The 161,897-nt window shown below is 56.0% G+C and carries 154 protein-coding genes and 1 riboswitch; of the genes, 119 read left to right on the top strand and 35 right to left on the bottom strand.

Translation table 11 applies throughout. The features are described from left to right. Positions 1-231 precede the first annotated feature (231 nt). The 28 genes from rpsJ (at position 232) to rplQ (ending at position 13,859) form a co-directional block, all read left to right on the top strand. A complete protein-coding gene (gene rpsJ, locus D777_RS17395; RefSeq protein WP_004580743.1) occupies positions 232-543 on the top strand; it encodes a 30S ribosomal protein S10 in 312 nt (103 codons plus the stop codon). 76 nt (positions 544-619) lie between these two features. Then, positions 620-1,258 (top strand): 50S ribosomal protein L3, encoded by a 639-nt coding sequence (gene rplC / locus D777_RS17390; RefSeq protein ID WP_036134949.1) that lies wholly within the window; start codon positions 620-622, stop codon positions 1,256-1,258. Between the two features lie 11 nt (positions 1,259-1,269). Further along, positions 1,270-1,875: a 50S ribosomal protein L4 gene (gene rplD / locus D777_RS17385; protein WP_036134947.1), complete on the top strand. Its 606-nt coding sequence runs from the start codon at positions 1,270-1,272 to the stop codon at positions 1,873-1,875. Beyond that, a complete protein-coding gene (gene rplW / locus D777_RS17380; RefSeq protein WP_036134945.1) occupies positions 1,872-2,165 on the top strand; it encodes a 50S ribosomal protein L23 in 294 nt (97 codons plus the stop codon). Before rplD ends, rplW begins: the two co-directional genes overlap by 4 nt. A gap of 17 nt (positions 2,166-2,182) precedes the next feature. After that, the gene (gene rplB / locus D777_RS17375) at positions 2,183-3,010 is read left to right on the top strand and encodes a 50S ribosomal protein L2 (protein ID WP_036134943.1); all 828 of its coding nucleotides are present in this window, start codon (positions 2,183-2,185) and stop codon (positions 3,008-3,010) included. Between the two features lie 24 nt (positions 3,011-3,034). Further along, positions 3,035-3,310, top strand: coding sequence for a 30S ribosomal protein S19 (gene rpsS, locus D777_RS17370; RefSeq protein WP_007154011.1), 276 nt, complete (start codon positions 3,035-3,037; stop codon positions 3,308-3,310). 16 nt (positions 3,311-3,326) lie between these two features. Then, the gene (gene rplV / locus D777_RS17365; RefSeq protein WP_036134941.1) at positions 3,327-3,659 is read left to right on the top strand and encodes a 50S ribosomal protein L22; all 333 of its coding nucleotides are present in this window, start codon (positions 3,327-3,329) and stop codon (positions 3,657-3,659) included. Between the two features lie 11 nt (positions 3,660-3,670). Then, positions 3,671-4,354 (top strand): 30S ribosomal protein S3, encoded by a 684-nt coding sequence (gene rpsC, locus D777_RS17360; protein WP_036134935.1) that lies wholly within the window; start codon positions 3,671-3,673, stop codon positions 4,352-4,354. 12 nt (positions 4,355-4,366) lie between these two features. After that, positions 4,367-4,780 (top strand): 50S ribosomal protein L16, encoded by a 414-nt coding sequence (gene rplP / locus D777_RS17355; RefSeq protein WP_036134934.1) that lies wholly within the window; start codon positions 4,367-4,369, stop codon positions 4,778-4,780. Continuing rightward, positions 4,780-4,971 carry a 50S ribosomal protein L29 gene (rpmC, locus tag D777_RS17350; RefSeq protein ID WP_036134932.1) on the top strand — a complete coding sequence of 64 codons (192 nt, stop codon included), beginning with the start codon at positions 4,780-4,782 and terminating at the stop codon, positions 4,969-4,971. The genes rplP and rpmC overlap by 1 nt, the downstream gene beginning before the upstream one ends. Before the next feature lies 1 nt (position 4,972). After that, positions 4,973-5,239, top strand: a complete 267-nt coding sequence (gene rpsQ / locus D777_RS17345; RefSeq protein WP_036134930.1) for a 30S ribosomal protein S17 — start codon at positions 4,973-4,975, stop codon at positions 5,237-5,239. A gap of 18 nt (positions 5,240-5,257) precedes the next feature. Continuing rightward, a complete protein-coding gene (gene rplN / locus D777_RS17340; RefSeq protein ID WP_036134928.1) occupies positions 5,258-5,626 on the top strand; it encodes a 50S ribosomal protein L14 in 369 nt (122 codons plus the stop codon). A gap of 17 nt (positions 5,627-5,643) precedes the next feature. After that, positions 5,644-5,964: a 50S ribosomal protein L24 gene (gene rplX / locus D777_RS17335; RefSeq protein ID WP_036134927.1), complete on the top strand. Its 321-nt coding sequence runs from the start codon at positions 5,644-5,646 to the stop codon at positions 5,962-5,964. Positions 5,965-5,979: 15 nt separating this feature from the next. Next, positions 5,980-6,519, top strand: coding sequence for a 50S ribosomal protein L5 (rplE, locus tag D777_RS17330; RefSeq protein ID WP_036134926.1), 540 nt, complete (start codon positions 5,980-5,982; stop codon positions 6,517-6,519). A 13-nt stretch (positions 6,520-6,532) separates the two neighbouring features. Beyond that, on the top strand, positions 6,533-6,838 hold the full coding sequence (gene rpsN, locus D777_RS17325) for a 30S ribosomal protein S14 (RefSeq protein WP_036134925.1): 306 nt from the start codon (positions 6,533-6,535) through the stop codon (positions 6,836-6,838). 88 nt (positions 6,839-6,926) lie between these two features. After that, a complete protein-coding gene (rpsH, locus tag D777_RS17320; RefSeq protein ID WP_036134924.1) occupies positions 6,927-7,319 on the top strand; it encodes a 30S ribosomal protein S8 in 393 nt (130 codons plus the stop codon). 12 nt (positions 7,320-7,331) lie between these two features. After that, a complete protein-coding gene (gene rplF / locus D777_RS17315; protein ID WP_036134923.1) occupies positions 7,332-7,865 on the top strand; it encodes a 50S ribosomal protein L6 in 534 nt (177 codons plus the stop codon). Positions 7,866-7,874: 9 nt separating this feature from the next. Beyond that, positions 7,875-8,222, top strand: a complete 348-nt coding sequence (rplR, locus tag D777_RS17310; protein WP_036134922.1) for a 50S ribosomal protein L18 — start codon at positions 7,875-7,877, stop codon at positions 8,220-8,222. Positions 8,223-8,234: 12 nt separating this feature from the next. Then, positions 8,235-8,735: a 30S ribosomal protein S5 gene (gene rpsE, locus D777_RS17305; RefSeq protein WP_036134921.1), complete on the top strand. Its 501-nt coding sequence runs from the start codon at positions 8,235-8,237 to the stop codon at positions 8,733-8,735. A 4-nt stretch (positions 8,736-8,739) separates the two neighbouring features. Then, positions 8,740-8,928: a 50S ribosomal protein L30 gene (gene rpmD, locus D777_RS17300; RefSeq protein ID WP_036134920.1), complete on the top strand. Its 189-nt coding sequence runs from the start codon at positions 8,740-8,742 to the stop codon at positions 8,926-8,928. 1 nt (position 8,929) lies between these two features. After that, the gene (rplO, locus tag D777_RS17295; RefSeq protein ID WP_036134917.1) at positions 8,930-9,364 is read left to right on the top strand and encodes a 50S ribosomal protein L15; all 435 of its coding nucleotides are present in this window, start codon (positions 8,930-8,932) and stop codon (positions 9,362-9,364) included. Between the two features lie 17 nt (positions 9,365-9,381). Then, entirely contained in the window at positions 9,382-10,704 is a 1,323-nt protein-coding gene (secY, locus tag D777_RS17290; RefSeq protein WP_036134914.1) for a preprotein translocase subunit SecY, read from the top strand. Positions 10,705-10,734: 30 nt separating this feature from the next. Then, on the top strand, positions 10,735-10,848 hold the full coding sequence (gene rpmJ, locus D777_RS17900; protein WP_008174902.1) for a 50S ribosomal protein L36: 114 nt from the start codon (positions 10,735-10,737) through the stop codon (positions 10,846-10,848). Between the two features lie 140 nt (positions 10,849-10,988). After that, the gene (gene rpsM / locus D777_RS17285; protein ID WP_036134911.1) at positions 10,989-11,345 is read left to right on the top strand and encodes a 30S ribosomal protein S13; all 357 of its coding nucleotides are present in this window, start codon (positions 10,989-10,991) and stop codon (positions 11,343-11,345) included. A 13-nt stretch (positions 11,346-11,358) separates the two neighbouring features. Then, positions 11,359-11,748, top strand: coding sequence for a 30S ribosomal protein S11 (rpsK, locus tag D777_RS17280; RefSeq protein ID WP_007153992.1), 390 nt, complete (start codon positions 11,359-11,361; stop codon positions 11,746-11,748). An 18-nt stretch (positions 11,749-11,766) separates the two neighbouring features. Then, positions 11,767-12,387 (top strand): 30S ribosomal protein S4, encoded by a 621-nt coding sequence (rpsD, locus tag D777_RS17275; RefSeq protein ID WP_036134908.1) that lies wholly within the window; start codon positions 11,767-11,769, stop codon positions 12,385-12,387. A 35-nt stretch (positions 12,388-12,422) separates the two neighbouring features. Further along, positions 12,423-13,427 carry a DNA-directed RNA polymerase subunit alpha gene (locus D777_RS17270; protein ID WP_036134905.1) on the top strand — a complete coding sequence of 335 codons (1,005 nt, stop codon included), beginning with the start codon at positions 12,423-12,425 and terminating at the stop codon, positions 13,425-13,427. Positions 13,428-13,460: 33 nt separating this feature from the next. Further along, positions 13,461-13,859 carry a 50S ribosomal protein L17 gene (gene rplQ / locus D777_RS17265; protein WP_036134902.1) on the top strand — a complete coding sequence of 133 codons (399 nt, stop codon included), beginning with the start codon at positions 13,461-13,463 and terminating at the stop codon, positions 13,857-13,859. Positions 13,860-14,080: 221 nt separating this feature from the next. On the opposite strand, the gene uvrA is transcribed toward rplQ, so the two are convergent. After that, entirely contained in the window at positions 14,081-16,903 is a 2,823-nt protein-coding gene (gene uvrA / locus D777_RS17260) for an excinuclease ABC subunit UvrA (RefSeq protein WP_036134899.1), read from the bottom strand. A 180-nt stretch (positions 16,904-17,083) separates the two neighbouring features. Between uvrA and D777_RS17255 the strand changes: the two genes are divergently transcribed. The 19 genes from D777_RS17255 (at position 17,084) to D777_RS17165 (ending at position 36,055) form a co-directional block, all read left to right on the top strand. Continuing rightward, complete coding sequence (locus D777_RS17255) at positions 17,084-18,451, top strand: MFS transporter (RefSeq protein WP_036134987.1); 1,368 nt, start codon at positions 17,084-17,086, stop codon at positions 18,449-18,451. Positions 18,452-18,511: 60 nt separating this feature from the next. Continuing rightward, on the top strand, positions 18,512-19,042 hold the full coding sequence (ssb, locus tag D777_RS17250) for a single-stranded DNA-binding protein (RefSeq protein ID WP_036134895.1): 531 nt from the start codon (positions 18,512-18,514) through the stop codon (positions 19,040-19,042). A 246-nt stretch (positions 19,043-19,288) separates the two neighbouring features. Beyond that, complete coding sequence (locus D777_RS17245) at positions 19,289-20,191, top strand: type IV pilus biogenesis protein PilM (protein WP_227501829.1); 903 nt, start codon at positions 19,289-19,291, stop codon at positions 20,189-20,191. Continuing rightward, positions 20,191-20,796: a PilN domain-containing protein gene (locus D777_RS17240; RefSeq protein WP_036134890.1), complete on the top strand. Its 606-nt coding sequence runs from the start codon at positions 20,191-20,193 to the stop codon at positions 20,794-20,796. Before D777_RS17245 ends, D777_RS17240 begins: the two co-directional genes overlap by 1 nt. Then, positions 20,796-21,494: a hypothetical protein gene (locus tag D777_RS17235; RefSeq protein ID WP_036134887.1), complete on the top strand. Its 699-nt coding sequence runs from the start codon at positions 20,796-20,798 to the stop codon at positions 21,492-21,494. The genes D777_RS17240 and D777_RS17235 overlap by 1 nt, the downstream gene beginning before the upstream one ends. A gap of 1 nt (position 21,495) precedes the next feature. Beyond that, a complete protein-coding gene (locus tag D777_RS17230) occupies positions 21,496-21,840 on the top strand; it encodes a hypothetical protein (RefSeq protein ID WP_051669174.1) in 345 nt (114 codons plus the stop codon). A gap of 17 nt (positions 21,841-21,857) precedes the next feature. Continuing rightward, the gene (gene mshL, locus D777_RS17225) at positions 21,858-23,567 is read left to right on the top strand and encodes a pilus (MSHA type) biogenesis protein MshL (RefSeq protein ID WP_150112672.1); all 1,710 of its coding nucleotides are present in this window, start codon (positions 21,858-21,860) and stop codon (positions 23,565-23,567) included. A 1-nt stretch (position 23,568) separates the two neighbouring features. Beyond that, positions 23,569-24,408 carry an ExeA family protein gene (locus D777_RS17220; protein ID WP_036134884.1) on the top strand — a complete coding sequence of 280 codons (840 nt, stop codon included), beginning with the start codon at positions 23,569-23,571 and terminating at the stop codon, positions 24,406-24,408. Continuing rightward, positions 24,405-25,514 (top strand): tetratricopeptide repeat protein, encoded by a 1,110-nt coding sequence (locus tag D777_RS17215; protein ID WP_036134880.1) that lies wholly within the window; start codon positions 24,405-24,407, stop codon positions 25,512-25,514. The genes D777_RS17220 and D777_RS17215 overlap by 4 nt, the downstream gene beginning before the upstream one ends. Beyond that, positions 25,514-27,283 carry a GspE/PulE family protein gene (locus D777_RS17210; protein ID WP_036134878.1) on the top strand — a complete coding sequence of 590 codons (1,770 nt, stop codon included), beginning with the start codon at positions 25,514-25,516 and terminating at the stop codon, positions 27,281-27,283. Before D777_RS17215 ends, D777_RS17210 begins: the two co-directional genes overlap by 1 nt. Next, complete coding sequence (locus D777_RS17205) at positions 27,283-28,512, top strand: type II secretion system F family protein (protein ID WP_036134876.1); 1,230 nt, start codon at positions 27,283-27,285, stop codon at positions 28,510-28,512. The genes D777_RS17210 and D777_RS17205 overlap by 1 nt, the downstream gene beginning before the upstream one ends. Continuing rightward, positions 28,513-29,067 carry a hypothetical protein gene (locus tag D777_RS17200; RefSeq protein ID WP_051669173.1) on the top strand — a complete coding sequence of 185 codons (555 nt, stop codon included), beginning with the start codon at positions 28,513-28,515 and terminating at the stop codon, positions 29,065-29,067. Positions 29,068-29,114: 47 nt separating this feature from the next. Continuing rightward, positions 29,115-29,621, top strand: a complete 507-nt coding sequence (locus D777_RS17195) for a prepilin-type N-terminal cleavage/methylation domain-containing protein (protein ID WP_036134874.1) — start codon at positions 29,115-29,117, stop codon at positions 29,619-29,621. 36 nt (positions 29,622-29,657) lie between these two features. After that, a complete protein-coding gene (locus D777_RS18285; RefSeq protein WP_036134871.1) occupies positions 29,658-30,146 on the top strand; it encodes a type II secretion system protein in 489 nt (162 codons plus the stop codon). Positions 30,147-30,225: 79 nt separating this feature from the next. Continuing rightward, entirely contained in the window at positions 30,226-30,687 is a 462-nt protein-coding gene (locus D777_RS17185; RefSeq protein WP_036134868.1) for a prepilin-type N-terminal cleavage/methylation domain-containing protein, read from the top strand. Beyond that, positions 30,675-31,175: a type IV pilus modification PilV family protein gene (locus tag D777_RS17180; protein ID WP_406564793.1), complete on the top strand. Its 501-nt coding sequence runs from the start codon at positions 30,675-30,677 to the stop codon at positions 31,173-31,175. The genes D777_RS17185 and D777_RS17180 overlap by 13 nt, the downstream gene beginning before the upstream one ends. Then, positions 31,175-31,960 carry a PulJ/GspJ family protein gene (locus D777_RS17175; RefSeq protein WP_036134862.1) on the top strand — a complete coding sequence of 262 codons (786 nt, stop codon included), beginning with the start codon at positions 31,175-31,177 and terminating at the stop codon, positions 31,958-31,960. The genes D777_RS17180 and D777_RS17175 overlap by 1 nt, the downstream gene beginning before the upstream one ends. 46 nt (positions 31,961-32,006) lie before the next feature. Further along, positions 32,007-32,363, top strand: a complete 357-nt coding sequence (locus D777_RS17170) for a hypothetical protein (protein WP_227501828.1) — start codon at positions 32,007-32,009, stop codon at positions 32,361-32,363. After that, positions 32,360-36,055 carry a DUF6701 domain-containing protein gene (locus D777_RS17165; RefSeq protein WP_036134856.1) on the top strand — a complete coding sequence of 1,232 codons (3,696 nt, stop codon included), beginning with the start codon at positions 32,360-32,362 and terminating at the stop codon, positions 36,053-36,055. The genes D777_RS17170 and D777_RS17165 overlap by 4 nt, the downstream gene beginning before the upstream one ends. A gap of 70 nt (positions 36,056-36,125) precedes the next feature. On the opposite strand, the gene ntrC is transcribed toward D777_RS17165, so the two are convergent. The 4 genes from ntrC to glnA all read right to left on the bottom strand — a co-directional run bounded on the left by ntrC (position 36,126) and on the right by glnA (position 41,005). After that, complete coding sequence (ntrC, locus tag D777_RS17160; protein ID WP_036134853.1) at positions 36,126-37,553, bottom strand: nitrogen regulation protein NR(I); 1,428 nt, start codon at positions 37,551-37,553, stop codon at positions 36,126-36,128. Further along, positions 37,550-38,644 carry a nitrogen regulation protein NR(II) gene (gene glnL / locus D777_RS17155; protein WP_036134851.1) on the bottom strand — a complete coding sequence of 365 codons (1,095 nt, stop codon included), beginning with the start codon at positions 38,642-38,644 and terminating at the stop codon, positions 37,550-37,552. Before glnL ends, ntrC begins: the two co-directional genes overlap by 4 nt. Before the next feature lie 243 nt (positions 38,645-38,887). Further along, positions 38,888-39,427 (bottom strand): DUF4124 domain-containing protein, encoded by a 540-nt coding sequence (locus tag D777_RS17150; RefSeq protein ID WP_036134849.1) that lies wholly within the window; start codon positions 39,425-39,427, stop codon positions 38,888-38,890. A gap of 174 nt (positions 39,428-39,601) precedes the next feature. Then, a complete protein-coding gene (gene glnA / locus D777_RS17145; RefSeq protein ID WP_036134846.1) occupies positions 39,602-41,005 on the bottom strand; it encodes a glutamate--ammonia ligase in 1,404 nt (467 codons plus the stop codon). 546 nt (positions 41,006-41,551) lie between these two features. Between glnA and typA the strand changes: the two genes are divergently transcribed. The 5 genes from typA to D777_RS17120 all read left to right on the top strand — a co-directional run bounded on the left by typA (position 41,552) and on the right by D777_RS17120 (position 47,428). Further along, positions 41,552-43,363: a translational GTPase TypA gene (gene typA / locus D777_RS17140; RefSeq protein ID WP_036134844.1), complete on the top strand. Its 1,812-nt coding sequence runs from the start codon at positions 41,552-41,554 to the stop codon at positions 43,361-43,363. Positions 43,364-43,462: 99 nt separating this feature from the next. Further along, a complete protein-coding gene (gene pip, locus D777_RS17135; RefSeq protein WP_036134842.1) occupies positions 43,463-44,425 on the top strand; it encodes a prolyl aminopeptidase in 963 nt (320 codons plus the stop codon). A gap of 105 nt (positions 44,426-44,530) precedes the next feature. Further along, the gene (gene dtd, locus D777_RS17130; RefSeq protein WP_036134839.1) at positions 44,531-44,992 is read left to right on the top strand and encodes a D-aminoacyl-tRNA deacylase; all 462 of its coding nucleotides are present in this window, start codon (positions 44,531-44,533) and stop codon (positions 44,990-44,992) included. A 510-nt stretch (positions 44,993-45,502) separates the two neighbouring features. Continuing rightward, a complete protein-coding gene (locus D777_RS17125; protein ID WP_036134835.1) occupies positions 45,503-46,456 on the top strand; it encodes a porin in 954 nt (317 codons plus the stop codon). Between the two features lie 60 nt (positions 46,457-46,516). Next, entirely contained in the window at positions 46,517-47,428 is a 912-nt protein-coding gene (locus tag D777_RS17120) for a CYTH domain-containing protein (RefSeq protein ID WP_227501827.1), read from the top strand. A 7-nt stretch (positions 47,429-47,435) separates the two neighbouring features. Here D777_RS17120 and D777_RS17115 read toward each other — a convergent pair whose 3' ends face one another. Beyond that, complete coding sequence (locus tag D777_RS17115; protein WP_036134832.1) at positions 47,436-48,593, bottom strand: potassium channel family protein; 1,158 nt, start codon at positions 48,591-48,593, stop codon at positions 47,436-47,438. An 80-nt stretch (positions 48,594-48,673) separates the two neighbouring features. Between D777_RS17115 and glnE the strand changes: the two genes are divergently transcribed. From glnE to D777_RS17100, 3 genes are all read left to right on the top strand, one after another. Then, a complete protein-coding gene (glnE, locus tag D777_RS17110; protein WP_036134829.1) occupies positions 48,674-51,580 on the top strand; it encodes a bifunctional [glutamate--ammonia ligase]-adenylyl-L-tyrosine phosphorylase/[glutamate--ammonia-ligase] adenylyltransferase in 2,907 nt (968 codons plus the stop codon). A gap of 76 nt (positions 51,581-51,656) precedes the next feature. Continuing rightward, positions 51,657-52,583 (top strand): branched-chain amino acid transaminase, encoded by a 927-nt coding sequence (locus D777_RS17105; protein ID WP_036134826.1) that lies wholly within the window; start codon positions 51,657-51,659, stop codon positions 52,581-52,583. A gap of 89 nt (positions 52,584-52,672) precedes the next feature. Further along, entirely contained in the window at positions 52,673-53,077 is a 405-nt protein-coding gene (locus D777_RS17100; RefSeq protein WP_036134823.1) for a DUF6165 family protein, read from the top strand. Positions 53,078-53,118: 41 nt separating this feature from the next. On the opposite strand, the gene D777_RS17095 is transcribed toward D777_RS17100, so the two are convergent. After that, positions 53,119-54,156: a glycosyltransferase family 9 protein gene (locus D777_RS17095; protein WP_036134977.1), complete on the bottom strand. Its 1,038-nt coding sequence runs from the start codon at positions 54,154-54,156 to the stop codon at positions 53,119-53,121. Between the two features lie 150 nt (positions 54,157-54,306). Between D777_RS17095 and D777_RS17090 the strand changes: the two genes are divergently transcribed. Genes D777_RS17090 through D777_RS17075 form a run of 4 tightly spaced genes read left to right on the top strand, consistent with a single transcriptional unit; the run spans position 54,307 to position 58,257 of the window. Then, entirely contained in the window at positions 54,307-55,023 is a 717-nt protein-coding gene (locus D777_RS17090; RefSeq protein ID WP_036134817.1) for a 3-deoxy-D-manno-octulosonic acid kinase, read from the top strand. Continuing rightward, a complete protein-coding gene (locus D777_RS17085) occupies positions 55,020-56,138 on the top strand; it encodes a glycosyltransferase family 4 protein (RefSeq protein ID WP_036134815.1) in 1,119 nt (372 codons plus the stop codon). Before D777_RS17090 ends, D777_RS17085 begins: the two co-directional genes overlap by 4 nt. Further along, positions 56,139-57,212 (top strand): CDP-glycerol--glycerophosphate glycerophosphotransferase, encoded by a 1,074-nt coding sequence (locus D777_RS17080; RefSeq protein ID WP_036134813.1) that lies wholly within the window; start codon positions 56,139-56,141, stop codon positions 57,210-57,212. It abuts the gene before it with no gap. 25 nt (positions 57,213-57,237) lie between these two features. Next, a complete protein-coding gene (locus D777_RS17075; protein WP_036134811.1) occupies positions 57,238-58,257 on the top strand; it encodes a hypothetical protein in 1,020 nt (339 codons plus the stop codon). Here D777_RS17075 and D777_RS17070 read toward each other — a convergent pair. Genes D777_RS17070 through D777_RS17060 form a run of 3 tightly spaced genes read right to left on the bottom strand, consistent with a single transcriptional unit; the run spans position 58,246 to position 62,595 of the window. Continuing rightward, positions 58,246-60,267, bottom strand: coding sequence for a glycosyltransferase (locus tag D777_RS17070; RefSeq protein WP_036134809.1), 2,022 nt, complete (start codon positions 60,265-60,267; stop codon positions 58,246-58,248). The two genes, D777_RS17075 and D777_RS17070, sit on opposite strands and share 12 nt — an antisense overlap. A gap of 10 nt (positions 60,268-60,277) precedes the next feature. After that, positions 60,278-61,183, bottom strand: a complete 906-nt coding sequence (locus tag D777_RS17065) for a lysophospholipid acyltransferase family protein (protein ID WP_036134798.1) — start codon at positions 61,181-61,183, stop codon at positions 60,278-60,280. Next, complete coding sequence (locus tag D777_RS17060) at positions 61,180-62,595, bottom strand: mannose-1-phosphate guanylyltransferase/mannose-6-phosphate isomerase (RefSeq protein WP_036134795.1); 1,416 nt, start codon at positions 62,593-62,595, stop codon at positions 61,180-61,182. The genes D777_RS17065 and D777_RS17060 overlap by 4 nt, the downstream gene beginning before the upstream one ends. Positions 62,596-62,723: 128 nt before the next feature. Between D777_RS17060 and D777_RS17055 the strand changes: the two genes are divergently transcribed. After that, complete coding sequence (locus D777_RS17055) at positions 62,724-63,518, top strand: glycosyltransferase family 2 protein (protein WP_036134792.1); 795 nt, start codon at positions 62,724-62,726, stop codon at positions 63,516-63,518. Here D777_RS17055 and D777_RS17050 read toward each other — a convergent pair. From D777_RS17050 to lpxL, 4 genes are read right to left on the bottom strand one after another with little or no spacing between them, the layout of a single operon-like run. Beyond that, entirely contained in the window at positions 63,515-64,585 is a 1,071-nt protein-coding gene (locus D777_RS17050) for a glycosyltransferase (RefSeq protein WP_036134787.1), read from the bottom strand. The genes D777_RS17055 and D777_RS17050 overlap by 4 nt on opposite strands. A 7-nt stretch (positions 64,586-64,592) precedes the next feature. Further along, positions 64,593-65,696 carry a glycosyltransferase family 4 protein gene (locus D777_RS17045; protein WP_036134785.1) on the bottom strand — a complete coding sequence of 368 codons (1,104 nt, stop codon included), beginning with the start codon at positions 65,694-65,696 and terminating at the stop codon, positions 64,593-64,595. Further along, a complete protein-coding gene (locus tag D777_RS17040) occupies positions 65,693-66,679 on the bottom strand; it encodes a mitochondrial fission ELM1 family protein (RefSeq protein ID WP_036134782.1) in 987 nt (328 codons plus the stop codon). The genes D777_RS17045 and D777_RS17040 overlap by 4 nt, the downstream gene beginning before the upstream one ends. Positions 66,680-66,739: 60 nt before the next feature. After that, on the bottom strand, positions 66,740-67,687 hold the full coding sequence (gene lpxL / locus D777_RS17035; RefSeq protein WP_081849598.1) for an LpxL/LpxP family Kdo(2)-lipid IV(A) lauroyl/palmitoleoyl acyltransferase: 948 nt from the start codon (positions 67,685-67,687) through the stop codon (positions 66,740-66,742). 120 nt (positions 67,688-67,807) lie between these two features. Between lpxL and waaA the strand changes: the two genes are divergently transcribed. Continuing rightward, on the top strand, positions 67,808-69,061 hold the full coding sequence (gene waaA / locus D777_RS17030; protein ID WP_036134777.1) for a lipid IV(A) 3-deoxy-D-manno-octulosonic acid transferase: 1,254 nt from the start codon (positions 67,808-67,810) through the stop codon (positions 69,059-69,061). Positions 69,062-69,102: 41 nt separating this feature from the next. Here the strand turns inward: waaA and D777_RS17025 are convergent, their stop codons facing one another. Continuing rightward, positions 69,103-70,461 carry a TolC family outer membrane protein gene (locus tag D777_RS17025; RefSeq protein ID WP_036134774.1) on the bottom strand — a complete coding sequence of 453 codons (1,359 nt, stop codon included), beginning with the start codon at positions 70,459-70,461 and terminating at the stop codon, positions 69,103-69,105. A gap of 170 nt (positions 70,462-70,631) precedes the next feature. Continuing rightward, positions 70,632-70,745, top strand: a riboswitch (TPP riboswitch). A 94-nt stretch (positions 70,746-70,839) separates the two neighbouring features. Here D777_RS17025 and thiC point away from each other — a divergent pair. The 6 genes from thiC (at position 70,840) to D777_RS16995 (ending at position 76,872) form a co-directional block, all read left to right on the top strand. Further along, a complete protein-coding gene (gene thiC, locus D777_RS17020) occupies positions 70,840-72,717 on the top strand; it encodes a phosphomethylpyrimidine synthase ThiC (RefSeq protein ID WP_036134771.1) in 1,878 nt (625 codons plus the stop codon). Between the two features lie 390 nt (positions 72,718-73,107). Further along, the gene (locus tag D777_RS17015) at positions 73,108-73,728 is read left to right on the top strand and encodes an NUDIX domain-containing protein (protein WP_036134769.1); all 621 of its coding nucleotides are present in this window, start codon (positions 73,108-73,110) and stop codon (positions 73,726-73,728) included. Further along, complete coding sequence (locus D777_RS17010; RefSeq protein ID WP_036134767.1) at positions 73,725-74,210, top strand: DUF1249 domain-containing protein; 486 nt, start codon at positions 73,725-73,727, stop codon at positions 74,208-74,210. The genes D777_RS17015 and D777_RS17010 overlap by 4 nt, the downstream gene beginning before the upstream one ends. 150 nt (positions 74,211-74,360) lie before the next feature. Further along, positions 74,361-75,167 carry a 3',5'-cyclic-AMP phosphodiesterase gene (cpdA, locus tag D777_RS17005; protein WP_036134765.1) on the top strand — a complete coding sequence of 269 codons (807 nt, stop codon included), beginning with the start codon at positions 74,361-74,363 and terminating at the stop codon, positions 75,165-75,167. Positions 75,168-75,262: 95 nt separating this feature from the next. Then, positions 75,263-75,655: a glycine cleavage system protein GcvH gene (gcvH, locus tag D777_RS17000; RefSeq protein WP_036134751.1), complete on the top strand. Its 393-nt coding sequence runs from the start codon at positions 75,263-75,265 to the stop codon at positions 75,653-75,655. Between the two features lie 20 nt (positions 75,656-75,675). Beyond that, positions 75,676-76,872 carry a class I SAM-dependent rRNA methyltransferase gene (locus tag D777_RS16995; protein ID WP_036134748.1) on the top strand — a complete coding sequence of 399 codons (1,197 nt, stop codon included), beginning with the start codon at positions 75,676-75,678 and terminating at the stop codon, positions 76,870-76,872. 28 nt (positions 76,873-76,900) lie between these two features. Here the strand turns inward: D777_RS16995 and D777_RS16990 are convergent, their stop codons facing one another. Next, positions 76,901-77,557 carry a histidinol-phosphatase gene (locus D777_RS16990; RefSeq protein WP_036134747.1) on the bottom strand — a complete coding sequence of 219 codons (657 nt, stop codon included), beginning with the start codon at positions 77,555-77,557 and terminating at the stop codon, positions 76,901-76,903. A gap of 173 nt (positions 77,558-77,730) precedes the next feature. On the opposite strand from D777_RS16990, the gene D777_RS17895 reads away from it, so the two are divergent. From D777_RS17895 to D777_RS16975, 3 genes are all read left to right on the top strand, one after another. Beyond that, complete coding sequence (locus D777_RS17895) at positions 77,731-78,261, top strand: RNA pyrophosphohydrolase (RefSeq protein WP_081849597.1); 531 nt, start codon at positions 77,731-77,733, stop codon at positions 78,259-78,261. Between the two features lie 21 nt (positions 78,262-78,282). After that, complete coding sequence (ptsP, locus tag D777_RS16980; RefSeq protein WP_036134974.1) at positions 78,283-80,589, top strand: phosphoenolpyruvate--protein phosphotransferase; 2,307 nt, start codon at positions 78,283-78,285, stop codon at positions 80,587-80,589. A gap of 116 nt (positions 80,590-80,705) precedes the next feature. Further along, the gene (locus D777_RS16975) at positions 80,706-81,947 is read left to right on the top strand and encodes a patatin-like phospholipase family protein (RefSeq protein ID WP_036134741.1); all 1,242 of its coding nucleotides are present in this window, start codon (positions 80,706-80,708) and stop codon (positions 81,945-81,947) included. 60 nt (positions 81,948-82,007) lie between these two features. Here D777_RS16975 and hslU read toward each other — a convergent pair whose 3' ends face one another. From hslU to D777_RS16940, 6 genes are all read right to left on the bottom strand, one after another. Next, positions 82,008-83,336, bottom strand: coding sequence for an HslU--HslV peptidase ATPase subunit (gene hslU, locus D777_RS16970; RefSeq protein WP_036134738.1), 1,329 nt, complete (start codon positions 83,334-83,336; stop codon positions 82,008-82,010). 12 nt (positions 83,337-83,348) lie between these two features. Then, entirely contained in the window at positions 83,349-83,879 is a 531-nt protein-coding gene (gene hslV, locus D777_RS16965; RefSeq protein WP_036134735.1) for an ATP-dependent protease subunit HslV, read from the bottom strand. 202 nt (positions 83,880-84,081) lie between these two features. Continuing rightward, positions 84,082-84,723: an SPOR domain-containing protein gene (locus tag D777_RS16960; RefSeq protein ID WP_036134732.1), complete on the bottom strand. Its 642-nt coding sequence runs from the start codon at positions 84,721-84,723 to the stop codon at positions 84,082-84,084. 9 nt (positions 84,724-84,732) lie between these two features. Continuing rightward, entirely contained in the window at positions 84,733-86,418 is a 1,686-nt protein-coding gene (argS, locus tag D777_RS16955; protein ID WP_036134729.1) for an arginine--tRNA ligase, read from the bottom strand. A 140-nt stretch (positions 86,419-86,558) separates the two neighbouring features. Next, positions 86,559-88,283 (bottom strand): Ig-like domain-containing protein, encoded by a 1,725-nt coding sequence (locus tag D777_RS17960; RefSeq protein ID WP_150112671.1) that lies wholly within the window; start codon positions 88,281-88,283, stop codon positions 86,559-86,561. A gap of 196 nt (positions 88,284-88,479) precedes the next feature. After that, entirely contained in the window at positions 88,480-90,654 is a 2,175-nt protein-coding gene (locus D777_RS16940; RefSeq protein ID WP_036134971.1) for a primosomal protein N', read from the bottom strand. 264 nt (positions 90,655-90,918) lie between these two features. Here D777_RS16940 and rpmE point away from each other — a divergent pair, with 264 nt between their 5' ends. Further along, positions 90,919-91,140, top strand: coding sequence for a 50S ribosomal protein L31 (gene rpmE, locus D777_RS16935; protein ID WP_036134724.1), 222 nt, complete (start codon positions 90,919-90,921; stop codon positions 91,138-91,140). Between the two features lie 221 nt (positions 91,141-91,361). After that, positions 91,362-92,627, top strand: a complete 1,266-nt coding sequence (locus D777_RS16930; protein ID WP_036134722.1) for a malic enzyme-like NAD(P)-binding protein — start codon at positions 91,362-91,364, stop codon at positions 92,625-92,627. Between the two features lie 63 nt (positions 92,628-92,690). On the opposite strand, the gene D777_RS16925 is transcribed toward D777_RS16930, so the two are convergent. Continuing rightward, a complete protein-coding gene (locus tag D777_RS16925; RefSeq protein WP_036134720.1) occupies positions 92,691-95,195 on the bottom strand; it encodes a penicillin-binding protein 1A in 2,505 nt (834 codons plus the stop codon). A 196-nt stretch (positions 95,196-95,391) separates the two neighbouring features. Here D777_RS16925 and D777_RS16920 point away from each other — a divergent pair, with 196 nt between their 5' ends. The 12 genes from D777_RS16920 to D777_RS16865 all read left to right on the top strand — a co-directional run bounded on the left by D777_RS16920 (position 95,392) and on the right by D777_RS16865 (position 111,364). Further along, positions 95,392-96,456 (top strand): pilus assembly protein PilM, encoded by a 1,065-nt coding sequence (locus D777_RS16920; RefSeq protein ID WP_036134718.1) that lies wholly within the window; start codon positions 95,392-95,394, stop codon positions 96,454-96,456. Next, a complete protein-coding gene (locus tag D777_RS16915) occupies positions 96,456-97,019 on the top strand; it encodes a PilN domain-containing protein (RefSeq protein WP_036134715.1) in 564 nt (187 codons plus the stop codon). Before D777_RS16920 ends, D777_RS16915 begins: the two co-directional genes overlap by 1 nt. Continuing rightward, entirely contained in the window at positions 97,019-97,630 is a 612-nt protein-coding gene (pilO, locus tag D777_RS16910) for a type IV pilus inner membrane component PilO (protein WP_036134712.1), read from the top strand. The genes D777_RS16915 and pilO overlap by 1 nt, the downstream gene beginning before the upstream one ends. A gap of 2 nt (positions 97,631-97,632) precedes the next feature. Next, the gene (locus D777_RS16905) at positions 97,633-98,181 is read left to right on the top strand and encodes a pilus assembly protein PilP (protein ID WP_036134710.1); all 549 of its coding nucleotides are present in this window, start codon (positions 97,633-97,635) and stop codon (positions 98,179-98,181) included. A gap of 63 nt (positions 98,182-98,244) precedes the next feature. Next, positions 98,245-100,311 carry a type IV pilus secretin PilQ gene (gene pilQ / locus D777_RS16900; RefSeq protein WP_227501823.1) on the top strand — a complete coding sequence of 689 codons (2,067 nt, stop codon included), beginning with the start codon at positions 98,245-98,247 and terminating at the stop codon, positions 100,309-100,311. Between the two features lie 89 nt (positions 100,312-100,400). Next, positions 100,401-100,967, top strand: coding sequence for a shikimate kinase AroK (aroK, locus tag D777_RS16895; protein WP_036134705.1), 567 nt, complete (start codon positions 100,401-100,403; stop codon positions 100,965-100,967). Further along, positions 100,960-102,054, top strand: a complete 1,095-nt coding sequence (aroB, locus tag D777_RS16890) for a 3-dehydroquinate synthase (protein ID WP_036134703.1) — start codon at positions 100,960-100,962, stop codon at positions 102,052-102,054. The genes aroK and aroB overlap by 8 nt, the downstream gene beginning before the upstream one ends. A 42-nt stretch (positions 102,055-102,096) precedes the next feature. Continuing rightward, a complete protein-coding gene (locus tag D777_RS16885) occupies positions 102,097-103,569 on the top strand; it encodes an ATP-binding protein (protein WP_036134701.1) in 1,473 nt (490 codons plus the stop codon). Positions 103,570-103,781: 212 nt separating this feature from the next. Next, complete coding sequence (gene gltB, locus D777_RS16880; protein ID WP_036134699.1) at positions 103,782-108,230, top strand: glutamate synthase large subunit; 4,449 nt, start codon at positions 103,782-103,784, stop codon at positions 108,228-108,230. Between the two features lie 80 nt (positions 108,231-108,310). Further along, positions 108,311-109,729 carry an FAD-dependent oxidoreductase gene (locus tag D777_RS16875; RefSeq protein ID WP_036134969.1) on the top strand — a complete coding sequence of 473 codons (1,419 nt, stop codon included), beginning with the start codon at positions 108,311-108,313 and terminating at the stop codon, positions 109,727-109,729. Positions 109,730-109,859: 130 nt separating this feature from the next. Next, positions 109,860-110,924 carry a uroporphyrinogen decarboxylase gene (hemE, locus tag D777_RS16870; protein ID WP_036134696.1) on the top strand — a complete coding sequence of 355 codons (1,065 nt, stop codon included), beginning with the start codon at positions 109,860-109,862 and terminating at the stop codon, positions 110,922-110,924. A 71-nt stretch (positions 110,925-110,995) separates the two neighbouring features. After that, positions 110,996-111,364, top strand: a complete 369-nt coding sequence (locus tag D777_RS16865) for a PilZ domain-containing protein (protein WP_036134693.1) — start codon at positions 110,996-110,998, stop codon at positions 111,362-111,364. A gap of 163 nt (positions 111,365-111,527) precedes the next feature. On the opposite strand, the gene radA is transcribed toward D777_RS16865, so the two are convergent. Both radA and ettA read right to left on the bottom strand, forming a co-directional pair. Then, positions 111,528-112,904 (bottom strand): DNA repair protein RadA, encoded by a 1,377-nt coding sequence (radA, locus tag D777_RS16860; protein ID WP_036134691.1) that lies wholly within the window; start codon positions 112,902-112,904, stop codon positions 111,528-111,530. A gap of 69 nt (positions 112,905-112,973) precedes the next feature. Further along, a complete protein-coding gene (gene ettA, locus D777_RS16855) occupies positions 112,974-114,635 on the bottom strand; it encodes an energy-dependent translational throttle protein EttA (protein ID WP_036134689.1) in 1,662 nt (553 codons plus the stop codon). A 263-nt stretch (positions 114,636-114,898) separates the two neighbouring features. On the opposite strand from ettA, the gene glyA reads away from it, so the two are divergent. The 8 genes from glyA to D777_RS16815 all read left to right on the top strand — a co-directional run bounded on the left by glyA (position 114,899) and on the right by D777_RS16815 (position 121,516). Continuing rightward, positions 114,899-116,152, top strand: coding sequence for a serine hydroxymethyltransferase (gene glyA / locus D777_RS16850; RefSeq protein WP_036134687.1), 1,254 nt, complete (start codon positions 114,899-114,901; stop codon positions 116,150-116,152). Positions 116,153-116,224: 72 nt separating this feature from the next. After that, entirely contained in the window at positions 116,225-116,743 is a 519-nt protein-coding gene (gene nrdR / locus D777_RS16845; protein ID WP_036134685.1) for a transcriptional regulator NrdR, read from the top strand. Then, a complete protein-coding gene (gene ribD, locus D777_RS16840; protein ID WP_036134683.1) occupies positions 116,740-117,855 on the top strand; it encodes a bifunctional diaminohydroxyphosphoribosylaminopyrimidine deaminase/5-amino-6-(5-phosphoribosylamino)uracil reductase RibD in 1,116 nt (371 codons plus the stop codon). The genes nrdR and ribD overlap by 4 nt, the downstream gene beginning before the upstream one ends. 62 nt (positions 117,856-117,917) lie before the next feature. After that, entirely contained in the window at positions 117,918-119,033 is a 1,116-nt protein-coding gene (gene ribBA / locus D777_RS16835) for a bifunctional 3,4-dihydroxy-2-butanone-4-phosphate synthase/GTP cyclohydrolase II (protein ID WP_036134680.1), read from the top strand. Between the two features lie 47 nt (positions 119,034-119,080). Beyond that, on the top strand, positions 119,081-119,557 hold the full coding sequence (ribH, locus tag D777_RS16830; protein ID WP_036134678.1) for a 6,7-dimethyl-8-ribityllumazine synthase: 477 nt from the start codon (positions 119,081-119,083) through the stop codon (positions 119,555-119,557). Continuing rightward, complete coding sequence (gene nusB / locus D777_RS16825) at positions 119,557-120,036, top strand: transcription antitermination factor NusB (RefSeq protein WP_036134675.1); 480 nt, start codon at positions 119,557-119,559, stop codon at positions 120,034-120,036. The genes ribH and nusB overlap by 1 nt, the downstream gene beginning before the upstream one ends. Beyond that, complete coding sequence (gene thiL, locus D777_RS16820) at positions 120,036-120,992, top strand: thiamine-phosphate kinase (protein ID WP_036134672.1); 957 nt, start codon at positions 120,036-120,038, stop codon at positions 120,990-120,992. Before nusB ends, thiL begins: the two co-directional genes overlap by 1 nt. After that, complete coding sequence (locus D777_RS16815; RefSeq protein WP_036134669.1) at positions 120,989-121,516, top strand: phosphatidylglycerophosphatase A family protein; 528 nt, start codon at positions 120,989-120,991, stop codon at positions 121,514-121,516. The genes thiL and D777_RS16815 overlap by 4 nt, the downstream gene beginning before the upstream one ends. 42 nt (positions 121,517-121,558) lie before the next feature. Here the strand turns inward: D777_RS16815 and D777_RS17890 are convergent, their stop codons facing one another. Further along, on the bottom strand, positions 121,559-121,762 hold the full coding sequence (locus D777_RS17890) for a DUF6316 family protein (protein ID WP_081849596.1): 204 nt from the start codon (positions 121,760-121,762) through the stop codon (positions 121,559-121,561). Positions 121,763-122,009: 247 nt separating this feature from the next. Between D777_RS17890 and D777_RS16810 the strand changes: the two genes are divergently transcribed. Beyond that, entirely contained in the window at positions 122,010-122,645 is a 636-nt protein-coding gene (locus tag D777_RS16810) for a DUF2057 family protein (RefSeq protein ID WP_036134668.1), read from the top strand. A 45-nt stretch (positions 122,646-122,690) separates the two neighbouring features. Here the strand turns inward: D777_RS16810 and D777_RS16805 are convergent, their stop codons facing one another. Together D777_RS16805 and D777_RS16800 are read right to left on the bottom strand one after the other, a co-directional pair. After that, positions 122,691-124,220 (bottom strand): WS/DGAT/MGAT family O-acyltransferase, encoded by a 1,530-nt coding sequence (locus tag D777_RS16805; protein WP_036134665.1) that lies wholly within the window; start codon positions 124,218-124,220, stop codon positions 122,691-122,693. A gap of 115 nt (positions 124,221-124,335) precedes the next feature. Next, positions 124,336-125,247: a LysR substrate-binding domain-containing protein gene (locus tag D777_RS16800; RefSeq protein WP_036134662.1), complete on the bottom strand. Its 912-nt coding sequence runs from the start codon at positions 125,245-125,247 to the stop codon at positions 124,336-124,338. A gap of 114 nt (positions 125,248-125,361) precedes the next feature. On the opposite strand from D777_RS16800, the gene D777_RS16795 reads away from it, so the two are divergent. Then, complete coding sequence (locus D777_RS16795; protein ID WP_036134660.1) at positions 125,362-126,348, top strand: glutathione S-transferase family protein; 987 nt, start codon at positions 125,362-125,364, stop codon at positions 126,346-126,348. Here D777_RS16795 and ispB read toward each other — a convergent pair. Further along, positions 126,341-127,309, bottom strand: coding sequence for an octaprenyl diphosphate synthase (ispB, locus tag D777_RS16790; protein ID WP_036134658.1), 969 nt, complete (start codon positions 127,307-127,309; stop codon positions 126,341-126,343). The genes D777_RS16795 and ispB overlap by 8 nt on opposite strands. 256 nt (positions 127,310-127,565) lie before the next feature. Here ispB and rplU point away from each other — a divergent pair, with 256 nt between their 5' ends. The 4 genes from rplU (at position 127,566) to proB (ending at position 130,649) form a co-directional block, all read left to right on the top strand. Continuing rightward, complete coding sequence (gene rplU, locus D777_RS16785) at positions 127,566-127,877, top strand: 50S ribosomal protein L21 (protein WP_036134656.1); 312 nt, start codon at positions 127,566-127,568, stop codon at positions 127,875-127,877. Positions 127,878-127,913: 36 nt separating this feature from the next. Next, positions 127,914-128,174: a 50S ribosomal protein L27 gene (rpmA, locus tag D777_RS16780; RefSeq protein ID WP_036134654.1), complete on the top strand. Its 261-nt coding sequence runs from the start codon at positions 127,914-127,916 to the stop codon at positions 128,172-128,174. Between the two features lie 142 nt (positions 128,175-128,316). After that, entirely contained in the window at positions 128,317-129,504 is a 1,188-nt protein-coding gene (gene cgtA / locus D777_RS16775) for an Obg family GTPase CgtA (protein WP_036134652.1), read from the top strand. Between the two features lie 20 nt (positions 129,505-129,524). Beyond that, positions 129,525-130,649 (top strand): glutamate 5-kinase, encoded by a 1,125-nt coding sequence (gene proB / locus D777_RS16770; protein ID WP_036134649.1) that lies wholly within the window; start codon positions 129,525-129,527, stop codon positions 130,647-130,649. 76 nt (positions 130,650-130,725) lie between these two features. On the opposite strand, the gene rpsT is transcribed toward proB, so the two are convergent. Beyond that, positions 130,726-130,995 (bottom strand): 30S ribosomal protein S20, encoded by a 270-nt coding sequence (gene rpsT, locus D777_RS16765; RefSeq protein ID WP_036134646.1) that lies wholly within the window; start codon positions 130,993-130,995, stop codon positions 130,726-130,728. A 254-nt stretch (positions 130,996-131,249) separates the two neighbouring features. Here rpsT and murJ point away from each other — a divergent pair, with 254 nt between their 5' ends. The 13 genes from murJ to D777_RS16700 all read left to right on the top strand — a co-directional run bounded on the left by murJ (position 131,250) and on the right by D777_RS16700 (position 145,493). Continuing rightward, complete coding sequence (gene murJ, locus D777_RS16760) at positions 131,250-132,830, top strand: murein biosynthesis integral membrane protein MurJ (protein WP_081849595.1); 1,581 nt, start codon at positions 131,250-131,252, stop codon at positions 132,828-132,830. Positions 132,831-132,939: 109 nt separating this feature from the next. Beyond that, entirely contained in the window at positions 132,940-133,911 is a 972-nt protein-coding gene (gene ribF / locus D777_RS16755; protein ID WP_036134644.1) for a bifunctional riboflavin kinase/FAD synthetase, read from the top strand. A 63-nt stretch (positions 133,912-133,974) separates the two neighbouring features. After that, positions 133,975-136,794 (top strand): isoleucine--tRNA ligase, encoded by a 2,820-nt coding sequence (ileS, locus tag D777_RS16750; protein ID WP_036134641.1) that lies wholly within the window; start codon positions 133,975-133,977, stop codon positions 136,792-136,794. After that, positions 136,794-137,309 (top strand): signal peptidase II, encoded by a 516-nt coding sequence (lspA, locus tag D777_RS16745; protein WP_036134639.1) that lies wholly within the window; start codon positions 136,794-136,796, stop codon positions 137,307-137,309. Before ileS ends, lspA begins: the two co-directional genes overlap by 1 nt. Positions 137,310-137,314: 5 nt before the next feature. Beyond that, a complete protein-coding gene (gene fkpB, locus D777_RS16740) occupies positions 137,315-137,767 on the top strand; it encodes an FKBP-type peptidyl-prolyl cis-trans isomerase (RefSeq protein WP_036134636.1) in 453 nt (150 codons plus the stop codon). A 36-nt stretch (positions 137,768-137,803) separates the two neighbouring features. After that, positions 137,804-138,757 carry a 4-hydroxy-3-methylbut-2-enyl diphosphate reductase gene (gene ispH, locus D777_RS16735; RefSeq protein WP_036134635.1) on the top strand — a complete coding sequence of 318 codons (954 nt, stop codon included), beginning with the start codon at positions 137,804-137,806 and terminating at the stop codon, positions 138,755-138,757. A 152-nt stretch (positions 138,758-138,909) separates the two neighbouring features. Continuing rightward, positions 138,910-139,515 (top strand): GspH/FimT family pseudopilin, encoded by a 606-nt coding sequence (locus tag D777_RS16730; protein WP_036134632.1) that lies wholly within the window; start codon positions 138,910-138,912, stop codon positions 139,513-139,515. A 14-nt stretch (positions 139,516-139,529) separates the two neighbouring features. Further along, positions 139,530-140,081: a type IV pilus modification protein PilV gene (gene pilV / locus D777_RS16725; protein WP_051669171.1), complete on the top strand. Its 552-nt coding sequence runs from the start codon at positions 139,530-139,532 to the stop codon at positions 140,079-140,081. Between the two features lie 8 nt (positions 140,082-140,089). Continuing rightward, entirely contained in the window at positions 140,090-141,190 is a 1,101-nt protein-coding gene (locus D777_RS16720) for a PilW family protein (RefSeq protein WP_051669170.1), read from the top strand. Between the two features lie 25 nt (positions 141,191-141,215). Continuing rightward, positions 141,216-141,704: a pilus assembly PilX family protein gene (locus D777_RS16715; protein ID WP_036134629.1), complete on the top strand. Its 489-nt coding sequence runs from the start codon at positions 141,216-141,218 to the stop codon at positions 141,702-141,704. A 27-nt stretch (positions 141,705-141,731) separates the two neighbouring features. Further along, entirely contained in the window at positions 141,732-142,106 is a 375-nt protein-coding gene (locus D777_RS16710; protein WP_036134626.1) for a hypothetical protein, read from the top strand. Then, a complete protein-coding gene (locus tag D777_RS16705) occupies positions 142,103-145,036 on the top strand; it encodes a pilus assembly protein (protein ID WP_036134624.1) in 2,934 nt (977 codons plus the stop codon). The genes D777_RS16710 and D777_RS16705 overlap by 4 nt, the downstream gene beginning before the upstream one ends. A gap of 7 nt (positions 145,037-145,043) precedes the next feature. Continuing rightward, on the top strand, positions 145,044-145,493 hold the full coding sequence (locus D777_RS16700) for a type IV pilin protein (protein WP_081849594.1): 450 nt from the start codon (positions 145,044-145,046) through the stop codon (positions 145,491-145,493). A 54-nt stretch (positions 145,494-145,547) separates the two neighbouring features. Here the strand turns inward: D777_RS16700 and D777_RS16695 are convergent, their stop codons facing one another. The 3 genes from D777_RS16695 to D777_RS16685 form a co-directional block, all read right to left on the bottom strand. Beyond that, on the bottom strand, positions 145,548-146,108 hold the full coding sequence (locus D777_RS16695; protein ID WP_036134619.1) for a GspH/FimT family protein: 561 nt from the start codon (positions 146,106-146,108) through the stop codon (positions 145,548-145,550). A 68-nt stretch (positions 146,109-146,176) separates the two neighbouring features. Further along, the gene (locus D777_RS16690; protein WP_036134616.1) at positions 146,177-147,562 is read right to left on the bottom strand and encodes a sigma-54-dependent transcriptional regulator; all 1,386 of its coding nucleotides are present in this window, start codon (positions 147,560-147,562) and stop codon (positions 146,177-146,179) included. Between the two features lie 57 nt (positions 147,563-147,619). Continuing rightward, positions 147,620-149,269 (bottom strand): sensor histidine kinase, encoded by a 1,650-nt coding sequence (locus tag D777_RS16685; RefSeq protein WP_036134614.1) that lies wholly within the window; start codon positions 149,267-149,269, stop codon positions 147,620-147,622. Positions 149,270-149,360: 91 nt separating this feature from the next. Between D777_RS16685 and D777_RS16680 the strand changes: the two genes are divergently transcribed. Then, positions 149,361-151,025 (top strand): NAD+ synthase, encoded by a 1,665-nt coding sequence (locus D777_RS16680; RefSeq protein WP_036134611.1) that lies wholly within the window; start codon positions 149,361-149,363, stop codon positions 151,023-151,025. Between the two features lie 54 nt (positions 151,026-151,079). On the opposite strand, the gene D777_RS16675 is transcribed toward D777_RS16680, so the two are convergent. Next, the gene (locus tag D777_RS16675) at positions 151,080-151,913 is read right to left on the bottom strand and encodes an outer membrane protein assembly factor BamD (RefSeq protein WP_036134609.1); all 834 of its coding nucleotides are present in this window, start codon (positions 151,911-151,913) and stop codon (positions 151,080-151,082) included. 135 nt (positions 151,914-152,048) lie between these two features. Here D777_RS16675 and rluD point away from each other — a divergent pair, with 135 nt between their 5' ends. The 3 genes from rluD to clpB all read left to right on the top strand — a co-directional run bounded on the left by rluD (position 152,049) and on the right by clpB (position 156,524). Then, the gene (gene rluD, locus D777_RS16670; protein WP_036134605.1) at positions 152,049-153,026 is read left to right on the top strand and encodes a 23S rRNA pseudouridine(1911/1915/1917) synthase RluD; all 978 of its coding nucleotides are present in this window, start codon (positions 152,049-152,051) and stop codon (positions 153,024-153,026) included. After that, a complete protein-coding gene (gene pgeF / locus D777_RS16665) occupies positions 153,016-153,777 on the top strand; it encodes a peptidoglycan editing factor PgeF (protein ID WP_036134602.1) in 762 nt (253 codons plus the stop codon). The genes rluD and pgeF overlap by 11 nt, the downstream gene beginning before the upstream one ends. A gap of 170 nt (positions 153,778-153,947) precedes the next feature. Then, positions 153,948-156,524, top strand: coding sequence for an ATP-dependent chaperone ClpB (gene clpB, locus D777_RS16660; protein WP_036134600.1), 2,577 nt, complete (start codon positions 153,948-153,950; stop codon positions 156,522-156,524). A gap of 62 nt (positions 156,525-156,586) precedes the next feature. Here clpB and D777_RS16655 read toward each other — a convergent pair whose 3' ends face one another. After that, a complete protein-coding gene (locus D777_RS16655) occupies positions 156,587-157,057 on the bottom strand; it encodes a DUF4124 domain-containing protein (RefSeq protein WP_036134598.1) in 471 nt (156 codons plus the stop codon). Between the two features lie 518 nt (positions 157,058-157,575). Between D777_RS16655 and D777_RS16650 the strand changes: the two genes are divergently transcribed. The 4 genes from D777_RS16650 (at position 157,576) to pssA (ending at position 161,800) form a co-directional block, all read left to right on the top strand. Then, positions 157,576-159,294, top strand: a complete 1,719-nt coding sequence (locus D777_RS16650; protein ID WP_036134596.1) for an acetolactate synthase 3 large subunit — start codon at positions 157,576-157,578, stop codon at positions 159,292-159,294. Between the two features lie 2 nt (positions 159,295-159,296). Further along, on the top strand, positions 159,297-159,788 hold the full coding sequence (ilvN, locus tag D777_RS16645; RefSeq protein ID WP_036134592.1) for an acetolactate synthase small subunit: 492 nt from the start codon (positions 159,297-159,299) through the stop codon (positions 159,786-159,788). A gap of 63 nt (positions 159,789-159,851) precedes the next feature. Then, positions 159,852-160,868, top strand: coding sequence for a ketol-acid reductoisomerase (gene ilvC, locus D777_RS16640; RefSeq protein WP_036134589.1), 1,017 nt, complete (start codon positions 159,852-159,854; stop codon positions 160,866-160,868). Between the two features lie 92 nt (positions 160,869-160,960). After that, entirely contained in the window at positions 160,961-161,800 is an 840-nt protein-coding gene (pssA, locus tag D777_RS16635; RefSeq protein ID WP_036134586.1) for a CDP-diacylglycerol--serine O-phosphatidyltransferase, read from the top strand. Positions 161,801-161,897 lie beyond the last annotated feature (97 nt).

The following is a 161,897-nucleotide window of genomic DNA, read 5'->3' as shown; positions in this document are numbered from 1 at the left end:
CGGCCGTACCGTTGGTGCCGGCGTGGTATCCAAGATCATCGAGTGATCAAGCTCGTTTGATCGGAAAAAGGGGCTGATGTTTCAGCCCCTTTTTCTGTTTCAGTCGCAAAGTACCTGCAACCCTGTCAGTGGCGTAGCTGTTGACAGGGTTGTGTAATATGCATACAATGCGGCTCCTTTTTTTGAAGGTCGGCTAATAAAGTAGCTGCTACGAGTGGAGTTTGGTGCATCATGCAAAGCCAAAAAATTCGAATCCGGTTGAAGGCGTTTGATTATCGTCTGATCGACCAGTCCACGCAGGAGATTGTCGATACCGCTAAGCGGACCGGCGCTCAGGTGCGTGGTCCAATCCCTCTGCCGACGCGGAAGGAAAAGTACACGGTATTGATCTCTCCACACGTCAACAAAGACGCGCGGGATCAGTACGAAATTCGTACGCATAAGCGTTTGCTCGACATCGTTGAGCCGACGGAAAAGACAGTAGATGCTCTGATGAAGTTGGACCTGGCTGCAGGTGTAGACGTTCAGATTAGCCTCGGCTAATACCGCCCGGTATTAGTCTGTGTAACTGTCATAAGGCCATAGAGGGTGAGAGCCCCGTACACTTAAGAGGTGAAACATGGCAATTGGTGTTGTCGGTCGTAAGGCCGGTATGACCCGTATTTTTACGGAAGATGGGCAGGCGCTGCCCGTTACGGTAATTGAGGTTGAGCCCAACCGCATTACCCAGCTTAAAACTCTCGAAAGCGATGGCTACCGTGCCGTTCAGGTCACTGTCGGTGCTCGTCGCTCCTCTCGCGTAACCAAAGCCGAAGCTGGTCATTTTGCGAAGGCCGGCGTTGAGGCGGGTCGTGGTGTCTGGGAATTCCGTCTTGCCGATGGCGAAGGCGAAGATCTGGCCGCTGGTGGTGAGATCACTGCAACCATCTTTGAGGATGGTCAGGTGGTTGATGCTGTAGGTCAGTCCAAGGGTAAGGGTTTCCAGGGTGGTGTTAAGCGCTGGAACTTCTCCATGCAAGACGCGACTCACGGTAACTCCCTGTCTCACCGTGCTCCGGGTTCTATTGGTCAGAACCAGACTCCGGGCAAGGTATTCAAGGGCAAAAAGATGGCGGGCCAAATGGGTAATGCGCAGGTGACTGTGCAGAACCTGAAGATCGTCCGTGTCGACGCCGAGCGCAACCTGCTGCTGGTAAGCGGTGCGGTACCTGGCGCAACTGGCGGCGATGTTGTCATCAAGCCTGCAGTTAAAGCCTGAGGAGCGGTGCGATGGAATTGACAATTACTGGTAGCGGCAAGGGAGTTTCTGTTTCCGACGCTACGTTCGCAAAAGATTTCAACGAGTCTCTGGTTCATCAGGTGGTCACTGCCTACATGGCGGCTGGTCGTCAGGGTACCAAAGCTCAGAAGACACGTTCCGAAGTTCGTGGTGGTGGTAAGAAGCCTTGGCGTCAAAAGGGCACCGGTCGTGCTCGCGCGGGTACTATTCGTAGCCCGATCTGGCGTTCAGGTGGTACCACGTTTGCTGCCAAGCCCCGCGACTTTGAGCAGAAAGTCAACCGCAAGATGTACCGCGCGGCGCTGCGCTCTATTTTTTCAGAGCTGGTCCGTCAGGAGCGTTTGGTCGTGGTTGATGACATGAGCTTCGACACTCCGAAGACCAAGGCATTCAATGCCAAGTTGAAGGATCTCGGTGTCTCCAATGCGCTGATCCTGGCTGAAAGCGTTGAGCAGAACCTGCATCTGGCGTCTCGCAACGTTCCCCACGTGGATGTTCGTGATGTTGCGGGTCTCGATCCGGTCAGCCTGGTTGCCTTTGAGAATGTCGTGGTGACTGTTCCCGCTCTGAAGAAGATCGAGGAGATGCTGGGATGAATCAGGAACGTATTTATAAGGTCCTTCTTGGGCCTCACGTATCAGAGAAAGCATCTCTGGCGGCGGAAAATAATCAGGTGGTCTTTCGTGTAGCGCCTGATGCAACCAAGCCGGAGATCAAGAAAGCCGTTGAGCAGCTGTTCAACGTCACCGTCGAAGGTGTTCAGGTTCTGAATCGCAAGGGTAAGCTTAAGCGCACTATCCGCGGGTTCGGCAAGCGTAATGACATTCGTAAGGCTTACGTCAAGCTGGCAGAAGGTCAGGACATCGATTTTCTGGATGTGGAATAAGGTAAAGGGGTCGTAAAATGCCGATCATCAAAACCAAGCCAACATCTGCCGGACGCCGCCACGTTGTAAAGCTTTACAACCCGGATCTCCATAAGGGGCGCCCTTACGAGCCGTTGGTAGAAACCCTGAGTAAGTCGGGTGGTCGTAACCATTTTGGTCGTATCACTACCCGTCACGTTGGTGGTGGCCACAAAAAGCACTACCGCGTAATTGATTTCAAGCGGACCAAAGATGGTATTCCGGCGGTTGTAGAGCGCCTGGAATATGATCCCAACCGCTCAGCGCACATTGCACTGTTGAAGTATGCCGATGGTGAGCGTCGTTACATTATCGCTCCCAAGGGTGTAAAGGCAGGTGACGAAGTGCGTTCTGGTATCGACGCGCCGATCAAGGTTGGTTCTACATTGCCGATCCGGAACATTCCGGTTGGTTCTGTGATCCATTGCGTTGAACTCAAGCCTGGCAAAGGTGCTCAGCTGGCTCGCTCTGCGGGCGCATCCGTACAGCTGGTTGCTCGGGAAGGGGCTTATGCCACCCTCCGCCTGCGTTCAGGTGAAATGCGTAAGGTGCTTGTAGACTGCCGTGCAACGCTGGGTGAAGTATGTAACAGCGAGCACAGCCTCAAGCAGCTTGGTAAAGCGGGTGCATCACGTTGGCGCGGCAAACGGCCAACAGTACGTGGTGTTGCTATGAACCCAGTTGACCACCCACATGGTGGTGGTGAAGGGCGTACCTCTGGCGGACGTCACCCGGTTACTCCGTGGGGTGTTCCGACCAAAGGGCATAAGACTCGTAAGAACAAGCGTACTGACAAGATGATAGTACGTCGTCGTTCGGCCAAGTAAACGACTACATAGAGGTAATTTGCTGTGCCACGTTCTTTGAAGAAAGGTCCTTTTATAGACCTGCATCTGTTGAAGAAGGTCGAGGCAGCTCTGGAAGCTAACGACAAGCGGCCCATTAAAACCTGGTCCCGCCGGTCCACAGTCTTCCCAGAGATGGTAGGCCTGACCATTGCAGTCCACAACGGCAAGCAACACGTGCCGGTTTATGTCACCGAAGATATGGTTGGACATAAGCTGGGTGAGTTCGCGGCAACGCGCACTTATCGTGGTCATGCGGCCGACAAGAAAGCTAAACGCTGATTGTGAGGTAATAGAAATGGAAGTAGCAGCCAAGTACAAGGGCGCTAACCTCTCAGCTCAGAAAGCACGTCTTGTCGCTGACCAGGTACGCGGCAAAGCTGTTGAGGATGCCCTGAACATTCTGACTTTCAGCCCGAAGAAGGCAGCGGTTGTGATCAAGAAAGCTCTTGAGTCCGCCATTGCCAATGCTGAGCACAACGAAGGTCTGGACGTAGATGATCTGAAGGTTTCCACCATCATGGTGGACGAGGGCCCGACGCTCAAGCGGATCAAGGCTCGAGCCAAGGGGCGCGCTGATCGTATTTTCAAGCGCACCTGTCATATCACCGTCAAGGTCGCCGACAAGTAGGAGATGCTCAGATGGGTCATAAAGTAAATCCAACCGGCATTCGCCTGGGTGTGATCAAAGAGCACAACTCAGTCTGGTATGCCGACAAGAAGGAATACTCCAAGAACCTTCTCAATGATATTGAGGTTCGTGAGTTCCTGGACAAGCGTCTGGTTAAGGCGTCTGTCAGCAAGATTGTGATCGAGCGCCCTGCTCAGAACGCCCGGATCACGATCCATACTGCCCGCCCCGGTATTGTTATCGGTAAGAAGGGTGAAGATGTTGATCGTCTGCGTCGCGAAGTTAGCGGCATGATGGGTGTGCCTGTGCACATCAACATCGAGGAAGTCCGCAAGCCGGACCTGGATGCCCGCCTGGTAGCGCAAAACGTTGCCGGTCAGCTCGAGCGTCGTGTGATGTTCCGTCGTGCCATGAAGCGCGCGGTTCAGAACGCCATGCGTCAGGGCGCCAAGGGTATCAAGATCCAGGTAGGCGGTCGTCTTGGGGGTGCTGAAATCGCACGTTCCGAGTGGTATCGCGAAGGTCGTGTACCTCTGCACACACTGCGTGCAGACATTGATTACGCAACCTACGAAGCGCATACCACTTACGGCGTAATCGGCGTCAAGGTATGGATCTTCAAAGGTGAGATTCTTGGTGGTATGGAGCAGGTCCGTGCTGACAAGAAAGCCTCTGGGAAGAAAGGTTCTAAGTAAAGGGGCACTCTAATGCTGCAACCAAAACGCACCAAATTTCGCAAGGTAATGAAGGGCCGTAACACCGGTCTTGCTCACCGTGCCAACAAGGTGAGCTTCGGTGAATACGGATTGAAAGCGACCAGTCGTGGACGTATAAATGCGCGCCAGATCGAGGCGGCGCGTCGTACCATGAACCGTCGTATTAAGCGGGGCGGTAAGATCTGGATTCGGGTGTTCCCGGATAAGCCGATCACTGGCAAGCCCCTGGAAGTTCGGATGGGTAAAGGTAAGGGTTCTGTCGAGTATTGGGTGGCTGAAATCCAGCCAGGCCGTATGCTCTACGAGATGGAAGGTGTTTCCGAGGAAGTTGCTCGTGAGGCCTTCACTCTGGCGGCGGCCAAACTGCCGGTACAGACCACCTTTGTAACGAGGACGGTGATGTGATGAAAGCAACAGAGCTGCGTGAAAAGTCAGTCGAGGAGCTGAACAAAGAGCTGATCGACCTCCTGAAGGAGCAGTTCAACCTGCGTATGCGTAAGGCAACAGGTCAGCTGAATCAGTCTCACCTCCTTCGTAAGGTGAAGCGCGACATTGCACGCGTGAAAACAGTTTTGAACCAAAAGGCAGGACAGTGACATGACTGAAGCTACCCAAACTGCCAGAACTCTGAGTGGGAAGGTCGTGAGCAACAAGATGGACAAGTCCATCGTGGTTCTGGTCGAGCGTCAGGAAAAACATCCGCTGTACGGTAAGTACATGAAGCGCTCAACCAAGATTCACGCTCATGATGAGAGTAACCAGTGCAACATCGGTGACACTGTGACCATCCAGGAAACCCGTCCGGTCTCCAAGACCAAGAGCTGGGCCCTGGTTGAAGTCACCGAACGTGCATCCAAGGTGTAATTCGCCCGGAGAACAACCATGATTCAGACTCAAACAATGCTTGATGTCGCGGACAACAGTGGTGCACGCCAGGTTCAGTGCATCAAGGTCCTGGGCGGTTCACACCGGCGTTACGCCGGCGTTGGGGATATCATCAAGGTGACCGTTAAGGAAGCCATCCCCCGCGGTAAAGTGAAGAAAGGCCAGGTCCTGAAGGCTGTCGTTGTGCGCACCCGTAAGGGCGTCCGTCGTCCAGACGGTTCGCTGATCCGTTTTGACGGAAATGCGGCAGTGCTTCTGAACGCTCAGGACGCACCGATTGGTACCCGTATCTTCGGACCGGTTACCCGTGAACTGCGTAACGAGAAGTTCATGAAGATTATCTCACTGGCACCCGAAGTACTTTAAAGGACCAGAGGCCGGTTATGAAAAAGATCAAACGAGATGACGAAGTAATCGTCACCACGGGGAAAGATAAAGGCAAACGTGGTAAAGTCCTGAAAGTCCAGGACGACGGCCGTGTTGTGGTTTCAGGGATCAATATGATCAAGAAGCACACCAAGCCTAACCCAATGCTGGGTACCCCGGGTGGTATCGTCGAAAAAGAAGCACCTATCCAGGCTTCCAACGTGGCTATTTTTAATCCGCAGACCGGCAAAGCCGATCGCGTAGGCTTCCAAGTGAAGGAAGACGGCGCGAAAGTGCGGATCTTCAAGTCCACGAATGAAGCTGTCGATAACCAGTAAGCGGTGGTGGTTACGATGCTTAATATGAAAGAGCAGTACAGTAAGGAAGTGGTACCCGCCCTGCAGAAGGAGTTCGGCTACAAGAACATCATGCAGGTGCCGCGTATCGAGAAAATCACCCTGAACATGGGTGTTGGTGAAGCGGTTGGTGACAAAAAGCTGATCGAGAATGCCGTGGCTGATCTTGAGGCTCTGGCAGGTCAGAAGGTTGTTGTCACCAAGGCTCGTAAATCCGTCGCGGGTTTCAAAATCCGTGAGGGTTGGCCGATCGGCTGTAAAGTTACTCTGCGCGGCGAGCGTATGTGGGATTTCTTTGATCGCCTGGTTCACATCGCGGTTCCCCGCGTTCGTGACTTCCGCGGTCTGAACCCCAAGTCGTTCGATGGTCGTGGTAACTACAGCATGGGTGTGCGTGAGCAGATCATTTTCCCTGAGATTGAGTACGACAAAGTCGACAAGATCCGTGGTCTGGATATCACCATTACCACTACTGCCGGTACCGACGATGAAGGTCGTGAACTGCTGAAAGCCTTCGGCTTTCCGTTCAAGAAATAAAGGAACGAGTGTAATGGCTAAGGTTTCCATGAAAAACCGTGAGCTCAAGCGCGAAAAGACCGTTGCGAAGTATGCAGCGAAGCGTGCAGAGCTCAAGGCGATTATCAAAAACCCAAATACCAGCGACGATGACCGTTGGGATGCGCAGATGAAGCTTCAGCAGCTTCCTCGTAATGCCAGCCCTGCACGTCTTCGTAATCGTTGCCAGGTGACTGGTCGTCCTCACGGCGTCCTGCGTAAGTTCGAGCTTTCACGGATTAAACTCCGTGAATACGGCATGCGTGGCGATGTTCCGGGCCTGACCAAGTCCAGCTGGTAAAATAGGTGTCCTGACTTCGGTCAGGCGCCTGTTGGTAAGCGGTGCGGCACGCCGCTGCACAACTAAAAAGATCAGGAGCCTCATACCAATGAGTATGCAAGATACGCTTGCGGATATGTTTACCCGTATCCGTAATGCTCAGATGGCATCAAAAGCAGACGTTACGATGCCATCTTCAAAGATGAAGATCTCCGTAGCTCAGGTCCTGAAGGACGAGGGCTATGTTGAAGATTTTTCCGTTTCAGCTGAAGCCAAGCCTGAGCTGACTATCACTCTGAAATATTTCGGTGGCAAGCCGGTTATTGAGGAGATTCAGCGGGCCAGCCGTCCGAGTCTGCGCCAGTATCGCGGCGCTGGGGAACTGCCGAAAGTATCCGGCGGTCTTGGTGTAGCCATCGTCTCTACGTCCAAGGGCGTTATGAGCGACCGTGCAGCGCGAGCTGCCGGCGTGGGTGGCGAAATCATCTGCACCGTATTCTAAAGGAGGTTTTTCATGTCCAGGGTTGCCAATAATCCTGTCGTGCTGCCTTCCGGTGTTGAAGTGAAGCTGAACGGACAGGAAATCAATGTGAAGGGCTCCAAGGGAGCGCTTCAGTTTACTGTACATCAGGCTGTAGAGGTGTCTCAGGAAGAAAACGTCCTGCGCTTCGCGGCTCGTGATGGCGCCAAGCAGTCCCGCGCACTCGCAGGTACTACCCGTGCACTGATTAACAATATGGTTACCGGTGTTACTGCAGGTTTCGAGCGCAAACTCCAGTTGGTGGGCGTTGGTTATCGTGCCCAGGCGCAGGGCAAAAAGCTCAACCTGACATTGGGTTTTTCACACCCGGTCGAATACGAGCTGCCCGAGGGGATCACCGCAGAAACTCCGTCTCAAACGGAAGTTGTTATTCGCGGGATCGATAAGCAACAGGTTGGCCAGGTCGCTGCGGAAATCCGCGCTTACCGTCCGCCCGAGCCGTATAAAGGTAAGGGTGTTCGTTATGCGGATGAGCAGGTCAGACGCAAAGAAGCCAAGAAGAAATAAGGCGGGACTATGAGCGCGAATAACGAAAGATTGCGTCGCGCACGCAAAGTGCGCATGAAGATCCGTGAGCTGGGTACCAATCGCCTGTGCGTGCATCGCACACCGCGTCACATGTACGCCCAGGTCACTACCGCAGATGGCAGCCAGGTGCTGGCTTCTGCCTCCACGTTGGATAAGGAACTGCGCCAGGGTGCAACCGGTAACGTGGACGCCGCCAAGAAGGTCGGTCAGCTGATCGCTGAGCGCGCCAAGGCGGCAGGTGTTGAGCAGGTTGCTTTTGACCGCTCCGGTTACCGTTATCACGGTCGTATCCAGGCCTTGGCCGACGCGGCTCGTGAAGCTGGCTTGCAATTCTAAGAGGTGGAGAAGATGAGCGTTAACGAACAGAAAGCGCCTGAGCTCCAGGAAAGGCTGGTTCAGGTAAATCGTGTCGCCAAAGTGGTTAAAGGTGGCCGTATTTTCGCTTTCACCGCACTGACTGTGGTGGGTGATGGTAAAGGTCGCGTTGGTTTTGGTCGTGGCAAGGCGCGTGAAGTGCCTGTCGCTATCCAGAAAGCCATGGAAGCTGCGCGTAAGAACATGGTTGATGTCGCACTTGACGGAAATACGCTTCAGTATCCGGTCAAGGCGCAGCATGGCGGATCCAAGGTCTACATGCAGCCGGCTTCCGAGGGTACTGGTGTCATTGCCGGTGGTGCAATGCGCGCCGTTCTGGAAGTGGCTGGTGTTCAGAACGTACTGTCCAAGTGTTACGGGTCTACCAACCCTGTAAACGTGGTACGTTCCACCATCAAGGGCCTTCAGGCGATGCAAGCGCCGGAAGATATCGCAGCCAAGCGCGGTAAGACCGTGGAAGATATTCTGGGTTGAAGTCATGGCGAACGCAAAAACGATCAAAGTAACTCTGACCCGTAGTCCGATCGGCTGTCAGCCGAAGCACAAGCTGTGCGTTAAGGGCCTGGGTCTTCGTAAAATCGGTCACACTGTTGAGGTGGAGGACACTCCTTCCGTTCGCGGTATGATCAACCGGGTAAATTACCTGGTTCGGGTTGAGGAGAACTAAGATGCGTCTGAACGAACTTGCTCCAGAACCCGGTTCACGTCCTTCGGCAAAGCGCGTTGGTCGTGGTATCGGTAGCGGCCTCGGTAAAACCGGTGGTCGTGGTCACAAGGGTCTGAAGTCCCGTTCCGGTGGTTCCGTAGCACCGGGCTTCGAGGGTGGTCAGCAGCCATTGGCTCGTCGTCTGCCGAAGTTCGGCTTCACTTCCCGTCAGCAGCGTTATGTGGCGGAGATCCGCCTGAATGAACTGGCGAAAGTGGATGGCGACGTGGTCGACCTGGACGCTCTGAAGAAAGCTGATATCGTTCGTGAAGAAATTCGCGAAGCGAAGGTTATTCTGTCCGGTGAGTTGAGCCGTGCGGTAACCGTAAAAGGACTTCGGGTAACCAAAGGCGCACGCGAGGCAATCACTGCCGCGGGTGGTAAAGTCGAAGACTAAGGCGAGTCGAGGACTAAATGGCCAAGACAGCATCATTGCCTGCGGGCGCGGGTAAAGGACTGGCGGAGCTGAGATCTCGGCTCTGGTTTGTCTTCCTGGCATTGTTGGTGTACCGGATCGGTGCTCACATCCCAGTGCCCGGAATTAACCCCGACCGACTGGCGGCACTGTTTGAGCAGAATCAGGGAACCATCCTGAGCATGTTCAACATGTTTTCTGGTGGTGCGCTTGAGCGCATGAGTATCTTCGCACTCGGTATCATGCCGTACATTTCGGCTTCGATTATCATGCAGCTCATGACTGCGGTTAGTCCGCAGCTTGAGCAGCTGAAGAAAGAAGGCGAGTCTGGCCGTCGTAAGATTAGCCAGTACACGCGGTACGGTACGGTTATCCTTGCCCTTGTACAGGGTGCAGGAATTTCAGTAGGCCTGGCGTCTCAGGGCGTGACCTTCAACGACAGCTTCAGCTTCCATTTCGTTGCGGTTGTTTCGTTTGTCAGTGGTGCTGTATTCATGATGTGGCTCGGTGAGCAAATCACCGAGCGTGGCGTTGGAAACGGCATTTCCCTACTGATATTTGCAGGCATCGTCGCTGGTTTGCCCGGTGCGATCGGGCAGACGCTTGAACAGGCGCGCAACGGCGAAATGAGCCTGTTGTTTGTGCTTGGTATTGGTATCGTAGCCGTGGCGGTGATCGGCTTCGTGGTATTCATGGAGCGTGGACAGCGTCGCCTCACGATAAACTACGCCAAGCGTCAGCAAGGACGTCGCGTCTTTGCGCAGCAGTCGAGTCATTTGCCTCTGAAGGTCAATATGGCGGGTGTTATTCCGCCGATCTTTGCGTCCTCAATCCTGCTGTTCCCGGCCTCAATGGGGCAATGGTTCGGACAGGGCGAAGGCATGGAATGGCTGAGCGATGTTTCGCAGGCTCTGGCGCCTAGCCAGCCGTTGTATATCATTCTGTTTGCAGTAGCAGTGGTGTTCTTCTGCTATTTCTATACGGCGCTGATGTACAACCCGAAAGAAGTTGCGGATAACCTCAAGCGCTCTGGAGCGTTTATCCCGGGCATTCGTCCAGGGGATCAGACAGCCAAGTATATTGATGGCGTTCTGACTCGTCTGACACTGTTTGGGGCAATGTACATTGCAGCAGTATCCCTGTTCCCTCAGTTTTTGATGGTGGCTGGGAATGTGCCGTTTTATTTGGGCGGTACCTCACTGCTGATTGTGGTAGTCGTGGTGATGGATTTCATGGCTCAGGTCCAGTCGCACCTGATGTCCCATCAGTATGAATCGCTGATGAAGAAGTCCAATCTCAAAGGCTATGGTCGGAACGGTTAATCCCGTTCCCCTTGGAAACTGGAGTCGACAATGAAAGTACGCGCTTCGGTAAAGAAAATTTGCCGTAACTGCAAAGTAATTCGTCGCAATGGCTCAGTACGGGTCATTTGCTCGGAGCCTCGTCACAAGCAGCGCCAGGGCTAATTCCTAACGGAATATGTTCTGACATTGCAGGGGTTCGGAATAGTGGCGCTTGACTCTGTATAGGGTCAAGCGCTATTATTTCGCGCCCTTTTTGTGGCGGAAAATTCACACAGCAAAGCTTTGAACGCGGAGTAATTTGGATGGCACGTATAGCCGGTGTCAATATACCCGATAACAAACATGCTGTTATCTCGCTGACTTACATCTTTGGTGTTGGCAAGACAACAGCCCAGAAGCTTTGCGATGCAACCGGCGTTAAGCCGGACGTCAAGGTCAAAGACCTTACCGACGATCAGCTTGAAGCACTTCGTACTGAAGTGGGCAAGGTGACTGTTGAAGGCGATCTGCGTCGTGAAGTACAGATGAACATCAAGCGTTTGAAGGATCTCGGTTGCTTCCGTGGTCTGCGTCACCGTCATGGACTTCCGGTCCGCGGTCAGCGCACAAAGACCAACGCCCGCACCCGTAAAGGTCCTCGCAAACCTATTCGCAAGTAACAGGTAGGCAAACATGGCAAAGCCAGGTACACGTACCCGTAAAAAGGTGAAAAAGACGGTTGTTGATGGCGTCGCGCACATTCACGCGTCCTTCAACAACACTATCGTGACCATTTCGGACCGTCAGGGCAACGTCCTGTCCTGGGCCACCTCTGGTGGTTCCGGCTTCCGCGGCTCGCGTAAGAGTACACCTTTTGCTGCGCAGGTAGCAGCTGAAAGAGCCGGTAATGCGGCTGCTGAATACGGCCTTAAAAACCTGGACGTAGAGGTTAAGGGTCCTGGGCCCGGACGTGAATCTGCAGTTCGCGCGCTGAACGCGTGTGGCTACAAGATCACTAACATCACTGATGTGACGCCGATTCCCCATAACGGTTGTCGTCCGCCCAAGAAGCGCCGCGTCTAACACAGGAGACAGTGAAAAATGGCTCGTTATATAGGCCCGAAGTGCAAGCTGTCTCGTCGTGAAGGGACAGATCTTTTTCTGAAGAGCGGCGTTCGCGCGCTCGATTCGAAGTGCAACATCGAGACTCCGCCGGGTATGCACGGCGCGCGTCGCGGTCGTCTGTCCGAGTACGGCGTACAGCTTCGTGAAAAACAGAAAGTTCGTCGTATCTACGGCGTACTTGAGAAGCAGTTCCGCAACTACTACAAAGAGGCGGCACGCCTGAAGGGTGCAACGGGTGAGAACCTGCTGCAGCTGCTGGAAGGCCGTCTGGACAACGTTGTATATCGCATGGGTTTTGGTTCTACTCGTGCGGAAGCTCGTCAGCTCGTTTCTCACAAAGCCATCCTGGTCAATGATAAGCCGGTGAACATCCCGTCCTATCAGGTAAAACCGGGTGATGTTGTGAGCGTGCGCGAAAAGGCTAAGAACCAGTTGCGCGTTAAAGGTGCACTGGAGCTGTCTGCAAGTCGTGCAGAAGTGAGCTGGGTAGAGGTCGACGCCAGCAAGATGTCCGGCGTTTACAAGTCAGTGCCTGAGCGTACTGAATTGCCGGCCGACATCAACGAGAACCTCATCGTCGAGCTTTACTCCAAGTAAAGCCCAGTTAGCAACGATAGCAGATAGGGGCGTCTATGCAGCGTTCAGTACATGAGTTATTGACACCTCGTACCATTGACGTGAAGGAATCCAGCGCCACGCGCGCCAAGGTGACTCTTGAGCCTCTCGAAAGGGGCTTTGGTCACACCTTGGGTAGCGCGCTGCGCCGTATCCTCTTGTCTTCGATGCCGGGCTGCGCTGTAACTGAAGCGCAGATTGACGGTGTCCTGCACGAGTACAGCGCCATTGAGGGTGTCCAGGAGGACGTCATTGAGATTCTTCTGAACCTCAAAGGCGTTGCCGTGAAGATGAACGGTCGGGATGATGCGGAGCTTACGCTCAGCAAAAAAGGTCCGGGAGCCGTTACAGCCGGTGATATCAAGCTCGATCATGATGTCGAGATCGCCAATCCGGACCATGTTATCTGTCACCTGAGTGAGAACGGTGAAGTTAACATGCGTCTGCGGGTTGCACGCGGTCGCGGCTATGAGCCTGCTGATCAGCGCGGTCTCGATGAAGACGAAACCCGCGCCATCGGACGCCTGCAGCTGGATGCGACTTTCAGCCCGGTTCGCCGTGTGGCCTACGCCGTAGAAAGCGCACGGGTTGAGCAGCGTACCGATCTGGACAAGCTGGTTATTGATCTGGAAACCAATGGCACGATCGATCCTGAGGAAGCAATTCGTCGGGCGGCAACCATTCTCCAGCAGCAACTGGCTGTGTTCGTCGACTTCGATCATGAAAAAGAGCCTGAGCGAGTAGAAGAGGAAGAGGAAATTGATCCGATCCTGCTTCGCCCGGTTGATGATCTTGAGTTGACTGTCCGTTCAGCTAACTGCTTGAAGGCTGAGAATATTTACTACATCGGCGATCTGATCCAGCGCACAGAAGTTGAGCTGCTGAAGACGCCTAACCTTGGTAAAAAGTCGCTGACCGAGATCAAGGACGTTTTGGCGTCCCGTGGTTTGTCTCTTGGCATGCGGCTCGATAACTGGCCACCGGCTAGCCTTCGTGGCGACGACCGGGTTCTGGGCGGTTAATCGCCGATTAGTTTAAGGTAAGGAATCAGAGCAATGCGTCATCGTAAGAGTGGTCGTAAGTTCAGTAGGACCAGTGCGCATCGCAAGGCCATGTTCCGTAACATGACTGCGTCACTGGTTGAACACGAGCTGATCAAAACAACGCTGCCGAAAGCCAAAGAGCTTCGTCGGGTAGCAGAGCCTTTGATCACGCTTTCCAAGAATGATTCGGTCGCGAATCGTCGTCTGGCGTTTTCTCGCCTGCGTAACGATGCGGCGGTTGCCAAGCTGTTTGATGAGCTTGGTCCCCGTTACAGCGAGCGTCCGGGTGGTTATCTTCGTATCCTGAAGTGCGGTTTCCGTGCTGGCGACAATGCGCCTATGGCGTTTGTTGAGCTGGTTGGTCGCCCGCTGGATATTGAAGCGGAAGAGGTGGACGAAGACGAGGAGTAAGATCCTCGGCTTCGGCCAATCAGAAAAACCGGGTTCCGTGAGGTTCCCGGTTTTTTTGTGTCTGGGTGTTTGGAAAATCTGCAGTCTGACAGTTTAGGGGGCTGGCCCGGAGGTGAGGGTGTATTTTCTTTGGGAAAACAACTCGCTTCGCTCAGACATCTTTTCCCGGCAGAAAATACACCCTCACCCCCGCGCCGACATAGCACTTCGTTGCCCGCTGATCACTTCGTCAACATTGGTTTCAAATAGCGACCGGTGTGGGAGGCCGGGTTCTTGGCAACGTCCTCCGGGGTTCCCTCAGCAATGATCTGGCCGCCGCCAGAGCCGCCTTCGGGGCCGAGGTCGATAATCCAGTCTGCGGTTTTGATGACGTCCAGATTGTGTTCAATCACCACGATGGTGTTGCCGTGGTCGCGGAGCCTCTCCAGGACATTCAGCAGTTGTTGGATGTCGTAGAAGTGCAGGCCGGTGGTGGGTTCGTCCAGGATATAGAGTGTTTTTCCAGTGTCCCGTTTTGACAGTTCTTTAGCCAGCTTTACCCGCTGAGCTTCGCCGCCGGAGAGGGTCACAGCGCTTTGTCCGAGGCGGATGTACGAGAGGCCGACATCGATCAGGGTCTGGAGCTTCCGCGCGAGGAAGGGCACGGCATCAAAGAACTCCCGGCCTTCCTCCACGGTCATTTCCAGGACCTCGTTGATGTTTTTGCCCTTGTAGCGGACTTCCAGGGTTTCACGATTGTAGCGCTTGCCTTTGCAGACATCGCAGGGGACGTAGACGTCCGGGAGAAAGTGCATTTCAACCTTGATGACGCCGTCACCCTGGCAGGCTTCACATCGCCCGCCTTTGACGTTGAATGAAAAACGTCCGGGTTTGTAGCCTCTTGAGCGCGCCTCTTGCGTTCCGGCGAAGAGTTCTCTGATCGGCGTAAACAGTCCGGTATAGGTTGCCGGGTTCGAGCGAGGTGTTCGGCCAATCGGGCTCTGATCGATATCGATCACTTTATCGAGGTGGTCGAGCCCTTTCAGTGTTCGATACGGCGCGTGGCTCAGGCTGGTCGCCTTGTTCAGCTTGGTCGCGGCGACCGGATACAGCGTGCTGTTGATGAGGGTGGACTTGCCGGAACCGGATACGCCGGTAATACAGGTCATGATCCCAAGCGGTATTGTCAGCGTGACATCCTGTAGGTTATTGCCAGTGGCGCCCGTAAGCGAGAGGTTTTTTCCCGCGCCGGTATTTCGTGTTTCCGGAATGGCGATCTCTCTGCTGCCGCTGAGATACTGACCGGTCAGGGATTCCGGAGTGTTTATAATATCCGAGGGTGTCCCATGGGCGATGATTTCACCGCCGTGTACGCCTGCGCCCGGGCCGATGTCGATGACGTGATCGGCGGCCCTGATTGCGTCCTCATCGTGTTCGACCACAATGACGGTATTCCCCAGATCCCGAAGGTGGTTCAGAGTGGCGAGCAGGCGATCATTGTCCCGTTGGTGAAGTCCGATGGATGGCTCGTCCAGGATGTACATCACGCCGACAAGCCCCGCGCCAATCTGGCTAGCGAGGCGTATTCGCTGGGCCTCGCCCCCGGATAGTGTGTCTGCGCTACGTTCCAGGGTCAGATACTCGAGGCCAACGTTGACCAGGAACTGCAGGCGTTGGCGGACTTCTTTCAGGATCTTTTCTGCTATTTCGCCCTTGCGACCCGGCAGGGTAAGAGTGTCGAAGTAATCGTGAGCTTCGCCTACTGGCAGATGAGTGATATCCGGGAGCGTTCGTTCTTCTATGAACACATGACGTGCGCCCCGGCGCAGCCGCGAGCCATGGCAGTCTTTGCAGGGCTGGGTGCTCAGGTTTCGGGCCAGTTCCTCGCGCATGCTTTGCGAGTCAGTTTCGCGGTAGCGGCGTTCCAGATTGGGCAGGATGCCCTCAAACGGGTGCGCCTTTTCCATGATGTGGCCACGGGAGTTGACATAGCGAAAGCTGATTTCCTCTTTGCCTGACCCGTTCAGAAGCGTGTTCTGGAAGTCACTGGGAAGCTGTTCCCATGGGGTTTCCAGATCAACGCCGTAATGCTCCGCGACGCTGCCGAGCATCTGGAAGTAATAGACTGCACGGCGGTCCCAGCCTTTGATGGCACCGGCGGCAAGCGTCGCTTCCGGATGCTGGATGATCTTCTCCGGATCGAAGAATTGCCGGACGCCGAGCCCGTCGCAGGTAGGGCAGGCGCCGGCCGGGTTGTTAAAGGAAAACAGGCGTGGTTCCAGTTCGCTGAGCGCGTAACCGCATTGGGTGCAAGCAAAGCGCGCGGAAAACGTGTGTTCTTCGCCGTCGCCGTCCATCGGGGCGATCAGGGCAATGCCATCAGCCAGCTCCAGGGCGGTTTCGAAGCTTTCCGCCAGTCGTTGTTCGAGGCCTGTTTTGACCTTGAAGCGGTCCACGACCACATCAATGTGATGCTTGCGCTTCTTGTCGAGGGGGGGAACCTCGTCGATATCATAAACAGTGCCGTCAATCCTCAGGCGGATGAAGCCCTGGCTCTTCATGGTCTCGATGACCTGAAGGTGCTCGCCCTTTCTGTCCCTGATAACCGGCGCAAGGATCATCAGCTTGCTGCCTTCGGTCATGGCAAGGACCTGGTCGACCATCTGACTGATGGTTTGGGCCTCAAGCGGTTGACCGTGATCCGGACAGCGGGGTTCGCCGGCTCGAGCAAACAGGAGCCGCAGGTAATCGTATATCTCGGTAATCGTGCCGACGGTTGAACGCGGGTTATGAGAGGTGGACTTCTGTTCGATGGAAATCGCCGGGGATAGGCCCTCGATGTGGTCGACATCCGGCTTTTCCATCATTGAGAGGAACTGCCGGGCGTATGTCGACAGGGATTCAACGTAGCGGCGCTGACCTTCGGCATACAGCGTGTCGAAGGCGAGCGACGATTTGCCAGAGCCGGAAAGGCCGGTAATGACAATGAGCTTGTCCCGCGGCATGTCCAGGTCGATGTTCTTCAGGTTGTGCGTGCGTGCGCCCTTGATCTGGATGCGGTCCATAAAACCTCGCTCAAAGAAAAACGGAAAGTATACCGTGTTATCCGGCCGCTGGTGAAAAGCGGATTATGCGGATGATCTGGATTATGTGTCCTCAACACGCGTTCTGTTACAATGCGCCGCCTGCGGGAATAGTCGCCCGGTGTCGCTTTGCTTTTAACCCTGGCTGAGGTACTTGCCAACATGAACGCCCTGGAAAAACGTTCCGTACTGGCCCTTGCATCGGTTTACGCGATGCGAATGCTTGGGCTCTTTATGGTCATGCCCGTGTTCATGCTGCTGGGGTCCGATCTTGATGATGCAACGCCCGCACTGCTGGGGTTCGCAATCGGCGCTTACGGCCTGAGCCAGGCTCTGCTGCAAATTCCATTTGGCTTGCTTTCGGATCGCGTTGGCCGCAAGCGAATGATCTATATCGGTCTGGTCTTGTTTGCGTCTGGCAGTCTTGTGGCGGCCTCCACAGACTCAATATACGTTGTCATCGCTGGGCGGATTTTGCAGGGGGCGGGCGCGATCGCGAGTGTTTTGATGGCGCTGCTGAGTGACCTGACCCGGGAGCAGGAGCGAACCAAGGCCATGGCAACCGTGGGAATCTCTATTGGGCTTTCATTCTCGGTGTCGCTGGTGCTTGGGCCACTACTCGGATCTCTTTGGGGACTCTCCGGTCTTTTCTATGTGACGGCCGTGCTGGCATGCTTTGCGCTGTTTGTGGTGCATCGTGTCGTACCGACACCCCACCAGAACAAAGTGAGCGCGGATACGCATCCTGCCAAGGCGATGTTGGGGAAGGTCTTGTCGGACGGTCGGTTGCTGCGGCTCGATTTCGGCATTTTCTCGTTGCACCTGGTGCTGACGGCACTGTTTCTTGTTTTTCCTGTCATGCTGCGCGATCAACTTGGGCTCCCCGGGAGTTCTCACTGGTGGTTTTATCTCAGCGTGATGGTTACATCCTTTTTTGCAATGGTTCCGTTCATTATCATCGGTGAGAAGAAGCGAAAGATGAAGCCGGTGCTCTGCGGCGCCATTGGGCTAATGACGATCTCAGCGGCAGGGCTGGCCGAAGTTTCAGTCAGCCTATGGGCGGCCTGGGGCGTCCTTTTCTGCTTCTTCATGGCGTTCAATCTGCTCGAAGCGAGCCTGCCGTCACTGGTGAGTAAAGAGGCGCCGGCTGCCGCCAAAGGGACCGCGATGGGGGCGTACTCGACCTCCCAGTTTTTGGGGGCCTTTCTCGGTGGTGCACTTGGCGGCGCGCTGATGGGCGGTCTTGGGATTGCCGGAGTGCTCTGGTTTATGGTGGTGGTGTTGGCGCTCTGGTTGATTGTGGCCATCACCATGCCGGCCCCGGGTTATACCACCAGTTTCGTGGTACAGTTGCAGGAAGTTGTTGCGAACCAATATGACGAGATTGATAACAGTCTGCGCCGCTTGCCCGGCGTTGAAGATGTGGTCATCGTCGAAGATGCTGCCACAGCCTACCTCAAGGTGGATCGGCAGTATTTTGATGAGGGGTTACTTGCGGGCTTTTCGTTTGTCCGGCAAGGTAGCCATTGATGAAATCAGGAGGCTTGCAGGGATGGCGGGCTTTCACGAAATGACAGTCGGGAGCAGAAAATGGCACGAGGTGTAAACAAGGTAATTCTTATCGGGAATCTGGGGCAGGATCCGGATACCCGTTATACCCCCAACGGCAGCGCCGTAGTAAATCTGACCCTGGCGACGGACGAGAGCTACAAGGATCGTCAGACCGGGCAGATGGTGCCCAAAACCGAGTGGCATCGCATCGTCATGTTCGGCAAGATCGCCGAAGTGGCCGGTCAGTACCTCCGCAAGGGCTCCAAGGTATATATTGAGGGCAAACTGCAGACGCGCAAATGGCAGGGGCAGGATGGCCAGGATCGATATACCACCGAGGTTGTCGTGGACATCAACGGCCAGATGCAGATGCTCGACAGCCGGGGTGGTGACGCCGGTATGGGGCAGGGCGCACCAGCGGGCCGCCCACAGCAGTCCAGCTATAATGCGCCAGCCGGCGGGCAGCAGGGCAATAATCCCCCGCCCCAGCAATCCGGTGGATACAGTCAGCCCGCTCAGGGAAGCATGCCTGAGCCTGTGGATGACTTCGATGATGACATTCCCTTCTAGGTCTTGGTGAGTGATCCAGGATTGATGATAAAAAAGCCCTGCCGTGATGCAGGGCTTTTTTGTATCAGTATTGAAAAAGCGGCGTAAAACCTTCTATACAACGTAGAGTTGGCCACGTTTTCTCATATAAGATGTAACCATGTGTAAAGACAATATGCCTTCGGGCCAATAATAATGATTGGACCGCGCGAGCGGTGAGCGACCGGCACCAAGTACTCCATGACAATACGTTCTCTAGTTCAATCTTTGACAGGCTTGTTCACGTGGTCCAAAGCCGGTCGGCATGTCTACCTTGAGGTGCGTCCGGATGGCATCGCGTGGGCAGCGTCGACCGCCGCTGGAAACCTGGCAACTGGGTTTTCCGAGTGTTTCCCGGCAAAACGGCAGGCGACGCTACAGGCACTCGTGAATCAGCATGGATGGAGTGGGGCAAGAGCCTCATTGGTGTTGCCCCTGGATCAGTATCAGGTGTTCCAGATGGAGCGTCCCGATGGGCTTGAAGATTCTGAACTGGCCGATGCCCTCAAATGGAAACTCAAGGACTTTCTGGACTTCAGCCCGTCTGAGGCCGTTTCTGATGTGTTCCCGTTTCCAGAAGATGCCGCCCGTGGTCGCGGTGACCTGGTCAATGTCGTCGCGGCCAGAAAGCCACTCGTGATCGAGTTGGTTAACCTCGTGCAGGGGGCCGGCCTTGAGCTGGAGGCGATTGATATCGCGGAGCTCGCGTTGAGGAATGTGGTATCACTGATTGATGCTGACGAAAGGGGTGTGGCGCTGGTTGTGCTCCGGGAGCGCTACGGGCAAATGGTGGTTTGTCGGGGCGGCACATTGTATCTGTCCAGGCGACTGGATGTGACCCTTGACGACCTGCAGGATGCCGCCAGTCAGGATGCGGCCATTCAGTCACTGGCGCTGGAAATGCAGCGGTCCCTCGATTATTACGAAAGCCAACTCGGTCAGGTACCACCGGCAACGATCCGATTGGTCTCAGGAAACAACGTGCTGCCGCTGTCTTCCATGCTGTCTTCCTACGTTGCCGCTACGTTGGAGCCACTTGACTGGCATGAGCTGGGGCGCAAGGCGGATCTGGACAGCCGTTGCCTGGTCGCCTGGAGTGCCGGCGTTGCTGATCCGGGTGGGAGGCGCTGATGACTCAGACGGTCAATCTGTATGTTCAGGAACTTCGGCCGCACAAGGAGAGACTTCAGGCCGGTGGTGCCCTGGCTCTGTTAGGGCTCGCCGTGGCGATGGTTTTGGTGATAGGCGGTTTGCTTCGTTTCCAGAATGGCGAGGCAAGAGACCGCCTGAGTGCGCTGCAGCAGCAGAATGAGAAACTAGAGCAAACCGTTGCCGAGCTTTCAGCGACGGTTGAATCGCGTCAGCCAGATCCCGCCGTTATGGATGCGCTGGAGCGAATCAACCACACAATCAGTCGCCGTCAGCGTCTTCTTGCCCGGGTTGAGAGTCTGGTGCTTCAGGGGGGGGAAGGTTTTTCGTCATCCATGGCGGCCCTTGCCCGGCGTATTCCCGAGGGAGTTTGGTTGACGGGAATTCGGCTGGAGGCCAGCGAGGGGACCGTTGGGTTCGAGGGGCAAGCCAGAACTGCGGATCTGGTCCCGGTTTATCTTGAAAGGTTGGGGCAGGAGCCAGTGTTCGCGGGCAGAACCTTCGGTGAGTTCAGACTGAATCGCCAGCAAGACTCCCGGGGAATCGCCTTCACGGTGGCAACAGAGCATTCAGGGGAGAGCCAGTGATGTCTGGTAATCGATGGCGTGAAACCCTCGGGCGCGTTGGCGGCAGCTTCAATGAGCGGCCGATTCGCGAGCGCGTTCTGATAACGGTCACCGCGTTGGTGTTCATTGTGTTCGTCGGGTGGGAGCTGGCGGTGAGCCCGCGCCTTGTCATGGAGGAGCGCCTGCAAGCCCGTGAGGCGGCGCTGGAGAACAGTCGGGATGGTTTGCTCGCCCAACAGGATGCGCTCGATGCTCTGCTGGACTCCGACCCTTCAAAGGAATTGAGGAATCGGTTGGAGCAACGGCAGGCACGGCTAGACCGGCTGGACGATCAGATCGCCGAATTGACCGGACGGCTGATTCCGCCCAAGGCCATGGTATCTCTGCTGAAAGTCATGTTGGAGGAGCAGCAATCACTCCGGCTGATTTCGCTGGAACTGAAACAGCCGACGCCCATTTATGTTCCCGAGCCCGGTCCGAAAGCCGGCGGTGAGGAGGCTGTGCCTTCGGATCCGCCACCTCTTCTTTATGCCCATGATGCCGAACTGATCGTTCAAGGTGGATACCTCGAGGTATTCCGCTACCTCCAGCACCTGGAGTCGGTAGATAAACGCCTGGGCTGGGAGGTTTTCGATTACAGGACCGGAGAGTGGCCGCAGGGCGAAGCAGTGATCCGGGTACGCACGTACAGCCTGGAACCGATGTGGCTGGGAGTGTGATATGAATCGATCAATTTGGGGCGCATCCGTGTTTGTGACCGTGCTGTCGATGGCGCTGTTTGCCGGGGTGTCTCCCGTGTTTGCCTTGCAGGATCCGACGCGTCCGCCCGATAACCGTGTCGTATCTCCTGATGCGCGCCCGGTCACTCCGTTGGAACTGCAATCCATTCTGGTTGGTGAGGCGAGGCGGGTAGCCGTCATTAACGGTCGAGCCCGATCCGAGGGGCAGGGTTTTGACGGAATCCGTGTGCTGCGTATTCACGACAATCGAGTAGACATTGTGGACCATGGCCGGGCCAGAGTGCTTTACCTGGACCAGCTACCGCAGGTGCGGGGGACCCAATGACAGACAAACGAGCGACTATGACAGGAACTAAGCGACTAGGGTTGGTGGCACTGGCTGCAGTGATGACCGCGTGTAGCAACAATCCGCTGATGCGGAGCTCATCCGCTACCTCCACCGATGTGGCGGATGCCATTGAACAGAGCCTCGCAGATGCGGAGCAAACGGTAGCGACGGGTGATGCCGGCGGCAAGCCTTCCGGAAGCTCCGAGCTGCCAGCTGAGGTGAGTGCGGCCTTATTGCCGCCACTGGTTGCCCCGGCAGAGGCCGAGGAGCGGTTTGATGTGAATGCCAGGGGCATCCCGGCAGGTGCTTTTTTTGAATCCCTGGTTGAAGGTACTCGCTATAACGTTGTGGTTCACCCCGCAGTTTCCAGCACGGTCGACCTGAGGTTGAGAGATGTAACGGTGCCAGAAGTCATGGATATTGCGGCGGATCTCTATGGCCTGGATATTCAGAAACGGGGGCGCTTGTACCAGGTTGATGCCGACCGGATTCAAACCCGGATGTTCCCGATTGATTACCTCCACTTCAAACGTAAGGGCGGTTCTGAAACCCGCGTCAGTTCGGGGCAGGTCACGAGTTCGGGTAGTGCCGGGGCCGCCTCGGGGCCTGCATCAGGTGACGCTGGCACTGACACTCGTAACCTGGTGGGCACCACGATCTCTACGGAAACCGAGTCGGATTTTTGGACCGATATCACGTCCGCGCTCCGCATGATTACAGGGGGGGGCGACAGCCAGGTGATCGTCAACCCGGGAGCGGGGCTGGTCATGGTGCGCGGCAGCAGTGACGAGCTCCAGCTGGTTGAGGATTATCTCCGTCGCACTGAGCTGATCATGCAGAGGCAGGTCATCCTGGAAGCAAAAATTCTTGAGATCACCCTGAATGAGGGATACCAGCAGGGAATCAACTGGTCGGATGTGCAGAGTGCTTCGAGTATTACGGCCTCAGATGGTCTGCCGGAAGATTTTACAGCTCAAGCCCTGGCAGGGCAGGCCATCCAGACTTCAGACATCGGGGGCCTGTTCTCCGCCAGTGTCAGAGCGGGTGATTTTACCGGGCTGATTCAGCTGCTTGGCAAACAGGGAAATGTCCAGATTCTTTCCAGCCCTCGGATCTCGACCGTGAACAACCAGAAGGCGGTGATCAAGGTTGGAACGGACGAGTTCTTCGTGACCGACATAGATTTCGATGACGACAACTCAACCGTGACAGGTTCTGACAGTACCTCCACGTCGGTTGAGCTGACGCCCTTCTTTTCCGGAATTTCTCTGGATGTGACGCCCCAGATTTCCGAAAGCGGCAGTATCACACTGCATGTGCACCCGTCGGTGAGCGAGGTAAACGATCAGGAAAAGGTCATCACCATTGGCGAGCGGGATGTGACGCTCCCGCTGGCGGCGAGCACAGTTCGTGAAACCGACAGTGTGATTCGTGCCGAGAGCGGTCAGATTGTGGTGATTGGTGGCCTTATACAGAACTCCAGCGAAGACAGTAACGCAGCCGTTCCTTTCTTTAGCGACATTCCGTTAGTTGGCGAGCTCTTCAAACAGCGTGACTTCCAGTCTCGGAAAAGTGAGCTTGTTATCCTGTTGCGTCCGGTGGTCGCCAAAGCGAGGGGAATGAGCTCGGATATTTCCGCGAGCCGGGAGCGGATGCAGGTTCTCAGAGAGCTTTTGCAGTCATCCCAATCAGTGACACCGGCCCCGGAGAAAGCATCGCGCTAGCATGTACGAAGCCCATTTCGGACTGCAGGAAGCACCGTTCGCATTGACGCCCAACACCCGATATTTCCTTCGGGCTCCCAGCCATGGCGATGCGCTGGAGCTATTGCTGGTGGCATTGAGAGAACGGGAGGGGTTCATCAAAATTACCGGCGAAGTGGGTACCGGCAAGACGCTGTTGTGCCGGTTATTGCTGAATGAGCTGGAGGATGATGCCTACACCGCGTATATCCCAAACCCCCACCTGGGGCCCGAGGCTTTGTATGAAGCCGTGGCGGAAGAATTGGAGATAGAGGTGTCGCACTGCTCCAATACGCATCAGCGGCTAAAGGCAATTAATGAACGCCTGATCTCCCTCGCGGCGGATCAGAAGCAGGTTGTTCTGGTCATTGATGAAGCCCAGGTCATGGAGGAAAAAGCCATAGAGGCCCTTCGCCTGCTCACGAATTTGGAGACGGAAACGACTCGATTGCTGCAGATCGTGTTGTTCGGCCAGCCGGAGCTGGATGCACTGTTGAGCCGTGACAGCCTGAGACAGTTGCGGCAGAGGATTACCTTCCATTACCAACTGGCGCCACTCGAAAAGACGTCGGTTGCCGACTACCTCAGGCATCGCCTGGGACAGGCCGGTTATAACAGCGGGGATCTGTTCACGCCCGCAGCGGTCAGGTTGTTAACCCGCTCTTCGGGGGGGATTCCGCGGTTGGTTAATATCCTGGCTCACAAGGCGATGTTGGCGGCCTGGGGCGAAGGAAACACGACAGTGGCCAGGCATCATGTCTTGAGGGCCGTACGGGATACCGAGAGTATCCGTGCTCCCGGCTTGCTCGGGAGGTGGTTATGAGTCTGTTGAACGATGCGCTCAGGGCTGCCGAGAAACGGCAGAGTAAACCCGGCGTGGCTTCCGCGTACGCCGGAGTGGCTCCGTCGACCCCGGGCAGGCGTGGTTGGCTGGTGCCCGCGCTGCTACTGATAATCGCAGTATTGCTGATGGCTTTGGTATACGGGATGAAACTCCGGAATGAGGGCTCCGTGTCGGCAACTGCCGTGCAGCTTAAGTCGGCATCATCTCCGGAAGTCGACCCTGGTCTGACCAAGTTGGCCCCAAACGCCGGGAAGCCGGATAGCGCCGATGATGAGAGCTCGGTCCCCGGGGCCGGCGCAACTGTTGTCACTGAAAAGGCCGCGGAGCCGGAGCCCGAACAAACCACCGCGCGGAAAACTCAGCCGCCAGTGGCTGTGGAAGAGCCGTTTGAGATAAGCGAATCGAAACCAGAACCGATGGCCGTCAGTAAGCTGGCGAACGCGGAGTCGGCACCATCGGACCAAGCAGCCCCCGATGAACCCACGCCCGTACCCGCCGTAAAGCAGATACGAGAAACACCAGAAGCCATTGATCGAGAAGTCAGTCGAGAGATTGCGGTGTTGCTGTCAGAAGGAGAGACCCGGCGGGCTGAGGCATTGCTGCGCGAGGTCACACAGAATCAGCTCGCGCCATCGTCCCGGTCGGTGTTTGCCCGCGCGATGATTGTGGAGGGTGACCTGGATCGCGCGATGCCGTGGCTGTCCGGCGTGACCGTAGAGCAGAATCCGGATCTGCGGCTTCTGAAATCAAGGGCTCTGCTCTCACAAGGGGAGCTATCCGGAGCCTTGGAGGTATTGCTGCGGGATACGCCGCCGGTACGGCAAGCGACTCAATACCGGGTAACCCTGGCCACCCTTTTGCAACAGGATGGCAGGAGCGAGGAGGCAGCGAGACACTGGTCGGAGTTGTTGGCGATGGACGATAGTCGTCCGGCCTGGTGGGTCGGTTTGGCTATTGCGTTGGAGGACAGCGGAGAGATTGCCGGAGCCGTAAAGGCCTATCAGCAGGCTGTGGCGCTGCCCGGCCTGTCAACGGCGCTGGCGGAATATGTGCGTAAACGTTTAATGAACTTGCGGGCGGGATAATGACTGGCGAGCCGAAGAAAAAAGTCCGATTGGGGGATCTGCTGGTTCAGAATGATGTCATTACTGAACAGCAGTTGATGACAGCGCTCCGCGAACAGAAGAGCAGCGGCCGCAAGCTGGGGCGGACCCTGATTGATCTGGGCTACGTAGACGAGGACAGCCTGCTCAATATCCTGTCCCGTCAGCTCGAGGTGCCTTTCGTTCAGCTTCGCCACTATCAGTTCAACAATGAGTTGGTAAAGCGCCTGCCTGAGGCCATGGCCCGGCGTTTTCGCAGTATCGTACTAGCTGAGCAGGCTGGGGAACTGCTCGTAGGGATGGCCGATCCGTTGGATATTTTCGCCTACGACGAGTTGGTTCGTATTCTCAAGCAGCCCATAAAACAGGCCGTGGTGCGGGAGAGCGAACTTCTCAACACTCTGGATCTGGTCTATCGACGTACTGACGAAATTGCGTCTTTGGCAGAGGAACTGGAGGACGAGCTTGGCGATGATGCCTTCGATCTGGCCGACCTGTCTGCTGATTCTGAGAGTGCCGAGGCGCCCGTCGTCAAACTGCTTCAGACGCTGTTTGAGGATGCTGTCCAGGCGCGTAGCTCCGATATACACATCGAGCCCGATGAGACGGTGGTTCGTATCCGTCAGAGAGTGGACGGTGTTCTTCAGGAACAGGTAATGAAAGAAAAACGGGTCAGTTCAGCTCTGGTCTTGCGGCTGAAGCTGATGGCGGGCCTGAACATTTCGGAGAAGCGGTTGCCCCAGGATGGTCGATTCAACGTCCGGGTCAAAGGGCGGAGCATTGATGTGCGGGTTTCGACCATGCCGGTACAGTACGGTGAGTCCGTTGTGATGCGGCTACTGGACCAGAGTCAGGGCATGCTGAACCTCGGTGGTACCGGTATGCCTGAGCATCTGTTGGAACGATTCCGGCGAATGATACGAAAACCCCACGGGATGATCCTGGTCACAGGCCCTACCGGCAGTGGTAAAACCACCACACTCTACGGAGCCCTGACCGAGCTTAACCGTCCGGAAGTCAAAGTGATCACAGCCGAAGACCCGGTGGAGTATCGTCTTTCCAGAATCACCCAGGTGCAGGTGAACCCAAAGATTGGTCTCGAGTTCGCTAACGTACTCCGAGCTGCCTTACGACAGGATCCCGATGTCATTCTGATCGGCGAGATGCGGGACCGGGAAACCGTGGAGATCGGCCTGCGTGCGGCGATGACGGGCCATCTGGTGCTCTCGACTTTGCACACCAATGACTCAATCAGCAGCGCCATGCGCCTGATCGACATGGGGGCAGAGCCTTTTCTGGTGGCCAGCTCACTTTTGGGGGTCATCGCCCAGCGCCTGGTTCGACGGGTTTGCGAGAACTGTTCAGAGTCGTATCAGCCAACTGAGCAGGAGCAGGCCTGGCTGGCGGGCTATGATCTGGATCCGATCGATCTCGAGGCAGGCTTTGTGCAGGGGCGCGGTTGTTATCAGTGCAGCAATACCGGCTATAAAGGGCGGATCGGTGTCTATGAATTGCTGGAAATGAACGAGGCAATGCTGGATGCCCTTCGGCGCCAGGATATTGCCGCATTCACCCAGGCCGCTCGTATCAGCGATACGTATCGACCGCTTGGCCTGGGCGCGATGGATTATGCCCTCGGTGGCGTTACAACGCTGGAAGAAGTCGCCCGGGTTGCGGCCACCTCGGAGGGCAGTTTCTCTCCAGAGGATGAAATACCTCTGCCTGATGAGGCTGTCGGTGGAGGTGATTGATGCAGTTCAGCTATCGCGGTAAGGATCAGAGGGGAAATGTGCAAAATGGGACGCTGGCCGCGCCCTCGGCTGAGGCTGCAGCATCCGAGCTGATGCGCAGGGGAATTACGCCGCTGACAATACGCGAACAGCAAGTTCGGGCCAGCTTGGCTGATCGTCTGAATGCCTTGCCGTTGTTCCAGAAGAAGGTGTCCCTCGATGAGTTGATTGTGTTCTGTCGTCAGATGCACGCCCTGACCAAGGCAGGCATTCCGTTGATTCGCACGATGCGCGGACTGGCGGAAACCTCGCGCTCTCCTGTCCTTGCTGGGGTACTTGAGGACGTAACCTCGAGGCTGGAGGGTGGAACCACCATGGCGACCGCCATGCAGGCTCACCCCAGGGTATTCTCGGAGTTGTTTGTGGCCATGATCCACGTGGGTGAAAACACCGGGATGCTGGACGATGCGTTCAAACGGCTATCGGAGATTCTGGAGCTGGAGCGGGACACCAAACGTCGTTTGAAACAAGCAATGCGTTATCCGACGTTCGTTGTTGTCGCCTTGCTATCGGCGCTCATGGTGGTGAATTTTCTTGTGATTCCCAAGTTTGCTGCAGTGTTCAACAAACTCGGTGCCGACCTACCATTCCTGACTCAGGTGCTGGTGGGAACGTCTGACTTTCTGATTGGATACTGGTATCTGGCGTTGTTTGCCGTCGCGTCAGCCGGTCTTGCGCTACGACAATGGAAGCAGACAGAAGCGGGGCGTATGACCTGGGATCGCTACAAAATGCGGACGCCAATCATTGGCCCTCTGCTGGAATTGATCACACTGAGTCGTTTTGCTCGGAACCTGGCAACCATGTTGACGGCCGGTATGCCCGTTACCCACGCACTGAGTGTGGTCTCTGACGCCACGGACAATGCCTGGATCGCCAGCCATATCCGGGATATGCGGACGGGTATCGAGCGCGGAGAGACCCTGTTGCGAACCGCCAGAAACAGCGAAATGTTCACTCCGCTGATCCTGCAGATGATTGCGGTTGGTGAGGAGACCGGTTCGGTCGACGAGATGCTGAATAACGTTGCAGATTTCTATGATGAGGATGTGGACTTCGGTTTGAAACGGTTGGCAGAATCCATTGAGCCGATTCTGATCGTAGCGATGGGGGTACTGGTTCTGATTCTGGCTCTCGGCGTCTTCCTCCCGATCTGGGATCTTGGGGCTGCCGCGCTGGGGCAGGGCTGAGTGAAGCGGCGGCTATACAGCAGTGCTGACGATATGACCAATGCCCGCCGGGTGAGGTTGTTCTTTGCTGTGACCGTGCTCGCTGTGTTTTCCTGGTTCCTGTTGGATACCCTGGACCGGGAAGCCCGGAAAATGGAGGAGCAGGCTGCAAATCTGGTAATGGCTCAGCTGCGATCAGCGCTGGTCATCAAGGGAGCGGAGATCTTGCTGGCGAGAGATGTGAGTCTGAGTAGCTACGAGGGGCGCAACCCTTTTGTGTTGCTGGAGCACCACTGGCCGAATTATCAGGGTGGGTGTGAAGGCTCGCTGCCGGAGCCAGGTTTCTGGTGTTTCCGTGAGACTGAACCGGATGTGGTGGGGCAGAGTCCAGTTGGACAGGTGGTTTATCGGTCCCGGAGTCAGATTAAGGTTGCCGGGCGCTTGGCGGAGCCTGGTGAGCTGCTGGCCTGGACTGTTGAAGTGGCGTTTTCTGATCGTAATCACAACGGACTCAGGGATCCGGGGGAGCGGTCGACAGGGTTAATACTGGTTGCCAAGTCGGCAATCGGAGCTTGACAGGTATAAACGAGTTGATGAAGCAGACACGCATGAGTGGGGAGACTATGAGGCAAGTTGGAGTAAAGCACGGGCACCAGGGATTCACCTTAATAGAACTGGTGGTTGTGATTGCCATCCTGGCGATTCTCGCCGCGTTTGCGCTGCCCCGGTTTGCGCAATTGTCGGAACAGGCCCACCAGTCGAGTATTCGGGCAACGTCGGGCGCTCTGGCGGCGGGTGTCGCTCTGGCGAAAACGCAATGGGTCTCCAACGGTTTTACCGCTGCAACAACGAATGTTCAGGGGTTTGGAAACGATGACATTGATGTCAGCGATGAGGGCTGGCCTACAGGAACGGCAGGTAGTACCAGCTCAACGATGACTGCAGCGACCTGCCAGGAAGTCTGGGAGGGGGTGCTTCAGTCCAATGCACCAACCGTGGCCGGTACGGACCCGGACTACGCAATCACAGTAACCGGCGGAAACTGTGTGTTCACATACCAGGCTGACGGTCAGGGCAGCACCATCGAATACGACGCCGACAATGGCGAAATCAGCACAACGATCAATTGAGCATTTACATAACCGACATAGAAACGGAGAAGTACCATGAACGCAATATCAGCGAAAAAAGAGCAGGGTTTCACACTCATCGAACTGGTGATGGTGATTGTTATTCTGGGTATTCTGGCCGCGTTTGCCTTGCCCAGGTTTGCAAATCTGGGCAGCGATGCTCGAGTCGCCACGCTTGACGGAGCAATTGGCGCCGTGAAATCAGGAGCAGCGATCGCTCATGCTCGCTGGCTAGCCGATGGCAATAGTGCTGCCACGGTTTCGCTTGATGGTGTTTCTGTGGCAATCGATAACTCTGCCACTGGGAATGGGTTTCCGACAGCGGCGACCGGAGGAATCGGTGCGGCAGCTCAGCTCGATACAAACGACTTTACCGTTGGTACCGCAAGCGGTGGTGTCGTGACGATTACAGTCGCTGACAGCGTGTCAGCCGATCGGGATGGCGACAGTACCGCAGGGGAGTGTTCCTTCGCGTACGATCAGGCAGACGGAACTGTTGATAGTCGTAATGTGGATGACTGCTGATACCTCGCTTTCCTTTTGGGTGGGCTAGAAGGTGAGACTATCGGGCGAAAAAGTCAGCGGCTGTTATAGAGTGCCATACATGTTCAGAGTGGCCACTACAATAAACAGAGGCTTTACCCTAGTAGAGCTTGTGGTTGTGATCATTCTTGTCGGGACCCTGTCAGCTCTTGGTGTCAGTCTTTTCGCATCAAAAAGGGCTTTTTCGCCTTTACTCGCCAGTCAGCAACTTGCCTCCGCCACGCTGCTTGCTCAGCAAGCAGCGCTGGCGGGCAACGCCGGCAGCGATTTGCTGATATCGCAGACGAGCGATGCCTTCCGGTTCACGGTCGGCCCCTCTTCGGCATCGCCCCGGGTGTTCACCATCGCTCGGGAGGGAGCGTCCCTGTCCGTCGCCGGTGGGTTGCCACGTACCCTCTCTTTTGGAACCGATGGTGTTCCGGCTTCCGGAACTAACCTGACGCTGACATTTTCCGGAGATTCGACCTTCCAGTCCTGTATCAGCTCCCGTGGAGCGGTCTATTCCGGGGGGTGCCAGCCTTGAGACGCACTCAGCAGGGAGCAACGCTTGTGGAACTGGTGATCACCATTGTGATCATCAGCGTTGCCATTGCCGGTGTCGTTGGCGCCTTTTCCCTGATTGCAGGCCGCAGCGCCGATCCACTCAATGAGACCCGGGCCATCAAGCTGGCTCAGCTCTACATGGATGAAATTCTGGCTCGCAAGTACGATGAACAGACGCCGCAGGGCGGTGTGCCAAAGTACTCCGGCGCCTGCACCATTGGACCCGAAGGTGCTGAGAGCCGTTCAACGTTTGATGATGTGGATGACTACGACGGGCTGACCGGGGCGCCCTCTTCTGCAACGGGAGCGTCGCTTAACGGGTACCAAGGATTCTCCATCAGTATCAGGGTGAGCTGTGCTGGTGTTGAGGTCGGACTGGCTTCATCGGACGCCAAACGGATTGACCTGCAAATTGCTGCGCCCGGTGGTCACTCTTTTGCCTTCTCTGCTTACAGGGCCAATTTCTGATGCGTCGCCTATCGGGATTCACCTTGATCGAACTGGTAATCGTGATTGTCCTGCTGGCAATTGTGGCTACCATTTCCGTACAGTTCGTGAGCCTGTCGACGCGGGGAGCACTTGATGTAAGTGCTCGCCAACAGCGTTCATTGACGGGTGTTGTGGTTAGCGAGCAACTGACCCGGAGCGTTCGGGAAGCCTTGCCAACGTCCCTTCGGACCAATGCCAGCGGTACGTGCCTCGAATGGATGCCCGTTCTTGCTGCATCCAACTACCTTAACTTGCCGGCGGGCCCAACCCCGGATTCGTTTGAGGCGGTTCCTCTACCGGGTGGGGCTTCGGCATCCGGACGAGTTGTTGTGTATGGCTACGGTGCAGATGTATACAGCTCGGGGAGTCCCGGTCCTGTGTCGCCGCCTGCCACGGTGCCATCTGGCCCCTCACCGGTGACGGTCACGTTCGATTCCGGAGCAACGCACCGTTTCACGACCCAGTCGCCACAACGGCGTTTCTATGTGATTGGGGACCCGGTGTCGGTCTGTCAGTCCGGGGGCTTTCTTTTTCGCTATCGCAACTATGGCATCAACTCGATACCCGCGAGTGGGCTGCCGGCCAACTTTCCTGGGCGCGAGGTCATTGCCGCAAACCTGAGCAGTGGATCGCTGAGGTTTCAGGTCACGCCGCCCAGCCTGCAGCGTGGTGCCGTCGTGTCCTTCCGTTTCGTGCTCGAAGACCCGGATACCGGTGAGTCGACCGCTATCAGTCAGGAGGTTCAGGTCCGAAATGTGCCATAGTTTTTCTGGACCGCTCCGTCAGGGGGGAGCGGGACTACCCATCGCCTTGTTTGTCATTACAGTGCTGGCGCTGGTGGTGGTCGGTATGGCTCAGATGCAGCAGGCAACGGGGGAGTCAGTGAGCCTGCAGATCCAGTCCCAGAGAGCATTTTACTCGGCCGAGAGTGGTGCCCAGGTGGCGGTTGCGAGAGTGCTGGATGGCGCCAGTTGCTCTGCGCTTTCGACGCCTCTCGTATTCAATACCGGTGCTCTTTCTGGATGTCGGTCCGATCTGACATGCGAGTCAGTCACCGCAAATATCAGTGGTCCGGGAGGAAATACGGTTTATACGATCACCAGCGTTGGTCAATGTGGTGCCGGCCCGGACCAGTCGGTGCGTCGTGTTGAGGTGCGAGTGCGATGAACAGTTTGATGGTCCGAAAGTGTTTTGTGCTGATCCTGTGTTTGGTGTTCAGCAATGTGGTCCTCGGCGCGGCCTGTCAGGATGTGTTTTCAGCAGCTGATGGCCTGAACGAGAACCTTGGAACGGATCAGCAACTGGATATCGACCCCACCGGTTGGCCTGTCGCGCAGGCCTGGCCATCATCGGGTACGGCGCTGAGCAGCGGCGACTATTATTATCAGGGTGGTGTGCTTCCGAACAACTATGCGCTCAGTGTTCAGGCAGGTGCAACGGTTAGGATTTTTGTCGATAGTGACCTGAGCTTTGGCAACGACTCGGAAATCAATCGTGCAGGCACGGCCGGGCAACTGCTTCTGGTGGTCGACGGCGCTCTGAGTATTCGGAACAACAGTTTCTTTAACGGGGTTATCTACGCCCGTAATGATGTTGACCTACGGAACAATTCAAACGTTGAAGGGGTGATTGCCAGCGAGGCGGGGATTGTCCTGCGGCAAAATACCGTATTCACTCATGATCAGGGTGCAGTTACGCCCGAGCTGCTGGGTGACCTGTGCAGTCCCCTCGTGGATTTGTTGGTTGAAGGCCAGTCGCTGGGGCCGGTCAATGTGAACGTGGGTGACCCGGTGTCATTGTCGGTTGAAACGATTGGATGCACCGACCCAGGCGCATTGTACTCCCGGCAATGGCGAGAGGTCTGGACGGTCGACGGTGCTCTTCTGTCGCAGACAAATTACACAACAGCCAGCAGTTGCGATCGCTCGCCGGTGACGCTCACTACGTCGTTTCCGGCTGCCGGAACGTTCGAGGTGGCGGTTGAGGTCGAGTATCGGGATTGCTTTCTGGGCTTTTTCTGCGGGGCTGCCCAACCCTACGGGCAGGACCGAATGGATGTGGTTGCTGGACGCGCGACGACCTGTTTTTCGGCAGATTACTCGGTCGGCAGTCTGGATCCAGCGGACTGGATTACGTCGGTTTCAAGCGGCAGTTTTACACCGACTGCCGTTAATGGACGTCTTCGCATGACCGAAGCTCGGGCCAATCAGTCAACCGCAGCCACGCTGCAACGATTGCTGCCCGGTGCCAATAATCTGGTTATTCTCGAGTTTGATTATTACGCCTATGGCGGTAGCGGGGCAGATGGTATTGCCGTGGTGTTATCGGATGCGGCCGTTACGCCTCAGCCGGGGAGCTTTGGTGGGTCGCTCGGGTATGCCCAACGTGACAATGGCGATAGCGGTTTTGCCGGCGGCTGGCTCGGAGTTGGTATTGATGAGTATGGCAATTTTTCTGCCCCTACGGAAGGGCGCCAGGGTGGTCCGCGCCGCATTCAGGATTCTGTGTCTATTCGCGGGTCAGGATCTGGAACAAGTGGTTACCGTTACTTGGCCGGTACCGGTTCTCTGAACCCTGGTATTGATGCCACGGGAGCAAACTCGCCACATCGATATCGGATCGTTGTGGATTCACGGGCCACGGGGCAGGCGCTGGTGTCTGTGGAGCGGGACATTGGTAGTGGCTATCAGGAATTGATTGCACCGTTCAATGCTCTGGCCGAAACCGGACAGGCGGCAGTTCCCGAGAATTTCCTGCTGTCGTTGACTGGTTCGACCGGGGGTAGCACCAACATACACGAACTTGATGATTTTCAGCTCTGCGCGCTGCAGCTCAACCCGATGGGAGCCCGGGTCGATCATTTTGAAATCGTGCACGATGGCGTGGCGCTGACGTGTCAGCCGGAAAGTGTCATGGTTCGCGCCTGCAGCGACGCCAGTTGTAATACCCTGTTTACCGATCCCGTGGATGTGACTTTGAGTCCGAACGGTTGGGTTGGGGGTGACAGCTTTACGTTTTCCGGCGGCCAGGCGACTCGCGAGCTCCAGAAGACCTCGCCGGGAACCGTTTTACTGGGTGTTGCTGCATCCAGGCCACCGGCTCGAGCATTCTCCCAGACACTGTGTGACAACGGCAGCGGTTTGGATAGTGGAAACTGTGGACTGGAATTTTTTGATGCCGGTCTGGCGTTTGATATTCCTGACCTGACGTCACACAGGCCTGAATCTCCTGTCCAGGTCCGGGCGGTCCGCAGGGATGATCAGAGCGATGCCTGTGTGCCGGCCTTCGAGAATGAGCAGAAATCGGTTAAGTTCTGGTCGACCTATGTTGATCCAGGCCCGAACGGTCGACCGGTGTCACGGCAAATGTCCATTGACGGTATTGCCATTGGTTCTGGACAGGGCAGTGCCACAAGTGTGGATTTGCAGTTCGGTGCTGGCGGTGTAGCGGAAATTGAGGTGCAGTACCCTGATGCAGGTTTGCTTAACCTTGACGCTCGTTACGTGGGGTCGACAGCGACCGGAGACGATGGTCTGATCCTCCCGGGAGCTGATAGCTTTGTCAGTGTGCCGGCCGGATTCTGCGTGGCGTCTGCGGGCGACTGCGCCGCCGGTGATGCCAGTTGCGCGGCCTTCCGTAAAGCCGGGCAGGTCTTTGATCTTAAGATTACAGCGGTCGGTTGGGAATCGGATGCAGATTCGGCTTTGTGTACGGGAAACCCAGCGACGCCAAACTTCCGCCTGTTGACGATCCCCCTTTCGGCGAGCCTGGAAGCCCCGGTTGGTGGCGCTCCAGGTGTGGTGAGCCCGGCAAGTTATTCTCATACCCGTTCGGTGTCCGCCACCGAGACCGTGGCTACCGAGGTCTCAGAGGTTGGTGTCTTCCGATTTGATGCACAGCCAGCGGCTGGGAGCTATCTGGGCCGGGATGTTCCTGGAGGGACGAGCTTGCCTGTTGGGCGCTTCTATCCGGATCGGTTCAATGTAGCGATTGATGCAGGAGAACTAGGTGCGGCCTGCAACTCGGGCGTAGCGTTTGTGTACACAGGGCAGAGTTTTACCTGGATGCTGCCCCCGCAATTGAGGATTCAGCCGTTGTCTGTGCAGGGTGGTGTCACGCGGAATTACACGTTCCCGGGCTTTCAGAAACTGGTTGCTTCAGACATCGATCGCCTGTACCCGGTAACAGATCAGATGGCCACCGACCAGTCAGGGGCTTTGACGACTATAACGACGGTTCCGGCAATCGGAACCCTCACGACGCCCACTTCCACGTTGGGCAACGGAGAATTACGGTATGACTTCTCTCTTGCGGATAGGCTTGTGTTCGACAAAACAGCGTTGGCTCAGGTCGCACCGTTCAGGCCGCAACTCAGCTGGAGCGTCACTGATGTTTCTGACTCGGATGGGGTCAGTGCCGATGGTGCGCCCTATGTATTCTCACCCCTGGCTAACTTTGAGATCCGGTATGGTCGCTGGGCGATGGAGAATGTATACGGACCCGAAAACATTGCTGAGCTGACCATGCCCTATCGTCTCGAATATTGGAACGGAGCGCGGTTTGCACGGCACGCGGCTGATAGCTGCTCGGGATGGGATACGTCGTTTCTCAGCAACACAGAAAACCACCATGCGCTGGATTCGACGGCGCCCTCCAGTGGCATATTCTCGCTGGGTCAGGCTTCGCCCTTACGCCTGATTCCTAATGGGACCACGGGGACTGACACATTGGTCTGGGATGTGGATAGCTGGCTGGAGTATGACTGGGATGGGGATGGCGCCAACGAGGATCCCACTGGGCTGGCTACGTTTGGCGTGTACCGCGGGCATGATCGGGTAATCTACTGGCGGGAGCGGTAATGCCGATGGAGCGGAGATTGAAGAGAGGGCGAGTCAGGTGGACTCGCCCCAAAAGGAATAGAGCGGTCTCTCAGTCTTCGTCGCTTTCAGGGTGATCAAGCCCTAGTTCGTTGATTTTTCGGGTCAGTGTATTCCGCCCCCAGCCCAGTAGCACCGATGCGTCGCGTCTGCGTCCACCGGTATGTTTCAGGGCCGTTTCGATCATAATCCTCTCAAATTCCGGAACCGCAGTGTCGAGAATGCCTTTCTTGCCACGCTTCAGTTCCTGCTCGGCCCAGCTGCGCAATCCTTCCTGCCACGTCGCGCCGGTGGCTGGCGTTTCAGCCTGATGTAAAAGTTCGGGTGGAAGGTCGTCGATATGGATTTCACGGCCGCTCGCCATGACGGTCAGCCAGCGGCATGTGTTTTCCAGCTGTCGAACGTTGCCGGGCCACGGCAGGGTTGTAAGGTATTCCTCGGCATCCGGGCGGAGAATCTTGGGTTCCACCGCCAGTTCCTTCGCCGCTCGCTTGAGGAAATGCTCCATGAGCCTGGGAATGTCCTCTCTTCGCTCAGCCAGCTTTGGCAGATGGACGCGGATCACGTTCAGCCGGTGGAAAAGGTCTTCCCGGAAAGAACCGTCCTGTACGAGCTTTTCCAGGTCCTGATGCGTTGCGGCAATGATTCGAACATCCACTTTTATTGGCGTGGTGCCACCGACCCGATAGAACTCACCATCAGCAAGTACACGGAGCAGGCGAGTCTGTGTATCGGCGGGCATGTCGCCGATCTCATCAAGGAACAGGGTGCCGCCGTTGGATTGCTCGAACCTGCCCTGGCGCGCCGCCCCGGCGCCGGTAAAGGCGCCTTTCTCGTGGCCGAAGAGTTCCGATTCAATCAGATCCTTGGGGATTGCGGCCATGTTGAGTGCGATAAACGGATGCTTCGCCCGAGGGCTGTGATTGTGAAGCGCCTGGGCAACCAGTTCCTTACCAGTGCCGCTTTCGCCGTTGATCAGGACGGTGATGTTGGAGTGTGACAAGCGGCCGATAGCGCGGAAAACTTCCTGCATGGCCGGTGCTTCGCCGATAATCTCGGCGCTACGGGCGACATTCTCGGGTTGTGGTTCCGCATTTGCTCGTTTTTCGTGGCTATGGGCGACGGCCCGTTTCACCAGGGCAACAGCATCGTCGACGTCAAAGGGCTTTGGCAAGTACTCAAACGCACCCGTCTGGTAACTGGTTACGGCGCTCTCGAGATCGGAGTGGGCGGTCATGATGATCACCGGGACGTCCGGGTGAGCATCGACAATTTGAGAGAGCAGGGTGATGCCATCGACGCCCGGCATCCGGACGTCGCTGATGATGGCATCAGGCTGCTCGTGTTCAAGGCGCATCATGATGCTTTCGCCGCTGTCAAAAACGCGGGGCTCCATACCGGCCTGGGTAAGGGCGCGCTCCAGCACCCAGCGAATACTCTTGTCGTCGTCGATAATCCAGACGTTTGCCGGTTGGCTCATGGGGTGTCCTCCAGGGGCAGGAAGATGATGAAATCGGTTTGGCCTGGCTCGCTCTCGCATTCAACCAGGCCGTGATGTTGTCCGATGATGCTCTGGGTAATGGATAGTCCCAGGCCGGTACCGCTGGCACGGCCACTGATCATCGGATAGAAGATATTCTGTAGAAGATCCGGCGGAATACCGGGACCGTTATCGATAACGTCAACTCGGCATACCAGTCGGTGACGGCGATGACCGATCGTAAACTGTCGAAGTGTTCGGGTACGAAACGTGATGGTCGGTGGTTCGTCGCTGCTGGGCCCGGACTGGTTTTCGAACGCCGCTTCCATGGCGTTGCGGGCAATGTTGAGGAAAGCCTGAATCAGTTGTTCCTTGTCGCCAAGAAATTCCGGGATGCTCGGGTCGTAATCTCGGCGGAATACGAGACGCCCTTTGCTTTCCGCTTCCAGTAAAGTGCCGACCCGCTCCAGGACTTCATGAATGTTGGTTTCGGCAAGCTTCAGTGCTTTGTTCGGGCCGAGCATTCTGTCAACGAGGCTTCTCAGACGGTCAGCTTCGTCGATGATCACCCGTGTGTATTCGCGCTGATCCTCGTCGTTCAATTCGCGGTCCAGCAGTTGGGCGGCGCCCCGGATGCCGCCAAGCGGGTTCTTGATCTCATGGGCCATACCGCGTACCAGAATCCGGGTGGTTTCTTGTTGCGAAATCATGTCTTCTTCGCGGCTGATTCTCAGTAGGCGATCCCTGGGCTGAATCTCGATCAGGAGCTCGGTGGGCTCCAGACTGATGGGAGTTACTGAATAGTCGACTGTCAGACGGCAGCCACTGGTGAGCAGAAATTCGGCCTCTCTTCGGGTGTAGGACTGGCCGTTTTGCGAAGCTGCTCGCAGCGTTTTCAGTGCATCTTCAGAGTCGACCAGGATGTCAGAGAAGGGCAGTCCCTGGCTGCGAGTCAGACTTGTTTCAAAGAGGCTTTCTGCTGACGGGTTCAGATATCGGATGTTGAGATTATCTTCCAGAACCAGCACTGCCGTCGTCAGGCTATCGAGAATGCTTTTATATCCGTTGCTGTAGGCCTTGGGCAGTGGCATGAATGCGTTCCGTACGTCCGACATGGTGAACTTGATGACCTAAGTGATTTTGCAAAAAGCGAACCACTTTCCATTTTGTTGGACAAATTAATGAGCGAAGTGCGGGCATGGGTGCCTGCGCCAGCGATAGCGTGCCGTAAGCTGGTGCAATTCCGGAGGAGGGGAAGGACCAGCCCGGGAAAGTCGCCCTGTTGCTGGTCACAGTATGGCTTTTTTATGGTGCGGGCGCACCAAAATGGAGCGTTATTGTTTCGGTTGGCGCTTGTTTACGACCGGACGGTGTACGGTGAACGTGATTGATGGCCCGGTTTTAACCTGGATGCCATTTTCATCGATGATATGAACTCTGGCTGTATGGGTGCCGCGAAAGACATTGTTCACGGTGATTGAGCCTGCAGCGGTTTGTCCGACGGGCTGGCCATCCAGAGTCACTTCGTATTTGTGGCCTTTCTGCAGGTCGGGCGTACTCCGGATTTCAAACTGAACGTCACCACTGCCACTCTGAAAGGCCTGATTGTTTTCCGGATACACAAAGGAGACGCTGTCGTACACGGAGCCCTCTCGCTCAACCTCTTTCCGAAGTTCGTCCGTCTTTTGCACATTCTGAGGCTTTGGCAGGGTGATGGTGGTGACGGGTTTGACGTCAACGGTCTCTGCACCCTTTGAGGGCTCATCGGAATAGGTGACATTCCCGTACTGGTCAACGTTGCGGTAGACCTCGGCTGAGACGGGGCCGCTCAGTGCGATCAATGTGGCCGCAAGTAGGCCGTGACTCGAGTTCATACGCACACCTTTTTAAGATTTTTCTCGATTATCGGTGGCCCCCGTTGTCATTTCAACGCCTGCGCGGAAGGTTGTAGGTTACATATCGTTAAGGGCTGCGGATGGGTGAGACCCAGGTCACAAAAAAAGCCCCGCACAAGGCGGGGCTTTCATAACCCGGTGTCCCGGGAGGTATTAGCAGGAGTAGTAGAGATCGAACTCGACCGGGTGAGTGGTCATGTTCAGTTTCTCAACTTCGCCACGCTTCAGGTCGATGTAGCCGGCAATCATGTCTTCAGTGAACACGCCGCCACGGGTCAGGAACTCGTGGTCTTCCTGCAGCGCGTCCAGAGCTTCCTGGAAAGTCTCTGCGACGGTCGGGATGCTCAGGGCTTCCTCTTTCGGCAGGTCGTACAGATCCTTGTCCATGGCATCGCCAGGGTGGATCTTGTTCTGGATGCCGTCGAGGCCAGCCATCATCAGGGCTGCGAAAGCCAGGTACGGGTTGGCGGAAGCATCCGGGAAACGCACTTCGATACGACGCGCTTTCGGGCTGTTCACGTACGGGATACGGATGGAGGCAGAGCGGTTACGGGCAGAGTATGCCAGCATAACAGGTGCTTCGAAGCCAGGAACCAGACGCTTGTATGAGTTGGTGGAGCTGTTGGTAAAGGCATTGATAGCCTTGGCGTGCTTGATGACACCGCCGATGTAGTACAGTGCTGCTTCGCTCAGGCCAGCGTAGCTGTCACCTGCGAACAGGTTCTTGCCGTCCTTGCTCAGGGACATGTGCACGTGCATGCCGGAACCGTTATCGCCAACAACTGGCTTGGGCATGAAGGTGGCGGTCTTACCGTAAGCGTGAGCAACGTTGTGTACGCAGTATTTCAGGATCTGAACTTCGTCAGCCTTGCGAGTCAGGGTGTTGGCGCCAACGCCGATTTCACACTGGCCAGCAGTACCTACTTCGTGGTGATGTACTTCGATTTCCAGACCCATGGATTCCATGGCGGCACACATGGCGCCACGCAGGTCGTGCAGGCTGTCCACTGGCGGAACCGGGAAGTAGCCGCCTTTTACGCCAGGGCGGTGACCGATGTTGTTGCGGTCGAAGTCTTCGCCGGAAACCCACGCTGCTTCCTCGGAGTGGATGGAGTAGCTCGCGCCCTTCATGTCCACTTCCCATTTTACGGAATCAAAAACAAAGAATTCGGGCTCCGGGCCAAACAGGGCGCCGTCTGCAATGCCGGTAGACTTCAGATACTCTTCTGCGCGCTTGGCGACGGAGCGCGGGTCACGCTCGTAACCCTGCATAGTAGAAGGCTCTACGATATTGCAGGTAATGTTGATCGTGGTTTCTTCGGTGAACGGATCGAGTACGGAGGTTTCGTCATCCGGCATCAGGATCATGTCGGATTCGTTAATGCCCTTCCAGCCAGCAATTGAGGAGCCGTCGAACATCTTGCCATCGGTGAAGAAATCTTCGTCGACCTCAGTGGCGGGCAGTGTAACGTGCTGTTCCTTACCACGGCTGTCGGTAAAGCGCAGATCTACCCATTTGACTTCGTGTTCTTTGATCAAATCAACTGTCTTGGACATTGTGCATGCTCCATCGGTTATCCCGCTCTGGCGGGCCTGTTTCATGTTCGTTGTGCCGGATCGCTCAGAAAGCCCGAGTCCCGATCTGTTTTCAGGTTTGCGCAGCTTATCAAAAACTTGAGCAAGTGGCCTGCAAATTTCGGCTGCATTGAGCAAAGCAAGGCCCTTGCCAATTTTTGGGGCATAACCTCAAGTTTCGGGAAAACAAGGACTTCGGGGGCGGTTGAGGCATAAGTGGGTGGGGCGGCGCCTGAAAAAAGGGCATGGTGTGCACAGATATGGTGCATTAATTTCGGGTTTGCGACATTGTGGTGCGTGCGGTGATGGAGGTGATCGTAGGATAGGCGCTATTCTTCATATTAACGACATCAACTTTCGGATATACTGCGCGCCTCCTCATTTTTTGCCGGCCTGGTTGCACCAGCCGGAGCTGGTGCCGCCCGGCACCGGACAATGGGTTCATTTTACAGATTTGAGACGGCATGTGTGGGGTTGCCCCCTGAAGACCCTCTCAGGTCAATGAAAGCATGCCGCAGGATTATTGTTGTGATTGAGAATCTTCGTAATATCGCCATCATCGCCCACGTCGACCATGGCAAAACCACTCTGGTAGATCAGCTGTTGCGTCAATCCGGAACACTGGATCGCAAGGAGCTGGAGAACGAGCGGGTCATGGACTCCAATGACCAGGAGAAAGAGCGGGGCATCACCATTCTCGCCAAGAACACCGCTCTCAAGTGGAAGGACTACGATATTAATATCGTGGACACCCCGGGCCACGCTGACTTCGGTGGTGAGGTTGAGCGGGTGATGAGCATGGTTGACTGCGTACTGCTGGTGGTCGATTCCATCGACGGTCCCATGCCTCAGACCCGATTCGTGACTCAGAAAGCCTTTGCGGCAGGGCTTCGCCCGATCGTGGTTGTAAACAAGATTGACCGCCCGGGAGCCCGTCCGGACTGGGTTATTGATCAGGTTTTCGATCTCTTTGATGCCCTGGGTGCGACCGATGAGCAGCTGGATTTCCCGATTGTCTACGCCAGTGCTCTGAACGGAATTGCCGGTGAAGATCATGAGAATCTCGATGACAACATGGATGCGGTTTTCCAGGCCATCGTCGATCATGTGCCCGCACCAAGCGTTGACCTTGATGGGCCGTTCCAGATGCAGATTTCCCAGCTGGACTACAACAGCTTCCTGGGCGTTATCGGGATCGGCCGGATCATGCGCGGCAAGATCAAGACAAATTCACCGGTCACAGCCATTGGCGCTGACGGGAAGAAACGCAACGGTCGTATTCTCAAAATCATGGGCCACTCCGGCCTGCAGCGGGTAGAAGTCGAGCAGGCCCAGGCAGGTGATATTGTTTGCGTCAGCGGGCTGGATGAATTGTATATCTCCGACACGCTTTGCGATCAGGGTACTGTGGAAGCTTTGCCTGCGCTGACGGTCGATGAGCCGACGGTTTCGATGACCTTCCAGGTCAACGATTCCCCGTTCGCTGGTAAGGAAGGCAAATACATCACCAGCCGGAACATCAAGGAGCGTCTCGATAAGGAACTGCTGCATAACGTGGCGTTGCGCGTGGAAGACGGTGAGTCGGCGGACAAATTCAAGGTATCCGGTCGTGGTGAGCTGCATCTGTCCGTTCTGATCGAAAACATGCGCCGTGAGAATTTCGAGCTGGCGGTAGGTCGCCCCGAGGTTGTTATTCGTGAAGTTGACGGTGAAAAGCAGGAGCCCTACGAAAACGTTATCGTTGATATTGAGGAACAGCATCAGGGGCCGTTGATGGAGCAGATGGGGCTGCGCCGCGGGGACCTGACCAACATGACACCGGATGGCAAGGGGCGCATGCGTCTTGAGTACACCATTCCGGCTCGTGGTTTGATCGGTTTCCGGAATACCTTCCTGACCATGACGTCGGGTAGCGGGATTCTGACCTCGACATTCAGTCATTATGGTCCGATCAAGGGCGGTGAAGTGACCAGCCGCCAGAACGGTGTCCTGGTTTCGATGGCGACCGGTACCGCCCTGACTTACTCACTGGAAACCCTCCAGAGCCGCGGTAAGTTGTTCCTGGATCCGGGGCAGGAGATTTATGAAGGCCAGCTTTGCGGTATCCACAGCCGTGATAACGACATCGTGGTCAACCCGACCAAGGGCAAGAAGCTCGATAACATGCGGGCGTCCGGTAAGGATGAGGTAATTGGTCTGGTTCCCCCGATCAAGTTCACTCTGGAGCAGGCGCTTGAGTTTATTGATGATGACGAGCTGGTGGAAGTAACACCGTCCTCCATCCGGCTTCGCAAAAAACTGCTGACGGAGAACGAGCGTAAGCGGGCCAACAAGAAGTAATCCTGATTGGTGCGTTCACAAAAAAGGGGCGGGTCGCGATGATCTGCCCCTTTTTTTATGTTCAGCTAAACTCGATGTATAACTTTTCCGGAGTTTTTCATGCTGACTCTCTATCCTGAAATCGAGCCAAATGTCGTGCACCGGGTCTCGGTCGATAAACCTCACGAGCTCTATGTCGAGGAAAGCGGAAACCCCGATGGTATCCCGGTGCTAGTGGTTCACGGGGGGCCTGGTGGAGGTTGTGAGGATTACCATCGTCGTTTCTTTGATGCTGAGCGTTTTCGCATCATCCTGATGGATCAGCGGGGTGCTGGCCGCTCCACGCCGCTGGCCGAGTTGTCGGGCAACGACACGGCTGCTCTGGTGCGTGATATGGAAACGGTGCGATCATTCCTCGGCATTGATCGCTGGTTGTTGTTTGGGGGCAGCTGGGGTTCAACGCTGAGTCTGGTGTACGCACAGGCTCACCCGGAAAAGGTTCTTGGTTTGGTTCTGAGAGGGATTTTTCTCTGTCGCCCCAAAGATATCCAGTGGTTCTATCAAGATGGGGCAAGTCGAGTGTTTCCGGATTACTGGGCCGATTTCGAGGCGCAGATTCCCGAAGCGGAGCGCGATGATATGGTATCGGCCTATTATCGAAAGCTTACCAGCAGCAACGAGCTGGAGCAGATTCAGGCCGCAAAGGCCTGGTCTGTCTGGGAAGGGCGTTGTGCCACCTTGCATCCTAACCCTAGAGTGGTTGAGCATTTTGGTCACCCGCATGTTGCCATTGCGCTGGCCCGGATTGAGTGTCATTTTTTTATGCACAATGCGTTTCTGGAGCCCAATCAGCTGGTGCGCGATGCGGGCATATTGGCGGATATTCCGGGTATTATTGTGCATGGGCGCTATGACATGGTTTGCCCTCTCGACAATGCTCTGGCTCTCAGTGAAGCCTGGCCGGAAGCTGATGTGAGGATCATTCGTGATGCCGGCCACTCCGCTTCGGAACCGGCGATTATCGATGCCTTGATGCGCGGCGTTGAGGAGGTTGTGGCCAAGGCCCAGGATCGTGCGGGTTAGGGATAGGCGTCCCAAAGGTGCGGGCCCGGAGTTGCGATGCCATGGATGCGGCGATACACTCTCGCCCGGTTTGAGTGCCTTTACCCATCAATGTCAGGGATCTGAATGAAAGGGCTGATCCAGCGAGTTTCGGAAGCCAGCGTCAAGGTAGACGGCGAACAAGTTGCATCAATAGGCCAGGGATTATTGCTTTTGCTCGGGGTTGAGCGAGGCGATGGCGAAGCGGAGGCAAGGGAACTATGCCGAAAAATTCTGACTTATCGTGTTTTCCCCGACAGTCATGGACGAATGAACCTGAGCCTCAGGGATATGAAGGGCTCTCTACTGATTGTTCCCCAGTTTACGCTAGCAGCAGATACGTCTTCTGGAACCCGGCCCGGGTTCTCGCTGGCGGCAGCACCAGACCTTGCCAATGCTCTTTTTGAGTCGTTTGTCGAACAAGCCTGTGCAGCAATTGGCCCGGAATGCGTGGGACGCGGGCGCTTCGGTGCTGATATGAAGGTGATGTTGATCAATGATGGTCCAGTAACCTTCATGTTACAAACAGGATCGAAACGTCAGGGGTGATTTAATGCACCAAAGTGAAGCAGCGAATGAGGCGGTGAATCCTGCTGGTGCACGGAATGTGCGTATTAGTGCTTATATTGATCCCTTGGCGTGATTTTGGGTTGGATCTTCGTTTTTAACGTGTTGAATTATAATGAGTTAATATTAGATGGCCTCATAATTGAAACATTGCTGTCACGAAGCCGCCTGAGCACTGGAAAGCATAATCACTTGCGTTTCTGGTGCGAAAAGAGCTAAAAATGCACCGCCTAATATTTGCAAAAAAAGGCAGGTTGTATTAAAACAGGTTCATCATGCGGGGCATTAAGAAAGCTCTGTAAGTGATTGACCTGCAAAGATCTGCTGGAGTGCAGATTTTCAGGATCAGAAGAAAAGTTATCTTTGATGTCACAAAACTGACACAAGGGTAATGCAGAATCGGGCACATCCAGCCTGACTGGTGATGCCTTACAAAATCGGGATAAGAACCCGTCGCTAAAACCTGAGTTAACTCAAAAAGGAAGACGCAACATGAAAAAAACGCTCATCGCATCTGCTATCGCTGCTGCTACCGCGTTCTCTGGCGCTGCCGCTGCTGCAGAAATGCCGACTGTATACGGTAACATCCAGTACGCCCTGGTTTACGACAACGTAGACGGTGGTGATTCCAGCATCGATCACCGCGACAACGGCAGCACACTGGGTGTTAAGCACTCTCACGAAATCGCTCCGGGCATCGAAGGTTTCTTCAAGGCCGAAATGGAGTTTACTGCTGATCAGAAAGGCGGTGGCAACGGTCTGACCGATCTCGACGAAGCCTACATCGGTGTTAAGAGCGACGACTTCGGTAAGGTTTGGGTTGGTTCCGACGACTCTACTTACGAGCGTGCAATCGACACCATTGCTAACTTCTACGAAGCGGCTGATCTGAGCATCGGTGGTGACTACGAAACTGGCGAAGGTGACCTGGTTCAGTACGAAACTCCGTCTTTCGGTGGCCTGACCCTGGGTGCTGCGGTACAGATCAATGGCGATGCCAACGGTGGCGCCAAGTCTTACCCCTACCAGCTGGCTGCGATCTACTCTGTAGACGCTCTGGAAGTTGCTTTCGCAGTTGACTCCAACGACGTTGCAGCTGACGGCAACAACGAAAACACCTACGGTCTGCGCGGTACCTACACTGCGGGTGACCTGAGCGTGACCGGTGAGTACCAGACTCGCAAAGACGTTGGTGATCTGTACGGCGTGATGGGTGTTTACACCATGGGCGCAAACCAGTTCGCTCTGTCCTACGAAATGGGCGTTGCTGACGACGCTAATGACACTGAAATGAACACTGTTACTCTGCAGGCTCTGCACAACCTGTCTGACAACATGTACGTTTACGTTGAAGGCTACCTGGGTGGTGGTGATGACGGCGTATACGGCGTTGCAGACAAGAGCGAAGAGTCTGTCGGTGTTGTCGGTGCCGTTTACTACTTCTGATCAGCTAACCAGCTAATCACGTAGTCGAAAACCGGTGACCTTCGGGTCGCCGGTTTTTTTATGTATGCTGATTTTTTCCTGGACCCGGAGTTTCGTGTGGCAGAAGAACTGGAAATAAAACTGACGCTGACAGATCAGGCGCTTGAACAGGCTATTCGGTGGCTGCTTGCCCAGCCGGAAGCAAGCGAGGGACCGGAGAAGCTGTTGGTGAACCGGTATTTCGATACCCCGGACTGCGAACTTAACCGGGAACGTGCCGCGCTCAGGGTGCGTCAGGCCGGGGATCAGTATATCCAGACACTGAAGACCCGGGGAGAATTTGTTGATGGAGCGCATAAGCGTCAGGAGTGGGAATGGCCGTTGCCGACTGCAGACCTGGATCTCTCCCTGCTGGCTGGAACTGCGGTCGCCGATACGGTGGATTTAAAACGCCTGCGCCCCGTGTTCGAAACCAATTTCAGGCGCCGTGTAGTCATGCTGAGCCATACCGATGAAAACGGTGCGGACACGGCCATCGAGGTCGCCGTTGATCAGGGACAGGTCATCAGTGGTGACGCGGTTCGTCCGCTTGCCGAGGTGGAATTTGAATTGAAGCAGGGCCACCCGTCGGTGCTTATCGAATGGGCGATGAAGCTTGCCGTTAAAGTGCCGGTGTTCCTGAATCTGGTGAGCAAGGCAGAACAGGGTTATTTTCTGGCTGGCCTTTATCAGCCGACGATCGCAACGGGCGATGCTAAAGCGCCGCTGGATATCAACGGTTTTCTGTTTGGCCTAAGTGTGCTCTGGCTGACAGGCGAGCCGTTGTCTTTTGGCGCTATGGACGTCTCTATTGTTGAGCAGCATGCTCGCAGGGCCGGGGTGGGGCAGCTTTGGTCTGAATGTATTCAGGCTGTGTCTGAAGGATCGACGTTGTCAGAGCTGATTGATTCAGGCGAGCTAGGGCAGTTGCAGCTGGCGTTGGCGACCGCCTGAGCCGGCCTCAGGACGTTTCCTTTTCGGTGTCCTTGTTGTTGGTCTGACTGTGCCAGCTGGCGATGAAGGCACGGTAGCGATCCAGCGCCTCCTTCACCATGTCCACATCCGGTGTATTGGTCGATTTCACCAGAACAATGAGCCCCTTTCCTTCGATTTCCTCCGTTGTCGGCGGGTGGCAAATCACTTCGTCATCCTTGTCAATGTAAGCCAGGGCTGTGCCGATTCCGTGGCGAACGAGAGCGCTGACGATATCGGCCCAGTTCAGGTCGTCCAGTATCAGATCGTAGCGGTGTGGGTGGTCATGCTCGTAGTTGAACAGATCCTCCAGCACTTTCTCAGAGCCTGGTGCGACGACAGAGCGCACCATGATTTCCGGGTAGGTGCGCACGGGACGGATGACGGTGCGGATACCCAGGGCCTTGAAGCGGCTCCGGTTCTCATCGCTGACGCATTCCACGGTCGCGTGATTGGCAAGATTCAGTTCGCTCAGGCGGTGGGATATGTCAAAGGTCAGGCTATCGGAGTAAGCGTCGGACTCATCAGCGGCCAGGACAATGATGTGTCTGGCACTACCTGCGTGAACGGCCCTCAGGGCCTGTGGATCGAAGCCTGCTCCGTGATAGTGGACCAGGCCAACGTCAGACAATTCGCTGGGTAGCCCCTGGGGGAACTGGCGTGTGAGCAGCATAATCGGAATGGTTTCGTAGCCGGGAACAGAGCGAATCTGGGAGGCAAAGCGCATAAAATATTGTTCGCCACCATTCCGGGGCGTGTTGATGATGACGATATGGTCGTTCATTTTATAGATCCACCTTCCGGTCAGAATGCGTTCCCGGCGATAGAACCGGTATTCGATAAAGTCACTGACAATCAGTGTCAGCAGGGTGATGGCACCGACGAACATGATCAGGATGGTGCTGAGCCTGCCAACGGTTGTTTTAGGAGAGAAGTCACCGTAGCCAACCGTGGACACTGTGGTCATGGTGATCCAGATGGACTCGAACAGATCCAGGTCTTCAACGCTCCAGATCACCAGTATCTGTACTAACAGCAGGCCGGCGAGAATCAGGAAAAGGCGTTTCATGCGATGCCTGATCAGTCCTCCCATGGACAGATGAGGCTGTTGGTGCTCTGGATTAAGCGGTCGGCGATTTCTCTGCATCCCTGGGGTTGGCCTGTTCAGTCGCGGGTAAGTTCGTTATACAGTACCGGAAATATAACAGAGAGACAGGGGTTTGCATTATGTCTGAGCCATGGAATTCCCTCCCGCCGCCATTGGCCGATGAAATTTCAGCCTGTTGGGCGTCGGTGTTTCCGGATGGATTCCCGGAATGGTTTTCCAATGAGGAAGGGATGACGGAAGAGACCGTGGCGAGTGCATTTGCCCGCAGCCTGTTTCTGAGGCAAACCGTGGAACGCCATCCTGAGCAAGTTGAGTCAATGATGGCATCGCATAGTCTCGCTGAGCCCACAACGCCGGAGTATCTGGCGCAACGTTGGCAGCACTACCTCGGGACGGTGAATGGTGAATCCGAGCTGCATGCCGCATTGCGGCAGTTCCGGCGGGAAACCCAGTTCCGGATTATCTGGCGGGATCTGATGCGTTGGGCGGACCTGGCGGAGACCGTGGCGGCAACGAGTGCCTTTGCCGATACATGCATCCAGGGAGCGCTCGACTGGCTGTATGACGATGCGTGTGAGCAATCGGGAACGCCCTGGGGCGCTGATCCGGTCACCGGTGAGGACGCCATACAGAAGATGGTCGTATTGGGAATGGGGAAGTTGGGTGGGCGTGAGCTCAATGTTTCTTCCGATATTGATCTTATTTTTGCGTTTCCCAGTCAAGGAGAGACCCGTGACGGCCGCCGGTCGATCGATAACCAGACCTTTTTTATCCGCCTTGGTCAGCGCCTGATACAGGCTCTGGATCAGATCACCGGAGACGGCTTTGTCTTCAGAGTGGACATGCGCTTGAGGCCTTACGGTCAGAGTGGTGCCCTGGCTCTCAGTTTTGCAGCCCTTGAAGCCTACTATCAGGATCAGGGGCGGGATTGGGAGCGCTACGCCATGGTGAAGGCCCGGGTCGTCGCCGGAGACCAGGCGGCCGGCCAGGTCCTGATGGACAGTCTGAAGCCATTTGTTTATCGCAAGTACATCGATTTCAGCGCATTTGAATCTCTGCGAAGCATGAAGTCCATGATTAGCCGGGAAGTTCGCAGAAAGGGCCTGGAGAACAACATCAAGCTGGGCAGCGGTGGAATTCGGGAAATCGAGTTTGTGGTCCAGGCGTTCCAGCTCATCCGGGGTGGGCGAGATCGTGAACTTCAGCGCCGCGAATTGCTGGTCATCCTCAGCGAGCTGGAGGCCCTGGAGCTTCTGCCTTCGCAGGTCGTGAAGGAACTCAGAGAAGCGTATGTGTTCCTCAGGAACCTTGAGCATGCCCTGCAGGGTATGGAAGACAAGCAAACCCAGATCCTGCCGGATGACGAACTGAGCCAGGCGCGCGTGGCCCTGATTATGGGATTTGACTGCTGGCAGGACTGCTCGGATGAGCTTGGGGCGCATCGAGAGCGGGTCGCGACACACTTCGCAAACATCATCGCGACGGAAGACGAAGATCAGACCGCTTCGGCCACCCTGGACGAGGGCTGGCAGGAGTTATGGCTGGAAGAAATCGATGAGACGCATGCGCTCCAATGGATGGAGGAGCATGGGTATGAGGCGGCCTCTGAAAGCTACCGCGAGCTCTGTAACTTGCGAGACAACCGCACGGTTCGAATCATGCAGACCCAGGGACGCAAGCGGCTGAACCAGTTTATGCCCATGTTGCTGGCGGCGTTGGCCGAAGTGGAAAACCCGTCCGAAACCCTGTCCCGAGTGCTTCAATTGGTGGAAGCCATTTTGCGGCGAACCGCCTACATGGTGCTTCTGCTGGAAAACCCGGGTGCCTGTACCCAACTGGTCAGGTTGTGCAGCGACAGTCCCTGGATTGCCCGACAGTTGGCGGAGACACCGCTGCTGCTGGATGAGCTGCTGAATGCCGAGAGTCTCTATCATCCCCCGGCCAAGGAAGAACTGCAGGATGATCTTCGCCAACAGATGCTCAGGATCCCCTACGAGGACCTGGAAGAGCAGATGGAGTCCCTGCGTCACTTCAAGAAAGCGCATATCCTGCGAGTCGCTGCCTCCGAGCTCAAGGGCACCCTGCCACTGATGAAAGTCAGCGATTACCTGACGTGGATTGCCGAAGTGGTTCTGGATCACGTGGTGGATGTGGCGTTCGCCAACCTGGTCAGTCGCCATGGCTATCCTCTTCGGCCAGATGGCTCCGCCTGCGAGATGGATTTTGCCATTATCGGATATGGCAAGCTCGGCGGGATTGAGCTTGGCTACACATCCGATCTCGATCTGGTATTTGTGCACAAAGGCGATCCCGACCTCTCCACGGACGGTGACAAGCCGATCGATAATGCCGTGTTCTACACCCGACTCGGGCAGCGCATCGTCCATATTCTTAATACCCAGACACCTTCCGGGCAGCTCTATGAGGTCGATATGAGGCTCAGGCCATCCGGCAATTCCGGCTTGCTGGTCAGCACGTTGCAGGCATTCGGTAAGTATCAGAAACACGATGCCTGGACCTGGGAACACCAGGCGTTGGCAAGGGCTCGAGGCGTGGCAGGCTGTCCGGAAACCCTGGAGGCATTCGAGGCGATTCGTCATGAAACCCTCTGTGAGCCCCGGGATCGTACGAGCCTTCGGCAGGAAGTCGTGAATATGCGGGAAAAAATGCGTGCCAGCCTGGGGACCCCGGAAGGGCGCCGGGACCGTATTTTCCACATTAAACACGACGCCGGGGGCATTGTGGATATCGAGTTCATGGTGCAGTACCTGATGCTTGCCTGGTGTTCCGAACATCCGGAACTGACCCAGTGGTCCGATAATATTCGCCAGATGGAAGCGCTGGGGCATGCCGGAATTATTCCGGTAGAAGACGCAGAAAAATTGCGGGCAGCGTACATCGCTCTGCGCTCGACGATCCACCGCCGGGCGTTGCAGAACCTGAACAGTCAGGTTGATGGCGAGGCCTTCCCAGAGGAGCGTGCCTATATCCATAGTATGTGGAAAAAAGTGATGCTGGACCGTTGAGGCAAATTCAATTCCGGCGAATTTTCCTGCTAGAATGCCGGTTCCCCGAACAACGCTTTTTTAGGAGCAACGTAGAATGTCGATGGCTGATCGCGATGGCCTTATATGGCTGGATGGTGAAATGGTTCCCTGGCGGGAAGCAAAAACCCATGTACTTACACACACTTTGCATTACGGCCTTGGCTGTTTTGAGGGTGTGCGTGCGTACAACACCGCGAATGGTCCGGCGATTTTCCGCCTGAAAGAGCACACGGATCGTCTGTTCCGCTCCGCCCACATTCTTAATATGACGATGCCGTTCAGCAAGGATGAACTCAACGCGGCCCAATGCGCGGCTGTGCGTGAGAACAATCTGGACGAAGCTTATCTGCGCCCCATGGTGTTCCTGGGATCTGAGGGGATGGGCCTGCGTGCTGACAACTTGAAGGTCCATGTCATGGTTGCCGCCTGGAGCTGGCCGTCTTACATGTCGCCGGAAGCCAAGGAAATGGGTATCAAGGTGCGCACGTCTTCCTATACCCGCCACCATGTGAACATCACGATGTGTAAGGCCAAGGCCAATGGTAATTACATCAATTCCATGCTCGCACTGAATGAGGCGATCTCGGGTGGGGCAGAAGAAGCGTTGCTGCTCGACAACGAAGGCTACGTTGCAGAAGGGTCCGGGGAGAACATCTTCATTGTGCGTGATGGCGTTCTGCACACGCCGGAGCTGACTTCCTGCCTGGAAGGCATCACTCGGGCAACCATCATCGACTTCGCGAAAGACCAGGGGCTCGAAGTTCGTGAGCGCCGGATTACCCGCGACGAGGTCTACATTGCCGAGGAAGCGTTCTTTACCGGTACGGCGGCTGAAGTCTTGCCAATTCGTGAGCTTGATGGTCGCCAGATTGGTGCCGGAAAGCGCGGGCCGGTGACGGAAAAGCTTCAGGGACTGTACTTCGATGCGGTCAAAGGCAAGCTGGCCGAGCACAGTGACTGGCTGACGCCGGTTAAGGGCTAATGGGTTTATTTGCGTGAGGCCGCCGTCTGTTTTCCTGCAGGCTGGCGGCTTCTGTTTTTTGTTTTTCTGATAATGGGCAGGAACAGATAATGGCAGACGTCATCAAAGTCCCGGTTTCCTTTGGGGAAGTCCTCGACAAGATCACCATCCTTGAGATCAAGTCAGAACGGATCAAGGACGAGGCCAAGCTCAAGAATGTTCGCCTTGAGCTGGATGAGCTCAGTGAAACCTGGAATGAGGCGGTCGCTGATCAGAGTGCTATTGCTGAACTGCGCGAGCAGCTCAAAGCCGTCAATGAAGAGCTCTGGGTCATTGAAGACGATATCCGCGACCAGGAAGCTGCGCAGGATTTTGGCTCAAGGTTCATTGAACTGGCCCGGGCTGTCTACGTGACGAACGACAAGCGTGCCGCGATCAAGAAAGAGGTCAACCTGGCATTGGGCTCGCGATTTGTGGAAGAGAAGTCTTATCAGGACTACACGGCCCGAAAGTAAGCCGTGCAACGTGAGTGCGGCGCCTTGGCAAAGGCGCGCACTCACTCATCACTTTTGCTGGACCACCATTTATCCAGCATATTGGTTGCGTCCTCGACGGTAATCAGTTCCATTGCACCCTCGAATTCTGCCTTTGCCCCCCAGCGGGCCTCGTCGACGGTTTTTCCCGTAAACTGTTGCAAAGCTTCGGGATAGCGGTCCACACACCACTGCAGCGAGTTGTAGGGGCCAGAGCGGTTTGGGTTGCTGGCCGCAAACAGACCCAGCACATCGGTCCCCACGGCACTGGCAATATGTGCTGGGCCCGTGTCTGGAGCGACGACAAGATCCGCGTGGGTCATCATGGCTGTCAGCTGCTTGAGGGTGTCCTGCCCGCAGATGTTCAGAGAGTCTTCGGTCATGGACGCTTCGATTCTATCGCAATAGTCCTTCTCGAACGGAGCGGGGCTGCCTACCAGAATGACCTTCATGCCGTACTGCCGGGTTGCATAGTCCGCCAGGCGCGCATATCGCTCCGCCGGCCAGTTACGCAAGGTGTGGCTGGCGCAGGGACTGATGATCAGATTTTTTCGATCGCCGGCCAGATGCTGGCGGGCGAACTCATGATCTGCCTCACTCACGGGAATATGCCAGCGGGGTGGCGCCGCCTCCAGACCGATCGGCTCCAGAAAGCTGGCGAGGCAGTCGCGGACATGTTGCTTCGGCGCTGCTTGTATGCGCCGATTGATAAACAGGCTGTGCAGATCTTTGCTGCGAGTCTTGTCGTAACCGACGCGCACGTTGGCGCGAATGCAGGCTGCGGCGAGGTTGGCGCGAAAGGCTACCTGCATATGCAGCAGAGCATCGAAGCGACGCCCCTTCAGTTTTCTTCGAAGGTCCGAATATCCCTGTCGCCCGGCTTTCTTGTCAAAAATGACGAACTCCACGCCCGGCAGATCTCCGATCAGTTTGGCTTCGATCTTGCCGATCACCCAGGTGATGTTTACACCGGGGATCTGTTCCTGAAGGCTCAGAACAACCGGAATCACGTGAGTGACGTCGCCAATAGCGGAGAGGCGGAGTATGCAGATAGACTTCATCAAACGGGTATCCATTGTGGGTTCATCCGCCCATTTGTGGAGCTGGATGGCCATTCATTGATAAACTGGCCGGTATTCTAACCCACTCGCCATCAGACGTCCTGATGCCTGCGCGAGTAGTCGCCTTTAACACGCATTGAATGGAGTACCATGGTCGAGTCCGAGATTGTTGAACGCAGCAATGGCTCTGCCATTCTGGTGCACCCGGATTATCGTGAACGGGTGACGGTAGACTGGTTTGATCCCCTATACTGGGGTGATGAAGCCAGACCTGTCAGCAGTGGTGGGCGTGGAGGGGCCTGGTTTCTCAAAGCAGACAGCGCGGATCTGGTCTTACGGGAATACCGTCGAGGTGGTCTCGCAGCGAGAGTTTCCCGCAAAACCTACGCCTATACTGGTGAAAACGAAGTCCGCTCGTTTTCGGAGTTCCGGCTCCTGGACAACCTTTATCGCATGGGGCTTCCAGTGCCCAAGCCGGTTGCGGCCTGGTATCGGAAAACTTCTCCGCTTCAGTATCAGGCTGCGATCATTATCGAGCGTCTGCCGGAGACAGTCCCCCTGGCCGATCTTCTGAGTGAGCTCGAGGGCTCTGCGTGGGAAGCGCTGGGCCGCCTGGTTCGACGTTTCCACGATGCCAACGTGCGCCATGCCGACCTGAACTGCTTCAATGTGCTTGTCCGGGGCGGGGAATACTTCCTCATCGATTTCGACAAAGGCTGTATCATGCCCGAAACATCGTCTTCGGATTGGAAGTCTGGAAACCTTGAACGTTTTGCCCGCTCGATCAAGAAGGTCGGAGGGGAAGCGGTTCAGGCCAGAGTCTGGGATGCTTTTATGACTGGATACAATGGGAGTCGAACTGTTTGACCAATCAACGCCATGAACAGCCATTGCCTGCTGTTCTCTGTCTGACCGATGCCTGTGATCGCCCCGAATCCGAATTGTTTATCGGGCTCAGAAACGCAGGTTTCGATGTCGATGTGATGTGTAATCCCAAGGGCCGGAACTATCAGCGCCTGGTTGATGAAGGTCTGGTGGCCCAACCCATGGCGCTGAAGAATCGTTTTGACAAAGACGGGACGGCCGCCATCCGGGATCAGTTGTCGCGAAAACATTACGATGTCATCCATGCCTATAACCCCAGAGCGCTCGCCTGTGGTCTGAGGGCTTCGAAAGGTCGCGATATCAAAGTTGTGGCTTATCGAGGCGTCATCGGAAACATCAGCTTCCTGAACCCGGAATCCTGGATTACCTTCCTGCACCCGAGGGTCAGCAAGATTGTATGCGTGGCGGACGCCATCAAGGATTACCTGGCCAGTCTTCATTTTCTGTGGATGCGTATTCCGGAGCGCAAGCTGCAGCGCATATACAAGGGGCATGACCTGGGTTGGTATCAGGCCGAACCCGCCGACCTGAGTGAGTTTGGGGTTCCAGGGGATGCGCTTGCCGTCTGTTGTACCGGACGTAATAGTCCGAGGAAAGGCTTTGACGATTTGATTCATGCCATGAACCACCTACCGGGAGATGCGAATGTACATCTGCTACTTGTGGGTGATGTGATAGACAATGAGGAGATCAGGGCCCTGGTGGATGAGTCTCCCTTTGCCGACCGGATCCATTTTACCGGCTACCGTAATGATGCGCCTGCCATTGCCGCTGCCAGCGATGTGTTTGTCTTGCCCTCGAAAGATCGGGAGGGATTGCCGAGGGCAGTCATTGAAGCCATGGCGTATGGCGTTGCTCCGGTTGTCACCGGCGTTGGCGGGATGCCAGAGCTGGTTGAAAACGAAGTCAGTGGCCTTGTGGTAGAGCCGAAAGATCCTGCGGCCCTGGCTGCGGCCATTGCGCGGTTGATTCGTGACCGCGGGCTGGCTCACAGGCTTGGTCAGGCTGCCCGTGCGCGAATTGCTGATCATTTCCATACCTCGCAAACCGTGCGGGAAACCGGTGACCTTTATAAATCATTAACGGGAAAGAGCTGAATGCGCCGATACCTGTTTTTCGTCAATCAGCCCTATTCCTACTCCATCTTGCGCCCCTTGCAGGACGAAATCCGGCGGCGGGGCGATGAGGCAGCCTGGTTTGTTGCAGGCTGCTCAACAGATCCGCTGCTGCCAGATGAAAGGCGGCTTGTCACTGTACAAGAGGTTATGGCCTTCAATGCGGACGCGACTTTTGTGCCGGGTGACTGGGTTCCCTACTTTTTTCCGGGCATCAAAGTGGAAGTCTTTCACGGAATGGCTCGGAACAAGCGAGGGCATAGCAGCGAGGACGAAAGCGATCATTACCGGATTCGTGGTTGGTTCGACTTGTATTGCACGCACGCCAGGGGAGACACCGCAAAGTTCAGGGAACTGGCGAATGAGCACGGGCACTTTGCCGTCGAACACACCGGCTGGCCAAAGCTTGATCCCCTGTTGACATCTTCACCCGCCGGCCGTCGAGCCAAGCAGGATAACGAGCCCCCTGTGGTGTTCTATGCCTCAACGTTCAGCCGTTCTGTGACTTCGGCACCCGCGTTGGTGGACAAAATCGCCGAGTTGTCTCGAAGCGGGCGGTGGCGGTTTATTGTGACGCTGCACCCGAAGATGGATGCTGATGTAGTCGAACAGTATCGACATCTGGTCGGCGACAATCTCAGATTTGTGGAAAGCGATGAGGATCTGCTGCCAATCTTGCCGGAAGCAGACATCATGCTGTGTGATACCTCATCCATCATGTTCGAATTCATGTTTCTGGACCGCCCCGTTGTCACCTTCAGAACCAAAATGCCGGGCCCCTATTTGATCGATGTCGACCGGCTAGAGGATGTGGAGGGTGCGTTGCTCAGGGCGGCTTCCTATCCTGAGGATCTGATGTCGGAAACCCGGAAGCTGTGCGATGACCTTCACAGCTACCGGGATGGAAAATCCAGCGCCAGGGTTCTGGATGCGGTCGAAACGTTTTTGCAGGAAACGCACGGAACGCTTAAGAGAAAGCCTCTGAACCTGCTCCGTAAACTCAAGGTGAGGCGCCGCCTTCAAAAGGAGTTGAAACGGATGAAACCAGGGAAATAGCCCTAATGCTCCGGAAACCAACAGCTTGAAGACTCCAGATCGTGCGCTTAATGTGTTTGTGGCGAGTACACCTTTGCAGCTGATCAGTTGCTCTGAGGCGAGGCACCACTATGGTTGCTGCGCAAAGGACTCGCTACTGATCATTGCCAGGCCGGACAACGAAGAAACGGAATCCCAGATGGCATTTCTGTCCGGGGTTCTCGGCTGGCAAGGCACAGAAACTATCCGGCTGGAAAAAACCACCTTTTACTTCAGGCTGGGTGGTGTGGCGCGGGCGTTGTCGCGGCGTGCGATCAAACGGATGTTTATTGGTAACAAGGCGAGCTGGATTCACGAGGTGTTTTATCGTGGATTTGATACTGAGCAGTTGGTCTTTGTGGACGACGGCCTTGCGACCGTGACCTATTACCACGCCATTCATGATGAGGGTTTGGCATCACGTATATCACGGGGTAAGGCCCGATTGCTCCGAGTCTTGGGGATCCTGCTTCATCAATCAGCACCGACAGTGATCGCCTTCTTTACGTTTTTCCCTCTGCAAAGCACAAACAAGGTCAGAACCGTGGTGCATGATTTTCCGGTGTTCCGGGAAACCTTTCAGTCCTGTAAATCAACGGAGCGCCAGGACGCCCCAATGGTCGGCTTTCTGGGCCAACCCTTTGGCGGTGATATTCGGCTTAACCGGTTGCGACATCAGGTAGAGCACGTGGTGCAGCGACACCCTGGTAAACGGATCGTCTACTTCATGCATCGTAAGGAAAGCCGGGGAGAGCTTGAGCCGCTGCTATCAGGCCTGCCGGTGGAGTTGCGGCAGGCTGGCAGGCCAATCGAGGTTGAGGTTGCCTTGTCCGAAGCCCGTTATCAGGCATTTTACAGCTTCGCATCGACGGCTTTGTTTACCCTTAAAAAAATGTTTCCTGAGACCCGGGTGTTCCAGATTGATGACGGTGCTCTGAGTGCTCAGTTACCTTACTATGACGAAGTGGTGTCTATGTTCCAGTCAGTCGGAGTGGAACGGACATCGCTCTTGGAATCAGCTATTTAGCTCGCGCCCGGGCCGTTCCAGCGTCCAGAGCCCCGCGTACTTGTTGAACGTCACCTGGGCGTACGTCACGGCGGTAAGGTAGCCAACCGCGCCGTCCAGAAATCCGAAGCGAATGAAGTAAACCTGTATAAACGTCATCAAACCGCGCAGGGTCGGGTAGAGCATCGTCCGTGTCTTTTTGCCCCTGCGATGCTTCTCCAGTGAGCCAAGCCAGGCGTATTTGGCGCTTTTCTCAAGCGAATGACCAAAATCCCGGTGGGTATAGTGCGTCAGACGACCGCGCAGCGTTTTGATTTTGCGCCCTTCCGGAATGAGAATTCGCTCATGCACCAGCGCATCTGAAAAACTGACCCCCTCCCGGCGGAATAGTCTCAGAGGTGCTCGTCCGCTGCGTCCAAAATCCAGCCGTGATCCGTAGATGGTGACAGCCCAGGGAAGCTTGTAGGCATCGGCATCCGGGGCGGCGAGGTGGTGATTGATTTCGCGGGCAAGCTCGGGTGTGACCCGCTCGTCAGCATCGAGGGACAGTACCCAGTCGCCCGTTGCCTTCTCCAAAGCCCGCTGTTTCTGAATGCCGAAACCCGGCCAGTCTGTTACCTCCAGGATGTCGGCGTATTCCCTGGCAATGTCAACCGTGCGATCGGTACTGCCGCTGTCCAGAACGATAATTTCGTCGGCTACCAGGCGGGCAGACTTGAGGCAGTCTGCGATGTGGTCTTCTTCGTTCTTGGTAATGATCGTGGCCGACACTTTGCGGTTGCGCTGACGCTGGTATGACGCGCTCAGTTCGGTGTACAGGGCCGAGCCGATGGTGGCGATGGCGAGCAGGTAAAACGTCAGGAGAAGGCTTCGGTCGAAGGTGGATTCGGTCAGGCCGAACATGAGGTAGCCGATGCTGACCATGGAACCGGCTGCCGCCAGATGCGCAGCGGGAGCGTGCCCACTGAACAGATGGCGAGCAAACAGCCCCAGAGGAATGAAAATGAGGAAGGCCCAGCTCAGAATACCCGGGATGCCCCTGGTCGCTGCATTGTTCAGAAGGTCGTTGTGGGGGTGGCCCGTGCAGCAGTCCAGATACATCGGTGGAAGATTGCCGTCTTCAACGGCTGATTCAATGAGGTGCGTATAACCGCCGAGCCCGGCCCCCATTCCTGGGTTGTTCAGGAACAGATCGCTGGCCTGACGCCACATATCGAGGCGAATGTCCATGCCCTTATCCAGGTAGCCGTTGTTAATCAAGCCGTTCAGGGAGTCAGACATGCGATCGCTGGTGGCGATTGCCGTAACCAGTACAAGAGGAACGAGGACGATAGCTGCGACGCGCAGTTTTTTGCTGAACAAAGGTACCAGAAGCAGAAGAAGAAATGGCAGAGCTACCAGGTTGCTGCGGGTTTCGGAGAGCATGGAAACCAGCGCTGCGGAAATGCCTCCGATCAGCAGCGCAGTCCCGAGCGCCTGACGTTTCGCTCTGAAGAAATGAAGACTGCCGGCTACCGTGATGATTCCTGTCAATAGCGCGAGGTTCCCGAAGCTGATCGGGTTGATGCCTCCGCCAAAACGTTGATTCATGACGGCCCCGAGGGCGCCCTGACGAGCTGCAATCGCTGCCAGGAGGAGGGCAAGTATCGATATCGACGCCGCGCCGAATGCGATGAAAACACCGGTTGCCCGAATGCGAGCCGAGGTCAACGCAATAATCAGTGGCCAGAAAAGGATGAACCGCGCGTGTGTGCCGAGGTTTTTGCCGCCTTCGTAATCAAAGCCTTCCGCAAACCAGGACGCGAGGCTGACTACGAAGAAAAACCAGAAGGCAAAGTGCAGCAGTCGCAGTTCTTTAGGCTTGTCCCAGCCCCGCGCATAAAGTGATTTCCGGTAGCTGATGACCATACCGCCAATGGCAAGGAGCAGGGTGCTGGCGGCAATTAGGCTGGAAGAGATCAGCCCTCCGCCCAGCCCTACGATGAGCAGGGCGTGAAATACCGGTCGGGATTTGGCGTGAGTGTCGGTCATGTCCGGCTCTTTAGCAGGTGCGGTCGGGTTTGTAGGGATTGATTTCTCCAGGTGGACGATGGCGCATGCGCTTGTATTCCCACTGGTACTGTTCCGGAATCCGGCGAACACAATCCTCAATGGAGCGGTTCATCGCGCTTGTGGCAGCGACCGGATCCTTGTCTCCAAGGCCGGGCTCGGTTCTTCGGACGACTATGCGGAAGCCCTCTGCGTTTGGCAGGCGCTCGGCATAAGTGATCAGGACGTTGGCGCCTGTACGCTGGATCAGCTTGGAGACCAGTGTCATGGTTTTTACCTCCATGCCGAAAAAGGGCGCGAATGCGTTGCCTTTGCCGCGAGGGGACTGATCGGGCAGTATGCCCGCAACGCCGCCCTCTCGAAGGATGGAGGCGAGGCGGGCGAGGCCCCGCCGGTCACCACGGACAAGTTCCGAGCCCAGACGCCCGCGAACCCGGATCATATAATCCTCGAACTCTGGCATGTTGGGCGGGCTATACAGCGCGGCCATTTTGTATCGGGACGAAAAAAACAGTCCGGCAAGTTCCCAGTTGCCGAGATGCGGCGCGAGCAGGATCAGCCCCTCACCAGACGCCATGGACTCGTCAATCAGCTCAAGCCCCTCGGTCTCTTGAATCAGGCCGAGGCACTTATCGACGGGCCATTCCCACATCAGGGGAACCTCAAGCATGGTCATACCTGTTTGCTCGAGAGAGGCCTTGGACAGGGCCGTCCTCTCGTTCCCCGATAGCTCTGGAAAGCAGATGTCCAGATTGATGTCGGTGACCTGTCGAGATTTGGTTGGCAGCTTCCAGACCAGCCATCCCACCGATTTCCCGAGGCGCTGGGCTCCGGCGAGCGAGAGCCAGCCCACGATTCGGAGCAGGCCGGCGATGAAGAGATACTTTAACCTGCTCATTTGCGCCCGTACCGATCCTCGTAACGGACAATATCATCCTCACCGAGGTAGGAGCCGGACTGCACCTCAATCAGTTCGAGGTCGATAACCCCCGGGTTTTCGAGGGAATGCACCTGGCCCACCGGAATGAACGTGGACTGGTTCTCCGTGACCAGATAGGTCTCCTCGCCATTGGTGACCTGTGCGGTGCCGCTGACCACAATCCAGTGTTCTGCGCGATGGTGGTGCATCTGGACCGAGAGCTTGGCGCCGGGTTTGACGGTGATCCGTTTGACTTGATAGCGGGTGCCGTTGTCGATCGAGTCATACACGCCCCAGGGACGATAGACCTCGCGATGATTCATGTGTTCGTGGCGGCCATCGCTCTTGATTTGTTCGACGACGGTTTTGACATCCTGTACCCGATCCTTGTGCGCAACCAGCAGAGCATCCTTGGTTTCTATAATGACGAGATTGTCTACGCCTACCGTCGCCACCAGGCGGCTATCCGCGCGGACCAGCGTGTTGGTCGTGTCATGGGTGATCACGTCGCCCGTCAGACTGTTGCCCTGCTTGTCTTTTTCGCTGACGTCCCACAGTGCTGACCAGGAGCCAATGTCACTCCAGCCGGCATCCAGTGCGACTACGGCCGCTTTGTCGGTTTTTTCCATGACGGCGTAATCGACCGAATCGGATGGGCATTCCGCAAACAAATCGGCGTTGACCCGGGTAAAGTGCAAGTCCTCCGATGCATCGGAAATGGCGGCCTTGCAGGCGGAGAGAATGTCGGGGCGATGAGTCGCCAGTTCGTCGAGATAGTCCCTGGCGCCGAACAGGAACATGCCGCTGTTCCAGAGATATTCACCGGATTCCAGGTAGGCTTTGGCGGTTTCCAAATCCGGCTTTTCGACAAAGCGATCCACGGTGAAACACCCCTTGGCGAGATCGGTACCCCGGTGGATGTAACCGTAACCGGTTTCCGGGTGATGGGGCACGATGCCGAAGGTCACCAGTTTTCCCTGTTCAGCAAGGGGAATGGCCCTGATAACGCCTTGCTGGAAAGCCTCAACATCCTTGATCAGATGATCTGCTGCCAATACCAGCATCAGTGGGTTATCGGTACCGCTGGAGTTGCATAGTTGGAGTGCTGCCAGGGCGATGGCCGGCGCTGTGTTGCGGCCGCAGGGTTCAAGGATGATACGAGTTTCCTCGTGGCCGGACTGACGCATCTGCTCTGCGGCGAGAAAGCGGTGCTCTTCATTGCAGATCAGCAAAGGGTTGTCTGCGTTCAGGCCGTCCAGTCGGGCAACGGTAGACTGGAGCATGGATAGCGGACCATCCGTCAACTTGAGAAACTGCTTGGGATTGAGCTGGCGGGACAGTGGCCAAAGCCTTGAACCTGTGCCTCCAGCCATGATGACGGGATGAATCATGAGCCTGCTCCGGACTAGAGTGATAAATTCCTTGAAAACCCTGTTTTGGGAAGCGCCATCTTAACACAGGCAATTGATAATATTGCCCTTGGGGAATCCCGAATATAATGCGATTGTCAGGAGTACCGATGAAGCTGCCAGTGTCTGTGTATTACATCACCCAGAACGAGGAAGTCCGGTTGCCGGAGTCCCTGGACAAAGTAGCCGATTGGGCGGATGAGATTATTGTCGTGGACTCGGGCAGCACAGACAGAACCCGGGAGATCGCAGAGGCCGCAGGGGCTCGGTTTGTTCACAATGACTGGCAGGGGTTTTCAGTGCAGAAAGCCTTTGCAGCGAGCCTGTGCCGTAACGATTGGGTGCTGGACCTTGATGCCGATGAAGTCCTTTCGAATGAGTTGGTTGAGAACATAAAGGCCTGTTTTGCCCACCCGATATCCGATGACGTTGCCGGCTTCCGGATGCGCTGGGTGCTGTCCCAACCGGATCCGCGGCATCCGTTTCGCCACGATAAAAGCAAGAAAATTCTGCGCCTGTACAATCGAACGCGTGCGGCTATCCAGCCTGAACGGGACAGCAACGACGACCGCCCCAGAGTCCGTGATGGCAAGGTGCTGGAGCTCAAAGGCGACGTTCTGCACCGGACGCTTATTTCCCTTGAACAGATGGAAAAAAAATATTGCCAACTGTCCTCCGAGCAGGCCCGACACCTGGTCGCCAAGGGGCGGCGTATTTCAAGTGCCAGGCTGTTTGTGGAGTTTCCACTCAAGTTCCTCAAGTACTATCTGATCCATCGGCAAATTCTGAACGGGTGGTTTGGCCTGAGCGTGGCGATTACGGCGGCTAACCGAAATTTCATGCGGTTGGCTAAAGCCCGGGAGCTGCAGATGCTCGAACAGCTGGAGAAAGATGCTCGGAGCTAGGGTTGCGCTGTTTGTGCTAATGCATCCCGGTAAAGCTTTTCCGTTTCTGTGGCCATCGCCTCAAGGGTCAGATGTTCCCGTGCAAACGTTATGGCTGCCGCCTCCGATGCCTTTAGGTGAGCCAGATCGCCCAATGACCGGGTAATGAGGTTTTGCAGGGATTCTACTTGATGGTCCGGGCTCAGTGCGGATCCCGGCAGAATGTCTTTGGCCCCAGAAACGGGTGTTGAAATGACTGGGCAGCCTGCGAGCAGAGATTCGATCAGCGCGTAGGGAAATCCCTCCCTGTCGGAGCTGATGACCGTAAGGTCCGCCTGCTTATAGGCCCGCTCCATAGGGGTAACATACCCCGGCAGGCTGATGCTGCCGGCAGTGCCGGTGTCCTGGATCAGGCGTTCCAGTTTCTGGCGCTCGGAACCTTCGCCGAATATCGTGAGGTGTGCGTTCAAGTTCGCCGACGCCACGTCGGCCCAGGCTCTGATGAGTAGCGAGAAATTTTTGACTGACTCCAGCCGGCCAACCGCGATGACGTTCGTTTTGCCGGGAACCAATTCCGGGCAACGTGCAGCGTCAGAAACGAGTTGGGCTGCCTCCTGACCCCATGAGACCCCATTGTGGATTAAAATCCGGTTGGGGTGCTCGAGTCGATCATAGATCGCCCGGCTGACTGCGATCGCATGATCCAGTGCTTCGAAATCGCGATGACTTGATTTTATGCCGTGCACAGTGCCAATGCGGATAGTAGCAGCGTCAGAGTTCAGTCGACTGAGTAATCGCGCCGCTTTGTTGCCCTGTGCATGGGCGATATCGGGGGTGATGTTGCGGAGCGTCTGCTTGAGACGATATGCCAGCCAAGGGTTTCTCCTTCCAAGCTGCACAGGCAGCGGGTGAAACCTGACCGACGCTGGGAACTGCATACTGTAAGCAGGGTAGGCCAGCACGTGAACCTCATGCCCCCGGGTCGCCAGCATCCCGGCGAGATCCGCTGTGTGTTTTTCCATGCCTCCCCATTGCGTGCCCGGGGTTGCCAGAAGCAAGGCGATCGTGAGCGGTCCTTGTTCGGTCATTCGCTGGCTACCTTGATTCGAGCAAGGATTGGTAAACCGCTAGCGATGCCTCGGTCTGCGCCTGCAGCCGAAACTGGTAGGGGATTTCGATCGCTGGCACCTCGGCATCAAGAACCCGGATTGCCGTGCGGGCAAAAGCACTGATGTCATCCGCCGGCACGAGGCCCTCGCGGAAACAGGCCTGCAATGTCTCGGCGGCGCCGCCTCTATTGAATGCGACGACCGGTGTGCCGGAGGCAAGCGCTTCAGTGACCGTTCGACCGAAGGGTTCCGGCTTGGTGGACATATGGCAGACCGCATCAGCAAACAGGTAAAGCTCGGCCATATCATTGCGTTGGCCAAGGAAAGTGACCTTCTGGGTCAGTCCAAGCTCTGTCCGGCGCTGCTCCAGCTCATTCATGAAACGTTCTTTGCCAGGCTCTACGCCGCCGACAATGATGCCGTGAGTGTCGGGACGTGTTCTCAGGATCTCGGCCATGGCTGACAGGAACTGTAGCTGGCCTTTCCAGCGGGAGATCCGCCCCGGCATCATCAAAATCTTCTGGCCCTCCAGCTGCGGGTAGTCCCGAAGCAGATTCTGACGCCAGGATTCGTTTAACTGCCGATTCTGGAAATAGTCCACGTTGACGCCGCGGTGGATGACCGTCAGCTTCTGCTCCGGAACATCAAAATTCTCCAGCACGTAATCCCGTACGCAGTTTGATACTGCGATGATCCGATCAGCCTTGGCCATGATGGCACTGTAGGGGTTGACGGAATACATGCCGTGGAACGTGGATACGATGGCCGGGCGTTCATACTCTGCCAGTCCCTTCCAGGCCAGGCGCACAATCCAGGCGGGCATGCGGGAGCGGACATGGACGATATCCGGCTTGATATCCCGGATCAGCTGGCGCATGGGGCGGATCTGGGCAAAAGACGCGGGAGATTTTCGGTGGATGGGCATTTTGATGTGCGTGCTGCCCTGAGCTCTCAGCGTGTCGACCATAGGGCCGCCGTTGGATACCACAAAGGACTCGTGACCGCGTTTGGCCAGATCCGAAGCGAATTCAACCGTGCCCCGTTCCACTCCGCCGCTGTAGAGTGCGGGCAATGCCTGGAGTATTCTCAACCTGCAGCTCCTATCTCGGGATAACCGGTTTGGTGTGTCTTGGGCAGAAGCCGTTTTGCCAGAACCCAGCGGGCTGCCCGATCGGCTTCCCAGAGCACCGGGTGATGGTTCTTATTGCCGGTCATCACTGCCGCATGGTCAGACCATTCGGCAAGGTGCCCGGATTGCACCAGTTGTCCAACGCCATTTGCTACCCGACTACCCCTCGATGGCGTCAGTGTCAGTACGCCCGTAGGCACGTTGGATGTAATGGCTTCGCACACCATGGACATGCTGTCGGGGGTTATCCAGACTGCCCGGGAGGCTGCCAACTGGTGGTTCAGCCAGTTTTCGTGGGTTTGCTGGCTGTTAACCACGGTGACCTTGAGGTTAGCCATCTCTGCCAGCCGAGCGTGCAATACCGTTGGGGTTCTTCTTGAGTCACTGATAGTCCACCGCCATTGCGGGTAGGTGCTGATCAGGCCGGTGACCTGCTCGTGAACCACATCATCGTCCCATTTAAAGTGCCGGGAGGGGCCGCCGATCAGGATCAGGGCTTCCGGTTTGTCGGTGATTCTGGCCAGTGGTGTGATGGTATTGATGACGCCCTGGGATATAAACACGTTCCGGTTTGGGCGAGGGCTATCGTGAGCGGGGATAATGGCAGCGTCCACCCATCCAGTGGGGAATGCTGGCTTCATAATGACGAGCGTGCGGCTCCCTCGAAGGCGCCTGAGTGACAACAGAAGTCTGTGAGTGCCGGAGCCAGCGGCAATGATCAGATCGGGATGCGGCAAGTCGTCAGGTAGACCGGGTGGAATTCCTGTCAAAGCTCTCCAAAGCGGGACATTCACCGTAGACGCTTCGAGCCAGTGCAGGCTAGCGCCGGCAAGCACCCGCAGCCGGTTTCCGAGCCCCTTCAGCTGGTTCCTGTGGCCCGCCTTGTTGTCAGTCAGAAGCCACACCACCGGTGCGGATTCAGAATTTACTTGCCGTTTAGCCATAAGCGCCTTGAGCCTGCACTGACTGACCCAGGGAGTGAGGCCGGCCAGAGGGTGCATCTATTATTTGCGTGTGTAGAAACCGGGATCATGAGGATCCGGGCGGGTTTTGAACCGCCTGTGCATCCAGAGATACTGATCTGGTGCACGCCGTATTTCCTGCTCGAGAACGCTGTTGATCCGGGTGGCGTCCTCAAGATCATTGCCGCTCGGAAAGTCTCTCAGAGCCGGGTGGAAATAGATGTCGTATCCCGGCTTGTCATCGCGGCGGAAATGACTGAAAGGTACAACGCGGCACCCGCTGCGCTCCGCAATTCTCGAAGTTGCTGTAATCGTGCCCGCCGGGATCCCGAAGAAGGGCGCAAAGACGATGTCCTTGCGTCCATAGTCCTGGTCCGTTGCGTACCAGACCGCGTGGTTTTTCCTCAGGCTCCGGAACAGGCCTCGTAAATCCCGGGCTCCATGTACCGTCCCGTACCGACGTTCCCGGGCGCGAGTCATGACCGCGTTCATCAGGGGGTTATTGTGATCTCTTTGCATGACATCTGCATGTATGTACTGCGTCACCAGGCTGCCGCCGAGGTCTAGCGTGCTGTAGTGGCCTCCCAGCAGAAGCACGCCATTTCCGTGGCTTAAAGCCTCTTCAAAATGCTCAAGACCGTGCACCTCGGTAATCGATGTCAGTTTCGCGGGGTCACGAAACCAGGCAATGCCCAATTCCAGTAGCCCGATGCCATTGGCGATGAACGCATTGCGAACCAGCGCCGCCTGCTGATCGGCCGTCAGCTCGGGAAAGCACAGGCAGATGTTGGTTTCTGTGATTCTCCGGCGGCTGCCTGCCATCTGTAGCGCGAGAAGACCGGCGACCTTCCCCAGCCACCATTGGAAACGGATTGGGAGCTGTGCGAAGCACCACATAACACCAATGAGTATCCAGGTTGGCCACCACCTTGGATGGCGGTAAGCCGAGTAATCTGTGTTTCGTGGAAGCTTGCGATACTTTTTCTTCACTTGAAATCGATCCTGCCGGTGTCTGGGGCTGATCCTCACTGGCGCTCAAGCGGCTGCCCGGAACCAGCAAACCATCGGGTTTTGCGCTATGATAACGCACTGTTTTGTCTGGAGTCCTGTGTGCTGCAATTTATCTATTCCCAACTCATTCGGCTACTTCTGCCCTTTATTCTTGTCCGCCTCTGGTGGAATGGTCGCCGTGCTCCGGAACTCCGTCGTAACTGGCAGGAGAGGTTGGGGATGGTTTCCCCCGCTGAAGGAGCCGTCGTGTGGGTGCACGCCGTTTCCGTCGGTGAAACAATCGCGGCAGGTCCCATGGTCAGGCGGCTGCTGGCACGCAACCCCGGCATTACGATTCTCATGACGGCGATGACCGACACCGGACTCGCCCAGGCCCAAAAAATGTTCGGGAACCAGGTTCGCTACGCGTACGCGCCTTATGATACGCCCGGAGCGATACGCCGCTTTCTCAATCGCGCCCAGCCGAAAATTCTCGTGATCATGGAAACGGAAATCTGGCCCAATATGATCCGCCAGTGCCGGAACTTGAGGGTTCCGGTTTTTCTGATCAATGCCAGGCTGTCGGAGCGATCGGCCAGGGGATATGAGAGGGTTAAAGGCCTGGCGGCGCCAATCATGAAGAGTATAAGCTGGGTTGCAGCCCAGGCCGAGAAAGATGCAGAACGCTTTCGGCGTATTGGCGTCGCGCCCGGCAAGGTGGATGTCACTGGAAGCGTGAAATTTGACGTCGATATTCCCGAATCCGTCAGGCAGGCATCCATTGATCTCAGGGAAAGGCTCAAGGGCCGACCTGTCTGGGTCGCGGGCAGTACCCATGGTGGAGAAGATGCGCAATTGCTGGCGGCCCATAAAAAGGTTTTGAAGGTACACCCGCAGGCGCTGCTGATTATCGTCCCGCGTCATCCTGAACGCTTCGAACCGGTTGCGGAGAAGATCGTCAAAGCCGGGCTCTCCCTGGCTCGCCGATCCCGTGGAGACGATCCGAGCGAAGCGGCTGTCTATCTCGGAGACACCATGGGGGAACTCATGATGCTCTACGGTGCAAGCGATATGGCGTTTGTTGGGGGCTCTCTGATTGAGCGCGGCGGCCATAACCCCCTGGAACCGGCGGCTTGGGGAATACCGGTCTTTTCCGGGCCCCACGTATTCAATTTCGAGACCATCTACCAACGCTTGTTGAACGATTCGGGGGTGAAGCTGGTGGCAGATTCCGATGAGCTTTCTAATCACGTCACCCAGCTCTTCGAAAATGAAGCGGAGCGTCAGGCGATTGGTAGCCGGGCATTGTCGGTTGTTGAGAAGAATCGCGGCGCCCTGGATCGGGTGGTGGACGGCATCATAGAGAGAGTCTGAAGGCAGGCGTTTTACTGCGCCCACCTTCAGGAGGACAGCCGTTACTGGGCAGGATCTTCGAGGGTCTGTTTCTCATTAGCGATCGCTTCAATGCCCGGTGCGGTCTCGCTGAGCCAGTTATTCAGATCAATCAGATCCTGGGGGCTCAGAATGCCAGCGGACTGCTTGAGCTGCAGCGAATTAATGACATAGTCATATCGAGCATTTGAATAATCCAGCAGCGCAACATAATAGGCGCGTTCTGCATCCAGCACTTCGACGATATTCCTTGTTCCCACCTCATAACCTGCGCGGGTCGCATCCAGGGCGCTGCGCCGGGAGATGATGGTCTGCTCTAGCGCCGAAGCCGTTTCGATGTTGTTGTTCACAGTGAGGAACAGGCTGCGGGTGTTGACCCGGACGTCCCTGCGCACCGTGTTGAGGCTCTGTTCCGCAACCGTTACCCGGGAGCGCTGTTGGCGGACGCCCGCCTGGGTACCGCCGCCCGTGTACAGTGGGACGTTCAGGGTCAGGCCAATCACGCCCTGAGTGCCCTCGAACTGATTTAGTGATCCGCCTTCAATGTTGTTGTCACCGTACGAGGCAGTGAGATCCAGCGTCGGGTAATGGCCGGATTTGGCAACCTTCAGGTTGGCTTCACTGGCATTCAGGTCAAACATGGCCGACTGGATTGACCAGTTTTGCTCCAAGGCTGTGGTTTCCCACTGCGATGGGTCCATTGGATCCGGGCGTCCGAGAGGGAAAGCTTGACGGAGATTTTCCAGATCTTCGGTGTACTCCCCGGTCAGTCGCGCCAGCTGCTCGCGCGCAACGTTGAGCTGATTTTCTGCGGCGATACGCTGACTTCTGGTGTCGTCATAGCTGGCGCGCGCTTCATACACTTCCGTTATTGCAATCAGGCCGACATCAAACCGCTCCTGCGCCTGTTCATACTGGCGCTGAATTGCCGCCTCGGCCGCCAGGGCTGTGGTCAAAGTGTCCTGAGCTCTCAGTACTGCAAAGTACGCGTTAGCAACATCCAGGATCAGCTGTTGTTGCGCCAGGTTGTATTGTGCGCGCGCAGATTCGGTCTGGAACTGACTGGCGTCGTAGGAAAACCAGGAGTCCGCCCGGAACAGGGGCTGAGTGAGCTGAACGCCATAGTTGAAGCTCTTGTAGCTTTCGTCCTGAATGTCGCCATCCACGTCAGTATGATTCGCCTCGCCGTAAGCGCCGATTTGGGGAAGCAGTGCGCTCTTGGTTACGTCACTGGCTGCCTGCTGGGCTTCAAAGCTGGCCCTGGCCGCGGCAATGCCGGAGTCGTAGGAAAGTGCTTTCTCATAGGTCTCAACCAGATCCATGGAAAGGGCGGGCTGGGCCGCCAAGAGGCCAACAAGTCCGGAAAGCAGTCGTTTCTTCATTGTTTCTCCTGAATACCTATGCACGTAAGCGTCCCGCTTAACACTCCGGTGTAGCAGTCAATACAGGTCGCGCGTTGTCCGAAGTCTATGGCTGGCCATTATGGACAATAATCATGCTCAGCTCTACACTTGCATTTGGCACTCATTTCGGGGGCCACACAATACAGAATCGCGTCTTGACGGGGTGCTGGATCCCAGAGTTTTGGGAACCGGCTGAGATTGCAACGCAGAACCCGCGACCTGATCCGGATAATACCGGCGTAGGAATTGAGACTATGCAGCTGATACACGAGATTCCCCTGCTCCTCAAAGGCAGAAACCGTCTTGCGACAGCTCCGTCATGCGCGGCCCGACACTATCAACGAACGGGAGCGAATGATGAGCGAATTACCGTCCTATCTCAGTGACTCCGCAAAGGTAGACTCAGCCGCAGTCCAGCCTTTGCCCAAATCCCGCAAAATCTATGTGCAGGGCAGCCGCCCGGATCTGCGTGTCCCCATGCGCGAAATTATCGTTGGAGATACGCCGACCGAAATGGGCGGTGAGAAGAATCCGCCGGTGATGGTTTACGACACTTCGGGCCCCTACACGGATCCGGACGCGTCGATTGATCTGAGGAAGGGGCTAAAGCCAATCCGTGCAGGCTGGATTGCAGAGCGTGACGACGTTGAACAGCTGGCGGACTACACCTCTGAGTTCACTCGCCGCCGTATGAAGGACCCGCAGCTTGATCCATTGCGGTTCATGGATGAGCGAAAGCCCCTGAAGGCTAAAAGCGGCTGTAATGTCAGTCAGATGCACTACGCCCGCCAGGGGATTGTAACTCCGGAGATGGAATACATCGCGATTCGCGAAAACCAGAAGCTCCAGGAAGCCCGTGAACGGGGATTGCTCAAGGACCAGCATCCAGGGCAGTCATTCGGAGCCAATCTCCCGGAAGAAATTACGCCGGAGTTTGTGCGCGATGAAGTTGCGCGGGGGCGTGCCATAATCCCGGCCAACATTAATCATCCTGAATCCGAGCCAATGATCATTGGCCGCAACTTTCTGGTCAAAATCAACGGCAATATCGGCAACTCGGCGGTTTCCTCCTCGATTGAGGAAGAAGTGGAAAAGCTGACCTGGGGGATCCGCTGGGGTGCCGACACCATCATGGACCTGTCCACCGGCAAGAATATCCACGAGACCCGCGAGTGGATCATTCGTAACTCCCCGGTCCCCATCGGCACCGTGCCGATCTATCAGGCGCTGGAAAAAGTTGGCGGTGTTGCCGAGGATCTGACCTGGGAAATCTTCCGGGATACGCTGGTCGAACAGGCGGAGCAGGGCGTCGATTACTTCACGATCCATGCTGGCGTGCGGTTGCACCATGTGCCTCTCACCGCAAGCCGAACCACAGGCATCGTCTCCCGTGGCGGATCAATTATGGCCAAGTGGTGTCTGGCGCATCACAAGGAAAGCTTCCTCTACGAGCACTTTGAAGATATTTGCGAGATCATGAAGGCCTACGATGTGTCCTTCAGTCTTGGCGATGGTCTGCGCCCGGGCTCAATAGCAGACGCCAACGACGCGGCGCAGTTCGGCGAGTTGGAAACCCTGGGAGAGCTCACCAAGATCGCGTGGAAACACGATGTTCAGGTAATGATCGAAGGCCCGGGTCACGTGCCAATGCATCTGGTCAAAGAGAACATGGATAAACAGCTGGAGTGCTGTGATGAGGCGCCGTTCTATACCCTGGGGCCCCTGATTACAGACATTGCACCTGGCTATGACCACATTACTTCCGGTATCGGTGCGGCCATGATTGGCTGGTACGGGTGCGCAATGCTTTGCTACGTGACACCGAAGGAGCATCTTGGGCTGCCGAACAAGGACGACGTTAAAACCGGCATCATTACCTACAAGATCGCAGCCCACGCCGCGGACCTGGCCAAGGGCCATCCGGGGGCTCAGGTACGTGACAACGCCTTGTCCAAAGCGCGATTTGAGTTCCGGTGGGAGGATCAGTTCAATCTTGGTCTCGATCCGGACACGGCAAGAGCCTTCCATGACGAGACCCTGCCCAAAGAATCGGCGAAGGTAGCTCACTTCTGCTCCATGTGCGGTCCTAAATTCTGTTCCATGAAGATTTCCCAGGAAGTTCGGGATTATGCGGCGGAAAATGGTCTGGATGAGGTGAAGGCTATCGATGCCGGGATGCAGGAAAAATCCCGGGAGTTTGTGGAGTCAGGTAGCAAAATTTACGACAAGGTCTGATTTGATGGGCCTCTGACTTTCGGTGGCTGAGCAGGGCGGGGACGACTGTTCAGGACACGCTCAAGCCCATCCATGGGGCGCTTGGGCTTCGCCATCCATGGCTCCGCACAGTCCAGAACAGTCGTCCCCGCCCTGCTCCTCAGGTATCCGGATGGCCTGCGGCTTTGGAAGGCCATTGTGGAGTTTGGAAGGTGAGCATCCCTGCCGCCCAAAACTGTGCGTAGCCATGGATGGCGAAGCCCAAGCGCCACATGGATGTGCCGCAAGGAGCGGGTTTTGGGCGGCAGGGATGCTCACCGCCTCCACCATCGGATATACAGGCTCGGGAAGCTTGCAGGCACACCGCAGTAACGGCTATCGTTCAAAGTCGATTATAAATCGGGATGAGCAATGACCAAACCGTTCCAGTTCAGCGCCAGCGATGTATACATCGAAAAGCGTGAAACCGTCTTCCAGGGCTTCTTCCGGATGGACAAGCTATGGTTGACGCATCCGCGGTTTGACGGTCAGGAGATGCCGGTCTTTACCCGCGAACTGTTCATTCGTGGCGACGCTACCTGTGTGTTGCCCTACGATCCCGTCCGCGAGGAAGTCGTGCTCCTCGAGCAGTTCCGCCTCGGTGCGCTCGGGCGGGCACAATCGCCCTGGCTGCTCGAACTCGTCGCCGGGATGAACGAAGATGGAGAATCCCCAGAAGAAGTAGCCCAGCGTGAAGGGCAGGAAGAAGCCGGCCTTACGTTCTCGAAGCTGGAGAAAATCTGCGACTACCTCGTTTCCCCGGGCGGCACCACCGAAATGATCCACCTTTTTTACGGCCAGATCAGCGCCGAATCTGCCGGTGGGCTGTTTGGCATCGAGCATGAGCATGAGGATATCCGGGCCCATGTGGTCTCCGCTGATGACGCTATTGCCATGATCCACGATGGCAGGATCAATAACGCTGCCGCTATTATCGCCCTGCAGTGGCTTGAGCTTAATCGTTCGAGGCTAAGACGTGAGGCAAATCAATGACTGAATGGGCGATGAAACCCAAGCGCTACGTTCCGGATCTCCGGCAGCTGGGGGCGTTATGCGATGGTAATTACCAGCGCTTGAATAAGTTGCGTAATCTGAAAGTGGATGGCAAACCAGTCTGTGAGTTTGAGCTTCACAGGGAAAATCAGTACCTGGGTCGGGTACGCATCGAGGTGCTCCAGGGAGCTCGCTTCACAGAAACGCTGTTGCTTGAGCAGGTTCATAATTCAGGGCGTTGGTTGAACAATCCTCAGATGACGGTCAGGGTTTACCATGATGCCGGGATGGCTGAGGTAATCAGTTGTTATCGAGACCGTCGAATTGCGCCTGTGAATGATTATCCGAACCGATTTATGCATCATCCCGACGAGAAGGTGCAGGTTAACGGTTTCCTGGCTGATTGGCTGGATTACTGCCTGCGCTTTGGTCATTTGCCGATGGAGCACGCCGCCTGGTCGGCGGGCGAGGGTGTTGACTGACTTTGTGTCATAGTTGTCAAAAAACGGAACCAAGAAGCATAGGTTGGCAATAATGTGAAGCCGTTCCATTAATCGGTCATCGAATAGGGAACGGTCGGCGTACACTTGCGTCATACTCCAATCCTTGGCATAGAACTGACTGCGAGTACCATGACCACAACGGCAGACACCCGGCCTCTGCGGGTATTACAATTGACAGACCCTCACTTAATGGCAAACCCGGATGGCGAGTTGCTGGGTGTTAATACCCGTGAAAGCCTTTCCGCGGTTATTTCTGAAGTGTTGAAACGTCATGGGGAGCCTGACCTTATCCTGGCGACAGGCGACCTTGCCCAGGATGGTTCGGAGGAGGCTTACCGGGTATTCGGAAACAACCTTGGTGCTTTCAGCTGTGGTTCTGCCTGGATCGCCGGCAACCACGATAACGCAGAGATTCTTCAGTCAGTGGCATCTGAGTTTTGCGCCAACCGGCGTCACATCATCCAGGGCGGCTGGCAATTCGTGTTGTTGGATTCTTCCGTGCCCGGCAAGGTGTTTGGGGATCTTGCGCCGTCGGAGCTGGAATTTCTGGAATCCTGCCTGAATCAACACCCTGAAATCCCCGCCGTGGTTTCCCTCCACCATCATCCAGTGGATATTGGCTCTGACTGGATGGAAAAAATAGGTCTGAAGAACCGGGAGGCATTTTGGCGGGTAGTCGATCGGTTTCCTCAGGTGAAGGTGGTGCTGTGGGGGCATATCCATCAGGACCTGCAACAGGAGCGGGGTGACGTTGCTCTGCTCGCAACGCCCTCGACCTGTATCCAGTTCACGGCAGGGTCCAGTGACTTTTCTGTTGAACCTCTGCCCCCTGGCTACCGATGGTTTGAGTTGGGACCCGCCGGAGATTTTCACACAGAGGTCCATCGGGCGGATGGCTTTGAGTTCACTTTGGATCGAAACAGTACCGGTTACTGACCTTCTCTCTTTCCTTCATGTGAATCCCTCCGGGTGTCGCTGGCGCGCGGCCGTTACGGTAAACTGCGCGAAAAAATCAATCAGGGGATCCAAACATGAGCGATATACCGGCAGATCTTAAGTACATTGAAACCCATCAATGGGCCCGAGTTTCCGACGATGGTACGGCCACCATTGGCATAACCGACTTCGCGCAGGAGCAGTTGGGCGATGTGGTCTATATTGGTGTGCCCGATATGGGCGCGACGGTCAATGGCGGTGAGGAGGCCGGTGTGGCGGAATCCGTCAAGTCAGCATCAGATGTATTCAGCCCGGTTACCGGCGAAGTGATTGCTGTGAATGAATCACTGGAAGACGAGCCTGAAAAGGTAAACGAGGATCCCTATGGCGATGGTTGGCTCTTCAAAGTCAAGTTGGCAGACGAGGGAGAGCTTGAAGGGCTGATGGACGCAGCGGCCTATGCAGAGCATGTTGCTGCCGAAGAATGACCCTTGCCTCAGGAACTGATATGACTTTACCTGTGTTATACCTGCGCAAAGGCGCTGAGCGGCGCCTTCGGGCTGGCCATCTATGGGTTTACAGCAATGAAGTGGATACCCGGCGTAGTCCGCTGGCCGGTTTTGAGGCCGGATCTCAGGCAGAACTGCGTGCCGCCAACGATAAAGCGTTGGGCACGGTGTTTGTAAATCCCCATACGCTCATTTGTGCCCGGCTGATCAGCCGGGATGCCCGGCACGGGATGACACCTCAGCGCCTCGAGCAGCGCCTTGAGAATGCCCTGGTTCTGCGGGGGAAGTTGTTTCAGAAGCCTTTCTATCGTTGGGTCTTTGGCGACAGTGATGGGTTGTCGGGGCTGGTGATTGATCGGTTTGACGATACCGTTGTTATCCAGATCTCGACGGCGGGCATGGAGTTGTTGAAGGATGCGATCGTGCGGGCCGTGCAGCGGCTGATACATCCTGCCGCTATTGTGCTGAAGAACGACGGCAAGATGCGGAAAGTTGAAGGGCTGGACTCCTACGTGGAGCAGGCTCAAGGGCCGGAAACGTCGTTGCTCCGGGTAGAGGAGAATGGCGTCCGCTTCGAGGTGGATCTGGCTGACGGCCAGAAAACCGGCTGGTTTTATGACCACAGAATGAATCGTCAGCGACTGCAGGCCTATGCGCCGGGCAAGCGTGTGCTGGATGTGTTTAGCTACGTTGGTGGCTGGGGGGTTCAAGCTGCTTCTGCCGGCGCCTCGCACGTCACCTGCGTGGACAGTTCGTCCTCGGCGATTGACGCTGTGCATCACAATGCGGGTCTAAACGGCCTCGAAAACGTGGAAACCCTGGAAGGCGATGCTTTCGAGGCGTTGAAAGCACTGTGCGACGAAAAAGAAAAGTTCGATATTGTCGTGCTGGATCCGCCGGCCCTGATCCCGCGCCGGCGCGACCAGAAGGCTGGTGAGCAGGCCTACGCTCGCCTCAATCAGCTGGGGCTGCGCCTTCTGGATCGAGATGGCCTATTGGTGTCTGCATCCTGCTCTATGCACCTGTCCCAGGAAAAGCTGGTAGATATTATCCGCGGCAGTGGCCGGAAAATTGATCGCTTTGTGCAGTTGTTGGAGCAGGGGCATCAGGCCCCGGACCACCCGGTGATACCCGGTATTCCGGAGACTGATTACATTAAATCCTGCTTTGTGCGCTCCCTGACCGGATTTTTCTGACGATTCGGTTCCCGTTTTTGGCCTGCCTTCAGCCCCGCAATGACAGAACTTGCCAGCCGTTTTCCCGGGCCAGGGCTTCCAGTTTGGGATCCGGGTCAACGGCGACAGGGTTGGCAACGTGCTGTAATAGCGGAACGTCGTTGTGGGAATCGCTGTAGAACCAGGCGCTCGTCAAATCCTCGCCGTGCGCCTGTAGCCACTCCTTGAGTCGGATGACTTTCCCATCCTGAAAGCTGGGGACGCCTGCAACTCGACCAGTGTATTGGCCATTCACCATTTCCGGTTCGGTGGCAATCAGATGTTCAATGCCCAGTTCGTTGGCAATGGGTTCTGTGACGAAACGGTTCGTTGCGGTGATGATCATCAGGGTGTGTCCCTGTTCCCGGTGGCTCTCCAGCAAGGCCGTGGCTTTGGGCAGCATCATAGGCTGTACCTTGCTGGCCATGAATTTTTCTCGCCAAGCCAGCAGGTCGTCCATGCCATGATCGGCCAGCGGCCGGAGCGCAAACCCGAGATAGTGAAGTATATCCAGTTCGCCGTTCAGGTACTGCTGATAGAACTGGTCGTTGGCCTTTCGATATTCCTCTGCATCGACGATGCCTTCCTCGACGAGAAAATCGCCCCAGGCGTGATCGCTATCGCCTGCCAGCAGGGTGTTGTCCAGATCAAAAATTGCGAGCGTCAAGCTGTTTCCTCCAGTGATCGCCGGGCTAGCGTTGAGATCGGTAGTCTAACACGCTCATCCAGGCGCGGCTGTGTTTGCCCAACTCTTGGGTTTCTGCAAGAATGAGAACAACTTGGATAAATCTGACCGGTTGATTTTTGTACTGGTCAACCGACTTTTGAGAGGACTGTGCCGTGATTGATTCAGACGGTTTCAGACCCAACGTCGGAATCATTCTGGCCAACCACAGAGGAGAAGTTCTCTGGGCAAGGCGCATAGGGCAAGACTCCTGGCAGTTTCCGCAGGGTGGTATCAAGCATAACGAATCACCTGAGCAGGCACTTTACCGGGAGCTTGGAGAAGAAGTTGGTCTGGGGGCAAATGATGTTGAGATCATCAGTTGTACCCGGGGCTGGCTCAGGTACCGACTTCCGAGGAGGATGGTACGTCATAACTCCCACCCCGTTTGTGTGGGCCAAAAACAGAAATGGTTCCTGCTGAGGATGTTATCGCCAGACGCACGAGTGTGCGTCGATGGCACTGATTCACCGGAATTCGACGGTTGGCAGTGGGTGAGTTACTGGTATCCGTTGGGACAGGTGGTCTCGTTTAAACGCGAGGTATACAGGCGTGCGTTGAGGGAGTTGGCGCCGCGACTGTTCTACAACATGGAACAGTGGCAGCGAAACGAACAACCCCGGCGTGCAAAGGAATCCAGGAAATGATGGACTGACCCGGCCATGGCCATGCTGAGCATACTGCGAAGTCTTGTACAAGAGGTAAACAGCGCCCGTGATTTGCAGGAGGCGCTGGATATCATTGTTTCGCGGGTGCAAAAGGCCATGGGCACGGAGGTCTGCTCGGTTTATCTGCTGGATCCTGGCAGCAACCGCTATCTGCTGATGGCCACCGAGGGTCTGTACCGAAAGGCGGTTGGTCAGGTCAGTCTGGGCTACTCTGAGGGGTTGGTCGGCCTGGTTGGCTCCCGCGAGGAACCGCTTAACCTGGAAGATGCTCCCTCCCATCCCCGTTATCGCTACTTTCCGGAAACCGGGGAAGAGCGTTTTCGCTCATTCCTCGGTGTACCGATTATTCACCACCGCCGCGTACTTGGTGTTCTCGTGGTCCAGCAGCGAGAGAGTTCACGCTGCTTTGACGAAGGTGAAGAGGCATTTCTTGTAACGGTCTCGGCGCAGTTGGCCGGTGTCATCGCGCACAGCGAGGCAACGGGCGCCATTAGCGGCATGTCGCTGACTGGCGAGGAAGCCCACGATGTCAGTTTTAATGGCGTGCCGGGAGCGCCCGGCGTGGCCATCGGCAACAGCGTCGTCGTATACCCCGCGGCTGATCTTGATGTGGTCCCGGAAAAACCGGCCGATGACATCGACCGGGAACTGGAACTGTTCCGGGGCGCTGTCAAGGCGGTTAGGGAGGATATCGAGCGGGTGGCAAAGCGTCTGGCGAGCCAGTTGCGGCCAGAGGAACAGGCCCTGTTTGATGTCTATCTCCGGATGCTGGGGGATGAAGCGCTGCCCGGCGAAGTTGCCAACCGGATTCGCGAGGGGATCTGGGCGCCCGGAGCCTTGAAGCAGGTTGTGCAGCAGTATGTACGCCACTTCGAGATGATGGATGATCATTACCTTCAGGAGCGGGCGGTGGATGTCCGTGATCTGGGGCGCCGGCTGCTTTCACATCTGCAGGAAGGTGAGCAGCGGCATCTGGAGTATCCAGAGCATACCGTACTTGTGAGCGAAGAGCTGACGCCAGCCATGCTGGGGGAGGTGCCCAAGGGACGTCTGGTCGGACTCGTGTCGGTGAAAGGCTCAAGTAACTCTCACGTTGCCATCCTTGCACGGGCGATGGGCGTTCCGACCGTCATGGGGTTGGTGGATATTCCGGTCAACCAACTTGATGGCAAGGAATTGATCGTCGACGGTTTCGAGGGACAGATTTTTGCGTCCCCCTCAGAGGACCTGAGAGCGTTTTATCAAGCCATCTGCGACGAAGAAGATGAGTTGGTGCGTGGTCTCGAGGCATTGCGTGACAAGCCCTCCGAGACGACCGACGGTCACAGGCTGTCGCTTCTGGTCAATACCGGTCTGATGACAGACGTCGTGCGCTCGCTTTCCCATGGTGCTGAGGGCATTGGCCTGTACCGGACCGAAGTTCCGTTCATGATTAAGGACCGGTTCCCTTCTGAGCAGGAGCAGCGCGAATACTACCGGGAGCAGCTTGAGGCCTTTGCGCCGAACCCTGTGACCATGCGTTCGCTGGACGTGGGCGGTGACAAATCCCTGACCTATTTCCCGATCCACGAGGAAAACCCGTTCCTTGGCTGGCGGGGTATCCGGGTCACCCTCGATCACCCGGAGATTTTCCTGGTTCAGGTCCGTGCCATGCTCAAGGCCAGTGAGGGCTTGAACAATCTCCAGATCATGCTGCCGATGATCAGCAACGTGTCAGAAGTTGAGGAATCATTGCACCTGATCTACCGGGTGTATCACGAAGTCCGTGAAGAGGGATATGACATCCATATGCCCAAGGTGGGTGTGATGGTCGAAATTCCTGCGGCGGTTTACCAGATTCGTGAACTGGCGGATCGCGTAGACTTCCTTTCTGTAGGTTCAAACGACCTCACCCAGTATTTGCTGGCAGTCGACCGCAATAACCCCCGGGTCGCCCAGCTATATCACTCTTACCATCCCGCTGTCTTGCAGGCGTTGGTTCGCATCGCCCAGGACGCTCATGCGGTGGGCAAACCGGTCGGGATTTGTGGCGAGCTGGCTGGCGATCCCGGTGGCGCCCTTCTGTTGATGGCGATGGGCTATGACTCGCTCTCCATGAACGCGGCCAGCCTGCCCAAGGTCAAGTCGGTGATACGCTCCGTGAGTCGGGAATGGGCAATACAGCTGCTGGAAGACGTGCTGTTGCTGGATTCGCCTCATGTGATCAAGAGTTGTGTTGATCTGGCGCTACGTAATGCCGGATTTGGGCGTTATTTGCGGCCGGGAAAATCGACGACTGCAGCCCTGGCCGAACAGGCCGTTTCCTGAGCTGGTCGCTGAACAGGCCGGTTATAGGGTGTGTATTCTAGAATGGCCTGTTATCTTGGTTAGCAGACAGGATATAACGCGATGCCAGTGCGGCGTCCAGCACTAAGGGACAGGACATGACAGCGCCAACTGAAGTCAAATCTTCGCCGAGAATCGGCCTCGCTCTCGGGGGCGGCGGTCCACTGGGTGGCATTTACGAGATTGGAGCCCTGCGAGCGCTGGATGAAGCTCTGGAGGGGCTGGACTTCAATGACATTGATGTCTATGTCGGCGTAAATGCGGGCTCGTTCGTTGCCGCCAATCTGGCAAACCAGATGACGACCGCCCAGTTGTGCCGGATTTTTGTGCGCAATGAGGCTGAGGTTCATCCCTTCCACCCCGAAGTGTTCTATCGCCCAGCATTGCGGGAGATTGGTGGCCGGCTGCTGGCAGTGCCTGGCCTGATGGGCACGGCGCTTCGCCGCTTTATCAACAACCCATACGATCAGAGCCTGTTGGAAGCCCTTACGATTCTGGCCCAGGCAGCACCGGCAGGTTTTTTCGACAATGAAGCGCTGCACGAGTATCTCAAGCGGGCGTTCACCATGTTGGGGCGAACGAACGACTTTCGGCAACTGAAACGCAGCCTCTATATCATTGCGGCCGACGTTGAGAGTACCGAAGCGGTATGCTTTGGGGCGCCAGGCTTTGATCATGTGTCCATTTCCAAGGCGATTCAGGCCAGCACGGCGTCTCCCGGCCTGTACGTGCCCGTTGAGATCGATGGCCGCTATTACGTGGACGGGACCCTTCGCAAGGGGCTGCATGCGTCAGTGGCCTTTGAAGATGGGGCGGACCTGGTCTTCGCAGTGAACCCGCAGGTGCCCATTGATGCCAGTGCCGCCGTGAGGGCGGGTTCTATGAAGCCCGGGGAGCTTACCCGCTCCGGAATGCCGAACCTTCTGTCCCAGATGTTCCGGACGATGGTGTACTCGCGGATGCAGTCCGGGATCGCCCAGTACGGTCGTGATTATCCGGACAAGGACATACTCCTGTTCGAGCCGACCCGGGACGACGCCAAGCTATTCTTCTCTAACGTGTTCAGCTTCCAGTCACGGCGTATGGTGTGCGAGCATGCCTATCAGATGACGCGGAGAGATCTGCTGGCGCGGGCAGATCAGTTGGAGCCGACGTTGGCGAAGTATGGCATCAAGCTGAGGAGAGACCGCCTTGAGGACGAACAGCGGACAATCAGCACCAGCCTCTATGGTGAGATGCTGCCGCTGTACGTTGCCAAAGGACGAAAGAAAAACGCTGAAAAAGGCCGGTTGGCTTCAGGCCTTGAAAACGTCACGCACCTGTTCAGTAAGGCGCAGTAAGTTCTCTTCTCATGCCGTCCGGGGCTGCCAGAGCCCTGGCGGGCCCTGGCAAACCGACTATCACAGGATATAGCGGCTCAGGTCCTCGTCTTCAGACAGCTCCCCGAGTTTTTCGTTCACGTAGTCTGCGGTCACTTCAAAACCATCGGTAACTTTGTCGCCGGCATCGAAGGAGAGCACTTCCAGCAGGCGCTCCAGCACAGTATGCAGGCGCCGGGCACCGATGTTCTCAGTGGTTTCATTGACCTTCCAAGCAACTTCCGCAATGCGGGCGATGGCGTCGTCTGCGAAGGTCAGTTTGACACCTTCCGTGGCCATCAATGCTTCATATTGTTGCACCAGTGATGCATCAGGTTCGGTGAGGATGCGTTTGAAGTCGTCCGGGCTCAGGGCCTGAAGCTCAACCCGGATGGGAAGCCGGCCTTGCAGCTCCGGAATTAGGTCTGACGGCTTGGACAGGTGGAACGCACCGGAGGCAACGAACAGGATGTGATCTGTCCGAATCGAGCCATATTTGGTGCTGACGGTGCTGCCTTCAATCAACGGGAGCAGGTCGCGCTGGACACCTTCCCTGGACACATCAGACGATGTGTTCTCCGAACGCTTCGCCACTTTGTCGATTTCGTCAATAAACACAATGCCGTTCTGCTCGACCGCCTGAATGGCCTTCTGCTTGATTTCCTCTTCGTTGACCAGCTTAGCGGCCTCTTCATCCTTGGCATGCTTGAGCGCATCGGAGACTTTCATCTTTCGTGTCTTGCGCTTGTCGGAGGCGAGGTTGGAGAACATGCTCTGGAGCTGGTTGGTCATTTCCTCCATGCCCGGGGGGGCCATGATTTCAACACCGGCATTGCTGCTTCGAAGATCAATCTCGATTTCTTTGTCATCCAGCTCGCCCTCGCGAAGCTTTTTCCGGAAAAGCTGGCGGGTGGACGAGTCCTGGGAGCGTTGGCTGTCCTCCTCGAAATCCCGGGCCGGTGGCAGCAGAGCATCCAGAATACGCTCCTCGGCAGCATCGAGCGCCCGGTTTTCATGCAGCTTCATTTCCTTTTCCCGAAGCATCTTGATCGCCATGTCGGCCAGGTCGCGGATAATGGACTCGACATCGCGGCCAACATAGCCGACTTCGGTGAACTTTGTGGCCTCCACTTTCAGGAAAGGGGCGTCAGCAAGCTTCGCCAGGCGACGGGCAATTTCCGTTTTACCGACACCGGTCGGGCCGATCATCAGAATGTTCTTGGGTGTGATTTCGTCGCGCAGGCTGCTGTCCAGCTGCATACGGCGCCACCGGTTCCGGAGGGCAATTGCCACCGCGCGCTTGGCTTCTTCCTGGCCCACGATGTGTTTGTTGAGTTCGTGGACGATCTCACGGGGAGTCATTGCAGACATGTTTGCTCCGGATCACTCGTTGATGGGTAGCACTTCGAGGGTGCGGTTCTGGTTGGTGTAGATGCAGATATCGGCAGCAATCTCGAGACCCTTTTCCACTATCTCGTGGGCGGAAAGGGACGTGTTTTCAAGCAACGCCCTGGCAGACGCCTGGGCAAAGGGGCCGCCGGAACCAATGGCAATCAGGCCCTGTTCGGGTTCGATAACATCGCCGTTGCCAGTAATGATCAGCGATGCTGTTCTGTCAGCGACGGCGAGGAGTGCTTCAAGCTTTCGCAGAGCACGGTCCGTGCGCCAGTCTTTCGCCAGTTCTACGGCTGCCCGGGTGAGGTTGCCCTGATGTTTTTCCAGTTGGGCTTCGAATCGCTCAAACAATGTGAATGCGTCTGCGGTGCCTCCGGCAAACCCTGCAATCACCTGGCCGTTATAGAGGCGGCGTACCTTGCGGGCGTTGCCCTTCATTACTGTATTGCCGAGGGAAACCTGGCCGTCGCCTCCCATGGCAACTTCGTCATCGCGGCGGACCGAAAGTATGGTAGTCATTTGGGCTCCAATTGCCTGATTGAAATCGGTATTCAGGGAGTTATGGAGGCGCTGGGGGAGAATTCAAGTGCGGGGGACGTCGGCATCATTGCGGACCAAACTGAAACACGCCATGAATGCGTCCGTGTAGGCTCGGCTTCGCCATCCATTGCTTCGCACGGTTTCGTTTTGGCCCGGAATGACGCCTCCCGGAAATCCGGAATCAGCCCTCTTTAGGGATTTTCCGGATCAGGGGCTGGATGTTGATGGAGACCAGTTTGTCGATTGCGGAGTTCATCTGGCTGCGCGAGGTAAATGGCCCAACATTGACCCGGTACCAGATCGATCCGCTATCCAGGTCAATGCGTTGAACGCTGGCCCGGAGCCCCTGAAAGGCTATCTGGGCACGCTGTCGTTCGGCATCTTCCTTGCTGCGGAATGAGCCGGATTGCACGAGGTAGTTGTAGCTCTGCTTTGCCGGGCCTGGGGTGTATTCCTCGACATCCGGAGGAATCACCTCGGATTCCGGCAGCATTTCATAAAAACGGAAGTTCTGTTTTTTGCCATCCTGCTGGGCGGTTGCTTCTGGTGCGGGTGTTTCCTGCACTTCAGGCTGGGTTGTCTGCCGGTCTGCCTTCTGGCTGTTGTTTGTGGGTAAGCCATTCAGATACACAATGAATCCAATGAAACCGCCCACTGCAGCCAGCGAAAGAATCCATTTGAGCGACAGTCCACCCTGCTGGCGGTGTGCCGGAGAAGCAGGCTTAGACCTTGGCTTGGGTGAGCGCACGGGCTTACTCTGCTTCTTTCGTGGCGTAGCCGAAGGCTTGGCCTGTCGGTCCTTGCGGGCGTAATCTCGGGACATTGGGCGGCTTTACATCTCTTCCGGTGCGCTGACGCCCAGCAGGTCCAAGCCGTTGGCGATCACTTGGCGTACCGCCAGGTAAAGGCTCACTCGGGCATCGCGCAGGTTTTGATCTTCAATCAGTACCTTGTGGGCGTTGTAATAGGTGTGGAACTGACCCGCCAGATCCCGCAGGTAGTGAGTCAGGTGGTGCGGCTCACGCTGCTGCGCCGAGTTGGCGATCAGTTCCGGGTATTTCGCCAGTTGATTGGCCAGTTCTTTCTCTTCATCAAGTGTCAGTGCTGACAGGTCGCCACGGCATTCGTTCGCGCCGCGCTCCTCACCTTCCGCAGCGAGCTTCCTGAGCACGCTGCAGATTCGGGCATGGGCATACTGAATGTAGTAGACCGGATTTTCATTGGTCTGCGAGCGGGCCAAGTCGATGTCGAAGGTCAACTGAGAGTCAACGCGGCGGGCTGCGAGGAAGAAGCGAGTTGCATCGCGGCCAACTTCGTCGATCAGGTCCCGGACCGTGACATAGCTTCCGGCACGCTTGGAAATCTTAACTTCTTGCCCTGAGCGGGTGACCATGACCATCTGATGCAGCACATAATCCGGCCAGCCGGCGGGAATGCCTGCGTCCAGCGCCTGAAGGCCTGCTCGCACACGGGTAACCGTTGAATGATGGTCGGCGCCCTGTTCGTTGATCACGGTTGTGAAGCCGCGCTGCCATTTGTCCAGGTGGTAGGCTACATCCGGCAGGAAGTAAGTGTATCCGCCATCCTTCTTGCGCATTACCCGGTCTTTATCGTCGCCGAATTCAGTGGTTTTTAACCACATGGCGCCGTCCTGCTCGTATGTGAAACCGTTATCCCGTAGGCGATTGACGGTTGCTTCCACCTTGCCGTCTTCATACAGGGACGACTCGAGGAAATAGACGTCGAATTGGACGCCGAATGCCTTAAGGTCCAGATCCTGTTCGCGGCGAAGGTAGGCGACGGCAAACTCTCGAATAGCATCGCTGTCGTCGGCGTCGCCCTTGCCGGTCACTTCGCGGTCATCGGCGGTGACTGTTTCGCCTGCGAGGTAGGCCTGGGCCACGTCAATAATGTAGTCGCCCCGGTAACCGTCGGCAGGCCAGCTTTCATCATCGGGGGTCAGGCCTTTGGCGCGGGACTGAACGGACAGCGCCAGGTTGTTGATCTGGGCGCCGGCGTCGTTGTAGTAAAACTCGCGGGTTACGTCATAACCGTTGGCTTCCAGCAATCGACACAGACAATCGCCAATGGCGGCTCCCCTGCCGTGGCCAACGTGCAGTGGGCCGGTCGGGTTTGCTGACACGAATTCAACCTGAACCTTTTGGTCCTGACCGGAACGGTTCCGGCCGAAGGCGTCTCCCTCCTTGAGGATGGTCTCCACGATGGCGAATGCACTGGAGGTGCTCATGAAAAAGTTGATAAAGCCGGGACCCGCGATTTCCACTTTATCCACCGCTGAACTTTCCGGCAATCTTGCAATCAGGGCTTCAGCCAACTGTCGGGGTGGACAACCCGCAGACTTGGATGCCACCAGGGCAATATTGCAGGCGTAATCGCCATGGGCCTTGTCTTTGGTGTTGCCCACCTGTGGAGTAAAGGTTTGATCCGCCGGAAGGGTGCCTTCGGACTGAAGCTTGGCCAGCGCGGACTGGAGCAGCTCGGAAACGGTCTCTTTCATGCTGTCAGATGACTCGGTTTGCTGGAAGTTTGGGGTTGGGGCGGGGTGCCCGTTGTCATGTAGAAGGCGGGTATTATCGCGGAAAGGGGCTTTGTTCTCAAATTTGGCAGCCCTGCCGACAGAGGCAGGGCTGCCTTCGTTCAGTCGGTGACTGATATGTTTTCGACAAATGGTGCGTCATTGAAGGGCGAAGGAGGAGTAACCTCTACCGTCAACGTACCGGAGGAAGATGTATCGTCTGCCTCGAGAGTAACGCACTGTGTAATAGCGGTTTCTCTATAAGCGGTTGTCGTCGTGAGTTCGGAGGGGCCCACTAGGGCTCCATTTGTTGTGGAGTATTTAACTGAAGTCCCGCCAGGCGGTGGGCCTTGAACCAATGCCCCGCTTCCGTCACGGAACGCCCCGCCGATTTGGACGCAGATCTCTCCAGGGATTGCAACCGGGGTCGGCGTTAGAGTCGAGATCACAATGGAGTCACTCGCCATGAAGAGGCGGGCAGTCTGAGTGATCTCAAGAAGGCTTTCTGTGCAGTTACTGGCGTCATCAGCACACGCGGTGCCGTTGTATATGCCGTTTGCTGTGTCGTATTGACCGTTACTGTTGTAGTCAAAGTACTCCTCATCACCATCGCGAGATCCGTTCAGGTTCCGGTCAAGGAAGGCTTCGCCTTTGTCATCGTTTGTTGTGTTGAACTGGTCGTCGGCAGCAACATAAACACCGTCGCTGTTCAAGTCGCGGAAGCTTTCTTCGCCAACAGTTCTTGCAAGGATTAGCACGATGCCATTGTCAGGCCGCGGAGACTGACTAATCCACTCTATAGAGCATGCTCCATCTTGCAAAATACACTCGCTTTGAACTGATCCAGCATTCGTGAGGTAGTTAACAACCGCATCGCTGATTCGATTGTTGTTACGGTCCGCTGCTCTGATCGTAATGGGAACGGTCACCCCATCGTAATTCCTGGCGTTTGGCAGGAAGTTGTTTTCAATGGAAACCGAGAAGCTATCTTGGTCTGGAATCGTGGCACTGATTGAGATCGGTGCGGAAGTTGTCTGGATCGGAGTGCCGCTGTCCGGCGTGAAGGTGCCTGTGACACTGACGACTGTCGGAACCGTTCCGGCGCTGACTCTCGTTGTCGCTAATCCTTCCTCATCCGTCACTGTTGAGGTTTGGGATAGGGAAATGCCTCCGACGGTTGTGGAGAGGCTGAAGGTAATGTCCTCTCCGGTAGTAATGGCGTTTCCGTTTTTGTCGGTAAGCTTAAAGGTAACTTCTGAAACGCTCGGGCGGGTTCCGTTGGAGTTCCCGCTCAGTGCAATCGAATCAGGCGTAGCGCTTACGAACTCCAGTTCGCCAATTTCGGGAGCTGCGACGGTAATGTTCGCGGTTGCTGTCGAGCCATTTGATAGTCGGGCAGTGATTGTATCTGTTCCGGCACAACCTGCTTCATAGGTTGTACTGAATGACCCTGAGGTGGTTGTGATGGATGAGTCAAAAGAGGCGCTGGAGCAGAGCGAAGCTATCGTCGCTGTTGTTTCCGCTGCGTTGTACATCGCGTTGCCATCAGAGGCATTAACAACGTTGAAATCGAGTCGGGTAGATCCCCCGGCAGATAGAGAGCTCGCTGATACGTTCATCTGGCCGGATTGGAAGGATCCTCCGCTTCCTGTGCCAAGTTCAAGCGTGACCGTTTGCTGAGAATCGCCGTCACCCGTGCCGCCGCTAGATGAGCTATCGCCGGATGATGTACCGCCTGAGGATCCACCTGAACCGGCCAGTGCTGAGGAGTTTTCATCGCCACCGCAGGCGGCAAGAATGAGTGCAAACGACACCGCGGCCGTTCGAGCAATGAGTTTCCCTGACATTTCCAATCTCCATGGTTTCCATTTGGTCGTTGATGCTGTCCGTAAATCGGATATATAGGGGGGATCCGATTATATGACTTTTTCATGTTTCTTTATTAAAAGTCTGTCAGGATCTTAGCACAGGGTGCGTCAGAGGCTGGTAGGGTGGCTGGCCTTTCTTGTAAAAAAGTGTGAAATTCCATTTATTTCTGATGGCTTATCCCGTTTCCATGGGGTCGACATCAATCATCCATTTAACGCCAACAGGGAACTTCGTTTGCTCGAGTTTGTTGCAGATTTTTGACAAAAGAGTATTTAACAACTTTCTGTTTGTCGTGTTGAGAACGAGCTGAGCGCGATGTTTGTCGGCTCTTCGGGCAATGATTGCAGGTAAGGGGCCCCAGGTTTCAATCCCGGCCACCTGAGTGAGGCTCTTGATATGGTCAAGTACCTGAAGGCTTCCCTCCATGGTGGGCGATTCGGCCCGGAATATTGCCATGGAGCGGAATGGTGGAAGGTGGCAGTTCTGCCGCTCGTTCAACAGCTGGTCGGCCATCTCAAGGTATCTTCCATGGCAAAGTGTTTTCAGCAGCGGGTGGTCACTGTGACAGGTCTGGATCAGTACGCGCCCCGTTTTTTCACCTCTTCCTGCTCGTCCGCTGACCTGAAGTACCGTCTGCACTAGTTGCTCGGGGGCCCGGAAATCAACGCTGAACAGGCCACCATCGGCGTTTACGACAATCACAAGTGTGACGTTGGGGAAATCATGGCCTTTGGCCAGCATCTGGGTACCGACCAGTATGCATGGAGCGCCAGAGTTCACGCGCTCCAGGATCTTGTGGATGCTGTCCTTACGTTGGGTGCTGTCGCGGTCGACCCGGACCACGGGGGTGCCGGGGAAGGTGTCGGCCAGAATGTCTTCTGTTCTTTCTGTGCCTTGGCCAACCGGCTTGAATGCGTCACTTTGGCATTCCGGGCAATGGTCTCGTGCCGCCATCTGGAAGTCGCAGTGATGACAGCGCATGGCTCGGTCTTTGCGGTGGTAGGTCAGCTTTGAGTCGCACCTGGGGCACTCCATGGTGTGGCCGCAGTCAAAACACATCATCACGGGAGCAAAGCCGCGTCGATTCACAAATACCAGAACCTGCTCTCCATTCTCGATCGTCCTCCTGATTGCCTCAATGGCTGGTCGCGAGAGGCCGCCTTCCAGCGGGCGGCTGCGAATATCCAGCAGGCTGATTTCGGGAGGGCGGGCATTGCCGGCTCGTTCTTCGAGCCGAACCAGCGAGTACTTTCCCTGTTTTGCGTTCTGATAGGACTCCAGAGAGGGGGTGGCTGAGCCTAAAATGATGGGGCAGTCATTGAGGTGTGCGCGGTAGACCGCCAGGTCCCGCGCCGAATATCGAAAGCCTTCTCCCTGTTTGTACGAGCTGTCGTGCTCTTCGTCGACGATGATGGTTTTCAGGCAAGTAAATGGCAGTAGTACGGATGAGCGGGTCCCGATGAGTATCACGGGTTCGCCGTTGCGCACTCGCAGCCAGGTCGCGAGCCGCTCGCCGTCATTGAGCGCGGAATGCCAGAGTACAACCCTGTTTCCAAAATATCTCCGGAAGCGGGAGACTGTTTGTGGGGTGAGGTTGATTTCAGGGATCAGGACCAGCGCTTGCTTGTCATCGGGTAATTGGCGTTTCAGCTGGTGGAGATAGAGCTCCGTTTTGCCGCTTCCCGTGATGCCATAAAGGAGTGTTGAGCTGAACCCTTCCTGTAGTGTGGGAAGTTGAGCTGCTGCGTCGAGCTGAACTGGTGAGAGTTCAGGGCCTGGAAGGGGGGGGGGCTTATTTATTTCGACGGCTTCGAGTGCGTCAGTAGTGGATTCGGTCACCAGTCCTCTGTTGAGCAGTGAATCGAGTTGCGTCCGCGTAAAGCCGGCCTCCGTGATGTCCCGGGTAGAGGCCCCTTCCTCTTTCGAGGACAGCCAGTCGTACAGGGCTTTCTGTTTGTGGGCATTTGCTGGCAGCGGATTGGTGCTGGCTTGCGCTTGCCACCACTGTTGTTTTTTTTCATGGGCCGGGCGGCCTTTTCGGAGTGCTGGAGGAAGTGCGGTAAACAGGCACTCCCCAGTAGGATGCTGGTAATAAGTACTGGCCCATTTGAGGAGATTCAGAGTTTCGGAGGGAAGTGCTGACCATTCCTCCAGCGTTGAGAGTATGGGTTTGAGGGCGATCCCCGGTGTGGGGGATGACTCTGTATCCACTACCAGGCCGATGGCTTGTTGGCGGCCGAACGGGATTCGCACTCGTTGCCCCGGATGGAGCTTGAGGCCATCCGGGATGGTGTAGTCAAAGAGCCGGCGAAGGGGGCGGTTAACTGCGATGCGGGCCGTTTTCAGCACAAGACGTTCCAATGTTGGGGGTGAATCACGGTATTTGCTTATCCTGTGGTCGCCGCTCCAGGGCCTCGGCTCCGCGGGTCACTGTGGCTCATGGGCTTGTGATGCTTGCCTGCCACTGAAATAGCAAGTAAGATTCGCGGTCTGATTTCGGCAGGGCATGATTGTGCCCCGTCTTATTAATGGATTCAAACATGCGGTGCCTGACACTTCAGCTGAAGCATCAGTTGCGTGATCTGGTAGCGGCATGACCCAACGAGGTTCGCCATGAAAGAAGGTATTCATCCCAAGTACGAAGACATCACCGCTACCTGTTCCTGCGGTAATGTGATCAAGACCCGTTCAACCGTGGGCCACGATCTGCAGCTGGACGTGTGCTCCCAGTGCCACCCGTTCTACACCGGCAAGCAGAAGGTCATGGACACAGGTGGTCGTATCGATCGCTTCAACAAGCGTTTCGGTGGCCGGATTGGTGGCAAGAAAGACTGATAAGTCTTTCCGAAACCGGAAAAGCGCCGTCAGGCGCTTTTTTTGTGTCTGGGCGATATGGGAAGGCGGAGCGTCTGTGTACGCAATTTGCCTTATTGACTGTTCGAAAAATGTTCGATTGCCACTTGTCGTTTCAGGTCTGGCGCGCCATAATGGCGCGCTCCGTTGGGCGGAGCGTCCAGCGGTTTTAACCTTTAAACGTGAAAAACGGAACAGTGGCAATGTCTCAAGATCTGAAAGAAGCAGCCCTTGAATATCACGCCAAGCCGCGGCCTGGTAAGGTGAGCGTCGAGATTACCAAGCCGACTCTGACCTCCCGCGATCTTTCGCTGGCGTATAGCCCCGGGGTTGCCGAGCCGGTCCGCGAGATCGCAAAGGACCCGGAGAATGCATACAAATACACCGCCAAGGGTAACCTGGTGGCTGTGATCTCTGATGGTTCTGCGATTCTTGGTCTGGGCAACCTGGGTCCGCTGGCGAGTAAGCCGGTAATGGAAGGCAAGGGCGTACTGTTCAAGCGCTTTGCTGGAATCGATGTTTTCGATATCGAGGTTGATTCCGAAAGCCCGCAGGCGTTTATTGAGACGGTCGAGCGTATTGCCGATACCTTTGGTGGTATCAACCTCGAGGACATCAAGGCACCTGAGTGCTTCGAGATTGAGCGAGCTCTGATCGAAAAGTGTAACGTGCCGGTTTTCCATGATGACCAGCATGGTACAGCGATTGTTACTGCAGCAGGCATGATCAATGCCCTCGAGTTGCAGGGCAAGAAGATTGAAGAAGCAAAAGTGGTGTGCCTCGGTGCGGGTGCTGCTGCTGTTGCGTGCATGAAGCTGCTGATCAGTTGCGGTATTCGCTCTGAGAACATCTTCATGCTTGACCGTAAGGGTGTGATCCACTCTGGTCGTGAGGATCTGAATCAGTACAAGGCAATGTTCGCCAACGATACTGACAAGCGTACTCTGGACGATGCCATTGATGGTGCAGATGTTTTCGTTGGCCTGTCTGGTCCCGATCTGCTGAGTGCCGATCAGCTCAAGAAAATGGCCCCGAATCCTATCGTATTCGCATGTTCCAACCCGGATCCTGAAATCAGTCCCGAGGTTGCTCTTGAGGTTCGTGATGATCTCATCATGGCTACCGGTCGGTCTGATTACCCGAACCAGGTGAACAATGTTCTGGGCTTCCCTTTCATTTTCCGTGGAGCGCTTGACGTTCGCGCCAGTGCGATCAACGAGGAAATGAAGGTTGCCGCGGTTCACGCTATTCGTGAGCTGGCAAAAGAGCCTGTTCCTCAGGAAATCTGTGAAGCATACGGGGTAGAGCGCTTCGAATTTGGCAAGGAATACATCATTCCGAAGCCGATGGACGTTCGTCTTTTGGAGGTAGTGCCTGCAGCGGTCGCTCGTGCAGCGGTTGATTCAGGTGTTGCTCGCGATCCGTATCCGGCGCACTATCCGCTCAAGTCCATGGATGACATTATCTGAGGTCGTTCTGGCGTAATAAAAAAACCGGCGGTGATCCCGCCGGTTTTTTTATGCCTTGTTGGTTTAGAAGATCTGCCTGGATAGGTCTTCACCTGCGCCATTTCCAGTGCCCTGATTGTCATCCTCAGGAGCGAGAGCTGGTGGCGCGTCCTCTTCTTTGAATATCTCGAAAACGGCTTCTTCGCCAGGCCTTGCGCGTTTGCCCGTTTCGGGGTTGATGCGAATGTTAACGATGCCGTTAGGGCGCGGCATGAAAGCTGGCGGAGTTCCGTCGAGCGCGACTCGCATATAGTCAATCCAGATGGGCAGAGCGGTGCTGGCTCCAAATTCCCTGCGGCCCAGAGGGGCTGGTTGGTCGAAGCCTACCCAGGTTGTGGTTGCAATCTCGTGATTGTAGCCGGCAAACCAGGTATCTTTTTGCTCGTTAGTTGTTCCGGTTTTTCCGGCGATGTCATCCCGGCCAAGTGCCAGTGCTCGCCGCCCTGTTCCTCGCCGTATCACGTCTCTCATCATTGAGTGCAGGATATAGACGGAGCGCTTGTCTGCGAGTCGACGCATGACTCGCGTTTCAGGTTTGGTTGCATCGTTGTCGCTTTTTGCGGCGTCGTCTGAATATTCCGGCGAGCGATCGGTGAAGTCGATGTCTGTCGTGGCGGTAACCTTGTTTTCGATGTTGTCACAGTCCTGATCGCACAGAATGGTTCTGGGAGCTTCGTAGAGCACTTCTCCGTGAACATCCTGGATGCTTTTGATCAGATAAGGTTGCACGTCGTAGCCGCCATTGGCGATGACAGCAAGTCCCCGTGCCAGTTCCATGGGGGTGAGCTGGCCGCTGCCAAGTGACAGAGAGAGGTTGCTGGGCATGTTCTCTGTCGGGATCTTGAGTTGTTTAAGGTAGTCCAGGGTGTTCTGGATGCCGAGGTCTCTCAGCAATCGTATGGAAACAATATTTCTGGAGCGGTAAAGCGCTTCCCGAAGTCGTGTCGGGCCATAAAACTGACCGGATGAATTCTGTGGGCGCCAGGCTGTTTCGAGTTCTTCGTCATCGAAAACGATCGGGGCATCGTTGTAAATGGTTGCAGGTGTTTTCCCGTTCTCAAGGGCTGACAGATAAAGGAAGGGTTTGAAGGTTGAGCCTGGCTGTCGGCGAGCCTGAATCGCCCGGTTGTATTTGCTTTGTCTGAAGCTATAGCCGCCGGTCAGAGCTTCGATGGCCCCAGTATCAGCCTTAATAGAAATAAGGGCGCCTTCCACTCTGGGCACTTGTGCCAACCTGGCGTTGGGCTTTGCATTGGCCCTGGGCTCGGTGTTTGGCTTCTGATCGATGTGTACGTACACCACATCGCCGGTGCTAAGTATGTCTGAGGGCTTGTCGGGTTCAGGACCTGTAAGGTTGTCCGTTTTATAACGCCGGGCCCAGGTCATGCTTTCAAATGGCATGATGGTCTCGCCAACATTTCTCGTAAATACGGTAGCGAGTTGTTGCTTGTCGTCGACGCCTGTCACGATTGCGGGCACCAGAGTCTCCACTCTCGGGTAATTGAGTATCAGGTCGGAGAGTTCGTTATTGCCAAGTTGGGTCTTGTCCAGGTGTCCAATAGGGCCCCGGAATCCGTGGCGGCGGTCGTAGGCTTCCAGACCCTCTCGAAGTACATCCGTTGCCGTTTGTTGTTTCACGCTGTTGACTGTGAGGGTAACGGTATACCCGTCTGTATAGGCGGCCTCGCCAAAGCGTTCGACCATTTCGGATCGGGCCATCTCGGCTACGTAATCGGCATCCACTTCGGCATCCGTCGCGTTGTAGGTCGCAGTAATGGGGGCTGTAACGGCCAGGTCGTGTGCGTCCGGTGTTATGTAGCCCAGGTCTCGCATCCGGCCAAGTATCCAGTTGCGGCGGATCATGGCTCTTTCCGGGTTTGCCAGCGGGTTGTAGGCTGAGGGTGCTTTTGGAAGACCGGCCAGCATCGCCATCTGGGCAAGGCTCAGCTCATTGACGGGTTTGTCGTAGTAAACCTGCGAAGCTGCGGCAATACCATAGGCGCGGTTGCCCAGGTAAATCTTGTTCAGATAGAGCTCGAGTATCCGGTTTTTGTCCAGTTCACGCTCGATCTGAAGTGCCAGAAGTATCTCATTGAACTTGCGAATAAAGGTCCGGTCGCGTGACAAAAAGTAATTTTTTGCAACCTGCATAGTGATGGTGCTGCCGCCGGACTGGATCGAGCCGGTGGACACGAGTTGGATGGCAGCCCGCGCCAGGCCTTTGATGTCGACTCCGAAGTGCTCATAAAAACGTGCGTCTTCCGCAGCCATAAAGGCTTGTAACTGAATTGTTGGGATCTGTTCTATTGTGATAGGTGCCCTTCTCTTTTCACCGAATTCTGCTATTAATTTGCTGTCTTCGCTATATACCCGCAGCGGTGTCTGCAGTTTGATGTCGAGAAGTTGTTCGACAGGTGGAAGCCCGGGGCGAAGGTATAGATAAAAGCCGGCAGTGACGATAACTGAGATGCTCAGTCCGGTAAGGAATAGCCAGGCTAAAAGGCGAGATGTGCGCAACAAATGGGACATTTTTTTCTGACAACTGTTGGATATAGGTCTATCATTTGAGAAATTGCTTTAGGAAGGAAGAATCGCTTCTCTGTTGCAAAGCCTCTCAATAAAACGAAGAAATGGCATTGTAGACGGAAAACAGAAGAAATTCTCTTAAATTAAAAACACATAAGTAACGTAACCGGGTGCATCTAACCAGGTATAGGGTGAGCGCGTGTTCGGATTGTTTGGGAAGAAATCCAGTGCTGTGTTGGGCGTGGACATCAGCTCCAGCTCGGTCAAGCTGCTGGAACTGTCGAAGCAGGGTGGCCGTTTCAAGGTCGAGAGCTACGCAGTTGAGCCGTTGCCGGCGAATGCTGTTGTCGAGAAAAATATCACGGATGTTGAGGCGGTTGGTGAGGTCCTCAAACGCGTAGCATCCAAATCCCGCACAAGCGTCAAGCAGGTGGCCGTTGCTGTGTCGGGATCGGCTGTTATCACGAAACAGATTGAGATGGATGGCGGCCTCAACGAATTTGAAATGGAAGACCAGATCGCCTTGGAGGCTGATCAGTACATTCCATATCCGTTAGATGAGGTTGCGATCGATTTTGAAGTTCAGGGTCCCTCAGAAACAAACCCCGATCAGGTTGATGTCCTTCTTGCGGCATGTCGCAAAGAAAACGTCGATATTCGCGAAGACGCGTTGGAGATTGCTTCTTTGTCTGCAAAGGTCGTGGATGTTGAGGCCTATGCTCTGGAACGAGCCTACACCTTGATCGAGCCTCAGCTTGAATCCCAGGGTGAAGAGCTCGTTGTGGCGATTGTCGATGTCGGTGCGACCATGACGACTCTGAGCGTTCTCGCTGAAGGTAAGACGGTTTACACCCGGGAACAGATTTTTGGTGGTAAACAGCTGACCGAGGAAATTCAGCGACGTTATGGTTTGTCGCTGGAGGAAGCGGGGCTTGCCAAAAAACAGGGTGGCCTACCAGACGATTACGAGTCCGAGGTCCTGACACCATTCCGTGAGGCCGTGGTCCAGCAGGTTGCACGGGCACTCCAGTTCTTCTTCGGTGCCAGCCAGTACAACGCAGTCGATTACGTCGTTCTGGCTGGGGGAACAGCCTCGATTCAGGGGTTGACTGAGATGGTCGAGGAAAAGACCGGGACTCCCACGGTGGTAGCAAATCCGTTTGCAGATATGGCGGTCGGCTCGCGGGTAAACGCATCTGCCCTTGGTAATGATGCTCCTTCGCTGATGATCGCTTGTGGCCTGGCGATGAGGAGCTTTGACTGATGGCAAATATCAACCTCAGACCCTGGCGCGAAGAGCTCAGGGCAGAGAAACAGAAACAGTTTGTGGTGATGATCCTCGGTGCAGCGATCGTGGCGGCCGGGCTTGTGTTCCTCTGGAAAACGGATATGGACAGCCGGATCGCTTACCAGGAATCCCGCAACGCCTACATTGAAACAGCAACCAAAAAACTTGATCAGCAGATCCGAGAAATTCAGGCGCTCAAGAAGAAGCGGGATGAGCTGCTTGCGCGGATGGAGGTTATTCAGGACCTTCAGGGCAAGCGTCCTGTCATCGTGCGTGTATTCGATGAGCTGGTCAGGACCTTGCCCGATGGCCTGTTCTACACTGACCTTAAGAGGCAGGGCGATACCGTTAGCATCGTCGGTATGGCCGAGTCGAATAGCCGGATTTCCGGGTTGATGAGACAGTTCGAGGAGTCGGATTGGTTTGCTGATCCGAACCTGTCGAATGTGTCGGCGGCAGACAAGCAGCGGGCTGGATACAGTCAGTTCAACATGTCTGTTAAGCAGAAAACACCTGAGCCCGAAGGGGAGGATAAATAATGAGCCTCGCGGACTCTCTGAAAAGTCTCAATGAATTTGATATCAACGACCTAGACGTTAATAACGCTGGTATCTGGCCTCTTCCGGTCAAGATTATTGTGGCTCTGATCGTCTTTGGCCTCATCGCCGGCGGCGGTTACTGGTTCTTCATCAAGGATCAGTACATGCAGCTTGATCGCGTTGAGAAAGTTGAACTGGATCTTCGAAAAAAATACGAAGCAAAGGCCTACCAGGTAGCCAATCTGGAAGTGTTCAAAGCCCAGATGGCTGAGATGGAGGAAACGTTTGGTGCTTTGGTGCGGCAGCTTCCCAGCGAGACTGAGGTTCCTGGGCTTCTTGAAGATATTACCAACACAGCGCTGGGCAGTGGCCTGGCTCTGAAGCAAGTGAAGTTGCAGGCGGAGCAGCGCCGTGATTTTTACGCTGAGTTGCCCATCAATATTCAGGTTTCAGGTTCCTATCACGAGCTTGCATCATTTGTGAGCAGCGTTGCGGCCCTTCCCAGGATTGTTACGCTTCACGACCTTACTATCAAACCAACTGGCGGAGACGGAGAGCGACTGGATATGCAGGTTTTGGCTCGTACATACCGCTACCGGGCTGGAGAATGAGCATGGAAGGAAAACATGCGGTTAAAGCCTGGTTCGGTGTCTGTCTGGTGACGTTTCTTACGGCCTGTTCCCAAGGCGGAGGCTTTGCGGATCTGGATAAGTTCATGGCAGACACTCGGGCCAAACCAAGAGGCCACGTTGAGCCGCTGCCGGAATTCAAAGCATACGAGGCATTTAGCTACTCTGCCGCGGATCGACGAGCACCTTTTGAGCCGCCGATTGATGTTCAACTGACGATGGTCGATAACGAGCCAGTCAGTGACGTGGAGCCGAATCTGGATCGGCCTCGTGAGGTCCTTGAGAATTTTGATCTCAAGTCGCTGAATATGGTCGGCACTCTCCAGAGGGTTGAAGGAGGCCTGTTCGCCCTGATCAAGGATAGTACTGGTGGAATTCACCGGGTCCGTGCCGGAAACTACATGGGGCAAAACTATGGCCGAATCGTCGGAATCAGTGAAACCCGGATCGAATTGATTGAGATCGTTCCAAATGGCCGGGGTGGATGGGTTGAGCGTCCTCGCTCCCTGACACTGGATGAGGAAGCTGGCTAAGGAGCGGCAGTGATGATTGAAAGAAACATGCATGAACAAAAAAGTTTGGGGTCGAGGCTAGCGATGTTCAGAAAACTCAATGTATACGTCGGCGCAGTTGCTTTGGGATTGTTGTCCGGCCTGGCCCAGGCGGTCACGCTGGAAGACGTGTCATTCTCGTCGCTACCAGGGGAGCGCCTGGAGGTGACCTTGAAGTTTGATGGTGCCCCGCCGGAGCCGACGGGATATACCATTGAGAAGCCCGCTCGTATTGCTGTCGATCTCAAAGATACGACAAGCGGTCTTGAGAGCCGCAGCATCCCTCTCGGCTCTGGTAATGCTCAGAGCATGACGGTAGTTGAAACCAAGGATCGTACCCGTCTGATCTTCAACCTGGTTGAGTTGGTACCCTACGATACGTCGCGGGCAAACAACTCACTGGTTATGACGATTGGTAGCGAGGGCGTCGCCGGCGGCAGTGGCGCAATGTCGACATCGGCAGAGCCTGCGACTACCCGGGCTGTTTCAGCTCCGAACACCCTCGCGGGTGTTGATTTCCGCCGGGGAAAAGATGGCGAGGGCAGGGTTGTTGTTGATCTGGGTAGCGCTGCAGCAGCGGTTGACCTCTCCGAGTTGGGTGGCAAAATCCGGCTGACCATGCCAGACCTGGCAGTGCCGGATAACCTCAGGCGCCGTCTGGATGTCACCGACTTTGCCACTCCTGTCACACGCATCGACACCTTTGTTGAAGGTGGCGACGCAATCGTCGAGATCCGACCGCAGGGTAATTACGATTATATTGCTTACCAGTCAGGTAGCGAGTTTACCGTGAGTGTTGAGGAGCTGACCGAGCAGGAAGCCGAGGCTCGCAGGGAAGAGAAGTTCCCATACTCTGGCGAAAAGCTGTCTCTGAACTTCCAGGACATCGAAGTACGCTCTGTCCTCCAGTTGATTGCAGACTTCACCGGTCTGAATCTGGTAGCCAGTGATACGGTCGGCGGTAGCATTACCTTGCGGCTTCAGAACGTACCCTGGGATCAGGCTCTGGACCTGATCCTCAAAACCAAGGGCCTGGATAAGCGTCAAATTGGTAACGTACTTCTTGTTGCACCGGCGGATGAGATTGCCGCGCGTGAGAAACTGGAGTTGGAGACAACCAAGCAGATCGCGGAGCTCGCTCCCGTTCGCCTCGACATTATTCAGGTCAACTACGCCAAGGCTGGTGACATTGTAGCGCTGATCAAAGCTGACGCAGAGCTGATTTCCGAGCGCGGCTTTGTCTCGTCGGATGTTCGTACCAACACAATCAGTGTTCGCGAAACTTCCGACAAGTTAGAAGAAATCCGTAGGCTGGTGTCTACCTGGGATGTGCCCGTCCGCCAGGTGTCCATCGAAGCGCGGATTGTGCGGGCACAAACCAACGTCGCGGAGGATTTGGGTATTCGCTGGGGTGGCGCTGCCTATGACGTCAGTGGTGATAACGTCTTCGCCATTGGCGGTTCTCAGGAGTCTGTTGAAGAAGCCAGGCAAGCCGCGGCTGGTAATAACAACACCATCACCTTCCCGGGGGCCCTGGCTGTTGATCTGGGTGTGACTGGCGAGGGCGCCTCCTCGTTTGCCATTGGCTGGGGAAGCGATGACTTCCTCGTTGATCTCGAATTGTCGGCTCTGGAGAGTGATGGCCAGGCGGAAGTTGTCTCCCAGCCTCGAGTTGTCACTGCTGACCGTCAGACTGCATCCATCAAGTCGGGTGAGGAGATTCCTTATCAGGAAGCATCCTCCAGCGGTGCCACGTCAGTGTCCTTCAAGGAAGCCGTACTGTCCCTGGAGGTGACTCCTCAGATCACGCCGGACGACAAGATCATCATGGATCTGGTTGTGAATCAGGACTCTCGTGGTGAAGTGACCGCAGGTATACCGTCCATCAACACCAACGAGGTGACCACTCAGGTGCTGGTAGGAAATGGGGAGACGGTTGTTCTGGGCGGTATTTTCCAGTCCGAACTGGCGACGCAAACCACCAAAACCCCGTTCCTTGGTGATATTCCTTACCTTGGCCGTCTGTTCAAGCGCACGGAACACATTGATGAGCGCAGTGAACTGCTGATTTTCATCACCCCGAAAATCGTCAAGAGTGATCTGATCCAGTAACAGTCGCTGGGTAACAAGAAGCCGCCGCGTAAAACCGGCGGCTTTTTTTATGATATTCTCACCCGCCTGAGAAATTGTGAGCGGAAATTATGCCCTTGCCCAAACGCGTTGTTCTGGTAGGCCCGATGGGGGCCGGAAAAAGTACGATCGGTCGAATGCTTGCCAAGGAGTTGGGCTACCGGTTTCTGGATTCTGATCGCATCATTGAAGACCGTTGTGGTGCAAATATCCCCTGGATCTTCGATGTTGAGGGGGAAGAGGGGTTTCGTCAGCGAGAAACCGCTATGCTGGATGAGTTGTCTCTGGAGGAGCGCACCGTACTGGCAACCGGCGGCGGTGCCGTTATGAAGCCTGAGAACCATTCGTTGTTAAAGAAAGACGCCGTGGTGATTTACCTCAAGACGTCTCTTGAGCAACAAGTGGAACGAACCCGGAAGGACCGGAACCGGCCGCTGCTGCAAAACGATGATCCGGTTGGTGTTTTGACGAGATTGTTCAAGATTCGGGATCCTCTGTACAAAAAGTTGGCGGACATCGTCATGCACACAGATCGCAAGAGCCCGAGGCTGGTGGTTCGTCAGCTCGTTAACAAGATTAACCCAAGGACCCCCAGGCAACGGCGGCAAATGCGAAAGGAAGGACGGAGTCATGTCTAAGATACGCCACGAGCTAACCGTTGATCTCGGCGATCGTAGTTATCCGATTATTATTGGGCAGGGGATGCTTGGCAGCTATGACCTGTCACCGTATGTCGCCGGTTCTCAGGTTATGATTGTGACCAACGAGACGGTCGCGCCTCTGTATCTTGAACAGGCGGTTTCATGTTTTCCGGGAAAAACTGTTGATTCAGTGGTGTTGCCGGATGGTGAGCGATACAAAGACTGGGAGACGCTCAATCTCATTTTTGATGCGTTGTTGGAGAAGCGGCATACCCGGAAAACGACGCTAGTGGCGCTGGGTGGTGGCGTTGTCGGTGATATGACGGGGTTTGCCGCTTCCTGTTACCAGCGGGGTGTCCCGTTCATTCAGATCCCGACAACATTGCTTTCCCAGGTCGATTCCTCTGTGGGCGGAAAAACCGGTATAAATCATCCGCTTGGGAAAAACATGATCGGAGCGTTTCATCAGCCCGAGGCGGTCCTTATTGATACGGATAGCCTGTTGACGCTCCCTTCCCGAGAAGTGTCTGCGGGGCTTGCCGAGGTCATCAAGTACGGCCTGATACGCGATACCGAGTTCCTTGGCTGGCTGGAGGAGAGTGTCGATGACCTTGTTGCCAGAAAGCCAGGAGCTCTCGCTGAGGCGATTTTCCGCTCTTGCCTCTGTAAGGCTGAGGTGGTGGCTCTCGACGAGCGGGAGGGAGGGATTCGAGCCATTCTGAATCTCGGGCATACCTTCGGGCATGCTATCGAAACCTTCGCAGGTTATGGCAACTGGTTGCATGGTGAGGCCGTAGGAGCTGGCATGGTTATGGCGGCTGACCTCTCCGTTCGTGAGGGGATGATTGCGGCAGAGAAATTGCAACAGGTCAGAGTGTTGATCGGTCGGGCTGGTTTGCCTGAGGCGCCTCCGATTGGAATGGGCGCCGATGATTTCCTTAACCTCATGGCGGTTGACAAGAAAAATGTCGACGGCAGGCTGAGGCTGGTACTGCTCAAGTCTCTGGGTAATGCTATCGTTACCGACAAAGCTGATCCAGAAAACCTGGACAAGACCCTGACGTCTTTTTGTCGGCTGCAATGAGCAGATAGCCTTTGCCGATATGATAAACAATGGTAAGTGCGTGTGACGGATGAGCCCCTGAACAGTCTGGATAGCGGCGGCTTGTTTCCCAGGCTGCAGCAGCGTTACGGATTGCGTTCAAATCCGCTGGAAATGGAAGCGCCGTTTTTTCCGGATGCCATGCGCCAGCATGCACTCGAATCTTTGCGTCACCTTTGCGGTTTTGGCGACCTGGCTCTTCTTCTGACAGGTGCACCCGGAGCCGGTAAAACCCGTTTGCTTGCTGAGCTGGTCCGGAGTGAGTCGTCCCGACTGGATTTTCATCGCGTTCCGTCTGCTGCGCTGACCAGCGCGCAGGCACTTGCCCGGTATTTGGGTTCTCTTGCCCGCACCGCTATTGGGGAGCCTGCCAGTGCGCGGGATGCCGTCTATCGTTTCTTTCGCTGGACCGAGGCTCAGGCGCGGAAAGGGCGGCGCCAAGTTCTTTTGATTGACGACGGGGATCGTGCACCTGCTGAGGTCCTGCGCTTGATACTCGCCGCGTTTCTTGCGGCTGAAAAAGGCTCTGCCGCTGTTCCTGTTTTTTCTGGAACAGACGAGCTCGTAAAGGCCTTAGGGGGTGACGAGAGTTCAGCGAATGTTCACCAGATACATCTGCCGCCTTTAACCGAGAAAGACGTTTTTGCATTCCTTGAGCCAAGGGTCCATCAGGCTGGAGGGAAGGCAAGCCAGTTGTTGAGTGCCGGAAAACTTTCCCGTATCCGTGACCTGGGGCAGGGCACATTTTCGGGGGTGAAGCGCGTTACGCCGAGCGTCTGGCTCGATATGGTTCCCAGGCATGCCGGTGCGAAAGTATCGACCCCGTTATCGCTGTTGTCGAAAAGCAAGTGGCCTGTGGCTGCGCTTGTCCTTTTGGGGCTCTCGTGGATGTTTGTGGCCAGGCAATATGACAGCTCCATGGCCAACGAAGGTAGGGCTGTTGTTGTCAGCGAGCCCGTACGTAAAAGCGTGACGGTGGGGCCGGAAGCCATATCTGAAGCGGTTGCTAATCACGACGAGGTGCTTGAGGTCCGGTCTGAGGCGGACGTTATCGCCGCTGCGCCTGATGAGAGCGGGGCTCTTGATGTTGAGTCCAAAGAGCTCACTCTTACAGAGCCAGAGCCAGAGCCAGAGCCAGAGCCAGAGCCAGAGCCAGAGCCAGAGCCAGAGCCAGAGCCAGAGCCAGCTGAGGAGGTTCTGCAGTTCTCCCCGGCGGTGCCTGACAGGTTCCAGCCTGTTGCACAAATCCGGGGCGATAACCGATGGACAATTCAGGTCATTGCCGGAAAGCTCGAAAACACAGCCGTCAATGTTCTTGAACGCTATCCTGAGTTGGCTGGCCTTGTGTATACAAGGGGCGAGCGTAAAGGTGAGGACTGGTTTATGGTACTCTATGGCTCGTTCCCAACCAAGGCCGCTGCTGCTGAGGCGGTCTCGGGGTTGCCCGATAAAATCAGGGAGCGGGGAGTGTGGGTTCGCTCTACCGCAGGGCTGTGATTTTCCCAAATTTTGAAATAAGTTGTTGTTCTATAAGTTTTTGGCCGCTTATTTGCGTGCTTAGCCTGCCAAAGTAATACCGCTTCGATTTGAGTACGTATTTCTACGTGTGTAAAATAGCCAGCCCCCATTTTCAGTGTCAGAGGGTGCTGGGTCGGCTTGAGGCCGGATAACCCTCTGATTGAAAAGCATTTCTACGCGAGAGAACGCTTATGATGACAGGTTTGTATCATCCCGACGAGTTCAGGGACAACTGTGGATTCGGTCTGATTGCCCACATGAAGGGCGAGGCCAGCCACAAATTGTTGCAAACTGCCATCGAGTCGCTGACCTGCATGACCCACCGAGGTGGTATCGCTGCAGACGGAAAGACCGGCGATGGTTGTGGCCTGCTGATTCAGAGCCCGGATGCCTTTTTGCGAAAGGCCGCGAAGGCAGCATTCGGCAAGGAGCCCGGAGAACTGTTTGCTGTTGGCCAGGTTTTCCTGAACCCGGATGAAAACAAGGCGGCGGCCGGTCGGGCTGCTATTGAGAAACGCCTGACCGATGAAGGTCTGGAAATCTTGGGCTGGCGTGAAGTCCCGGTAGACGACAGCTGCCTGGGGCCCATGGCACTCGACTGCCTGCCGCGTATCGAGCAGGTTTTCGTTGTTCCTGCCGGCAAGGCCGAAAAAGAATTTGCGATCAGTCTGTTCGTAGGCCGACGTCACGCTGAGCGTGATATGGCGGACGATTCCGAGTTCTATATCTGTAGTCTGTCTCACCGCACACTGGCCTATAAGGGTCTGATGATGCCGGCCGACCTTGCGAATTTCTACAAGGATCTGGGTGACCCCGATCTGCAGACGGCTATTTGCGTGTTCCACCAGCGCTTTTCCACCAACACGATGCCCCGCTGGCCCCTGGCGCAGCCGTTCCGCTACCTCGCGCACAACGGTGAGATTAACACCATCGATGGTAACCGGAACTGGGCGATTGCCCGGGCGGCCAAGTTTAGCTCACCGGATCTGCCAGACCTGCAAACCTTGCAGCCGCTGGTGAACCTCACCGGTTCCGACTCTTCAAGCATGGATAACATGCTGGAAATTCTGCTGGCTGGCGGTGTTGATCTGTTCCGTGCGGTGCGGATGATGATTCCGCCTGCGTGGCAGAACGTGGACAGCATGGATTCCGAACTGCGTGCCTTCTACGAGTACAACTCCATGCACATGGAGCCGTGGGATGGCCCGGCCGGGCTGGTAATGTCCGACGGCCGCTATGCGGTCTGCATGCTTGATCGAAACGGTCTGCGTCCGGCTCGCTGGGTTATTACCAAGGATGATTTCATCACGCTGGCATCCGAGATCGGCACCTATGGCTATGAGCCTGATGATGTGGTTGCCAAGGGCCGTGTCGGGCCCGGTCAGATGCTGGCGATCGATACCGAGTCCGGTGAAGTGCTGCACACCAAGGACGTGGATCAACGCTTGAAGTCGTCCCAGCCATACAAGCGCTGGTTGCGTGAAAACGCCCTCAGGGTTGAAACCACGCTCAATCAGGATACCCCGGAATTCAAGCTGATGGATTCTGAGGAGCTGCTGGTGCACCAGAAGATGTTCATGGTGTCCTTTGAAGAGCGGGACCAAGTGTTGCGTCCCCTGGCCGAAAACGGCCAGGAAGCTGTTGGTTCCATGGGGGACGATACACCGATGGCCGTTCTGTCCAGCAGGGTCCGGCACGTTGCGGACTACTTCCGCCAGAAATTCGCCCAGGTGACAAACCCAGCGATTGATCCGCTTCGTGAGTCGATCGTTATGTCCCTGGAGACCTGTCTGGGGGCCGAGCGCAACGTCTTTGAAGAGACCGCTGAACATGCAGACCGGATTATCCTGACTACGCCGGTACTGTCGCCTGCGAAATTCCTTCGCATCGCAAACAACGAGCGCCCCGGATTTGAAGTCGCCCGTATCAGCATGAGCTATCGTCCGGAAGAGGGGCTGGAACAGGCAGTTCGCCGTGTTTGTGCCGAGGCTGAACAGGCGGTTCGGGACAACAAGGTTCTGTTGATCCTCACCGATAAGGATCTCAAGGAAGGCGAACTGCCGGTCAATGCCATGATGGCCACCGGTGCTGTGCACCATCATCTGGTTGCGGTCGGTCTGCGTTGTGACTCCAACATCATTGTCGAAACCGGCTGGGCCCGTGACCCGCACCACTTCGCGGTCCTGTTTGGTTTTGGTGCTACCGCAGTGTATCCGTACCTTGCCTATCAGGTGCTCAATGACCTGATTCGTACTGGCGAAGTGTTGATGGATCCGATTGAAGCGAAGAACAACTATCGCAAGGGTATCAACAAGGGGCTGCTCAAGATTCTCTCCAAGATGGGCATCTCGACCATCACGTCTTACCGTGGTGCTCAGCTGTTTGAGGCTATTGGTCTGGCAGACGAAGTGGCGGATCTGTGCTTCAAGGGTGTGCCGTGTCGCATCCAGGGCGCTGATTTCTATGACTTCCAGCAGGACCAGGAGCAGCTCGCGAACGTTGCCTGGAAACCGCGTAAGCCGATCAGTCAGGGTGGTCTGCTGAAGTATGTGCATGGGCAGGAATACCATGCATTCAACCCGGATGTTGTTGGCAAGCTTCAGGATGCCGTGATCTCCGGCGACTATGGGCATTATCAGGAGTACGCCGGGCTGGTAAACGAGCGGCCGGTGGCGACTCTGCGTGACCTGATCGGGTTCCGTAAAGACATTACGCCGATTGATATCTCTGAAGTTGAGCCGGTGGAGAATATTTTCCCGCGCTTTGACTCCGCCGCAATGTCTCTCGGCGCGCTGTCCCCTGAGGCTCACGAAGCACTGGCTGTTGCCATGAATACCCTCGGCGGTCGTTCAAACTCCGGTGAGGGCGGCGAAGATGCCGCGCGCTACGGCACGAACAAACGCTCCAAGATCAAGCAGGTGGCTTCTGGCCGTTTCGGCGTGACCGCGGAATACCTGCGCAGCGCTGATGTCATGCAGATCAAGGTTGCACAGGGTGCCAAGCCGGGTGAGGGCGGCCAGCTGCCCGGCGGTAAGGTTAATGATCTGATTGCACGCCTGCGGTACTCGGTGCCGGGTGTGACGCTGATCTCGCCGCCACCGCACCACGACATCTACTCCATCGAGGATCTGGCCCAGCTGATTTTCGATCTGAAGCAGGTGAATCCAAAGGCACTGGTTTCTGTAAAACTGGTTTCTGAGCCGGGCGTTGGCACTATCGCTGCGGGTGTGGCCAAGGCCTATGCCGATCTGATCACGGTTTCCGGCTATGACGGCGGCACGGCAGCCAGCCCGCTGACGTCAATCCGCTACGCTGGCTCCCCCTGGGAGCTTGGGCTGACGGAAACCCAGCAGGCGCTTCGGGCTAACGACCTGCGTGGCAAGATTCGTCTGCAGACAGACGGTGGTATCAAAACCGGTCTGGATGTGGTCAAGGGGGCGATCCTCGGCGCGGAAAGCTTCGGCTTCGGCACCACGCCTATGGTGGCGCTGGGTTGTAAATACCTGCGTATCTGTCACCTGAACAACTGTGCAACCGGTGTCGCGACCCAGAACGACCATCTGCGTGAGGAGCACTTCAAGGGCACCGTCGAAATGGCGATGAACTTCTTCCGCTTTGTGGCGGAGGAAACCCGCGAATGGATGGCCCGTCTGGGTGTGCGCTCCATGGAAGAGCTGGTTGGTCGTGTCGATTTGCTGGAACGTCTTCCTGGCGATACCGAGCGTCAGAAGAAGCTGGATCTCACTCGGTTGTTGTCTAATGACCACATTCCGGCCGACAAGCCTCAAACCTGCCAGGTCGAGCGCAACCACCCGTTTGATCAGGGAACCCTGGCTGAACAGATGGTGAAGGATACCGCGGCGGCGATTGCCGAGAAGAGTGGTGGCGCCTGGACCTACAAGGTCACGAACTGTGACCGCTCCATTGGTGCCCGCTTGTCCGGTGAAATTGCTGCCAAGCACGGCAATCAGGGAATGTCCGACGCCCCGATTACCCTTGATCTCACCGGCACTGCCGGGCAGAGCTTTGGTGTCTGGAACGTCTCCGGCCTGAACCTGGTGCTCGAAGGCGATGCCAACGACTACGTGGGCAAAGGGATGACCGGTGGCAAACTGGTCGTTAAGCCGCCCCGTGGCAGCTCCTTCAAGACCAACGAGACGTCCATTGTCGGTAACACCTGCCTGTACGGTGCCACCGGCGGCAAACTGTTTGCCGCGGGAACCGCGGGTGAGCGTTTCGCGGTCCGCAACTCCGGTGCCCACGCTGTTGTCGAGGGCGCTGGCGATCACTGCTGTGAGTACATGACCGGTGGTCTGGTGACTGTTCTCGGTAACACCGGGCACAACTTTGGTGCCGGTATGACGGGTGGTTTCGCCTACGTCATGGATTTGCACAACACCTTCGTGGACAAGTACAACCACGAGTTGGTGGAGATCCAGCGGATTTCCAGTGAGGACATGGAATCCTACCGTAACCACCTGCGTGGTGTGATTCGCGAGCATATCTCCGAAACCGGCAGTGAGTGGGCTGAGCACATTCTTGAGAATTTCGACGATTACATCGGCCGTTTCTGGCTGGTTAAACCCAAGGCTGCCAATCTCCGTAGCCTGCTGGCCAGTACCCGGGCGCGTCCTGAATAACAAGCCGGGTGAACAGGGTTCGGAGTGGGTGCGCCAAGGCGGCCCACTCCTGTCGAAATTGAGCTGATGAGAGCATCATGATGAAAGAACGACTGAGTAACGACTTCCAGTTTGTCGAAGTTGGACGAATCGATCCGAAGAAGGTACCGGCCAACAAGCGAAAGAAAGAATTTGGTGAGATCTACCATCCGTTTACAGCGGATAACGCCGGTTCCCAGGCACACCGTTGTCTGGCCTGCGGTAACCCCTACTGCGAGTGGAAGTGCCCGGTTCACAATTACATTCCGAACTGGCTGAAACTGGTGTCAGAGGGCAATGTGATGAAGGCGGTCGAGCTGTGCCACCAGACCAACTCACTGCCCGAGGTTTGTGGCCGCGTATGCCCCCAGGATCGCCTGTGCGAGGGTGCCTGTACCCTGAATGATGGCTACGGTGCGGTCACCATCGGTTCGGTTGAGAAGTACATCACCGATACCGCCTTCGCGCTCGGCTGGAAGCCGGATATGTCTGCCGTAAGATGGACGGACAAAAAAGTTGCGGTGATCGGTGCTGGCCCTGCGGGTCTTGGTTGTGCCGATATTCTCGTGCGCAATGGCGTTAAGCCGGTTGTGTTTGACCGCTACCCGGAGATTGGTGGTCTGCTGACTTTCGGCATCCCCGAGTTCAAGCTTGAGAAATCCGTTATGTCACGCCGTCGCCAAGTGTTCGAAGAGATGGGCGTGGAGTTCCGTCTTTCCACCGAGGTGGGCTCAGACGTCATGCTGCAGGACATCATTGACGAGTACGATGCGGTGTTCATGGGCATGGGAACCTATACCTACATGAAGGGCGGTTTCCCGGGTGAAAACCTGCCAGGGGTATACGACGCTCTGCCGTTCCTGATTTCCAACGTGAACCGTCGTCTCGGCTTTGAGAAAGACGAGGCGGACTTTATCGATATGAAGGGACAGCGCGTTGTGGTTCTTGGCGGTGGTGACACTGCAATGGACTGTAACCGTACCTCCATTCGCCAGCAGGCAGAGAGTGTCACCTGTGCCTATCGCCGGGATGAGGCCAATATGCCGGGTTCACGTCGGGAAGTGGCTAATGCCAAGGAAGAGGGTGTCAAGTTCCTGTTCAACCGTCAGCCGATCGCCATCATCGGCGAAGATCGCGTTGAGGGCGTTAAGGTGGTTTCTACCCAACTGGGTGAGCCCGATGAAAATGGCCGCCGTCGTCCGGAAGTGGTTGCGGGCAGTGAGGAAGTCATCCCGGCAGACGCAGTTCTGGTCGCCTTCGGCTTCCGTCCGAGTCCGGCGGACTGGTTCGACGAGCTCAAGGTTAATACCGACGATTCAGGCCGTGTGACCGCGCCGGAAGAAGCGGAATACGCGTTCCAGACCAGCAACCCGAAAATTTTTGCCGGTGGCGATATGGTCCGCGGCTCTGATCTGGTCGTAACGGCCATCTGGGAGGGCCGCCAGGCTGCCGAAGGCATCCTGGACTACCTGGATATCTGATCCCGGGCTTGATCCCGATCAGAAGGGCGGCTTCCTAAGGGTATGCCGCCCTTTTTTATTGTCACAAACGGGGTATCATTGCTCCCCAATTGTAGATCACCATTCACCGACTGAGATCGTTGGAATCCCTATGACCGAGTTGAAGAACGACCGCTTCCTGCGCGCCCTGATGCGCCAGCCCGTTGACCGCACCCCGGTATGGATGATGCGCCAGGCTGGCCGCTACCTCCCGGAATATCGGGCCACACGGGCCAAGGCCGGCGACTTCCTCAGTCTGTGCAAGAACACGCCGCTGGCGTGTGAGGTGACCCTTCAGCCGCTGGAGCGTTTCCCGCTTGATGCCGCGATCCTGTTCTCCGATATCTTGACCATTCCGGATGCCCTCGGGCTGGGCCTCTACTTTGAGACCGGTGAAGGACCGAAGTTCAAGAACGTGATTCGCTCTGCCGCCGACGTGGCCGCGCTGCCCAAGATGAACGCGGAAACGGACCTGGATTACGTGATGAACGCCGTGTCCACCATTCGTCGTGAGCTTAATGGCCGCGTGCCACTGATCGGTTTCTCCGGTAGCCCCTGGACACTGGCCACCTACATGATCGAAGGTGGATCCTCAAAAGACTTCCGTGAAGCCAAGAAGCTGATGTACGGGCAACCTGAGGTTATGCATCAGCTGCTTGATCATCTCGCAGATTCGGTCATTGATTACTTGAATGGTCAGATCAAGGCCGGTGCGCAGGCGGTTCAGATCTTCGATACCTGGGGTGGTGTGCTCAGTAGCTGGGCATACGAAGAGTTCTCGCTGCGCTATATGAAGAAAATTGTCGCTGGCTTGATCCGGGAGCATGACGGCCAGACCATCCCGGTTATCCTGTTCACCAAGAACGGCGGCCAGTGGTTGGAAGCAATCGCCGATTCCGGCGCCGATGCCGTCGGCCTGGACTGGACCACCGATATCGGCAATGCCCGCGCGAGGGTCGGCGATCGGGTAGCCCTTCAGGGCAATATGGACCCGGCAATGCTGTATGCGCCGAAAGAGCGTATTCGTGACGAAGTGGCTGACATCCTGCGTCGCTTCGGTAACGGAACCGGGCATATCTTTAACCTCGGACATGGTATTACGCCGGACGTGGATCCGGAGCATGCGCGGGCGTTTATTGAGGCTGTGGTGGAGTTGAGTCCCGCTTATCACCAGTGAGTTCTGGTGGATGTTGTATCCTGTCAGGTCTATAGTCACGTTAAACAAGACCGGTAAACAGGAGTAACCACTTGACCGCCAAGTCGTCTGAAAAGCGTCGATTTCATCGCATCGAGTTCGATGCACCATGCGAGCTGCACTGTCTCGACCGCGTGTGGACCACGGAAGTGCTCGATATCTCGTTGAAAGGCGTTCTGGTTAAGCGTCCGGAAGGCTGGGATGTGCCATTAAAGCAGCCCAGTGAGGTGATTATTCATCTTAACGATCACGAGGTGGCGATTGTTATGGCGGTGGAGTTACGCCACATTGAGGAGCATCGGTTGGGGTTCAAATGCCAGTACATTGATCTGGAGAGTGCGACCCATCTCAAGCGTCTTGTTGAACTGAATCTTGGGGATCAAGCGTTACTAGAGCGTGAATTTGCGCATTTGATTGATTGAGCGGGCAGGCCCCCTAACTGTTTCGTAGGTGATGCTGGCTGAGTTCACTTCCAAAAACCGCTACAAGCACATCCATGTGCGCTTGTTTACGGCCATCCCTGGCCTTCAACATTTTTGGAAGTGAACTCAGCCAGCATCACCGTAAACTCGAATGAACGCGGCCTTATAGATCCTCAAGAGCCGTAAGAGCCTCACTCAGCTTTGTCACAGGAATCACTTTCATCCCCTCAATCGCCTTTCGTGGCGCGTTAGCCTTCGGAACGAGAGCCCGGGTAAAACCATGCTTTGCGGCTTCGTAAATCCTTTCCTGCCCACTGGGTACCGGCCGAATTTCTCCGGACAGTCCAACCTCGCCGAAGATCACCAGGTCCTGCGGTAGTGCCCGATCCCTGAATGACGATACGATTGAGGCCAGGAGGGCAAGGTCGGCACTTGTCTCGGCAACCTTCACGCCGCCAACCACGTTCACAAAGACATCCTGATCCGCCACATGCATGCCACCATGACGGTGCAGCACCGCCAAAAGCATCGCAAGACGGTTCTGATCCAGGCCAACGGCTACCCGGCGCGGATAGCTACCCTGGGCCATGTCCACCAAGGCCTGGATTTCCACGAGCATCGGGCGAGTGCCTTCCCAGACCACCATAACCACACTGCCTGGGGCGGCTTCTTCGCCCCGGTTAAGGAAAATGGCACTGGGGTTTTTAACTTCCTTCAGCCCTTGCTCCACCATGGCGAAAACGCCGAGTTCATTCACGGCACCGAAGCGGTTCTTAATCCCTCGGAGGGTCCGGTATCGGCTATCGCTGGACCCTTCCAGCAGGATCGAGCAGTCGATCATATGCTCCAGTACCTTCGGGCCTGCAAGGCTGCCATCTTTGGTGACGTGGCCGACCAGGAACAGGATGGTGCCTGTCTGCTTGGCGAAGCGGGTGAGAAATGCAGCACTCTCGCGGACCTGGGAAACTGAGCCCGGGGCAGATTCAATATCCGACACATGCATGACCTGAATACTGTCGACCACCAGGATTCTCGGCCTCTCTGATTCCGCCACCTGCATGACACGTTCAACACTGGTTTCGGAAAGCATCTTCAGGTCTCTCGTGGGTAAACCCAGGCGTTTGGCCCGCATGGCGACTTGTTGCAGAGATTCCTCACCGGTCACATAAAGAGCTGGAGTGCTGGCGGCGAGGTGGCACACAGCTTGAAGCAATAGCGTACTCTTGCCCGCACCAGGGTGCCCCCCCATCAGGACGGCTGATCCCTCCACCAGACCTCCGCCAAGAACCCGGTCAAACTCCTGCATGCCGGTACTGATTCGCGGCTGTTCGGCCAGGCTGACGTCGTCCAGGCTCTGCACCTCGGCCAGGCTGCCTGCGAAGCCCTCAAATCGGGCACCACGGGCGCCTTTGGCGTTGCCGCTGATGCCGCGCACCTCGCTGACGGTGTTCCACGCCTGGCAGGCTGTACATTGCCCCTGCCATTTGGAGTAATCAGCACCGCATTCGGTACAAACAAACGCCGTTTTTGCTTTTGCCATAGGGATAAGACATGTCCGGGTGGAGGGGAAAGAAGGGCCAGCCTTACGACCGGGCTGGCCCTGTCCGGCTTACGCCAGTTTCTTGTACTTCATGCGCTGCGGCACCATAGCGGAGTCGCCTTTGCGCTTCTTGTGGTCTTCATCGTATTCGCTGAAGTTGCCTTCGAAGTACACGACGTCGCCATCATCCTCGAACGCCAGAATGTGGGTTGCGACCCGGTCAAGGAACCAGCGGTCGTGCGAAATCACCAGTGCAGCACCCGGGAAGTTCAGCAAGGCTTCTTCCAGGGCTCGCAGGGTTTCCACGTCGAGGTCGTTGGTTGGTTCGTCCAGCAGCAGAACGTTGCCGCCTTCTTTGAGAAGCTTGGCCAGATGCAAGCGGTTGCGTTCACCACCGGACAGGTCGCCAACGCGTTTCTGCTGGTCTGTGCCCTTGAAGTTGAAGCGGCCGACGTAGGCGCGAGATGGCGTCTCGTAGTTACCCACCTTGATGATATCCTGGCCGTCGCTCAGCTCTTCCCAGACGGTCTTGCTGCCGTCAAGGTCGCGCATTTGGTCAACGTAGGCCAGCTCAACGGTTTCACCGACGGTGATGGTGCCGGAGTCCGGCTGGTCCTTGCCGGCGATCATGCGGAACAGGGTAGATTTACCGGCACCGTTACCACCGATAATGCCGACGATGGCCCCCTGGGGAACGCGGAAGGATACGTCCTCGTACAGCAGGCGGTCGTCAAAGGACTTGCTGATGCCATCCACTTCGATGACCTTGTCGCCGAGGCGCGGTCCGGGCGGAATGTACAGCTCATTGGTTTCGTTCCGTTTCTGGAAGTCCTGGGAACTCATTTCCTCAAAGCGGGCGAGACGAGCCTTGCTCTTGGACTGGCGGCCCTTGGCGTTGGATCGTACCCATTCCAGCTCGTGCTTGACGGCTTTCTGGTGGGCGGCTTCCTGCTTGGCCTCCATCTCCAGGCGCTTTTCCTTGTTCTCCAGCCACTGACTGTAGTTGCCTTCGAACGGAATGCCCTGGCCACGGTCCAGTTCGAGGATCCAGCCGGCGACGTTGTCCAGGAAGTACCGGTCGTGGGTGATGGCAACCACGGTGCCAGTATAGTCGTGAAGGAAGCGCTCGAGCCAAGCGACGGACTCTGCGTCAAGGTGGTTGGTCGGCTCGTCGAGCAGCAGCATGTCCGGGCCGGAGAGCAGCAGGCGGCACAGGGCAACGCGGCGGCGCTCACCACCGGACAGGTTTTTGACCATCTGATCCCAGGCCGGGAGGCGGAGAGCATCGGCGGCCACTTCCATCTTGCGTTCGATGTCATGGCCATCGGTCGCCTGGATGTAGGCTTCCAGTTCACCCTGTTTCTTGGCCAATGCGTCGAAGTCGGCGTCGGGTTCGGCGTAAGCGGCGTACACCTTGTCCAGTTCGGCCAGGGCATCGTGGACGCCAGAGACGGCTTCGTCAACAACTTCCTTGACGGTTTTGGCGTCGTCCAGTTCGGGCTCCTGAGGCAGGTAGCCGACGTTGATGCCCGGCTGGGGCCGCGCTTCACCGATGTAATCCTGATCAACTCCCGCCATAATGCGCAGGAGGGTGGATTTACCTGAACCGTTCAGGCCGAGTACGCCGATCTTGGCGCCCGGGAAGAAGCTCAGGGAAATGTCCTTGAGGATTTCGCGTTTGGGCGGAACCACTTTGCCCACGCGGTTCATACTGTATACATACTGAGCCATAACTGGCGGCGTCCTCTGTTGTATTCGGAGGTAAAAAAGGGAACTCTTGGATTAGCCCCGTAAGGTAGCGAAACCAGCAGGCTATAGCAATTGAGCAGAAACCGGGATATGCCATATGGCGGTTTCTCCTGAGGCTCGTGGGGCGGTTTAGAGGATGATTTTTCACCCATTTGTGGGATAGAATAGCGGCCCAATTTTTCAGGGAGCCTGTGGTGACGTCCAGGGCTCTCCGGGCCAGCCAAGCACACAGGGGCACCGTATCCATGTTTAATCGTGAAATGAAAATCGCCGGCTTTGACGACGAACTCTGGAACGCCATGCAGGCGGAAGAGAAGCGCCAGGAAGCTCATATCGAGCTGATCGCTTCCGAGAACTACACCAGCCCGCGGGTTATGGAGGCACAGGGCAGCGTGCTGACCAACAAGTACGCCGAAGGTTATCCGGGTAAGCGTTACTACGGTGGTTGTGAGTTCGTGGATATCGCTGAGGAGCTGGCGATCGAGCGGGCTAAAGAGCTGTTTGGCGCGGCTTACGCCAACGTGCAGCCGCATTCGGGCTCGCAGGCAAACTCCGCGGTGTTCATGGCGTTGGTCAAGCCGGGTGACACCGTTCTTGGCATGAGCCTGGCCCACGGTGGTCACCTGACCCACGGCGCCAGCGTCAACTTCTCTGGCAAGATCTATAACGCCGTGCAGTATGGCCTGAACCCGGAAACTGGCCTGATCGACTACGATGAGGTGGAAGCACTGGCGGTTGAGCACAAGCCGAAGATGATTATTGCCGGTTTTTCCGCGTACTCCCAGGAGCTGGATTTTGCCCGTTTCCGCGAGATTGCCGATAAAGTGGGTGCTTACCTGTTTGTCGACATGGCCCACGTTGCCGGCCTGGTAGCCGCTGGCGTGTACCCGGACCCTGTTCCTCACGCTCATGTTGTTGCCACCACCACCCACAAGACCCTGCGCGGTCCCCGTGGCGGCCTGATCCTGGCATGTGACGATGAAGGCATTCAGAAGAAACTGAACTCCGCCGTATTCCCGGGCGGCCAGGGTGGCCCTCTGATGCATGTGATAGCGGCCAAGGCTGTATGCTTCAAGGAAGCCATGAGCGACGAATTCAAGGCCTACCAGAAGCAGGTGGTGAAGAACGCCGCTGCCATGGCTGAGGTGTTTGTGGCTCGCGGATACGACGTGGTTTCGGGCGGCACCAAGAACCATCTGTTCCTGGTTAGTCTTATCAAGCAGGATATCACGGGTAAGGATGCGGACGCCGCGCTTGGGCGTGCCCACATTACCGTCAACAAGAATGCCGTTCCGAACGATCCCAGATCCCCGTTCGTGACCTCCGGACTGCGTATTGGCACACCGGCGATCACCACTCGTGGATTCGGTGAGTCGGAAAGCCGTGATCTGGCGGGCTGGATCTGCGATATCCTCGACAACCTCGAAGACGATGCCATCAATGATCGTGTCCGTGAGCAGGTTGCGGCCCTGTGTGCCCGGTTCCCGGTATACGGTTAATCGCCTCGTAAGTCCCGTTGGCGAGGTCTGCGATCGTGCATCCCTCGCCAACTCTCTCCGGAGTCATTGACTATGCATTGTCCTTTCTGTGGTGAAGCAGATACCAAGGTGATCGATTCCCGGCTGGTTGCCGAGGGCGATCAGGTGCGTCGCCGCAGGGAGTGTCTGTCCTGTCACGAACGCTTTACCACGTTCGAGAGTGCTGAGCTGGTCATGCCTCGGGTGGTCAAGCAGGATGGCACGCGCCAGCCGTTTGATGAGGAAAAGCTGCGCTCCGGAATCATGAAGGCGCTGGAAAAGCGCCCGGTCAGCATTGAGGAAATCGATGCGGCGTTGAACCGGATCAAATATCGGCTGCGGGCAACCGGCGAGCGTGAAATCAAATCCATGCAGCTCGGAGAGGAAGTGATGACGGAACTGCGACAGCTCGACAAAGTCGCCTACGTGCGGTTTGCGTCGGTGTATCGCAGTTTTCAGGACATCAACGAGTTCAAGGAAGAAATCGAGCGACTTTCCGCCAACAGCGGTGAAAATGCTGTTGATGTTGCCAAGGCGCTGGCTGATAACCATTCATCGAAAGGAAAGTCATGATCACGGTCCGCGATCGGGCCATGATGGCGCGGGCGATTCAGCTTGCCTGGCGCGGCCAGTATTCAACACATCCGAATCCCAGGGTGGGGTGCGTGATCGCCCGTGGCGGAACCATCGTCGGAGAGGGTTGGCACGAGCGCGCCGGTGAGGCGCATGCGGAAGTTCGAGCGCTGAGTCAGGCGGGCCAGGATGCACGGGGCGCAACAGCCTATGTCACGCTTGAGCCGTGCAGTCACTTCGGCCGAACGCCGCCCTGTGCGAGAGCCCTGATCGACGCGGGAGTCACCCATGTTTTCGCTGCGACCACGGACCCCAACCCCTCGGTGTCCGGACGTGGTCTGGCCATGCTTCGTGATGCAGGTATCAAGGTCACCGAGGGGCTTCTGTCCGATGAAGCCGGGCAGTTGAATCCCGGTTTCATGAAACGCATGAAAACCGGCCGCCCCTGGGTTCGCCTGAAAATGGCGGCCAGCCTGGATGGACGTACCGCCATGGCTTCCGGTGAAAGTCAGTGGATAACCGGTGCCGATTCAAGGCGTGATGTGCAGCGGCTTCGGGCCATGAGTGATGCAATTCTGACCGGCGTTGGTACGGTGCTGGCTGACGACCCTTCGTTGACGGTTCGCCGGGAAGAGCTCGGAGATATCGGGGAATCTACCGAACCGTCCCGACAGCCCCTGCGGGTCATTGCAGACCGGGATGCCCGCACACCGACCGGGTCGAAGATTCTTCGGGGCGGCAACGTCCAGGTTTTTTGTGCGTCTTCAACCCTGGCGACTGCACCGGCGCAGGATCTGGCTGCTCTTGGGATCAGTCTGACCGGTGTGGCGTGGAAGGATAATGGCATCGATGTCGCAGAATTGCTCGATGCCCTTGGCGAACTCGGCATCAACGAGCTGTTGGTGGAAGCGGGGCCGACCCTGGCTGGAACGTTTATTAGCGAAGGCCTGGTTGACGAACTCTGGCTCTACCAGGCCCCGGTATTTCTCGGTAGCACCGGTCGACCGACGGCAAACCTGCCACTGGAAAGCATGGCAGATAAGGTACAATGGAAGGTGCTGGATCGACGTCAGGTGGGTGAGGATCAGAGGCTGATCCTGGCACGCCGGTAATCATTAAATTCACGGCCTGCCCTCATTGACTCCAGCAGGCACGCCGAAAGGTTCATATCCGTATGGCACTGAACACCGTAGAAGACATCATTGAAGATATCCGTCAGGGCAAAATGGTTATCCTGATGGACGACGAAGATCGCGAAAACGAAGGCGATCTCGTGATGGCCGCCGAGCATTGCACGGCGGAAGCGATCAATTTCATGGCCCGGTTCGGGCGCGGCCTGATCTGCATGCCGATGACACGTGATCGCTGTGCCCAGCTCGGCTTGCCGCTGATGGTGCAACAGAATGCCTCCGGATTCGGTACCAAGTTTACCTTGTCCATCGAAGCGAAGGAGGGAGTGACTACCGGCATCTCCGCAGCGGATCGGGCGCGGACCGTTCAGGCAGCAGTTGCCCGCAATGCCAAGGCGTCCGACCTCGTTCAGCCTGGTCATATTTTCCCGCTGATGTCTGATCCGGGCGGTGTGCTCAGCCGTGCAGGGCACACCGAGGCGTCGTGTGACCTGGCCGCACTGGCTGGCTGTGAACCCGCTGGCGTGATTTGTGAGGTCATGAACGATGATGGCTCCATGGCGCGAAGAGAGGATCTTGAACGTTTTGCCGAGGAGCACGATCTCAAGATTGGCACCATTGCTGACCTGATCCACTATCGCACGATGAATGAGCGGACTGTTGAGTGCGTGGAAGAGAACGAGCTGGATACGGAATACGGCGTGTTCAAGCTCCGCACCTATCGCGACAACATTCAGGGCGCAACGCACCTGGCGATGATCAAGGGAGATATCCGGCCGGAGGAGCCCGCGTTTGTGAGGGTTCATATTACCGATACCCTGCGTGACCTTTTGGGGGCTCGCCGTAAGGATTCCCGCAGCTGGCCGTTGCATCATGCGCTTGAGAAGGTGGCCGAGGAAGGCGCTGGCGTCGTTGTCTTGCTTAACAGCGCTGAAGACAGCTACAACCTGGAAGACCGTATTCACGAATTTTTCGATGATGGTCAGGCATCTGCAGGAAAGGGCAGCTCAGGAGTCTATTTCACGGTGGGTACCGGGTCACAGATTCTCCGGGACATCGGCATTGGAAAAATGCGTTTGCTGAGCCCGCCGGTCAAATTCTCTGCCATTTCCGGTTTTGACCTGGAAGTGGTTGAGTATGTTCCCTACACCCCAGAATGATTAACCCGGCCGGGGCATCGTTGCCCCGGCCAGTGAAGGAGCCATGCATGGCAGACATCAAAGTAATTGAAGGTGATTTCACCGAGTGCAGCGGTCGTTACGCGCTGGTTGTGGGCCGTTTTAACGGTTTTGTTGTGGAAAGCCTGGTCGAGGGCGCAGTAGATACCTTGCGCCGTCATGGTATCTCCGAGGACGATATCACGATTATTCGTGTTCCCGGAGCCTATGAGATGCCGCTGGCGGTTAAACGCGTTGCTGAAACCAGCAACTACGACGCCATTATCGCGCTGGGTGCGGTAATCCGTGGAGGTACGCCTCACTTTGAGTATGTGGCAGGTGAAGCGTCGAGTGGTCTGGGTGCGGTCAGTCTGGATACCGACGTGCCGGTTACCTTTGGGGTTCTGACGGTGGATTCCATTGAGCAGGCCATTGAGCGCTCAGGTACTAAGGCTGGCAACAAGGGTGCCGAAGCTGCGGTTACCGCGCTTGAAATGGTTAGCCTGTTCAAGAAGCTGGGTGAGTGATGAGCACAAACGAAGAACAGTCGTCTCAGTCGGGCCGTTCAGGCCAGCCCAAGGCCGGTGATCGACGTCGGGCCCGGGCTTTGGCGATGCAGGGGCTTTACCAGCGCCATTTCAGCAAAAGCCCTATCTCCGACATCGAAGCCGAATTCATGATCGATAATGACATGAGTAAGGTCGATCTTCTGTATTTCCGGGATGTCCTGCGCGGCGTTGAGCGTGAGCAGATTGAGCTGGACAAGATCCTCGAGCCGTTTCTGGATCGTCCCCTTAACGAAGTGGATCCGATCGAGCTTGCCATTGTCCGTCTGGGAGCCTACGAACTGAAGCATCGCCTTGATGTACCCTATAAGGTAGTGATTAACGAGGGTATCGAGATGGCAAAGCGCTTCGGTGGTACCGAAGGTCACAAGTTCGTGAACAGCATTCTGGACAAGCTCAGCCAGAGGCTTAGGCTTGCTGAGACCCGCCCTTCCCGGTAATGGGTGAATTCGAGCTGATACAGCGCTATTTTCGCCCGCTTTCCCATAACCGGGGCTCAGAAGCCCTCGTTCTCGGGATTGGTGACGACTGCGCTGTGCAGCGAATTCCGCAAGGCCGGGACCTTGTTTTTTCCATCGACACCATGGTGGAAGGCGTTCATTTTCCCACCCGCTACGCCCCGGAAAAACTCGCGTGGCGAGCCCTGGCTGCTGCCACAAGTGATCTGGCGGCAATGGGCGCCAACCCCGTATGCTTCACGTTAGCGCTCACTCTTCCTGAGCCCGGCGAGCCCTGGCTTGATGCCTTTGCCAAAGGGCTAGCGACGGCAAGTAAGGCCTTCGGGATTGCCCTTGCGGGTGGTGATACCACCCGCGGAGCCTTGAGTCTGAGTATTCAGGTGCATGGCACCGTGCCCTGCGGCGAAGCGATAACCCGCTCCGGTGCCCAGGGCGGCGACCTCGTGTGTGTCTCGGGCACGCTTGGCGATGCTGCCGGCGCGCTCCGTTATCTGGATTCGGAGATCGGGGGAAGTGACGTTTCAGCACTCCTTGATCGTTATCATCATCCCGTTCCTCGCCTGGAGTTAGGAGAAGCGCTGATCGGGGTTGCCTCGGCGGCCATTGATGTTTCCGATGGTTTGATCGCGGATCTCGGGCACATCCTCGCGTCATCGGACGTCGGGGCGGAAGTGGATGTGTATCGGTTACCTCTGTCATCCGCTCTGAAAAGATTGGCCGGTGAGCGTGCGGTAGAATTCGCGCTGCATGGTGGCGACGATTACGAACTCTGCGTGACCCTACCCCCGGGAAAGTGGGACGAGTTGGACGAATCTGTCCGGAGCGCCCTGACGGTGATTGGTCGCATTGAGGAGCGCGCGGGGCTGCGGGCCAGCGGTACTGGTCAACAGGAGCTTGTCAATCTGTCGGGTTTTGATCATTTTAGGAGCGTCAAATGAGTCACGAACAGGAAATTCCGGAGCCGGATCATCCCGCCGCTATTCTTCCGCCAGGTTTTCTCAGGCATCCGGTCCATTTCCTGGCTTTTGGCTTTGGCAGTGGCGCGATGGCGCGGGCGCCCGGCACTTGGGGTAGTCTGGCGGCCATTCCGGTCTGGTATGCCTTCTCCTGGACACCAGTGCCTGTCTACTGGTTGATCGTCCTGATAGCCTTTCTGGCCGGTATCTGGCTCTGTGGAAAAACAGCGGATGACCTCAAGGTGCATGACCATGGGGGCATTGTCTGGGATGAATTTGTGGGCATGTGGATTGCGCTCGCGCTGATACCGGCAACCATTTACGGAGTATTGATCGCGTTTGCGCTGTTTCGGCTATTCGATGTGGTCAAGCCATGGCCCATCAATTGGCTTGATGCCAGGCTGCCGGGAGGCCTGGGGATCATGTTCGATGATGTGGTGGCCGGATTTATGGCATTAGCATGTTTTTACGGCATTGATCGCTGGATGATGCCGTTAGTGGGGTGAGCCTTTGCCTTCTTCGGAGGCTTGTTGAGTTGAGCAGCATTCTCAATGCAGTTGTGGTTCCTCTGGTAACATTCGTACCACGTTCAGGAAACGCTTGAGGCCGTTTTCAGCTCGCTCTCTGGACGCGAAAGGCCCGCTGTCAAAACCTTCCCGTGTGGTAAAGTACCACTTACTACCAACGCAGAAGAATCGACTGCTTCGAAAAGGCGCAGGGCCTTCTTCACCGTGCCTTCGTTGGATATCCATGATGACTCCTGTGCCCTTTTTTGATTCTCGTTTTCCGGGCGCCGCGTTTGTTGTGCCGACTGGTTTAAAATTAACCAAAACGTCGGCGAATTCAACATTTTTTTACATTTTTACGGTGTGAGTCTCAAATGGGAAGTGATCGGGACCGCTTCACAGGGGCTTGCCGATGCCCGGCGCTCTCGTCAGAATGCAATAAAACTTTGCCAGAGTTTACCGTGTTTTTTTCATTTTAAATCAAGGAGATTAGATGAATATCCGTCAAGCAAGACTTGCTTTCGCCGCACTACTGGCCGTTGGGCTGGCAGCCTGTTCATCGACCATGTCGCGGGTGGAAACCTGGGAGGGGGCACCGGCCTCCGCTGCCGATGCCGCAGTACTGAAGGCTCCGGCGGCAATCAAAGTTGCCGAAGTCAACGGGCGCAGCATGACCAATTACCTGATGGACGACCTGGCGCTGGATTATGCGTTGTTGCCAGGCAGAAACGAGGTTGTGTTCTCCCACAAGACCATCTGGGCCAAGTCCGGTGTGGTGGATAACGGAGAGTCCAAAGTTCACGTCTATGAGAGTGAGCCTCAGGTGGTGACCTTTGATGCGAAGCCTGGGCAGGTGTACGAATTTCAGTTTGCGAAGGCGGAAAACCGCGGCGAGGCGGAAGCGTTGAGTCAGGACTTCTCGGCTTTGATCGTAACCGGGCAGGGCGACGAAGTCGCTGAGTCGACCCTTTGGGAACCTGAACAGGATAGGGAACGCACCCCCATTTCCTCAGCAGCTTCAGCAGGGGATATGGGGCAGTCCGGGAATGCCCTGGACAGGTTGAAGTCTGTCTGGGCTACCGCAACCGACGAAGAGAAAAAGGCCTTCCTGCGCTGGGCTTTTGAATAACGCAGAATGTCAGTGGGGGCCCTTGAGTGGCCCCCAGCTCCCACCTCACAGCCGGAACCGGCTCAAAGCGCCTTTCAGAACTTTCTCCAGCGCAGTCAGTGCCTCTTCTGAGAGTGACTGCGGGGCAAGAACCGGTGTTTCGTCCGACTGATCCCAGGGCTCCAGACTGTGAGCCGCTTCCTCAATGGCCGTCAGGCTGTCCTCAATATCATCAGCCAGCGACTGGCCATCGGCCACAACATCCGGGCAAAGGGTGAAATTGATGGTCAGGTTCCCCTGGTAGCTGACCGCCACGATCACCAGCCCCATACTGTCAAACAGTGGTGCGGTATTGTATTGCTGTACGAGTCTGGCTCCCTGGAGATAAAGCGGTACCTGAGGTCCTGGCACATTGGTAATCGGCATGTTGAAGACCGGCTGATAACGCTGCGCCACCTGAAGCTCCGAGTATAGTCGGGCGGAAAGGGCCAGCATGGTAGATGGTAGCAACTCCGTTAACCGGTCTGCCGCGATGGCCTCCCGGTAGGGTTCGGAAGCAACGGCATTCCAGTGGATCTTCCGGATCCGGCGGGCCGGGTCAGGCTCGTTTGTGGCGAGTTCCAGCAGCATGGCTGACATCTGGTTGCCCGTGGCTCTTCGAAGGCTGTTGGAGCGAACGGAAATGGGGGTCATCGCCACCAGTGAGCGTTCCGTGTCGGCGCCCTGACGAATCATGTATCGTTTAAGTGTTTCCGCGCAGAGGCCGAGCACCACGTCGTTCAGGGTAACGTCTCCCAGTGACGCCTTGACGGACTTGAGTCTGGAGAGTTCGACACTGGCGGATACGATCTCGCGGTTGCCGGTGATCTGACGATTGAACGGGCTATGAGGCGCGGAAAACAGCGGGAACGGAAGCGGCAGTTTTCTCAGTTGTTTGTGGATCAGGCCCCGGGCCGTGGCTTCCGCCGCACTGACCGCAAGTGAGGTGAACTGGAGTGGAGTGCGCAGTATATTGGCACCCGCCTGCAGCACAACCCGCTCCTCCGATGGCTGGGGTTTTGGGGTCCAGGGCTTCGGTGCACTGATCGAGCGTGGCTCCGGCGTATACTCAAGTAGCTTGCCGATAATCTCCTCGCCGCTGAACGCGTCAATGGCCGCATGGTGAAGTTTCACAATGAGAGCGAAGCCTTCGCTGTCGGGGTTGCTCTCGTCGAGCCGAAAACCGTCGACAAAGGTGATGTGCCAGAGTGGACGGTCCCGTTTCAGTGGTTCTTCGAGAATGCGGGAGGCCAGGGCAGTCAACCCTTCCTTACGGCCCTGGTTGCCAAGGTTCACGTAAGCGAGGTGACGTTCGATGCTGAAATTGGGATCGTCGATCCAGTAGGGGCGCCCCAGCCGTAGTGGGATTTCCTTCAGGCGTTGGCGAAAAACCGGCACCACGTGCAGTCGGCTGCGCAAGTACGCAACGAAGGTACTGAAAGGCAGCGGCTCTTTCCGTTCACTGGCATCAAAGAGATAGACGCCACCGATATGCATCGGGGCGGTCTCTGACTCCAGGTACAGAAACGATGCATCCAATTCAGACAGCTGCCGCATCAGTGAACTCCATTCGGCGATAGGTTTTGGGCAGTATAAACGAAGCAGGCTGCAATTCTGTTGACCATTGTGCCCTTGCCGGGTTTTCCCTGAGGCCAGAGCGGTCGGGGAACGCTCAGTGTGCCAGCCAATCTCCTATCTCCGGGTCTGAAGTCAGGTAATCCCAGAACCACATCAGGGCTTTACCCTGATCCTCGGCATGCCGGGCGACAAGCAGAACCACCGGTTGTCTTGGTTCATGGACCTCTTTGACAACCAATGCGCCGGTTTTAAGTTGCTGCCGTATTCGTGGCAGTGGGAGCCATCCAACCCCCAGCCCGGATGCCTGGACTGAAATTTTTTGATCAATGTTGGCGACAGTGAGGGTCTTTTGCCGCCGGAATATTCCGGCATGCCCGGGCGGTAGAGCTCTCGAGGTGTCGGCCGCAACGGCTGCAGGGTACTTTGAGATGTCCGCCTCTGACAGGGCATGTGTGGCCGAGGCAAGGGGGTGGTCCGCCGAGACAACAAACGCGAAGGGTATTTCGCCCAAGGTGTGGGTGATGAAGTTTCCTGAAGGCTTGCTGAAGTGGTCGGCACCAACAATCAGATCGACCCGCCGGCTTTGCAGGGCATCCCAGGCGCCCGCGAACACTTCCTCGATCACCTGGACATCCACCGGGACGCCCAGGGCATAGAACTGCCGAATGGCCGGGAACAGGCAGTTTGCTGGCAGAAGTGAGTTGAAGCCTATTCGCAGACGCGTTTCCCAGCCCTGGGCGACCTGTTTTGTTGTATGAGCCAGGTTTTCGGCGGCTTCCAGTAGAGCGCGCCCTTCCTCAAGCAAATAGCGTCCTGCGGGTGTCAGAGCTGCTCTGTGGCCTGTTCTGTCGAAAATCGCAACACCCAGATCTTCTTCCAGTTTCTGTACGGTGTAACTGACGGCTGAGGGGACCCGAAAGAGTTCGCCGGCAGCGCCGGCAAAACTGCCTTTGCGGTCAATGGCATCAAGCACTTTCAAGGCATCAATGGTGATTGCTGTATGCATGTTCGAATAATCTGAGGTAGTTGGCCAGAATCTCTTGTTTGAGAGGGTAGCAGGGTGGCCGTTATTCTTCCCTTAAATATTCTTGCGGTTCTGATTCATTGAGGTGTTGGTTGCATGGGCCTGTTAATTGATGGGAAGTGGCACGATCAGTGGTACGACACGGATAAAACTGGCGGTAAGTTTGAGCGCGAAGCTGCCAGATTCCGGAACTGGGTCACTGCCGATGGGGCACCGGGACCGACTGGGAAAGGTGGTTTCCGGGCCGAGTCCGGTCGATATCATCTGTATGTCTCCATGGCTTGTCCCTGGGCGCACCGGACGCTGATATTCCGGGCTCTGAAAGGGTTGGAAGCGCATGTGTCAGTGTCCGTGGTGCATCCGGATATGGTCGAGAACGGCTGGGAATTCCGTCCGGGCGATGACCGCCACAGGGATCATTTGCATGATTTCCAGTTTATGCATCAGCTATACACCAGAGCCGCGTCTGACTATTCCGGTCGGGTGACCGTGCCGGTATTGTGGGACCGACAGACGCAGACCATTGTGAGCAATGAATCTGCCGATATCATCCGAATGTTTAACTCCGCGTTCGATGAGATTGACGGTGTCAACTCAGGTCTGGATTGTTACCCGGAACCGCTTCGTGCCGACATTGACGCGGTTAATGATCGCGTGTATCGAGCGGTAAACAACGGTGTGTACAAGGCCGGATTTGCCACGGCTCAGGACAAGTATGAGGAAGCCTACCGGGAACTGTTTTGTGCCCTGGACTGGCTGGAGGAGCGATTGTCGGCTCAGCGATACCTGGTCGGCAGCCAGCCCACAGAAGCGGACTGGCGTCTGTTTACGACGCTGATCCGGTTTGACGCGGTGTATTTCAGCCACTTCAAGTGCAACCGGCAGCGCATTGATGACTATCCGGCGTTATCAGCCTTTCTGCGAGACTTGTACCAGGTCGATGGTGTGGCTGATACCGTCGATATTGGACAAATCAAGCGCCACTACTACGTGAGCCAGCGCACCATCAATCCCACCCAAATTGTCCCGGTTGGGCCAGAACTTGATTTCAGTGCGCCCCATGGCCGCGAGCAGCTTAGCTGACCCGGGCAACCGCGACTTGTGTAAGCAGTTCCAGTGCCTCTTTATGGGGCGACGGTGCGAGGGTGGTCAAGCAATTGGCTGCCTTCTCTGCTTCCTCTTTGGCTCTATTCATGGTGTAGGTCAGGGCGCCTGAGTCTTCTACGATGGACAGAATACGGGGCATGTCGTCCAGTCCCCCTTTGCGAATGGCCTGCCGTATCAGCTGACAGTCTTCGCTGCTGCAGTTCGCCATGGCGTGAATCAGTGGAAGGGTGGTCTTACCCTCGGCCAGATCATCTCCAACGTTTTTGCCCATCGTGTCTGCGTCGCCCCGGTAGTCCAGAACGTCATCGACCAGCTGGAAGGCGAGGCCAAGGTGTTTGCCGTAGTCCCTGAGCGCGGTCTCGTCTCTTCCCTCTGCGCCGGAGAGAAGGGCGCCGGTATGTGAGGCAGCCTCAAACAGCATGGCCGTTTTGTTGTGGATGACCTTCATGTACTGGGCTTCGGTCAGATCCGGGTTTTTGACGTTCATCAGTTGCATCACTTCACCCTCGGCAATGACCGCGGTGGCGTGAGACAGCACATCCATGATTGCCAGGCTTTTCAGTTCGACCATCATTTCAAAGGCCCGGGCATAGAGGAAATCGCCGACCAGAACACTCGGGGCGTTCCCCCACCGGGCGTTGGCCGTGCTCCGGCCGCGTCGCATGTCAGAGGTGTCCACCACGTCATCATGTAGAAGTGTCGCGGTGTGCAGGAATTCGATGACTGCAGCCAGTTTGAGGTGGTCGTCCTTCTGATAACCCAGCGCTTTGCTGGAAAGCAGGACCAGTAGTGGGCGCAGGCGTTTACCGCCGCTCTCTATAATGTACTGGGCTATCTTTTCGACCAGTGGGACGTCCGAAGAAAGCCGCTGGAGAATCAGTTCGTTAACGCGACTGAAGTCGTCGGCCACGGTTTCGTTGATGCGCTGGACAGTCATGCGGCTTCAGGATCCCTTATGCGATGGTGTGATGATGCGCTGCGTTGTTTAGAAAACGGGAGGTCGCGGCAATGCTAGGTATTGCTGCTTACACTGTCAACTTGGTTGGTAATCCTGCTTGTATTGAGTGGCCGTTTTTCGTAGAATCACGCGCCCAACTCATCCCAACCTGCGCTCCCTGCTATAGGGTTGCCAGAGAGCTTCCCTTAGAACCAGGTGGATAAGAGCAGGGATGGGTCAATCGCGGAGAACGTTAATGTACGCAGTTATTGTTAGCGGTGGTAAGCAGCACCGTGTAAAAGAAGGTGAAACCCTGAAGCTGGAGAAGCTGGAAGTTGAAACTGGTGGTAACGTTGAGTTTGATCGCGTTCTGCTGGTTGCTGACGGCGACAAGGTTCAAGTAGGTGCGCCGGTTGTTGAAGGTGCCAAAGTGACAGCGGAAGTGGTTAGCCACGGTCGTCACGACAAGGTGCAGATCATCAAGTTCCGTCGTCGGAAACATCATATGAAGCGTCAGGGCCACCGTCAGTGGTTTACTGAAGTAAAGATCACGGGTATCAAGGGCTGAGGCTCTCGAATTACCCCCTAGATAAGGAGGCTGGTAATGGCTCATAAAAAGGCAGCAGGTAGTACCCGTAACGGTCGCGATTCCGAGTCGAAACGACTTGGTGTAAAGCGCTACGGTGGTGAGACTGTATCTGCAGGTAGCATCATTGTTCGTCAGCGCGGAACCCGCTTCCACGCTGGTAGCAACGTAGGCATTGGCAAGGACCACACCCTTTTCGCAAAAGCGGAAGGTCAGGTGAAGTTCGAGGTCAAAGGCCCGCAGAGCCGCAAGTTTGTAAGCATCGTTCCGGCTGCTTAAGCAGCGGCGATCCGGTTCTTTAGGACCTTGGATAGCGCGAAACTCCTGATATAGTGAGTCAGTCGCGTTATTCGGAGCCCCGCAAAGCTTCCTAGAGGCTGCGGGGCTTTTTAGTTTATGCGCTATGCGCAAAGGGTAAATCATGAAGTTCGTAGACGAAGCCACCATCATTGTCGAAGCCGGTAAAGGCGGTCACGGCTGTCTCAGTTTTCGGCGTGAAAAATACGTTCCCAAGGGCGGTCCCGATGGTGGTGACGGCGGGGATGGTGGTTCCGTGTATCTGGAAGCGGATGAGGGGTTAAATACGCTCATCGATTATCGCTTTCAGCGCAAGCACAAGGCTCAGAATGGTGAGCCGGGTTCTGGGCGGAACTGTACCGGAACCAAGGGGGAAGACCTGGTGATGCCGGTTCCTGTCGGCACGACCGTGGTGGACATGGATACCCATGAAGTTCTTGGGGATCTGACCCGCGTGGGGCAGCGGCTCAAGGTCGCTCAGGGTGGTTTCCATGGGTTGGGGAATACCCGCTTCAAGTCTTCGGTCAACCGGGCGCCCCGGCAGACAACCAAAGGCTCTGAAGGTGAGTTGCGGAACCTTCGGCTTGAGCTCAAAGTGCTCGCTGATGTGGGCTTGTTGGGGATGCCGAATGCCGGTAAATCCACATTTATCCGTTCCGTTTCCGCGGCTCGCCCGAAAGTGGCGGATTACCCGTTCACCACTCTGGTTCCCAACCTTGGTGTTGTGAGCGTTCAGGCGCACCAGAGTTTTGTGATCGCGGATATTCCCGGTTTGATTGAGGGGGCGGCAGAAGGTGCCGGGCTGGGTATCCGGTTTCTGAAGCATCTGGTGCGGACCCGTCTCTTGCTGCATCTGGTGGATGTGGCTCCCTACGATGGCTCTTCGCCCGTCGAGTCTGTGCGGGCGATTGAGCGCGAGCTCGAAAAGTTTAGTGAAACCCTGGCGAATCGTGATCGCTGGCTGGTTCTAAATAAGGTCGATATGGTTGCGGAAGAAGACCGTGAGGCCCATTGTCAGGCAATTGTTGATGAGTTGGGTTGGGAAGGTCCTGTCTTCCATATTTCCGCTCTCAGCGGCGAAGGCACCAAGCCCCTGGTGCAGGCCGTGATGCGGTGGATCGAGGAGTGTGCCGAAGAAGAGGCTCAGAACCCCGAATTTGCCGAGCGTGAGGCGAAGCGTCGTCTTCAGATGGATGAGGAGGCGCGCGCCAGGATTGAGGCCGAACGCCAGGCCCGTCGGGCTGCTCGTCAGGATGACGATGACGACGATGACGATGATGACGGCGTTGAAGTGGAATACGCCCCGTACTAGTTCGAGAGATTTTCATCGCAATGAGTGAACGTGTTCAGTTGCGCCAGGCTCGTCGTTTGGTGGTCAAAATTGGAAGTGCCTTGCTTACCAATGATGGTAAGGGCTTGGATGTGGCCGCCCTGGGGCTTTGGGTCGACCAGATAGCCGCCATGATTGAAGACGGTGTCGAGGTGGTGCTGGTGTCTTCCGGTTCTGTTGCAGAAGGCATGAGTCGATTGGGTTGGACGGCCCGGCCGCAACAGTTGCATGAGCTCCAGGCCGCCGCTGCAGTGGGCCAGATGGGGTTGGTGCAGACCTGGGAGGCTCAGTTCAAGCGTCACGGCATTCATACGGCGCAAATTCTGCTTACCCATGACGATCTGTCGGATCGAAAGCGTTATCTGAACGGTCGTAGTACGCTCCGGGCGTTGCTGGATTTCGGTGTCGTGCCCATCGTTAATGAAAACGACACAGTTGTGACCGACGAAATCCGGTTTGGCGACAACGACACGCTTGGGGCGCTGGTTGCCAACCTGATCGAGGCGGATGGTCTGATTATCCTGACGGATCAGTTGGGGCTGTTCGATAAGGATCCCCGTAAGAACGAGGATGCCAGGCTGGTCACAGAGCGGAAGGCCGGAGATCATGAGCTGGATGCCATGGCCGGTGGTGGCGCAGGCGTTCTCGGGCGTGGTGGTATGCAGACCAAAGTGCGAGCGGCGCGTCTTGCGGCTCGTTCTGGTGCGTTTACAGTCATTGTTGGTGGTCGTATCGAGGGGGTCATGACTCGGCTTCGTCAGGGCGATGTGATTGGTACCCTGTTGTTGCCTGAGCAGGGCCGGGTGGCTGCCCGTAAGCAGTGGTTGGCCAGTCACTTGCAAACCCGGGGGAAGCTCACTCTGGATGAGGGGGCGGTGAAGGTGTTGTGTCTGGGTGGGCGCAGTCTGTTGCCGGTCGGTGTGAAGGGTGTTGTCGGGCAGTTTCGCCGTGGGGAGATGGTTTCCTGTGTCGACGAGACTGGTCGGGAGGTTGCTCGCGGTCTGGTTAACTACGATGCTGATGAGGCCAGGGCTATTGCGGGGCGTTCGAGTGATCGCATTGCGGAAGTGTTGGGCTACATTTCCGATGAAGAGATGGTGCATCGGGACAATCTGGTGATTGTCTAGGTCAATTTCCGGATCTTAATGACCGAGCATAAAAAAACCGGCCATTGGCCGGTTTTTTTATGCTCGTCTGCTGGGATTAGGCGCTTTTAAGTGCCTTGATCTTGGCGGACAGACGGCTCTTATGGCGAGCAACCTTGTTCTTGGCGAAGATGCCTTTGTTAACCATGCTGTCCAGGATCGGCTGAGCCTCCTGGAATGCGGCCTGGGCTTCGTCGTAATTGCCAGACTCGATTTTGGACTGGATCTTCTTCATGTACGTGCGCGCCATAGAACGCAGGCTTGCGTTGTGCTTGCGGTTTTTCTCGTTCTGACGTGCGCGCTTCTTGGCTTGCGGGGAATTTGCCACCGTAAAACTCCTGAAAATCTGAAATACGTTGCTAAATGATTCGTTACATCGCGGGCGCGCCAAAACCAGCGCGTCGAAATAAATGACGCGGAACTATGCCGCTGAAAGCCTGAAATGTCAAGCGCAAAAGCCAGTTTGTCCCCCGTGTGCGAGCGGTGTGTTAAACTCGCCGCTCGCCGATTACGGGGAGGGTTCAGCATGTGCTGCCGTCCCTGATAGGTATCGGTTTTTACCAACAATTACCCAGAGCCCCCATGTCACCGGAACCTGAATCCAGCACCGAGAACAAAACCCTCCCCAAAGCGCCAGGGCTGCTTCGGTCGTCTGGCGTTGTCGGCAGCATGACCATGCTTTCCCGGGTGCTCGGTCTTGTTCGGGATATGGTCATTGCTCGTTATTTCGGTGCCGGTGCCGGTGCCGATGCTTTCTTCGTTGCTTTCAAAATTCCGAACTTTCTTCGCAGGCTGTTTGCAGAAGGGGCCTTCTCGCAGGCCTTTGTGCCTGTTTTGTCGTCCTATCGTGAGCGGCAGTCAGTATCCGACGTGAAACATCTGGTGGATGCGGTGGCGGGCACGCTAGGGATGATTTTGCTGGCGGTCACGCTGCTGGCCGTACTCGGGTCGCCGGTTCTGACGGCGGTGTTCGCCCCGGGTTTTCTGGATGATCAGGCCAAGTTCTCGATGGCGAGTGAGATGCTCAGGATTACCTTTCCGTATCTGCTTCTCATTTCTCTGACAGCATTTGCCGGTGCCATCCTCAACAGCTACGACCGTTTCGCGGTGCCGGCATTTACGCCTGTGCTGTTGAATCTGTCCATGATTGCCGCGGCGGTGTTTTTAACGCCGATCATGGCAGAGCCTGTAATGGCGCTCGCCTGGGGTGTCTTTATTGCCGGTGCCTTGCAGTTGTTCTTTCAATTGCCGTTTCTGATGCGATTGGGGTTGATGCCCCGGCCGCGTATTGATTACCACCATGAAGGTGTCCAGCGAATATTGAAGTTGATGGCGCCCGCACTGTTTGGTGTTTCGGTTAGTCAGATCAACCTTTTGCTGGATACGGTGCTTGCCTCCTTTCTCCAGACCGGAAGCGTGTCCTGGCTTTACTATTCGGACAGGTTGTCGGAACTTCCGCTGGGTGTTTTCGGGATTGCCATCGCAACCGTCATTCTACCCAGCTTGTCCCGTAAACATGCAGCGGCTTCATCGGATCAGTTTGCTGCGACCCTGGACTGGGCGGTGCGCACTGTATTGCTGATCGGTGTACCTGCGGCCCTTGCGCTGGCGCTTCTGGCTGAGCCGTTAATTGCCACGCTGTTCCATTACGGGGAAGTGACGAATCGCGATGTTCTGATGTCCGCTCAGAGTCTGCGGGCCTACTCGGCCGGACTGTTGGCCTTTATGTTGATCAAGGTTCTGGCGCCTGGATTTTTTGCCCGTGAGGACACCCGCACACCGGTAAAAATCGGTGTTATCGCGATGGTGGCCAATATGGTCTTCAACCTGGCGCTGATTGTTCCTCTCGCGCATGCCGGACTGGCGTTGGCAACGTCGCTGTCGGCCTGGCTAAACGGCTTTCTCCTGTGGCGAGGGCTGCGGCGGGAGGGAGCCTGGAGTAGTCAACCTGGCTGGCCAGTGTTTATGCTTCGGCTGCTGCTCGCAAATGCTGTGCTGGCTGGAATTATCCTCTGGTTGAATGGGCCCGTAAGTGAGTGGCTGGCGATGGATGGCTATCGGCGGGCGCTGGATATGACGGTTATGGTTGCTGCCGGCGTGGGGGGATATTTTGCTGCGCTTGTCCTGGTTGGGGTGCGGGTAAGACATTTCCGCCAGAGGTAAGGTATAATCGCGCGTTTTCTCGCCAGCGTTTGTCTTCGCTCTGAGTGGCCGGGTGGCTTCCAGGGCATTGCAATGCTGAAAGCCAAATGGCAATGAAGGTTTGCGCCCCATGCGTCTTATCCGTGGTCTGATCAATCTGAATACGCTGTCTGAGCGGGAGGATTTTCCTTTCGCACAGGGGTGTGTCGCGACCATCGGGAACTTTGATGGCGTCCATATCGGGCACCAGACCATTCTTGAGCAGGTCAAAGAAAAAGCAGCGGCACTGGGTGTGCCCTCGGTTGTCATGGTGTTCGAGCCTCAGCCCCGGGAATTTTTTCAGGGGAACGAGGCCCCCCCAAGACTGATGTCTTTCAGACAGAAGTTTGAAGCGTTAACCGCACTTGGCATCGATCATGTGCTTTGCCTTCACTTTAATGGCCGTTTACGGCGCCTGACCAGCCACGAATTTATTGATACGGTCCTTGTTGAGGGGGTGCGTGTTCGTCATCTGGTTGTCGGCGATGATTTCCGGTTTGGCTGCGACCGGACAGGCGACTTCATGTTGCTTCGGGAGGTGGGGCGCCAGCAAGGATTTACGGTAGAGAATACCCGCACGGTGACGGTTGCCGGAGAGCGGGTCAGCAGTACTCGGGTCCGCGAGCGGCTCACGGTTAATCGCCTGGAGGAGGCCGAGGCACTTCTTGGGCGGCCCTACCGCATCCGTGGCAGGGTGGTGTACGGGCGTCAGCTTGGGCGTGAAATCGGCGCTCCGACCGCGAACATTCTGCTGCAGCGCATGGCGCCTTTACAGGGCGTTTATGTGGTCACCGCGATGCTGGAAGATGGCGAGGTGTATGACGGTGTTGCCAACATCGGGTTGAGACCCACTGTCGATGGCAAGCAACCGGCACTGGAAGTGCACCTGTTTGACTTTGCTGGCACACTTTACGGTCAGCACATAGAAGTCGTGTTTCGGCATGGCCTGCGGGAAGAAATCAAGTTTGACTCCGTCGACGCGCTGAAAGAACAGATTGCCCGGGATTTTGACGACGCCCGGGACTGGATTACTGATAACGGTTCATTAAAAACCACCGCTTGATTGCGATGGTTTTGGCATAGTGATTATTGACCCATACCGACCAAAAGAGTACGCACACAGACCATGAGCGACTATAAGCATACCCTGAATCTGCCGGAAACCGCCTTCCCGATGCGCGGAAACCTGGCCAAGCGCGAGCCTGAGATGCTCAAGCGTTGGCAGGATCTCGATGTCTACGGCAACCTGCGCGAGCAGCGTGAGGGTAGGGACAAGTTCATCCTGCACGATGGACCTCCCTATGCAAATGGCAGCATTCACATTGGTCATGCGGTCAACAAGATCCTGAAGGACATGATCGTCAAGTCCCGCAGCTTCATGGGCTACGATGCCCCCTATGTGCCGGGCTGGGACTGTCATGGTCTGCCAATCGAGCACAAGGTTGAGCAGGAAATCGGCAAGGCTGGCGTCAAAGTGGATTACAAAACTTTCCGTCAGGCTTGCCGCGACTACGCGACCAAGCAGGTTGACGGACAGAAGGCTGACTTTATTCGCCTTGGCGTCATGGGCGAATGGGACAAGCCTTACCTGACGATGGATCCGAAGGTAGAAGCTGGCATCGTTCGTGCTCTGGGCAAGATCGTGGCCAAGGGGCACCTGGTTCGGGGCTACAAACCGGTTTACTGGAGTGTGGTCGGGCAGTCTGCATTGGCAGAGGCCGAGGTTGAGTATCAGGACAAGACCTCCACTCAGATAGATGTGCGCTTTACGTTTGTGGATCAGGCTCGGGTGCTGGACCTGTTTGGTACCGACCAGGGCGAGGGTGACGTTTCTGTTGTGATCTGGACAACTACGCCCTGGACTATTCCGGCCAACCAGGCGGTCTCCCTGGGCGCAGATATGGAATACGCCCTGGTGCAGCTTGACGTGGGACAGGGTCCCGAGCGGATGGTGCTGTCGTCGGAAATGGTTCAGGGCATCATGGCTCGCTGGGGGATTGAGGACTACACGGTTCTGGCTCATGCGGCAGGGTCCGTGTTGGAGAAGCTTGCTCTGCATCACCCCATCTACGACAAGCAGGTTCCGGTGATTCTCGGTGATCATGTGTCTACGGACGCGGGTACCGGCGCCGTCCATACCGCGCCCGATCACGGTATGGAAGACTTTGAGGTGGGCCGGGAATACGGCATTGGCACCATCAACTTGGTGAAGGCCGACGGTACCTACACGGAAGCCGCCGGCGAGTTTGCCGGTGTGCACGTCTACAAAGCCGATGAGCCGGTATGTGCTGCCCTGACCCGGGAAGGCAAGCTGGTTCGCTCCGAGAAGTTTCAGCACAGTTACCCGCACTGCTGGCGTACAAAAACGCCTTTGATTTACCGTGCCACGCCACAGTGGTTCATCAGCATGGACAAGCTCAATCTGCGTGCCGATGCCTTGGAGGCGATCAAGGGCGTCCGCTGGGTGCCCGCCTGGGGGCAGAACCGAATTGAAGCCATGTTTGAGCAGAGCCCGGACTGGTGCATCTCTCGTCAACGTACCTGGGGCGTGCCCATCACGCTGTTTATCCACAAGGATACTCAGGAGTTGCATCCGGACACCCAGGCACTGTTTGAGAAGGTGGCTGCCGCAGTGGAAACCGGTGGCATTGATGCCTGGTATGACCTTGATCAGAACGAACTGCTGGGCGCCGATGCGGATCAGTATGAGAAGGTTCTGGATACCCTGGACGTGTGGTTTGACTCCGGTGTGACCCACGATTCTGTCCTGCGGGTACGCCCGGAACTGGGACAATTCCCCGCTGATCTGTACCTGGAAGGCTCCGACCAGCATCGCGGCTGGTTCCAGTCCTCGCTCAAGACGTCCATCGCCATGAACGGCGTGGCACCTTACCGGCAGGTACTGACGCACGGATTTACCGTGGATGGCTCGGGTCGGAAGATGTCCAAGTCACTGGGTAACGTGATCGCGCCCCAGGAAGTTATGAACGAGCTGGGCGCCGATATCCTGCGTTTGTGGGTCGCTGCAACGGATTACAGCGGAGAAATGACGGTATCCAAAGATATCCTGCGCCAGACGGCCGACGGTTACCGTCGTATCCGGAATACCGCCAGGTTCCTGCTGAGCAACCTGAACGGGTTTGATCCAGATCAGCACCTCGTCGCTCCGGAAGATATGATTGCGCTGGACCGCTGGATGGTCGATCGCGCGCTGCAGTTGCAGGAAGAGTTGCATGAAGATTTTGGCAACTACGCGTTCCTGAGAATTTATCAGAAAGTCTATAACTTCTGTGAAGCTACCCTGGGTGGTTTTTATCTCGACATCATCAAGGATCGCCAGTACACCACACAGGCCGATAGTTTGGCCCGGCGCTCGTGCCAGACTGCGTTGTATCACGTGATTGAGGCACTGGTGCGCTGGATTGCACCGATCCTCAGCTTTACCGCGGACGAAATCTGGCAGCACCTGCCCGGTGAGCGTGGCGACACCGTGTTCTATGAAACCTGGTACGAAGGTCTGACCGAACTGCCTGAAGGCATGGAGCTGGGCCGGGACTACTGGCGAGAGATCTACGGCGTCAAGGAGGCCGTAAACAAGTGCCTGGAAGAGGCTCGGGCTCGTGGTGAAATCAAAGGCTCGCTCAGTGCTGAAGTCACCCTGTACTGCGAAGGCGATCTTGCCGCTGATCTAAAGCATCTGGGTGAAGAGCTACGCTTTGTCCTGATTACTTCCGAGGCAACGGTGAGGCCGGCGTCTGAAGCGGGTGATGCGGAAACGACAGGTTATGAGGGCCTTAGAGTCAAGGTAACACCGGCGACTCATGCCAAATGCGAGCGTTGCTGGCATCATCGCGCAGATGTGGGGCAAAGTGCGGAGCATGACGATCTGTGTGGTCGTTGCGTGACCAATGTGGACGGTGCCGGTGAAGCCCGCACTTTCGCCTGATGGACGCCGCAATGAGTGAATCGACAACCGGAAGCAAACTCAAGTGGCTGTGGCTCGCTGTGCTTGTCGTGGTCATTGACCTGGGTACCAAGGCCATGGCGACGGCCATGTTGACCTACGGAGACCCGGTTCCGGTGATGCCGATGTTCAACCTGACCCTGCTTCACAATACCGGTGCGGCGTTCAGCTTCCTTGCTGAGGCGGCCGGTTGGCAGCGCTGGTTTTTTGTCACTCTGGCCCTGGTCGTGAGTGTGGTGCTGGTTGTCTGGCTAAAGCGGCTCAAGCACCACGAGACCTGGATTGCGATTGCGGTCGCTCTGATTCTTGGCGGTGCCCTTGGCAATGTGTATGACCGCGTCGTGCATGGGTATGTGGTGGATTTCCTGCACTTCTACTGGCAGGACTGGCATTTCCCAGCGTTTAACCTGGCAGATACCGCGATCACCATCGGTGCTGCCATGATGATTCTCGACATGTTCCGCAAGCCGGACGACGGCGCGGAAGGGAGCAACTGACACTCATGAAAGAACTTGCTGTGGATAAAGGCACGCGGGTCAAACTTCATTTTGCTCTTAAGTTCCGGGGCGGAGAGGTGATTGATTCCACCTTCGAGAAGGAGCCGGCGACTCTGGAGATTGGCGACGACAACCTGCCAGAAAACTTTGAAGTCTACTTGATGGGTATGTCGGCTGGTGATCGCCAGAGCTATGAGGTTCCGCCAGAAAAGGCTTTTGGCCAGCACAACCCGAGTAACGTTCAGACCTTCAAGCGCCATGAATTCAGTGCTGATATGGTGCTGGAGCCCGGTGTGATGATCTCGTTTGCAGACGCTCGCCAGAGTGAGCTGCCCGGCGTTGTCAGCCGGGTTGAAGGTGATGAGGTCGAGGTGGACTTCAATCATCCCCTGGCGGGGCGTACACTGATTTTCGATGTTGAAATCATCGACGTCGAGCCAGCCAAGCCGACACACTGACCTCTGCCCATTCACTGGAATTAGCGGGATATCACCATGCAGATCCGACTTGCCAACCCACGAGGCTTTTGTGCCGGGGTCGACCGTGCCATTGAGATCGTCAATCGTGCGCTGGATGTGTTCGGCGCTCCGATCTATGTCCGACATGAGGTGGTGCACAACAAGTTTGTGGTGGACAACCTGCGTAATCGCGGTGCGGTCTTCGTGGATGAGCTGGACGAAGTGCCTGACGACAAGCTGGTGATCTTCAGTGCCCACGGGGTGTCCCAGGCCGTTCAGAACGAAGCGGCCCGCCGGGGTCTGAAAGTGTTTGACGCAACTTGCCCGTTGGTTACCAAAGTCCATATGGAAGTGATGCGCTACAGCCGGGATGGCCGCGAGTGCATTCTGATTGGGCATCATGGCCACCCGGAAGTGGAAGGCACCATGGGGCAGTACGACCACAGCAACGGTGGCGAGATCTATCTGGTTGAGAATGAAGAAGATGTCGCCAGCCTTGAGGTTCGAGATCCGTCAAGACTGTCCTTCGTGACCCAGACCACCCTCTCCATGGATGACACCTCTCTGGTCATTGACGCGTTGCGCCAGAAATTCCCGGACATTCAGGGGCCCCGCAAAGATGATATTTGCTACGCCACCCAGAACCGTCAGGATGCGGTCAAACAACTCGCTGGTGACTGTGACCTGATGCTGGTTGTGGGCTCGCCAAACAGTTCCAACTCCAACCGCCTGCGTGAACTGGCGGAGCGGATGGGGACGCCTGCCTATCTGATCGACGAGGCTGCCCAAATTGATCCGCAGTGGCTGGAAGGCAAGCGGGCCATAGGTGTGACCGCCGGCGCCTCGGCACCGGAAGTGCTGGTGAATGATGTCATTGCCCGCTTGCGTGAGCTGGGGGGCGAGGTCCCGGAAGAAGTTGACGGCCGGGAAGAAAATATTGTGTTCTCCATGCCGAAAGAACTGCGGATTGATGCGGTAGAGGTGGGTTAAATCGCGCCTCTACTCACCCCGTTTTGTGAACTCTTCCCACAAAACTGAAACTCCTGACCATTCATCCATCTTCACCGACCGCCTGTCGCTTGCCGCTGGTGTCTGGACGCCTCCCTTTGTAGCCTTTACTTGGTTAATAAAAGGATTGGATTATGTCTGGACTCCGGCGACATTCGGGTTTCACTCTTATTGAGTTGATAATCGCGATCATCATTCTGGCGATTGTGGCGACATACGCAGTGCCATCATTCCAGCAGACCGTGATGAATAATCGGCTGACCTCTCAAATCAATGAGGTTTCCAGCCTTATTGCGTATGCGAGGAGTGAAGCCTCAAAACTCCGTAGCGGAGTCATAACTGCGTGTTCATCGACTGACAGCGCGTCCTGTGCTGGTTCTTCCGCCTGGGAGACAGGCTGGATCATATTCAGTGATTTTGACGGTGATCGCACCGTTGATAATGGAGATGGGGACGAACTCCTCAAGGTGGGTGGTGCGCTGTCTGGAGGGAATACGTTCCGGATCGTGGATTTGACGAGCGACAGCGGCGGTTACGTTCAGTTCGCCAGTAATGGTTTCCCGATTCCGTCCGCAACGGGAAACGCGGCCGGTACGTTTGTGATTTGCGACGATCGAGGAGCCATTGAAGCCAGGGCTGTTGTGATCAATGTTTCTGGTCAAACCCGCCTGGCAAGAGATACCGGTGGCACAGCGGGTGTACTCAACGACCATGACGATACCGACGTTACCTGTCCGTGAGGTTGGAGATAAATATGCTTGGAATTAAAGCCCGACCAATAGTTTTTGGCCCCCGATCAGCCAGAGCTCAGCGTGAGCAAGGCTTTACCCTGATCGAGATACTGGTGACATTGTTCATTCTTGCAATCGGACTGCTGGGGCTGGCCGGTCTGCTTTTCGAAGGGATGCGTAACAATCAGGGCTCTTATCTGCGCACGCAGGCCAGCATCCTGGCCTATGACATGGCAGACCGGATGAGGGCGAACAAGAGTGAGGCCGAAGCCGGCAACTATGGCGGTTTTTCGACAGCTAAGATCAAGTCCAAGACTCCCCCTGCCTGTGCGAGTCAGGCTGCAGGCTGCACCCCCGCAGATCAGGTAACTCTGGATTTTGTCGAGTGGACCCTTCTTGTCGAGGGCACGGGAAACGATATGGCGATGCTGCCGGGTGGTGTCGGTACGATTTTTTACGATGGCACGGCAGGAATTTACACGGTAACCGTGCAGTGGGATGAGGCCAGTCGCGGCGGCGACGCCGGTGAAGCCATCGCTGGTGATAACTCCTACTCTGTTCGGTTTTCGCTGTGAGGTGCTGGATGAACAAGGTTGATAATGTGAGGTATGCCAACGGCTCCGCTCAAAGCCAGTTGGGACTGTCTCTGGTCGAGCTGATCATAGCGTTGGCGCTCAGCACTACGCTTATTCTTGGTATCTTTACCGTGTACATGGACTCCAGTCAGACATCACGGCTGGCTACATCCCTGGCAAGAATTCAGGAGTCCGGGCGTATCTCCACCGACATCATGGCGAGGGATCTTCGTATGGTCGGTTTTCAGGGGTGTGCAGATCCTGATGATGTGACTCTGAATGTTATTGCCAAGAACCCTCCTACGTCTGATTTCTTTTCGTCCACGCTGCGTGGGTGGGAAGTCGATGATGCGACCTGGGCGAACGGAACTGAATTCGACAACACGACGATTGAGTCGGGAGCCGTTATCGGCAGTGATGTTCTGGCTGTTCAACGTGGGGAGTCGGTCGAAGTTGAATTGACGGGCAACATGACAGCCGACAACGCGAATATTCAGGTTACGGGTTCCGATGTAGGTCTGTTTTCTCAGAACGATATTGTCATGATATCTGACTGCGAAGCTGCGGATCTTTTCCGTATCTCAAGCACCGCGACGTCCGGGACTTGGGCTCATGCCAAAGGCGTGAATACCGATAATCGGCTGAGCCAGGCTTATACAGACTCCGCTCGGATTATGCGTTTTTCCGCAACCGTATATTTCGTAGCCGATACTGGCCGAGATGATGCTCAAGGCAATGATATCCGCGCACTTTACAGGGGAACGAACAATCTCCTGAACTCGGCAACCCCCTCTTTTCAGGTCGATGAGATTGTTGAAGGGGTCGAGAGTATGCAGGTTGAATACGGAGAGCTGTTGGCAACCGGGAACATCCGCTACGCCACTGCCGATACGGTCGGAAATATGACCAATGTGGTTGCTATCCGGATGGGGCTTCTTATCAGCGATGCGGATGGGGCAAGGAATAGCGTCGATGCGGCGTCCTACGACTTGCCCGGTGAGACCATCGTTCGCACTACCGGTGCTGGGGCAAATGCAGTGACGCATCCCGAGGATGCGCGGCTTCGTCGAGCCTTCACTTCCACGATTATGCTTCGCAATCGGGATTGAAACCTGAGTTAAAGGTAAAACGACAATGAATAGATATAAAAAAGCGATCGCAGGCCAGAGTAAACAGCGGGGTGCCGCTCTGATTATCAGTCTGATTGTGCTCCTGGTGCTTACATTGATCGGCGTCGCGGGCATGAACACCTCTGTGATGCAGGAGCGGATGGCGGTTAATGCCCAGAACTCGAACCGTACCTTCCAGGCTGCAGAAAGCACGGTGAGCGCGCTCACGAACAAGCTTTATGCCAACGACCTGACGTTGTTGCGGGAGTCCATGCAAGACCAGAACAACCAGTCCAGTGTTATTAGTGTGACCACTCTGGATTCAGCAAACGGTATTACCGGCAGTTATCAGGCGAGATACCTGGGGGAAATCATTATTACGAGTGGCAGCTCCATGAATGCCGACGAGAGCTCCAGTGACCTGAAAGGCTACCGCTACGAGTTGATTGGGGAAGCGACCATGGCAAACACCGGCGCTGAATCGCGGGTGTTTAAAGGTATTGAATATTACTGAGTCCCAATTCTTTGGGGAGGATGCAGCATGAATGCGAAGAATCTTTATTGGAGCGGTGTTGCACTGGTTGTAGCCCTGGCGGCCGGGCCGGTGCAGGCTGAAGAGGCCCGTTCAATGTTGACTGGTGATGTTGTTGTTCATGAAGTCAGTCAGGTTGAAGTGGTTTTGGACTCATCCGGAGAGATTGTGCAGATTCGGGTGGATGGATGTGAAACATGCCAGCAGCAAAGCTTCCTCCCTGCGAGGGGGCTGTCAGTTTCTGTGGCCGGTCGACCGGTGAGCGGGGGACAGCTCTCCCGCGTAAATGGACAGGGTGGAAACGTTGTGGAAAACGTTGGCACCGGGATGGCTCGGAGCGTGGATTTTTGGAGCGTCCGTGGCGTTTCAGGAGGTGAGAAATGAAATCTTACAGCCGCTTTTTAACGACAACGTTGACGGCTGCCTATCTTTCGATGGCGGGCACAGCCGCTCTTGGTGACGATACTGAGATATTCTTCAACAACGCCCAGCAGATCGTCAAACCGAACGTCATGCTCATATTGGATGTATCTGGCAGTATGGGTACTGACGATGTGGTAGTTGATGCCGCAGCCGGCACAACCGAAACACGATTGGCGGCGATGAAGCGGGCAGCTAAAGACCTCGTCAATAGTCTGACTGATGTCAAAGTTGGTCTAATGATTTTTGGTGGTAGCGAGGGGGCTTATTTCAAGGCACCAATAGCTGACATTTCAACTCAGAGAAGTTCATTAATTAACAAAATCGATGGACTTGTCGATTCGGGGGGGACTCCTCTCTCTGAAAGCCTGTTTGAGGCGATGCGGTACTATCAGGGGGGCAGCGTTTTCATTAGAAGTCATGACGAAGATGGAACGCAAGTCGCTGGTATTGTCGACTCCAGTGACTCCACCAAATTCGATAGCCCAATCGAATATTCATGTCAGTCCAACTATGCGTTGGTGCTTACGGATGGTGCTCCCACCAACGATAGCAACCACGAAACAACCATCGAAAGTGCGGTTGGGACATGTTCAGACAACTGCCTTGATGAAATCGCCGACTACATGTGGACAGAAGACATGATTCCGTCTGCGAGTGATCCTAACGGCGATTTTCCCGGGGATCAGAAAGTACGAACCTATACCATAGGCTTAAAATCACAGCAGACGCTTCTTGAAGATACCGCGAGAAAAGGCGGAGGGAGCTATTTCGTTGCAGATAATGCTTCGCAACTGACTGCTGCGCTTAAGCAAGTGTTTGATGATGCGAAGGCCCAGTCCACAACCTATGTGGCGCCGGGCATTGCCGTTAACTCCTTTGACCGCCTCAATCATCTAGACACGCTTTACTATGCGTTATTTGAGTCTGCAGAAGGCGCTATTTGGAACGGCAACCTCAAGCGTTACAAGCTGGATATCCAAAAGAATGCGACGACTGGCGAAAACGAAGCCGTTATTGTTGATGTCAATGGTAATGCGGCAATTGACCAGGCTACTGGTTTCTTCAAGAAAACAGCCAGAAGTTGGTGGACGCCAATCGCTGATGGCCCGGATGGCCCTGACGTCGCGAAAGGTGGTGCTGCTTCCCAGCTCCCCGACACGACATCAGCCCGTAATGTGTTCTCGAACCTGAACTCCAGGAAATCAGATCTTTCTGACAACTCGAACTCCGTTGTAGCCAACAACAACAATTTGACCAAAGCTGATTTTGGCGATAGCACCATGACGGATGCGGAGTTTTCCAAATTGATCAGCTGGACTCGTGGCGTTGACGTCAATGACGAGGATGGTGATAACGACACAACGGATGCCAGGAAGTTGCTGGCGGATCCGCTGCACTCAGTTCCTCAGTTAGTCATCTATTCAGGCACCACTGTTGCTAACCAAGACACCACAATCTACTACGGTGACAATCAGGGCTATATTCATGCAGTCGATGGTGAAGATGGTTCCAGCTATTTTTCATTTATTCCGAAAGAGTTGCTGTCAAATCAACCTGCAATGATGAACAGTACATCGGCGTCAGCCAAGGAATATGGCATGGATGGCACCGTTGTTAGCTGGATTTATGACGATAACTTCGACGGTCAGATCAAAGCCGCTGATAATGATTTCGTATACATCTACTCAGGCATGCGTCGGGGTGGGCGCAGCTACTATGCGCTGGATGTAACCGACCGCACGGCGCCCTCATTACTCTGGCAGATCACCGGCGGTGTATCCGGTACTGATTATGAAGAGATGGGGCAGACCTGGTCGACTCCAGTAAAAACCAAAATTGCCATTGGTAACAGCAACTATGACGTTCTGATTTTTGGCGGCGGCTATGATCCCGACCAGGATAACGCGACCGTCAGGACGGCTGACGATGAAGGCCGTGCTGTTTACATTGTCGATGCAACCAACGGAAATGTTCTATGGTGGGCCGGCCCGACGGGTAGTGGCGCCGACATGGAAATGGCAGACATGGACTACAGCATTCCTGCCGCGCCCAAGGTGCTGGACGTGAATGGCGACGGCCTTGCCGATCAGATTTATGTCGGTGATATGGGCGGCCAGATTTTCCGCTTTGATATCAGCAACACGGCTAAGCTGACTGACCTTGTTACCGGTGGCCGGATTGCCGATTTCGGCGGTTCCACTACGGCGAGCAACCGTCGTTTCTATCATTCTCCGGATCTGTTCGGTATCAAGCTGGGCGGTGTTAGATACCTTGGCCTCATCATCGGCTCAGGGTTCCAGGCCCATCCTCTTAACAAGGATGTTGATGACAGGATCTATATGATGAAAATCTCTGCGGTCAGTTCTGCGCCGCTAGATCCAACCGATGCCACTCAGACAACGGTGCTCTATAAGAGTTTGACCGAGTCGGATCTGTACGATGCGACCGATAACCTGATCCAACAGGGCACGTCGACTGAAAAGACTGCGGCTGCATCTGCACTGGCAACGGCGGACGGCTGGTTTATCAAGCTGGACAACAATCCAGGTGAAAAGGTGCTGTCTGAAAGTGTGACGGTGAACAATGAGGTGTTCATCACCACCTATGAGCCCAAGGCCAGCTCAGACCCTTGTCGTCCTCCGACAGGCACTTCGCGGCTTTATCATATTTCCGTGCTGGACGGCAGTGCGGTAAGGAACTACTACACGTCTGACGGCAAAGGTGACGACGAGCTGACTCGCCCTGATCGCTATGTAGAGCTCGATGTACCTCTGCCTTCAAACCCGCAGCGGATGAGGGTGGACGACACAGATGTCATTTGTGTCGGTACAGACTGTCAGACCATCAAGTCCATCAAGGGCGTCGTTGAAACCTACTGGTATGAGGATTAGACCACTGATGTATTTAGATATCAGGCAAAAAGGTTTCACTTTGATTGAGCTGATGATTGTTGTTGTGATCATCGGTGTTATAGCCGCGTTCGCCTACCCGAGCTATGTCGAGTATGGCGAACGTACGCGACGATCGGATGCCCAGGGTGCGCTATTGGAGTTCGCCGCAGCTATGGAGCGACATTATGCTACGGCGAATTCTTATGAGGGCGCAGCGACCGGAGGGGGTGATACTGGTAGCCCCGGGATTTTCCCAGACGAGGCTCCGTTGGAAGGTAATAACAAGTTTTATGATCTGACGATTACCGCTGCGTCTGGAACTGGCTATACCCTGAGGGCGACCCCAAAAGGGGTTCAAGCAGGTAACGGTATCTTGGAACTGGACTCGACGGGAGCTCGGCGTTGGGACGAGGACAATAGCGGGGGCTTCGGTACGGGGGAAAACGATTGGCAGTGATAGTCCTGCCTTCCGAAAAAGCCGATCCGCTTGGATCGGCTTTTTTCTTGCCGTCTAACAGCTGATTTTCGCGCCCCAGGGAAGCTTCATGATGCCGTCGCCATCTTTGTCGTACTCGACCCGGAAACGCCCTGCAATATTGATCGGCATGTAGGTCATGGTCCCGGAAGCGGGATCTCTCGGGCACAGGACAAGGCTTCCCATGGCACCATGGGTCATGCCTTTTGCGTTGAACTGAAAGTACCCGCGCCCAGCGGTTCGGGATCTTAGGGTGAATGAACCGAGATTTGCGTTCATTTGCCTGAGCACGCTACCTCCATCCGGTGATTTGTCATTGTTCGCATCGATGAATACGGAGACCGGTTGTTGCCAGTCATCGACACACTGGCTGGCTGCTGATAAGGGGCAAACGGTGACCAGAGTGTGGGAACTCGCGGCGTTCCATCGGGCAAACGAAAACAGTGAGTGGTAATTCTCAAGGATGGCGCGTTGGCGGGATTTGGCGGCCCACCACCCCCAAGCTTGGGAGGTCATCCCGGTTGCTATCGACAGAATGATGATTGTGATGATCAGTTCCAGCAGGGTAAACCCTGCCTGATGCTTGTTGGTCAGCATAGTCAACGTTCCTTGTCTGTTCAGAGAAGCGCTCCGGCGTCCTGCCAGAGTCGGGCAATATTATAGCGTTACTCCATCCCCAATTTCTTCAACCGATACCGCAAAGCCCGAAAACTGATTCCCAGTCGCTTGGCTGCAGCCGTTTTGTTCCAGCGCGTGGCTTCCAATGCTTTCTCTATGGCCTGGCGCTCGATACTTTCGAGGTAACCTTCCAGATCAATCTCCCCTTCAGGAACGGCTATCGACGTGCTGTCGTCGCCGTGTTCCGGATGCACTAGAGAAGGACCTGAGGGAGCCGGCGCGCCATTACCCAGGTGAAGGTCCTCTTCGCCAATCTGATCGTTGTCGCAGAGCGTAAAGGCGCGCTCAAGAATATTCTCGAGCTCCCGGACATTGCCGGGGAAGTCGTAAACTTTGAGGCGGTCGATCGCCTGCGCAGACAGTGTTGCCGGGTCACACTCGTATTCCTTGGCAATGCGATCAAGGATGTGCTTTGACAGCATCGGTATGTCTTCCGGGCGATCTCGGAGCGGGGGGACCGCCAGTTCAATGACATTGATCCGGTAAAACAGGTCCTGTCGAAAACTGCCTTCCTGTACCAGTTCGGGCAGGTTTTTGTGGGTGGCGCTCAGAACCCGAATGTCCACTGGCACTTCTTTGGTGTCACCCACAGGGCGCACTGCCTTTTCCTGTATCGCCCTGAGCAGTTTGACTTGCATCGCTAACGGGAGATCTGCCACCTCGTCAAGAAACAGCGTACCGCCATTGGCGGATCGGAAGAGGCCATCCTTGTTCTCGACCGCACCGGTAAAGCTCCCCTTTTTGTGGCCGAAAAATTCACTTTCCATCAGTTCGGAAGGAATGGCACCACAGTTGACGGCGATAAACGGGCCGTCGCAGCGGGGGCCCTGCATGTGGATGGTGCGCGCAACCAGCTCCTTGCCACTGCCGGACTCGCCACTGATGAAGACCGGGGCCTGGCTGCGAGCCAGTTTTCGAGTCTGGTTTCGCAGTTTTTTGATGTGTGGTGAGTTGCCCAGTAGCAGGCCAGGTTCATCCTGACTCAGTTCACTCTCTGGCTTGGGCTGGGACAGCTTCAATGCACTGCTGACCAGCTCCCGCAGGCGAGGCAGTTCGACCGGCTTGGAAACAAAGTCGAAGGCACCGGCCTTCAGGGATTCAATGGCCGTATCCATGTTTCCATAGGCAGTAATGACTGCGACGGGCGTGGTGGGGGAGTGCTGCTGAATCCATTGCACCAGTTCAATGCCGTTGCCATCCGGCAGGTTCATATCCGTCAGGCACAGGTGAAACTCCTGCTGAGAGAGAAGTTCACGGGCTGAGCCGACGTCCGGTGCGGTTTTTGTGCCGATGCCCATGCGAGCAAGGGTAATCTCCAGCAGGTCCCGGATATCCGGTTCGTCATCAACGATAAGGGCGGTATGCGTTGTCATTCTTTTCTTGTCGGTTCCTTGTCATAAGTGAGACACCCGATAGTCGCCGGAGCCCGATCAGATCATTCGGCCAGGATGGGCAAAGGTAATGCGAAAACAGCATCCGGGTTGGTCATCCACCACCAGGGAGAGATGAGCCTGATTAGCCTCGCACAGTTCCCGTGCCAGATAAAGGCCGAGGCCCGTTCCACTCTTGTCGGTTGTGAAAAAGGGTTCGAACACGGAGCTGCGTTCTCCAGGCTCAATGCCGGGTCCGAAATCCCGCACATCCACGTAGGTGCGCTCGCCATCATCGGTGACGTCGGCACGAAGATGAAGCCGCGGCTCACCAATTTGTTGCTGGCTGTACCGTAGTCCATTGTCGCAGAGATTGACCATCACCTGCTCTATCTGGCTTTTGTCAAAGCGAGCTGGCGGCAGGTCGGGTGCGATCTCCAGGCTTATTCGGGTGCTGGTCGCGGAGTCATCGCGGGTTTGCAGGAAATCTTCCCGAAATTCCTCAAGCCAGGGGCCTATCTCGAGCAAGTCCGGGTTCGCAGGGCGGCGTCTGGAGAGATCCAGAACGTTTTCAATGATGCCATTTACACGGCGGGAATGGCGGCGAATGATATCAAGCATCTGATGATCACCCTGATCGAGATGGGGGGATTCTTCCATCAATTGTGCAGCATGGCTGATCGCACCTAGCGGGTTCCGTATTTCATGGGCGATGCCCGCCGTCAGGCGACCCAGGGAGGCCAGTTTCATCTGTTGGGCCTGCTGTGTGACCTTGCTCATGTCTTCGATGAACACAAGGATATGATCTCCGCGCTCCTCATCAAGCTGAGTGAAGTTGACCTGCAGGAACGGCGCCGTTGGTGAAGGCTGAAAGGGCTCAACACGTTTTCTGGGATCCTTTAACCAGGTTTCCAGCCCGAGCTTCAGGGGCTGCGGCAGTATCATCAGATGCTCCGGGTGGGCATGATCTTCTGCACTGGCCCCGGAGAGCAACTCCTCGGCAGCCGCATTGGCGAGACGGATTGAGCCATAGCGATCAAGAACGAGGATGCCAGTACGCATACGTTGGATGATTTGCTGATTGATCTTCTCCAGCTCTGCAATGCTCCTGGCGCGGCTGGTAGCCAGCGCCTCGCTACGCATCATCCGTCGGGATATATACTGCAGAACGAACGCGGCTGCAAAGTAGAGTATTCCGAGAGAGCCGGCACGAACAATGTCGTCGGCTGGTTCTCCGAGGGTAATGAAAGCCCAGGCGGATATGCCGAGCGAGCAAATGGCTGCCAGGGCTGCGTAGAACGTACCGACACGGCTGGGGGTTAGGATGTTTCCCGCTGCTACGGAAACAATAACGAGATTCGCCAGACCATTGGTAATGCCTGTACTGGTGAACAGCAAACCATGCATCACCAGAATGTCCAGAAGAATGGAAAGGGTGATGTGCCGTTGGCTGGGTCTGAAGCCCGCGAACATGATCAGTCCGACGAACACATTCAGGGAAAGATAACCGGACACGCCAGCCTGGTAATATTCCAGCAGTCGAAAGCGGGAATAGAAGTTTTCCGGATCGACGAGCAGCAGCCCGAGAAGTACAAGACTGACAACCAGGCGATAGTGATTGTAAACGCGGAACAGCTTGAATTGTTGACGGCGGGTCGGGGCAATAGGGCTGGGGCTTGGCTCGGTTTCCGGTATTGTATCCACTGCCATGGTTCGAGAATCCGCTGTTGGTCGGAAGAAATCCTGATCTTTGCGGGGTTATAATAGCCTTTTAAAGGCAATAAGTTACAGGAGCCATTCTATGACCGCGTCCGGGAAGCCATCTTCCACCGGGACATCACCCAGAAAACTACGGGTGGTGATGGCCCAGATTGATTTCCTCGTGGGGGATATCCCCGGAAATACAGACCTGGTCATCGACGCCACCCGCCGTGCAGCGGAAGAACACCAGGCGGATATTGTGGTGTTCCCGGAGCTGTGTATCACCGGTTACCCGCCGGAGGATTTGCTGTTGCGCCCAAGTCTTGAGCTCCGCGTGAACGAGGCGCTTGAACGCCTGCAGGACGAAGAGCTGGCTCCGGCCATCGTTGTCGGGGCCCCGCTGCGCAGTGGATCTCTGCTTTACAACTCGGCGGTTGTCATCGACAACGGAACCATTACCGGGCGCTACTTCAAGCGCTTCCCCCCCAACTACCAAGTGTTCGACGAAAAGCGCTATTTTGCTGAAGGGGCAGAGGTACTGGTCATGGATATTCGGGGTGTCCCTGTGGGCATTACCGTCTGCGAAGACATCTGGAAGGACGGGCCGGTGGAAGATGCCGCGAAGGCCGGTGCCCGCCTGATCCTGAACCTTAATGCCTCACCCTTTGACACCGACAAGCAGGCGCGTCGGAAGGCTTTGCTGGAGCGAAAATCCCGGGAGAACATGGTCAGCATCGTCTATGTGAATCTCGTTGGCGGCCAGGATGAGCTGGTGTTCGATGGTGGCTCCATGGTGTTCGATCACTCGGGTGTCCTGGTGGCCGAAGCACCCCAGTTTCGCGATGGTCTTTTTCCAGTCGATTTCCTGTGTGAGCACCATTGTCAGCCGGTGTCCCAGTCCTTGCCCGATACCCCCTCTCTGGAGGAGAACGTATACGATGCTCTGGTGGTTGGCGTTCGTGATTACGTCAACAAGAATGGCTTCAAATCGGTGGTTCTGGGGCTTTCCGGCGGTATCGACTCGGCAGTCACCCTGGCGGTCGCGGTGGATGCACTGGGTAAGGACAGGGTGCGTGCGGTCATGATGCCGTTCCGATATACCTCCAGTATGAGTCTGGAGGATGCGGAAGCCGAGGCGGTGGCGCTGGATGTCCAATACGATGTTTTCTCCATTGAGCCCATGTATGACGCCTTCATGGCAACGCTGGCCGCGCCTTTTGAGGGAACGACACCGGACACGACGGAAGAAAACCTCCAGGCCCGGTTGCGGGGCGTGCTGTTGATGTCGCTTTCCAACAAGTTTGGGTCGCTGGTTTTGACAACCGGTAACAAGAGCGAGATGGCCGTGGGGTACTCCACCCTCTACGGGGACATGGCCGGCGGCTTTGATGTCCTCAAGGATGTGCCGAAGACCCTGGTGTTCCGCCTGGCGCAGTACCGGAACACGCTATCGCCGGTGATTCCCGAGCGGGTTATCACCCGTCCGCCCTCGGCTGAGCTTGCGCCGGACCAGAAGGATGAGGATAGTCTGCCCGGTTATGATGTGCTGGACCAGATTCTGAACCTTTATGTCGAGCGGGACTTCAGTGCAGACGCAATCGTCGCCGAGGGCTTTTCACGAGCCGATGTAGACCGCGCAGTCCGACTGGTGGATATCAACGAATACAAGCGCCGCCAGGCACCCATCGGGGTTCGTATCAGTGAGCGTGGGTTTGGGAAGGATCGCCGTTATCCGATAACCAACGGCTGGAAAAGCGGTAAGTAGCTGAATAAGGTGGGCAGTGAAGCCAGGCGGCATCGGCGCCTGGCACTCTCGGTTTTACTCGTCGCCCATCAGGCCAAAGGTAACAACACTGGAAAGGGAGCGATCCTCCCGCTTCAGCATGTCAGCTTTAAAGGATCCATCTTCGTCGAAGGCATCGCTATTGGGGAAGTTCTTCTTCAGCATGGCGACCGCATCGTCAGCCCCTTTATTAAGGTCCATGAAGCGGAAGGTTTCGGCCAGGATGATCAGCGCTTCTTCTGTCGCTGGTGAGGTCGGGAACTTTTCCACCACATAGCGGGCGCGGTTGTTGGCGGCGATGTAGGCCTCCCGCTTGATGTAGTAACGGGCGACATGGAGTTCAAGCTCTGCCATCCGGTTGCGGATAGCAATCATGCGCTGGCGTGCATCCGCCGCGTACTGGCTGTCCGGGTAACGGTTGAGAAGCTCGGAAAAGTCCCGGAATGACTGCAGTTGCTCGCCGGGATTTCTGGCGGACACATCGACAGGGAAGTACCTGGCAGCCAGGCCTACATCCAGGTTGTAGGAGGCGAGCCCCCGCAAATAAAGTGCGTAATCGGCATGGTCACTCTGGGGGTTCAATCGAAGGAATCGGTCCGAAGCAGCCCGGGCTCCTTCAAGGTCGAGATTCTGGTAGCGGGCGTAGATCAGATCGAGCTGAGCCTGCTCCGCATAGCGACCGAACGGGTAGTAGGTTTCCAGAGCGTCCAGATTCTGTTCCGCTTCGTTGAAGTTGCCGGAATCCATCGCTTCGCGGGCGTTGTCGTAATAGGTCTCCTCCGGCAGTACCTCTTCCTGATTGTTTGAGGCGCAGGCGCTGATCATAGCCACCAATGTGCTCATTAGCAGTAAACGGACAACTGAACTCATGCCGGATTCCCGTATAATGTCGATAAATTCGAAAGAGCGGCCATTGTAGCGGGGAAGACGCCCTATGTGCAGAGCGTGGCCGATTTCTTGGAAAATTCTATCTGAAACGTAACACACACTGGCCCCGGGGGCTCAATGTCATCTGAAAATCGAATTACCGCCAGTTTTGTCGTGCCACCGGAACTGAGTGATCGTCGCCTGGATCAGGCAGCGGCTGAACTGATGCCGGAACATTCCCGCTCCAGAATCCAGTCATGGATCAAGGCCGGATCGCTCACGGTGAACGGTCGCAAGTGTAAGCCCAGAGACAAGGTCATGCTGGATGATCAGCTGGTGCTGGATGCTGAACCGGAAGTCCAGGTTACCTGGGAAGCCGAGGAAATAGAGCTCGATATTGTCTACGAGGATGAGCACCTGCTGGTTATCAACAAACCGGCTGGCCTGGTGGTCCACCCGGCGGCCGGTCATGCAGCCGGAACCCTCGTGAATGCGGTACTGGCCCACGCGCCGGAGGTGGAAAATTTGCCGAGAGCGGGCATTGTGCACCGTCTCGATAAAGACACCTCCGGCATCATGGTTGTCGCCCGCAGCCTGATTGCCCACACCTCGCTGGTTGACCAGCTGCAGGATCGGACCATGGGGCGTGTGTATGAGGCCGTGGTTGTCGGAACGCTGACCGGTGGCGGGACCGTCGATGCGCCAATCGGCCGCCATCCCCGCGAGCGTAAGAAAATGGCAGTCGTTCCTTCTGGCAAATCCGCCGTTACCCATTATCGTCTGATTGAACGATTCGCCGCCCACACCCATGTTCGCTGCAAACTGGAAAGCGGCCGTACCCATCAGATTCGGGTGCACATGGCCCACATCAAGCATGCATTGGTGGGAGACCCGGTGTACGGCGGACGGATGCGGCTGCCCAAAGGTGCGACAGAAGAGCTGCGGCAAGCCCTGGGTGAATTTGATCGGCAGGCCCTGCATGCCAGGCAACTGACCCTGGAACATCCGGAGACCGGCGAAGAGATGACGTGGGAAACTCCGCTGCCGGAGGATATGGTCAAGCTTCTCGCCGCACTGAGAGAGCACGTGCACGTGCTGGAAAGCCATGAGTTCTGAGCCTGAGTTGCTGAGACCGGACTGGTCAGCGCCAGATAATGTCCGAGCACTGTGTTCGACCCGGCTCGGTGGCGTCAGCCGTGCGCCTTGGGACAGCCTGAACCTGGGGGATCACGTGGGTGATCGCCTGGAGGATGTGGAATGTAATCGAGCACTCCTCGCCAGGGTCGCAGGTGTTGAGGCAAGCCGTATTGCTTGGTTGAACCAGGTGCATGGAACCGATGGTATTGAAATCGAGGCATCGTTCACTGGTAAGCCTAAGCCTGATGCCGATGCGGCCTATACCAGGACCCCGGGAATGGTCTGTGCGATCCTGACAGCTGACTGCTTGCCGGTCTTGCTGTGTGATTGCGATGGTACGGTCGTTGGTGCTGCCCATGCGGGCTGGCGGAGTCTCGCAGGAGGCGTTGTCGAGAACCTGGTGAAGGCCATGGATGTGCCACCCGAACGGCTCATGGCCTGGCTCGGGCCGGCGATCGGACCGGCTGCGTTCGAGGTTGGCCCGGAAGTCAGGGTAGCCTTTGTGGCTGATGATCCGGATGCGGACAGGGCGTTTACCGCCTCAGACGTGCGTCCCGGCCACTACTTGGCTGATATCTATCTGCTGGCCCGGCAACGGCTCACCCGATCCGGCGTTAACGTTATTTCGGGTGGTGGCTATTGCACCGTGCAGGATGTTCCCCGATTTTTCTCTTATCGCCGTGATGGTCGGACGGGTCGGATGGCGTCGCTGATCTGGCTTCGTGCCTGATGCGGGCGTCCGGCTCCCTACCTGACGTCCGTCAACTTTCTGACGGTTTGCGTGTTGATCCGCTTGAAGTCCCTCGACTTGCCCCTACATTTAAATGCATATCAAACCGGATGTCGCCCGAGTCAACTCGACTCGCCCGAACATTCGCCAGGAATTGGGGATAAGAGTGTATGAGAATCGACAAACTGACCAGTCGGCTACAGACCGCTTTGGCGGATGCCCAGTCTCTTGCCGTCGGCAAAGACCACAATTTCATCGAGCCCTTGCACTTGATGCAGGCGCTCTTGGATCAGGACGGCAGTTCGGTAAAGCCGCTGTTGAAGCAGGCGGGCGCTGAACCGGGTCGCATTGGCCAGGCGGTGGCCCGTGAAATAGAAAACCTTCCGGAAGTCAAAGGCTCCGCGGGCGATGTCTCCATGTCCAACGACATGGGAAGGCTTTTCAATATTGCGGACAAGCTGGCTCAGAAGCGTAAGGACCAGTTTATTTCCAGCGAACTGATGCTGCTGGCGGCATTGGAAGATCGGGGAACGCTCGGGCGCGTTTTGCGGGAGCAGGGCGTAGACAAGGTGGCCCTGGAGAAAGCCATTGACGAAGTTCGGGGTGGCGAGAGCGTCAATGACGCGGGTGCTGAAGAAAACCGGCAGGCACTTTCCAAGTACACCATTGACCTGACTGAGCGTGCAGAGTCCGGCAAGCTGGATCCGGTCATCGGGCGTGATGACGAGATTCGACGGACCATTCAGGTTCTGCAGCGCCGTCGCAAGAACAACCCGGTCCTGATCGGCGAGCCGGGCGTGGGTAAAACCGCCATTGTTGAAGGACTGGCCCAGCGGATTGTGAATGGCGAGGTGCCGGATGGCCTGAAAGACAAGAAAGTTCTGTCGCTGGACATGGGTGCGCTGATTGCTGGTGCCAAGTTCCGCGGCGAGTTCGAAGAGCGCCTGAAGGCGGTACTTAACGAACTGGCCAAACAGGAAGGTCAGATTATTCTCTTTATCGACGAAATCCACACCATGGTGGGGGCCGGTAAAGCCGAGGGGTCCATGGACGCGGGCAACATGCTCAAGCCTGCCCTGGCGCGTGGTGAGCTTCACTGCGTGGGTGCAACCACCCTGGATGAATATCGCGAGAACATTGAAAAAGACGCCGCCCTGGAGCGTCGCTTCCAGAAGGTGTTGGTTACGGAGCCCAGCGAGGAAGACACCATCGCTATCCTGCGCGGTCTGAAGGAGCGCTATGAGGTCCACCACGGGGTTGAGGTTACAGACGGCGCCATCATTGCAGCCGCCAAGCTCTCTCATCGCTACATTACTGATCGACAGTTGCCGGACAAAGCCATTGATCTGGTGGACGAGGCGGCCAGTCAGATCCGTATGGAAATGGATTCCAAGCCGGAAGCATTGGATCGTCTGGAGCGTCGCTTGATCCAGCTGAAAATTGAGCGGGAAGCGCTCAAAAAGGAAACGGATGCGGCTTCCAAGAAGCGCCTGGAAGAGTTGAGTGGCGTTATTTCAAACGTGGAGCGTGAGTACGCTGATCTGGAGGAAGTCTGGAATACGGAAAAGGCGGCTCTGCATGGCTCCCAGAAGATCAAGAGTCAGCTGGAGCAGGCGCGTATCGACCTTGAAAATGCCCGTCGCTCGGGGGACTTGGGCAAGATGTCCGAGCTTCAGTATGGGCAGATTCCGGAACTTGAGCGTCAGCTGGATATGGCCAGCCAGGCTGAAATGATGGAAATGAAGCTGCTCCGTAATCGGGTGACCGATGAAGAAATTGCTGAGATTGTCTCCAAGTGGACCGGTATCCCGGTGTCCAAGATGCTTGAAGGAGAGCGGGACAAGCTGATGCGGATGGAGGAGGCCCTCCATGGCCGGGTCATCGGTCAGAATGAAGCCGTCGAAGCGGTTTCCAATGCCGTTCGTCGCTCCCGAGCAGGGCTGGCGGATCCCAATCGGCCAAATGGTTCCTTCCTGTTCCTTGGGCCAACGGGTGTCGGTAAAACGGAGCTCTGTAAGGCGCTGGCATCGTTCCTGTTCGACACCGAAGAGGCCATGGTCCGGATCGATATGTCGGAGTTCATGGAGAAGCATTCCGTGGCACGGCTGATTGGTGCGCCCCCGGGCTACGTTGGTTACGAGGAAGGCGGCTACCTTACGGAGGCGGTTCGTCGTCGTCCCTATTCAGTCCTCCTTCTGGATGAGGTGGAAAAGGCGCATCCGGATGTCTTCAATATCCTGTTGCAGGTCCTGGAAGACGGTCGGCTCACTGACGGCCAGGGCAGAACGGTCGACTTCCGGAATACCGTTGTGGTGATGACCTCTAACCTGGGTTCAGACATCATCCAGCAGCAGGCGGGAGAAGAGAACTACGAGTCCATGAAGAACGCGGTGATGGAGGTAGTGGGCACTCACTTCCGACCGGAGTTCATCAACCGTGTGGATGAAGTGGTTGTTTTCCATCCTCTGGCCGAAAGCCAGATTCAGGGCATTGCCCGGATACAGATCGAATCGCTGAGCAAGCGTCTCAAAGATCAGGACATGAAGCTTGCGCTTGACGACGCGGCCATGGAGTTGCTTGCCGAAGTTGGTTACGACCCGGTATACGGTGCGCGGCCACTCAAGCGGGCGATTCAGCGGATGATCGAGAATCCACTGGCTCAGATGCTTTTACAGGGAGAGTTCGTGCCCGGTGATACCATTCGCGGGACCGTCAAGGACCACAAGCTGGAATTTGGCAAGGCCTGACAGACCAGGGAGACAAAAGGCCGGTTCTGATTCAGAGCCGGCCTTTCTGGTTGTGTTGGCAGTTATTCGCTGCCGGTTTTCTCAGGGCCGCAGCTTTCGTCCGCGATCTCCTCGAATCGCTGGCGTTGCTCCGCGATTTCTTCAGGCGACAGGTACCGTTGTTCTCCGTTTTCCTCTACACGAATACGGGCATTGCTGTTAATCATCTCGAGGTTGGATCGAGCCGTCGCGCAGTTCGCTTCGCGCTGTTTTCTGCGAGCCTCTTCCTGAGCGGTTTCGCGGCGTTGTTCGGCCTCAGTCTTCTGCCGTTCTTCCATTTCGCTCACACGCTCCTGGGGCGTGGCCCTGTCAGAAGCGGACTTGGACGAGGTGCCAGAGCGCACATTCACCAATTCGGATTTCTTGCCAGTCGGGTGTCTGTCCCCGAAATGGGTTACTCCATCTTCGTCGGTCCACTTGTATACCGAGGCACTCATGGCAATACCCGGTGTGGCGGCCAGTAACAGGGTCAGCGTCAGGATCTTTCTGTTCATGGATCTACTCATCGTGGGTTACTGCTCCCCGGGGCAATATGAGCCTGTCTCTCCGGGACCATTGTTTCCTTGTGAGATTGTATAGTGCCATTGCGACGGGCAATTTTCCTCCGCCTGTTTCAAAACTCCATACAAAATTTACCTCAAGTATGGCAGACCTTTGGCGATATTGAAGCGATAAAGCTCCGTCGCCTATTGACAGGGAGTTTCGCGCTGTCAGAATTGGCGATTGCCTGAAACTGGGGTTAATTCGGCAGGCAATCCCGAGCGAGTATCCCCGTTAATCACCACACTTATTAGGCGCCGGTTCCCGGTGCTTGTTGGTTGTTGCTTACGTGCAACCCGTTGATTGGTCGTTCTCCGCAACCCTCAGGAGGCCGACCGGCCAGGAGACAACCTCTTTAGTTCAAGGTGTGGAGGAGCAGCTGGTTCCGCTTTCAAAAGAAGCAAGGACACCGCGAATCCAGGCAACCGGGAGTATTCCCGGCTCATTCACTCGTAGAAGAGGGTAGAAAACCGTGGAGTTATTGTCTGGCGCCGATATGCTGATTCGTTCCCTGCAGGATGAGGGCATCGAATACATATACGGCTATCCGGGTGGTGCGGCTCTTCATATTTATGATGCGCTGTTCAGGCAGGACAAAGTCAAGCATATTCTGGTACGGCACGAACAGGCGGCGGTCCATATGGCCGACGGCTACGCCCGTGCAACCGGAAAACCAGGTACCGTACTGGTGACCTCGGGTCCTGGAGCCACCAACACGATTACCGGCATTGCCACCGCTTTTATGGATTCCATCCCCATGGTGGTTCTGTGCGGTCAGGTCGCGTCCACGCTGATTGGTGAGGATGCGTTCCAGGAAACGGACATGATTGGTGTGTCCCGTCCCGTTGTTAAGCATAACCTTTCCGTTCGTCATCCGGAGGAAATTCCGGAAGTCATCCGTAAGGCGTATTACATTGCCGCTACAGGCCGTCCCGGTCCGGTCGTCGTCGATATCCCGAAGGATATGACCACGCCCAACGAGCGGTATGAGTACGCGTATCCGAAGAAGGTCAAGCTGCGCTCCTATAACCCTGCGATTCGCGGGCATGCCGGTCAGATCAAGAAGGCTGTGGACATGCTCCTGGCGGCCCGTCGTCCGGTCATATATGCCGGTGGTGGTGTCATTCTGGGCAAGGCGTCAGATCAGCTCACCGAGCTGGTGCGTATGCTGGGGTATCCGATCACCAACACCCTGATGGGTATTGGCTGCTATCCGGCCAGCGACAAGCAGCACCTGGGCTGGCTGGGGATGCATGGTACTTATGAGTCAAACATGGCCATGCACCATTCTGACCTGATTCTCGCTGTCGGTGCGCGTTTTGATGATCGCGTGACCAACGCCACCGAGAAGTTCTGTCCAGGTGCCCGGATCATCCACATCGACATTGACCCGGCCTCCATCTCCAAAACCATCGATGCCGATGTGCCCATCGTTGGCCCGGTGGACGCTGTTCTCAAGGAGATGCTGTCCCTCGTCAAGGAGAGTAAAGAGAAGCCGGATGCAGATGCACTGGCCTCTTGGTGGAAGCAGATCGAAGAGTGGCGGGCGTTCCATGGCATGCGTTATGAAACCAGTGACGACGTCATTAAGCCTCAGGAAGTCATCGAGATGCTCTGCAGGCTGACCAACGGGGAAGCCTTTGTCTCCTCCGATGTGGGGCAGCACCAGATGTTTGCCGCTCAATACTACAAGTTTGATAAGCCGAACCGGTGGATCAATTCCGGCGGCCTGGGAACCATGGGCTTCGGCTTGCCGGCAGCCATGGGCATCAAGCTGACACACCCCGATGATGAAGTGCTGTGTATCACAGGCGAAGGCAGTATCCAGATGAACATTCAGGAACTGTCTACGTGCAAGCAGTACAACCTGCCGGTCAAGATTATCAATCTGAACAACCAGGCTCTCGGGATGGTGAAACAGTGGCAGGACATGAACTATGAATCCCGCCACTCACAGTCCTACATGGAGTCGCTGCCTGATTTCATCAAGCTGGCAGAATCATACGGCCACAAGGGTGTCCGGATCGACAAGAAAGCGGATCTGGAGTCCAAGCTGAAAGAAGTGCTGGCGATGAAAGACGAGTTGGTGTTTGTGGATATCTATGTTGACCGTTTCGAGCATGTATACCCAATGCAGGTCGCCCGTGGTTCCATGAAGGACATGTGGCTCAGCAAAACGGAGAGGGTGTGATTATGCGTCGAATCATTTCTGTTTTGCTTGAGAACGAACCCGGTGCTCTGTCTCGTGTGGTTGGTCTGTTCTCTCAGCGCAACTACAACATTGAGACCCTCACCGTCGCACCGACAGAGGACGAAACCCTGTCCCGTCTGACGGTAACAACGACCGGGTCTGACAAGGTTATCGAGCAGATCACCAAGCAACTGAACAAGCTTATCGAAGTGGTGAAGCTTGTGGATCTCACTGAAGGGTCTCACATCGAGCGTGAACTCATGCTCGTCAAGCTCAAGGCGACCGGCTCTCAGCGTGCCGAGATCAAACGCACTGTCGATATCTTTCGCGGCCAGATCGTGGATGTCACTAGCTCCGTGTATACGGTTCAGTTGGCGGGCGACAGTGAAAAGCTTGATGGCTTCATTCAGGCGGTTGGAACAGCCGGGGTTCTGGAAGTAGTGCGCAGTGGCGTTTCCGGAATAGCCCGCGGTGAAAAAGTACTGAGCCTTTAACGGGGCAGCGAATCGAATTGAACATCATGCCTTTTGAGGCATTACAAAACACAGAGGTTTCTCATGCAGGTTTATTACGATAAGGATTGTGATCTCTCAATCATCCAGGGCAAGAAAGTTGCCATCATCGGTTTCGGATCTCAGGGCCACGCTCATGCGTGCAACCTGAAGGAGTCCGGTGTTGATGTGACTGTTGGTCTGCGTCCGGGTTCTTCCTCTATCGCCAAGGCCGAAGCCTACGGTCTGAAGACCAGTGACGTGCCTGCGGCTGTTGCTGCAGCCGACGTAGTAATGGTTCTTACGCCAGACGAGTTCCAGTCTCAGCTGTACAAGGCCGAAATCGAGCCGAATCTGAAAGAAGGTGCGACTCTCGCATTCGCTCACGGTTTTGCGATCCACTACAACCAGATCGTTCCGCGCAAAGACCTGGACGTTATCATGGTTGCACCGAAGGCGCCGGGCCACACTGTTCGCACCGAGTTTGCCAACGGCGGCGGCATCCCTGACCTGATCGCTATTTTCCAGGACGCTTCCGGTAACGCCAAGAACGTTGCTTTGTCATACGCCAGCGGTATCGGCGGTGGTCGTACTGGTATCATCGAGACGACTTTCAAGGACGAAACTGAAACCGATCTGTTTGGTGAGCAGGCTGTTCTGTGTGGTGGTGCGGTTGAGCTGGTTAAGGCTGGCTTTGAAACTCTCGTTGAGGGCGGCTATGCGCCTGAAATGGCATACTTCGAGTGCCTGCACGAACTCAAGCTGATTGTTGACCTGATGTACGAAGGCGGCATCGCTAACATGAACTACTCTATCTCCAACAACGCTGAGTACGGCGAGTACGTGACTGGCCCTGAGGTGATCAACGAGCAGTCCCGTGAAGCTATGCGCAATGCGCTGAAGCGCATTCAGAGTGGTGAGTACGCCAAGATGTTCATCTCCGAAGGAGCCCTGAACTACCCGTCCATGACGGCGCGTCGTCGTGAAAATGCAGCCCACGAAATCGAAACGGTTGGTGAGAAGCTGCGTGGCATGATGCCGTGGATTTCCGCGAACAAGATCGTGGATAAGGATAAGAACTAAGCGGGTATCCTGCTTGTTCTGAGAAAAACGCGGCCCGAGAGGCCGCGTTTTTCGTATATACTCCGCCCAAATGCTTTCCGGAGTAATGGGAAATGACTGACGAAAAGAAACAACACGAATCTGCCGTTAAAGGTGATGCGTTGAAAAAGGATGCCGACACAAACCCCGAATGCGAAGTTGAGGCTGGCGAGGTTATAGAGGAAGAGTTGGTAGGGGGAGCTCCGGTGCGGCGCAAAGGAATTTATCTTCTTCCCAATGCGCTGACGACGGCGTCGCTTTTTTCCGGCTTTTACGCCATTGTCTCAGCTGCCAATGGCGTTTTCGATAATGCGGCCATTGCCATCTTTGTCTCTATGATCCTTGATGGCCTAGACGGTCGCGTGGCCCGGATGACCAATACCCAGAGCAAGTTCGGGGAAGAGTACGACTCGCTGGCTGACATGGTCGCCTTTGGTGTGGCGCCGGGGCTGGTTGCATTTTTCTGGTCCCTGAACGGGTTTGGGAAAGTTGGTTGGGCTATCACCTTTATCTATGTGGCCGGTGCTGCATTGAGACTTGCGCGCTTCAATACCCAGATTGGGTCTGTCGACAAGAAATTCTTTGTTGGGCTGCCCAGTCCATCCGCTGCTGCTTGCGTTGCAGGGCTTGTCTGGTGTTTTCACGAGTTTGAGTCTTCGACATGGCTTACGCTTCTGACCATGGTAGTAGTTGCTGGAGCTGGTGTATTGATGGTCAGTAACGTGCTTTATCGCAGCTTTAAAGATCTCGACCTTCGCGGGCGGGTTCCTTTTGCGGCCATCCTCCTGGTTGTGTTGGTCTTTGTTGTTGTCGCCCTGGACCCGGCAACGGTCCTGTTCGTCGGCTTTCTAATCTACGCGCTTTCTGGTCCGGTGCGAGCGCTGTTTCGAAGAAAGCCCCGTCGAGCTCAGTGATGAGTGGTCGGTTTCCGCCTTTTTTGATCGCTTTTTGAGCGTTGGATAGGTGGAAACCGAGCCTTTGGAAAATAAAATGAAAAAGGTCGTTGACAGT

Origin of the sequence: Marinobacter nitratireducens (assembly GCF_000708045.1) — a bacterium.
GTDB lineage: Bacteria > Pseudomonadota > Gammaproteobacteria > Pseudomonadales > Oleiphilaceae > Marinobacter > Marinobacter nitratireducens.
Note: the sequence above shows the minus strand (reverse complement) of the source record. Positions and strands in the feature narration are given on the sequence as shown.

What these genes read in the sequence shown, in the direction of transcription:
- D777_RS17055 (WP_036134792.1), top strand. Translation starts at nt 62,724, where the DNA reads ATGAAGCTGCCAGTGTCTGTGTATTACATCACCCAGAACGAGGAAGTC.
- pilO (WP_036134712.1), top strand. Translation starts at nt 97,019, where the DNA reads ATGAGCCTCGCGGACTCTCTGAAAAGTCTCAATGAATTTGATATCAAC.
- D777_RS17105 (WP_036134826.1), top strand. Translation starts at nt 51,657, where the DNA reads ATGTCGATGGCTGATCGCGATGGCCTTATATGGCTGGATGGTGAAATG.
- D777_RS17235 (WP_036134887.1), top strand. Translation starts at nt 20,796, where the DNA reads ATGTCTGGTAATCGATGGCGTGAAACCCTCGGGCGCGTTGGCGGCAGC.
- rplC (WP_036134949.1), top strand. Translation starts at nt 620, where the DNA reads ATGGCAATTGGTGTTGTCGGTCGTAAGGCCGGTATGACCCGTATTTTT.
- D777_RS17195 (WP_036134874.1), top strand. Translation starts at nt 29,115, where the DNA reads ATGAGGCAAGTTGGAGTAAAGCACGGGCACCAGGGATTCACCTTAATA.
- rplN (WP_036134928.1), top strand. Translation starts at nt 5,258, where the DNA reads ATGATTCAGACTCAAACAATGCTTGATGTCGCGGACAACAGTGGTGCA.
- D777_RS16905 (WP_036134710.1), top strand. Translation starts at nt 97,633, where the DNA reads ATGGAAGGAAAACATGCGGTTAAAGCCTGGTTCGGTGTCTGTCTGGTG.
- rpsM (WP_036134911.1), top strand. Translation starts at nt 10,989, where the DNA reads ATGGCACGTATAGCCGGTGTCAATATACCCGATAACAAACATGCTGTT.
- D777_RS16805 (WP_036134665.1), bottom strand. Translation starts at nt 124,220, where the DNA reads ATGCGGCAGCTGTCTGAATTGGATGCATCGTTTCTGTACCTGGAGTCA.
- rpmD (WP_036134920.1), top strand. Translation starts at nt 8,740, where the DNA reads ATGGCGAACGCAAAAACGATCAAAGTAACTCTGACCCGTAGTCCGATC.
- pip (WP_036134842.1), top strand. Translation starts at nt 43,463, where the DNA reads ATGCTGACTCTCTATCCTGAAATCGAGCCAAATGTCGTGCACCGGGTC.
- rplE (WP_036134926.1), top strand. Translation starts at nt 5,980, where the DNA reads ATGCTTAATATGAAAGAGCAGTACAGTAAGGAAGTGGTACCCGCCCTG.
- ispH (WP_036134635.1), top strand. Translation starts at nt 137,804, where the DNA reads ATGCAGATCCGACTTGCCAACCCACGAGGCTTTTGTGCCGGGGTCGAC.
- D777_RS16715 (WP_036134629.1), top strand. Translation starts at nt 141,216, where the DNA reads ATGAATAGATATAAAAAAGCGATCGCAGGCCAGAGTAAACAGCGGGGT.
- D777_RS17230 (WP_051669174.1), top strand. Translation starts at nt 21,496, where the DNA reads ATGAATCGATCAATTTGGGGCGCATCCGTGTTTGTGACCGTGCTGTCG.
- pssA (WP_036134586.1), top strand. Translation starts at nt 160,961, where the DNA reads ATGACTGACGAAAAGAAACAACACGAATCTGCCGTTAAAGGTGATGCG.
- D777_RS16930 (WP_036134722.1), top strand. Translation starts at nt 91,362, where the DNA reads ATGTCTCAAGATCTGAAAGAAGCAGCCCTTGAATATCACGCCAAGCCG.
- D777_RS17150 (WP_036134849.1), bottom strand. Translation starts at nt 39,427, where the DNA reads ATGAACTCGAGTCACGGCCTACTTGCGGCCACATTGATCGCACTGAGC.
- rpsH (WP_036134924.1), top strand. Translation starts at nt 6,927, where the DNA reads ATGAGTATGCAAGATACGCTTGCGGATATGTTTACCCGTATCCGTAAT.
- D777_RS18285 (WP_036134871.1), top strand. Translation starts at nt 29,658, where the DNA reads ATGAACGCAATATCAGCGAAAAAAGAGCAGGGTTTCACACTCATCGAA.
- rpsJ (WP_004580743.1), top strand. Translation starts at nt 232, where the DNA reads ATGCAAAGCCAAAAAATTCGAATCCGGTTGAAGGCGTTTGATTATCGT.
- glnE (WP_036134829.1), top strand. Translation starts at nt 48,674, where the DNA reads ATGTCTGAGCCATGGAATTCCCTCCCGCCGCCATTGGCCGATGAAATT.
- D777_RS16810 (WP_036134668.1), top strand. Translation starts at nt 122,010, where the DNA reads ATGAATATCCGTCAAGCAAGACTTGCTTTCGCCGCACTACTGGCCGTT.
- D777_RS17255 (WP_036134987.1), top strand. Translation starts at nt 17,084, where the DNA reads ATGAACGCCCTGGAAAAACGTTCCGTACTGGCCCTTGCATCGGTTTAC.
- ribBA (WP_036134680.1), top strand. Translation starts at nt 117,918, where the DNA reads ATGGCACTGAACACCGTAGAAGACATCATTGAAGATATCCGTCAGGGC.
- D777_RS17060 (WP_036134795.1), bottom strand. Translation starts at nt 62,595, where the DNA reads ATGATTCATCCCGTCATCATGGCTGGAGGCACAGGTTCAAGGCTTTGG.
- rplU (WP_036134656.1), top strand. Translation starts at nt 127,566, where the DNA reads ATGTACGCAGTTATTGTTAGCGGTGGTAAGCAGCACCGTGTAAAAGAA.
- secY (WP_036134914.1), top strand. Translation starts at nt 9,382, where the DNA reads ATGGCCAAGACAGCATCATTGCCTGCGGGCGCGGGTAAAGGACTGGCG.
- rpmC (WP_036134932.1), top strand. Translation starts at nt 4,780, where the DNA reads ATGAAAGCAACAGAGCTGCGTGAAAAGTCAGTCGAGGAGCTGAACAAA.
- glnL (WP_036134851.1), bottom strand. Translation starts at nt 38,644, where the DNA reads ATGCCACTGCCCAAGGCCTACAGCAACGGATATAAAAGCATTCTCGAT.
- D777_RS16795 (WP_036134660.1), top strand. Translation starts at nt 125,362, where the DNA reads ATGGGCCTGTTAATTGATGGGAAGTGGCACGATCAGTGGTACGACACG.
- rplQ (WP_036134902.1), top strand. Translation starts at nt 13,461, where the DNA reads ATGCGTCATCGTAAGAGTGGTCGTAAGTTCAGTAGGACCAGTGCGCAT.
- D777_RS16675 (WP_036134609.1), bottom strand. Translation starts at nt 151,913, where the DNA reads ATGAGTTCAGTTGTCCGTTTACTGCTAATGAGCACATTGGTGGCTATG.
- nrdR (WP_036134685.1), top strand. Translation starts at nt 116,225, where the DNA reads ATGCATTGTCCTTTCTGTGGTGAAGCAGATACCAAGGTGATCGATTCC.
- D777_RS17065 (WP_036134798.1), bottom strand. Translation starts at nt 61,183, where the DNA reads ATGAGCAGGTTAAAGTATCTCTTCATCGCCGGCCTGCTCCGAATCGTG.
- D777_RS16705 (WP_036134624.1), top strand. Translation starts at nt 142,103, where the DNA reads ATGAAATCTTACAGCCGCTTTTTAACGACAACGTTGACGGCTGCCTAT.
- uvrA (WP_036134899.1), bottom strand. Translation starts at nt 16,903, where the DNA reads ATGGACCGCATCCAGATCAAGGGCGCACGCACGCACAACCTGAAGAAC.
- D777_RS16925 (WP_036134720.1), bottom strand. Translation starts at nt 95,195, where the DNA reads ATGTCCCATTTGTTGCGCACATCTCGCCTTTTAGCCTGGCTATTCCTT.
- pgeF (WP_036134602.1), top strand. Translation starts at nt 153,016, where the DNA reads ATGAGTTCTGAGCCTGAGTTGCTGAGACCGGACTGGTCAGCGCCAGAT.
- gltB (WP_036134699.1), top strand. Translation starts at nt 103,782, where the DNA reads ATGATGACAGGTTTGTATCATCCCGACGAGTTCAGGGACAACTGTGGA.
- cgtA (WP_036134652.1), top strand. Translation starts at nt 128,317, where the DNA reads ATGAAGTTCGTAGACGAAGCCACCATCATTGTCGAAGCCGGTAAAGGC.
- ilvC (WP_036134589.1), top strand. Translation starts at nt 159,852, where the DNA reads ATGCAGGTTTATTACGATAAGGATTGTGATCTCTCAATCATCCAGGGC.
- ribD (WP_036134683.1), top strand. Translation starts at nt 116,740, where the DNA reads ATGATCACGGTCCGCGATCGGGCCATGATGGCGCGGGCGATTCAGCTT.
- lspA (WP_036134639.1), top strand. Translation starts at nt 136,794, where the DNA reads ATGGACGCCGCAATGAGTGAATCGACAACCGGAAGCAAACTCAAGTGG.
- ilvN (WP_036134592.1), top strand. Translation starts at nt 159,297, where the DNA reads ATGCGTCGAATCATTTCTGTTTTGCTTGAGAACGAACCCGGTGCTCTG.
- D777_RS17205 (WP_036134876.1), top strand. Translation starts at nt 27,283, where the DNA reads ATGCAGTTCAGCTATCGCGGTAAGGATCAGAGGGGAAATGTGCAAAAT.
- D777_RS17960 (WP_150112671.1), bottom strand. Translation starts at nt 88,283, where the DNA reads ATGTCAGGGAAACTCATTGCTCGAACGGCCGCGGTGTCGTTTGCACTC.
- D777_RS17120 (WP_227501827.1), top strand. Translation starts at nt 46,517, where the DNA reads ATGTATGCTGATTTTTTCCTGGACCCGGAGTTTCGTGTGGCAGAAGAA.
- D777_RS17010 (WP_036134767.1), top strand. Translation starts at nt 73,725, where the DNA reads ATGACTGAATGGGCGATGAAACCCAAGCGCTACGTTCCGGATCTCCGG.
- glnA (WP_036134846.1), bottom strand. Translation starts at nt 41,005, where the DNA reads ATGTCCAAGACAGTTGATTTGATCAAAGAACACGAAGTCAAATGGGTA.
- rpsK (WP_007153992.1), top strand. Translation starts at nt 11,359, where the DNA reads ATGGCAAAGCCAGGTACACGTACCCGTAAAAAGGTGAAAAAGACGGTT.
- D777_RS17025 (WP_036134774.1), bottom strand. Translation starts at nt 70,461, where the DNA reads ATGAAGAAACGACTGCTTTCCGGACTTGTTGGCCTCTTGGCGGCCCAG.
- D777_RS17100 (WP_036134823.1), top strand. Translation starts at nt 52,673, where the DNA reads ATGGCAGACGTCATCAAAGTCCCGGTTTCCTTTGGGGAAGTCCTCGAC.
- D777_RS16720 (WP_051669170.1), top strand. Translation starts at nt 140,090, where the DNA reads ATGAACAAGGTTGATAATGTGAGGTATGCCAACGGCTCCGCTCAAAGC.
- murJ (WP_081849595.1), top strand. Translation starts at nt 131,250, where the DNA reads ATGTCACCGGAACCTGAATCCAGCACCGAGAACAAAACCCTCCCCAAA.
- clpB (WP_036134600.1), top strand. Translation starts at nt 153,948, where the DNA reads ATGAGAATCGACAAACTGACCAGTCGGCTACAGACCGCTTTGGCGGAT.
- fkpB (WP_036134636.1), top strand. Translation starts at nt 137,315, where the DNA reads ATGAAAGAACTTGCTGTGGATAAAGGCACGCGGGTCAAACTTCATTTT.
- D777_RS17095 (WP_036134977.1), bottom strand. Translation starts at nt 54,156, where the DNA reads ATGAAGTCTATCTGCATACTCCGCCTCTCCGCTATTGGCGACGTCACT.
- rpmJ (WP_008174902.1), top strand. Translation starts at nt 10,735, where the DNA reads ATGAAAGTACGCGCTTCGGTAAAGAAAATTTGCCGTAACTGCAAAGTA.
- D777_RS16975 (WP_036134741.1), top strand. Translation starts at nt 80,706, where the DNA reads ATGACAGCGCCAACTGAAGTCAAATCTTCGCCGAGAATCGGCCTCGCT.
- rplR (WP_036134922.1), top strand. Translation starts at nt 7,875, where the DNA reads ATGAGCGCGAATAACGAAAGATTGCGTCGCGCACGCAAAGTGCGCATG.
- pilQ (WP_227501823.1), top strand. Translation starts at nt 98,245, where the DNA reads ATGTTCAGAAAACTCAATGTATACGTCGGCGCAGTTGCTTTGGGATTG.
- D777_RS17070 (WP_036134809.1), bottom strand. Translation starts at nt 60,267, where the DNA reads ATGACCGACACTCACGCCAAATCCCGACCGGTATTTCACGCCCTGCTC.
- rplX (WP_036134927.1), top strand. Translation starts at nt 5,644, where the DNA reads ATGAAAAAGATCAAACGAGATGACGAAGTAATCGTCACCACGGGGAAA.
- rpmE (WP_036134724.1), top strand. Translation starts at nt 90,919, where the DNA reads ATGAAAGAAGGTATTCATCCCAAGTACGAAGACATCACCGCTACCTGT.
- D777_RS17050 (WP_036134787.1), bottom strand. Translation starts at nt 64,585, where the DNA reads ATGACCGAACAAGGACCGCTCACGATCGCCTTGCTTCTGGCAACCCCG.
- ettA (WP_036134689.1), bottom strand. Translation starts at nt 114,635, where the DNA reads ATGGCTCAGTATGTATACAGTATGAACCGCGTGGGCAAAGTGGTTCCG.
- D777_RS17080 (WP_036134813.1), top strand. Translation starts at nt 56,139, where the DNA reads ATGCGCCGATACCTGTTTTTCGTCAATCAGCCCTATTCCTACTCCATC.
- D777_RS16995 (WP_036134748.1), top strand. Translation starts at nt 75,676, where the DNA reads ATGACTTTACCTGTGTTATACCTGCGCAAAGGCGCTGAGCGGCGCCTT.
- D777_RS17220 (WP_036134884.1), top strand. Translation starts at nt 23,569, where the DNA reads ATGTACGAAGCCCATTTCGGACTGCAGGAAGCACCGTTCGCATTGACG.
- rplF (WP_036134923.1), top strand. Translation starts at nt 7,332, where the DNA reads ATGTCCAGGGTTGCCAATAATCCTGTCGTGCTGCCTTCCGGTGTTGAA.
- proB (WP_036134649.1), top strand. Translation starts at nt 129,525, where the DNA reads ATGAGTGAACGTGTTCAGTTGCGCCAGGCTCGTCGTTTGGTGGTCAAA.
- aroK (WP_036134705.1), top strand. Translation starts at nt 100,401, where the DNA reads ATGCCCTTGCCCAAACGCGTTGTTCTGGTAGGCCCGATGGGGGCCGGA.
- ptsP (WP_036134974.1), top strand. Translation starts at nt 78,283, where the DNA reads ATGCTGAGCATACTGCGAAGTCTTGTACAAGAGGTAAACAGCGCCCGT.
- D777_RS16730 (WP_036134632.1), top strand. Translation starts at nt 138,910, where the DNA reads ATGTCTGGACTCCGGCGACATTCGGGTTTCACTCTTATTGAGTTGATA.
- D777_RS17175 (WP_036134862.1), top strand. Translation starts at nt 31,175, where the DNA reads ATGCGTCGCCTATCGGGATTCACCTTGATCGAACTGGTAATCGTGATT.
- aroB (WP_036134703.1), top strand. Translation starts at nt 100,960, where the DNA reads ATGTCTAAGATACGCCACGAGCTAACCGTTGATCTCGGCGATCGTAGT.
- cpdA (WP_036134765.1), top strand. Translation starts at nt 74,361, where the DNA reads ATGACCACAACGGCAGACACCCGGCCTCTGCGGGTATTACAATTGACA.
- thiC (WP_036134771.1), top strand. Translation starts at nt 70,840, where the DNA reads ATGAGCGAATTACCGTCCTATCTCAGTGACTCCGCAAAGGTAGACTCA.
- D777_RS17890 (WP_081849596.1), bottom strand. Translation starts at nt 121,762, where the DNA reads ATGGATATCCAACGAAGGCACGGTGAAGAAGGCCCTGCGCCTTTTCGA.
- argS (WP_036134729.1), bottom strand. Translation starts at nt 86,418, where the DNA reads ATGAAAGAGACCGTTTCCGAGCTGCTCCAGTCCGCGCTGGCCAAGCTT.
- rpsQ (WP_036134930.1), top strand. Translation starts at nt 4,973, where the DNA reads ATGACTGAAGCTACCCAAACTGCCAGAACTCTGAGTGGGAAGGTCGTG.
- rplB (WP_036134943.1), top strand. Translation starts at nt 2,183, where the DNA reads ATGCCGATCATCAAAACCAAGCCAACATCTGCCGGACGCCGCCACGTT.
- hslU (WP_036134738.1), bottom strand. Translation starts at nt 83,336, where the DNA reads ATGTCTGCAATGACTCCCCGTGAGATCGTCCACGAACTCAACAAACAC.
- D777_RS17165 (WP_036134856.1), top strand. Translation starts at nt 32,360, where the DNA reads ATGAACAGTTTGATGGTCCGAAAGTGTTTTGTGCTGATCCTGTGTTTG.
- ssb (WP_036134895.1), top strand. Translation starts at nt 18,512, where the DNA reads ATGGCACGAGGTGTAAACAAGGTAATTCTTATCGGGAATCTGGGGCAG.
- D777_RS17240 (WP_036134890.1), top strand. Translation starts at nt 20,191, where the DNA reads ATGACTCAGACGGTCAATCTGTATGTTCAGGAACTTCGGCCGCACAAG.
- D777_RS17215 (WP_036134880.1), top strand. Translation starts at nt 24,405, where the DNA reads ATGAGTCTGTTGAACGATGCGCTCAGGGCTGCCGAGAAACGGCAGAGT.
- D777_RS16875 (WP_036134969.1), top strand. Translation starts at nt 108,311, where the DNA reads ATGAAAGAACGACTGAGTAACGACTTCCAGTTTGTCGAAGTTGGACGA.
- rpsE (WP_036134921.1), top strand. Translation starts at nt 8,235, where the DNA reads ATGAGCGTTAACGAACAGAAAGCGCCTGAGCTCCAGGAAAGGCTGGTT.
- rpsD (WP_036134908.1), top strand. Translation starts at nt 11,767, where the DNA reads ATGGCTCGTTATATAGGCCCGAAGTGCAAGCTGTCTCGTCGTGAAGGG.
- D777_RS17125 (WP_036134835.1), top strand. Translation starts at nt 45,503, where the DNA reads ATGAAAAAAACGCTCATCGCATCTGCTATCGCTGCTGCTACCGCGTTC.
- mshL (WP_150112672.1), top strand. Translation starts at nt 21,858, where the DNA reads ATGACAGGAACTAAGCGACTAGGGTTGGTGGCACTGGCTGCAGTGATG.
- D777_RS16690 (WP_036134616.1), bottom strand. Translation starts at nt 147,562, where the DNA reads ATGACAACGCATACCGCCCTTATCGTTGATGACGAACCGGATATCCGG.
- ribF (WP_036134644.1), top strand. Translation starts at nt 132,940, where the DNA reads ATGCGTCTTATCCGTGGTCTGATCAATCTGAATACGCTGTCTGAGCGG.
- D777_RS17270 (WP_036134905.1), top strand. Translation starts at nt 12,423, where the DNA reads ATGCAGCGTTCAGTACATGAGTTATTGACACCTCGTACCATTGACGTG.
- rpmA (WP_036134654.1), top strand. Translation starts at nt 127,914, where the DNA reads ATGGCTCATAAAAAGGCAGCAGGTAGTACCCGTAACGGTCGCGATTCC.
- D777_RS16700 (WP_081849594.1), top strand. Translation starts at nt 145,044, where the DNA reads ATGTATTTAGATATCAGGCAAAAAGGTTTCACTTTGATTGAGCTGATG.
- D777_RS17115 (WP_036134832.1), bottom strand. Translation starts at nt 48,593, where the DNA reads ATGCAGAGAAATCGCCGACCGCTTAATCCAGAGCACCAACAGCCTCAT.
- pilV (WP_051669171.1), top strand. Translation starts at nt 139,530, where the DNA reads ATGCTTGGAATTAAAGCCCGACCAATAGTTTTTGGCCCCCGATCAGCC.
- gcvH (WP_036134751.1), top strand. Translation starts at nt 75,263, where the DNA reads ATGAGCGATATACCGGCAGATCTTAAGTACATTGAAACCCATCAATGG.
- D777_RS16680 (WP_036134611.1), top strand. Translation starts at nt 149,361, where the DNA reads ATGACCGCGTCCGGGAAGCCATCTTCCACCGGGACATCACCCAGAAAA.
- rplO (WP_036134917.1), top strand. Translation starts at nt 8,930, where the DNA reads ATGCGTCTGAACGAACTTGCTCCAGAACCCGGTTCACGTCCTTCGGCA.
- ribH (WP_036134678.1), top strand. Translation starts at nt 119,081, where the DNA reads ATGGCAGACATCAAAGTAATTGAAGGTGATTTCACCGAGTGCAGCGGT.
- D777_RS16915 (WP_036134715.1), top strand. Translation starts at nt 96,456, where the DNA reads ATGGCAAATATCAACCTCAGACCCTGGCGCGAAGAGCTCAGGGCAGAG.
- ileS (WP_036134641.1), top strand. Translation starts at nt 133,975, where the DNA reads ATGAGCGACTATAAGCATACCCTGAATCTGCCGGAAACCGCCTTCCCG.
- rplP (WP_036134934.1), top strand. Translation starts at nt 4,367, where the DNA reads ATGCTGCAACCAAAACGCACCAAATTTCGCAAGGTAATGAAGGGCCGT.
- D777_RS16800 (WP_036134662.1), bottom strand. Translation starts at nt 125,247, where the DNA reads ATGCATACAGCAATCACCATTGATGCCTTGAAAGTGCTTGATGCCATT.
- rplW (WP_036134945.1), top strand. Translation starts at nt 1,872, where the DNA reads ATGAATCAGGAACGTATTTATAAGGTCCTTCTTGGGCCTCACGTATCA.
- D777_RS16695 (WP_036134619.1), bottom strand. Translation starts at nt 146,108, where the DNA reads ATGCTGACCAACAAGCATCAGGCAGGGTTTACCCTGCTGGAACTGATC.
- D777_RS17210 (WP_036134878.1), top strand. Translation starts at nt 25,514, where the DNA reads ATGACTGGCGAGCCGAAGAAAAAAGTCCGATTGGGGGATCTGCTGGTT.
- ntrC (WP_036134853.1), bottom strand. Translation starts at nt 37,553, where the DNA reads ATGAGCCAACCGGCAAACGTCTGGATTATCGACGACGACAAGAGTATT.
- D777_RS17040 (WP_036134782.1), bottom strand. Translation starts at nt 66,679, where the DNA reads ATGGCTAAACGGCAAGTAAATTCTGAATCCGCACCGGTGGTGTGGCTT.
- D777_RS16685 (WP_036134614.1), bottom strand. Translation starts at nt 149,269, where the DNA reads ATGGCAGTGGATACAATACCGGAAACCGAGCCAAGCCCCAGCCCTATT.
- ispB (WP_036134658.1), bottom strand. Translation starts at nt 127,309, where the DNA reads ATGACTGTCCAGCGCATCAACGAAACCGTGGCCGACGACTTCAGTCGC.
- rplV (WP_036134941.1), top strand. Translation starts at nt 3,327, where the DNA reads ATGGAAGTAGCAGCCAAGTACAAGGGCGCTAACCTCTCAGCTCAGAAA.
- D777_RS17015 (WP_036134769.1), top strand. Translation starts at nt 73,108, where the DNA reads ATGACCAAACCGTTCCAGTTCAGCGCCAGCGATGTATACATCGAAAAG.
- dtd (WP_036134839.1), top strand. Translation starts at nt 44,531, where the DNA reads ATGAAAGGGCTGATCCAGCGAGTTTCGGAAGCCAGCGTCAAGGTAGAC.
- nusB (WP_036134675.1), top strand. Translation starts at nt 119,557, where the DNA reads ATGAGCACAAACGAAGAACAGTCGTCTCAGTCGGGCCGTTCAGGCCAG.
- D777_RS16710 (WP_036134626.1), top strand. Translation starts at nt 141,732, where the DNA reads ATGAATGCGAAGAATCTTTATTGGAGCGGTGTTGCACTGGTTGTAGCC.
- radA (WP_036134691.1), bottom strand. Translation starts at nt 112,904, where the DNA reads ATGGCAAAAGCAAAAACGGCGTTTGTTTGTACCGAATGCGGTGCTGAT.
- rpsN (WP_036134925.1), top strand. Translation starts at nt 6,533, where the DNA reads ATGGCTAAGGTTTCCATGAAAAACCGTGAGCTCAAGCGCGAAAAGACC.
- rluD (WP_036134605.1), top strand. Translation starts at nt 152,049, where the DNA reads ATGTCATCTGAAAATCGAATTACCGCCAGTTTTGTCGTGCCACCGGAA.
- D777_RS17185 (WP_036134868.1), top strand. Translation starts at nt 30,226, where the DNA reads ATGTTCAGAGTGGCCACTACAATAAACAGAGGCTTTACCCTAGTAGAG.
- D777_RS16815 (WP_036134669.1), top strand. Translation starts at nt 120,989, where the DNA reads ATGAGTCACGAACAGGAAATTCCGGAGCCGGATCATCCCGCCGCTATT.
- thiL (WP_036134672.1), top strand. Translation starts at nt 120,036, where the DNA reads ATGGGTGAATTCGAGCTGATACAGCGCTATTTTCGCCCGCTTTCCCAT.
- D777_RS16655 (WP_036134598.1), bottom strand. Translation starts at nt 157,057, where the DNA reads ATGAACAGAAAGATCCTGACGCTGACCCTGTTACTGGCCGCCACACCG.
- rpsC (WP_036134935.1), top strand. Translation starts at nt 3,671, where the DNA reads ATGGGTCATAAAGTAAATCCAACCGGCATTCGCCTGGGTGTGATCAAA.
- hslV (WP_036134735.1), bottom strand. Translation starts at nt 83,879, where the DNA reads ATGACTACCATACTTTCGGTCCGCCGCGATGACGAAGTTGCCATGGGA.
- glyA (WP_036134687.1), top strand. Translation starts at nt 114,899, where the DNA reads ATGTTTAATCGTGAAATGAAAATCGCCGGCTTTGACGACGAACTCTGG.
- rplD (WP_036134947.1), top strand. Translation starts at nt 1,270, where the DNA reads ATGGAATTGACAATTACTGGTAGCGGCAAGGGAGTTTCTGTTTCCGAC.
- D777_RS17090 (WP_036134817.1), top strand. Translation starts at nt 54,307, where the DNA reads ATGGTCGAGTCCGAGATTGTTGAACGCAGCAATGGCTCTGCCATTCTG.
- D777_RS16960 (WP_036134732.1), bottom strand. Translation starts at nt 84,723, where the DNA reads ATGTCCCGAGATTACGCCCGCAAGGACCGACAGGCCAAGCCTTCGGCT.
- hemE (WP_036134696.1), top strand. Translation starts at nt 109,860, where the DNA reads ATGACCGAGTTGAAGAACGACCGCTTCCTGCGCGCCCTGATGCGCCAG.